The sequence below is a fragment of the Streptosporangium sp. CA-135522 genome (assembly GCF_050949235.1).
Lineage (GTDB): Bacteria > Actinomycetota > Actinomycetes > Streptosporangiales > Streptosporangiaceae > Streptosporangium.
The window spans coordinates 4776505-4998757 of the sequence record NZ_CP192026.1 but is presented as its reverse complement, the minus strand read 5'-3'; the positions used below and the strand labels follow the sequence as shown (position 1 = coordinate 4998757).

232 protein-coding genes, 1 tRNA gene and 8 pseudogenes (2 of these 241 running past the window's edge) are annotated in these 222253 nt (G+C 68.4%); 111 read left to right on the top strand and 130 right to left on the bottom strand.

What is annotated here, in order from left to right:
* The 4 genes from ACQPYK_RS23435 to ACQPYK_RS23420 all read right to left on the bottom strand — a co-directional run.
* Window positions 1-131, bottom strand: the start of a protein-coding gene (locus tag ACQPYK_RS23435) for an RICIN domain-containing protein (RefSeq protein WP_433258416.1). Its footprint begins 532 nt before the window's first position; 131 of the gene's 663 nt are visible here — the first part of the coding sequence; the start codon lies at window positions 129-131; its stop codon lies beyond the left edge, outside the window.
* A 59-nt stretch (window positions 132-190) separates the two neighbouring features.
* The gene (locus tag ACQPYK_RS23430; protein ID WP_433258414.1) at window positions 191-442 is read right to left on the bottom strand and encodes a DUF4242 domain-containing protein; all 252 of its coding nucleotides are present in this window, start codon (window positions 440-442) and stop codon (window positions 191-193) included.
* Window positions 443-555: 113 nt separating this feature from the next.
* Window positions 556-3159, bottom strand: coding sequence for an ATP-binding protein (locus ACQPYK_RS23425; protein WP_433258412.1), 2604 nt, complete (start codon window positions 3157-3159; stop codon window positions 556-558).
* Between the two features lie 763 nt (window positions 3160-3922).
* Window positions 3923-5566, bottom strand: a complete 1644-nt coding sequence (locus ACQPYK_RS23420) for a hypothetical protein (RefSeq protein WP_433258410.1) — start codon at window positions 5564-5566, stop codon at window positions 3923-3925.
* Window positions 5567-6305: 739 nt separating this feature from the next.
* Here ACQPYK_RS23420 and ACQPYK_RS23415 point away from each other — a divergent pair.
* The 12 genes from ACQPYK_RS23415 to ACQPYK_RS23360 all read left to right on the top strand — a co-directional run bounded on the left by ACQPYK_RS23415 (window position 6306) and on the right by ACQPYK_RS23360 (window position 20197).
* Entirely contained in the window at window positions 6306-7871 is a 1566-nt protein-coding gene (locus ACQPYK_RS23415; protein ID WP_433258408.1) for a serine hydrolase domain-containing protein, read from the top strand.
* A gap of 166 nt (window positions 7872-8037) precedes the next feature.
* Entirely contained in the window at window positions 8038-8820 is a 783-nt protein-coding gene (locus ACQPYK_RS23410) for a MerR family transcriptional regulator (protein ID WP_433258406.1), read from the top strand.
* 592 nt (window positions 8821-9412) lie between these two features.
* On the top strand, window positions 9413-10198 hold the full coding sequence (locus tag ACQPYK_RS23405) for a DUF6202 family protein (RefSeq protein WP_433258405.1): 786 nt from the start codon (window positions 9413-9415) through the stop codon (window positions 10196-10198).
* A 24-nt stretch (window positions 10199-10222) separates the two neighbouring features.
* The gene (locus ACQPYK_RS23400; protein WP_433258403.1) at window positions 10223-11323 is read left to right on the top strand and encodes a DUF6421 family protein; all 1101 of its coding nucleotides are present in this window, start codon (window positions 10223-10225) and stop codon (window positions 11321-11323) included.
* 2 nt (window positions 11324-11325) lie between these two features.
* The gene (locus ACQPYK_RS23395; protein ID WP_433258401.1) at window positions 11326-12159 is read left to right on the top strand and encodes a PhzF family phenazine biosynthesis protein; all 834 of its coding nucleotides are present in this window, start codon (window positions 11326-11328) and stop codon (window positions 12157-12159) included.
* A gap of 1 nt (window position 12160) precedes the next feature.
* Window positions 12161-13162, top strand: coding sequence for a proline racemase family protein (locus ACQPYK_RS23390; protein ID WP_433258399.1), 1002 nt, complete (start codon window positions 12161-12163; stop codon window positions 13160-13162).
* A gap of 32 nt (window positions 13163-13194) precedes the next feature.
* The gene (locus ACQPYK_RS23385; RefSeq protein WP_433258397.1) at window positions 13195-14064 is read left to right on the top strand and encodes an aspartyl/asparaginyl beta-hydroxylase domain-containing protein; all 870 of its coding nucleotides are present in this window, start codon (window positions 13195-13197) and stop codon (window positions 14062-14064) included.
* Window positions 14065-14066: 2 nt separating this feature from the next.
* Window positions 14067-14324: a phosphopantetheine-binding protein gene (locus ACQPYK_RS23380; RefSeq protein WP_433258889.1), complete on the top strand. Its 258-nt coding sequence runs from the start codon at window positions 14067-14069 to the stop codon at window positions 14322-14324.
* On the top strand, window positions 14321-16147 hold the full coding sequence (locus tag ACQPYK_RS23375; protein ID WP_433258396.1) for a hypothetical protein: 1827 nt from the start codon (window positions 14321-14323) through the stop codon (window positions 16145-16147). The genes ACQPYK_RS23380 and ACQPYK_RS23375 overlap by 4 nt, the downstream gene beginning before the upstream one ends.
* On the top strand, window positions 16148-17674 hold the full coding sequence (locus ACQPYK_RS23370; protein ID WP_433258394.1) for an amino acid adenylation domain-containing protein: 1527 nt from the start codon (window positions 16148-16150) through the stop codon (window positions 17672-17674).
* Window positions 17667-18992 (top strand): ATP-grasp domain-containing protein, encoded by a 1326-nt coding sequence (locus ACQPYK_RS23365; protein WP_433258392.1) that lies wholly within the window; start codon window positions 17667-17669, stop codon window positions 18990-18992. Before ACQPYK_RS23370 ends, ACQPYK_RS23365 begins: the two co-directional genes overlap by 8 nt.
* Entirely contained in the window at window positions 18989-20197 is a 1209-nt protein-coding gene (locus ACQPYK_RS23360) for an MFS transporter (protein ID WP_433258390.1), read from the top strand. The genes ACQPYK_RS23365 and ACQPYK_RS23360 overlap by 4 nt, the downstream gene beginning before the upstream one ends.
* Window positions 20198-20472: 275 nt before the next feature.
* Here ACQPYK_RS23360 and ACQPYK_RS23355 read toward each other — a convergent pair whose 3' ends face one another.
* From ACQPYK_RS23355 to ACQPYK_RS23320, 8 genes are read right to left on the bottom strand one after another with little or no spacing between them, the layout of a single operon-like run.
* A complete protein-coding gene (locus ACQPYK_RS23355) occupies window positions 20473-21261 on the bottom strand; it encodes a FadR/GntR family transcriptional regulator (protein ID WP_433258388.1) in 789 nt (262 codons plus the stop codon).
* On the bottom strand, window positions 21258-22088 hold the full coding sequence (locus ACQPYK_RS23350) for a fumarylacetoacetate hydrolase family protein (protein ID WP_433258386.1): 831 nt from the start codon (window positions 22086-22088) through the stop codon (window positions 21258-21260). Before ACQPYK_RS23350 ends, ACQPYK_RS23355 begins: the two co-directional genes overlap by 4 nt.
* Window positions 22085-22921, bottom strand: coding sequence for an SMP-30/gluconolactonase/LRE family protein (locus tag ACQPYK_RS23345; RefSeq protein ID WP_433258384.1), 837 nt, complete (start codon window positions 22919-22921; stop codon window positions 22085-22087). The genes ACQPYK_RS23350 and ACQPYK_RS23345 overlap by 4 nt, the downstream gene beginning before the upstream one ends.
* Window positions 22918-23925: a zinc-dependent alcohol dehydrogenase gene (locus ACQPYK_RS23340; RefSeq protein WP_433258382.1), complete on the bottom strand. Its 1008-nt coding sequence runs from the start codon at window positions 23923-23925 to the stop codon at window positions 22918-22920. Before ACQPYK_RS23340 ends, ACQPYK_RS23345 begins: the two co-directional genes overlap by 4 nt.
* Window positions 23922-24734: a carbohydrate ABC transporter permease gene (locus ACQPYK_RS23335; protein WP_433258380.1), complete on the bottom strand. Its 813-nt coding sequence runs from the start codon at window positions 24732-24734 to the stop codon at window positions 23922-23924. The genes ACQPYK_RS23340 and ACQPYK_RS23335 overlap by 4 nt, the downstream gene beginning before the upstream one ends.
* Entirely contained in the window at window positions 24731-25609 is an 879-nt protein-coding gene (locus ACQPYK_RS23330; protein WP_433258378.1) for a carbohydrate ABC transporter permease, read from the bottom strand. Before ACQPYK_RS23330 ends, ACQPYK_RS23335 begins: the two co-directional genes overlap by 4 nt.
* Entirely contained in the window at window positions 25606-26907 is a 1302-nt protein-coding gene (locus ACQPYK_RS23325; protein WP_433258377.1) for an ABC transporter substrate-binding protein, read from the bottom strand. Before ACQPYK_RS23325 ends, ACQPYK_RS23330 begins: the two co-directional genes overlap by 4 nt.
* Window positions 26904-27956: a cellulase-like family protein gene (locus ACQPYK_RS23320; RefSeq protein ID WP_433258375.1), complete on the bottom strand. Its 1053-nt coding sequence runs from the start codon at window positions 27954-27956 to the stop codon at window positions 26904-26906. The genes ACQPYK_RS23325 and ACQPYK_RS23320 overlap by 4 nt, the downstream gene beginning before the upstream one ends.
* A gap of 145 nt (window positions 27957-28101) precedes the next feature.
* On the opposite strand from ACQPYK_RS23320, the gene ACQPYK_RS23315 reads away from it, so the two are divergent.
* Window positions 28102-29274, top strand: a complete 1173-nt coding sequence (locus tag ACQPYK_RS23315; protein WP_433258373.1) for a mandelate racemase/muconate lactonizing enzyme family protein — start codon at window positions 28102-28104, stop codon at window positions 29272-29274.
* On the opposite strand, the pseudogene ACQPYK_RS23310 reads toward ACQPYK_RS23315, so the two are convergent.
* The 6 genes and pseudogenes from ACQPYK_RS23310 to ACQPYK_RS23285 form a co-directional block, all read right to left on the bottom strand.
* Window positions 29252-29524, bottom strand: a pseudogene (locus tag ACQPYK_RS23310) (DUF4158 domain-containing protein); the annotation flags it as partial. The gene ACQPYK_RS23315 and the pseudogene ACQPYK_RS23310 overlap by 23 nt on opposite strands.
* Before the next feature lie 72 nt (window positions 29525-29596).
* Window positions 29597-30826, bottom strand: a complete 1230-nt coding sequence (locus tag ACQPYK_RS23305) for a cytochrome P450 (RefSeq protein WP_433258371.1) — start codon at window positions 30824-30826, stop codon at window positions 29597-29599.
* Window positions 30827-31089: 263 nt separating this feature from the next.
* The gene (locus ACQPYK_RS23300; protein WP_433258887.1) at window positions 31090-31971 is read right to left on the bottom strand and encodes an RNA polymerase sigma-70 factor; all 882 of its coding nucleotides are present in this window, start codon (window positions 31969-31971) and stop codon (window positions 31090-31092) included.
* Window positions 31972-32262: 291 nt separating this feature from the next.
* Window positions 32263-33216 carry a sigma-70 family RNA polymerase sigma factor gene (locus tag ACQPYK_RS23295; RefSeq protein WP_433258369.1) on the bottom strand — a complete coding sequence of 318 codons (954 nt, stop codon included), beginning with the start codon at window positions 33214-33216 and terminating at the stop codon, window positions 32263-32265.
* Window positions 33217-33234: 18 nt separating this feature from the next.
* Window positions 33235-34443, bottom strand: coding sequence for an NAD(P)/FAD-dependent oxidoreductase (locus ACQPYK_RS23290; protein WP_433258367.1), 1209 nt, complete (start codon window positions 34441-34443; stop codon window positions 33235-33237).
* 86 nt (window positions 34444-34529) lie between these two features.
* A pseudogene (locus tag ACQPYK_RS23285) lies at window positions 34530-34919 on the bottom strand (Tn3 family transposase); the annotation flags it as partial.
* Between the two features lie 105 nt (window positions 34920-35024).
* Here ACQPYK_RS23285 and ACQPYK_RS23280 point away from each other — a divergent pair.
* The 5 genes from ACQPYK_RS23280 to ACQPYK_RS23260 all read left to right on the top strand — a co-directional run bounded on the left by ACQPYK_RS23280 (window position 35025) and on the right by ACQPYK_RS23260 (window position 37465).
* The gene (locus ACQPYK_RS23280) at window positions 35025-35504 is read left to right on the top strand and encodes a hypothetical protein (RefSeq protein WP_433252646.1); all 480 of its coding nucleotides are present in this window, start codon (window positions 35025-35027) and stop codon (window positions 35502-35504) included.
* Window positions 35505-35676: 172 nt separating this feature from the next.
* Window positions 35677-35910: a zinc finger domain-containing protein gene (locus ACQPYK_RS23275; RefSeq protein WP_433258365.1), complete on the top strand. Its 234-nt coding sequence runs from the start codon at window positions 35677-35679 to the stop codon at window positions 35908-35910.
* Window positions 35911-35971: 61 nt separating this feature from the next.
* Window positions 35972-36241, top strand: coding sequence for a hypothetical protein (locus ACQPYK_RS23270; protein ID WP_433258363.1), 270 nt, complete (start codon window positions 35972-35974; stop codon window positions 36239-36241).
* Window positions 36242-36317: 76 nt separating this feature from the next.
* Entirely contained in the window at window positions 36318-36749 is a 432-nt protein-coding gene (locus ACQPYK_RS23265; protein WP_433258361.1) for an ArsR/SmtB family transcription factor, read from the top strand.
* 29 nt (window positions 36750-36778) lie between these two features.
* On the top strand, window positions 36779-37465 hold the full coding sequence (locus ACQPYK_RS23260; RefSeq protein ID WP_433258359.1) for a cation transporter: 687 nt from the start codon (window positions 36779-36781) through the stop codon (window positions 37463-37465).
* A gap of 32 nt (window positions 37466-37497) precedes the next feature.
* Here the strand turns inward: ACQPYK_RS23260 and ACQPYK_RS23255 are convergent.
* Window positions 37498-38512, bottom strand: a pseudogene (locus ACQPYK_RS23255) (winged helix DNA-binding domain-containing protein).
* A gap of 83 nt (window positions 38513-38595) precedes the next feature.
* Window positions 38596-39579, bottom strand: coding sequence for a zinc-binding dehydrogenase (locus tag ACQPYK_RS23250; protein WP_433258357.1), 984 nt, complete (start codon window positions 39577-39579; stop codon window positions 38596-38598).
* Window positions 39580-39670: 91 nt separating this feature from the next.
* Here ACQPYK_RS23250 and ACQPYK_RS23245 point away from each other — a divergent pair, with 91 nt between their 5' ends.
* Window positions 39671-40642, top strand: a complete 972-nt coding sequence (locus ACQPYK_RS23245) for a helix-turn-helix transcriptional regulator (protein WP_433258355.1) — start codon at window positions 39671-39673, stop codon at window positions 40640-40642.
* Window positions 40643-40815: 173 nt separating this feature from the next.
* Here ACQPYK_RS23245 and rox read toward each other — a convergent pair whose 3' ends face one another.
* Window positions 40816-42240 carry a rifampin monooxygenase gene (gene rox / locus ACQPYK_RS23240; RefSeq protein WP_433258886.1) on the bottom strand — a complete coding sequence of 475 codons (1425 nt, stop codon included), beginning with the start codon at window positions 42238-42240 and terminating at the stop codon, window positions 40816-40818.
* An 819-nt stretch (window positions 42241-43059) separates the two neighbouring features.
* Entirely contained in the window at window positions 43060-43494 is a 435-nt protein-coding gene (locus tag ACQPYK_RS23235; protein WP_433258352.1) for an Ohr family peroxiredoxin, read from the bottom strand.
* 105 nt (window positions 43495-43599) lie between these two features.
* Between ACQPYK_RS23235 and ACQPYK_RS23230 the strand changes: the two genes are divergently transcribed.
* Both ACQPYK_RS23230 and ACQPYK_RS23225 read left to right on the top strand, forming a co-directional pair.
* On the top strand, window positions 43600-44433 hold the full coding sequence (locus tag ACQPYK_RS23230) for an alpha/beta fold hydrolase (protein ID WP_433258350.1): 834 nt from the start codon (window positions 43600-43602) through the stop codon (window positions 44431-44433).
* Between the two features lie 15 nt (window positions 44434-44448).
* A complete protein-coding gene (locus tag ACQPYK_RS23225; RefSeq protein ID WP_433258348.1) occupies window positions 44449-45138 on the top strand; it encodes a winged helix-turn-helix transcriptional regulator in 690 nt (229 codons plus the stop codon).
* Here ACQPYK_RS23225 and ACQPYK_RS23220 read toward each other — a convergent pair.
* Window positions 45133-45387: a hypothetical protein gene (locus ACQPYK_RS23220; RefSeq protein WP_433258346.1), complete on the bottom strand. Its 255-nt coding sequence runs from the start codon at window positions 45385-45387 to the stop codon at window positions 45133-45135. The two genes, ACQPYK_RS23225 and ACQPYK_RS23220, sit on opposite strands and share 6 nt — an antisense overlap.
* A gap of 41 nt (window positions 45388-45428) precedes the next feature.
* On the opposite strand from ACQPYK_RS23220, the gene ACQPYK_RS23215 reads away from it, so the two are divergent.
* The 3 genes from ACQPYK_RS23215 (at window position 45429) to ACQPYK_RS23205 (ending at window position 49026) form a co-directional block, all read left to right on the top strand.
* Entirely contained in the window at window positions 45429-45815 is a 387-nt protein-coding gene (locus ACQPYK_RS23215) for a hypothetical protein (protein ID WP_433258344.1), read from the top strand.
* A gap of 369 nt (window positions 45816-46184) precedes the next feature.
* Window positions 46185-46424 carry a hypothetical protein gene (locus tag ACQPYK_RS23210; RefSeq protein WP_433258342.1) on the top strand — a complete coding sequence of 80 codons (240 nt, stop codon included), beginning with the start codon at window positions 46185-46187 and terminating at the stop codon, window positions 46422-46424.
* A 22-nt stretch (window positions 46425-46446) separates the two neighbouring features.
* Window positions 46447-49026, top strand: a complete 2580-nt coding sequence (locus tag ACQPYK_RS23205; protein ID WP_433258340.1) for a Tn3 family transposase — start codon at window positions 46447-46449, stop codon at window positions 49024-49026.
* 244 nt (window positions 49027-49270) lie between these two features.
* On the opposite strand, the gene ACQPYK_RS23200 is transcribed toward ACQPYK_RS23205, so the two are convergent.
* The 5 genes from ACQPYK_RS23200 to ACQPYK_RS23180 are packed head-to-tail and all read right to left on the bottom strand — an operon-like array spanning window position 49271 to window position 54175.
* Window positions 49271-50425 (bottom strand): alpha/beta hydrolase family protein, encoded by a 1155-nt coding sequence (locus ACQPYK_RS23200; RefSeq protein ID WP_433258338.1) that lies wholly within the window; start codon window positions 50423-50425, stop codon window positions 49271-49273.
* Between the two features lie 15 nt (window positions 50426-50440).
* On the bottom strand, window positions 50441-51859 hold the full coding sequence (locus ACQPYK_RS23195) for a S41 family peptidase (protein WP_433258336.1): 1419 nt from the start codon (window positions 51857-51859) through the stop codon (window positions 50441-50443).
* Window positions 51856-52902 carry an ABC transporter permease gene (locus ACQPYK_RS23190; protein ID WP_433258334.1) on the bottom strand — a complete coding sequence of 349 codons (1047 nt, stop codon included), beginning with the start codon at window positions 52900-52902 and terminating at the stop codon, window positions 51856-51858. Before ACQPYK_RS23190 ends, ACQPYK_RS23195 begins: the two co-directional genes overlap by 4 nt.
* A complete protein-coding gene (locus ACQPYK_RS23185; protein ID WP_433258332.1) occupies window positions 52899-53786 on the bottom strand; it encodes an ABC transporter ATP-binding protein in 888 nt (295 codons plus the stop codon). Before ACQPYK_RS23185 ends, ACQPYK_RS23190 begins: the two co-directional genes overlap by 4 nt.
* Window positions 53783-54175: a GntR family transcriptional regulator gene (locus ACQPYK_RS23180; protein ID WP_081453447.1), complete on the bottom strand. Its 393-nt coding sequence runs from the start codon at window positions 54173-54175 to the stop codon at window positions 53783-53785. The genes ACQPYK_RS23185 and ACQPYK_RS23180 overlap by 4 nt, the downstream gene beginning before the upstream one ends.
* Window positions 54176-54462: 287 nt before the next feature.
* Here ACQPYK_RS23180 and ACQPYK_RS23175 point away from each other — a divergent pair, with 287 nt between their 5' ends.
* Entirely contained in the window at window positions 54463-55497 is a 1035-nt protein-coding gene (locus ACQPYK_RS23175) for a tyrosine-type recombinase/integrase (RefSeq protein WP_433258330.1), read from the top strand.
* A 10-nt stretch (window positions 55498-55507) separates the two neighbouring features.
* Here the strand turns inward: ACQPYK_RS23175 and ACQPYK_RS23170 are convergent, their stop codons facing one another.
* Together ACQPYK_RS23170 and ACQPYK_RS23165 are read right to left on the bottom strand one after the other, a co-directional pair.
* Window positions 55508-55993, bottom strand: a complete 486-nt coding sequence (locus ACQPYK_RS23170) for a hypothetical protein (protein ID WP_433258328.1) — start codon at window positions 55991-55993, stop codon at window positions 55508-55510.
* Window positions 55994-56158: 165 nt separating this feature from the next.
* Complete coding sequence (locus ACQPYK_RS23165; protein WP_433258326.1) at window positions 56159-57448, bottom strand: DUF4158 domain-containing protein; 1290 nt, start codon at window positions 57446-57448, stop codon at window positions 56159-56161.
* Between the two features lie 398 nt (window positions 57449-57846).
* On the opposite strand from ACQPYK_RS23165, the gene ACQPYK_RS23160 reads away from it, so the two are divergent.
* Window positions 57847-58512, top strand: a complete 666-nt coding sequence (locus tag ACQPYK_RS23160; protein ID WP_433258324.1) for a C39 family peptidase — start codon at window positions 57847-57849, stop codon at window positions 58510-58512.
* 99 nt (window positions 58513-58611) lie between these two features.
* Here ACQPYK_RS23160 and ACQPYK_RS23155 read toward each other — a convergent pair whose 3' ends face one another.
* Together ACQPYK_RS23155 and ACQPYK_RS23150 are read right to left on the bottom strand one after the other, a co-directional pair.
* Window positions 58612-59112 (bottom strand): group II intron maturase-specific domain-containing protein, encoded by a 501-nt coding sequence (locus tag ACQPYK_RS23155; RefSeq protein WP_433258322.1) that lies wholly within the window; start codon window positions 59110-59112, stop codon window positions 58612-58614.
* A gap of 248 nt (window positions 59113-59360) precedes the next feature.
* Window positions 59361-59873 carry a reverse transcriptase domain-containing protein gene (locus ACQPYK_RS23150; RefSeq protein ID WP_433258320.1) on the bottom strand — a complete coding sequence of 171 codons (513 nt, stop codon included), beginning with the start codon at window positions 59871-59873 and terminating at the stop codon, window positions 59361-59363.
* 982 nt (window positions 59874-60855) lie between these two features.
* On the opposite strand from ACQPYK_RS23150, the gene ACQPYK_RS23145 reads away from it, so the two are divergent.
* The 3 genes from ACQPYK_RS23145 (at window position 60856) to ACQPYK_RS23135 (ending at window position 62215) form a co-directional block, all read left to right on the top strand.
* On the top strand, window positions 60856-61098 hold the full coding sequence (locus ACQPYK_RS23145) for a hypothetical protein (protein ID WP_433258318.1): 243 nt from the start codon (window positions 60856-60858) through the stop codon (window positions 61096-61098).
* 268 nt (window positions 61099-61366) lie between these two features.
* Window positions 61367-61981 carry a hypothetical protein gene (locus ACQPYK_RS23140; RefSeq protein WP_433258316.1) on the top strand — a complete coding sequence of 205 codons (615 nt, stop codon included), beginning with the start codon at window positions 61367-61369 and terminating at the stop codon, window positions 61979-61981.
* Window positions 61982-61984: 3 nt separating this feature from the next.
* Window positions 61985-62215 carry a hypothetical protein gene (locus ACQPYK_RS23135; protein ID WP_433258314.1) on the top strand — a complete coding sequence of 77 codons (231 nt, stop codon included), beginning with the start codon at window positions 61985-61987 and terminating at the stop codon, window positions 62213-62215.
* 322 nt (window positions 62216-62537) lie between these two features.
* Here the strand turns inward: ACQPYK_RS23135 and ACQPYK_RS23130 are convergent, their stop codons facing one another.
* Window positions 62538-63245, bottom strand: a complete 708-nt coding sequence (locus ACQPYK_RS23130) for a hypothetical protein (protein WP_433258312.1) — start codon at window positions 63243-63245, stop codon at window positions 62538-62540.
* Between the two features lie 2 nt (window positions 63246-63247).
* Window positions 63248-63883, bottom strand: a complete 636-nt coding sequence (locus tag ACQPYK_RS23125; RefSeq protein WP_433258310.1) for a tyrosine-type recombinase/integrase — start codon at window positions 63881-63883, stop codon at window positions 63248-63250.
* A 484-nt stretch (window positions 63884-64367) separates the two neighbouring features.
* On the opposite strand from ACQPYK_RS23125, the gene ACQPYK_RS23120 reads away from it, so the two are divergent.
* Window positions 64368-65285, top strand: coding sequence for a sulfotransferase domain-containing protein (locus tag ACQPYK_RS23120; protein ID WP_433258308.1), 918 nt, complete (start codon window positions 64368-64370; stop codon window positions 65283-65285).
* 397 nt (window positions 65286-65682) lie between these two features.
* Here ACQPYK_RS23120 and ACQPYK_RS23115 read toward each other — a convergent pair whose 3' ends face one another.
* Complete coding sequence (locus tag ACQPYK_RS23115; protein WP_433258306.1) at window positions 65683-66033, bottom strand: FAD-dependent oxidoreductase; 351 nt, start codon at window positions 66031-66033, stop codon at window positions 65683-65685.
* Between the two features lie 515 nt (window positions 66034-66548).
* On the opposite strand from ACQPYK_RS23115, the gene ACQPYK_RS23110 reads away from it, so the two are divergent.
* From ACQPYK_RS23110 to ACQPYK_RS23100, 3 genes and pseudogenes are all read left to right on the top strand, one after another.
* Complete coding sequence (locus ACQPYK_RS23110) at window positions 66549-66950, top strand: hypothetical protein (RefSeq protein WP_433258304.1); 402 nt, start codon at window positions 66549-66551, stop codon at window positions 66948-66950.
* Between the two features lie 338 nt (window positions 66951-67288).
* A complete protein-coding gene (locus tag ACQPYK_RS23105) occupies window positions 67289-68023 on the top strand; it encodes a hypothetical protein (RefSeq protein ID WP_433258302.1) in 735 nt (244 codons plus the stop codon).
* Window positions 68024-68431: 408 nt separating this feature from the next.
* Window positions 68432-68794 (top strand): annotated as a pseudogene (locus ACQPYK_RS23100) (DUF4158 domain-containing protein); the annotation flags it as partial.
* Here the strand turns inward: ACQPYK_RS23100 and ACQPYK_RS23095 are convergent.
* Complete coding sequence (locus tag ACQPYK_RS23095) at window positions 68728-69084, bottom strand: hypothetical protein (protein WP_433258300.1); 357 nt, start codon at window positions 69082-69084, stop codon at window positions 68728-68730. The pseudogene ACQPYK_RS23100 and the gene ACQPYK_RS23095 sit on opposite strands and share 67 nt — an antisense overlap.
* A gap of 533 nt (window positions 69085-69617) precedes the next feature.
* Here ACQPYK_RS23095 and ACQPYK_RS23090 point away from each other — a divergent pair.
* Window positions 69618-71342, top strand: coding sequence for a Tn3 family transposase (locus ACQPYK_RS23090; RefSeq protein ID WP_433258298.1), 1725 nt, complete (start codon window positions 69618-69620; stop codon window positions 71340-71342).
* 110 nt (window positions 71343-71452) lie between these two features.
* Here the strand turns inward: ACQPYK_RS23090 and ACQPYK_RS23085 are convergent, their stop codons facing one another.
* From ACQPYK_RS23085 to ACQPYK_RS23070, 4 genes are all read right to left on the bottom strand, one after another.
* The gene (locus tag ACQPYK_RS23085; RefSeq protein ID WP_433258296.1) at window positions 71453-72388 is read right to left on the bottom strand and encodes a hypothetical protein; all 936 of its coding nucleotides are present in this window, start codon (window positions 72386-72388) and stop codon (window positions 71453-71455) included.
* Window positions 72385-72717 (bottom strand): PadR family transcriptional regulator, encoded by a 333-nt coding sequence (locus ACQPYK_RS23080; RefSeq protein ID WP_433258294.1) that lies wholly within the window; start codon window positions 72715-72717, stop codon window positions 72385-72387. Before ACQPYK_RS23080 ends, ACQPYK_RS23085 begins: the two co-directional genes overlap by 4 nt.
* A 345-nt stretch (window positions 72718-73062) precedes the next feature.
* The gene (locus ACQPYK_RS23075; RefSeq protein ID WP_433258292.1) at window positions 73063-74361 is read right to left on the bottom strand and encodes a CU044_5270 family protein; all 1299 of its coding nucleotides are present in this window, start codon (window positions 74359-74361) and stop codon (window positions 73063-73065) included.
* A complete protein-coding gene (locus ACQPYK_RS23070; protein ID WP_433258290.1) occupies window positions 74354-74968 on the bottom strand; it encodes an RNA polymerase sigma factor in 615 nt (204 codons plus the stop codon). Before ACQPYK_RS23070 ends, ACQPYK_RS23075 begins: the two co-directional genes overlap by 8 nt.
* A gap of 460 nt (window positions 74969-75428) precedes the next feature.
* Between ACQPYK_RS23070 and ACQPYK_RS23065 the strand changes: the two genes are divergently transcribed.
* Window positions 75429-76310, top strand: coding sequence for a recombinase family protein (locus tag ACQPYK_RS23065; protein WP_433258289.1), 882 nt, complete (start codon window positions 75429-75431; stop codon window positions 76308-76310).
* A gap of 189 nt (window positions 76311-76499) precedes the next feature.
* On the opposite strand, the gene ACQPYK_RS23060 is transcribed toward ACQPYK_RS23065, so the two are convergent.
* The gene (locus tag ACQPYK_RS23060) at window positions 76500-77111 is read right to left on the bottom strand and encodes a recombinase family protein (RefSeq protein WP_433258287.1); all 612 of its coding nucleotides are present in this window, start codon (window positions 77109-77111) and stop codon (window positions 76500-76502) included.
* A 220-nt stretch (window positions 77112-77331) separates the two neighbouring features.
* Window positions 77332-77574, bottom strand: coding sequence for a nuclear transport factor 2 family protein (locus tag ACQPYK_RS23055; protein WP_433258285.1), 243 nt, complete (start codon window positions 77572-77574; stop codon window positions 77332-77334).
* A 709-nt stretch (window positions 77575-78283) separates the two neighbouring features.
* On the opposite strand from ACQPYK_RS23055, the gene ACQPYK_RS23050 reads away from it, so the two are divergent.
* The 4 genes from ACQPYK_RS23050 (at window position 78284) to ACQPYK_RS23035 (ending at window position 81169) form a co-directional block, all read left to right on the top strand.
* Window positions 78284-78781 (top strand): pyridoxamine 5'-phosphate oxidase family protein, encoded by a 498-nt coding sequence (locus tag ACQPYK_RS23050; RefSeq protein ID WP_433258284.1) that lies wholly within the window; start codon window positions 78284-78286, stop codon window positions 78779-78781.
* Window positions 78782-78812: 31 nt separating this feature from the next.
* Window positions 78813-79220: a YciI family protein gene (locus tag ACQPYK_RS23045; protein ID WP_433258884.1), complete on the top strand. Its 408-nt coding sequence runs from the start codon at window positions 78813-78815 to the stop codon at window positions 79218-79220.
* A 5-nt stretch (window positions 79221-79225) separates the two neighbouring features.
* A complete protein-coding gene (locus tag ACQPYK_RS23040; protein WP_433258282.1) occupies window positions 79226-80371 on the top strand; it encodes an RNA polymerase sigma factor in 1146 nt (381 codons plus the stop codon).
* 288 nt (window positions 80372-80659) lie between these two features.
* Window positions 80660-81169: a hypothetical protein gene (locus tag ACQPYK_RS23035; protein ID WP_433258280.1), complete on the top strand. Its 510-nt coding sequence runs from the start codon at window positions 80660-80662 to the stop codon at window positions 81167-81169.
* 346 nt (window positions 81170-81515) lie between these two features.
* Here the strand turns inward: ACQPYK_RS23035 and ACQPYK_RS23030 are convergent, their stop codons facing one another.
* Together ACQPYK_RS23030 and ACQPYK_RS23025 are read right to left on the bottom strand one after the other, a co-directional pair.
* Window positions 81516-82328, bottom strand: coding sequence for an aminoglycoside 3'-phosphotransferase (locus ACQPYK_RS23030; protein ID WP_433258278.1), 813 nt, complete (start codon window positions 82326-82328; stop codon window positions 81516-81518).
* Between the two features lie 160 nt (window positions 82329-82488).
* Window positions 82489-84180, bottom strand: coding sequence for a glycoside hydrolase family 35 protein (locus ACQPYK_RS23025; RefSeq protein WP_433258883.1), 1692 nt, complete (start codon window positions 84178-84180; stop codon window positions 82489-82491).
* A gap of 345 nt (window positions 84181-84525) precedes the next feature.
* Between ACQPYK_RS23025 and ACQPYK_RS23020 the strand changes: the two genes are divergently transcribed.
* A complete protein-coding gene (locus ACQPYK_RS23020) occupies window positions 84526-85095 on the top strand; it encodes a transposase (RefSeq protein WP_433258276.1) in 570 nt (189 codons plus the stop codon).
* A gap of 337 nt (window positions 85096-85432) precedes the next feature.
* Window positions 85433-85786: a beta/gamma crystallin domain-containing protein gene (locus tag ACQPYK_RS23015; RefSeq protein WP_433258274.1), complete on the top strand. Its 354-nt coding sequence runs from the start codon at window positions 85433-85435 to the stop codon at window positions 85784-85786.
* 327 nt (window positions 85787-86113) lie between these two features.
* Here ACQPYK_RS23015 and ACQPYK_RS23010 read toward each other — a convergent pair.
* Window positions 86114-86758, bottom strand: a pseudogene (locus tag ACQPYK_RS23010) (IS30 family transposase); the annotation flags it as partial.
* A gap of 135 nt (window positions 86759-86893) precedes the next feature.
* Here ACQPYK_RS23010 and ACQPYK_RS23005 point away from each other — a divergent pair.
* Window positions 86894-87709 (top strand): hypothetical protein, encoded by an 816-nt coding sequence (locus tag ACQPYK_RS23005; RefSeq protein WP_433258273.1) that lies wholly within the window; start codon window positions 86894-86896, stop codon window positions 87707-87709.
* Window positions 87706-88083 carry a GntR family transcriptional regulator gene (locus ACQPYK_RS23000; protein ID WP_433258272.1) on the top strand — a complete coding sequence of 126 codons (378 nt, stop codon included), beginning with the start codon at window positions 87706-87708 and terminating at the stop codon, window positions 88081-88083. Before ACQPYK_RS23005 ends, ACQPYK_RS23000 begins: the two co-directional genes overlap by 4 nt.
* Window positions 88084-88481: 398 nt before the next feature.
* Here ACQPYK_RS23000 and ACQPYK_RS22995 read toward each other — a convergent pair whose 3' ends face one another.
* The 5 genes from ACQPYK_RS22995 to ACQPYK_RS22975 form a co-directional block, all read right to left on the bottom strand.
* A complete protein-coding gene (locus ACQPYK_RS22995; protein ID WP_433258271.1) occupies window positions 88482-88892 on the bottom strand; it encodes a hypothetical protein in 411 nt (136 codons plus the stop codon).
* A 56-nt stretch (window positions 88893-88948) separates the two neighbouring features.
* Window positions 88949-91036, bottom strand: coding sequence for a hypothetical protein (locus ACQPYK_RS22990; protein ID WP_433258269.1), 2088 nt, complete (start codon window positions 91034-91036; stop codon window positions 88949-88951).
* Window positions 91033-92856, bottom strand: a complete 1824-nt coding sequence (locus ACQPYK_RS22985; RefSeq protein WP_433258268.1) for a hypothetical protein — start codon at window positions 92854-92856, stop codon at window positions 91033-91035. Before ACQPYK_RS22985 ends, ACQPYK_RS22990 begins: the two co-directional genes overlap by 4 nt.
* Complete coding sequence (locus tag ACQPYK_RS22980; protein WP_433258266.1) at window positions 92853-94280, bottom strand: site-specific integrase; 1428 nt, start codon at window positions 94278-94280, stop codon at window positions 92853-92855. Before ACQPYK_RS22980 ends, ACQPYK_RS22985 begins: the two co-directional genes overlap by 4 nt.
* Window positions 94281-94592: 312 nt before the next feature.
* On the bottom strand, window positions 94593-95267 hold the full coding sequence (locus tag ACQPYK_RS22975; RefSeq protein ID WP_433258265.1) for a helix-turn-helix domain-containing protein: 675 nt from the start codon (window positions 95265-95267) through the stop codon (window positions 94593-94595).
* 184 nt (window positions 95268-95451) lie between these two features.
* Here ACQPYK_RS22975 and ACQPYK_RS22970 point away from each other — a divergent pair, with 184 nt between their 5' ends.
* Window positions 95452-96732 (top strand): serine hydrolase domain-containing protein, encoded by a 1281-nt coding sequence (locus ACQPYK_RS22970; protein ID WP_433258263.1) that lies wholly within the window; start codon window positions 95452-95454, stop codon window positions 96730-96732.
* A 224-nt stretch (window positions 96733-96956) separates the two neighbouring features.
* On the opposite strand, the gene ACQPYK_RS22965 is transcribed toward ACQPYK_RS22970, so the two are convergent.
* A complete protein-coding gene (locus ACQPYK_RS22965) occupies window positions 96957-97184 on the bottom strand; it encodes a hypothetical protein (RefSeq protein WP_433258261.1) in 228 nt (75 codons plus the stop codon).
* Window positions 97185-97585: 401 nt separating this feature from the next.
* Here ACQPYK_RS22965 and ACQPYK_RS22960 point away from each other — a divergent pair, with 401 nt between their 5' ends.
* The 4 genes from ACQPYK_RS22960 to ACQPYK_RS22945 all read left to right on the top strand — a co-directional run bounded on the left by ACQPYK_RS22960 (window position 97586) and on the right by ACQPYK_RS22945 (window position 99878).
* Window positions 97586-98350: an SMP-30/gluconolactonase/LRE family protein gene (locus tag ACQPYK_RS22960; protein ID WP_433258259.1), complete on the top strand. Its 765-nt coding sequence runs from the start codon at window positions 97586-97588 to the stop codon at window positions 98348-98350.
* A gap of 28 nt (window positions 98351-98378) precedes the next feature.
* Window positions 98379-98525: a hypothetical protein gene (locus ACQPYK_RS22955; protein WP_433258258.1), complete on the top strand. Its 147-nt coding sequence runs from the start codon at window positions 98379-98381 to the stop codon at window positions 98523-98525.
* Between the two features lie 265 nt (window positions 98526-98790).
* Window positions 98791-99456 carry a class I SAM-dependent methyltransferase gene (locus ACQPYK_RS22950; protein WP_433258257.1) on the top strand — a complete coding sequence of 222 codons (666 nt, stop codon included), beginning with the start codon at window positions 98791-98793 and terminating at the stop codon, window positions 99454-99456.
* Complete coding sequence (locus ACQPYK_RS22945; RefSeq protein WP_433258255.1) at window positions 99453-99878, top strand: hypothetical protein; 426 nt, start codon at window positions 99453-99455, stop codon at window positions 99876-99878. Before ACQPYK_RS22950 ends, ACQPYK_RS22945 begins: the two co-directional genes overlap by 4 nt.
* A gap of 63 nt (window positions 99879-99941) precedes the next feature.
* On the opposite strand, the gene ACQPYK_RS22940 is transcribed toward ACQPYK_RS22945, so the two are convergent.
* Together ACQPYK_RS22940 and ACQPYK_RS22935 are read right to left on the bottom strand one after the other, a co-directional pair.
* Window positions 99942-100208 carry a hypothetical protein gene (locus tag ACQPYK_RS22940; protein WP_433258253.1) on the bottom strand — a complete coding sequence of 89 codons (267 nt, stop codon included), beginning with the start codon at window positions 100206-100208 and terminating at the stop codon, window positions 99942-99944.
* Between the two features lie 59 nt (window positions 100209-100267).
* Window positions 100268-101242, bottom strand: coding sequence for a helix-turn-helix transcriptional regulator (locus tag ACQPYK_RS22935; protein ID WP_433258252.1), 975 nt, complete (start codon window positions 101240-101242; stop codon window positions 100268-100270).
* Window positions 101243-101378: 136 nt separating this feature from the next.
* On the opposite strand from ACQPYK_RS22935, the gene ACQPYK_RS22930 reads away from it, so the two are divergent.
* From ACQPYK_RS22930 to ACQPYK_RS22920, 3 genes are all read left to right on the top strand, one after another.
* The gene (locus tag ACQPYK_RS22930; protein WP_433258882.1) at window positions 101379-101774 is read left to right on the top strand and encodes a RidA family protein; all 396 of its coding nucleotides are present in this window, start codon (window positions 101379-101381) and stop codon (window positions 101772-101774) included.
* A 77-nt stretch (window positions 101775-101851) separates the two neighbouring features.
* Window positions 101852-102280, top strand: coding sequence for a DUF488 family protein (locus ACQPYK_RS22925; protein WP_433258251.1), 429 nt, complete (start codon window positions 101852-101854; stop codon window positions 102278-102280).
* A complete protein-coding gene (locus tag ACQPYK_RS22920; protein WP_433259161.1) occupies window positions 102181-102435 on the top strand; it encodes a hypothetical protein in 255 nt (84 codons plus the stop codon). The genes ACQPYK_RS22925 and ACQPYK_RS22920 overlap by 100 nt, the downstream gene beginning before the upstream one ends.
* An 86-nt stretch (window positions 102436-102521) precedes the next feature.
* On the opposite strand, the gene ACQPYK_RS22915 is transcribed toward ACQPYK_RS22920, so the two are convergent.
* Window positions 102522-103103: a GNAT family N-acetyltransferase gene (locus ACQPYK_RS22915; protein WP_433258249.1), complete on the bottom strand. Its 582-nt coding sequence runs from the start codon at window positions 103101-103103 to the stop codon at window positions 102522-102524.
* A 196-nt stretch (window positions 103104-103299) separates the two neighbouring features.
* Between ACQPYK_RS22915 and ACQPYK_RS22910 the strand changes: the two genes are divergently transcribed.
* Entirely contained in the window at window positions 103300-103557 is a 258-nt protein-coding gene (locus ACQPYK_RS22910; RefSeq protein WP_433258248.1) for a hypothetical protein, read from the top strand.
* 272 nt (window positions 103558-103829) lie between these two features.
* Window positions 103830-104120: a hypothetical protein gene (locus tag ACQPYK_RS22905; protein WP_433258246.1), complete on the top strand. Its 291-nt coding sequence runs from the start codon at window positions 103830-103832 to the stop codon at window positions 104118-104120.
* Window positions 104121-104292: 172 nt separating this feature from the next.
* Here ACQPYK_RS22905 and ACQPYK_RS22900 read toward each other — a convergent pair whose 3' ends face one another.
* On the bottom strand, window positions 104293-104487 hold the full coding sequence (locus ACQPYK_RS22900; protein ID WP_433258243.1) for a hypothetical protein: 195 nt from the start codon (window positions 104485-104487) through the stop codon (window positions 104293-104295).
* 49 nt (window positions 104488-104536) lie between these two features.
* On the opposite strand from ACQPYK_RS22900, the gene ACQPYK_RS22895 reads away from it, so the two are divergent.
* Window positions 104537-104869 (top strand): hypothetical protein, encoded by a 333-nt coding sequence (locus ACQPYK_RS22895; protein WP_433258241.1) that lies wholly within the window; start codon window positions 104537-104539, stop codon window positions 104867-104869.
* A 125-nt stretch (window positions 104870-104994) separates the two neighbouring features.
* Here the strand turns inward: ACQPYK_RS22895 and ACQPYK_RS22890 are convergent, their stop codons facing one another.
* Window positions 104995-106053 (bottom strand): tyrosine-type recombinase/integrase, encoded by a 1059-nt coding sequence (locus tag ACQPYK_RS22890; RefSeq protein WP_433258239.1) that lies wholly within the window; start codon window positions 106051-106053, stop codon window positions 104995-104997.
* Window positions 106054-106284: 231 nt separating this feature from the next.
* Here ACQPYK_RS22890 and ACQPYK_RS22885 point away from each other — a divergent pair, with 231 nt between their 5' ends.
* Window positions 106285-106860 (top strand): DoxX family protein, encoded by a 576-nt coding sequence (locus ACQPYK_RS22885; protein WP_433258237.1) that lies wholly within the window; start codon window positions 106285-106287, stop codon window positions 106858-106860.
* A 193-nt stretch (window positions 106861-107053) separates the two neighbouring features.
* Here ACQPYK_RS22885 and ACQPYK_RS22880 read toward each other — a convergent pair whose 3' ends face one another.
* Entirely contained in the window at window positions 107054-107533 is a 480-nt protein-coding gene (locus tag ACQPYK_RS22880; protein ID WP_433258235.1) for a hypothetical protein, read from the bottom strand.
* 555 nt (window positions 107534-108088) lie between these two features.
* On the opposite strand from ACQPYK_RS22880, the gene ACQPYK_RS22875 reads away from it, so the two are divergent.
* The 4 genes from ACQPYK_RS22875 to ACQPYK_RS22860 all read left to right on the top strand — a co-directional run bounded on the left by ACQPYK_RS22875 (window position 108089) and on the right by ACQPYK_RS22860 (window position 111339).
* A complete protein-coding gene (locus ACQPYK_RS22875) occupies window positions 108089-108352 on the top strand; it encodes a transposase (RefSeq protein ID WP_433258233.1) in 264 nt (87 codons plus the stop codon).
* Between the two features lie 234 nt (window positions 108353-108586).
* Window positions 108587-109807 (top strand): sensor histidine kinase, encoded by a 1221-nt coding sequence (locus ACQPYK_RS22870; RefSeq protein WP_433258231.1) that lies wholly within the window; start codon window positions 108587-108589, stop codon window positions 109805-109807.
* A complete protein-coding gene (locus ACQPYK_RS22865; protein WP_433256278.1) occupies window positions 109804-110460 on the top strand; it encodes a response regulator in 657 nt (218 codons plus the stop codon). The genes ACQPYK_RS22870 and ACQPYK_RS22865 overlap by 4 nt, the downstream gene beginning before the upstream one ends.
* A gap of 138 nt (window positions 110461-110598) precedes the next feature.
* Entirely contained in the window at window positions 110599-111339 is a 741-nt protein-coding gene (locus ACQPYK_RS22860) for an alpha/beta hydrolase (RefSeq protein WP_433258229.1), read from the top strand.
* A 104-nt stretch (window positions 111340-111443) separates the two neighbouring features.
* Here ACQPYK_RS22860 and ACQPYK_RS22855 read toward each other — a convergent pair whose 3' ends face one another.
* The 4 genes from ACQPYK_RS22855 to ACQPYK_RS22840 form a co-directional block, all read right to left on the bottom strand.
* Entirely contained in the window at window positions 111444-111698 is a 255-nt protein-coding gene (locus tag ACQPYK_RS22855; protein ID WP_433258227.1) for a hypothetical protein, read from the bottom strand.
* A gap of 142 nt (window positions 111699-111840) precedes the next feature.
* On the bottom strand, window positions 111841-112830 hold the full coding sequence (locus ACQPYK_RS22850) for a tyrosine-type recombinase/integrase (RefSeq protein WP_433258226.1): 990 nt from the start codon (window positions 112828-112830) through the stop codon (window positions 111841-111843).
* Window positions 112827-113759 carry a tyrosine-type recombinase/integrase gene (locus ACQPYK_RS22845; RefSeq protein ID WP_433258225.1) on the bottom strand — a complete coding sequence of 311 codons (933 nt, stop codon included), beginning with the start codon at window positions 113757-113759 and terminating at the stop codon, window positions 112827-112829. The genes ACQPYK_RS22850 and ACQPYK_RS22845 overlap by 4 nt, the downstream gene beginning before the upstream one ends.
* On the bottom strand, window positions 113756-114985 hold the full coding sequence (locus ACQPYK_RS22840; RefSeq protein ID WP_433258223.1) for a tyrosine-type recombinase/integrase: 1230 nt from the start codon (window positions 114983-114985) through the stop codon (window positions 113756-113758). The genes ACQPYK_RS22845 and ACQPYK_RS22840 overlap by 4 nt, the downstream gene beginning before the upstream one ends.
* 835 nt (window positions 114986-115820) lie before the next feature.
* On the opposite strand from ACQPYK_RS22840, the gene ACQPYK_RS22835 reads away from it, so the two are divergent.
* The 6 genes from ACQPYK_RS22835 to ACQPYK_RS22810 all read left to right on the top strand — a co-directional run bounded on the left by ACQPYK_RS22835 (window position 115821) and on the right by ACQPYK_RS22810 (window position 121725).
* Window positions 115821-116708 carry a lysostaphin resistance A-like protein gene (locus ACQPYK_RS22835; protein ID WP_433258221.1) on the top strand — a complete coding sequence of 296 codons (888 nt, stop codon included), beginning with the start codon at window positions 115821-115823 and terminating at the stop codon, window positions 116706-116708.
* Between the two features lie 785 nt (window positions 116709-117493).
* Window positions 117494-118222 carry a hypothetical protein gene (locus ACQPYK_RS22830; RefSeq protein ID WP_433258219.1) on the top strand — a complete coding sequence of 243 codons (729 nt, stop codon included), beginning with the start codon at window positions 117494-117496 and terminating at the stop codon, window positions 118220-118222.
* The gene (locus ACQPYK_RS22825; protein ID WP_433258217.1) at window positions 118222-119409 is read left to right on the top strand and encodes a histidine kinase; all 1188 of its coding nucleotides are present in this window, start codon (window positions 118222-118224) and stop codon (window positions 119407-119409) included. The genes ACQPYK_RS22830 and ACQPYK_RS22825 overlap by 1 nt, the downstream gene beginning before the upstream one ends.
* The gene (locus ACQPYK_RS22820; protein WP_433258881.1) at window positions 119409-120047 is read left to right on the top strand and encodes a response regulator; all 639 of its coding nucleotides are present in this window, start codon (window positions 119409-119411) and stop codon (window positions 120045-120047) included. Before ACQPYK_RS22825 ends, ACQPYK_RS22820 begins: the two co-directional genes overlap by 1 nt.
* 351 nt (window positions 120048-120398) lie before the next feature.
* Window positions 120399-120656, top strand: coding sequence for a hypothetical protein (locus tag ACQPYK_RS22815; protein ID WP_433258215.1), 258 nt, complete (start codon window positions 120399-120401; stop codon window positions 120654-120656).
* Between the two features lie 37 nt (window positions 120657-120693).
* Entirely contained in the window at window positions 120694-121725 is a 1032-nt protein-coding gene (locus ACQPYK_RS22810) for a hypothetical protein (protein ID WP_433258213.1), read from the top strand.
* Between the two features lie 772 nt (window positions 121726-122497).
* Here ACQPYK_RS22810 and ACQPYK_RS22805 read toward each other — a convergent pair.
* Window positions 122498-122734 (bottom strand): hypothetical protein, encoded by a 237-nt coding sequence (locus tag ACQPYK_RS22805; protein ID WP_433258211.1) that lies wholly within the window; start codon window positions 122732-122734, stop codon window positions 122498-122500.
* A 65-nt stretch (window positions 122735-122799) separates the two neighbouring features.
* Between ACQPYK_RS22805 and ACQPYK_RS22800 the strand changes: the two genes are divergently transcribed.
* The 4 genes from ACQPYK_RS22800 to ACQPYK_RS22785 all read left to right on the top strand — a co-directional run bounded on the left by ACQPYK_RS22800 (window position 122800) and on the right by ACQPYK_RS22785 (window position 124460).
* Window positions 122800-122922, top strand: coding sequence for a hypothetical protein (locus ACQPYK_RS22800; RefSeq protein ID WP_433258210.1), 123 nt, complete (start codon window positions 122800-122802; stop codon window positions 122920-122922).
* A gap of 178 nt (window positions 122923-123100) precedes the next feature.
* Window positions 123101-123406, top strand: a complete 306-nt coding sequence (locus tag ACQPYK_RS22795) for a transposase (RefSeq protein ID WP_433258208.1) — start codon at window positions 123101-123103, stop codon at window positions 123404-123406.
* Between the two features lie 215 nt (window positions 123407-123621).
* Window positions 123622-124152 (top strand): hypothetical protein, encoded by a 531-nt coding sequence (locus tag ACQPYK_RS22790; protein WP_433258207.1) that lies wholly within the window; start codon window positions 123622-123624, stop codon window positions 124150-124152.
* Between the two features lie 101 nt (window positions 124153-124253).
* Window positions 124254-124460, top strand: coding sequence for a hypothetical protein (locus ACQPYK_RS22785; protein ID WP_433258205.1), 207 nt, complete (start codon window positions 124254-124256; stop codon window positions 124458-124460).
* 78 nt (window positions 124461-124538) lie between these two features.
* On the opposite strand, the gene ACQPYK_RS22780 is transcribed toward ACQPYK_RS22785, so the two are convergent.
* Both ACQPYK_RS22780 and ACQPYK_RS22775 read right to left on the bottom strand, forming a co-directional pair.
* Complete coding sequence (locus tag ACQPYK_RS22780) at window positions 124539-124712, bottom strand: hypothetical protein (RefSeq protein WP_433258204.1); 174 nt, start codon at window positions 124710-124712, stop codon at window positions 124539-124541.
* 225 nt (window positions 124713-124937) lie between these two features.
* Complete coding sequence (locus ACQPYK_RS22775) at window positions 124938-125234, bottom strand: hypothetical protein (RefSeq protein WP_433258203.1); 297 nt, start codon at window positions 125232-125234, stop codon at window positions 124938-124940.
* A gap of 65 nt (window positions 125235-125299) precedes the next feature.
* On the opposite strand from ACQPYK_RS22775, the gene ACQPYK_RS22770 reads away from it, so the two are divergent.
* Both ACQPYK_RS22770 and ACQPYK_RS22765 read left to right on the top strand, forming a co-directional pair.
* Complete coding sequence (locus ACQPYK_RS22770; protein ID WP_433258201.1) at window positions 125300-126385, top strand: sensor histidine kinase; 1086 nt, start codon at window positions 125300-125302, stop codon at window positions 126383-126385.
* Entirely contained in the window at window positions 126382-127041 is a 660-nt protein-coding gene (locus ACQPYK_RS22765; RefSeq protein WP_433258200.1) for a response regulator, read from the top strand. Before ACQPYK_RS22770 ends, ACQPYK_RS22765 begins: the two co-directional genes overlap by 4 nt.
* Before the next feature lie 40 nt (window positions 127042-127081).
* On the opposite strand, the gene ACQPYK_RS22760 is transcribed toward ACQPYK_RS22765, so the two are convergent.
* Window positions 127082-127585, bottom strand: coding sequence for a phosphotransferase (locus tag ACQPYK_RS22760; RefSeq protein WP_433258198.1), 504 nt, complete (start codon window positions 127583-127585; stop codon window positions 127082-127084).
* Between the two features lie 276 nt (window positions 127586-127861).
* On the opposite strand from ACQPYK_RS22760, the gene ACQPYK_RS22755 reads away from it, so the two are divergent.
* Window positions 127862-128929 (top strand): VOC family protein, encoded by a 1068-nt coding sequence (locus ACQPYK_RS22755; protein WP_433258197.1) that lies wholly within the window; start codon window positions 127862-127864, stop codon window positions 128927-128929.
* Between the two features lie 681 nt (window positions 128930-129610).
* The gene (locus ACQPYK_RS22750) at window positions 129611-130000 is read left to right on the top strand and encodes a signal peptidase I (protein ID WP_433258195.1); all 390 of its coding nucleotides are present in this window, start codon (window positions 129611-129613) and stop codon (window positions 129998-130000) included.
* On the opposite strand, the gene ACQPYK_RS22745 is transcribed toward ACQPYK_RS22750, so the two are convergent.
* Complete coding sequence (locus ACQPYK_RS22745; RefSeq protein WP_433258193.1) at window positions 129993-130370, bottom strand: hypothetical protein; 378 nt, start codon at window positions 130368-130370, stop codon at window positions 129993-129995. The two genes, ACQPYK_RS22750 and ACQPYK_RS22745, sit on opposite strands and share 8 nt — an antisense overlap.
* Window positions 130371-130491: 121 nt before the next feature.
* On the bottom strand, window positions 130492-130845 hold the full coding sequence (locus tag ACQPYK_RS22740; protein WP_433258191.1) for a hypothetical protein: 354 nt from the start codon (window positions 130843-130845) through the stop codon (window positions 130492-130494).
* Window positions 130846-130905: 60 nt separating this feature from the next.
* Between ACQPYK_RS22740 and ACQPYK_RS22735 the strand changes: the two genes are divergently transcribed.
* The 6 genes and pseudogenes from ACQPYK_RS22735 to ACQPYK_RS22710 all read left to right on the top strand — a co-directional run bounded on the left by ACQPYK_RS22735 (window position 130906) and on the right by ACQPYK_RS22710 (window position 134514).
* A complete protein-coding gene (locus tag ACQPYK_RS22735) occupies window positions 130906-131031 on the top strand; it encodes a hypothetical protein (RefSeq protein ID WP_433258189.1) in 126 nt (41 codons plus the stop codon).
* Window positions 131032-131229: 198 nt separating this feature from the next.
* Window positions 131230-131883 (top strand): class I SAM-dependent DNA methyltransferase, encoded by a 654-nt coding sequence (locus tag ACQPYK_RS22730; protein WP_433258188.1) that lies wholly within the window; start codon window positions 131230-131232, stop codon window positions 131881-131883.
* Window positions 131884-132248: 365 nt separating this feature from the next.
* A tRNA-Ala gene (locus tag ACQPYK_RS22725) sits at window positions 132249-132323 on the top strand.
* 87 nt (window positions 132324-132410) lie between these two features.
* A pseudogene (locus ACQPYK_RS22720) lies at window positions 132411-133427 on the top strand (SDR family NAD(P)-dependent oxidoreductase); the annotation flags it as partial.
* A 26-nt stretch (window positions 133428-133453) separates the two neighbouring features.
* Complete coding sequence (locus ACQPYK_RS22715) at window positions 133454-133639, top strand: hypothetical protein (RefSeq protein ID WP_433259160.1); 186 nt, start codon at window positions 133454-133456, stop codon at window positions 133637-133639.
* Entirely contained in the window at window positions 133633-134514 is an 882-nt protein-coding gene (locus tag ACQPYK_RS22710; RefSeq protein ID WP_433259158.1) for a ribonuclease inhibitor, read from the top strand. Before ACQPYK_RS22715 ends, ACQPYK_RS22710 begins: the two co-directional genes overlap by 7 nt.
* Before the next feature lie 393 nt (window positions 134515-134907).
* Here ACQPYK_RS22710 and ACQPYK_RS22705 read toward each other — a convergent pair whose 3' ends face one another.
* The 7 genes from ACQPYK_RS22705 to ACQPYK_RS22675 all read right to left on the bottom strand — a co-directional run bounded on the left by ACQPYK_RS22705 (window position 134908) and on the right by ACQPYK_RS22675 (window position 140523).
* Entirely contained in the window at window positions 134908-135318 is a 411-nt protein-coding gene (locus tag ACQPYK_RS22705) for a hypothetical protein (protein ID WP_433258186.1), read from the bottom strand.
* A gap of 653 nt (window positions 135319-135971) precedes the next feature.
* Window positions 135972-137477, bottom strand: a complete 1506-nt coding sequence (locus ACQPYK_RS22700; protein WP_433258185.1) for an alpha/beta hydrolase — start codon at window positions 137475-137477, stop codon at window positions 135972-135974.
* Window positions 137478-137575: 98 nt separating this feature from the next.
* Entirely contained in the window at window positions 137576-137734 is a 159-nt protein-coding gene (locus ACQPYK_RS22695; RefSeq protein WP_433258184.1) for a hypothetical protein, read from the bottom strand.
* A gap of 635 nt (window positions 137735-138369) precedes the next feature.
* Window positions 138370-139143 (bottom strand): TIGR03084 family metal-binding protein, encoded by a 774-nt coding sequence (locus tag ACQPYK_RS22690; RefSeq protein ID WP_433258182.1) that lies wholly within the window; start codon window positions 139141-139143, stop codon window positions 138370-138372.
* 231 nt (window positions 139144-139374) lie between these two features.
* Window positions 139375-139656 (bottom strand): hypothetical protein, encoded by a 282-nt coding sequence (locus tag ACQPYK_RS22685; protein WP_433258181.1) that lies wholly within the window; start codon window positions 139654-139656, stop codon window positions 139375-139377.
* A 227-nt stretch (window positions 139657-139883) separates the two neighbouring features.
* Entirely contained in the window at window positions 139884-140108 is a 225-nt protein-coding gene (locus ACQPYK_RS22680; RefSeq protein ID WP_433258179.1) for a helix-turn-helix transcriptional regulator, read from the bottom strand.
* A gap of 13 nt (window positions 140109-140121) precedes the next feature.
* Complete coding sequence (locus ACQPYK_RS22675; RefSeq protein WP_433258178.1) at window positions 140122-140523, bottom strand: hypothetical protein; 402 nt, start codon at window positions 140521-140523, stop codon at window positions 140122-140124.
* A gap of 535 nt (window positions 140524-141058) precedes the next feature.
* Here ACQPYK_RS22675 and ACQPYK_RS22670 point away from each other — a divergent pair.
* Window positions 141059-142018, top strand: a complete 960-nt coding sequence (locus ACQPYK_RS22670) for a WD40 repeat domain-containing protein (protein WP_433258177.1) — start codon at window positions 141059-141061, stop codon at window positions 142016-142018.
* Window positions 142019-142405: 387 nt separating this feature from the next.
* Complete coding sequence (locus ACQPYK_RS22665) at window positions 142406-142687, top strand: hypothetical protein (protein WP_433258175.1); 282 nt, start codon at window positions 142406-142408, stop codon at window positions 142685-142687.
* 24 nt (window positions 142688-142711) lie between these two features.
* Here the strand turns inward: ACQPYK_RS22665 and ACQPYK_RS22660 are convergent, their stop codons facing one another.
* A complete protein-coding gene (locus ACQPYK_RS22660) occupies window positions 142712-143683 on the bottom strand; it encodes a GlxA family transcriptional regulator (protein ID WP_433258173.1) in 972 nt (323 codons plus the stop codon).
* 72 nt (window positions 143684-143755) lie between these two features.
* Between ACQPYK_RS22660 and ACQPYK_RS22655 the strand changes: the two genes are divergently transcribed.
* On the top strand, window positions 143756-144961 hold the full coding sequence (locus ACQPYK_RS22655; protein ID WP_433258172.1) for an MFS transporter: 1206 nt from the start codon (window positions 143756-143758) through the stop codon (window positions 144959-144961).
* A 244-nt stretch (window positions 144962-145205) separates the two neighbouring features.
* On the opposite strand, the gene ACQPYK_RS22650 is transcribed toward ACQPYK_RS22655, so the two are convergent.
* The 4 genes and pseudogenes from ACQPYK_RS22650 to ACQPYK_RS22635 form a co-directional block, all read right to left on the bottom strand.
* Entirely contained in the window at window positions 145206-145592 is a 387-nt protein-coding gene (locus ACQPYK_RS22650; protein WP_433258171.1) for a VOC family protein, read from the bottom strand.
* A complete protein-coding gene (locus ACQPYK_RS22645) occupies window positions 145589-145876 on the bottom strand; it encodes an ArsR/SmtB family transcription factor (RefSeq protein ID WP_433258169.1) in 288 nt (95 codons plus the stop codon). The genes ACQPYK_RS22650 and ACQPYK_RS22645 overlap by 4 nt, the downstream gene beginning before the upstream one ends.
* Window positions 145877-146234: 358 nt before the next feature.
* Window positions 146235-146669 (bottom strand): annotated as a pseudogene (locus ACQPYK_RS22640) (sigma factor); the annotation flags it as partial.
* 8 nt (window positions 146670-146677) lie between these two features.
* Entirely contained in the window at window positions 146678-147085 is a 408-nt protein-coding gene (locus ACQPYK_RS22635) for a YciI family protein (RefSeq protein WP_433258167.1), read from the bottom strand.
* Window positions 147086-147350: 265 nt separating this feature from the next.
* Between ACQPYK_RS22635 and ACQPYK_RS22630 the strand changes: the two genes are divergently transcribed.
* From ACQPYK_RS22630 to ACQPYK_RS22615, 4 genes are all read left to right on the top strand, one after another.
* Window positions 147351-147539 carry a transposase gene (locus ACQPYK_RS22630; RefSeq protein WP_433258880.1) on the top strand — a complete coding sequence of 63 codons (189 nt, stop codon included), beginning with the start codon at window positions 147351-147353 and terminating at the stop codon, window positions 147537-147539.
* Window positions 147540-148092: 553 nt separating this feature from the next.
* Complete coding sequence (locus ACQPYK_RS22625) at window positions 148093-149268, top strand: histidine kinase (RefSeq protein WP_433258165.1); 1176 nt, start codon at window positions 148093-148095, stop codon at window positions 149266-149268.
* Window positions 149265-149927, top strand: coding sequence for a response regulator (locus ACQPYK_RS22620; RefSeq protein ID WP_433258163.1), 663 nt, complete (start codon window positions 149265-149267; stop codon window positions 149925-149927). The genes ACQPYK_RS22625 and ACQPYK_RS22620 overlap by 4 nt, the downstream gene beginning before the upstream one ends.
* A 78-nt stretch (window positions 149928-150005) precedes the next feature.
* Window positions 150006-151478 carry a serine hydrolase domain-containing protein gene (locus ACQPYK_RS22615; RefSeq protein ID WP_433258161.1) on the top strand — a complete coding sequence of 491 codons (1473 nt, stop codon included), beginning with the start codon at window positions 150006-150008 and terminating at the stop codon, window positions 151476-151478.
* Window positions 151479-151644: 166 nt separating this feature from the next.
* On the opposite strand, the gene ACQPYK_RS22610 is transcribed toward ACQPYK_RS22615, so the two are convergent.
* Window positions 151645-152118 (bottom strand): hypothetical protein, encoded by a 474-nt coding sequence (locus ACQPYK_RS22610; RefSeq protein ID WP_433258159.1) that lies wholly within the window; start codon window positions 152116-152118, stop codon window positions 151645-151647.
* A 548-nt stretch (window positions 152119-152666) separates the two neighbouring features.
* Here ACQPYK_RS22610 and ACQPYK_RS22605 point away from each other — a divergent pair.
* Together ACQPYK_RS22605 and ACQPYK_RS22600 are read left to right on the top strand one after the other, a co-directional pair.
* On the top strand, window positions 152667-153905 hold the full coding sequence (locus ACQPYK_RS22605; protein WP_433258157.1) for a glycosyltransferase: 1239 nt from the start codon (window positions 152667-152669) through the stop codon (window positions 153903-153905).
* Between the two features lie 82 nt (window positions 153906-153987).
* Window positions 153988-154437, top strand: coding sequence for a zinc-binding dehydrogenase (locus tag ACQPYK_RS22600; protein ID WP_433258155.1), 450 nt, complete (start codon window positions 153988-153990; stop codon window positions 154435-154437).
* 203 nt (window positions 154438-154640) lie between these two features.
* On the opposite strand, the gene ACQPYK_RS22595 is transcribed toward ACQPYK_RS22600, so the two are convergent.
* Both ACQPYK_RS22595 and ACQPYK_RS22590 read right to left on the bottom strand, forming a co-directional pair.
* On the bottom strand, window positions 154641-154769 hold the full coding sequence (locus tag ACQPYK_RS22595; RefSeq protein ID WP_433258879.1) for a transposase: 129 nt from the start codon (window positions 154767-154769) through the stop codon (window positions 154641-154643).
* A gap of 108 nt (window positions 154770-154877) precedes the next feature.
* Window positions 154878-155540 (bottom strand): TetR/AcrR family transcriptional regulator, encoded by a 663-nt coding sequence (locus ACQPYK_RS22590; RefSeq protein WP_433258153.1) that lies wholly within the window; start codon window positions 155538-155540, stop codon window positions 154878-154880.
* 94 nt (window positions 155541-155634) lie between these two features.
* Here ACQPYK_RS22590 and ACQPYK_RS22585 point away from each other — a divergent pair, with 94 nt between their 5' ends.
* Window positions 155635-157188 (top strand): FAD-dependent monooxygenase, encoded by a 1554-nt coding sequence (locus tag ACQPYK_RS22585; protein ID WP_433258151.1) that lies wholly within the window; start codon window positions 155635-155637, stop codon window positions 157186-157188.
* Window positions 157189-157403: 215 nt separating this feature from the next.
* Here the strand turns inward: ACQPYK_RS22585 and ACQPYK_RS22580 are convergent, their stop codons facing one another.
* The gene (locus ACQPYK_RS22580) at window positions 157404-158027 is read right to left on the bottom strand and encodes a DUF4142 domain-containing protein (RefSeq protein ID WP_433258149.1); all 624 of its coding nucleotides are present in this window, start codon (window positions 158025-158027) and stop codon (window positions 157404-157406) included.
* 426 nt (window positions 158028-158453) lie between these two features.
* Here ACQPYK_RS22580 and ACQPYK_RS22575 point away from each other — a divergent pair, with 426 nt between their 5' ends.
* Both ACQPYK_RS22575 and ACQPYK_RS22570 read left to right on the top strand, forming a co-directional pair.
* Window positions 158454-159398, top strand: coding sequence for an ATP-binding cassette domain-containing protein (locus tag ACQPYK_RS22575; protein WP_433258147.1), 945 nt, complete (start codon window positions 158454-158456; stop codon window positions 159396-159398).
* Window positions 159395-160156: an ABC transporter permease gene (locus ACQPYK_RS22570; RefSeq protein ID WP_433258145.1), complete on the top strand. Its 762-nt coding sequence runs from the start codon at window positions 159395-159397 to the stop codon at window positions 160154-160156. Before ACQPYK_RS22575 ends, ACQPYK_RS22570 begins: the two co-directional genes overlap by 4 nt.
* Here the strand turns inward: ACQPYK_RS22570 and ACQPYK_RS22565 are convergent.
* From ACQPYK_RS22565 to ACQPYK_RS22515, 11 genes are all read right to left on the bottom strand, one after another.
* Window positions 160140-163283 carry a BTAD domain-containing putative transcriptional regulator gene (locus tag ACQPYK_RS22565; RefSeq protein WP_433258143.1) on the bottom strand — a complete coding sequence of 1048 codons (3144 nt, stop codon included), beginning with the start codon at window positions 163281-163283 and terminating at the stop codon, window positions 160140-160142. The two genes, ACQPYK_RS22570 and ACQPYK_RS22565, sit on opposite strands and share 17 nt — an antisense overlap.
* A 34-nt stretch (window positions 163284-163317) precedes the next feature.
* On the bottom strand, window positions 163318-163452 hold the full coding sequence (locus tag ACQPYK_RS22560) for a DUF1707 domain-containing protein (RefSeq protein WP_433258141.1): 135 nt from the start codon (window positions 163450-163452) through the stop codon (window positions 163318-163320).
* Window positions 163453-163739: 287 nt separating this feature from the next.
* A complete protein-coding gene (locus ACQPYK_RS22555; protein WP_433258139.1) occupies window positions 163740-164939 on the bottom strand; it encodes a cytochrome P450 in 1200 nt (399 codons plus the stop codon).
* A gap of 421 nt (window positions 164940-165360) precedes the next feature.
* A complete protein-coding gene (locus tag ACQPYK_RS22550) occupies window positions 165361-166224 on the bottom strand; it encodes a universal stress protein (protein WP_433258137.1) in 864 nt (287 codons plus the stop codon).
* A gap of 294 nt (window positions 166225-166518) precedes the next feature.
* On the bottom strand, window positions 166519-167520 hold the full coding sequence (locus ACQPYK_RS22545) for an Acg family FMN-binding oxidoreductase (RefSeq protein WP_433258135.1): 1002 nt from the start codon (window positions 167518-167520) through the stop codon (window positions 166519-166521).
* Between the two features lie 13 nt (window positions 167521-167533).
* A complete protein-coding gene (locus ACQPYK_RS22540; protein WP_433258133.1) occupies window positions 167534-168193 on the bottom strand; it encodes a CBS domain-containing protein in 660 nt (219 codons plus the stop codon).
* Window positions 168194-168680: 487 nt separating this feature from the next.
* Window positions 168681-169280: a dihydrofolate reductase family protein gene (locus tag ACQPYK_RS22535; protein WP_433258131.1), complete on the bottom strand. Its 600-nt coding sequence runs from the start codon at window positions 169278-169280 to the stop codon at window positions 168681-168683.
* Window positions 169277-170122, bottom strand: coding sequence for a metalloregulator ArsR/SmtB family transcription factor (locus tag ACQPYK_RS22530; protein ID WP_433258129.1), 846 nt, complete (start codon window positions 170120-170122; stop codon window positions 169277-169279). Before ACQPYK_RS22530 ends, ACQPYK_RS22535 begins: the two co-directional genes overlap by 4 nt.
* Window positions 170123-170435: 313 nt before the next feature.
* Complete coding sequence (locus ACQPYK_RS22525; RefSeq protein WP_433258127.1) at window positions 170436-171251, bottom strand: universal stress protein; 816 nt, start codon at window positions 171249-171251, stop codon at window positions 170436-170438.
* Window positions 171252-171318: 67 nt separating this feature from the next.
* A complete protein-coding gene (locus ACQPYK_RS22520) occupies window positions 171319-171795 on the bottom strand; it encodes a CBS domain-containing protein (RefSeq protein ID WP_433258125.1) in 477 nt (158 codons plus the stop codon).
* Entirely contained in the window at window positions 171795-172661 is an 867-nt protein-coding gene (locus ACQPYK_RS22515; protein ID WP_433258124.1) for a universal stress protein, read from the bottom strand. The genes ACQPYK_RS22520 and ACQPYK_RS22515 overlap by 1 nt, the downstream gene beginning before the upstream one ends.
* Before the next feature lie 454 nt (window positions 172662-173115).
* On the opposite strand from ACQPYK_RS22515, the gene ACQPYK_RS22510 reads away from it, so the two are divergent.
* Complete coding sequence (locus ACQPYK_RS22510) at window positions 173116-173505, top strand: hypothetical protein (protein ID WP_433258122.1); 390 nt, start codon at window positions 173116-173118, stop codon at window positions 173503-173505.
* Window positions 173506-174136: 631 nt separating this feature from the next.
* Here the strand turns inward: ACQPYK_RS22510 and ACQPYK_RS22505 are convergent.
* The 4 genes from ACQPYK_RS22505 to ACQPYK_RS22490 form a co-directional block, all read right to left on the bottom strand.
* The gene (locus ACQPYK_RS22505) at window positions 174137-174364 is read right to left on the bottom strand and encodes a universal stress protein (RefSeq protein ID WP_433258120.1); all 228 of its coding nucleotides are present in this window, start codon (window positions 174362-174364) and stop codon (window positions 174137-174139) included.
* Window positions 174365-174461: 97 nt separating this feature from the next.
* On the bottom strand, window positions 174462-175325 hold the full coding sequence (locus ACQPYK_RS22500; RefSeq protein WP_433258118.1) for a universal stress protein: 864 nt from the start codon (window positions 175323-175325) through the stop codon (window positions 174462-174464).
* A gap of 55 nt (window positions 175326-175380) precedes the next feature.
* Complete coding sequence (locus ACQPYK_RS22495) at window positions 175381-175668, bottom strand: hypothetical protein (RefSeq protein WP_433258116.1); 288 nt, start codon at window positions 175666-175668, stop codon at window positions 175381-175383.
* Window positions 175631-175918, bottom strand: a complete 288-nt coding sequence (locus ACQPYK_RS22490) for a cation-transporting P-type ATPase (protein ID WP_433258878.1) — start codon at window positions 175916-175918, stop codon at window positions 175631-175633. The genes ACQPYK_RS22495 and ACQPYK_RS22490 overlap by 38 nt, the downstream gene beginning before the upstream one ends.
* Before the next feature lie 225 nt (window positions 175919-176143).
* Between ACQPYK_RS22490 and ACQPYK_RS22485 the strand changes: the two genes are divergently transcribed.
* Complete coding sequence (locus tag ACQPYK_RS22485) at window positions 176144-176401, top strand: DUF1876 domain-containing protein (protein ID WP_433258114.1); 258 nt, start codon at window positions 176144-176146, stop codon at window positions 176399-176401.
* An 87-nt stretch (window positions 176402-176488) separates the two neighbouring features.
* Window positions 176489-176695: a DUF1918 domain-containing protein gene (locus tag ACQPYK_RS22480; protein ID WP_433258113.1), complete on the top strand. Its 207-nt coding sequence runs from the start codon at window positions 176489-176491 to the stop codon at window positions 176693-176695.
* Window positions 176696-176835: 140 nt separating this feature from the next.
* Here ACQPYK_RS22480 and ACQPYK_RS22475 read toward each other — a convergent pair whose 3' ends face one another.
* The gene (locus tag ACQPYK_RS22475; protein WP_433258110.1) at window positions 176836-177402 is read right to left on the bottom strand and encodes a pyridoxamine 5'-phosphate oxidase family protein; all 567 of its coding nucleotides are present in this window, start codon (window positions 177400-177402) and stop codon (window positions 176836-176838) included.
* 136 nt (window positions 177403-177538) lie between these two features.
* Window positions 177539-179464: an ATP-dependent zinc metalloprotease FtsH gene (ftsH, locus tag ACQPYK_RS22470; protein WP_433258108.1), complete on the bottom strand. Its 1926-nt coding sequence runs from the start codon at window positions 179462-179464 to the stop codon at window positions 177539-177541.
* A gap of 386 nt (window positions 179465-179850) precedes the next feature.
* Here ftsH and ACQPYK_RS22465 point away from each other — a divergent pair, with 386 nt between their 5' ends.
* Window positions 179851-180552: a CBS domain-containing protein gene (locus ACQPYK_RS22465; protein ID WP_433258106.1), complete on the top strand. Its 702-nt coding sequence runs from the start codon at window positions 179851-179853 to the stop codon at window positions 180550-180552.
* A 119-nt stretch (window positions 180553-180671) separates the two neighbouring features.
* Here ACQPYK_RS22465 and ACQPYK_RS22460 read toward each other — a convergent pair whose 3' ends face one another.
* The 5 genes from ACQPYK_RS22460 to ACQPYK_RS22440 form a co-directional block, all read right to left on the bottom strand.
* Complete coding sequence (locus ACQPYK_RS22460; protein ID WP_433258104.1) at window positions 180672-181340, bottom strand: CBS domain-containing protein; 669 nt, start codon at window positions 181338-181340, stop codon at window positions 180672-180674.
* A gap of 659 nt (window positions 181341-181999) precedes the next feature.
* Window positions 182000-183394: a hypothetical protein gene (locus ACQPYK_RS22455; RefSeq protein ID WP_433258102.1), complete on the bottom strand. Its 1395-nt coding sequence runs from the start codon at window positions 183392-183394 to the stop codon at window positions 182000-182002.
* A complete protein-coding gene (locus tag ACQPYK_RS22450; protein ID WP_433258100.1) occupies window positions 183394-183546 on the bottom strand; it encodes a hypothetical protein in 153 nt (50 codons plus the stop codon). The genes ACQPYK_RS22455 and ACQPYK_RS22450 overlap by 1 nt, the downstream gene beginning before the upstream one ends.
* Window positions 183543-184364, bottom strand: a complete 822-nt coding sequence (locus ACQPYK_RS22445; RefSeq protein WP_433258098.1) for a zf-HC2 domain-containing protein — start codon at window positions 184362-184364, stop codon at window positions 183543-183545. The genes ACQPYK_RS22450 and ACQPYK_RS22445 overlap by 4 nt, the downstream gene beginning before the upstream one ends.
* On the bottom strand, window positions 184361-184942 hold the full coding sequence (locus ACQPYK_RS22440) for an RNA polymerase sigma factor (protein ID WP_433258096.1): 582 nt from the start codon (window positions 184940-184942) through the stop codon (window positions 184361-184363). Before ACQPYK_RS22440 ends, ACQPYK_RS22445 begins: the two co-directional genes overlap by 4 nt.
* A 150-nt stretch (window positions 184943-185092) precedes the next feature.
* Between ACQPYK_RS22440 and ACQPYK_RS22435 the strand changes: the two genes are divergently transcribed.
* Window positions 185093-186565 (top strand): M28 family peptidase, encoded by a 1473-nt coding sequence (locus tag ACQPYK_RS22435; protein WP_433258094.1) that lies wholly within the window; start codon window positions 185093-185095, stop codon window positions 186563-186565.
* 253 nt (window positions 186566-186818) lie between these two features.
* Here ACQPYK_RS22435 and ACQPYK_RS22430 read toward each other — a convergent pair whose 3' ends face one another.
* The 8 genes from ACQPYK_RS22430 to ACQPYK_RS22395 all read right to left on the bottom strand — a co-directional run bounded on the left by ACQPYK_RS22430 (window position 186819) and on the right by ACQPYK_RS22395 (window position 194162).
* On the bottom strand, window positions 186819-187010 hold the full coding sequence (locus tag ACQPYK_RS22430; RefSeq protein WP_433258092.1) for a hypothetical protein: 192 nt from the start codon (window positions 187008-187010) through the stop codon (window positions 186819-186821).
* A 63-nt stretch (window positions 187011-187073) separates the two neighbouring features.
* Window positions 187074-187691: a hypothetical protein gene (locus tag ACQPYK_RS22425; protein ID WP_433258091.1), complete on the bottom strand. Its 618-nt coding sequence runs from the start codon at window positions 187689-187691 to the stop codon at window positions 187074-187076.
* Entirely contained in the window at window positions 187682-189163 is a 1482-nt protein-coding gene (locus ACQPYK_RS22420; protein ID WP_433258089.1) for a hypothetical protein, read from the bottom strand. The genes ACQPYK_RS22425 and ACQPYK_RS22420 overlap by 10 nt, the downstream gene beginning before the upstream one ends.
* Window positions 189160-190017, bottom strand: a complete 858-nt coding sequence (locus ACQPYK_RS22415; RefSeq protein ID WP_433258088.1) for an ABC transporter ATP-binding protein — start codon at window positions 190015-190017, stop codon at window positions 189160-189162. Before ACQPYK_RS22415 ends, ACQPYK_RS22420 begins: the two co-directional genes overlap by 4 nt.
* On the bottom strand, window positions 190014-190847 hold the full coding sequence (locus ACQPYK_RS22410) for a zf-HC2 domain-containing protein (protein ID WP_433258086.1): 834 nt from the start codon (window positions 190845-190847) through the stop codon (window positions 190014-190016). The genes ACQPYK_RS22415 and ACQPYK_RS22410 overlap by 4 nt, the downstream gene beginning before the upstream one ends.
* A complete protein-coding gene (locus ACQPYK_RS22405) occupies window positions 190844-191464 on the bottom strand; it encodes an RNA polymerase sigma factor (protein ID WP_433258084.1) in 621 nt (206 codons plus the stop codon). The genes ACQPYK_RS22410 and ACQPYK_RS22405 overlap by 4 nt, the downstream gene beginning before the upstream one ends.
* Before the next feature lie 89 nt (window positions 191465-191553).
* Window positions 191554-192834, bottom strand: a complete 1281-nt coding sequence (locus tag ACQPYK_RS22400; protein WP_433258082.1) for an MFS transporter — start codon at window positions 192832-192834, stop codon at window positions 191554-191556.
* The gene (locus tag ACQPYK_RS22395; protein WP_433258080.1) at window positions 192831-194162 is read right to left on the bottom strand and encodes an MBL fold metallo-hydrolase; all 1332 of its coding nucleotides are present in this window, start codon (window positions 194160-194162) and stop codon (window positions 192831-192833) included. Before ACQPYK_RS22395 ends, ACQPYK_RS22400 begins: the two co-directional genes overlap by 4 nt.
* 58 nt (window positions 194163-194220) lie before the next feature.
* Between ACQPYK_RS22395 and ACQPYK_RS22390 the strand changes: the two genes are divergently transcribed.
* Complete coding sequence (locus ACQPYK_RS22390) at window positions 194221-194955, top strand: ArsR/SmtB family transcription factor (protein WP_433258078.1); 735 nt, start codon at window positions 194221-194223, stop codon at window positions 194953-194955.
* Window positions 194956-195004: 49 nt separating this feature from the next.
* Here ACQPYK_RS22390 and ACQPYK_RS22385 read toward each other — a convergent pair whose 3' ends face one another.
* The 3 genes from ACQPYK_RS22385 to ACQPYK_RS22375 form a co-directional block, all read right to left on the bottom strand.
* Window positions 195005-195934, bottom strand: a complete 930-nt coding sequence (locus ACQPYK_RS22385; protein WP_433258077.1) for a zinc-binding dehydrogenase — start codon at window positions 195932-195934, stop codon at window positions 195005-195007.
* A gap of 76 nt (window positions 195935-196010) precedes the next feature.
* The gene (locus ACQPYK_RS22380) at window positions 196011-196775 is read right to left on the bottom strand and encodes an SDR family NAD(P)-dependent oxidoreductase (RefSeq protein ID WP_433258075.1); all 765 of its coding nucleotides are present in this window, start codon (window positions 196773-196775) and stop codon (window positions 196011-196013) included.
* Window positions 196776-196940: 165 nt separating this feature from the next.
* Complete coding sequence (locus ACQPYK_RS22375) at window positions 196941-197888, bottom strand: helix-turn-helix domain-containing protein (RefSeq protein ID WP_433258073.1); 948 nt, start codon at window positions 197886-197888, stop codon at window positions 196941-196943.
* Window positions 197889-198002: 114 nt separating this feature from the next.
* Between ACQPYK_RS22375 and ACQPYK_RS22370 the strand changes: the two genes are divergently transcribed.
* On the top strand, window positions 198003-199016 hold the full coding sequence (locus ACQPYK_RS22370; RefSeq protein WP_433258071.1) for a saccharopine dehydrogenase NADP-binding domain-containing protein: 1014 nt from the start codon (window positions 198003-198005) through the stop codon (window positions 199014-199016).
* Window positions 199017-199094: 78 nt separating this feature from the next.
* Window positions 199095-199217 carry a hypothetical protein gene (locus ACQPYK_RS22365; protein ID WP_433258070.1) on the top strand — a complete coding sequence of 41 codons (123 nt, stop codon included), beginning with the start codon at window positions 199095-199097 and terminating at the stop codon, window positions 199215-199217.
* Between the two features lie 4 nt (window positions 199218-199221).
* Here ACQPYK_RS22365 and ACQPYK_RS22360 read toward each other — a convergent pair whose 3' ends face one another.
* Window positions 199222-199569 carry a winged helix-turn-helix transcriptional regulator gene (locus ACQPYK_RS22360; protein ID WP_433258068.1) on the bottom strand — a complete coding sequence of 116 codons (348 nt, stop codon included), beginning with the start codon at window positions 199567-199569 and terminating at the stop codon, window positions 199222-199224.
* A 157-nt stretch (window positions 199570-199726) separates the two neighbouring features.
* Between ACQPYK_RS22360 and ACQPYK_RS22355 the strand changes: the two genes are divergently transcribed.
* Window positions 199727-200596 carry a PhzF family phenazine biosynthesis protein gene (locus ACQPYK_RS22355; protein ID WP_433258066.1) on the top strand — a complete coding sequence of 290 codons (870 nt, stop codon included), beginning with the start codon at window positions 199727-199729 and terminating at the stop codon, window positions 200594-200596.
* 56 nt (window positions 200597-200652) lie between these two features.
* On the opposite strand, the gene ACQPYK_RS22350 is transcribed toward ACQPYK_RS22355, so the two are convergent.
* From ACQPYK_RS22350 to ACQPYK_RS22335, 4 genes and pseudogenes are all read right to left on the bottom strand, one after another.
* The gene (locus tag ACQPYK_RS22350) at window positions 200653-201438 is read right to left on the bottom strand and encodes an alpha/beta fold hydrolase (protein ID WP_433258064.1); all 786 of its coding nucleotides are present in this window, start codon (window positions 201436-201438) and stop codon (window positions 200653-200655) included.
* Window positions 201439-201663: 225 nt separating this feature from the next.
* Window positions 201664-203235 carry an ABC transporter permease gene (locus ACQPYK_RS22345; protein ID WP_433258063.1) on the bottom strand — a complete coding sequence of 524 codons (1572 nt, stop codon included), beginning with the start codon at window positions 203233-203235 and terminating at the stop codon, window positions 201664-201666.
* Window positions 203232-204123, bottom strand: a pseudogene (locus ACQPYK_RS22340) (ABC transporter ATP-binding protein). Before ACQPYK_RS22340 ends, ACQPYK_RS22345 begins: the two are co-directional and overlap by 4 nt.
* Window positions 204120-204746 carry a TetR/AcrR family transcriptional regulator gene (locus tag ACQPYK_RS22335; protein WP_433258062.1) on the bottom strand — a complete coding sequence of 209 codons (627 nt, stop codon included), beginning with the start codon at window positions 204744-204746 and terminating at the stop codon, window positions 204120-204122. Before ACQPYK_RS22335 ends, ACQPYK_RS22340 begins: the two are co-directional and overlap by 4 nt.
* Window positions 204747-205254: 508 nt before the next feature.
* Between ACQPYK_RS22335 and ACQPYK_RS22330 the strand changes: the two genes are divergently transcribed.
* Both ACQPYK_RS22330 and ACQPYK_RS22325 read left to right on the top strand, forming a co-directional pair.
* Entirely contained in the window at window positions 205255-206142 is an 888-nt protein-coding gene (locus tag ACQPYK_RS22330; RefSeq protein WP_433258061.1) for a DUF2268 domain-containing protein, read from the top strand.
* A 74-nt stretch (window positions 206143-206216) separates the two neighbouring features.
* Complete coding sequence (locus ACQPYK_RS22325; protein ID WP_433258060.1) at window positions 206217-206975, top strand: MerR family transcriptional regulator; 759 nt, start codon at window positions 206217-206219, stop codon at window positions 206973-206975.
* A 76-nt stretch (window positions 206976-207051) separates the two neighbouring features.
* Here the strand turns inward: ACQPYK_RS22325 and ACQPYK_RS22320 are convergent, their stop codons facing one another.
* The 4 genes from ACQPYK_RS22320 to ACQPYK_RS22305 all read right to left on the bottom strand — a co-directional run bounded on the left by ACQPYK_RS22320 (window position 207052) and on the right by ACQPYK_RS22305 (window position 209387).
* Window positions 207052-207249: a DUF4158 domain-containing protein gene (locus tag ACQPYK_RS22320; protein WP_433258057.1), complete on the bottom strand. Its 198-nt coding sequence runs from the start codon at window positions 207247-207249 to the stop codon at window positions 207052-207054.
* A gap of 38 nt (window positions 207250-207287) precedes the next feature.
* The gene (locus tag ACQPYK_RS22315) at window positions 207288-208388 is read right to left on the bottom strand and encodes a winged helix DNA-binding domain-containing protein (RefSeq protein ID WP_433258055.1); all 1101 of its coding nucleotides are present in this window, start codon (window positions 208386-208388) and stop codon (window positions 207288-207290) included.
* Window positions 208389-208392: 4 nt separating this feature from the next.
* Window positions 208393-208557, bottom strand: a complete 165-nt coding sequence (locus tag ACQPYK_RS22310) for an aldo/keto reductase (RefSeq protein ID WP_433258053.1) — start codon at window positions 208555-208557, stop codon at window positions 208393-208395.
* Window positions 208558-208769: 212 nt separating this feature from the next.
* Complete coding sequence (locus tag ACQPYK_RS22305) at window positions 208770-209387, bottom strand: DinB family protein (protein ID WP_433258052.1); 618 nt, start codon at window positions 209385-209387, stop codon at window positions 208770-208772.
* A 62-nt stretch (window positions 209388-209449) separates the two neighbouring features.
* Here ACQPYK_RS22305 and ACQPYK_RS22300 point away from each other — a divergent pair, with 62 nt between their 5' ends.
* Together ACQPYK_RS22300 and ACQPYK_RS22295 are read left to right on the top strand one after the other, a co-directional pair.
* Entirely contained in the window at window positions 209450-210457 is a 1008-nt protein-coding gene (locus ACQPYK_RS22300; protein WP_433258050.1) for a helix-turn-helix transcriptional regulator, read from the top strand.
* A 336-nt stretch (window positions 210458-210793) separates the two neighbouring features.
* Window positions 210794-211210, top strand: coding sequence for a hypothetical protein (locus ACQPYK_RS22295; RefSeq protein WP_433258049.1), 417 nt, complete (start codon window positions 210794-210796; stop codon window positions 211208-211210).
* Between the two features lie 195 nt (window positions 211211-211405).
* Here the strand turns inward: ACQPYK_RS22295 and ACQPYK_RS22290 are convergent, their stop codons facing one another.
* Together ACQPYK_RS22290 and ACQPYK_RS22285 are read right to left on the bottom strand one after the other, a co-directional pair.
* Window positions 211406-212065 (bottom strand): rhomboid family intramembrane serine protease, encoded by a 660-nt coding sequence (locus ACQPYK_RS22290; RefSeq protein ID WP_433258048.1) that lies wholly within the window; start codon window positions 212063-212065, stop codon window positions 211406-211408.
* 608 nt (window positions 212066-212673) lie between these two features.
* Entirely contained in the window at window positions 212674-214215 is a 1542-nt protein-coding gene (locus tag ACQPYK_RS22285; protein ID WP_433258046.1) for a glycosyl hydrolase family 18 protein, read from the bottom strand.
* Between the two features lie 385 nt (window positions 214216-214600).
* On the opposite strand from ACQPYK_RS22285, the gene ACQPYK_RS22280 reads away from it, so the two are divergent.
* The 3 genes from ACQPYK_RS22280 (at window position 214601) to ACQPYK_RS22270 (ending at window position 216480) form a co-directional block, all read left to right on the top strand.
* Window positions 214601-215104 (top strand): NUDIX domain-containing protein, encoded by a 504-nt coding sequence (locus ACQPYK_RS22280; protein WP_433258045.1) that lies wholly within the window; start codon window positions 214601-214603, stop codon window positions 215102-215104.
* 102 nt (window positions 215105-215206) lie between these two features.
* Entirely contained in the window at window positions 215207-215779 is a 573-nt protein-coding gene (locus tag ACQPYK_RS22275; RefSeq protein WP_433258043.1) for a DUF4328 domain-containing protein, read from the top strand.
* Window positions 215780-216129: 350 nt separating this feature from the next.
* A complete protein-coding gene (locus ACQPYK_RS22270) occupies window positions 216130-216480 on the top strand; it encodes a transposase (protein ID WP_433258041.1) in 351 nt (116 codons plus the stop codon).
* Here ACQPYK_RS22270 and ACQPYK_RS22265 read toward each other — a convergent pair.
* Window positions 216477-217820 (bottom strand): glycosyl hydrolase family 28-related protein, encoded by a 1344-nt coding sequence (locus tag ACQPYK_RS22265; RefSeq protein ID WP_433258040.1) that lies wholly within the window; start codon window positions 217818-217820, stop codon window positions 216477-216479. The two genes, ACQPYK_RS22270 and ACQPYK_RS22265, sit on opposite strands and share 4 nt — an antisense overlap.
* A gap of 238 nt (window positions 217821-218058) precedes the next feature.
* On the opposite strand from ACQPYK_RS22265, the gene ACQPYK_RS22260 reads away from it, so the two are divergent.
* The 3 genes from ACQPYK_RS22260 to ACQPYK_RS22250 all read left to right on the top strand — a co-directional run bounded on the left by ACQPYK_RS22260 (window position 218059) and on the right by ACQPYK_RS22250 (window position 220342).
* Entirely contained in the window at window positions 218059-218856 is a 798-nt protein-coding gene (locus ACQPYK_RS22260; RefSeq protein ID WP_433258039.1) for an IS5 family transposase, read from the top strand.
* Between the two features lie 416 nt (window positions 218857-219272).
* Entirely contained in the window at window positions 219273-219479 is a 207-nt protein-coding gene (locus tag ACQPYK_RS22255; protein WP_433258037.1) for an NmrA family NAD(P)-binding protein, read from the top strand.
* Entirely contained in the window at window positions 219476-220342 is an 867-nt protein-coding gene (locus tag ACQPYK_RS22250) for a TIGR03620 family F420-dependent LLM class oxidoreductase (RefSeq protein ID WP_433258036.1), read from the top strand. The genes ACQPYK_RS22255 and ACQPYK_RS22250 overlap by 4 nt, the downstream gene beginning before the upstream one ends.
* 64 nt (window positions 220343-220406) lie before the next feature.
* Here ACQPYK_RS22250 and ACQPYK_RS22245 read toward each other — a convergent pair whose 3' ends face one another.
* On the bottom strand, window positions 220407-220634 hold the full coding sequence (locus tag ACQPYK_RS22245; RefSeq protein ID WP_433258035.1) for a hypothetical protein: 228 nt from the start codon (window positions 220632-220634) through the stop codon (window positions 220407-220409).
* A 287-nt stretch (window positions 220635-220921) separates the two neighbouring features.
* Between ACQPYK_RS22245 and ACQPYK_RS22240 the strand changes: the two genes are divergently transcribed.
* On the top strand, window positions 220922-221569 hold the full coding sequence (locus ACQPYK_RS22240) for a hypothetical protein (protein WP_433258034.1): 648 nt from the start codon (window positions 220922-220924) through the stop codon (window positions 221567-221569).
* A gap of 241 nt (window positions 221570-221810) precedes the next feature.
* Here the strand turns inward: ACQPYK_RS22240 and ACQPYK_RS22235 are convergent, their stop codons facing one another.
* On the bottom strand, window positions 221811-222253 hold the 3' portion of the coding sequence (locus ACQPYK_RS22235; protein WP_433258033.1) for a hypothetical protein. 289 nt of this gene lie beyond the right edge of the window; the window shows 443 of its 732 coding nt (coding positions 290-732); the start codon falls outside the window, past its right edge; its stop codon occupies window positions 221811-221813.

Sequence of the window (222253 nt, the reverse complement as noted above, 5' to 3'; positions counted from 1 at the left end):
GCGTTCGCGGCGGTCGGCACGAGGCAAGCGGCCATGGAGATCGCCGCGGCCAACAGCAGCGGCGCCGCCGCCCGCCGCCCGGCCCGCGGCGCGGACGAACGTCGTGCGCGTCCGGAGAAGATCTGGTTCATGTGCGTTTTCTCGCTTCCTGTTGAGGATTTCGGTTGGTGTCGTGATGGTGCTGGGCTGGTCAGCTGCCTTCCTGCACCTGGAAGATGTGGTCGGCGACCAGTCCGTGGGCCTCGCGGTGCACCGCCGCGGCCGCCTCCGCCGACGGCGCCTCGACCAGGCAGAAGATCTTGCCCTGGCTCTCGTCGACCCAGTAGCGCAGATAGCTGACGTCGTGCCGGCCCTGTTGCTGCAGGTCCGCCTTGTGCGCCTGGGCGACGTCGGCCATCGCGACGCCCTGGGCGATGGTGTGGACGTCCATGTAGAGCGGCATGTCGGCCCTCCCGTTTCGTGGTGAGTCCCGCCAACCGTAAGGACGGGGGCCGGGAGGCAGGATCGGGAGCGGTTCCCTATGTTGCGCCGCGCGTTGCCTAGATTCCCGCGTGCTCAGGCTTCCGTGGTGGCCTGGATGTGCGCCTCGGTCAGGCCGAGGCGGACGGCCTCCTTGGCGGCGGCGGCGCGGCTGGGCGCGCCCAGCTTGGCGAGGATCGCCGAGACGTGGTGGCCGGCTGTCTTGACCGAGATGAAGAGCTCGGCGGCGATCTCGGCGTTGGTGTGCTGCGCACAGACCAGGGCGAGCACCTCCCGCTCGCGCCGGGTCAGCCCGGAGGGATGCTCCCGCGTGGCCGCGCGCGGCCCGGCCGGCAGCGACCGGACGCCGAGCCTGCGCAACCCCTGCCTGACGATGCGCGCCGCGGGGAAGGCGCCGAGGTCGGTGAAGATTCGCAGAGCCTCGCGCAGCTCCGGCTCCCCGCTCGCGCCGCACAGGGCCAGCGCGGCGTCATAGCGGCAGCCCAGCTCCGTCCAGGCCCGCGCCGCCCTGGCCGGGTCGCCGTCGAGCTCCAGCCGGTACGGCTCGGGAAATGCTCCTTGCGGCGCGTGCGGGGAGCCGGTGCGCGACAGCCAGACCGCGACCGCGCCGCGGTCCCAGGCGTCGGACGCAGCGGCGACGTCATGGGCCAGCTCCGCCTCGTGCCGCGCCTGGCCCGTCTTGCCCTCCAGCCAGTACGCCTCGGCCCGCGTCAGCCGTACAGGGACGATCTGCTGCGGCTCGCCGGTGCGGTCGGCCAGGTCGGCCGCCTCGTCGAGGTGCTCCCAGACACCCGGTTCGCCGCGGCGGGCCAGGACCGAGCCGATCCTGCGCACCGTGCACATCCGGTTGGACGGGGACCGGCCCACCGTGGCCAGGATGGCGGCGCTGATCGCCAGCGACTCCTCCCAGCGTCCGGTGCGCTCCATGATGGTGGCATACTCGCCGCGCACGCAGGTGCCGTACGTGGGCAGGTCGTGCTCGTCGCAGTAGGCGATGCCCTCGGCCGCGCACAGCTCCGCCTCGGCGAAGCACCGCCGGCCGCTGTGCATGGCGACCAGGTTCGTGAACGCCCGGCCCGCCTGGTCCTGGTGCCGCCCGGCCAAGGCGACCTCCAGCGCGCGCCGCATCTGCCCCTCCCAGGCGCCGCCCCGGATCCAGGCGCACGCGGCCCGAGTGTTGAGGGCGTCGCTGAGCACGTCGGTGGCGCCGAGTGGCTCGGCCAGCTCCTGCGCACGCAGCGCCAGGGGCTCGGCCAGGTCGTGCTCGTAGCGCAACATCCGGTGGTTGGCCAGCGTGGCGTACGCCCAGGCCAGCTCGATGCCGGGCCCGAGCGGTTCCAGGACAGACACCGCGGCCTCGGCGGCGGACACCTCGCCGTGGCACAGGTTCCACTTGATGCGTGACAGCCGTCGCAGCGCGGCGCCCTCCCGCAACCGCTCGCCTGCCTGGCGCCACTGCGCCAGCGCGCGCTCGCACGCCTCGGCCGCGTCCTGCCACTGGTCCAGCAGCGCCGCCTCGTCGGCCAGTTCTTCGCACAGCTCGGCCACGGTCGCGGCGTCCGCCTCGGCCGCGAAGCGCAGGGCTCGCCGGTACTGCGCCGCCGCCTCGCGGTGGGAGGCCAGCCACGCGGCACGGCGGGCGGCGGCGGGCGCATGGCGCAGGACCGCGGCGGCGTCCCCCGCCGCATCGGCGTGGAAGGCCATCCGGGCGTCGTCGTCACAACCCAGCGCGGCCAGCGCCGCCAGGACCAGGCCGTGGATCATGCGGCCCCGGCGCGCGGGCGCCGCCCCCTCCACCGCCAGCCGGGCGATCTCGTGACGGAAGCGCAGCCAATCGCCGTCGCCGGTCACCAGCCCGCACGCCAGCAACTCGTCCACGGCCGGGGCCGGGCACGGGGTCACCGCCTCCAGCAGCCTCCACTCCACCCTGGTCCCGGTCAGCGCCGCGATGTCGAGCACCTGGCGAGCCGGGCCGCTCAGGCGCGCGGCGCGCGCCAGGACCGCGTCCCGCGCCGACCCGGGAACCTCGTGCATGCCGGCCTGGACGACCTCGGTCACGTAGAACGGGTTGCCGCCGGTCAGCCGGTGCAGCGCGCAGGCGTCGGCGTCGCTTCCGCCGGCCAGCTCGCGTACCGCCTGGGGGGACAGGGGCGCCAGGCCGATGCGCCTGGTCGAGCGCTGCGAGGCCAGATCGCCCAGGGTGACGCGCAGCGGATCGGCGGCCGCCAGGCCGTCGTCGCGGTAGGTGGCGAGGAGCAGCAGCGCGCTGCCGCGCAGCCGCCGGCCGAGGAAGCGCAACAGGTCGAGGGTGGCCTCATCGGCCCAGTGGACGTCCTCCACCACGACCACGTCCAGCGTTCCCTGGTCACCGACCTCGCGCAGCAGCCCCCGGAACAGCTCCTCACGCCCGGCGCCCGCGCGGCACAGCTCCAGCAACGGGCCGCCCAGCTGCTCGGCCAGGTCGAACAGCGGCCCCAGCGGGCGCGGAGTGAACAGCCCGTCACAGGCTCCCCACGACCACCGCGCCGCCGGCAGGTCCTGCTGGAACCGCTCGACCAGCGCCGACTTGCCGACCCCCGCCTCGCCCGCGACCAGGACCAGCCGCCCCTCACCACGCTCGGCCTCGGCCGCGTACCCGGCCAGCGACGCCAACGACGACTCCCGCTCCAGCAAGCGCATTCCCGTAGTATCCGTCAGCGCAGCGCGGCTGGTAAGGGATCTCCCGGCCCCCGTCAGGCCGGGGCTGGTCGCCCGGCTCGGGTTCAGACGGCAGCCGCCGCGACCAGCCTGCGTCACTCGAATCAGGGTCCCGGTGGACGAACAGACGCCGCCCGCGGCGTTGTCAGCTCGCCCGGGACGGGCATGTAGCAGCACCGGAAAGAATCCGCGCGAGGCCCCACCGCCGGTGCGATTTTTGGAACCACCGCGCTCGACGCTCAGGAGCTTCCTCGCCGACGTCCAGGAGCCGCCGGGGCATGCCGCCCACCGGACGGCCACCGATAAGTGCCGCAGACCCGGTGCGGATCACCCATGAGAATCGATACTCCCGCAGGAAGGTCGGGCCGGATCAGTCCTCGCCGAACAGGGCGGACATGCCGCCGAGCACCTGCAGCAGGATGTCGACCACATCCGTGAAGGTTGGGCGGGTTGGCGACGCAGTTCTTCTCCGAGGAGCAGATGGAGCGGCTGCGGTCGTATCCGGACATCGGCCGGGAGGAGCTGATCCGGTTCTTCAGACCGCTGACGCGCCCCAGGGCCCTCGTTCCGTCCGGGGGCCACAGACGAGGGGAAGGTCGGAAGGGCGAACGACGCATGGAACAGGCCCTCGATCGCGTCGTCGTCCGGGGTTCAGGAATCTGCAAACAGCCGTTGGCGCTGAGAATGATCTTTCAGCGAAACAGGGCCACAGTGCCGCCTGGCACGCCGACGATGGCGACAAATGTCAATCTGCGCCGTCGTAGATCCCAGGCCCGACCGCGTTGGACGCGGCCTTGGAGGCATCCTTGACCCAAGGTTTCACGCTGGGGGAACTGGCCCGATTCGTGTAGACGGCAATGGTATGGATCACGTAGCGGGCTCTGTACCCCGTCCACCCGTATAGCTGGGCATTGAGCCAGTTTTCCGGGTGGAAGCAGATGCCGGATGATCCCGGACCCTCGAGGGGACACCGGATGCCCCAGTCCTCCACAGAGTAGTTCTTGAGCCTGGAGTACGCGCTCTCGGCCCTGTCCACGTTCTTCAGCGGAACGACCCAGACCGACACCAGGATCCGCCGACCTGCCGGAGCGCCCATGTTGACATAGGTGCCCACGGCCATTTTGTTGCAGCCCGCCTTGCGGAGGGCGGATTTGACGTGGGCGTCTGGCCATGGACTCGGGCACTTCTCCACCGCGCCTCCTCTGAAGGTGAAGTGCACCCCCTTGTCGCTCGTGAAGGACGAGGGGAGCAGTCCCTCCGTGGTGATCGGGGTCGGGTCGGAGTCCTCTCTGTTGAGGTCGTCGATGTCGAACGGCTCCTCGGCCGGCTCCTCGGTCGGTGTCTGAGTAGGGGTATCCGTAGGCGTTGGGTCCGGGGAGGAGGTTTCCGCGGGCTCAGTAGTGGCCTTCGAAGGGCCGGCCAATGACCCGCGTACCGTGTTCTTGACCACGGCTTTCACGCCCACAACGAGCAGCACCAGCGCGACTGCTCCCGCCGCGGCACTGATGCCGATCTTCTTCGACCGCCCCGAATCTCGCGAAGGCTGTGCGTGATGGACAGGAGGAAGCGTCGGGCCCGACTGTGCAGTCTCGCGCAACCGCACGGCCCACTGCGGGGGCAGGGGCCTGTTGAACGAAGGTTGACGAAGCGCGGCCATCGCGAAGTCCGTCAGGCCGGGGCTGATGGCGGCCAGCCGCGAGACGTCGGTGGAGGACGGGTCGCGGGCGAAGACGCGGATGGCCAGCAGCGCGAACTTGTAGGCGTCGCTTTGCGGTGTGCCCTGCTGCTCCCCAGCGGGGACCTGCCAGCCGGGTGGTGTCTCCACCGGCGGCAGTGCTTGCGCTCCGCCCAGCCGCATCGCGTCACAGCCGATGAGGAAACACTCCGGCTGGGGTCCCGTCGTGAACAGCACGTTCTTGGGGGATAGTTCGCCAACGACGATACCCATCGCGTGCAGACGGGCGAGCGTGTCGGCGAGATCGGCCAGTATCAGCAGGCGGTCCCGGTCGGTGACGCTCTCCTGGTCGAACAGGAGGTCCATCGTGGCCAGCTGTCGTACGGTGCCGGACGGGGTCCGCACGTCGAAGAAGAACCGCTGCGGCACGGTCCGCATCAGGAAACCGGTGACGGCACCATTCGTCTCAACGAGCTCGGCCGGCCAGGTCGTCTTCTCGACCAGCCATGCCGCGTCAGACGGGGAAAGGCGGCCGATCAGCTGGGTCATCGCGGTGAGGACGGCGAGGTCGAGGTGACTCAGGACCTCGGGATCGAATTCCTTGTAGGCGACGTCCCACTGCCCGTTGATCTTGCCGTTGAGCTCCTCGTGGACCATTCCCTGGCCGTCGTGCCCGAGGGGCCGTCCGAGAGCGAGCCTCGCGCGGTCCGTCATGGCGTCTCACCCCAGGTCTCGACCATGGAGAGACCCTAACCTCCCCATATACGGGAGATCAAAGAGGTGAAGATCACCTTCTGGTGGCGGGAATCCGGTCGCGATAGGCCGAAGTCGTACGTCAGAGCTCGGCTTCCGGGTCAAGCCCAGCCAACCGTGACGTACACCGCCGACCCGGCCCACCCCCACGGGCGCGGAGAACGACCCTGTGGGATCGAATGCCAGGCCTTCCGCGGCATGCTGGGTTGCGTCCGCGGACGTGGTGTACACGGCTCAGCGATCACGGTGGAGGCGCCTCCAACCGGACGCGCTGACCTCCAAAGGGCCCGGCGAAGCGGCCTGCAAGCTGGATGATGCGCAGCCGGCAATGCTGCGGGCCGAGCTGGAGACCGGCCCGGCCGCTCATGGCTGGCATGATCAGTGCTGGACGCCGAGCCGGGTCGCGGCAGTGATCGAGCGGCGGTTCGGGATGCCCTACACGGCGGGCGGGGTGTGTTACCTGCCGCGGACTGGAAACGGCTTATGCGCGGCTGGTGCCAGCGTAGTTGATGTTGCGTCAAGGGCCGTTTCGTAGGTCTGGGGGCTGCGGTGCCCGAGCCTGGAGTGGCGGCGGACCCGTTAAGACTGATTAGAGCTGTGAGCTAGATCACGGTTGAGGTTGACCTTGGGTCAGGGTGAAAGCTCGGCGCAGCGGCACGACGCCGACCCGGACATAGCAGATTCAAAGGATCAATCCACCATGACGATCACCCTTTCCGACCAGGACAAGAGCACCCTGCGCACTGCCGCGTACGGCGCCGTGTCGCTGATGGCCGCCGCCGGCGCCGCCGCCAAGCCCCACAAGATCGCCACCAATGGCAGCACCGCGCTGGGCTCGGCCACCGGTCTGATCGGGCACGTGCTCGCCGAGTACCCCAAGGGCAAGGAGCTGAGCGGCAAGTCCGTGGCCGAGATCGCCGACCGCGTGCTGCCGGCCCTGACCGCGGCGATGAACTTGCTGAAGAAGCAGGATCCGGCCGAGGCCGGCAATTTTCGCAGCACCGTTCTCATCGCTGTCGAAACCGCCCAGATGCACCAGGGCCAGCCGGGCCCTGCCATGACCGAGATGGCCCGCAAGATCACCGAAGCCCTCGACGCCGCCAGGGTGACTGCCGCGGACAGCGGGGCCGTATCGGAGGCGGCTGCCGGGCAGGATCGCCCGGCGCTGCAGAAGGCGATCGAGGAGATCGTCGATGCCGGTTTCGTCGGAGTGTCGCTGCGCGTGCGCGATGAGCGGGGCGAGTGGGCCGGCAGCGCCGGGGCGGCCGAGCTGGGCGGGACCGCCAAGCCGCCCATCAACGGACACGTCCGGATCGGCAGCAACACCAAGACCTTCGTCGCGACCCTGGTGCTGCAACTGGTGGCCGAGGGCAAGGTCGGGCTGGACAGCCCGGCGGCGGACTATCTGCCCGAGTTCGGGCTGGACCGGCGGATCACGGTGCGGATGCTGCTGCAGCACACCAGCGGGGTGTTCAACTTCAGCGGCGAGGTCTACGACGACGGGGCGGTCGTGCCGGGGATCCCCATCCCCTACGGCACCACGGGCAAGGAGTGGGTGGACAACCGGCTCAAGACCTACCGGCCGCAGGAGCTGGTGGAGCTGGCGTTGTCCAAGCCTGCGCGGTTCGAGCCCGGCACGGGCTGGAGCTACTCCAACACCAACTACGTGCTGGCCCGGCTGCTGATCGAGAAGGTCACCGGCCGCTCGGTCGCCGAGGAGCTGCAGCGGCTGATCCTGGGGCCGCTCGGGCTGTCGGACACCGTGGTGCCGGACGCCTCGCCGGAGATCCCCGCGCCGTACGCCCACGCCTACTACCGGTACGCGGACGCCGGCGACCAGAAGACGATCGACATCACCCGCCAGAACCCCTCCTGGATCTCCAGCGGCGGTGACATGATCTCGACTACCCAGGACCTGGCCATGTTCATCTCCGCGCTGCTGGGCGGCAGGCTTCTGCCGGCCCCGCTGCTGGCCGAGATGTGCACCCCGCACCCGACGGGCATCCCGAACATGGACTACGGCCTGGGAGTGTTCGTGGTCACCACGGACGGCGGCGGCACGGTCATCTCCCACAACGGCGCCGCCGTGGGCCACGCGGCGCTGATGTACAGCACACCCGACGGCAGCAAGACCCTGACCGCCGCACTGAACTGCGTGGACGACGCCGACCTGTCCATCGCAGCAGCATTCCAGAACGCTCAGCAAAAGCTCCTCAACGAGGTGTTCGGTGGTGGGCAGGCCGATCCGGCTCAGCCGAGGGACTGAGCACCTGTGACCCCGTACGCCTCGAGGAGCGACCCTTTCCGGTCGTGCATCAGGTAGAACGCAAACCGGGGCCACGCCGAACTCGTCGAGCTCGGCGTGGCCCGTCCACCTGCTCGGCTGTGGTCTGCTTAGTCGCCGAGCTCGAGCACAAGGCAGGATTTTGCAGATGAACGGAGTCACGATCGGGCAGGCGGCGGCATTCGTCGGCGTCACGGTGAAGACGGTGCGGCACTACCACAAGCTTGGCCTGGTGAAGGAGCCGGAACGCGACAGCTCCGGCTACCGGAGGTACGGATCGGCCGAGCTGTTGCGGCTGGTGCAGGTCCGGACGCTGGCCGCAGCCGGGGTGCCGCTGGCCGAGATCGGGCCCCTGCTCGACGCCGACCCCGCGCTGTTCGCCACCGCGCTCGCCGACGTCGAGCGGCAGCTCACCGAACGGATCGAGGAGTTGATCGCGCGGCGTGACACGTTGCGCCGGCTCACCGATGGTGACCGGGCTCTGCTGCCCGACCGTGCTGTGGCTCTGCTGGAGCGGCTGTCCGGCCTCGGCTTCTCCGCAGAGGAGGTGGCGGCCGCCGGGGAAGGCTGGGTGCTGGCCAGGGCCCTGGTCCCCGAGGGCTTCGACGACTACCTCACTCATGTCGAGCACGCCCTCGACGACACCCGGTTTGTCGCGTTGATCAAGCGCGGCGCCGAAGCCGCGGCCTGGGAACCGGACGACCCGCGCATCGCCGAGCTCGCCACCGCCATCGCCGACCATTTCCTCGCCAATCCCGCACACCTGAAGATCGTGACCGGTCTGCAAGCCCGCACCGAAGCCGCGACCCGATACAAGCTGATCGCCCTCCACGGCGAAGAGCAGGGATCGGCCGCAGCCCGGGGGGTCACGCTCGTCGAGACCAAGCTCCGCGCCGCCGGCATCCATATCCCCAGACCAGGCACCCACTGACCGCGCCGTGCCGCACCGGCCCGGTCCGCCACTCCCCCAGCGGTGACAAGGGATCGGCCACGCCGAGCCGCCCGGCCAGGAAGTCGACGGCCTCGGTCGGCACCCCTTCCAGCGGATCGGCCAGGAACCGGTTCCGCTGCAGGTCCACCCCCGCCTCGGAGAGAAACCGGAAAGCTCGATTTAGATCCTGCCGACCCGCGTCAATGCAGTAAATGCTGTTTTGGGTGAGCCGAATTGCACCCGAGCCTTCGATTGCCGGGGACAACTCCTCACGGGACAGCGTGAGCAGCGAGGAACCAGCCCGCTGGTCAAGGTCGGTCGGCGGGGCGCGAAACGGGACGCGGGATGCGGGGCGCGAACAATGGCGGCGTTTTCCGACAGAGGAGCCGGGAGTCGCACTGTGCATCCATTGTTTCCCCTGCTCGTCGCATGAGGAACTAGCGGACCGGCAGCCAAGGTCTTACTTCGTTGCCGAATTTCGGTCCGACCGAAAAGTTTTTGAAGTCTCAAGTGACTCATAATGGTCATCTCGTACAAGGTGATCTATGATGTGTGACATATTAGTCCCCCAACCGGGTTGAGGAGGGATGTCGTGTCAAGCAGTACAGGACTTGACGAACGTGTAGCCGAAGTGGTGAAAGCAGCCGGGCTGGTCAGGCCGGGAAACCGGTTCTTCGCTGCGGCGAAGGCCGTTGACCAGGTCGCGGCGGCGGAGGTGCTGGCCGTGGCGCGGCAGTGGGAGGTAATGACCAAGGCCTTCATGTTCACGACGATCTCGGGGCTGGGGGTGGCGGCGCGGCACTTCGCGTCACAGAAAGCTCCGGATCGGGAGGTGCTGGCGGCATTCCAAACGGCCTACCGGGTCATCGGCGACGATTTGGACAACCTGGCCGAGGATTTCAGCACGGTGGCGCCACTGGGGGCAGCCGGAATCCACTACCTATGGTGGGCCGACTCGATCGTGAAGCCGCTGACCGAAGTGGTCGGCGAGGAGGCGGCGGGGGATTTTCCGAAAGGTGTCGCCAAGCTGCTGGAGGCGATGGAGGTGATGGCTGACCACCGATTGGGCGCGGCGGTTCAACTGCGGGTCGTGGAGGCTATCGCGCTGGATATCGCGGTCGCGTTCCGGCGCATTTACGGAAAGGTACTGGTCGACGGGCAGAAGCTGTTCGCGGCGCCCGACGCGTTAACGTGGATCGACGCGCATATCAAAGCCGAGACGAGTCATGCCAAGTCGGTCAGCGACGAGGAAACCGGCATGACGGCCATGGTCGAGAGCGAAGCAGACGCCGAAGAGTTCGTGCTGCTCGCCACGGATTACGCGGCCCATTGGGCTGGCGCGCTCGACGACTTCGCCGATCAGGTCTCTGCTGGCTGATCCGGGGAAGGACATGCAAAGCCAGTGAACGACGTCATTGACTCAGTTAACGCATTACGGGGCTTAGTCCAACGTAACAGAGTTCGGGACGAAGTATTCCTCAAGAACCTGTCCAATGAGCTGATCACCTCGCCCGCGCTCCGGCACGTGCAAATCGTCCAGGCTTTCGCTGACGACGCCATGGCCTTCGCCCGGGATCCCCGGCTGCTCCAGACCAAGGCGCACATCAACAACCGGACGGACAATTCCATCTTCTCGCTGTTCGACGCGCCCTATTTCCCAACGCTGTCCCTCGATTTCCTGACTTACCGGCTACTCCCGACCGACGATCATCTGGACGCCAAGTACCCCAGCCCGACGATGCCGGTGACGATCGAACGGATGTCGAAGGGCTTCGAGGCTCGGCCGGTGGTGGCGCTCTTCCCGGAGAACCACATCGACGGCCGCCAGGAGAGCGGCGACCTGATCTTCTACTTCATCGACAAGTTCGTCGAACGGCACCTGCGCCTGACCCGGCTTCTCGTGACCAACGTTATGGCGGAGGGATCGTTCTCACTGCTCGAAGCCGCAGGGCCGGGCGACGTCGAACAGGCCTCGGCGTGGTGGGTGCGGTTGCATGAATACCACCACCGGCAGGGAGACATGCCGATTCCCGGCTTCCTTCCGGTGAAGAAGTTCAAGCCGCTGGCGGGCCTTGAGGAACTGCGGGTGGACGTATCGGCGATGCTCGCCTGCCTCAACGACTCCGCCCTGCCTGAGCGTGGCGCGAGGCTCACCTATGAGTACGTGCTGTCCGAGCGGCTGCTTCGCTATGCGGTGGAGGGAATACCCAGACCCAACTACGACGCGGTCGCCTCTCAACTGCTCTTCAATTACCTGATCGCCGCGGACGGGATCCGGCTGCACAACGGTCTGATCCACCTCCGCCCGGATCTGCCTGCCGTACTGGCCGAGTTTCTCGGCGAGATCCAGGCGATCGAACGGCACATCCACAGCGAGCCCGTGGAACAGGTCAGGGAACGGCTGCTGCGATTCACCAACCGGTACACGGACTACGACGAGGAGACGAGGGACTACCGTCACATCCCCTTCTTCGCCGAGGCCAAGCGGAAGCTAGGCGTGTGAACATGATCAACATTCCGATCTTCCAGATCGACGCGTTCACCGATCGGATCCTCTGGGGGAATCCGGCAGCGGTCTGCCCGCTCGAAGAATGGCTACCCGAGGCCGTCATGCAGGCCATCGCCCTGGAGAACAACCTCCCGGAGACGGCCTTCATCGTCAGGAACGGGGACGCCTACGATCTGCGCTGGTTCACCCCGGCCACCGAGGTCGACCTGTGCGGGCACGCCACGCTGGGCGCGGCATACGTCGTGCTGACACATCTCAAGCCGGACTGGGACGAGGTGACGTTCCACTCGGCCAGCGGGCCGCTCGTGGTCGCCAGACACGGGGACATGTTCGGCCTGACATTCCCCGCCCTCGACTTCTCCCTGGTCGAACCGCCGGAGAATCTGCTGCGGGGACTGGGGCCGCTGACGCCATCAGCGGTCTACAGGTCCATGGACTATGTCGTGGTCTACGACACCGAGGATCAGGTCCGATCGGTGGTGCCGGACCAGGTCGCTCTCTCCGCGCTCGACCTGCGTGGTGTGGTCATCACCGCGCCAGGAGCCGAGGTCGACTTCTGCTCACGCTTCTTCGGGCCGAAGCTGTCGATCCCCGAAGATCCGATCACTGGGTCGGCGCACTGCGCGCTCGTTCCGTACTGGGCGCAGCGGCTGGGGAAGTCCCGGATGCGTGCCCAGCAGTTCTCGCCACGACTGGGCCGGACCCGCACGATCAGCCTCGATTGCGGCCTGGACGGAGACCGGGTCGCCTTGTCCGGCGCGGCCAGGCAGTACATGACCGGAACGATCCACCTGTCCGACGACGACCTCGACCAGAGCCGAGAAGGATGACATGCGCACCAAGCGAATTTTCCACGCGGTCGACTCCCACACCGAAGGCATGCCCACCCGTGTGATCACCGGTGGCGTCGGGGTGATTCCCGGAGCGACGATGGCGGAACGCCGTATCTACTTCCGCGAGAACCTTGACCACATCAGAACCCTGCTCGTGACCGAGCCGCGGGGGCACGCGTCGATGAGCGGGGCCATCCTCCAGCCGCCGACCCGGCCCGACGCGGATTGGGGCGTGCTGTTCATTGAGGTGTCCGGTTATCTGCCGATGTGCGGGCACGGCACGATCGGGGTCGCGACCGTCCTGGTGGAGACGGGCATGGTCACCGTGACCGAGCCCGTCACCACCGTGCGCCTGGAAACTCCGGCAGGTCTGGTCGTCGTCGACGTGGCGGTCTCCGACGGGGTCGCGCGGAGCGTCACCCTCCGGAACGTTCCGGCGTTCTGCGAGCGGCTGGACGCCGAGCTTGAGGTTCCCGGCTTCGGCTCCGTCCGCTACGACCTCGCATACGGCGGCAACTTCTACGCGATCGTGCAGCTCGACGACTACGGGCTGCCGTTCGACAGGAAGGCCAAGAACGAGATCACGGCCGCGGGTCTGGCCACCATGCAGGCGATCAACGCCACGGCCGAGCCGGTTCACCCCGAGGACTCGCGGATCCGAGGCGTCCGGCATGTGTACTTCGCCGCGCCGGGATCCGACGCGTCGTACTCGCGCCACGCCATGTCCATCTACCCCGGCTGGTTCGACCGCTCGCCGTGCGGCACCGGCACCAGCGCGAGGATGGCGCAGTTGCACGCCCGCGGCGAGCTGGAGCTCGGCACCGATTTCGTCAACGAGTCCTTCATCGGGTCGCAGTTCACCGGCCGCCTCGTCGAGGAGACGACCGTCGCCGATCGCAAGGCTGTCGTGCCGACCGTCACCGGACGGGCCTGGATCACGGGCACCGCGCAGTACTTCCTGTCCCCCGATGACCCCTTCCCCGCAGGCTTCGAGCTCTGACCACCCATCCGTAAGGAAGGACACGCCTCTCCATGGCCTCCACGATTCTTGGCCGAATCCCGTTCGACGAGGAGCGCATCGCCAAGGACGTCGCCCGGCTCGCGTCCATACCGATCCCGCAGGAGCCGTACCGGGTCTTCACCACGGGCACCTGGCTGAACATCAACCTGTGGAACGCCTCCGGCGACCACACCGACGGCTTCTGGCACGGCCACGAGCAGCGTCCTGGACGCCCCACCGCGCTCCTCGACGAGGTTCCTTACCTTCGCGAGGTCCTGACCACCTGGTTCAACCCAAATCGGATGACGATGGTGCGCGGGCGCAACGTCGTCGAGTTCTCCATCATCCCGCACCGGGACTTCATCGAGGCCGGCGAGGTGGAGCAGTTCTTCCGGGTGATCATCCTTTTGGAGGACAACGAGCACTCGGTCAACTCCGACGAGGACATGGTCTTCCACATGCGCAAGGGCGAGGTGTGGTTCCTGGACGCGGCCCAGGTCCACGCGGGCATGAACATGTCCTCGCGCAGCCGCTGGTCGCTCTGCCTCGACTTCGCGGCCGGTCCGGGTTTCCAGCCGGCGGATATCTTCGCCCGGCCCGAGCTCTACGACCCCGGCCTCCGGCCCACCCTGGTGGAGCGCAAGCCGGCCGCTGCGGACCTGCCCGAGCGGCTGCGCGCCCTGAGTACCGTCGTGTCCCGGCACAACATCAAGGACATCGCCTTCCTGCTGGGCCGGATCCACTTCACAGAGGAGGTGCCGATCGGGGCCTCGTGGGACTGGCTCATCGACATCACCCGGCAGTCCGGCGACGCGGAACTGATCGACATCGCCGAACGCGCCAAGAAGTTCTTCGTCCTCTCCCGTGAAGTCGGCGAGGACTTCACCTTCCTGCCAGGGTGAACATGACCGGCAAGGATCAGCTGTCGTATCCGGAGCTGTGCGGGCACATCACCGAGGTTTGGAGGGACGTCCTCCACCTCGACCGAATCGAGCCAGACCAGGACTTCTTCGACCTTGGCGGCCATTCGCTGGGGGCGATGCGAGCCGCCGCACGGCTTGTGGACGACCTCGGCTGCGATCTGTCCCTACGTGCGATCTTCGAGCACCGCACGATCGAGGCCCTCGCATCGGCGATCGTGAACATCGGAGCAACGAGATGACGGGGCTCCAGAGCGCGTTCCGCGCCGTGGCAAGCGCCACCGACTTCGAACGCGCGGTCGCCGAGTTCCAGGCGGCCTGGTCGGAGGGCCGCTGCGAAGCAGCTGTTCCGGTGTGGGTCGGCGAACGCTCCGACCTCGGGGCGGCGCTCGACCTCGCTGCGGAGCTCTACCCCGCATTGCGGCAGCCCCCCAGGCACGCGGCGGGAGTCGTCCTGGGGGACGTTCCAGCGGCGGTCCGCTCGTTCGCCCGTCCGCTGGCCTGGCAGTGGACGGACGGCGAGCCGTCCGCAGGCGACGGTTCGCTGGTAGTCCTCGGCTGCTACACGGATTTGCGGATGGAGGTCCTCGGACCGGTCCTGGTGGACGCCTACCGCCGTGACCGGGACGTCTTCCTGTTGACGGGCCGCGACCTGAACTCGCTCACGTGGATGATCGCCAAACAGTACGGGGAGGTGGCCGCCGGGGGTGAAACCGGGCTGTTCACCGATCTGGACACGGAGCCGGTGTCCACCTGGGCGACCTACTACGACTCGCGGACCCTGGGCGGCGCGGATCTCACCCGCATCGCGGCGGAGCGCGTCTGGAAACGCGTCATGGTCAGCGGTCACGGCACCGAAGACAGCATCAACCTGGGCGCGCACACGGTATGCGGCCGGAGCCCGGTCGCCGGTCCCGAGCGGCCCGGTCCCACGTGCGCCTACGGACGCGGCTGTTACAAGCCCGAGGACAAGCTGCTCCCCGCACATCGAGTTCGCACCGCGGAGCTCGTGCTCGGCGGCTGCGACAGCGGCGCCTTGGCGGATCTCGCCTCCTACAGCCCCCGCTACCAGCTGCTCCTGAACGCCGTCGACGGTCCTGCCCAGACGGTGGTGGCCGCATTGTCCATGCACCAGTCGGCCCGGGTGGAGAACCTCATCTGGCTGGACTCCGCGGACCGGGGCGGGAGTACGGCTCGGCTGCTGAACGCGAGCCTTGAAACCATGCACCCTTACCCCACGTTCATCCAGGTAGGGCTGCCGAGTTCGGCCTACGGCGACCCGGCGCCACCGGCTCCGGCACTGGAGGAAGAACCTGCGGGACTCGTCAGGGACCTCAGCTCCAGGGCCCGCGGCTTCCTCATGACCGGCATGCTGCCCGCCGCGCATCCCTTGCGGGAAGGGCTCGAGAGGGTGGCGGAGAAGGCCGAGACAACGGCCGTCCGTCCGATCATGGGCCTGGTCGCGGAAAGGTCCGCGTTCCTGCGCTCGCTCCGGGACGACGCCCGGTCGCTTGACGAGGCTATAGCCGTACGCATGGCGGAACGTCCCGACGACGGGCTTGCCGAGTTCTCTCGCTTCTTCGGCGACCGGAGTTCGGTCTCCCCGTCGGACGCGACGACCGTGCCGTGTGTCCTGTGCGGGCGGACGGCATGGCAGTATCGGCGTCGCGGGTTCAGCGCGCGTGTCCCCGACACCACCGCGCATGTCTGCCTGAGCTGCGGTCCGGTCGGATACACGATGGACGGCGGAGTACGGCTCGACGCGAACGCCGCCCCGACTGTCTTCGCCGGGGCGACGTTGCGCATCGAGGCCACGGTCGAGTCGGTGCGGCCGGGGCCGGTGCCGGTGGGCGTGACCGTCCCCTGGAGCCTTCATGCCCAGATATCCCCGGCGGTGCACGATGTACGGCTCGGCGGGCGAGAGCGCCAGAGCATCCTCTTCGAAGTACGTCTCGACCCGTCGGCTCCGCCACAGGAGCATCACTTCACGGTCTTCGGCGTCCAGGATCTCGCGATCTCCCTGTTGCGTTGCCCCTTCACCGTCCTGCCGCCCGAGGAGGCATAGGTGGACAGCACCCTCCATGCGGCGGTGGCCCGCCAGGCACGGGAGAGGCCGGATCATCCGGCGTTGGTCGAGCGAGGAGCGGCCGTCAGCTACCGCACCCTCGACCGGGCGGCCGACTCCTTCGCGTTGCTTCTCGCCGGCCTTGGCATCGGTCCCGGGAACATGGTCCCCGTCATCCTTCCTCGGTCCACGCGTCTGGTCGTCGTCCAGCTCGCACTGCTGAAGTGCGGGGCGGCCTACTCCGTGCTCGATCCGGGATGGCCCGCCGAGCGACTGGAGTCGCTCGTCGGGCGTTTGCCGTCGCCTCTGGCCGTCGCGGATTCGCAGGCGCACCGGTTCCCGGTCTGGACCCCGCCCCAGGAATCACCGCGGGAATCCGCGGACCGTGCGGTAGCTCCGCCACGGCGGGACGCCGACGGTGCCACGCCCGCGATGGTCATCTTCACCTCGGGGACCACCGGGGTGCCCAAAGCGGTGGTTTTGCAGCACCGGGCGGCACTGCGCCTGTTCCGCGGAGACAGTCCGGCCTCTTTCGGCTCCAGCCACGTCATGCCGCAGGTGTCGAACGCGGCATGGGACATGTACGCCCTGGAGGTCTGGGGAACACTGGTCGCGGGAGGAACCTGTCTCCTCCCGGACAACCGGATTTTCCTCCCGGAGACCCTGCGCGCCGCCGTCGCCGAGCAAGGCGCGAACACGGTGCACATGCCGACCGCCTTGTTCAACCTGTTCGTCGACGTGGACCCCGGCTGTTTCGCCGGCCTGCGGACGGTCCTCGTCAGCGGTGAGGCGATGTCCGGCGCCCACGCGGCCAGGTTCATCCGAGCCCATCCGGGGGTCCCTCTGGTGAACTGCTACGGCCCCGTCGAATGCTGCATGTTCGTCTCCTCCCACCAGGTCTCCGCACGGGACTGCGACGCCTCCGACGGCGTTCCTCTGGGTACGGCGGCGCCGGGCACACGGATCTTCGTGATGGCCGACGACGAGGTGTGCCCTTCCGGGAAGGAGGGCGAGATCTGCGTGGCCGGTGACGGCCTGGCCGTGGGTTACCTGGGACAGGACGAGCTGACCGCTGAACGGTTTCGCACCGTATCGATCGAAGGTGCGCCGACCCGGGTGTACCGCACGGGTGACCAGGGGCGCGTGGACGGCGACGGCAACCTGCGCTACCTCGGCCGCAAGGACCGCCAGGTGAAGCTCCGCGGCTTCCGGGTCGAACCCGCCGAGGTGGAGCACGCCGCTCGCTCGGTGCCAGGCGTTCTCAACTGCGCCGCGGTTCCGATCCGCGAAGCGGACGGCAGCTATCAGTCCATGGCGATGGCCTACACGTTCGGCTCGAAGGGCGTGGCCGACTCCGCGGACCCACTCGGAGTGCGCTCGGCCCTGGCCGAGGTACTCCCCGAGTATCTGGTGCCGACGCATGCGGTGGCCGTCGACGCTCTGCCCCTGACGCCGAACGGAAAATTGGACCGGGCCGCCCTAGAGGCCTGGGGAAGCACGCATTTCAGGAGGAAAAACCATGACTGAGCGCCATCCCCGCCTGCTGATCGTGGGGCTGGATCGGTATACCCTCGACGCCTGTGTCCGCCTGGGCGTGGCTGCCGTCGTCGTCTGCGGCGCGGCCAGCTGGGACGACGGGCTCATGATCATCCCCTCCGAGCTCTCCGCGCTCAGGGTCGACGATCAGAGCAGCGTCGAGGCCGTGTTGATGGCGCTGCGCCGAGCCGGGCTGGGCGCCGACGACTTCGACGCCGTACACACCTCCGACGAGTACTCCATGGTCACGGCGGGCGTCCTGGCCCGCCATCTCGCTCTGCCGTGCCTCGATCCGGAGGTGGCGGTGCGCTTCCGCGACAAGAGCCTGCAGAAGGCCGCGGTGCGCGACGCCGGCCTGCCCGCAGCACGGTGTGTGGTCGTGGAGGATGTCTTCTCCGTCTCCGGCATCGAGGAGCTGCCCTTCGAACCCGCCGTGCTCAAGCCGGTGGCCGGTGCCGCGACCGCCCTCACCTCGGTGGTCGAGAGCATCGATGATCTCCGGGCCCAGAGTGACGAGTACAGGCGGAAGAAGGTCAGCCAGCGCACCTTTGTGCTGGAGGAGTACATCGCCGGCGACGAGTGGTTCGTGGATGGGATCGTCCACGGCGGGGAACTGCTGTTCTGCGCCGTGGGCGCCTACGGGGATCCGTGCCTGACCGCCCTCCGGAGCGGGAAGCCGCTCTGGCTGCGCCACTTCGACCCGGTTGAGGAGAGCTGGGTGTACGAGAAGGCACGGGGCTTGGTGGAATCCGCGCTCGGAGCACTCGGGCTTCAGGACGGGTCGTTCCACATGGAGCTCTTCCACGACCGGTCGTCTGGGACGTTGACGTTCGGCGAATGCGCCGCCCGTCGCGGGGGCGGGCTGATCCACGAGCAGATTCAGGCGAAGTTCGGGGTGAACATCGCCGAGTGCGCTGTCCAGATCGCGCTCGGACGCCGTCCCGAGATCGAGGTCAAGGTCAGGCCGGAGGTCTTCGGGGGCACCTACCTGCCCGGACGTCCGGGGACGCTGCTCGGCTGCCCCACGCCGGCCGACCTCCTCGCTCTGCCGTACGTCGAGTTCGCCCGAATCGAGCACCCGGTCGGCACGCACTTCGCGGCCGGTCCGGCCAACACCAGCCAAAGGGTCGGGCAGTTCATGGTCGTGGCGGACTCGATCGAGCAGCTCACCGAACGCTTCGAGGACGTCAGGCGTTGGTTCGACGAGCGCCTCTGGATGCTTCCCGAGGAGCTGTCGACCAGAGGCAAGCGGGACTTCCAGCGGGAATGGCGGCCGACCGCCGACTTCGGGGACACCTTGTGGCGGTGACGGCCGTCCTGCTCCCGGCCGACAGGGGCCAGCGGGTGGTCGCGGTGACGTCCTTCGTGCACAGCTTCGGCACGGGACTGTTCATCGCGGCCGGCGCGCTCTTCTTCACGCGGGTCGTCGGCCTCCCCGCCTCACAGGTGGCCGGCGGACTGTTCGCGGCGGCGATGACAGGGCTGGTCGCGGGTGTGTACATCGGACGCCTGGCGGACCGATGGGGGCCGAAGCGCGTCCAGATCGGGGTGGCGGTCTGCGGAACGGTGGTGAACACCGGTCTGCTGCTGGTCGACACGTTCTGGACCTACCTCCTGGTCTCCATGCTGTCCGGTGCCGTGATCGCGGGGAGTTGGTCGACGCTGGCCCCGCTCGTGCGCGGTTTCGGCGGGCCGACACCGGCCGTCTTCCGCGGCTATCTGCGCTCTGTGGGCAATCTCGCGATAGCGCTCGGCACGGTGGCGGCGGGCTTCGCCATCCAATTGGACACCAGGGCGGCCTTTCTGACCGTCATGATCTGCCGATCGCTGACCTACCTGATCTCCGGGTTGATCCTCTTGTGGCTTCCGCCCTTCACCCTCGAAGGCTCCGGCGGCGCCGACCGCGGCTGGGCAGCTTTGCGTGACCGCACCTATCTGACCGCGACCGCGATCAACGCGGTGATGTCCCTGCACTTCGCGGTCCCGACGTTCCTGCTCCCGCTGTGGATCGTGGAACACACCGCCGCTCCCCGATGGACGATCTCCGCGGTACTCGTCCTCAACACGATCCTGGTGGTCGTCCTCCAGGTCCGCATCAGCCGGAACGTCGCCGACGTGCCGTCTGCAGGACGCGCGATGCGCTGGGCAGGCGTGACCCTCTGGGTGGGCATGCTCCTGATGGCGCTGGCCGAGGGAATCCCGCCCTGGTTCGGTGTTCTCCTCCTGACGGCAGGAATGATCGCCTACACATTGGGAGAGATCTGGCACAGCGCCGCCTCAGCCGAGTACTCCTTCGGTCTTGCGCCGATTCACGCGCAGGGCCAGTACGCGGGAGTCTTCGGCCTGGGTCACGGGCTGGCCGAAGGGGTCTCACCAGCGGTCATGAGCGCCCTCCCCCTGGCCCTGGGCCTTCCCGGCTGGCTCCTACTCGCCACACTGCTCCTCGCCACGGGCCTGGCCGGCCACCCCCTCATGGCCCATGTCTCCCGCCCTGCCACCCGCTCTGTCGGATGAGCAGAAGCGCTCGATCTCGGCCGGCACCGACGGGCAGAGAGATTTGGAACGAAATCCGGCGTTAAGGCTGTTTCCGCAGGTCAGTGACCCCTGCCGTCCGAGTCTTCCCGACGGGGTCAACGCCGGATTCCATTCCGACCGTAGGCCCGGCTCCGGCCGGCCTCCCGGGGACTCGACTACGAACCCGCTCCCACCGACGAGATGAGTGCACCGAGAAGCCCGAGCGACTGGACGCCTGGGGCATCTGCGCAGGTCCTCCCCCGAACTCTCACACCTCAGGACGTTCTGCGGATCTCGTTTCCCGCGTCCCTGAGCAGATCGGCGAGGCGCGGAAATAGGATTGCCCGCTTGGCCAGGATCTCGGTGATCGGCTGGTCGAGATCGGGCCCGTAGTACTCCTCGGCGATGGTCAGGTGCTCGGCCATGGCCTGGCGGGCCGCTTCCGGATCTCTGGCGAGGATCGCCGCCAGGATCACGTCGTGCTGCGGGACGCCCTTGGCGCGGACCACCGGGTCGGTCAGGCTGCGCAGGACGACCCCGCGAACCAGCGCCCGGATCGAGCCGAACATGATTTTCAACACCGGGTTGCCCGCCGCTGCGGCGATCGACTCGTGGAACGCGACGTCGAGTACCGCGCTGGAAGCCGCGTCGTCCGTGGATTTCAGCGCCGTCAGCAGTTCGGTCATCCGGACGGCGTCGTCGGGCCCGTAGAAGGAGGCCGCCAGGGCTGCCGTCTGGCACTCCAGCATCCGCCGCGCCACGATCAGGTGCCGTGCCGTGACGAGGCCCTCCCTGACCAGGAGGTCGACCGAATCCGGCCGGGCCGACCGCACGAAGGTCCCCCGCCCCGGCTCCACCGAGAGGAAGCCGCGAGCCTGCAGGTCCCGCAGGGCCTCGCGAACGATCGGACGGCTGACACCGAGTTCCTCGGCCAGCGCCCGCTCACCCGGGATTCGCGTCCCCTCGGCCCAGCGGCCCGAGAGCAGGTGCGACTCCAGCGTCCGCAGCACCTGCTCCCCCGAGGGGCGGACGTCCCCCGCCTCATCCCCTAGCAGTACCGTCATGTCTGGCATCCTTGCACGCGCTGCCGTAGCTCGCCCACGTCGCGGATGCTGATCGTGATCTCGTCGCCCGGTTGCAGGGACAGTTCGGGTGGTGGCACGATCCCGGTTCCGGTGCTGAGGATCACTCCATCGGGGAAGCTCTGGGCGCGAAACAGCCACTCGACGAGCTCGGCCGGACCGCGACGGAGCCGGGCCGTGCTGGTCGCGCCGGAGAATACCGCCGAGCCGCTCCGGGTGATCGTCATTTCGATGTCGAGCGCGGCGGGCAGTTCCCACCACGGCCGGATTCCCGGCGCCAGGGCGCAGCTCCCATGGAAGGTCTTGGCTTGCGGCAGATACAGCGGGTTCTCCCCCTCGATGCTGCGGGCCGTGAGATCGTCGCAGACCGTGGCGCCGACGAGGTCGCCGAAACGGTTGACCACCACGGCCAGCTCGGGCTCGGGGATACAGGAGACGGCGTCCGCGCGGATTCCCGCCTCATCACCGTGACTGGTCACCCGCCAGGCCACAGACTTGAAGAACAGCTCGGGCCGGTCGGCCGCGTACACCTTGTCGTAGACGTCCAGCCCACTCTCCTCCACGCGAGCGGCGCGAGACTGCTCGTAGGTGACTCCCGCTCCCCACACCTCCATCCGGCCGTCCACGGGTGGCAGCAGCCGTACCCCATCAACGGGGACCGTGCCGCGTGTGCCGGTCACCGCGGACCGGATCTCGTCCAACGGCCGGGCCAGAAGCCCGGCCAGTGTCCCCGGCAGGAGCCCGATCAGGCCGTCGCGCAGCACCCCGATCTCCGGCTCGCCGACGCGGATGAAACGCACGATCTTCATGACAGTCCCTTCCACGGGGTAGCCGCCGGACCATGGGTGCTGGTCTCGACGGTGAACAGGCCACCGGCCAGCGGCTCCCGCTCCAGCGCCGCCGCGTCCATCTGGTACGTCGCGGTCGTGATGTACAGGGTCGAGCCGCCGAAGGCGCAGCTCGTCACCTGCGATGCGGGCACCCGGACCACGGTGTCCAGCCGTCCGCCCGGGGTGTAGCGATGGACGGCTCCGCCACCCCACAAGCCGACCCAGACGCAGCCGTCCACGTCGACGCAGAGGCCGTCGGGCATGCCGTACTCCGGCTCGATCGCGACGACAGCGCTGATCGGCCCGAGCACGCCGTCCGCATACGCGTATCCGGTGATCCGCTGGGTGAGCGAGTCGACGAACCACATCGTCCGCCCGTCGGGTGACCAGCCGAGTCCGTTGCTGATCGTGAGCCCGGGCAGGACCGGCGTGGCGATCGGGCCGGGGTCCAGGCGGTACAACGTGGCGGCTCCGGGCGTCTGGTCATAGGCCATGGTTCCCGCCCAGGCCCGCCCGTCCGGGTCGCACTTGGCGTCGTTGAAACGCATCCCGTCGCCCGGCACGGTGAGCAGTGGGGTGACGGTTCCGTCTTCCGCCAGCGTCGAGAAGCCTTCGCGGGTGGCCAGCAGCCAGCCGCCACCCGCGGCCGGCAGCGCCGCGCTCACGTGGCCGCCCACCCGGTAGGTGGGGCCGCCCAGCAGGTGGACCAGCCCTGCCGTGATGTCCACCCACACCAGGCGGCCGTGCCTGGTGTCCCAGAGCGGGGCCTCTCCCAGCTCGGCACCTGCCGCCTCCACCATCCGTGCTCTCATGGCATGTCTCCTGAAGGGTCGATCAGGGTCTTGAAGCCGGTCGGCCGCCTCAGCGCCGCGGCCACCTCGGTCAGCGGCAGGGTCCTCTCGTGGAGCGGCGCCGGATCGACGACGCCCCTGGCCAGGAGGGCGACCGCGGCCGCCGTGTCCTCATCCCACACGTGCGCGGCGCTGCCGAGCAGTCTGCGTTCACCGAGCACCACGTCCAGCCAAGGTACGGTCAGCTCGCCCCGACGGAATCCGACGAGGACGACGGTCCCGCCAGGCCGGCAGAGCCGTACCGCCTCGCCCGGCGCGTCGGGAACCCCCGAGCACTCGATGACCACGTCCGCCACGGCGGGCGTGGCCTCCGACGGGTGTACGGCAACAGCCCCGCGGGCAGAGGCGAGGTCGCGTCGTTCGGCGACCGGGTCCACGGCGATCACCCGCCGGGCCGGGCTTGCGGTGGCGAGCTGGACGACGAGCTGGCCGATCGTGCCCGCACCGTAGACGAGCACGGTCGCCCCCGCGAGATCGGGCGCCTTGCGCAGCGCGCGTACGGCCACAGCCAGCGGCTCGGCGAAGACGGCCGACTCGGGCGGGACATGGTCGGGCACGACCACGCAGGTGGCGGCCGAGGCGATCATCCAGCGGGCGAGCCCGCCATCCTGGTGCTGACCACGAACCCGCAGGCCGGGGCAGAGGCCCTCCTCGTGGCGGAGGCACCAGGGGCAGCGTCCGCATCCGACGACGACATCGGGGATCACCGGGGCGCCGATCGGCAGCTCGCCGCCCGGGCATTCGGCGACGCGGCCGACGATCTCGTGCCCGAGCGTGATGGGAATGATCCTCCCGTCCCGGTCGACAGGGCTGCAGACCGGGGCGTTCAGGTATTCCTCGACGTCGGAGCCGCACAACCCGACCCGCTCGACCTCGACCAGGACCTCGCCCGGCATCGGCCGGGGAATCGCGATCCGCTCGACCCGGACATCGCCGGGCCCGTACAAGCGCGCGGCCCACATCATGCGACCCGGCCCCCCATCGCGACTCCCCGCTGGATCTGCGCGCGCAGGAAGAGATAGGTGGCGAGGGCGGGGATCGCCCCGATCGTGAGTGCCGCGAAGACCAGGTCGTAGCGTGTGCCGAACCGCCCGCTGAACTGGAGCAGGGCGAGCGGCAGAGTGCGGCTGTCCTCCCCCGCGATGAGGACGAGCGCGAAGACGAAGTCGTTGTAGGCGGACAGGAAGGTGAGGATGGCGAAGGTCGCGATCGTCGGCTTGACCGCGGGAAGGGCGATCCGCCACAGGATCCACGGGACCGAGGCGCCGTCGATCGACGCCGCCTCCAGGTATTCCTTGGGCACCTGGTCGAAGGCGTTCTTGAACAGGAACACGCCGAGCGAGACCGAGAAGCCCGCGTACACCAGGATCAGCCCGAGCGGGCTGTCGGTCAGGCCCGCCTGCTGGAACTGGGTCAGCACGGGGATGAGCGTGCTGAAGGTGGGGATCATCAGTCCGAGCAGCAGGAACGTGAACAACACGTTGGTGAGCGGCAGCCGGCCGCGGCTCAGCGCGAAACCGGCGAGCGCGCTGCACACCCCGCAGACGAGCGTGGACGCCAGACTGACCAGCAGGCTGATCAGCAGAGCCCGGCCGAGGTCGCCCTGCTGCCATGCGTCGGAGAAATTGCTCCGCCGCGCCCATTCGGGCGCTCCCACAGCCTGCAGGAAGATCTCATTGCTGCCGCGGAAGGCGTTGGCGACCATCCAGATCAGCGGTCCGACGCAGACCACCGCCCATACGATCATGACGATCAGGAAAGGAACGCGTTTCACCCGAGCTCCAGAGGGGTTCTACGGAAGGCCCGCTGCAGTCCGAGCGCGAGCACCAGGTTGAGCAGCAGCATGAAGGTGGCCACCGCCGAGGCGAAGCCCAGCCTGTTGTCCTGGAATGCCTTGACGTACATGTAGCTGGCCAGGACCGACGAGCTGTTGGCGGGACCGCCCTTGGTCATCGCCCAGATCAGGTTGAAGTACTGGACCGAGCCGGTGACCACGAGGATGACCGACAGCTTCACCGTGTCGAACAGCATCGGGATGGTCAGCGAGACCGTCCGCCGCCAGCCGACGGCACCGTCGAGCTCGCCCGCCTCGTAGATCGGCTTCGGGATCGCCTGCATGGCCGCCAGGAATATCAGCATGTAGAGGCCGACGTACTGCCAGCCCACCACCACGACCACCGACATCAGGGCGGTCCCGGTCTCGCCCAGCCAGGCATGTGTCCAGCCGTCCAGGCCGAGCCACTCCAGCGCGGCGTTGAGCAGACCGTGCTGCGGTTGGTAGACCTGCGACCACAGGACCCCGATGACGACAGTGGACAGGACGACCGGAATGAAGTAGACGGCCTGGAAGAAGCCGCTGCCCGGATACCGCCGGTGGATCAGCAGGGCGAACAGGAAGCCGAGTGGGATCTGCACGACCATCGCGCCGATCAGCAGGAGGAACGTGTGCCACAGGGCGTCGATGAAGGCCGGGTCGGTGAACATCTCCCGATAGTTGGCCAGCCCGGCCGGCCGGGCGGCCAGCCCGGCCGACCAGTCGAAGAATCCGAAGTTGACCACGCTGATCGACGGGACGATCACCACGAACAGGTAGAGAGCCAGGGCGGGCACCAGGAACAGCGCCGACCATCGGCGGAGGGATCCGGTCATGAGCCCACCGGGTGGGCCTTCATGTACGCCGCGAAGTCGCTCGTCATCTTCTCCGGCGTGATGTCTCCGGTGGCCAGCGAGTTCTGCAGGTTGGTGAACTCGGTGTTGTGCTGCGCCGGCAGGATCTCGTTCCAGAACAGGTTGTACCCGGTGTATCCGGCCAGCTTGTCGACGAGCCGGTTGAAGAGATCGGGCACGGCCGTCCGGTCATATGTGATCTTGTTTGGCATGAGCAGGAGGGCCTGCTCCGCCAGCTTCGCCGCCTCCGTGCCGCTGGTCGCTCCCTTGACGAATTCCCAGGCCAGTGCCTTGTCGGGGGCGGTGGCACTGATCCCGAGCGCACCGTTGGGGCCGCCCTGGACGTCGGCGATGGTGCCGGAGCCTCCGGTCAGCGGGAAGTCGAAGGTGCCGGTCCTGGCCAGGGCCGCCTTGTTCTCTTCGGCGGTCAGCGAGGACATGATCCAGGTGCCGCTGAGGACCATGGCGGCCTGGCCGCCGTAGAAGTCGGCCATCGCCTCGTCGTACCCGGTACCCAGATAACCCTTCTGGAAGGCGCCGGCGTCGATGATCTGCTTGAGCTGCTTGGCGGCCAGGGTGAACGGCGGCGCCGTCCACTCGGTCTTCCCGGCCAGTGCATCGCCGATCAGAGCCGGGCCGCCGTTGCGCATCGCCAGGTAGGTGTACCACTGCTGGAGCGGCCAACCGTCCTTTCCATCGAGCGTCACCGGGACGATCCCGGCGTCCTTGAACTTCCGCACGTCGGCGAGGAACTCATCCAGGGTGGTCGGCGGCCGGGTGACGCCCGCCTTGGCGAACAGGTCCTTGTTGTAGAACATCTCCACGATCGGCGACTCGGTGGGAACCATGTAGGTCTTGCCGTCGACGGTGTAGTTGTCGAAGGCGCGGGGAAGGAGCCCGTCCCGCCACGCGGTGTCCGCCTTGATGTAACCGGACAGGTCGGCGAGCGCGCTCGCCTGAACGAGCGGGGTCAGGAAGCTTCCCCCGTACCAGGCGACGATCTCCGGCAGGTTCTTGGCGACCAGCGCGGCCTGGACTTTCTGCTTCACGTCCGCGTCCGCCATGTACTGGATGTTCACGGTGACGCCGGGGTGGGCCGCCTCGAAGCTCTTGCCGTACCCCGTGAACAGCTCCTTCGCGGGACCGTTCGCGGTCGTCCAGATGGTCAGGGACTTGGCGTCCGCGCTCGACACCTGCCTGTCGCTGGTCGCGGGGGCGCACGCGGCCAACCCGGCCACGGCGGTCGCCGCCAGTACGGCTGCCGCCAGCTTCTTGATCATGCTGACTCTCCCTTGATGAGGTGGGTCATCCGCCGGTGCCAGGCGACGTCGCTCCACATGCCGTGGAACTGGGGCGAGCAGAAGTTGCTGGTTGCCAGTGCGGTCCAACGGCCGGTCGCGACGGCCGTCGAGATGCCGACCTCCGCCAGTTCCTTGATCCAGCTCCAGTCCAGGCCGGGGCCGTCCTTCCAGAAGATGCTCGCCCAGCATTCCGTCGTCATCAGCGGCTTGCCGCTCGCCCGCGACCAGGCCGCCATCGACTCGACCTTGGCGATCAGCTCGGCCTGCCAGCGCTCGCGCTGGGCCGCGTAGAGCGCCGGAGCGCGGGCGGCCAGGAGCGCGTACTGCTCCGGGTCGTCATAGGCGTAGCCGAGTTCGGCGTAGAAGCCCCGCTCCTGGCTGTGCGCCAGCCAGATGTGCGGTTCGAGCAGGTCGTAGGCGGAGACGTCCTGATCGGCCCAGGTGTCCAGCTCATGGGAGAACGAGAAGCAGAGCTGAAGGCTCGGATACTCCTCTCGGACCGCGGCGAACACCTCGTCCTGCCAGGCCAGGATCTTCGGATCGGTACGCGACAGCCGTACCGGACTGACGTAGGGAGCCCAGTCGGTGTCCGGCCACTCGTTGCACAGGTCTAGGTAGAGGACGATGTCCAGCAGTCCGGCTGCCTCGATCGAGCGCAGCGCCCGCAGCCAGACGGCCGCGTGATCGGCGGGAGACTTGATGTCCATCCGGGCCTCGGTCGCGTCGTCGCGAAACCAGCTCGACAGGCCCACCTTCACCCCGTGCTCGGCACAGAGTGTCATGAACGCCAGGAGCGCCGGTTCGACGGGCTCGATGTCATTGGGCAACGGGCTGCCCCAGCCGTGTATCGGCCAAATGGGCGTGACCCGGACGTTCTGTCGGCCGAACAGGTGCGGGTAGGCGTCGATCCGGACGGCGTCGTAGCCGCGCTCAACCAGTTCATCCAGGGCCTTGGCCCAATCCTCGAATCCGCCTCCTGCCCACCGTCGTTCCAGCCAGTCGAACGACCACATCGCGATCGCGTGCATCTCTCACCTCGGGTGGTTAAGCCGGTATGACCGGTCAGGCTAGATAGCTTCGCCGGGCGGGTCAAGAGTGAAATTTCACACTTCACATTGTCCTTCTGGAAGGTCTACGCTGCGCGGTGTGACCGGTCTGACCAGAATTGCGTTGATGGAGACTCTGCGCCCCCGAACGCAGCCCAACCTGCTCTTCCTTCGCCTGCACACCGATTCCGGACTCATCGGGCTCGGCGAGGCATTCTTCGGGGCCCGTGCGGTGGAGGCGTATCTGCACGAGAGCGTCGCGCCCGCCCTGCTGGGGCTCGCTGATCCCCGCCCGGAACCGGTCGCGAGGCGGCTGGCCAGCTATGTCGGCTTTCAGGGGGCGGGCGCGGAAACGCGGGGAAACGGCGCCGTCGACATCGCGCTGTGGGATCTGCTCGGCCAGCAAAGCGGGCTACCACTCGTGGATCTGCTCGGCGGAGCGGTCCGGCCGTCGATCGAGATCTACAACACGTGCGCCGGGCCCGGCTACGTGGGGTCCTCGACCCGCCAGGAGTCGGACAACTGGGGGCTGCGCGCCGGGCGCTACGAAGACCTGAACGCCTTCCTCACCCAACCGGCCCGGCTCGCACGGGAACTCCTCGACGAGGGCCTCGGCGGCATGAAGATCTGGCCGTTCGATCAGGCGGCCGAACGGACGGGTGGGACCGACATCTCCCGCGCCGAACTCGATCAAGGCCTCGGAATCGTGGAGGCGATTCGGGCCGAGGTCGGGCTCGACATGCGGCTCATGATCGAACTACATGGCTTGTGGAATCGCCCCTCCGCCGAAAAGATCATCGCTGGACTTGAGCCGTACCAGCCCTTCTGGGTCGAGGACCCGCTCCGCTCCGATGACGTGGAGGGCTATGCCCGGCTGGAGTCAGGTGTGCCCGTCGCGGCCGGTGAAACGGCGGTGGGGCGTCGGGGCTTCAAGCCGCTGCTGGATTCGGGCCGGGTGGACATCCTCACTCTGGATGTCCAATGGACCGGCGGGATCACCGAGGCCCGAAAGGTGGCCTGCCTGGCGGACGCGTACGGCGTCCCTGTGGCGCCACACGACTGCACCGGCCCCGCGACCCTGGCCTCCTGCGTTCATTTCGTCTGCGCCCAGCCCAACGGCCTGATCCAGGAAACGGTCCGCGCCTTCCTACGCACGTGGTACGCGAATCTGGTCACGGGCCTGCCCCCGGTCACCGGCGGCGTGATTCGACCGAGCCAGGAGCCCGGTCACGGGGTACGGCTGCGCGAAGACCTGATCATGAATGACGAAGTCTTCGCGCGCCGTGTGTCAGGCGGCTAGCGACAGCCGCCGGTGGAGCCTGACAGACCCTGCACACGACCGCCTCGGGGATCTCCTGCAGGGAGGGGAAGCGCGCCATCTTCTGGAAGCACTACAGCGCCAGCACCAGCGCGAACAGCGCCTGCGGCTCGGCGGCCCGCTCCTGGGCCCAGTCGATCTCATCGGCCGTCGGGGTGAACAACAGGTGCAGTACCCGCGCCGAGGTCAGGCGCTTGAACTGCGGGTAGGCGGTCCGCTCGATCGACGTCACCGGCGAGTCCTTTCCAGCTGAACGCATGCAGGACGCGCACACCGTAGCGGTAGGTGATCAGGCATGTCCTGCTCACCAGGTGACCGGCAGTTCGTGAACGCCGTAGATGACGGCGTCGGTCTTGAACGGCACGTCCTCGACCGGTGTGGCCAGCCGCAGGGTGGGGATGCGGCGGAACAGCGTGTCGAAGACGATCTGCAGTTCCATCCGGGCCAGGTTCTGGCCCAGGCACTGGTGCGGGCCGAAGCCGAAGGTGAGGTGGTGGCGTGCCCCGCGCTCCACATCCAGCTCGGCCGGATTCTCGAACACCGCCGGGTCCCAGTTGGCCGACAGGCCGGAGACGATGACGCCCTCGCCGGCCTTGATGCTCACCCCACCGATCCGCGCGTCCTCGGTGGCCACCCGGGAGACGACCGTGTCGGCGATGGCGAAGTAGCGCAGCAACTCCTCCACGGCCATGGGCGTCTTGCCCGGGTCGGCCGTGATCAGGGCCAGTTGCTCCGGATGGGCGAGCAACCCGACCACGCCGAGCGAGATCATGTTCGCCGTGGTCTCGTGTCCGGCGGTCAGCAGCAGGAAGGCCAGGCTCACCAGGCCCGCGTGGTCGAGGGCGCCCTCCTGACGTTGCCGGGCGATCTGTCGGCCGAACAGGTCGTCGCCGGGTTCGGACTCCTTGCGGGCGATCAGGTCGTCGATGTAGGCGCGCAGTTCGGCCAGGGCGTGCTGACGCTCGGTCGGCGTCGAGGTCCTGCGTACCGCCACGGAGGTGCGGCTCTGGAAGAATTCGTGGTCGTCGTACGGCACGCCGAGCAGTTCGCAGATCACCAGGGACGGCACCGGCAAAGACAGCGCCTGCACCAAATCGACCGGCCGCTGATCGGTGGCGAGCAGGTCGTCGATGAAGTGGTCGACGATGTCCTGGATCCGCGGGCGCAGCGCGGCCATCCGCCTCACGGTGAACTCGCCGATCACCGGACGCCGGGCCGCGGCGTGTTCGTTGCCGTCCATGCTGAGCATCAACGGCGGCTGGTCGCGGAACAGCTGCCGCTGGGTCGCGGCATCGACGTTGAAGATCGGGAAGCCGTCCTTGCGCTTGTCGGAGGAGAAGCGGTGATCGGCGAGGATGGCACGACCTTCCTCATGCCCGGACACCCACCATGCCTCACCGCCGCCGACCAGGCGGATCCTGCTGATCGGCGCCTGCTCACGCAGTCGCTCATAGGTGGCGGGCGGGGCGAACGGGCAGCCACGCTCGACCGGCAGCTGCAGGCCGGCGAGCTCGCCGGCGACGCTTTTCGTCATGAATGACCTCCTAGTAAAAGATCTGGTTGAGTTTGCTCGGGGCTGTTCGGGGTCGTTCTGCGGTGAACACCGGCGGCGGAACAGCCACGGCTGACCAGGCACCGCGTCTGGCTTCCCCCCCGAAGGTGAGTGGGTCGCGGTTTTGATGCGGGTCAGCTTCTGCGGGGCTGCGAACGTGGTAGAGGCCGATGATTCGGGCGTCCTCCGTAGTCCCGCCGCAACGGCCTGGCCCGTGGACAGGTGGTGCCTGGGTAGTTCGCCGGTCATCGCAGGGTGAGCGGGGTTTCGGTTTCGATGCGGGTCAGCTTCTGCGGGTTGCGGACGTAGTAGAGGCCGGTGATGCGCTCGTCCTCGACCCGGATCGCGATGACGCCGTCGATCTCGCCGTCCACGCGGAGGAGGAGTGCCGGGTTGCCGTTGACCACGGTGGGGTCACCGGTGAGCACGACTTGGGCCTTGCCGAGGCCGCCGACGATGAAGCGGGCCGCCTTGTCGGCGCCGGTGATCGGCCGCGGCGCGGCCTGCTTGACGCCGCCGCCGTCGCTGATGAGGACGACCTCGGGGGCGAGCACGTCGAGCAGGCCCTGCAGGTCCCTGGTTTCCAGCGTCCGCTGGAAGGACTCCAACGCCGCCCGGGCCTGGCCAGGGGCGACCGCCTCGCGAGGGCGGCGGGCTTCGACGTGGTGGCGGGCGCGGTGGGCGATCTGGCGGACGGTCGCGGGGCTCTTGCCGACGGCGGCCGCGATCTCGTCGTAGCCGACGTCGAAGGCCTCTCGCAGCACGAACACGGCGCGCTCGGTCGGCGAGAGCGTCTCCAGGACGAGCATGAGCGCCATCGACACACTCTCGGCGAGTTCGACGTCCTCGGCCACGTCCGGGGTGGTGAGCAGCGGCTCGGGCAGCCAGGGGCCGACGTAGGCCTCCTTGCGGCGCTTCATGGTGCGCAGCCGGTTGAGCGACTGCCGGGTGGTGATCCGCACCAGGTAGGCGCGCTGGTCGTGCACCTGCGCCAGGTCGACCTTCATCCACCGCAGCCAGGTTTCCTGGAGGACGTCTTCGGCGTCGGTGGCCGAGCCGAGCATCTCGTAGGCGACGGTGAACAGCAGGTTGCGGTGGGCGATGAACGCCTCGGTGGCGCAGTCCATGCCCTCGCCGCGAGCGGGCGGCTCGGTTGGGTCCGTGGTCGGCTCGCTGCGCTCGCTCATGCCTGGCTCCTGCCGGTTGGTTCTCGAGGGGGTGACACGCACAAAACACCGGTCTCTACCGCTTTGTGACACCTGCGGCCGGTGGCGTAGGTCACACGGCCACGCTGTCACGGGGGTCGGGTCGCCGATGTCTCCATGGCCGACAGGACACGGTGCCTGCTGTGGTGCAACTGCCAGTCGGCCGGCGGCTGACGGTCCGAGGCGCGGCCGATGACCGCGGTCGGCGTCGGGTCACCACTGGGCGATGAGCGGCGTGTCCGGTTCGTGCTGCCGCCAGGCTTCGGTGAGGCGGGCGAGGCGGGTGGGGGCGGCGATGCCGCGCACGGTTGCGATCTTGCCGTCGGTGATGTCGAACGCCACGACGCCGACGACCTGGTCGCCGACCACGAAGAGGATGGCGGGGGCGCCGTTGACGAGCGCGTAGTGCATGGCGGATGTGCCGCCGGCGAATCGCCGTTTCGCAGGTGTGGGTTTGAAGCCGGCCCGTACGACGGCGGCGATGCGCTGCGGAGTGTCGTACTGCAGCAGCCTCTCGGTCAGGCCGGCGCCGTCGGAGATCGCGATCACGTCGTCGGTGAGCAGCGCCACCAGCCGTTCGGTGCGGCCTGAGGAGGCCGCGGCGAGGAATCCCTCGACGATCCTGCGGGCGGATGCGGGGTCGATTTCGCCGCCGCCGCGGCGTGCGGCGGTGATGCGGCGCCGGGCCCGGTGGAGGTGCTGCTGGCTTGCGGACTCGGTGATGTCGAGGATCTCGGCGATCTCGGCGTGGCGGTAGGAGAACGCTTCGCGCAGGAGGTAGACGGCCCGCTCGAGGGGTGACAGGCGTTCCATGAGAGTCAGCACGGCCAGGGAGACCGATTCGCGCTGCTCGAAAGTGTCGGCCGGGCCGAGCATCGGGTCGCCGTCGAAGAGCGGTTCGGGCAGCCAGGCGCCGACGGTGCGTTCGCGGCGGGCTTGTGCCGAGCGGAGCCGGTCGAGGCACAGGTTGGTGACGACCTTGGTCAGCCATGCTTCCGGCACCTTGATCTGCTGCCGGTCGGCGGCCTGCCAGTGCAGGAACGCGTCCTGCACGGCGTCTTCGGCGTCGGCGGCGGAGCCCAGCAGCCGGTACGCCAGCGAGGCCAGCCGGTTTCGGCCGGCCTCGAACCGACCGGTGTCGAAGCGATCAGTGGCGGCGCTGTCCACGCGGACCACCCTAGGCGCCTACGCAACCACGTTCGCGGCGGACACACCCGGCGCGGCGGCCAGGCGGCGCTTGCGCTTGGGCACGCCGAAGGTCGGGTGAGCGTTGGCCCACAGCGACATCTTGAGGATGCCCGCCTTGACCCGCGCGGCCTTCCGGCCGCCCACATACGTCGGCTTCGCCTGCCCTTCGTCGTCGACCAGCTGCAAAATCCCGTCCTGCCGCCCGAGACTGATGTGGTTGTAGGAGTAGACCAGCTTGGTCTTCGCAATCTTGCGGCCGGTCAGACGTCCCACGATCGCGGCGATCGCCTGCCCGCCGGTGAAGCCGGCCGACGCGCAGGACATCGGCAGCGGCCGGCCGTTGTCGCCGATGGCGTAGGCGCTGTCGCCGGCGGCGTAGACGTTCGGGTGCGAGACCGACCGCATGGTGTCATCGACGACGATCCGACCGTTCTCGGTGACCTCCAGCCCGCCGGCGGCGGCGATGGGGTTGAGCGCGAACCCGGCCGTCCACACGGTCGCGTCGGACGCCAGAGCGGTGCCATCGGCGCACAGCACCCGCGTCGCTTCGACGGCTTCGACGCTGGTGTGCTCCAGGACGGTGATGCCCAGCCGGTCGCAGGCCTGGCGCAGGTGGCTGCGGGCTCCGGCGGAGAGCCGGGCGCCCAACTCGCCGCGGGCGATGAGCGCCACCGACAGGCCGGGCCGGGATTCGGCGATCTCGGTGGCGGTCTCGATACCGGTCAACCCGTCGCCGACGACCAGCACACTCCCGCCTTCGCCCCGCCTGCCCCGTGTGTCCAGGCTGTCCAGGCGCTCGCGCAGGCGCAGCGCCGAGGGCCGGGCGGCGACGTCGAAGGCGTGCTCGGCCACGCCGGGGACGCCGCAGTCGGAGCCGTGGCTGCCGAGCGCGTAGACGAGCGTGTCATAGCCGAGCTCGCCGCCGCCGTCGGCGTCGGCCACGGCGACGACCTGGCGCTCGGGGTCGACAGCGGTGACACGGGCCACGCGCAGCCGTATCCCCGTTCCCGCGAAGACGTCGGCGAGCTTCTGGGCCTCCATCTCCCGGCCGGCCGCCAACTGGTGCAGCCGCAGCCGCTCGACGAAGTCCGGCACGGCGTTGACCACGGTGATCTCGGTGTCCGCCGGGGACAGCCGGCGGGCCAGGTTCCCGGCCACGTAGGCCCCGGCATAGCCGGCGCCCAGGACGACGATGCGGTGCTTCATGGTGTTGCTCCTGTCGGTTCGCTTGCTCTCGGTGAGTTGAGCGGAACGGCGCCCCGATTGCTGACAGGAACTGCCTGTGGCATGGGTCACAGAGCGGCAGGAGCGCCGCCCAACGATGCTCGCGACGCTGAGGCGGCGCAGATACAGGCCGAGCTGAACGAGGCGATCTGATGCCGATCACCGGCGACATCGACGTCATGCTCACCAGGCGGAAGATGTCCGTGGGCGAAGTCCAGGCGGAAGGTGCCGTACGGGTTGACCTTGGACCAGAACAGGGCGGTCAGGCCCCACTTAATGGGCCGAGTCAGGGAGGCGCAGAGGGCCGGCCAGCCGGGCGGGGCATCGTCCGGGCGGTACAGGCGGATGCTACCGATGTTCTTCAGCCGCGGCAGCAGGCGGAAGTTCAGCAGCTCGGTGAACGCGAACCCGACCACCGAGGCGCCGCGGGTGTCGACGTGGTTCGACTCGATCTCGGCGTCAGTGCAGGCCCTCCGCTCGGGTCGGCGTCACCAAGGGAAAAAGTAGCTCTACTCAGAACCTTTACCGGCGTTTCGCACTCAAAGTAGAGCATGATGAAGACGATGATCGGAGCCTCGCTCCTCGCCGGTTCGCTGCTGGTCTCCGGCGCCGCCGCGGCGGACGCCCAGACGAAGCCGACGCTGGGTCCCCACGGTTATGGCGCCGTCACGTTCGGCATGACCGTCAAGCAGGCCACGACGACGGGGGACGTGGTCAAGAAGCTGCCGGGCAACGGCGGCTGCTCCGGCTGGGACCTGAAGAAGTTCCCGACCCCCAAGGACTCGGTCGGCATCTACATCTCGCCGAAGGTGGGACTGGCCGCCATCTTCGCCGCGAAGGGCATGAAAACCCCGGAGGGCATCAAGATCGGCTCCACCGTCGAGCAGGTGAAGGCCGCCTACCCGCGCATCAGGAAAGACGTCCACGGCCTTTACGTGATCACGGTCCCCGGCAACAAGGAGGCTTACTACACCTTCGGCGTCACGCACGGCAAGGTCACCGAGTACGGCATCGCGCTCAACAAGCAGGACTGTTTCAACTAGCGGGGCGAGTCTGCCGGGTCAGGTCCTTCGCTCGGGCCGGCGCGATGAGGCGCGAGGTAGACCCGTCTCCCCCAGGTCGGGCGCCGCGAAAGCAGCTGTCGAATTCCTTCGCCGAGCCGGTTGTCGAGGTTGGTTCCCGACCCGGGTCCTCGATGCCCACCACCTGCGACCTGTGATCTTCCGACCCGGTCACGACAAACGAAGCGGGCGGTTCACCGAGAGCTGCTTCGCCCCGGGCGGCACGGACCCGAGCGGAAGGCCGTGTGAGGCGCCGGCGGGCAGTTCCTGCCGGACCCGGGGCGGGAAGGTCGCCCCGAAGTACCACACGCCGCGCTTCATGCTGGTGCCGCAACTGCGGACGCCCGTCGATCGCGGGCCGGGCCTGGACGGCGGGCCCGGCGCGTGAGGCCGCCGTAGCCGATGCCGGGGCATAGCCGACCCGGGTCGGCTATGCCCGATGCAGCACCGTGCAGCAGGAGCTGCGGAGCCAGCTGGGCGCCCTGGAGGTGGTGGGATGCGAGCCGATCTTCTCGGAGAAGATCAGCGCGCGCGTCAAGGTGCGGCCGGAAGCCTGCGCGCTCGCGGTGTGCCGGTGCCGGAGATCGCCCGCAAGCTCATCATCCCCACCGGCAAGAACAAGGGCCGCAGCCCTTCCCTGGCCAGCGTCTACCGCGTTCTGGGTGCCGACGGCGAGGGCTGAGGGCGGGGGTCTTGGAGCCTTTAGGCACATGCCATGAAGAACCACGTGATCACCTAAACCGCATATCATCTTACTCTTGCCATTACATGCCAATATCGGACTATCATCGCTCTATGGCGATTGATAGTGATGCTGGCCGCTGCGTTAGCGCCGAGATTGCCACCGGCATCTCCCCGGCGGCGGCCCTGTTCCATTCCCTGGCCGATGAGAACCGGCTGCGCATCGTGGCCCGGCTCGCGCGCGGCGAGGCCCGGGTGGTCGACCTGGTCGGTGAGCTCGGGCTGGCCCAGTCCACGGTCTCCAAGCACCTGGCCTGCCTGCGCGACTGCGACCTGGTCGACTACCGCGCCGAAGGCCGCCAGTCCTTCTACTCCCTGACCCGCCCCGAGCTGATGGATCTGCTCGCCTCCGCCGAGCATCTGCTGGCCGCCACCGGCCACGCCGTGGTGCTCTGCCCCGTCCACGGCACCCAGCACGGCGGAGCCGACGTGCCCAGCGCGCTGCAGGCCGAACTCGATCACGACCTCGAACACCTCGACCAGTAGACAGGCGAGATCGAAGGGAAGACGGTGTCATGACCACGCTGAACCTGCCCGCCCCGGACCGGCGTGCCTTACTGCGGCGCCGTATCCGGCTGCTGGTCGCGGCCACCATCACCTACAACGTGATCGAGGCGGCGGTGGCCATCACCGCCGGCACCGTCGCCTCCTCCGCCGCACTGATCGGCTTCGGCCTGGACTCCATCGTGGAGGTCGCCTCCTCCGCCGCCGTGGCCTGGCAGTTCTCCGCCACCGACCACGAGAAGCGGGAAAAGACCGCGCTGCGAGTCATCGCGATCTCGTTCTTCGCGCTGGCCGCCTACGTCACCGTCGACGCCATCCGCGCCCTACTGGGCGTCGGCGAGGCCGCTCCCTCCACCCGCGGCCTGATCCTCGCCGCCCTCTCGCTGGTGATCATGCCGTTCCTGTCGTACGCCCAGCGCCGCGCCGGCCGCGAGCTCGGTTCCGCCTCTGCCGTCGCCGACTCCAAGCAGACCCTGCTGTGCACCTACCTGTCGGCGGTACTGCTGGTGGGCCTGGCGCTCAACAGCCTGTTCGGCTGGTCCGGGGCCGACCCGATCGCCGCCCTGGTCATCGCCGCCGTCGCGGTCAAGGAAGGCCGCGAAGCCTGGCGTGGGGACACCTGCTGTGTCGTCCCCACCGCCATCGGCACCCCCGAGCAGAGCGGCCAGCACTGCGAGGACGGCTGCTTACACGCCTGACTTGGTTCCTGCGGTCGATGCCGGGATGGAACTCAGGACGACCGGGTCGTGATCGGGCTGCTGTAGGACACGTTCTTACCTCCCACGAATGGCAGCAGCCGCTCCGTCTCCTGCTCCAAGGCCGCCTGATCGGTCGCGGACAGGGGACGGAACGGAGTGAGGTGCAGGGTGTCGCCTTGGAGGGACCAGCTTCCGTGCACGTGGCCGTCCACGAGGAAGGTGGGCCGTACTTGTGCCTGGCCGGGCATCACGCGCTTTCGGTCCTGGTGGCTGATGATGCGGGTCCGGTCGGCGTGGCCGAGCAGGGCGTTGTCGAAGGCGGGCAGCAGTCGCACGGGGGCGGGCGTGTCGGGGTCGGGCAGTTCCGCGTCGGGCAGGTCGATCAGTTCCCTGCCGTCGGGGTCGCGGTAGTGGCGCAGTTCAGCGCGCATGTCGGAGACGATCTCGCCGAGGCGGGTCAGCCCGGACCAAGCCTGCACGTCCATGATCCCGGCTGGGCCGAACGCTGCCAGATAGCGGCGGATGAGGTCCTTGGCGGTCACCCGGGCCATGGGCCGGCCGAGCCAGGTCTCGGCGGGCGTGACAGAGACGGCCGACCGGGTGCCCCAGGAGCCCCATGTGCCGGTGGCCGGGCTGTGGATGAGGGGGGCTTCTGAGCTCGACCTCCCCAGCGAGGATGCGCCCGTCGCGGCCTGGGTGGCGTTCGGCCAGCCGTCGGGCCAGTGCCTTTCGCGGTGTCGTCCCGCCCGCCAGCAGCTCAAGCCCGGTGGCGACCAGTGAGGCGGTGTCCAGGCCCGCGCTGTTGCGGGCAAAGTACGCCGAGCGGGCGGTGCGGTCGAGCACGGGTTGCAGCAGCGGCCGCAGCCGGCGGAAGTCGTCGGCCGCGGCGAGGTGCTGGGTGCTGCGGAGCAGACCGGAGCGGACCACCTTCCGCTCCTGCAGCAGGGTGGTGAGCTCGGAGTGGGTGAAGCCGTGAATCCTGCTCCACAGCCCGACGTAGGGCCAGTTGGGCTCTTGCGCCTGCAGCGCGACCAGGCGCCCGATCACCTCCAGCGGGGTGTGATCGGTGCGGGCCAGCAGGAACTGGCGGCCCAGCAGGGCCCGGTTCAGGGCCCTGCTCGAAAGCGTCGTCACGACAGCCGTACCGAGACGTTGCCCCGATAGGAGCCCTGGAGCAGGGACAAGAACGCCTGCGGCACGTCCTCGATCTCGCCCTTGATGACCGTCTGCGGGTAGACGAAGCGGCCCTCTCCCAGCCAGGTGCTGAAGTGTTCCCGCCAGGCGGCGATCTGGTCGGGGGTGTGGTAGCAGGAGAACGGCAGCAGCTCGATGCCCCTGGCCTGAGCAGCGGCGTGATCGGGCTTGGGGAAGCGCTCCGCCGCGTCGCCCAGCTGGCTGGACAGCGAGCCGCACAGTGCGAAGCGGGCGCCGGGCCTGGCCGCCTGCAGCGCGGCCTGATACTGGTCGCCGCCCACGACGTCGAAGAACACCGAAATGCCCTCGGGCGCGAGCTCCCGGAGCCGGTCGGCCGCCGAGCCGTCGCGGTAGTCGAAGGCGGCGTCGTAGCCGAGCTCGTTCACCAGATAGTCGACCTTGGCCGGGCTGCCGGCGCTGCCGATCACCCGCGCCGCGCCCAGGCACTTGGCGATCTGCCCGGCCAGTGAGCCGATCCCGCCGGCCGCGCCGGAGACGAACACCACGTCGTTCTCGCCGACGCCGGCCACGTCGGCCATCCCGTAGTAGGCCGTGGGCCCCTGACCGAGGTAGTAGCCGGGGTCCGCGATGGGATCAAGCTTGGTGTACTGGGTGGCTGGGCCCGCCGAGTACTCGCTCCAGCCGGTCATCGACTGGACCAGGTCACCGACCGCGAGCTCGGGGCTGTCGGACCGGACGACGGTGCCGATGGCGGCCACGCCCACCCGCTGGCCCGGCTGCCAGGCCGGTACCGGGATGGTGCAGTCGGCGCGCATCAGCTCCAGGTAGGTCGCGGCGAGCCCGATCTGGTCAGTCCGCACCACAACCTCGCCGTCCACCTCGGTCGTGGTGACAGTGAAGTGGTCGAGCGTGGGGGTGCCGACGACCTGTGTGGTCAGCTGGATCTCACGGGTGATCATCTCTTGGTCCTTATGTCGGTACGGCCTTCAAAATCGACTCTAGAGAGGCTTCCGGTCACTTTCTGACCGGAAGTCAGGCGAGGATGGCGGTATGGCGAACACCAGCTCACGGACTCTCACACTGCTCTCGCTGCTGCAGACCCACCGCCACTGGCCCGGCATGGAACTGGCCGAGCGGCTCGGGGTGTCCGAGCGGACCCTGCGCCGCGACGTTGACCGGCTGCGCGAGCTCGGCTACCCGGTCAGCGCGGCCCGCGGCACCGACGGCGGCTACCAGCTCGCGCCCGGCGCGGTCCTGCCGCCGCTGCTGCTGGATGACGAGGAGGCGGTGGCCCTCGCGGTGGGCATCGGTGACGCGGCACAGAGCGGGATCGCCGGGATGCAGGAGGCGTCGCTGCGCGCACTTACCAAGGTGGTTCGAGTCCTGCCGCCCCGGCTGCGGGCCAGGGTGGACACCCTGCGGGAGATGACCCTCTCCGTCGCCGCACCCGGGCCGGTCGTCGCTGCGGGAGTGCTCACCGCGGTCGCCCAGGCTTGCCAGGACCAGGAACGGCTGCGTTTCGGCTACACCACCAGACGCTCCGCCCCCACCGAGCGCGAGGTCGAGCCGCACCGCGTCGTCGCCCTCGGCGGGCGCTGGTACCTGGTCGCCTACGACCTGGCACGGCACGACTGGCGCAGCTTCCGCCTCGACAGGCTGACCGAGCCGGCCGCGACCGGCACCCGCTTCCGGCCGCGCCCGCTCCCGGCCGAGGACGCCGCGGCCTTCGTCCAGGCAGCCAGCGGGGTGCCGGCGCCGTACACGGTCCAGGCGCTCGTCCACGCCCCCGCGACCCGTGTACGGCAGGCGGTCGGCCAGTGGGGCACGATCGAACCGCTCACCCACGGCACCTGCCGGATCACCATGACCTCGACCTCTCTCGATTGGCCGACCCAGGCACTGGGCAATGTGGGCGCCGAGTTCGAAGTGCTGGGGCCGCCGGAGTTCGCCGCGCACGTCCAGGAGTGGGGCGCACGCTTCATCCGGGCCACCAGCGCACCCGACAGACCGCCCCCGCCATAGCCAGATCGCGACGATGACGCGGCGTCCGTAGCGGCCCGGGCCCGCCAGGCGGCCAGCACCTTCGGCACCACGTCGGAGAACAGGCCCACCGGCAGCCCGATCGCGCGCACCGCTTCCAGCTGTTCGAGGACCCGGCCACACCTCCAAGAACCCCGCCCTGGACCGCCCCGCGTTCAGTTGGCGGGCTTGCCGAACCAGCGGGAGAGGTGGTCGTCCAGGTCCTGCTGATCGTCGCCGATCCAGGCGACGTGGCCGTCGGGGCGTAGCAGGACGCACGGAACATCCAGTACCGCAGTGGGATCCGCGAGGTAATCGACCCGGTCTGACCAGCCGCCGACGGTCAGGCGTTCGGTGCGGTCCAGCAGCAGGCCGCGGCCGCGATGCAGCAGACCGTAGAGGTGGCCCTGTTTCACCTCGATGTCGCGCAGGCGGCGGCCGAGCAGGTCGGGGCCTGCGCCGAAGTCGTAGCGGATGCCGATCGCGGTGATCTTCTCGATCAGATAGCGGTTCACCTCGTCGAAGTCCATCAGTTCGGTGAGCAGCCTGCGCACGGCCCGCGGGCCCGGTTCGGTGGACAGCAATTCCATCTGGGCGCGGGTGTTGTCCAGCACGTCCTCGGCGACCGGATGACGTTCGGCCTGGTAGGTGTCCAGCAGTGTTCCCGGCGCCCAACCGCGGATCTGTGCGGCCAGTTTCCAACCGAGGTTGAATGCGTCCTGAACGCCCAGGTTGAGGCCCTGTCCGCCGATGGGTGGATGGACGTGTGCCGCATCGCCGGCCAGCAGCACCCGCCCGACCCGATAACGTTCGGCTAGCCGGGTGGCATCCCCGAAGCGGGACATCCAGCGCGGGGAGTGCACGCCGAAATCGGTTCCGGCGATGGTGCGCAACTGTTGTTTGAAATCCTCGAGGGTGGGCGGTTCCGCGCGATCACTGACTCCCGCGGCGGGGACTACGACGCGATAGACCCCTTCGCCGAAGGGCCCGAGGCTGAATCCCTGATGGGTCTCGCGGATTTCGGTCACCTTGGCGGCGATCTCCTCCTGCGGCACGCCCACTTCCATCTCGCCCATCAGCGTCTCGGTCCGTGAGGGCTCGCCGGGGAAGCCGACACCGAGCAGTTTGCGCACCGTACTGCGCCCGCCGTCACAGCCGACGAGATAGCGCGAACGCAGCTGTTCCCCATCGGCCAGCTCGACGGTCACACCCTCGTCGTCCTGCTCGAAATCGGCCACCGCACAACCACGCCGGACCTGCGCACCCAGTTCGATCGCATGTTCTTCGAGCAGGTGATCGATGACCGGCTGCGGGATGCCCAGCAGATAGGCGTACGCGGAATCAAGGCCCTCGGGCACGGGTTTGGTGATGGCGGCGAAGAAACCGCCGGCCGGACGCTGTCTTCCGTGTTCGAGAATGCGCTCCAGCAGTCCTCGCATCGCCATCAGCTCGAGACTGCGAATATGCAGACCGACTATGCGGACGAATGACACGGGCCCGGTTTCCTTCTCCAGAACGAGTACCCGCACATCGTGCAGCCGCAGTTCGGCGGCCAACATCGCACCAGTCGGCCCGCACCCGGCAATGATCACGTCGAACATGAGGGGCGCGCGATCGGCGCCGGAGGCCGGCGACCAGAGTCCGGGGACGTCGCCCACGGTGAAGTCGCGCTCGACCACATCGTTCGACGACGGCTCGGCGGTGAACTGCAAAGAGTGCATAGGTGTTGCCTTTCGGGAGTGCCTTGTTGTCGAGGCGCTCCCGGCGACACCTACGTCAATCGCCCGTTCCGACCGTGACGGAAAGGGGGAGCACCCACGTCGATACAGCGTTCATGGGTCTCACCTCCTCAGGCGGTGTCACGGTCGCCTGCAAGCTACAAGCCCGAGCATCATCCCGTCCAATCCTTTTCCCAGCCACGTGATCACGACTCCAAGAGGAGGGCCAAGGCCAGGTCGAGTTCGCGGTCGTCCAGGTCGGCGAGCTCGTGGCAGGGCCGCGCCCATCCTGAAGAACACACGGCGGGCCAAAAGCGGCAGACCAAGACCGGAGAGCATTGACCCTGTCAGGTCGGCCTCCGGCGGCCCGTTTCCGCCGTATTCCGGTAGCACCCCCCGAGGGCCTGCGCACTCGCGCTCAGAGCTCCACCGGCGTTGCCCCCTCCCCCATCGAGTGCTCCTCGGCGCGACCGGGGTCCCGGTAGTAACAGCGCAGGAAACAATGGATGCAGGCCAGCGATCCGTCTTCCCGACTGTGCTCGAAAGCCCTCACAGGGGTTTCGGCTGCATATCCGTTGGATTTTCCGCGATTACCACCAAGACCCTTGGAGGAACTACCGAGTGAGCCCGTCGGCCTCCTGGCGGGTGCAGCGCGTGCCGGGCACCCTTATCTCGTGAGAGTGCCCGGCACGCGGCGGTGTGTCACAGCTGTGTGCCGTTGACGACCAGCGCCACTTCGATGTTGCCGCGGGTGGCGTTGGAGTAGGGGCACACCTGATGCGCCACCCGGACCAAATCGGCGGCCTGGGTGAGGTCGGCGATGGACGGCAGGCTGATCTCCAGTTCGACGCCCAGCTTGAAGCCGCCGTTGCCGGCGGGGATGAGCATGACCTTCGAGTCGATTGCCGCGTCGTCGGCGCGCAGGTGCTTGCGCTGGCCCACCAGGGCGAGTGAGGCGGCGAGGCAGGCGGCGTAGCCGATGGCGAACAGTTGCTCGGGGTTGACCCCTTCGCCGTCCCCGCCCAGTTCCTCGGGCTGCCTGAGGTTTACCTCCAGCCTGCCGTCGGCAGTGCGTCCGTGGCCGTCGGCCCGGCCCCCGACGACGTGCGCCTGCGCGGTGTAGAGCGCGTTTGTCACGATGATCTCCTTAGACAAGTCTGCTACTTGAAAAGGAATTCTGGACTTCAAAAATAGGAAGTCAATGGTTAAGATCGAGAACCTGGCAGTGACGAGAGGGATCACATGACCTCACTGAAGGTCGGCTACCTGTTGCCGACGCACGATCAAGCCGTACGCGGCGACCACGACCTGGAACAGCTAGTCAAACAGGCCCGGCGTGCCGAAACGCCGGGTTTCGACTCCGTAAGGAACAACATGACCACCTTCGTTCTCGTGCACGGCGCCTGGCACGGCCCCTGGGCCTGGGAGCGCCTCACCCCGCTCCTGCATCAGGCCGGGGCGCGTACCCTGACCCCCACCCTCACCCTGGAAGGCGACACCGGCCTGGACGTCCACGTCGATGAGGTCCTCACCTGCCTGAACGTCGCCGCAACGACCGGTGACGACGTGGCGCTGGTCGGGCACAGCTACGCGGGCCTGATCGTCCGGCAGGCCGCCGACCTGCAACCTGACCTGGTGAATCACGTCATCCTGGTGGACGGCTGGGCCGGCGGCGACGGCGCCAGCATGTTCAGCCTGGCGCCCGACGCCTTCGTCAACGCCATCCTCGCCGCCGCCCGCCCCACCGCCGGCGGCCGTCACATCCCCGCCCCACCCCCGGCGAGCTTCGGCATCACCACCCCCGGCGACACGCGCTGGCTCGCCCCGCGCCTGCGGCCACAACCCCTGCGCACCTTCACCGAAGCGACCCGGCTGAGCGGAGCCGTCGACCAGATCCCCGGCACAGCCGTCTACTGCCGGCCACAGACCTACCCCTTCGACCGGTTCGCCACGGCGATCGGGTACCGGACCATCGCTGTGGACGGCCCGCACGACGTGATGCTCACCCACCCACAGGCGCTGGCCCGGCTCCTCCTAGGCGCTCACACATATCAGTTCAATAACGAGAAGCTCTAACGTTAGAATGAAGAAGTGGAACAGCGGAACTACAACCAGTACTGCGCGACCGCGCGCACCCTCGACCTCGTGGGCGAACGGTGGACGCTGCTGCTGATCCGTGAGCTGCTGACCGGCCCCAAACGCTTCAGCGACCTGCAACACAGCCTGCGCGGCCTGGGCACCGGCCTGCTGGCGGCACGAATGAAACACCTGGAACGCGAAGGACTGGCACACAAGATCATCCTCCCGCCACCGGCCCGGACCCCCGCCTACGCCCTCACCCCAGCCGGTGAAGACCTCGAGCCAGTGGTACTGACCCTGGCCCGGTGGGGGCTGACATGGGCCATGGACGAACCCCGCGAGCAGGAGACCTTCCACCCCGGCTGGGCCGTGCTCGGCCTGAAGGCATGCTTCGACGCCGAGGCCGCCACCGGCCTGCGGGCACTGTACGAGTTCCGCGTGGAGGAGGAAATCTTCCACGCCCGCATCGACGACGGCACGATCGAAACCGTGCACGGCCCAGCCCAACACCCTGACGTGATCATCACAACCAGCAGGGAGACCTTCCGCGACCTCGCCGCCAGCAGGTCGACTCTCGATGAAGCGATCAGCAGCGGCGCAGCCTCCGCCTCCGGCGACGGGCAAGCCCTGCGCCGCCTCCACCACCTGTTCCGCCTGCCGCTCCCGCGCACCCGATCCACGGCTCCAGCCTCCTCGTCATGACGGGACCGCGCGCTGCGGCCCTGGCCGGGGCCGGTGCCCTACATCCAAGATGCCGCCGAGGAAGGGATGGGCGTCGGTGAGCTTGGCCGGGCCCTGGACGACCTTGTCGTCGGCGCCGATGACGAACTGGTCGCCCTTGGTCAGGAAGTAGTGCATGACCTCGCCCATAGCGGCCGAGGCCGCCGCATCCGGCGTGCGAGCGAACTCGTCCGGGAGGTGCTCCCCGACGCCGGCACCGGAGACGAACATGAAGCCCTCATTGCCGCCGGGCCAGCTGTAGATCTGCCGTGATGGCGAACAACAGGGCCCTGGCTCGTCTCGATATCTACGACGTGCGTGCCGAGCACCTGGTCACCGGCATGCCCCGACATCTGTGGCCGATGCCGAACGACAGCTCCGATTCCACGCTCCTACTGCTCAACATGCGGGAAGTCCTGAACCGCATCTCCTTCAACCTCAACGCCACCCGCGCCAGAGAAGACGCGGGCCACGAGCTTCCGGCCCACCGTGCCGCAAAGATCACCACCGCGCCCACGGACATCATGATCGGCTGCAGCAACCCGGCGGCCCTAGAACACGTACTGCGGACACTGAACGTCGACGACCACCTGCGGCGGCCCCTACGGCGAAGACGCTCGCCTCATCGCCCGGAGGAGTCTTTAGTCCGCTGTAAATGATCTTGTAGCCGCCGACCACCTTTACAATGTAGATTAATAACTCTGAGACATCATCGTTCATGCGTCCAGACGCTTGAACTCCGTCCACGGAAACCAGTTGCACATCGGCATACCTTGTCCCTGCCGAGCGACAGGGGATACCGCCGTCCACACTGCCGGGCGCTCCCCCCAAACATCTCTCGAACCGATGCCCTCGATGCCCCTCCCCCACCGAGTCCGATCCTTGGACGGCTGCCACTCCCCCGCCTGGCTGCTGGTCCAAACCGCCCAGCTGTCGTGGGAGATCAACTCCATCATGTCCCTTATCCACGGCGTGCGCTCAACCTAACCGAGGAGCTATCCGTCCAGCACGAGGCAACCCAGGCCCTGATGAACGCCGCCCACGCCGGCGTCATCGTGGAATCCCGCCTGCCGCCGGCCCCCTCCTGGAGCGGCGGGGTGCTCCGCCCACGATCGGTGTTCGCCCAAGCCCGCGAGGCCGGCAGCGATCCGCAGTCGGTCATCCCAGAAATGATCGTCCCCGCCAAACCCGCCATCCCCGATGAGCACCTGCAGACGCTGATCGAACTCAGATCATCCGCCGCAGGGCGATCTCCACAGCGTCGATGAGCGCATCACCTTCGGTACCGGGGTGGCGGGCAAGGCCGAGTTCGACGTCCGGCAACGCGGCCGCGTCGTGGCAGGCCATGGCCGGCTCGAGGTTGGCGGGCAGGTGAACGTATCGGGACTGGGGATGAAGGAGGCCTTGGGGCGGTCCTCGACGGTGTGGGCGTTCGGCGCGGGCGCGGTGGACGCCGGCGGGGTTGCTCCCGTCAAGATGGCCGAGCTGGCCGCCTACGGCATGCACGCCAAGGCCCCGAAGATCGAACGGCTCAAGGGCACCCGCCGAGTCGCAACGCTGCTGGCGACCATGCGGCATCTGGAAGGCGTGTCGGTCGACGACGCGTTGCTGCTGTTCGATCTGTTGATGGCGACGAAGCTGCTGGCGCGCGCTGCCCGCGATGAGGAGAAGGCGAAGCTGAAATCGTTGCCCCGGCTGCGTAAAGCCGCGCTGCAGGCCGAATCGGCGTTGCGGGCGGCGTTGGACACCCCGATGACCCAGCCGGACAGGTCCGAGCGGGCCGAAGACGGATTGCGGTCTGAGTCTGAGCCGGTGGTGAGGGTGACGACGGCGCCGGAGGTGATCGCGCGGATCGCGCAGGTGGTGCCGATCGAGCAGTTGGAGGCCGCGCTCGCGGTGATCAAGGAGTTTCTTCCGGCCGAGCAGGACGACGCCGATCTGGAGTGGCGGGCCGAGCTGACTAACCGGTTCGCCTCGGTGCGCGGGTTCGTGGAGTTGCTGGCTGAGACGATCCCGTGGGGCGGCACCGAGGCTGGCGCCCCGGTGATCGCGGCGTTGCGGGGGCTGCCGCGGGTGTTGGCCTACGGCAAGCACGCGAGTGTCGGGCACATCGAGGCGCATCAGGAGCTGGTGTCGGGGTCGTGGCGGCGGTTGGTGTATGACAACCCCGACCTGAGCGGCAAGCAGATCGATCGGCACGCTTATACCTTTTGCCTGTTGGAGGCGCTGTGGTCGGCGCTGCGCAGCAAGGACGTGTACGCGGTCGGCGCGGACAAGACCGGTGACCCGCGCGCCAAACTCATCTCCGGCGCCCTGTGGAGCGTGCACGCGCCCAGCATCTTGACCGCGCTCAGGCTGGATGCCGACCCCGACGCTCACCTGCGCAAACTCGCGGTCGACCTGGATGAGGTATACCGGGGCTTGGCCGACGGGCTGGAGGCCAACCCAGCGATCACGATCAAGGGCGGGAAGCTGAACCTGGCAAAGCTGGAGGCCGCGCCGCTGCCGCAGGCCTTTGAGGCGGCGCACCAGGCGGTGAAGGCGATGCTGCCGCGCATCGACTACCCTGAACTGCTGCTGGAGGTGCACGGTCACACCGGCATGTTCGACGCCTTCGAGCACATCTCCGGGTCGACGTCGCGGCGGGCGGACCTGGACATCAGTCTGGCCGCTCTGATGGTGGCCCGTTCCTGCAATGTCGGGTTGAAGCCGGTGGTCAAGCTCGGCGATCCCGCGCTGGGCCCGCATCGGCTGATCGGGGTGGAGAAGGGGTACTTCCAGCACGAGGGGATGGGCGCGGCGTCGGGCCGGTTGATCGCCAAGCAGGCCGACATCGATATCGCCCGCGAAGACTGGGGTGGCGGGCTTGTGGCCTCCGCCGATGGGCTGGGGTTCGTGGTGCCGGTCCGTTCTCTGTACGGGCGGCCCAACCCGCACTACTTCGGCCAATCCAAGCACTCCAAGGGCGCCACCTGGCTGGCGGTGGTCTCCGACCGGGTGATGGGCCTGGGCGGGTTGCTGGTGCCCGGCGCGATGCGCGACTCGCTGTTCATCCTGGACGCCTTGCACCGCTTGGACGCCAAAGAGCAGCCGGGGATCCTCACCACCGATACCGCCTCCTACTCCGACATCGTGTTCGGCCTGTTCGCGATCTGCGGCTACCAGTTCGCGCCCCGCATCGCCGACATCGCCGACGCCCAGCAGTGGTGGATAGACCCCGCCGACATCGGCTTGGCCGACAAGCGCACCACACCGTCGGCCAATGGGTACGGCCGGTTGAACGAGCTGAACCTGCGTCGGGTGAACATCGCGGCGATCAAGCAGCATTGGCCGGACATGCTGCAGGTCGCCGGGTCGCTGGTCACCAACCAGGTGCGGGCCTATGATCTGATCCGGATGATGATGGCCGAGGGCCGCATCACCAGTCTGGGGCGCGCGTTCGCGCAATATGGGCGGATCTTCAAGTCGATGCACCTGCTGCACGTGGCCCACCTGGAGGACTACCGGCGGATGATGGGCGCCCAGCTGAATGTCGGCGAAGGCCGCAACGGACTGGCCCGCGCGGTGTTCTTCGGCAACCTGGGCCAGCTGAAGCGCGGCTACGAACGCGGCGTGGAAGACCAACTCGGCGCGCTCGGCCTGGGATTGAACGCGATCTTCTACTGGAACTCGCTCTACATCGACGCCGCAGTGAAGAAACTCGCGGCCGGCGGCATGAAGATCGGCCCGGAGATCCGAACCCACCTGTCCCCGCTGCAGTGGGAGCACATCAACTTCGTGGGCTCCTACCCGTTCAACCGGCCCGACCGCCCTGGCCGGTTGCGTGACCTGCGTGACCCCGCCACCGCTGACGACGATCTGGAGCAATGACGAGGGGGCAGATCCCCGCACCCGCGCTACGACCGGGCAGATCACGGCGCCCATTCCAGAGGCTGAGCGTGAATCCTTCTTCTGTTCGCTCAGGCGAGTAGGTGAAGGACGCGTTCTGCTTGCTGTTGAAGGGCGCCGACGGGGTTACGGGAGGCGAAGGGTCCGCCGGGGCCGAGCGTGAGGAACCAGCAGAGGTCGAGCAGGCGGCGGCATCCCCTCGATGGCTTCGTGAACGTGCTGGGCCTCAGGATTGACCGCAGGTCGCGGGGCAGAACGTGACCTCGGGGTAGCGTGATGACGGCTTGTCCAGGAGAGGCTGCCGCTGCGACTTCAGGTGCTGGTCGAGGAAGGCTGCCACGTAGGTGCGGGTGAGCTCGGCGGCGCGCGCCGCGGGCAGAACGCCGTAGGTGGGCGTGATGCCGAGTGCGCCCCCCATCAGCGGGACGTCGGTGAAGGACTGGTGTTCCGCGCCCGACAGCACGAGCCAGCGCTTCCACCCGGTCAGCAGCTTCCAGTCGCGCTCCCACGAAGTGTCGCGGCCGCCGGGGACGTGCTGCGGCGAGCCTAGGAACATGAACGGCCGGGAGAACCCGCTCTTGGGGATCCGGGCGTAGGTGGTGCCGTCCATGTCGATGCCGGCGCGCACCCGGGGGTCCTTCAGCATGGTCGCCATGGCGCTGGCCCCGCCGATCGACTGGCCTGCCATCGCGATTTTGGAGCGGTCGATCCGGTCGGAACCGTCCCATTTCGATGTCAGCTGGTCGAGCACGAAGGAGACGTCGGCCGCCCGGCCCGCGACCACCCCCGTGCCGAAGCCCGGGTCGGTGTCGCTGTCGCAGGCGAGGCATTCGGCGACCCGTCCGCCGGGGAAGGTCGTGGCGTAGCTCTCGTAGGTGTGGTCGATCCCGGCCACGACGTACCCTCGGCTGGCCAGATCCTCGGCCAGGGACGTGAGAGTGATCATCGGATTGGTGAAGCCGGGGGAGATCACCACCAGCGGCAGGTTCCGGCCCGCGGGTTCGGCGTCCTTGATGGCGTTCGTGCGCGCCTTGCTCAGCGTGTCGTCCGGCACGCCCCCGATCCCCAAGCGCCTCAGGGTGAGCTCCGATTCCTTCGGCGTCATGTACGGCGCCCGCTGCCCGTCTCGCTGCTTGGTCGGGTACCACAGGGTGACCTTGAGCTCTCTGGCGTCGACGTCGAGGTTCCAGGGATCGGGGCGGGAGGCGTCTTTCAGGTACAGGGCGGTGGTGCCGACCGGATGGGCGCCGGTGGGAGCGGGCAGGGCGGCCGGGCCGGTCGGCGTGGCCGACGGACTTGCGGATCGGGGCGGCGTGGGCGCGGAGCAGGCGGACGCGGCCAGGACGGCCAGTCCCGCGGCGACGGCCAGGAGCTGTCTCATCGCAATGATCCATCCTCACTTGCGCAGCAAAGTCAGGGCCTTGGCCAGGGCGGGGTCGCGCCCGGCGGCCGCGTCCTTCGGGGTCAGCGGCACGTGGTGGTCGGGCGGCACGCCGATCTTGTCGATCACCTCGCGATTGGGCCCCAGGTGATGCCTGGCGGGGAAGCCCAGGAGGGTGTTGTTGGCGAGCAGGTAGGACCCGGCCGGGCCGGAGATGACGCCGGCGGTTCTGGTGCCGACCAGCCGGCCGAGGTGATGGTCCTTGATCGCAGAGCTGAAGTGCTCGCAGGCCGAGGCGCAGCTGCGGTCGGTGAGCACCACCAGCGGCAGGTTGAGCAGCTCGACGGTGTCGTCGGTCCGCAAGGCCTCGCACTTGTTGTCCACGGTGCACAGATAGGCGGTGACCTTGCCGTGGCCGAACGCGCTCACCAGCCGGATCGCCTCCACGGGGCTGCCGCCGCCGTTGCCGCGCAGGTCCAGCACGACGCCGGTGAGGGTCCGGCCGGTGCGCAGCCTGGAGATCGCCTTGAGGACCCTGTTCGCGGAGTCGGACGCGAATCCGCGCAGCCGTACGTAGGCGATGTCGTCGTCCAGCAGCTTCGACTGCACCACTTGCAGGGCGGCCAGATCCCGCTGGTAGAGGCCGGGCTTGAGCGTCACGTTCCAGCGGCGGCCGGTGGTCTGCCGCAGGAGCCGCAGCTGGACCGGGCGGGCTTGCGGGTATTGCGGGTAGAGGGCGTTGATCGCGGGGGTGGCCTTGCCGTCGATGAAGGGCGCCGATCCGTTGATCGATTCGATGAGGTCGCCCGGGCGCAGTCCGGCGGCCTGCGCCGCGCCACCCTGCACGGTGGTGACGAACAGCGGGCCGACGGCGGTGCCGGGATTGCCCTCCACCTGCGGACCATTGACGTTCGCCTGCAGACCCAGGCCGTAGCCGTCGCCGTCGTAGTAGTCGGGTGGCTGCTGGACGCCGTGCGTCCAGCGGGCGTGATTGTCGCCGAGGCCGGCCACGATGGCCTCCAGGGTGACGACGGCCAGCTTGTCGCGAAGGTCGGGAACCTGATCGGTGATCTTGCGATAGACGGCATCAAAGGCGGCCCAGTCGGCTTTCCGGTCACCGCTCAGCGCCGGCATGGCCGCCTCTGGCACGTCGCGCCCGTCGCGGTTGAGCTCTTGCGTCAGGGCGACGAATCCGGCGGTCAGCAGCGAGCGGGCGTCCAGCGTGGCGCCGCTGTAGTAGGTGCCGAGGAGGCAGAAGTAGGCCTGCTCGATCACGTCGATCGTGGTGGCCGTCTCCGCCCCGGGAGCCCCCTGGGGCCGTGCGCAGGCCGTACCGGCTGCCGGGCTCGCCTCGCTGCGCGGCGGCGTCGGCGCCGTGCACGCCGCCGCCAGGAGCAGGGCGAGCCCGGCGGCCGCGGTCCTGATGACGGTCATGACAGGCGCCTGCGGAGCCACCAGAAGGACGACCACGTGAGGCCGAGGGTGAGCAGGGCGTAGATCCCGGTCTCGATCCACTGGAAGGGCCAGAAACGCTCAAGGGGCTGGTAGGTCACCTTCTGCCGGTAGCCGAGCCGGTTGATCTCGACCATGCAGCTGTCCCCGGCGCTCGCCGACGGTGCGCAGGGGCCTGACGTGGTGGAGACCTGGGCAGCGGCTTCATCGTCGCCGCTGGCAATCGTGCGTCCGGACGCGTCGATGAGGGCGGTGGACAGGACCCACGCGCCGGTGTCGCCGGGAACGGCCGACTTCAGGCGAATCTCCACATATCCGCCTCGGTCCCGGTTTATGCCGATGCCGTCCACGTTCGTCTTGCCGAGCTCGAAGGTCGAGGTGATCGGGGGCATCAGGTGGGGCCGGACCAGCAGCGGCATGGCGAGCTGGATCGCGGCGAAGACGGCCAGGGTGAGGGCCATGGCGGGCAGTGTGCGGCGCACCAGCATGCCTACGGCCACGCCGAGGACGAAGGCGAAGGCCGCATACCCCATCGGGGCGATGCCGCGCGCGCCGAACACCAGGGGAGCCATCAGGGCCAAACCCTCAGCGGCTGATTTGTCCAGAGGGTCGGACCACCAGGTCACCATGAGGCCGCACAGGCCGGCGAAGGCCACGGCGGTCAAGCCCATGAGCCCGAGCTTGACCGCCAGCCAGCGGCCGCGGGTGATGCTCTGGTTCCACACCATCAGGTGCGTGCCCGCCTCCAGCTCGCGGGTGATCAACGGTGCTCCCCAGAAGAGCCCGGCGAGGGCGGGCAGGAGCAGCACGACGAGAGTCAGGGCCATGAACGAGGTATCGTGCCCGCCGAGGAACCAGTCGTAGAAGCGGTCGCAGGTGTTGTCCTGGGTACAGGCGGCGATCCCGGCGGAGTAGTCGGAGGCCAAGCCGGGGCCGGTCAGGGCCAGGACGACGGCGAGGATGACGAGCAGGGCGGCCATCATCGCGGCCGAGCCGCGGAACTGGCGCCAGGTCAGCCAGATCATCGCTGCACCTCCAGGGCGATTCGCTGGTCGGCGGTGTGCTTGTCCATGTAGGCCAGGACGAGGTCCTCCAGGCTGAGCTGGGTGACCGTCCAGGCGGGGTCGTGGATCGGGGCGTCGGTGCGGATCACGTACGTGCTCTGCCGGTCGGTGTGGCGTGCGGAGACCACGTACTGGTCGGCGGGGAGCCGGTCGGGGTCGCGGCGCGGGCCGGTGAGCCGGTGATGGGTGGCCAGCAACTCGTCGGTCTCCCCGGCGACCTGGACGCGGGAGTCGACGAGCACGATCAGGTAGTCACACGTCCGCTCCAGGTCGGAGACCAGGTGGGAGGAGAGCAGCACGCTGAACTTGTGCTCGACGGTGGCTTCCATCAGTCCCTGCAGGAATTCGCGGCGGGCCAGCGGGTCGAGCGAGGCCACCGGCTCGTCCAGGATCAGCAGCTCGGGGCGTTTGGCTAGGCCCAGGGTGAGGGCGAGCTGGGCGCGCTGGCCGCCGGACAGCTTGCCCGCCCGCTGGGCGGGGACAAGACCGAGTTGCGCGATACGGTCCCGCGCCATGGTGGCGTCCCAGCGGGGGTTGAGCCGCGCTCCCAGCCGCAGGTGGTCGGCGACGCTCAGCCCGGCGTAGACGGGGGTGTCCTGGGCGACGAACCCGATCCTGGCCAGCTGCGCGGGCGTGCTTCCTGGCCGGCCGCCGAGCACGGTGATGCCGCCCGCCGTCGGTTCGAGCTGGCCGCTGGCCAGCTTCAGCAGCGTGGTCTTGCCGGCTCCGTTGGGGCCGACCAGCCCGACGACGTGCCCGGCAGGGATGTCGATGGTGCACTCACGCAGCGCCCAGCGCTTGCCGTATTTCTTGCCCAGTGCCTGGGCCTGCAGGACAGAAGTCACGCTATGTCCTCCTGAGCGGTGGTCCGAAAGGTGGTCATGAAGAGGGCCTCGATGCTTTCGTCGTCGAGGCCGGCCCGGCGGGCCTTGGCCAGCCAGCGCTGCAGTTCCAGCCGCAGCGGGCCGTGCGCGGCCAGCGAGGCGTTGGTGAGCGTCGCCGTCACGAACGTCCCCACCCCCGGCCGGGCGGCGACCAGGCCCTCGTGTTCGAGCTCCCGGTAGGCCTTCAGGACGGTGTTGGCGTTGATCGCCAAGTGCGCCACCACCTCCTTGACGGTCGGCATCTGGTCGCCCTCGCGCAGCACGCCGAGCCGTAGCGCGTGCCGTACTTGCTGGACCAGCTGCAGGTACGGCGAAACACCCGACCTGCCGTCCAGATGGAACTCGATCACCGGCTTCTCCATTTATCTAGCCTGCTAGTACTTTAGAGTCCCAGATGTTAAAGGATCATAAGGATCGCTGTATAGGCCTCGCCCGGTGGCGCCCGAAGCGGTCCATCGCTCCTCAGCCCTTACGCCGGGGCGGATCTTTCCCCTGCCTCGTCGAATGGCTGCCGCAGTAAATACCGGATTTACTGCGGCAAGCTCATGATCGCGGCCATACCGACCTGCACTGTCTCTCTCGGTGACCGAGGTCGAGGTGTACGCATTTACTGCGGCAGAACAGAAGGCTGGAAAAGATGAGTGCCGGCACCGCCGACGTGATCCCCCTCGGCCAAGATCGCCCCGAGACGTACGGCGACGCGGTCGAGGCCTATCTGCGCTCGGCCGGGATCGGCGAGTCATCCAAGCGGATCTATCGCATCTCGTTGACGACGTGGGCCTGGCTCGCCTGCGGACAGCAACCGCCGCTCGGTAAGGACCGCCGCGCCGCCCAGGCACCCGCGACCAGGTTCGCGGCGCTCGCCGATCCGGCGACCTCCCAGCTCCTCGCCGGAGCCTTCGTTGAGCGGTCCCGCCTCGTGGACGCCGACACCGCTAACCGGGAGCTGTCGATCATGAAGGCCGCCATCGGCTGGTGGCGCAATCGCGGTTGGCTCGCCGACAACCCGATTCTCGGCATCGAACGACGGCCCGCTCCGCCCGACCGGACCAAGGCCCTGTCCCGCGATCAGCTCGCCGCCCTGTTCGATCTCAAGGTCGGCGTCCGGGAGAAGACCCCGTTGAAGATGCTGTATGAGACGTGCGCCCGAGCGCAGGAGATTCTCACCCTCGACATCGCCGACCTCCTGCCGGCCGACAAACGCGGCCGAGTCCTGTCCAAAGACGGCGCGACCGACTGGGTGCACTGGCAATCGGGCACCGCTCAACTCCTGCCCCGCCTGCTCAAAGGCCGCGCTCGCGGCCCGCTCTTCCTCACCGACCGCAAAGCTCCCGCCTGTACCCCGACCACAGACGTGTGCAAGCTCACCGGACGCGGACGGTTGTCCTACCGGCGCGCCGCCGAGCTGTTCGAGGCCCTCACCCGGCCGCTGGCACACCCCGGGATCGTCGACGCAGCCGAACTCGAACTACGCGGCGGCTGGACGCTGCACCAACTTCGCCACTCCGCCCTCACCCACGAAGCAGAGGACGGCACCAACACGCCCACCCTGCTCGCCCGCTCCCGGCACGCCTCCGTCCGATCCCTGGAACGCTACGCCAGGCCCGGCGTCGACGCCGTCGCCGACCACATGGCCGGGCGCGACCCCGCCGCTCGCCGCCGGTCCATCTGAGCGGCCAGGATCAGCGCAGGTCCTCGGTGATCGTCCAGCCCCGGTTGCGGCCCATCCGGGCGAGCTGCCGACGCAGGTCAGCGATGCGTTCACGGGCGTCGAGGCCGGCGATCCCGATCGTGATGCGCTCATCAGTGGCGTGGTAGCTGGTTCGCCGGTCACCAGCGGCCACACGGCACGCCGCGTTGATACTGGCGCGCAACCGAGTGATCTTACGAGGGTCGTCTTGACCGCCGAAGCCCTCGATCGTCAGACAGGAGAACAGCGGTGCGCGCTGGAGACTGTCGCGGCGCTCCACGGCGTTCTGCTCATCCTGATCGAGGCGCAGAGCACTAAGGATCTTGTCGCGGTCAGTTGAGCTGATTGGCCTGCGGCCCAGCCAGTCGGGCCAGCCATCCGGGCGGGTCGGCACGATGCGCACCGGCTCAAACGGCGTTACAGGCGCGATCGTCTCAGCGGGCAGGTCGGTGGAATCGGCGGCCGCGCTGTCGCTCACCTGGCTCCTCGTGATGTATCCCGCCATGAGCGGTGATCTCTCCCAAGAGTACCGGTGGCATCCAACCCACGATCTACAAATAGGGCCCATTCGCCACATCGTGAGCACAGTTGGCCACCGGACACACCACCGGAACTCTACCCATCTTGACCTGCGGCGGGAGGCTTAGCGTTCAATTTCAGCCGGATGGTCCCAGCACCCCTCCCCGGCCGGGTAATAGGTCAAGTCCGTGGCGGCGCGGTAGCGATGTACCAGGGCCAGCGCGTCCAGCACCGGCCGGTGGGAGTTGTCACAGCGAAACTCCAGCACCTCCAGCAGAGCGATCAGGCCCTTGCGGTAGTGGTTGGAGGAGGAGGCCCGGTAGGTGTGCTGCACCGTGCGCCGATACGTCGACCCCGACGACTTGTACTCGGCCACCAGGTTGCGCAGGTTGTCCTCGCCGATGACCGGGAACACCACCTGGCGCACCGTGTCATCCGGCCGGGCGGAGGCCGCCTCGGCGACCCGGAACAGCAGGCCCTCCTTGCCATGCACCCGCTTGAACTCGGCCACCAGCTGCTTGGTCACCCGCCGATCCGCGCGGGCCTGAATCGCGTGCACCGTGCGTAGCAGCAGCGTGACCAGCGCGTCGGTGATCTCCCAGGCGCGGCAGTGCACCAGCGCCGCCAGCAGCGTCACGGTCAGCTCGTCGCTGTGATCACGCAGGTGTGAGGGCGACTCCACCGCGGCCCGGGCCCTCCAGGCGGCCAGCACCTTCGGCGCCACGTCGGCGGACAGGCCCGCCGGCAGCCCGATCGCGCGCACCGCTTCCAGCCGGGAGACCTCGGTCAGCATCGACGCCAGGCTCACGTTCCCCGCTGAGGCCTTGATCAGCGCCCACGCGCTCGGGTCGGCGTCCTCGTCGCCCCCCTCGGCCAGCTGCACCAGCACCAGCAGCCGCGCCCGCACCTCGGCCGGCAGCCGTCCCGCGATCCGCTCGGCGAGGATCTTCTCGGCCCGGTGCAGCCCTGAGCGCACGATCCGCTCCAGGCGGTCCGGAGTCGGCGGCTCGATCGACCGGACCCGGAGCTCGGCCAGCAGCGCGTCCCTGACCAGCTCATAGCGGCGTTCCTTTGGCGCGTACACGCCGGCCAGCCAGTCGATCAGCTTGTCCGCATCAGCGACCGTGCACTGGCGGAACCCGTGGTGGGCGCGGATCTCCGCCCGGTGCCGCTCAATGGTGCGGCCACTCCACTCGTAAAAGCCCAGCGAGGCGGCATCGACCTTGAGCTGGCGGGCGACGAACTCCACCGCGTCGTCATGCAGTTCGGCCCGGCCCCGGGGGAAGCGCCCGAACCGGCCGTAGAACTTCAGCAGCAGCGCGAACCCGAGCTGCGTGTCGCGGTGTTTGACCGCGACCAGGCCCTGCTCGGCACCGACCAGCGTCCAGTGCTCAACCAGGTCCCCAAGATTCAACGAGGATCGATTCACAGCCGCAGATCATTACGGCGGTCACCCCCCGGCGACAGCCCCAAAACCATGATCAACTATTTGGCGGTGGGTGTCACGGTTCTTACCAACACCCCTAATAGGGCTGGCCAGGCGGTGGAGCCGGAAGCCGAGGTTTCGGCTGTGGATAGCCATACCCGGCGTGGGGCCGGATTGGTTCCCTCAGTGGTCTGGCTGCGCTGACCTGGTCAGACGCCGTCTCGGGAACCGGACAGAGTTTCGGTTCTGTCCGGTGCGTCCCAGCACGGCCCGTTTTCGCCGTATTCTGGTGGCACCCCAACTTCGTCAAGCCGATCGTCGCGGCAGGCAAGATCACATAGGGTGCCGAACAGGACTTTTCATGACTAACCCCGGAGATAGCCCGCGTGAAAAAGTTTCTGGCAAGCGCAGTCCTGACCTCAGCCTTCATCGCCCTCCATCCAGCGAGCGCGCTGGCCACCCAAGCCCCTGCCGGCAGCGCCACCGCGCAAGCGTCCGCGTCGCCTACGCGGGCCATGCTCACGATCAAGGGCGTCTTCCAGGCCACGGAGTATTGGTGCGCCCCGGCATCGGCTTCGATCGCTCTGCGCACGCTCGGTATCAAGGTCAACCAAGCCACCTTGGCCAAGAAGATGCGAACCAACAAGGACGGCTCGCTCGCCGATAACATCCTGCGGGTGCTGAACGCATACTCCAAGAAGACCGGGTACACCTATGTGCCCTCATCGGACACGTACAGCTCCAAGCGTCTGGGCCAGCGGCTCACCCACAGCATCGGCACCCTGGGCAAGGCCGTTCCGGTCCAGGTCTTCCTCGACCGGCTTCCCTGGTACAGGGACGTCGACTTCGGCCGGAAGAACGTCGGTCACGTCATGATCGTTCACGGCTATGACAAGGAGGCGAAGACCTTCACCGTCTGGGATCCCAATAACTACACGGGTGACGGCGGCGAGCACCGCATCACCTGGGCACAGCTCGCGAAGGCCTCCTTCTCGACCAACCACGCTCCCGGTTACAGCCGCTGGGGCATCTACCAGCCCGTCAAGAAGTAGAAGGAGTGCCACCGGTCGGGTCGCCCCGGGCGTCTCCGCCCGGGGCTCCCACAGAACCGTGCGTAACGATCTCTCGTTACACGGCTCTTGTCGTCCTGGTCACCAGACGGTCGGGACTGTGTTCACCCAGATCCAGTGGGCGAAGAACCTCGGTCGTTTCTTCACGACCGTCTCCCACTGGGCCTGGGCTTTCCGACGGCCTCGGAGCCGTTTGTACTTGTTGCGCGACCACCGCATCAGGTAGGCGTTGATGCGGGCCAGGAGGGGATACAGCGCGAAGCGATAGAACGCTCCGTAGTACCGCATCCAGCCCCGCACGACCGGGTTGATCAGCCGTGCGAGGTCGTGTTCGGAGGAACCTGTGCGATGGTGGAGCCGCCAGGCCCGCACCGTCGCGCTGATTTGTTTCAAGGCTTCCCTGCTGATCGCCGGGTTGAAGCCCCAGCGCATCTTTCCGGTCTTCGTGCGCACTCCTCGCGGCCGGAAGGTGAACCCCAGGAACGTGAACGACGTGTGCTCATGCGCGCCGCGCCGCCGGTCGTCCTTGCAGTACACGATCCTGGTCTTGTCGGGATGCAGTTGAAGCCCGACCTCGGCCATCCGTCCCTTTGATCGCCGCGAGCACCCGTTCGGCCCGCTCCAGGCTGGAGCAGTGCACGACGGCGTCGTCGGCATAGCGCTCGAACGCCAGTCCCCGAAATTGCCGGGACATCCAGACGTCGAACGCCTAGTGCAGGAACAGGTTCGCCAGGACGGGCGAGATCGCCGACCCTTGCGGGGTTCCGCGGTCTCGACCGTGCAAGGTCCCGTCGGGTAGCGCCAGCGGAGGCGGCAAGCCACCGCTTCACCTACAGCGCCACCCACGGCAGATCGCAGTGCGCCTGGACCGCTTTCACAAGGTCCCACGGCACGGAGTCGAAGAACTTCTGGATGTCGAACTCGACGACCCAGTCGAACTCCCAGCACCGCTGCCGGCAGGTCTCGACCGCATCCAGCGCTGAGCGGCGCGGCCGATAGCCATAGGAGTCCGGGTGGAAGATCGGTTCGACCCTCTGCTCCAGGGCTCCGGCCACGACCGTCTGCGCGATCCGGTCGGCCACGGTGGGCACGCCCAAGATCCTCGTGCCACCGCCATGCGCCTTCGGGATCTCCACAGCCTGGACCGGTGGCGGGAGATAGGTCCCCGAGGACATTCGGTTCCAGATCTTGTAGAGGTTGCCCTTCGGATCTTTCTCGAATTCCTCGATGGACACTCCGTCCACTCCGGCTGTGCCCTTGTTCGCCTTGACCTTCTCCCCCGCTACTTGGACAGCGCGTTTCGAGATCTCAAACGGCTTGTCTGGTGCTTTCAACCCGTTCACGCGACTCCTTTCGGAGTTTCTCCGGTTGATCGGATAAACGAGTCATGAACAACCCGGCCCCTTCGCTCCAGTCCCATTACAGGACCTTCATCACTACTACGGGCCGGTCCGCCGGCACGCCTGGCAAGCGGGTACTCTGACGCCGCCATCGGGATGCCCCACGACGCGACTGTCCCCTGTTCGCCCGCGATGACGGGCTGGTTTCCAGACGCGCCTTCTCCTGTTCCGCTCGAACGCCGCAGACCGGGCTCGCGCCACCTCCATGCCGGACACCGCCTGGCCAGTAAGCGGACTCCCGCCAGGCTTTATCCCGGAGTCGTATTCACTCTCCGGTTTCGGTGTCATCTGTTCTGCTTTCGACACGTCATCAGTGGTTCACTCGCGTTCGCTTTCCCGGTCCCCATCTGACGCCTTTTCGACGCCTTTTCCTCATCGCTCACCACGACTGTCTTCGGCAAACGCGGCATGAGGCGGTTTGAAGCCTCCCTCCGCAGGGCGGCTCCGAAGGGCCAAGACCTTCATCATCCGAGCAGCATCGCTCCAGATCATTCGCCTACATCGAACTCTCCTTCACGTTCAGGACACACGAATACGGCAGAAACAGGCCACGCCTGCCTGAAACCCCAGGTCGGACAGCGAGGCCCAGGGCCGGGGTTTCGGCGAAAGACTGTCGCACCGCGTGGGGACCGGATTGCCGCCCCTGCCAACGCCAGGTGGCCGACCTGCACAGATGCGGTTCCGGTCATCGGACAGAACTCTCACACTGTCGGGTATGGCGGTGCCCCCCTGCGCGGAAGGCGGAAACGGGTCGGCGCCTTACTGGGGTGGCGTGTCCCATCGCGGTCCGCATCCAGTGTGGCGGCCGAGGGTGGCCAGCCATGGGTCGAGGGGGTGGCCGCAGACGCTGCAGCTTGGTCGATAGGTGCCAGATCGTCTCGGGGTGGTGACCGCCCGCGGGCGCTTGGCCGGGTGGGTGGGCGAAATGCGTACGGACTTGGCCGCCCAAGCGGCCTCTGGTTACCAGCGGCACGTGGGTGCCCGGCGCGGCGTCGATGCCGTGGAAGCAGAAGAAGCACACCAGCGTCCCCGCCGCGCCGTAGCCGAGCTGCCGCCAGAACTCCGCCGGACGCTCGGCAACGTGCACCTCGCGTCCCGTGGTGAGGTCGAAGCCGACCACCAGCAGATCGTCTCGCACGGCAACCCCCACGAGTCATGCCACTGGTGATGCTACGACGGAAATAGCCATTCCCGGGAGTTGGAAAATCCCGCAGATTCCGGCGAACCGGTTGCCGACGTCAGGAGACCCTGACGCGAGGAGGAGCGCATGGCTTGAACGAACGAGGACGCCGAGCACGACGGCTGGGACGCAGCCGAATTCCCCGGGAGCCGGTTCTCGGTCGGCTCCCGATCTGGCGGCGCCACCGTGCGCCATTTCCCGCCCGGCCCCGGCCGGCTGGCCGCCGCCATCGGCGAGCCCGAGGAGGTCGACGGCCGTGAGGCGATCGGCTGGCGGGCCCTGTGCGAGTGCGGCTGGCGCGGACCGCTGTGGCAGCGGGTGGCCCCCCGGCGAGCACGACCCGGCCGGCCGCCGCATCCACGACCCCGACCCCAGCCCCTACGGCGACGCCCCGGCCGAGGTCGCCGACGCCCTGCACGCCGAGTGGATCGGCCACCTGACCCCGCAGACCCTGACCGCCGTGCGCATCGAGGCCCGCGCCCTCAACGACGCCCACACCCGGCTGGACGACGCGGTACGCGCCGCGCGCGAGGACGGCCGCTCCTGGGCCGACATCGGCGCCGCGGTCGGCATCAGCCGCCAGTCCGCCCACGAGCGGTGGGCCCAGCCGTCCCGCCCGGCCCGCGCGTTCGCGACCGGCGACCGCGTGCGGCTCCTGGTCGCACAGCACGTGTCCTACCTCGATGAGGACCTGGCCGACGAGGGCGAGGACGCAGGCGTCCGATTCGACGTCCCGAGCGGCACGCTCGCCCGGGTCGTGAAGGTCCGCCCGTACCCGACGCCGCTGCCGTATGTGGTCCTGCTGGAGGACGGCCGCGAGTTCGGCGTGCCCGAACACGACATCACCCGCGTCGCATCGGCCGAGGCGTGAGGGATGGACCACGACGAGCGCATGCGCCTCCTGGCCTCGGTTCTCCTGGACCTGGATCGGTGTGAGCACGGCCAGCACGCAATGGATTGGTGCGGCGATTGTCCGGGCGAACGCTCGGTGGGGAATCTGCTGCTCAGGCCGGGGACGGTCATCGGCACCGGGATGAACAGCAAGATCATTGTCCCGATGCCTGACGATCGGCATGACCCGTTTGCCTGGCGGGTTTTCGAGTGACCTGATCGACCGTACGTCGATGTACCCGGGGTTGAGGAACCTGGGGACAGCCGTTGGCGCTGAGAACGATCATGGGGCCTCGGCATTGATGGGCCGGCCCGACAGTGCGTCAGCCCTGCCTGACCTCTAAAACCGCATCACCGCAGGTCGCCGCCCCGGCGCCGGTTCCCGCACCATTCCGGTCCCGCGCACCGTACGACGGCCCACCGCCAAAACCCCGGCCTACCGAGGGCGTAAACCCTGCCGACAACTCGCGGCGAGGCTGCACGACGCAAAGGGGCCGGGACCTCGACCGAGCAGGAACAACACCACAAGATCGTTCTCAGCGCCAACGGCTGTCCCCAGGTTCCTCAACCCCGGGTAGGCGGATCGCGTCGGTGATCCGCAGGCCGCCTCTCATCAGGATGAGGGTGATCAGCCGGTATTCCGCGTTGTTCCATCTGTCGAGGTTGTCGGGGCGCTCAAGTTGGGCCATCACTAGTTCGCTCAAGGCCCGAGGTAACCGCGCGGCGCGCTTGGGATAGTCCTCGGGAAAGAACACAGCGGTCGTCGACAGGCTGGCGTCCCAGCTGTGCCGACGGATGGCGGTGAAGAACGTGTTCAGCTGCCCGATGCTCAAGTGGTGGGCGCTTCGGGCTGTGCCCGCGTACTGAGCATGAAGGTCGGCCAAGTAACGCTCCAGCAGCGGCCGATCCACCTGGTCAAGCCGAGTGACGCCAGTCACGGTGAGAAATTCGCTGAAGCGGGCGATTACCTTCGTGCCCAAGTTCGCTGTGACAGGGTGCAGTCCGGTGACAAGCCGCCATCGGGCCCACTTTTTGGCCAGTTCCCGCAGCCAGGGCTGAGATATGCCGTCGAATCGAATGTGCGCCAGATCTGAGTGCTGCAGCCCCAACTCACGCAGCCGCCAGACGTCCCGGCTGTATTCGGCGTCCCAACCACGGCCTTGGCGCCCCTCTTGCGCACGCCCTCCGGCATACGCTGTCAGGTCAGGACGCTCTGCGTTAATGCCTGAGAAACCGGTCGTCACAGCTATACCTCTCGGCCAGTGAACCAGCCTGCCGCTTCCATCGTCTTGCGGGTGTCTTCAACGGTCAGGTGCCCGTAGATGTCCAGGGTGGTGGCGATGTCGGCGTGGCCCAGCAGCTTGGAGACCACCTCGATCGAGACACCGTCGCGCAGCAGTCGGGTCGCGGCGGTATGGCGATACCAGTGCGGGTCGAAATCAATGCCGGTCCGCCGGCGCAGCCGCCGCACCAAGTCATAGACCGCCGCGTAGGTCAGCCGGTGGCCGTGAGGCTCGGCCCAGAGGTTGACGAAGACGTAGTCACTGTCCAGGTCGCCGTATTCGCCGTGCAGGTAGTCGGCATAGAGACGGACCAGTTCTGCGCTGACCGGAATCGTCCGCGACTGCTGGGACTTGGTGCGGGCACCGTTGTCGTTGATCCGTGGCCGCACTGTCATCTCGCGTTCAGCAGCGGCGAGGTCGGCGTGACGCAGGCCGAGCGCTTCGCCGATCCGAACGCCGGTGTCCCAGAGCAGGGCGAACAGGAAGCGGGGGTCAGAGAGATTTGGAACGGAATCCGGCGTTAACAGGGGTTCCCGCTGGTCAGTGAGCCCCTGACATTGCGGTCCTCCGGACATGGTTAACGCCGGATTCCGTTCCATCGCACATGGTGTGGGAGGCAGTCCAGGGTCTCGATGTGGTGATCGATGACCGGCTGGTTTTGCTTGCAACTACCGACCGCACTTGTTCGTGAGTGGCGACCGCACCCCGAGCTTCAGCGAAGTTGATGGTTGCCAGTTCTGACCGCACCCCGACGGCAGGTGGCAATGGACCGCTGACCTGGGCTCACGACGGCCAGCCGGATCTGTCCGGGAGCGGCCATACCGAGCTGCCCGGTGGCGGCAACGCGATTACCTAGCGTGATTGGCGTCCAGGTAGACGCGCGCGTAGCCGCCGTTCGGCGCTCATCCTCTGGCCTTCATGATGCCCTCGCGGAGTGTTCGAGATCGGACATTATGGGCGGGTGCTGCGCTACGTACTGTTGCGCGACGCCCTTCGGAACCTCAGTCTTGAGCCCTCGGCAGGATGTCGTGCGGTGAATCATCTGGGCCTCACGGGATCGGATCCGCTGCAAGGATGACGGCCGTGCGCCGCTACGAGACGAGTATGTACGACAGCAACCGCTGGGACGGCTTCGAGCTCCGCCCCGGCGACATCATCATCAGCACCCCGCCAAAGTGCGGGACGACGTGGACGCAGATGATCTGCGCCCTGCTCATACTGCAGGAACCGGAGCTCCCGCTCCCGTTGGACACGCTCTCGCCGTGGATCGACATGGTGACTCGCGCCCGCACAGACGTGTTCGCGGACCTGAAAGCCCAGACGCACCGCCGGTTCATCAAGACCCACACGCCGCTCGACGGGATACCCAACGATCCGACGGTCACGTACATCTGCGTCGGGCGGGACCCGCGCGACGTGGGGCTGTCGATCGACCGCCATATCGACAACACCGACATCGGCGCGTTCATCAGCCAACGCAAACGGGCGGCCGCGATCGACGGTATCGAGCTCGGACCATTGCGGCCACCGCGGCCGCGCCCCGACGGCGAGCGGGACCGCTTCTGGCAGTGGGTCGACGACGAGACACCATCGACGCAGGTCGGGTCGTCGCTGCGGCGCACTGTAGAGCACCTGCAGACGTTCCGGGACGCCGCCGACGATCTCGACGTCGTGTACTTGCACTACGACGATCTAAAGGCCGACCTGGAGGGGCAGATGCGGCAGATGGCCGCGCGCCTCGGCATCGACGTCGACGAGCACCGATGGCCCCGCCTGGTCCAGGCGGCGACGTTCGAGTCGATGCGCAGCAGGGCCGACACGACCGTCCCCGCCGGCGGTCCGGAGCACTGGATCGATCCCGCCGCGTTCTTCAGCCGCGGCACGAGCGGCCAGTGGCGCGACCTCCTCGACGACGCCGACCTCGCCCGGTACGCCGCGCGCGTGCGGGCGCTCGCGTCCGACGATCTCGTCGAGTGGGTGCATCGCGAGCCGATCGACTGAGATCCCCGTCCGGCGGTATCCGGGGTTGAGGAACCTGGGGACAGCCGTTGGCGCTGAGAACGATCATGGGACCTCGGCGCTGACGGGCCGGCCCGACAGTGCGTCAGCCCTGCCTGACCTCTAAAACCGCATCACCGCAGGTCGCCGCCCCGGCGCCGGTTCCCGCACCATTCCGGTCCCGCGCACCGTACGACGGCCCACCGCCAAAACCCCGGCCTACCGAGGGCGTAAACCCTGCCGACAACTCGCGGCGAGGCTGCACGACGCAAAGGGGCCGGGACCTCGACCGAGCAGGAACAACACCACAAGATCGTTCTCAGCGCCAACGGCTGTCCCCAGGTTCCTCAACCCCGATATTCACCCGCTTGTTGCGTATTACGCGATCGTCGGGTCGGGCTCAGGAAGCTGTCAAGAGATAGCCCGAGGTACGCCGGATCAGCCAGGCGTAGGCCTTGGTCGCGATGCGGTCGGTCATGATGCCGGCCATCGGGTTGGGCTTGTTCGCCATCTCCGACCCGGCGAAGCTGCTCGAGCGATTCGCGATGCGCGCCCTGTCGCGCTCGTAGGCCCGGAGGTCGCCGGTGATTGAGCGCGACAGCGCCCAGACGTCCTCCAGCGCCTGGTTGGTGCCATGGGCGCCGGTGGGAGGCATCGAGTGGGCCGCGTCGCCGACCAGCGTGATGGGACCGGCGCCCCAGACTTTCGGCACCTTGTGGACGACGTGCCCGAAGCCCTCCAGCTCGGTCATCGCCTCCAGCACGTCCTGGGTCTGGCCCTGGTAGTGGCCGAAGAGCTTCCTGACCTTGTCCAGCGCGTCGGGGTCGCCCCTCCAGAGGTCCGAAGCGCCGCTCCATCGCGGTCAGGTCCACCGCGAACTGCTTCTTACCCTCAGGGCTCCAGGCGTCGAGCGTGGTGAGGCGCACGCCGCCCGGGTAGATGTCGATCTCGCGCAGGATCGACGTGCTGCCAGGCCACAGGGTGATCGAGCCGCCCTTGGTGCGCAGCTCGGGCGACCGCTCGTAGACCTCGACCTCGTGCCCGTTGTTGAGAAGCCCGTGAGCGAGCGCGAGTCCCGCGACACCGGTGCCATCAGGGAGGGGCACCCCGCGGGCCAGGAGCCCTACGTCGAACCCCGCGACACCCGAAAGTTCGATGAAGACGAACTCGCCTGAGGGCTAGTCCGGCTTGTATGCCCTTGCGATCGATGAGATTCTTGCGGACGCCGGTCTGTCGAGGTGACGACCCGATGCGAGGGGGACGGCGATGACCAACGACCCAGCACTGCAGGCTCTGGCCAGGCTCGTCGGCACTTGGAAGATCACCGGAGGGCACGAGGGAACCGTGATCTACCGCTGGCTGAACGACTTCTTCCTCCAGCAGGATGTCCACCTTGGCGGCGCGCACGGCATCGAGATCATCGGCCGGGAACGGACGCTGATGGCCGAGCCCAGCGCCGACATCAAGTCTCGCTATTACGGCGACGATGGCAGCACCCTCGACTACACCTATGAAATAGAGGGCGACACCCTCACCATCTGGGCGGGCGAGCGGGGCTCCCCCGCCTACTACCAGGGCGTCTTCAGTCCGGACGGCTGCAGCCTTACCGGAGCGTGGGTCTACCCGGACGGAGGCGGCTACGACTCCAACGCCGAACGCGTCGAATAGGTGGCCCGCCCGTCGCTCACACATTGATCATCTGGAGGCCGTCGATCGCTGCCGGGGATGTCCTGACTCAGTCGAAGTGATGCCCGGCGTGGCGCGCCTACCTGCGGCGCATCAGATGCGCTGAGCTGAATGGCTCAGGGTACGGCTCAGCAAAGGTGATGAGAGCAGAAGGCCGACGCCTCGGAGTGCGATTCGCTGAACTGGGCGGCATTGGGTTGGCTGAGTCGAGACATCAAGTCGTTGCTCCTTCCGCGCCAGCGAACGACCGGCACATACCGGCGAACGAGAGAAGACTGGAACCCTGCGTGAAACCCGCTGCGCACGCGAAGGGGCCGCCCGTGAATGAATTACTTGACGTCATCGCCACCTGGTTCGACGGCCATTCAACCACCAACATGGTGGTGTGGGGGTGGCCCATGCTGGTGTGGGGCCGCGTCGGAAAGGTCATGCTGTACTTCGCCGCGCTGTCCATCGTTCTGGACTTCCTCGACCCCGAAAAGCTGCGGGAGCGGGGCGGCGGATTGAAGGTCCGCGCTACAGACGCCCTCTCCCGTGCCCGGCTTAGGTTGTCTCAAGCTGGCGTGGCCGGCCTCTCCACGAGTATCCGGGCGCACTTCACGTACACCTCCCCAGGTGTCTCCCATGACCAGTGGGGGATAACCGGCCAGCGCGGCGACCGCCACAGCGCTGTGTACAGTCCTCCGGATTACGTCCCTCGCGCGCTGGGCTGCTCGCTTGAGGAGTACCAGGCATTCCATCGAAGCGTCATCGCAGAGCTGCCCCGCGTCCACTCATGCGACGGCGAACACGACGGTCTGTGCTCAGCACAGCGTGGTCACATTCAAGCGCGGATCGACGCGTTCCTGACGGAGCACGTGCCCAGTGATCGGCGCAGGTACGTGGAGGCGATCCGGAGCTGGCTGCTCGCCAAGGCAGCGTGGTGGGCGCTGATGGGCGCGGCCGAGATACTCCTCGGCGCGCTCCTGCATCGCACTCGGCCCCTGCATGTGTTCCGCTGGGCGGCGTTCGCCCTGGTGCTGGTCGGCGGACCGCTCGACATGCTCGCCGCATGACGGCCGGTCAGGGGTCCAGCCCATGATCACCGAGTCGGAATGTTCATCAGCGCGTGTGGACCCGTCGGCCTCGGTGATCACGATGGGGCCGGTGCCGCCCTTCAGGGGGTCCCGGTAGCAATCGCGGAAAATCCAACGAACCTATCCCTGACCTCGGAGTATTCGAGTTCTCGGGACGGGTAGCGATCTTTGCCGCTACGGTTCGTGCTGGTTTCGGTACGTTCGTAGAGGTTGGTGAGGATTGGCGACCCAGTTCTTCTCTGACGAGCAGATGGAGCGGCTGCGGTCGTATCCGGATATCGGCCGGGAGGAGTTGATCCGGTTCTTCACGCTGACGCGCAAGGACTTGGGGTTCATCGACGACCAGGGCCGTGGCGGAGGCCGGGGGCCGGGGGCCGGGGGCCGGCGGCGCGGCTGGGCTTGGCGGTGCAGCTGTGTACGTTGCCGTGGCTGGGGTTCGTACCCGATGACATCTGGTCGGTGCCGCAGGCGGCGATGCTGCGGTTGGCGAACCAGTTGGCGGTGTCTCCCAGGGTGCTGCAGCAGTACGGGCGGCGGGCGCAGACCCGCAGTGATCATCTGAAGCTGGTGCTGAAGTACCTGGACTGGAAGCCGGTCCCGTCCGGTGGGGAGCCGTTGAAGGAGCTGGAGCAGTTCCTGCTGGACCGGGCGATGGAGCACGACACGCCGTCGCTGTTGTTCCATCAGGCGGCGGAGTTCCTGATCAGCGCGCAGGTGACGCGGCCGGGCGTGGTCACGTTGATGGAGATGGTCGCGACCGCGCGAACGGGCGCGGGCGCGTTGACCTCGGAGAAGGTCGACCATCTGTTGACCAGGCAGATGCGCGGGGACTTGGAGGCTCTGCTGGTCCACGACGCGGAGCTGGGGGCGACCCGGCTGGTGTGGTTGACGACGCCGGCGGTGGAGGCGACGTCTGCAGCGGTGAAGCTAGCGATCGAGAAACTGCTGTTTCTGCGGGCGATGGATGCCCATCTGCTGGACTTGTCGATGCTGCCGCGTGAGCGGCGCCGGTTCCTGGCGACGCTGGGCCGCCGGTCCACGGTGCAGGGGCTGGAGCGGCGCGGGGAACGCCGCTATCCGATCCTGCTGGCGCTGGTCGCCCAGTCGGCGGTCGACCAGCTGGATGAGGTCGTCGCGTTGTTCGACCAGGCGGTGTCGGCGCGGGAGTCCCGCGCGAAGGCCAAGACGGACGAGGCTCTGGCGGAGCGGGCGAAGAAGGGCGAGGCCCGGCAGCTGCTGATGGATGTGATCCTGCCGGTGCTGGTGGACCCGGCGGTCCCGGACGAGCGGGTTGGCGGGATCCTGCGCGAGCAGATCGGGATGCAGAAGCTGCGGGAGGTCGCGGCGGTGAACGGGAAGCCGCTGCCTCGCGACCACGGCCGGCTGTCGGCGTTGGAGGCCTCCTACACCTACCTGCGGCAGTTCACCCCGCATGTCCTGAACGCGATCGACTTCCACGGCGGGCCCGGCACCGCCGACCTGATGGAGGCGGTGGCGGTGCTAAAGGAGCTGAACCGGATCGGCGGCCGGAAGGTCCCGGCCGGGGCGTCGACGTCGTTCGTGCCGACCCGGTATGCCGACTACCTGGCCAGGGCCCGCAGATCTGGCGATGACACCGCGTTTCGCCACTACTGGGAGCTGTGCACCATCTTGGCCCTGCGCGACGGGCTGCGCTCGGGCGATGTGTTCGTTTCCGGGTCGCGCCGGTACGCCGACCCGGGCACCTACCTGTTCACCCCGGGGCAGTGGGAGGGGCGGCGGGCGGAGTTCTGCCAGCTGGTCCGCAAACCGGCCGGAGCGGCCGACGCGCTCGCGCAGGCCAAGGACGAACTGCACCAGGCCCTGGAGGATCTGGAGGAGAGAGACCCTGGCGGGCAGCTCGCCGGGCGATGTCGGCGCGGTGCGTCTGGACGAGGCCGGGCGGTTGGTGATCCCGCCGCTGGCGGCCGAGGACATCCCCACCGAGGCCAAGGCGCTGCGCGAAGAGCTGTCGGGAATGCTGCCATTCGTGCCGATCGCGTCGCTGCTGATCGAGCTGGACGTCCGCACCGGCTTCCTGGCGTGTTTCACCCATGCCGGCGGTCGCAAATCCACCCAGTCGGTGGAGCTGAAGCGCAACATCCTGGCGGTGCTGATCGCCGGGGCCACCAACCTCGGGCTGACCCGCATGTCGGAGGCGTGCGGGGTCTCCTACGACACCCTCGCCTGGACGCAGGAGTGGTATGTGCGCGAGGAGACGCTGCGCGAGGCCAACACCGTGCTCGTCAATCACCACTACACGCTGGAGCTGGCAGGGAAGTTCGGTGGCGGCACGATGTCGTCCTCGGACGGGCAGCGGTTTCCTGTGCGCGGTAAGTCCCTGACCGGCCGCGACATGGTCATCCACGGCGGACGAGTGCTGTCGACCTACACCCACGTCTCCGACCAGTGGTCCACCTACGGGACCCAGCAGATCGTGCCGACCCACCGCGAGGGCCACTACACCCTGGACGAGCTGCTGGGCAACGCCACCGACCTGCCGATCCGCGAGCACGCCACCGACACCCACGGCGCCACCCTGGTCAACTTCGGGCTATTCGACCTGGTCGGCAAGGCCCTCACTCCCCGGATTCGTGACCTGGGAAAGATCACGTTAGTGCGGGACGACTCCCCGGTCGTCACCAACACCCGCTACCCGCACGCCGGGCCGCTGCTGGCCGACCGGTGGAACGAGGACCTGGTCGCCGAATGCTGGCCAGACCTGCTGCGGATGGCCGGATCGCTCACGTTCGGAGAGGCTACCGCCTCGCTGATCGTGGGAAAGTGGTCGGCAGCCTCCCGGCAGAACACCCTCGCCGCGGCATTGAAGGAGTGGGGGCGGATGCGCCGGACCATCCACACCGCCCGCTACCTGTCCGACCCGGTCTACCGGCGCAAAATCTCCCGACAGCTCAATAGGGGAGAATCCCTCCACGCCCTGCGGCGCGACCTCCACTACGCCCAGCAAGGCGCCATCGTCCGCCCCCACCTGGCCGACCAGACCGAGCAGGCCTGGTGCCTGTCCCTGCTCACCAACGCCGTCGTCACCTGGACCACCGAGTACTACGGCATGGCCATCGGCGAACTCCGCGGCCAGGGCCGCGAGGTCCCCGACGAACTGCTGTCCTTCATCGCGCCTGGCCACCGTGAGAACATCAACTTCTTCGGCTTCATCACCGTCGACGTCGAAGCCGAACTCGTCAAGCTCATCGGCGGCTGGCGGCCACTACGCCCGACCACCGTCCACGAGTCCGGCATCTCGTTCATGCTCCACCCATAGCCGCAGGCCCCGCACCCTGTGGCATTCAGGGGTCGGGGCCCGAGCCGCGCGGCTCCCACGTCGTCTTGAAGGATGTTGGTGGCATCCGATGTGCGTAGCTGATCACAAGGTCAGTGCCTATGAGCGGCAGGATCACGTCCGGCCGGCCAGCGCGCGAGCATCGTCGCCATGGCGAAAGCGCTGAGCACGCAGCCGATCTGCGCAAGGGCTATGGAGGTGGGCAGGGAAGGGAGTTTCCCGAGGTCGCCCAGCGCCGCTGCGGGGAGGAACAGCAGCAGTGCCGCGCGCCGTCCCACCACGGACCCTGCCGCGTATCCCGCTGCCGCTGCCATGATGATGAGCCAGGGCACAGGTTTCCAGAGTGCGATCTCATGGTTGGTGGCGGCGTCGAGCACACCCCTGCCGACCTTGCTGGCGGCCAACCCGATCAGACCTAGCGGCATCCAGAGCATGAGTGTGCGCCGGAAGATGAGCGACATCCCGTTGCGGGGCGGACGGGTGAAGGCGGCGGCGACCGCCACCACTTGCGCCAGGAGAGGCAGGCCGACGTTCGGCAGTGCCAGGGTCAAGGTTAAGGGCGATCTGCCCGATAGGTACAGCATGAAAGCGAGTGCGCCCAGTGTGGCGATCCCCCGGTGGCGGAGCGCGACCGCGAGCACGGGCAGGGCGAAGACGATGATCGGTTCAGCCCAGTGCAGGAGTGACCACGGCTCTTGCATCCAGTAGTTGAGCAGACCAGGGCCGCTCTGTGCCAGTGACAGGACCTGGCGGGCCAGCGTGTCGGTCAGGATGAGAAGAGGCCACAGCGCCATGCCCACGGCCACGGCGTCCCGCCAGGCGGGCGCCGACACCGTGCCGAAAGCCCGCCGGTAGTGCATGCGAACCGCGCCTGCCAGCAGATCGGCCATGTCGACGATGTGCGGGCGGGTCTGGCCGGGCCGTGATCCGGCCAGCAGTACGCCGATCATGTCTTCCTCGTGCCTCGTACGGTGATCATAGGGATAGCAGGCCAGGAGCCGCCGGTACCGGGCTTCGAGGGAGCTCACGCCATTCCTCCGAGGCCGGCGGCGCGCAGCCGCGTGGAAGCCGCTCGCACGTGACGGCGCATCCGCTCGGCCTCCGCCGCCAGCCGGGTCGCCCCGTCATCGGTCAGCTTGTAATACCGCCGGACTCTGCCGCCCACGATCTCCTCGCGATCCTCGACGATGAGGCCCTCTTCCTGCAGCCGGTCGAAGGCGGCGTACAGGGTTCCGGCGCGCAACCGTACCCGGCCCTCGGAGATCTGTTCGACGTCGGTGATGAGGCCATACCCATGTTGAGGACCGGCGGCGAGCGCGGTAAGGATCAGGAAAGTGGGTTCCTGCATCGATTTCATTTGATCATTATATATCGATGATCTATCTATTGATGGTGGATGCCTGATCGACAAGCCCCTGTACCTGCTGTCGGTGCTGGACTCGATCGACAGGGCGACGAAGGGGAGGACCGACCAGCCTCTCCGACAACAGCAGAGCGACAGCGGGATGACATACCGCCCCCTGGAATGCTGCGTGGGTGCACATCAACGAGATTTCGGAGGGCAACCGGGGAGATCGTGCGCATCGAGGACATCGCGGCCTTGGTGGCCAGCGGTTAAGCCCTCGGCCAGGATCGCGCTGCGGATCCCGTGTCCTGGCCGCTTTCGCCAGCGCTCGGCTGACCGCTCGAGGAGTGCCCTGGATCAGCCGGCTGCGTCCTCGGGGCCACGTCGGTTCGCGGGCAAGTCGGGCTTCTCGTCGGTCCAGCCGGTCTTTTTGACTGCTTCGTAGGAGAAGTAGGAGAAGCCGGCCGCACCCTGCCTCGACGGGCCCCACGCGGTGTTTTCCAGCGCCAATGGCAGCCCGGTTTCGGCGTCCACCACCAGCCGGTCCACGCCCTCCGACTCGCCCGTTTCGGTCGTGCGCGGGATGCTGACGGCCCGGCCGCGGCGGCCGAGCGGGTCGGTGACCTCGCCGACGGCCGTCACGCCGGGCAGGGACGCGATCATCCGGTACGCGGCGGCCCGCACCTTCGGCGACACCGGGAAACGCATGATGATGTGCACACCCATGTCGTAGATCCGCAGGTCGGCGTGCCGGCCCTGGCCCAGGGGCGGCACGTTGCCGTCCGCGGCCTGCTTCTTGATGACCGACTCCAGGTAGTCCCGGAGCTCTTCAGGGGTCGCCGGCAGCTTGCCCAGCCGGTCCGGGGTCATCGGCTCGCCGTTGGTCAGCATGCCCAGTGACCCGCCCGCGACCTCCCTCCGTGCCTCGCGCGGGCCCGCAGCGGCGGTTACCGTCCGGCTCTCCGTCACGAAGGACCTGCCGCCCTCGGCGATGCGCTTCCCCGGGTACGTCCACGTCTTCGGTGAGCCGTCGGCGCGCCATGCCTCCTTGTCTTCCGGGGTGGCGGGCTTGGCCCCGAGGAACTGAGTGATCAGCCAGGTGGGCTTGCCCGCCTCTGGGGACGCCCACAGCTCCTCGGAGTAGGCCTGCTCCAGCAGGTACTTCCCGTTCGGGGCAAGCAACGTGCTGCCGCTGACGACACGGTTCACCCAGTAGTCGCCGTTCGCAGAAGTCCTCGCAACCGACGTCGCGGCGGCAAGCAGGATCTGCCGGGCCGACGGCTTCGCGTCAGGCCGTGCAGACGAGCCGGTGGACGCGTCCGCCGAGGGCGGCTGGGCGAGGGTGGTGGAGTCCGGGCCGCCCGGGGCCGTACCCGACGTGATCACCACGATGACGGCGGACGCCGCGCCGAGCAGCCCCACCCCGAGCGCCGTCCACCTAGCCGTGCGCGGCGCCCCGCGGCGACGCCCCGCCTCGGCTGTGGCCCGGCGCGAGCGAGGGGAGGTCTGCGTGGCCAGGTGAAGATTCACCTGAGGGTTCGGGGCGGTCGGCTGGGCGGTGAAGGAGGCGACGAGCCGGGCACGGCCCTCGGCGCTCACCTGCGGGGAGGGCGGGGGTGCGGCGAGCAGGTCCCGCACGGCGTTGAGGTCATCCATCTGCGTCTCCAAAGTCTTCATGCATCGGGTTGACGCCGCCGAGGGCACCGCGAAGCTTCCTGCGGGCGCGGTTGAGCCGGGATCCGACGGTGCCCGAGGGGATGTCGAGGGCTTGGGCGATCTCCTCGTAGCCGAGCCCGGCCAAGGCCGCGAGGATCAGTACGTCGCGGTCAGCCTCGGAAAGTACCGCCAGCGCGGACGCGAGCTGGCCCTGCACGCCGGCGGCAGCCAGGCGCTGGGCCACGAGATCCTCATGGCCGGGGTCCGTCACGCGCTCGACCGGCGTCCGCTGCAGGGCCTGCAGGCGGCGGGTCTCACTTCTGCGGTGCTGGGCGACCAGGTTGGTCGCGATCCCGTAGAGCCAGGCCCGTACCTGGCCGCGCGCCCCGTCGAAGCTCTCCCGCTTGCGAAACGCCACAAGGAACGTCTCCGCGGCGAGATCGTCGGCGACCTGCGTCCCCAGCCGCCCGGCCACATACCGGTAAATTTCAGGGAAATAGCAATCGTAGAGAACCGCGAACCGGTCGGGGAAACGGCGAGACTGCTCGACGAGCGTGGCGTCGGCAACCTCTTGCGGGGGGTGGGAGACCCTCGGCCGGGCCGTCATGCGCCCTCCCGTCGGCCGGCTACGGGGGTATGTTCACTGTGGTTCACACCATTACTCCGCCGTACCCCGGATTCCTCTTCACGAGCGCCCGACGCACCCTCCTCGGTGAGCGCCTCGGAGGTGTGGACCGGGAGCGTAGCTGAACGCCGGGGGAAGTTGCCGATCATGGCGGCCCAGCCACAGGTCGTACTCCAGGGTTGAGGAACCGGCAGACAGCCGCTATCGCCGAGAACGATCATGGCAGGTAGTCGTCGTTCTCTCTCCTGCGGGGTGAGCGCACTCGGCTGGATGATGGCTGTGAAACTGCCCCTCGGATCTTATCCCGGGTTGTTTCATAGGTGTTCGCCTATGAAACACCACCCCAGACCTTCGGCGTCCAGGGCTTTCCCGCCCGGATTTTGTTTCATAGGTTGTTGCAAACCTCTGGACCTTTGAAACACTCACATGGAACGATCTGAAGGTGAGCGACGACGACTTCCTCCGAGTGGAAGCGGCCGACTGCCCGATGTCCTCCTGCGCCGCCCCGGCCGGGTCGCCGTGCCGGACCGGCAAGGGGAAGGTGGCCGTCCAGTACCACACCGCCCGGTTCCGGCTCGTGCCCTCGCTGGCCAAGGCCCTCAACGTGCCGACCCCCGCGCTCCGCAAACCGGGATCGGTGTGGGTCGAGCTGCCGCGCCCCGCGGCCGCCGGCACCAAGCCCTCCGGACACGCCAAGATCGGCTACGCCCGTGCCTCGACCGTGCGGCAGTCGCTGGCCACCCAGCTCGACTCCCTCAAGGCCACCGGAGTGACCAGGATCTTCTCCGAGAAGATCTCCACCCGCGCCACCATACGGCCCGAACTGGACAAAGCCATCGACCTCGCCCGCGAGATGCGCGCCTCCGGCATCGCGGTCACCCTGGTCGTCCACGAACACAAGCGGCTCGGCCGAGGCCTCGCACTGGCCGAGCTCGCCGAACAGCTACGCGCCTACGACGTCGGCCTGGAGTTCCTCACCGGCGAACTCCAAGGCACCCACGACCCCTCCGGAGTGGTGTTCACCGTGCTGGCCGCCCTGTCGGGCATGGAACGCGAGTACATCCGCGACCGGACCCTGGAAGGCCACGAATCCGCCCGCCGCAACGGCAAGACCATCGGCGGCGCCGCCGTCACCGACCCCGCCATGCTCTCCATGGCCCTGCACTTGCGCGACCAGGACCACAGCCTCCGCGAGATCGCCGCCCAACTCGTCATCACCAAGGGCAAGAAGAAAGGCCAGCACCCCTCACCCGCCACCGTCATGCGCCTGCTCCGCGAACACGACGAACAGATCACCGCAGAGGCGGCCTCCAGCAGCGTGTGATCAGCCCTCCGTCAGTGCCTCAGCCCAGCTCAGACATAGGTTCGTTGGATTTTCCGCGATTGCTACCGGGACCCCCTCATCCGGCGCCCGTGCCCGTTGATCCGGCCACTGCTGGTCGAGCCAGCATCGTGACCGGGCATGACGAGCATCCGAACGAAGAGTCCCGTTAGCAGAGCAGAGTTGAGCGGCCTACCGTGACTTTCCGTTCGGATGCGCCTCGCCGGAAGGTTTTCGCAGGTCATAATCCGCGCAGAGCGGGTCTGTGGGGCCGGGATGCGCCGACTTTGGACGGGAAGGTGATCCGCGACGGAGCACGGCGACCTCGCCCTGCCGCTTGAGGATCAGCGGAGGTCGGGGGTATCGGGGAAGCTGATCATGGTTGGGTGGTCTGGGCGGCTGTGACGCGGGCGGCATGCCGAGTTGGTCAGGCAGGTCACGGGCGCCGGTGGCGTCCAGGACGCGGCGGATGGCCTTGGAGGTGACCTGGTGTCGCCGGGCCAGGGCCTTGACGGCGGCACCCTGACGGTATACCTCTACGACGGTGGCCGCCTTGCCCTTGTCGAGGGCGGCGGGGCGGCCGAGAGTCTTGCCGGCGGCCTCGGCGGCAGCGACGCCCTCGCGGGTGCTCTCGCTGATCATGTCACGCTGGAACTCCAGCACGGCCGCCAGGACGGAGACCATCATCTTGGTGCCGGGGTCGTCGCCTGCCAGGTCGATGCCGGACAACAGCCCGGATTCGACGCGCAGGGGCAGTCCGCGGCGGATGAGTGCCGGGCGCAGGGCGAGGATGTCGGCGACCATTCCAAGGGGGCGGAATGGGGAGGCGGAGGTCTGGGCCGGATGCTATTGGATTGGCGTGCCGTTTCCGCAGGTGGCGAAGGCGGCCCTGATTGGATCTACGCTTGGGGACGTAATCAACCGGTTCCACCCCCGAAGCGCGATATGACCGCTACCCGGACGAGGTGCTTGCCGGTGGTGCGTGCCACAATCCCGTCGGTGTCCGTCGCTTCCCGGAAAGAGATCAGTTCTCGCGTGTCCAGGCGGGTGTGATCCGCACCTCGCGGAATCGCCAGCCCGTCGGCGTCCGTACCGTGGTGGAGGTCATTCGCAGGCCGCCTGTGAAGTGGGGGGCTTGGCCATCGCGGTAGTAGTACACGAGCGAGTTCACCGAGGCGGCCGCCCGGTCTCCCTCGACGTTCACCAGCAGGTCAGTGGTCGTGTGCTGGGTGCGGACGCCGGACCCGGATGACCGAAGGCGCAACATGGTGACCCTCACCACGGCGGGTGATCGGCAACTTCGACGCATGGACCGAGCACTCGACAAGGTGCAGGACGACCTACTCGGACCGCTTTCGGCCGAGGACAGGCAGACCTTGACCCGCCTGCTCACTCAACTGCTCACGCACCACCAACGGGGGTGAGCAGCGGCTGGCGGTGGTCGCCGCGACGAACTGGATGGGCGATGTCTGCCAGGAGGACGAGGACCCACGGCCTCGGAGAGGCTCGACACCGAAGGCCCCCAAAGGTCGACCCGACCAGCCCTCATGACCGGCAGCTCGCCAACGTCCCCGCATCTACGGCCCCATCAAAACGAAGCCCTCGGCGTCCTCGCCCTCGAGATCGAGCTGGTCGACCAACCCGGTGAACGACATTCGAACGGCCAGTGGCGGCAGCCCAGCGCCTTCATTCCGCTGCCGCCACTGGCCGTTCCGTTGTCGCTCAAGCCCCGTACCGGTCGGCCTGCTCGCGCATCGCGTCGGCGTAGGCCGCGACCACGTCCATGGTGACCGCCGGCAGGCTGACCGGGGCGTCGTCGGCGTCGATGCCATGCCGCTCGCGCAGCCACTCGGAGTCCCTGCCATGGCCGTGGCAGCCAGAAAAAATTTGGGAACCCGGGGGCCGGCGGATGTCGAGAATGCTCCGACGGTTCCGTCCCTGGGGCGGATCACGACAACGACCCTGGAGGAACGGCCATGCGAGCGAACGAGATCACCGAGATTCTGGACCGGCCGATCAGCCGAGAGCTGTTGGCACGCGACGTGACCCGGCTGGCGTACGTGGCCAAGGACGGCACGCCCCGGAACGTCCCGATCGCGTTCACCTGGAACGGTTCGGAGATCGTCATGTGCACCACGAAGAACGCCCCGGAGCTCCCGGCTCTGCGTGAGAACCCGATGGTCGCCCTGACGATCGACACCGAGGTGCACCCGCCCAAGATCCTGCTGATCCGCGGTCGGGCCGAGCTGGACGTCGTCGACGGCATCCCGGACGAGTACCTCCAGATCAACGGCTCGTACGAGATGACGCCCGAGCAGCGGGTCGAGTGGGAGGCCGAGGTCCGCTCGCTCTACGACGGCATGGTCCGGATCGTGGTGACCCCGACGTGGGCGAAGCTGATCGACTTCGAAACGACCCTGCCGAGCGCGGTCGAGGAGCTGGTCCGGCAGCGGGCCGAGCGTGAGCGCGCCTGAACACGGTCCCGACCATACTGAGGAGAACATGATGGCCAAGTACCTGCTGCTCAAGCACTACCGGGGCGCTCCCGCACCGGTCAACGACGTGCCGATGGACCAGTGGACGCCGGAGGAGGTCTCGGCCCACGTGCAGTACATGCGGGACTTCGTCGCCCGGCTCGAAGGGACCGGCGAGTTCGTCGACACCCAGGCGCTCTCCTCGGAGGGCGCGTTCGTCCGCTACGACGGCGAGGGTCGCCCGCCGGTCACCGACGGCCCGTTCGCCGAGACCAAGGACCTCATCGCCGGCTGGATGGTGATCGACGTCGACGGCTACGAGCGGGCGCTCGAGCTGGCAGGCGAGCTGTCGGCGGCTCCGGGCGCGGGCGGGAAGCCGATCCACGAGTGGCTGGAGGTGCGCCCGTTCCTGGCCGAGCTTCCGACCATCACGGACTGACGCGCGTGGACGACTCCCTGCTGCGGACCCTCACCCCCACGGTGATCGGCGTCCTCGTCCGTCGCGGAGCCGACTTCGCCTCGGCCGAGGACGCCGTGCAGGACGCCCTGGTCGAGGCCGTGCGCGTGTGGCCCGACGACCTGCCAGGCGACCCCAAGGGCTGGCTGGTCACCGTGGCCTGGCGCAAGTTCCTCGACGCCGCCCGCGCCGGCACCTCCCGACGGCACCGCGAGATACGCGTCGAGGCCGAGCCCGTGCCAGGTCCTGGCGAGGCGGTGGACGACACGCTCCAGCTGTACTTCCTGTGCGCCCACCCGTCCCTGACACCGGCCTCGGCCGTCGCGCTCACGCTGCGTGCGGTCGGCGGCCTGACCACGCGCCAGATCGCGCAGGCCTATCTCGTGCCGGAGGCGACCATGGCCCAGCGCATCAGCAGGGCCAAGCGGACGGTCTCGTCCGTCAGGTTCAACCAGCCCGGTGACGTGGCCACCGTGCTGCGCGTCCTCTACCTCGTGTTCAACGAGGGGCATGGCGGGGACGTCGACCTGGCGGCCGAGGCGATCCGCCTCACCCGCCAGCTCTTCGCCCTGACCGACGAGCCCGAGGTCGCGGGGCTGCTCGCGCTCATGCTGCTGCACCACGCGCGCCGCGCGTCTCGCACCGGCCCTGGAGGCCGCCTGGTGCCGCTCGCCGAGCAGGACCGATCGCGCTGGGACACCCGTCTGATCGCCGAGGGAGTGACGATCCTGCAGGCGGCGCTGGCCCGCGACCGGCTGGGCGAGTACCAGGCGCAGGCCGCGATCGCCGCCCTGCACGCGGACGCCCCGAGCACCTCCGAGACCGACTGGTTGCAGATCGTGGAGTGGTATGACGAGTTGCTGATCCTCACCGGCAGTCCGGTCGTACGGCTCAACCGCGCGGTGGCGGTCGGCGAGGCCGACGGACCGCAGGCAGGCCTGGCGGCACTGGCCGAGGTGAGCCCCGACCTGCCCCGTTACACCGCGGTACGGGCCTACCTGCTCGAACGCGCCGGTGACCTTGAGCAGGCCGCCGAGCTGTACGCCGAGGCCGCCCGCGCGGCGACCAGCCTGCCGGAGCGCGACCACCTCACCCGCGAGGCCGCCCGGGTGCGGCAACTGCTACAGGCGTGAGTACGGCTCGCCTCGGCCGTGCTGGTCGCGCCGATGACGGGCCGCCGAGGCCGCCAACTCCTCACGACCGTCCTCCACGAGCGTGTCCTCGCTCCAGGAGCAGTCATGGCAGGATCCGTTCCAAGGGAATAGCCCATTCCCTGTCACGACCGCATCCGGCCGCATCCGGCTCACCTAATAACTCCTAGCAGAATGAAGGCAACCACGTCCAGGAACATGATCGGTCGTTGGGCCAGGCGGTCTACCCGAACCAGGGCAGCTCCCGAAAGTGTCCTATACGCTCTTGCGGTGCTGACGTGGAAGAACGTGCCAGTGGGCCGTCGCTCGTGGGCGTGGTTCGCCGTGGCTGTGAGCGCTTCGCTGGTGCCGTGGGCGTTGCTCGCCACGACCAAGGGAGGGGGCCTCCCTCCCCTGCCTTTGGCGATGCTCGCCAGCTCCTTCCCCGAGGTCTCGAAGCGGGACTTCATAGCCCTGGACGTCTTCGTCATCGGCGTCCTGCCGCTTCTGATGGGTGTCGTTGCCGTAGCGAGATCTCGCACGCTGGTCGGCGCCGTCAGCGGACTCTGCGGCGTCCTGGCCCTGCTCCATCTGGTGTTCGTGCTGAAAGAGCCTCCAGTAACCCTCCCGCCGGCGGATGCCACCGCGGACATGTTCGCCGGCAGTCAACCGGACTTCTACTTCGGTACGCACCCGGACGGAGGGGTCTGGGCGCTGGCGCCCATCGCCTACGCGGTCGGTGCCACGGCACTCCTCATTGCCGCCCGGCGGGGAGGCCGCGGTGTGACGCGGGATGACTGACATCGTCTCTACCGTACTCCCTGCACACTTTCCGTCCCATACCTGATGAGGTTCCGCTCGCGTCCGGGGATTGCGGGAGCGGCGTTCGGTCGTCAGTGGCAACGGCTCGATGCACTGCCAGCGTCCTACGGGAACGATCTCTGCTGGCCGCTTCCCTGTACCGGTCCGACGACCGATCATGTTCCCGGACGCGGCCGCACTCATTCTGTTAGGAACTCTAAGGGCTCCTTTCGGCCCGTGAGCAGCGCATGAGACGGCACAGCGGCCCCTGCCCATGGGATCCCATGGGCAGGGGCCGCTGTGCCGTTTGGTGCTGGGGGTTCGGCGGCCGGCCGGGCGCGACCGGTCAGGCCAGGTCCCAGAGCAGGCGGTAGTAGGCGATGCGCTCCGGGTCCGGGGCGATCCCGTACGCGTCGTACACGATGCCGTCGTAGCCGGGGCCGTAGTTCCACTCCGTGCTCCACGCCGCGACCGCCAGATCGGCCCACCGGTCGGCCACCCCGAGCGAACCGAGGTCGACGTGCGCGGCGAACATGCCGTCATCGTGCAGCAGGGTGTTGGGGACGCACGCGTCCCCGTGACAGACGACCAGGCGGTCGATCGCGGGCGGCTCGCCGATGCGCGCCCGGGCCCCGGCGAGGTCGAGGTGCCGGTGCTCGGGGAACCAGTCGGCCGGTCCCTCGCCGTCGGCGATGCGCTCGTCGGCATGTGCGAGCCGCCGATCGATGCTCCAGTCGAACGGGCACTGCTCCACTGGCAGGGCGTCGTGGAGCAGGCGCAGCCCGCGGCCGATCGCGGCCGCCGCGGTCGCCGCATCGGCGATCCACCGAGGGTCCACCGCCGGCAGGCCGGGAACCGCCGCCGTGACCAGCCACGCGCCGTCGGCGTCCGTACCGTGCTCGATGACTCGCGGGACGCTCGCCCATCGCCGCGCCCAGGCCAGGCGCTCGGCTTCGCCGGGGAGGTCGATCTCCGGAGTGCCGGCGGCGATCCACTTGGCATACCTGGCGCCACCGCGCCCGTCATCGAGGCGGAACGTCAGGCCACCAAGCTTGTTGCGCCACACCGGGGTGACGGTGTCACCGCCGGCGAGCGCCGCGACGACGTCGGGGACGGTCACGGGGCCGGCCGGGATCTCGGAGATGGTGGGGCGGCTCATGGAGCATGATCCTCCTGGGGGAACGGCGCCAGTGCCAAATGGTTTTGCAGGGCGCCCCTCTCCTCGGGTTTTGCCGGGTGACTCCCCCTTCCCCGTCTACGCAGGCGCCCCCACAAATTCCCCATCTACGGCGCCCGGCCACAGCGTGCCCGTGCCGAGGCTATTCCTCGGTGGGACCAAGATCGGGTGTCTCCTTGAAGTCGACGGTGCGGGCGTGATGGGAGGCGTGCAGTTCGAGGACGATGATCTCATTGGTGCCCATGCGCAGTACTGGGGCGGGGACGTACAGAGACCGTTGGGGACCCCGGGACCAGTAGCGGCCGAGTGCGAAGCCGTTGATCCACGCGTTGCCCTTCGTCCAGCCGTCGAGATGGAGGAAGGTGTCTGCCGCCTCGGTCACCTCGAACGTGCCGCGGTGAAACGCCGGCCCGATCGTAACGGTCCTGGTGGCAGCGAACGGGAGTCCGCTTAGGGAGGTCAGCGGAAGGGGCCGGTTGGTCCACCCGGCGAGCTCCGAGCCGTTCAGGAGGACCTTTCCGGGCAGTCCCTTGCGGTCGTGGATACCCAACCCGTAGTTGACACGACCCTGATTTTCCACGAGCACGCTGAGGACGCTGCTTTCACGCGGCACGGTGAACGTGAGGGCATGCTCGTGGTTCTCCCGCTCCAGGACCCCGGCGGGCTGTCCGTCCAGGAAAACCTGAGCGCGGTCACGGACGTGTTCCAGTTCGAGCAGGGCGGGCCCGGCAGCCGGCAGCGTGGTCTCGTAAAGAACGAAGCCGAAGTCCTGCCGGAGCTCTTCCATAGTCAGCGGATACCGGGACTCGACGGCCTCGCCGAGCGACGCAGCACTCTCCAGCAGGCCCGCGCTCTGCGTCAGCGGTACGGCCGCCACGGTGAGTTTGGCCCCGGGCGCGGGGACGGGCTCGCCGGGGACCATTGCGTACTTGGCGATGATCTCGCGGAAGGCGGTGAACTTCTCGGTGGGGTCACCGGCTTCGTCGAGAGGGGCGTCGTAGTCGTAGGAGGTGATGGTCGGCCGGTAGGTGTGCTTGTCGTTGGCGCCGTTGGTGAATCCGAAGTTCGTACCGCCGTGGAACATGTAGAAGTTGACCGAAGCTCCGGTTGCGAGCAGCTCGTCAAGCTCCTGCGCCGCCTGGTCAGCGTCGCGGACCACATGACGGGAACCCCAGCGGTCGAACCAGCCGATCCAGAACTCCGTCGACAGCAGCGGACCGGTGGGCTGATGTGCGCGCAGCGTGGCGAGATTCTGGGCGGAGCGGCTGCCGAAGTTGGCCGTGGAGAGAACTCCCGGTAGGGCTCCGCGCTCCAGATCGGCGGGCTGGTCGCAAGTGAACAGTGGGACGTCGACACCACACCGGCGAAGTGAGTCGGCGAGATGCTCGAGGTAGGCGGTGTCATCGCCGTAAGCTCCGTATTCGTTCTCCACCTGGACGGCGATTATCGGGCCGCCCCGCGTGGAGAGGTAGGGGTGGAGCGGGGTGAGGAGCCGGGTGAAGTAGTCGTCGACTGCCGAAAGGTAACGGGAGTCGCGGGTGCGCAGCCGGAGGTCGGGTTCGGCCAGGAGCCATGAGGGCAGCCCGCCGCCCTCCCATTCGGCGCAGATGTACGGGCCAGGGCGAAGAAGGACGTGGAGACCCTCGGCGGCGGCGAGATCGAGATAGGCGGGCAAGTCGAGTTCGTCGTCCATGCGGAACCGATCCGGCCGTGGTTGGTGGAGGTTCCAGGGGACGTACGTCTCAATGGCGTTGAGTCCCATGAGGCGCGCCTTGCGGAGCCGGTCAGCCCACTGCGCAGGATGGACACGGAAGTAGTGAAGCCCGCCGGACAGGAGCCGGAAGGGTTCACCGTCGAGTCGGAATCCGCCGTCATCGATCTGAAAAACGGGCATGTGGTGCTGCTCCTGTTCTGAAAGACCCTGTGTTGAAGGGCAAGTACGCGGTGGTGGGGCTCGTCGACGGAGAGCCTTGCCCCGCCTGTATGTTTACGTAAACATACAGGCGGGGCAAGGGGGTCCCGATAGCAATCGCGGGAAATCCAACGAGCCTGCCTCTGACCTGCTCTGATGCGAGGTCACCTCAGGAGGGGTGTGTCGGTTGGTAGATGCGGCGGGCCGGGCCGAGGATGCCGCTGACTTCGCCCGGGTGCTCCGCGTCGACGCTGGTTAGCGAGTCGGATGGCCCGAGGCATCTCAGCCTCGGGCCTCACAGATCCCGGCGTGACAGTCTCCCGCCACCGGGCTCTTGTCATCCTGTTCGCCAGGCGTGCGGTGTCCATCGCCAGTGGGAGATACCCCCTGAGTTCCGCCGCAAGGTCTGAGGATCTGTTGGCTGTGGGCCAGGAGACATCACTGAACACCCCACGCGAGAGGGCAAGGTCTACTGCTGCGTGGCGGAAGGACGTCTACTCCCGCCGAGTCGTGGGCTGGTCCATCGATGCCAGCCAGACCGCCACCCTGGTCACCAACGTGCTCGGCATGGCCGTCCATAACCGCACACCGCCGACCGGAACGCTGATCCACTCCGATCACGGGGTGCAGTTCACCTCCTGGGCCTTCACCCAACGCGTCAAAGATTCCGGTCTGGTTCCATCGATGGGATCGATCGGCGACTGCTTCGCAGGCGCCGTCATCGAGTCGTCCCGGGGGCGGATGCAGACGGAGCTGCTCAATCGCAGGCGGTGGAAGACCCGTATCGAGCCGGCGAATGCGATCTTCGAGTACTTGGAGATCTTCCACAACCGGTAGCGGCGGAAGGTTCTACTGCCGGGCGTGACGACGCTGGCCCGGCTGGTCGCGAGGGTGCGGGACGACACGACGAAGCGGTTGTGAAGTGTGCTGGAGGCGCCACGATCGGATGATGCTCCGGCCCAACAGTTCGTGTTCGGAGTGATGGCCGGACAAAGAGTGGTATTACTTTGAGTTACCGAGCCACCCGATTGCGTCACGGAAAGGCGCAGCCGCGAGGGGCTGCTCCGGTGCGCAGTCGGCCGTCTGCCGACCCGACGAAGCACCGTTCCGTCAGGACGCGACGTCACCAACAGGGCCGGGGCCGTGCGCGCCGGTCTCCGCAGGAGGAGAGTCTGTGATCTCGAAGAGCAAGAAGAACGCCCGTTCCATGGCCGTGGCGCTCGCCGCAGCCGCCGCCTTCACCGTCACCATCCCGGGCGGCACCGCCTTCGCCATCGACCACGTCCAATGCGTTGGCGGCGAGAACTTCCTGAAAATCTGGTCGCACCTCGACGGCCGCCAGAGCGTCGACTGCTACGCCAACGGCGGAAGGACCGACTTCGGCGGATGGTGGGTCGACCGGATCTCCACGGGCAACAACGACCTGATCTACTACGACGCCAACGGCGACTCGGTGAAGATCGAGCGCTGGCACGACATCACCTTCCCGAACCGCCCTCCGAAGGTCGTCGCCATCCAGATCGTGTGACACGTTGACATCCGGCTGCCGCCGGAACGCCAGCCGGTCACGCCCCACCGGCGTGACCGGCGGCGGGCAGTACGTATGCACCGGAGCTTGAGCTGCTCGGCGGTCAGCCCTCCGCACTTGCACAGCAGCGTCTGCCGGTGGAAGTCCAGCCACGAGTCCGCGAGCGAGCGCTCGTCTCCCGCGATCTGGGTGAATTGCCCGCGGACGAGCGTGATCTCCGGAGCCAGCCAACTCATCGGACCATCATGCCGGGCTTTGTCTGGATCGGATAGCGCATGAGAAGAACGGGCCCCGGTGTCGATCGCTGTGAAACGATGGCGCGCTTACGGGGGTCAGTGCATCACCGCTGTCGAGGAGCTCGGCGTAGATCTCTGCCGGGGTGCGGTAGCGGTGAATCTTGCGGGGGCGGTTGTTGAGCTCGGCGGCGATGGCGTCCAGGTCGTCCTGGCTGAAGGTGCGCAGATCCGCGCCTTCGGGCAGGTACTGGCACAGCAGCCGGTTGGTGTTTTCGTTGCCGCCCCGCCGCCAGGGGCTGCGCGGCTTGCAGAAGTAGACCGGCACGCCGGTCGCGCTGGTGAAGGCGCGGTGTTCGGCCATCTCCCGGCGGTGTTCGGCCATCTCCCGGCCGTGGTCCCAGGCCAGGGAACGGCACAGCCGGGCGGGGATGGTCAGAACGCTACGGGTCAGATGCGGTCTGGCCTGATCGGCCTTGAAGCCGTCCGGCAGCGCGACCAGGGCGGTGTAGTGGCTGGTGCGCTCGACCAGCGTGCCGATGGCGGACGGGCGGGTGCCCATCATCAGTACGGCCGCCCTCCCAATGACCGGCCACCGCACGGTCCTCGACCTCGGCAAGGCAGGCGCCGATCGGGAGCATGTCCGCAGGACCCCGCGGCCGGTGGCCCGGCGGGCGCCTCGAGGGCGGCGCATCGGGCGCGCGGTGCGCAGCCGTTGATTCAGGGATCGGCCTCTCGCACACATACAGCTGCTCCGCGAAGTCCGGTGGCGCGCACACCCGCACCTCCGCGCCGAGAGAGCCCACGGGGCGTTGACTTTGTCGCAAGATATGACGCACCATGTTGCTACAAAGCTTGCGACAAAGGAGGCGCTATGACCAGTGAACCGTTACCGGACGCCGACCCGCCGGCGCGTGCGGCCGATCTGCGACTGGCGGGCGAGTGGCTGGCCCGGCACGACCTGGCCGGCGCCCGCCCGACCCCGCTGCTGGCCAGCCGGCTGGCGGTCCGCAGACGCGCCCGCCTCGCCGCTCACGTCATCCTGGCCGTGCTGATCCTCGCGAGCGCACTCGTCGCCGCTTCCGCCTTCGGCGACCCCTCACCGCATCGCTCGCTGCCGCTGCTGGCCCTGACCGCGTTGGTGGCCGGGCTGCTGCTGGCACAGTCGCTGCTCGACTGGTGGGTGCGACGCGTCGACCAGCGGGCGGGCGCGACGCTGTCCCGCAGGGCCGCCCATCTGATCCAGCCCGGCTGGCGGGCCGTGCTCGGCCGGCCGTACGCCGTCTTCGCGGTCGCCACGTTCGCCGGTGCGATGGTGCTGGCCGGGAGCGCCCTGGCCGTTCCCGACCCCACCGTGCGGCAGCTGGCCGTCGTCCTGCTGATCGGCCTGCTCAGCGTGACGGCCATCATCGCCATGCAGCTGCGCCACCTGCTCATGCGCCCGGTCGTGGCGGAGGACGAGGAGTCGTTGACCGCCGACGTCATCATGCGCGTCGAGGACGCCCGCGACCTCACCACGCCGAGCGTGCAGTGGTCGCTGCCCATGGTGCTGCTGTTCGGCACCGCGCCCGGCTGGTGGAGCGCCGCTTCGGTCGCCTACCTGATCCTGGGCCTGGTCGCGTGCGTCGCGCTCCATGCCAGGACGCCATCGAGCGCGACGGTGGCCCGGCGGGCCATGAGCGTCCGATGATCGTCATCGACGCGGCCTCGCCGGTGCCACCGTTCGAGCAGCTGCGGGCCCAGCTCGCCCGGCAGATCCAGAACCGCACGCTGGCCGTGGGCGCCCGGCTGCCGACCATCCGCCACCTCGCGGCCGACCTCGGCCTGGCCGTCAATACGGTCGGCCGGGCCTACCGGGAGCTGGAGGAGGCGGGGCTGATCGAGACGCGCGGGCGAGCGGGCTCGTTCGTGTCGGCCGCCGGCGAGGAGGGCCGGGAGCGGGCCCGCCGGGCCGCCGCCGACTACGCGGCCGTGATCGCCAGCGTCGGCATCGACGCGGGCGAGGCGATCCGCATCGTACGGGCGGCTCTGACGTCTGGCGCGGCAGCACCGGCCTCGTCATGACCGCGACCCGGCCGCGGAATCACATCGCCGGGCGCACGACGCCGGCGTACTCGATGTGGGTCATGTCGTCGGGTTCGATGCGGTACCAGTTCTCATCACCGTCCCACTTGATCGCGATGGAGTGCTCGTACCTGCTGATACGGATCTTGGGGGGGTTCCATGCCCGGCAGCCTGCCGAATAGCGCCGCTTACTCGCGCGCCCGCGTATAGAGGCGTCGCGAAACTCGCGAAGCCCCGCCGTGCTGTCAGCGGCCGTATCCCCGGTGCGAGCCCACAGATGAGCGCTGACCGGTCGCGGGTCGGCGCCGCATACAAGGTGTGCGGGTCCAGGCCCGTCCTTCTCTCGCCGGTTGCGGACTGTTGTTCTTCCCCTCGATCGCGGGCCTCGTGGCGAGTCCCTAAGTGGTCCTCGGTTTCAACTCGGTGATGTTGTCGGTCCTGTCGGCCGCCGAGGTTCTCCTCCGTCTCAGGGCGGAGAGTTCGTTGATGACCATGGCGTAGAGGTCGTTGCGTTCCTGGAGTTGGCGCTTCTCGGCTCGGAGTCGTTTGTTGTCGGCTTCGAGGTTGATGATCCGGGCTTCGAGATGTTGGAAGGCAGGAGGGAGCTTGCTGGCGGCTTGGGCGCGGTGTTGGAAGTCGTCTTTGAGGTCGATGTGCTTGTGAGTGAGGACCCAGCGCTTCACTCCGGCCTCGGCTGCGAGTTGGAGGATGGTGAGCGCGCCGGTTGAGCGGGTGGGCGTGCCGTTCAGGAGGCGCTCAATGGCCTCGGTGATCGCGGCGCGTTCAGCTTCGTCGTTGATGCCTCTCATGTGGGTCGGGTTTGTTCGTGCTGGGCGACGATGGTTTCGAGGCGGGCGAGCTCGGCCTATTCGCGCTGATGGCGCAGCGGCGGTGCGAGCGGGTCGCTGGTGATGTCCCGTAGGTGCGTGATTTTCGTCTTGATCTCGGTGATGTCCATGTCGGTGCGGGCAATGTTGGGGCATTTGGGGCGGCAGTCGCCGATGTCAGGGGTGAACCGCTTGTTGTCTTCGTCCGAGCGCATCCGGCAGAGGGCTCGGGCGGGGTCGGGAACGCAGGTCATGCCGGGAGCTTTCACGATCTGAATGTCAGGGTTGGCCAGCAGGTCTCGGGCTTCGCGGGTGGTGCGTAGGACGCGGCCAGCGAACTGGGTTGCGCCGGTGTGAACGCGTTGGATGTAGGTGGCGGCGGCGGGCCCGCTGACGTGTTCTCCGCCGGCGAGCCGTTGTTCGGCTTCGACGAGTTGGTCGATGTGGAACAGCCATTGCTCGAAGGAGATCTCGTCGGGGAATCCGGAGTCGTAGGTGCCGCTGTATCCGAGAGTCGCCCGAGTCTGGACGTGTCCGTACTGGATCGCGGCGGCGACCAGGCCGCGGGGTTTGCGGACGATGAACCAGGCGAGGGTCCGGCGGAACCTGCCGGCGGCCAGAGGGCGCCCGGCTCGGTCAGGCGGGATCATCTCGCGGTGTCCGTGGGCGAGGCAGTAGTCGTTAATCCAGGCGATCAGCCGGGTGATGTCCTTGCTGGTGAGGCTGTCGGTTCGGGATCCGGCGGCGCGCTGTCCGAGGTGAAGGATGCGGCCGTTGACGAGCAGGGAGGTGGGGAACAGCAAAGGCCTGTCGTGCAGGTGTTCCAGGACGGCGGCTGCGTGGGCGACGGGTTCGATCACGACCCAGGGTTCGGCGCGTAGTTCGCCTTCGGGTTTCTTTGCGCCGTTGGCGTCGACGACGCCTTTGGTGTGCTTGCCGGCCATCAGCCAGAGGTTCTCGGCGTCATCGCGGGTGATGCAGCCGCGTCGCAGGGCCAGGACTTCTCCTGGGCGGGCGCCTGAGAGGTAGGCAGTGATCACGAAGCAGGCCGTGGCGAGATGGCGGGCCAGTACGGGGGCCTCGTTGTAGCCGATCGGGTGGCTTCGCCAGGGCTGACTGTCCAACAGGCCAGTGACGTCGTGATCCAGGTAGGCGTCCTCACCGATGGGCAGACCCGAGGCTGCGATCGTCGCTTTGTGGGCGTCGGATCGAACCGCGGAGGAGTGACAGTTCATGATCCGCCCGAGGTGGTCGTAGCTCACCTCGAGGCTGCCGTCATCTTGGCGATGACCGGGCAGCGGCCGACCGGCCTTGCGCAGTGACTTCAGCAGGCTGGCTAACTCCCGGGTGACGCGGTGAGGTTCCCTGGACGGCCTGGGCGCCAGCCCATGGTCCCAGCCGTTGGGCGTGCGATTGCAGAGCTTCTTGTATTCGGTGAAGGCGGCGATGATGTCGGTGGAGAAATCCTCGACGAACCTGAGCGACCACAACAGCAGCGGTTCCATCACCTCGGGGTGGATGCGGGGAGTCAGATTCACGGGCGGACGCGAACGGCGGCCGACTAGGTCGTTGATCGCTTCGCCCATCCATGGAGGTTGCTCGGGCAAGCGGGCGTCGGCGGGTAGTACCAGGCGACGAGACCAGCACCAACGAACCGCGGTCAGAAGATCCTCGGCCAGCGCGACGCTGACCTGCGAGGTGCCCACGTGCTCGACGTAGAGGTCGAGGTCGTCTGTCGTGACGTCGGCGAACCGGCGCAGGCCCCGGGTGTGCATCCAGAGCGTGAACGACCGTAGATGCCGGACCAGGGCGGCAACCGTCTGGACCGAGGGCCGCTGCCGGGTGAGCCGGTAAGTGCGAAGGACCTGGTCGCCGTCGTAGTTGAGCAGGTTCCAGGCCACGTGCTTCAGCTGGAGCCGAAGCGGCTCGGGAACCTTGGCGAAGGGGATGGAGACGCTCTTGGTGTTGTCGTCGAAGATCGCCGGAGTCATGTTCCAGCGGTCGTCGCCGAAGACCGACAGCCAGCGCGGTTCTGTGTCCTGCCGCAGCGGTCGGTTGGCCAGCACGGGCGTGTCCGGCCCGGGGAGTGAGAGCGAGGTGGTCGGGCTGTGGGCTGGGGTGGTCACCGCTGGTCCAGTTCACGATTGAGGAAGCGGGCAACGAGGTCGCGCTGCGCGTCGGTGATCGCTGCCCGATGATGGTCGATGGTCTGCGGCGGGAACCGGTCCAGTACGTCCTCGAGTTGGGCGGCCGGGCTGGCGAACCGCTGCGCCCAACGCAGCGGGGTCAGCTCTGCCTTGCGGGCCAGCAGCGCGTCGTAGGTGCCGATGAGCATAGGCAGGTGCGCGGGGGTGGCGCGGGCGCAGGGGCAGTTCAGACACATCATGAACGAGGCCTGGCAAGGCTGCCCGTGCGGCGAGAAGGGGCTGGCCAAGTTGTCGGTGCAGGCGGCCAGGACGGTCTCCAGCTGTCCGGACAGAACCCTCTTCAACGTGGTGGCGTCCAAGCCGAACCTGCGGGCGACCGTCTCCGGGGCGGTGGCGGCCTCGGCCAGATCGGCTTCGGACAACACCTTGATCTTCTGGAGCGTGCGAGCCTTGGTCACCTCCTCTTCAAGGACCTGGGCAACGACTTTCCGGTAGGCGGTGAGGTCGCCGCCGTGCCGGGCGAGGTACTCGTTCACCAGCGTCGTCTCGGTGTGCGCGACGGGTTGCTGGTGAATTTCCAGCCAGGTCGCTCTCAGCACTTTGGTGTTGACCGTCGGGAAGCCCGCGCTCTTGGCCCAAAGCACATGACCCCAACGAGACAGCCCAGCTCTGAAGCCCCTGGGGGCGACCGAGCCCCAGCTGGCGAACAGCCGGTCGGTGTCCGCCAGCCTGCGTGCGTCGGCCATGACATCTACCAGCAGCATGAATACGCCGAACGGCGTGTGTAGCTCCCCTCGGCGGGTCGGCGCATCGCTGGCTGGGTCCGGGATCCAGGGCGGAAGGTCCACGAGCGGGACGCTCATGCTGGCCTTGCGCGTCGGGCGTCGATATTTGACCAGATCGGTGATCGCTGTGGCGGTCTGCCCTGTGTGGCCGTCTGGCCGGTGATGTCGGACCGTGGCTTCGCTCAAGGTCATCAGGTTTTGCCCGGTCAGCCCGATCAGCAGGATTGCGGCCGCGCCGGATTCCGCGACGCCCGGCATCAGCTGCGCCATCGTGATGTTGATGCCGCCGTGTCGGGCGACGACGTCCTTCAGGTCGCTGTGTGCGCTGTCTCGGCGGGGAACCGAACCGTGCTGGGCGATGTGGTCCAGCAGCCAGCCCCGCTCCCACTGATGACGATCCCCCTGGTCGACCAGCCCGTCTCGCCATTGCTGCAGGAACCGCTGGCTTTCCCGGATCCGCTGGGCCATCTGCCGGACGGTGACGCGCGCTGCGTTCACGTACTGCTCGAACTCCTCCGTCGTGTAGCGGGCCTTGTCGCCTCGCTTCTGCGGCGGTGTCCACCACGTCTCTAGGTGCCGCATGAACTCCGGCGAGGTGTCCTCAGCGTGCCGGAGCATGCCGCGAAGCGAGTAGATCTCCCTGTCCCAGGACTTCTCGCCGCGGCGAGACAGCTCATATCCGTCCAAGTGGACCGGCTTGAGATCCGCAGGTGTCTGCGGCGGGTGGTTCAGCTCGGCCAGATACCGGGAGAATCGCCGTAGCTGCCAGCGGCCACAAGCCGCCGAGCCCATCCGCCGTTTTGTCCCAGACGGATTCGTCGCAGCCACAAAGATGTTCGCGAACCACATCCGCAGCTTGGTGGTCACCGGCAAGTCGCTGAAGTCGAAGTCACAGGGGTCCTGGCCGGTCTCGGAGAACACCCGGACTGTCACCGTGGCAGTCTGCGTGTTGGTGAACAACCGCTGTGGCGGCCGGTGTCCTGCCAGCGGCAGCGCCGCGCTGCGGCCGGTCATCGGACCGGACGCAGCGGGTCGGTGTGCACCCGGGGGTGCTTGTCGAGCAGTTCGGCCAGCAGCGCCGCCATCCCAGCGCCCTCGATGTGCTCGATCAGCAACGACACGTCCAGCGACCGGAACGGCTCAAGATAGACGGACATCGTCGTCGTCACCGTGGAATGTCCCAATAGCGTCTGCATCAGCTGCCAGACGTCCCCGAACTGAGCGCGGAAGTCCTTCATCTCCTCGCTGGTCAGATGGCCCAGCCGCAGCTCATATGACAAGCGGCCGATCGAGTACCAGCGCAACGCCATGCTGTGACGGAGCCGGTGCGGGGTCGCTTCCATCCCTATCAGCCCGGCCTTGGCCACTCGCTCGTTCGCCCGCTCGAACGTCTTCTCCCAGCCATGATGATCTCGCGGCAGCCCGTCCTCGTTCAGCCAGACCGCCATCGGCTCCAGCCCTCGCCCGGTCTGGCGGAACAACCGCCGCCGGGCCGTGGGCCGCAACGTGTCCAGCGACACCGTGGCAAGCTCGCCGGTCGCGAGCGTCCGCAGCTCCAATCGCCCGTTCCCGAGCAGCCGCTCCACCAACCGGACTCCGGCGAGCCGCTCGTAGCGGCCCTTGGCCTGGGCCCGGCGGATCGCCGCCGCTCGGGCCCCTTCCAGGTAGGCCAGCACGTCAACCAGTACCGACCGGGGCATCCAGTACCGGCGTCCCCTGCCGCCCTTCGCGCAGGCGTCCGCCAACCAGCAGGTGTAGAAGCCTCTTCGGGGATCATCCGGCGGCAACTCCAGGTCCAAGACGCTGCCCCACTCCTGCAGGCGCAGGCCCGTCCCATACAGCCCATCAGCGAACGCGCAGTCACGCTGGTCGTTACGGCCCCTCCAGCTTTCGTCCTCCAAGCCATCCACGCCGAACCCACGCAACCCGATCTCGCACCAGCGCCGATACCCGGCCGGATCGAACCACTTGACGTCACTGTCGCGGATCACATGAGGGCTGGCCTCGTAACCGCGGCCGACGTGAACCTCGCCATCCCTACGTATCTCGCGGCGATTGACCGGGTTCACCACCCCGAACCGCCGCTCCGCCCATTGATAGAAGGAGCTGACCGCGACCAAGTTGCCGTGCACCGTCCCCCCGCTCACCCGCCCAGGGTTACGCGGATCCGACATTCGCCAGAACTTGAACTCGGCAACATCGTCCTCCGACGCCTCCCACCAAGTCCTGCCCAGCACCTCCAGGAACGACAGCCAAACACCCAGCCCCACTGCGTACTTGCGGCCTGTCAGCTCAGCCCGGTTCCGTATCCTTGGCGCCGCGAAGAACGCATTCACCCGATCATCGGGTACCCCATCAGGCCCCAGCAGAAAGAACCGGCCCGACCGGGTTCCGTTCACCCCCGCGAGCTCGAGCAGCGACGGCAGGCCCTGCAGCACTGGATCACCGTCGAGCGCCGACCAATCACGCTCAAGGTCGACCTGGTGATGTGTCCAGCGACGCGAGCCGGAGGCAGAGAGTAATGACATGACGCCAGACGGTACTTAGCCCAACCCGGCTCCCGAGAGGGTGTTGCTGAATTTTTGATCTTGCTCTTGGCGATCAGCATGTGAAAGGTCTCCCGGCAGCGTGCGCTGGCGGGATCTTTGTGTGCAGGTTAGCGTCGGAATATAGATGGCCCGGTGGGGTGGGTCGGTGACGATCAGCAGGAACTGGTCAGCTGGCTCGCCAGGTGGTTCGGCTGAGAGCCGTCACGTCAGGAGGTGGCGCCAGCGGTCGGCTGACTCCATGATGTCCAGGCTGACGTGTTCCAGGTACGCCGCCGTCTTGGCCAGCCGTCGCCCCACGGGGCTGTCGAGCCCGTACGTCTCGGCCGCCGCCATCGTGGCCCGCACGGTCTCGAGCGTCCGCCGCTCGCTGATCATGATCGCGTGGTACCAGGCCTCGTCGTCGATCACGTAGATGTCGCGACGCCGCCGCGGATCGCGCTCGCGACGGACGAATCCCTGCTGGACCAGGAAGTTCACGGCCACGGAGACGGAGGCCGGGCTGACCTTCAGTCTGTGGGCCAGTTCGGCGGCGGTGCGCCTGCCGTCCTCGGCCAGCATCAGGTCGTGGTGCACGCGCGCGGCCGTCCTCGGCATCCCCGCTCTGACCACCATCTCGATGATCTCCTGTTCCATCGTGGCGACCGGCGGTGTGGCCGCGTGTGGGGGTGCCGGTGTGCCGCGCCGGGCCCGCTGGATCGTCGCTTGGTGTGCCTGCTGGGGCCGGTAGCCGGCGGGGCCGCCGTTGCGTGCGATCTCCCGGGTGATCGTCGTGGTCGGCCGGTCGAGCCGCCTGGCGATCTCGCGGTAGGAGAGTCCGTCGGTGAGTCCGGCCGCGATGCGCTGGCGGTCCTGCTGGGTCAATCGTCGTCCTGGCATGCCGTCAGTGTTGCCTTAGTCGCCATTCATTGCAACATGGTGTTGCTTTCGAACGCAGCGTCATTGCGTCCAATTTGTTGCCAGCTACCTGGGAAAACGTTCTTCCGCAGATTGACTCACCTCTGAATGCAACGTAGCTTTCGAGCTGCACAAGACACGTACTATCGCGAAACGAGGAATGGTCATGGATCAATCTCTCCATACCGTCAAGAGCAACAGGGTCCGGAGGCCGCGGGTCTCCCAGCGAGTGACGGTCACGGCGCTGGCGGCCGCGCTGCTGGCCGGGGCCGCCGCACCCGCCTTGGCCACCGCGGACAGCAAGGCCGTGCCGAAGGCCGCTGCCGGACAAGACCGCCCGGAACTGCAGAAGGCTATCCAGGCGTTCGTCGATGCCGGTTTCCTCGGGATGCAGGCGCGCGTGAACGATGAGCGGGGCGAGTGGGTCGGCAGCGCCGGGCAGCGCAAGCTGGGCGCGAGCGCCAAGCCGCCGACGAACGGGCGGTTCCGGATCGGCAGCGCCACCAAGCCCTTCATCGCGACCGTGGTGCTGCAGCTGGTGGACGATGGCAAGATCGGACTGGATGCGTCGGTGGCGGACTATCTGCCCGAGTTCGAGCTGGACCGGCGGATCACGGTGCGGATGCTGCTGCAGCACACCAGCGGGTTGTACGCCTACACCGGCGAGTTCCGCCCTGACGGTTCGGTCGAGCCGGGGATCCCCGCGGCGGGCAAGGAGTGGGTGGACAACCGGTTCAAGACCTACCGGCCGGAGGAGCTGGTGCGCTTCGGGATGTCCAGGCCGGCGCGGTTCGAGCCGGGGAAGGGCTGGAGCTACTCCAACACCAACTACACGCTGGCCCAGTTGCTGATCGAGAAGGTCACCGGCCACTCGATCGCCGAGGAGATGAAGCGGCGGATCCTGCGCCCGCTCAAGCTGCGAGGCACCGTGGTGCCGGGCACCACGGATCTCCCCGGCCCGCACGCCCACGGCTACTACCGCTACCAGGACGAGAGCGGCCAGTGGAAGGTGGTCGACGTCACCCGCCAGAACCCCTCCCTGCAGGCCGGCAACGGTGACATGATCTCGACCACCAAGGATCTCCACACGTTCTTCTCCGCGCTGAACAGCGGCAAGCTCCTGCCGACCCGGCTGCTGGCCGAGATGCGCAAGCCGCACCCGAAGAGCGCCGGCATCTTCGGCAGTTACGGCCTCGGGATATACGTGCAGGACCTGGGTCCCGGCTGCGGCATCGTCCTCAACCACAACGGCAGCGCCACGGGGGGCTACTCGACGGCGATGCTCAGCACGCCCGATGGAAAGAAGACCCTGACCGCTTCGATCACCTTCGGGGACGTCGCACCCGACCTGGCACAGGCGTTCTCGAAGGCGCTGGAGAACCTTCTCAGGCAGGTGTTCTGCGGCGGGCAGGCCGGGTCAGCTGACGAGGCCACGCCGGCTCAGTAGACGGGGCCGAGCACAGTGGACCCCACACACCTCGAAGGCGGGACCCGTTTCGGCCGTGCATCAGGTAGAGCGCGAAATAGGCCACGCCGAGTTCATTGAGCGCGGCGTGGCCGGTCCACGAGGCGCGGACAGCGAGCCGAGCAGGTGCAACCGGTCGACAAACCCGTCAGAGACGAAGCCGGCCAAGGGTATGCCTGCTCGGCCATGGTGTGCGTAGTCGTTGATCAGGTGTGGTAGCGGCGGGCGGCGGTGTCGGCGCTGACATCGAGCACGGCGGCGATCTCGTCCCAGGTGGCTCCGGCGGCTCGATCGGCGGCAACGGCCGTGGCGAGGACGGCGCGGGCGAGGGCGAGCAGGGGCAGCGCGGCGGCGGTGTAGCCGGCGATGGGGCCGGGTTTCCAGCCGGGTTGCTGGGTGGGCGGAGCGAGGTCTTCCGCGTGGCCTCCTCGCAACTCTCTAGACGGCGATTTCCAAGATCAAAAGCTTAACAACACTCTCTGAGTGTCAACAGGTCTCACTACTGCAACAGCGTCACTGTCCAAAGACCGAGCCCGTAGACCAGCGTGTGCTGGGCGGTCAAGCCTTGTGCGGCCGCGGTGCGGATGGTGTACGAGATCGTCACCTTCCAGGCGCTGCGTGACGCCCTGCGATGCAGGGGCACCGGACTGGGCCGTATTCTCCTCCATGGTCGTCGCCGCGCCGGCAGTGAACCCGGCCCCTCGAAGGAGAGACATGACATCGTCGAACATCGTCGAAGGACGTCACCACGGTGACGTCCTTCGACTTCGGTGCTCGTGAGACACCGGAGAACATCGTCGTCCTGACGGACGGCACCATCTGCACGACGCTGCTGATGGCCGGGACCGTCTGGCGTTCGACGACCGGCGCGGAGCAGATCGCCGGGCCAGGTGCGGGCGCGATGCCGGTGGGCATCGCCTCGGACGCCGACGATCGACTCTACGTCGCCGTGCGCAGCGAGGACGCGAACGTGGCGGGGATCTGGAGGCGCGACACCACCGGCCACTGGGCCCGGTTCGCCGCCGCCGGCATCCGGACGGGGCTCAACGGCATCACCTTCGACGAGGCGGGCACCCTGTTCGCGGCGGATTCCGTCAACGGGAAAATCCTCTTTCTGCCGCCCGGCGACGACACGCTGCGGCTTTGGCTGGACGACGACCGCATGAAACCGACATCGCCGCACGACCCCGTCTCATCGACGGGAGCGAATGGCGTGAAGGTCTGGGACGACGGCCTCTACGTGACGAACACGGCGCAGGCCACCGTGCTCCGCATCGACATCCGGGACGGCCGGCCGGACAAGGTCACCGAGGTGCATTCGGACATCCCGGCGGACGATTTCGCCTTCGACGCCTCCGGCAATCTCTATCTCGCCGTGCACCCGGAGAACACCGTGTGGCGCATCGCCCCCGATGGAGCCGCGACTGTCCTGGCGACGGCCGACGACGGGCTTGACGGCCCCACGGCCATCGCCGTTGTCGAAGACGGCCTTCTCGTGACGAACCTCGGCCTGCTGGGGACTCGGCACACGCCCAGCCTTCTCCGGCTCACCATGGAAGTCGGTGCGCCCGCACTGCCCAGGCCGACGCTGTCCCTCTGAACTCCGGCTCTTCTTGCAGACCCTGGCCATGGTCGCCGAGTTCGAAACGAACATCGGGCATCAGCGGACCCGCGAGGGCATGGCCCTGGCCAAGGAGGAACGGCAAGCTCGAGGAGATCCCCCGCCCCCGGATCTCAACGACGTGGTCCGGCTCACCGTCCGCGCCTCCACCTGAATCCGCAGTTGCCGTCCGGCTGAGACGATCGGCGCGTCGACGGCCAGGCGGCCAAGGCCGTCGCGTCCCCGTCGAGGTCAGCGTCGGTGAGCGGTGGGGGTCCCGGTAGGAGATGGACTGCTGCTCGTTCCGGCCTGTCAGTAGGAGTGGAACGGTGAACCGGGTCTGATGTCACATCTGTTGACGCGGAGCGGGATGATGATCGACGGCGGCCCCGTCGTGATCTCTGGCGGGAGTCACTGACCAGCCGATCCCTACAGCAGAGGTGCCTGATGGTCCTGCCGGCGATGACGGTGGAGCAGCATGCGAAGGCGTTGGCGAAGGCGACCGGGAGCGGTTCGGCTCCCACACGGGGGTCAGCTTTATCACCGGCGATGTCGAGACCCTCGGCGTCGTGCCGGGAGCGCGGTTCGACGCTGTGCACTCCCGGATGACGTTGATGCTGCTCGCGGACCCGGTCGCCGGGCTGGCCACGATCCGGCGTTCGATTCGTCCCGGTGGACGGCTGGCCGCGACGGTGTTCCGGGACGGCGGCGCGAACCCGTGGCTCCCGGCGGCCATGCTGGGAGCCGCCGCATATGTCGGGCCGTTGCCGCCGCTACCGGTCGGCGACGAACCCGAGCCTTTCGCCTTCGCCGATCCCGTACGGGTGAAAGCATTTTTCACGACGGCTGGCTACACCGATGTCGAAGTCGGGCCGCACGACGTCACCCTCATCGCCCCGGATGAGCCCGACACCGTCGCCGAATGGCTCATCGAGATCGGGCCCGCCGGTGCGGCCTACCGGGCTGCCGCGCCCGCCGACCAGGCTGCGGCGCGGTCGGGAGCGGCACGCCTGCTCGAACGCTTCCGCGAGGTCGGGGCCGGCTACCGGCTGCCGGCCGGCCACTGGCTCATCACCGCCACCACAGACAGGACCGATGAACCGTGAAATCTTCTGGCCGGATCCTCGGAGTCATACTCGTCATGGCCGGCGCCCTCGCTGCCTGCTCGTCGTCTCCCGCCTCCGACGGCGCACCCAACGGCGGGGACGGGGTCGCACCGCTGATGACAGACGGTGTCGCGCCCCGGTTGACGGACGCGACCGCGGAGGGCGCCGACTGTGACGGCGCCGCCGACGCGGTCAAGGATCACGTTCAGAGCGACAAGATCCAGCGGGTCACCGTCGTGGGCCGGTGCACGCTCATCGTCATCGAAACCTCACTGGACGACGGGGACGGGGCCACAGCCAAGCAGGTCTGCGAGTCCGCGGCGGAGGTCGCCTACACCGGCGACATCAGCGGCATCGCCGTCAAGAGCAGCACGGGCGCGGAGCTCTCCCCGGGCGTCACCGGCGCGAAATGCCTGCCCTAACCGGTCGGGACTTCGCGAGCCGGTATGCCCGTGCCTGTCGCGCGCACCCGTCGGCTGTGGCCGTCAAGCCATCATCACGTCGCACCGCGCGGTGCGCAGCGCGAGCCGGTACGGCAGCGTCCACCGGCCGTCACGGCGCACCGAGCCGTGCCGCTCCTTGATGGTGAGTAGTTCGTCGGCCGGCTCAGCCGGCGTCCCAGCCGACGGCAGCGTGAGTGCGCCGTCGCTGCCTGGAACCGCGATCAGATCGATGATAAGCGGGACCAGCGCGTCGACGGTGCGGGCGGCCAGCGCCGCGCGTGCGCACGCGTCGTTCGGCGCGCTTGGCACCTACCAGTATGGAGCGGCCCGAATCGCGTCGGCGGCGCCCCGCAGAAGGCGGCTGACTCTCAGGATGACACTCCGTAGCGGGTGGCGATCGCGGCGGCGCGGTTGCGCAGGGCGGTGCGCAACCACTGCGGGGCCAGGGCCTCCGCGTCCGTGCTGAGCTGCCACAGCGCCCATTCGGCGTGTCTCGGATCTTGGAAGGTCACCTCCAGCCGCAGCCAGCCGTCTGAGTCGGCTTCTTCGACGCGGACGGCCAGCGTGGTGCCCACCAGGTCCTCCCGTCGTGCCGGGTCCACCCGTACCAGTACGGCGACTTGGTCGCCGCCGGTCCGAAACTGCGTACTGCGTTCCTGCCAGGCCCGGTCCAGATCGACTCGGTCTGGTCGCTGTGCCGGTTCGGCGAGTTCCTTGGCGGCCAAGACCCGGGACAGCCGGTAGGTGCGGTCCGCGCCAGACCTCGTGGCCAGCAAGTAGCCCCGGTCGCGTATGGTGACCAGGCCGATCGGGTCCACCGTGCGCCACTTCGGGGTCTGGTCCACAGCCGCGTAGTGGATCTGCAGCTTGTGTCCGGCGAACACCGCGCGCAGGACCTCGGCCGCTATGGCGTCAGGCACCTCCTCAGCGACCAGCCGACGCGAGAGGAGGTCGGTCTCCGGGTCGATGAGCAATCGCTCGGCCGCGCCGGCCGCGGTGTCCCGATAGCTTTCGGGTAGCGCGTCAACCACCTTGAGCATCGCCGAAGCGAGCGCCGAGCCGAGGCCGAATGCCTGCGCGCCGCGCCGCGATCCGGCGACCAGCAGGGCAAGGGCCTCGTCGGGGTTCAGTCCGGTGAGCTCGGTCCGGAAACCGGGCAACAACGCGAACCCGCCGTGCCGGCCGCGTTCGGCGTAGACCGGGACGCCGGCTGCGGACAGCGCCTCGATGTCGCGCAGCACGGTGCGGGTGGATACCTCCAGCTCGCGGGCCAGCGCGGCCGCGGACAGCCGACCGTACTGCCGCAGCAGCAGCACCAGCGAGACCAACCGGTCGGCGCGCATACGAGAACTTTATCGGAATACACGACACAGGATGTCGTGATTTGTTGGGAGGCTCATCAACGCGACGTCAAAGAGGGTGGCTATCGAGCCGATGGACGTACGTAATGTCGACGAATCGAATGGAGCTGATGTGGCAATGGAGCGAACGGCGGTCAACCCGTGGGCGTGGTCGGTGGAGATGGGGTACAACCAGGGTGAGATCGTCTCCGGGCACACTCGGACCCTGTACTGCTCCGGGCAGACCGCGATGAGCGGCGACGGCAAGCCCCAGCATGCCGGTGACATGGCGGCGCAGTTGGCGCTGAGCCTCGACAACCTGGAGGCCGTGCTCGGCGAGGCCGGCATGTCCCTCGCGAACCTCGTCCGGCTCAACGTCTACACCACCGACGTCGATCTGCTTTTCCAGGACTACGGCGTGCTGGCGTCGCGGTTGGGCGCCGCCGGGGTGGCACCGTCCACCACGATGCTCGGGGTGACACGGCTGGCGATCCCCACCCTGATGGTCGAGCTTGAGGGGACCGCCGTCACGTGATGCGACCTCGCCGCCTCCGGCAGGGCTGCCGGAGGCGGCACGAGTAGCAGGCAGGGGGGTGATTTCCGGTGCTCAGAATGGTGACAATCGGCGTCCATGGCTTCGACGGCGAGTCCTTCCTGCAACGACTGCGGCACGCGGACGTTCGTCTGCTACTCGACGTACGCCAGCGCCGCGGTGTTCGCGGACCCGAGTACGCCTGGGCGAACTCACGCCGGCTGCAGGCGGCCCTCGCCCATGCTCGGATCGCCTATGAGCACCACCGTGAGCTCGCCCCAACCATCGAGTTACGCCAGCTCCAGTACGTCGAGGACGACCGCCGCGGCGTCGGCAAGCGCTCGCGCCGCGAACTCGCCGCCGAGCAAGCCCGCCCGACGATGACCTGCGCACGCTGCTGCGGCGGGCGGTGGCGGATCCGCGCGGGCTCGGCAGTTCGGTCGAGCTTGCCGACGACGCGCTCGACGCGCTCGTGCAGTTCGCGACGCGCGACGCGCGGCGGGCGCTGACGGGGCTCGAAGCCGCCGCGTCGTCGGCGCTCGCGAGCGGTGACACCGTAGAGACCGGCGCAGCCGATCCCGACGCCGCGATCGACGCGGCCGAGGTCTCCGTCGGCGTCGTCCACAAGACCCTCACAGACGCCCAGCCCGACGGAGTGAGCTGACCTCCCCCGGTTCGGCGGAGGTTCTCCTGCAGGAACTCCTCCCACCCGCCGGTCGCGTTGAGCTCGACGACGTGGGCGGGGGCTGGTCAGCGGGTTGGCAGGGTGGGGTGCGGGGGTGTCGCGCGGAAGACGGTCATGTCCGCGGTGATGGCCCAGCGTTCGTGGTCTCGCCAGGCGCCGTCCATGAACAGCAGGTCGGGCGAGTAGCCCTCCTTGCGGAAGCCTTGCCGCTGGATGAGGTTGAGGGAGCGTGTGTTGGTTGGTTGAATCTGGGCTTCGAGGCGGTGGAGTCGGAGTTCTTGGAAGGCGTACTTCAGCGCGAGGCCGAGGCCTTCGGTCATGTAGCCGAGGCCCGCGGTCGGGGCAAATGCTGCGTAGGCGATCGAGGCGGACTGGAAGCGCCCGCGGATGATGCTGTTGATATAGATGACGCCAGCGATAGCCGCGGTGTCGCGAAGACAGACCAAGAGACATTCCTCGCCTGGTTGGTCGTATCGGGCGATGAGGGCCTGGAAGGCGTCCGGCGTGGTGGGCGAGTGGTCCCAGGGGTGGTGCAGTTCGGTACTGGCTCGGGCGAGTCTAAGAAACTCCCCTTGATCGTCCTTGCTGATCGGCCGCAGCGAGACTCGGCCGCGACCTTCGACTTCCGTTTCATCCCCTGAAAGCACGAATAGGAAGATACCTTACGGTCGAGGGGTCGATTCGCCGCCGTGAAGGCGACCGAGCGCCTGATCGATTGGCTGTTCCGCCACGCCCCCCACCACCGCCAGCCGCACTCCCTGCCATCGTCGGCGCGTCCGCTCCGGGGAGCCGTTTCCCGGCTCACCACCGCCGCCCGTGACGCACTGCGCGCCGGGCTGGCCGATGCCGAGCGCTACAGCGCGCACGGGCTGCGCCACCACCCTGGCCGACGCCAACGTGCCCACCGGCAAAATCGCCGAACAGGGCCGGTGGAAGCCCACCTCCCCCACCGTGCACGGCTACGTCCGCGCCGTCGGCCGATGGAAGGACAACCCCATGGGCAGGGCCGGACCACAGCACCCTGGAACAGGCACGATGAACCCGCCCGGAGAGGAAATCGCACCATCGGTCATCGGCCCGGCGCGGCGCCGGACCCGGTGACGGTGGCGAAGGTCGTAGCCATCGCCCGGTACCGTCGCGTGCCACGCCAGGGCATGCGGCCGACCACAGGGACGATGAGCGACACCTCGCCGGCGGGCCTCCGTGATCGATTCCGACGTACGGTAGGCGGCCCTCGTGACGGCCGCCTGGCAGGCAGTTGTCCGCTGAGTCCGTGGCGTCTCACGTGCCGATCTTCTCCTGCCCAACCCGCGGCTTCCGCTGCGCGCAGCCGGGCGGCAACCGCCGCTTAACCAGACCGTCTGATCCTGGCCGTGACAAGGCAACAAGCCTGCTGCGACCAGACCAAGGGAGACCCCATGGAGAAGAAGACGATTCAGTTGGCGACGGTGGCCGCGACGGCCGTCATCGGTGTGATCACCGACGTGGGGATGGCGAGTGCCGGGAGCACCGCCTCGGCCTCGCCCGCGGCGGTGAACGTGGATCTGGCCAAGCTCAAGACGAACGACGGTTCCGTGCTGGCCCAGGCCATCAGCAGGGCGACCTCCGAAGCGGGGGTCGCCGGCCCCACCTCCACCTTCGACAGCGTCGCTCCGCGTCCCTAACGGGGACCCGGTGAGAGCGGTGCACCGCACCGCTCTCACCGGTCCCATCATCTTCGAAGGAGGTCCCATGCAGCCTGTCCCGATCGTCCTGTCGGCACGTCCCGGCTCCGGAGAGTGGCCCGACGCGGAGTGGGCCACCACCGTCACCGCCCGCCCCGGATGCCGGCGGGGGTCAGGGTCGGGCGTCCCTCGTCCGGCCTCCGCTGCCTATGTAGCCGTGGACGGCCCACAGCGCCCCCACGACGATGCCGCCGATCGCCGCGAACGTGCCGATTCCATCGGTGCCCAGGATGGCCATGATCCCGATGGCGACGCCGTACAGGAAGGTCAGTGCGAGTAGGACGGTGCGCATAAGACTCTTGTTCATGAGCAACCCGATTGTTCATGAGCAACCCGATCATCGATGATCGAGGCCGGTGGTATCCCCCGATCGGTGGACAGACACGCCTCCCGCAAGCCCTACCGCGGCCCGCGCCGAGAACGCCTGGCTGCGCTCCTACGTGGTCGTCGGGCGGAGCGCCGTGCGCAGCGAGGAGGTGCCCACCAGGCAGGCCTGGCAGTACGCGGCGATCACGGTCGTGCTCTTCACCTCCGCCGAAGTGCTCTCCTCCGCCGCGGCGTTCGCGCTGTCGGCGTTGGTCGCGCAGCTGTTCATGTCGCTCAAGACGTACCAGGCCATCGCCCTGTTCATGCTGCCGACCAGGCGCTGCGGCGGCCGGCCGACGGCTTCGAGCCGCCAGCCGAGGTGAACGTGACCGGCACGTCCACGCCGCTGCCCGCGGCCACGGAGGTGGTGCTGCCGCGGGCGGCCCAGGAGGGTCTCACCAACGTCTCCGCAGCACGCCGCCGCCCACACGGTGCGGCTGACGCCGCACTACGCCCACGACACGGTACGGCTGGCCGTCACCGACGACGGAGCGAGGTGGCCAGGACGGCTGTGGTCGCGGCCGCGACCACGCCGACCTTTTTTAGTTTCCGCTTCATGGAGTAGGGGCCTCCTTCGACTTCGGGGACCGGCCACAACCAACTTGGCTGTTCTTGCCGCCATTAGCTTGCTACGGCGGCGCCTCGCGGTCGTTAGCGGTGAGTGCAGTCTTTCTTGACACTGCCTTTCTTGACACTGCGCGCACACCGGCCGAGCGCTCCCGGGCACGTTGGAGGCCCAACCGGGATCACGGGGAGTCCAGCACCGGGGTTGAGGAACCTGCCGACAGCACTTATCGCCGAGATTCATCTTGATTGCGGCTGGCGAAGTGTGGAGCATTCGGGAGGCAGGTTGGCGGCGGTCGCGGCGGCGTCTGGCGGCGCGGATCTCGGCGTCGGCGAGCAGGGTGGGGAGCTGGGTGGTCTCGGTGGAGGCGTGGCCGAGGCGTCGGCGGACGACTTCGATGGAGACGCCGGCGTTGATGAGTTCGGTGGCATGGGCGTGGCGAAGCCGGTGGATGTCGATCTCGACTCCAGCCACCTCGCAGTAGCCCTCCCACCGGTGGTGGGCGGCGTCGTGGGAAAGCGGTCCTCCGTTGCCGTTGATGCTGGCGCGGAAGGCGGGTCCGAACTGGTGTCCGGCCCGGTTCAGGGAGAGCTTGAGGAGGGCGACGTAGCCGTGGTCGTCGAGGAGGACGGTGCGGACGGTGCCGCTCTTGCCGTGGATGCGGACGTGTTCGTCGTCTTGGCGGAGGTCGAAGTCGTCGAGGTCCAGGCCGCAGACTTCGGCGGCGCGGGCTCCGCAGACGTAGATCGTCTCGAACAGGACGCGGTCGCGGAGCCGGTCGATCCGAAATACATCGCCTCCACTACTAAGAGTGACAAACGATGGGGAGTCGTCCCACGTCACAGCAGGTGATCGGGGCGCAGCTCGAACTCGGGGGAGGTCCCCAGAATCTTGGCCTCGGGGCGGGTCCGGCGCGGACACGGAGTCGATGAGGAAGCGCATGCCGTCGGCACCACGGGAACCGTCCCAGCCCGCAGGCACGATACAAACTCCTGTTTTCGCAGCTAGACCGCACCTCGCGTGTTCCATCGTGTCCCACGGACGGCGCGCGCGACCTCACCGCGATGGTCAGATGAGTCCCGTCGCCACGTACCGACCACCACGTGCTGACGAAGGAACGAACAGAACCGGCGAGTTACCCGGCCCACCCGATGAGAACGGCAGTGACAGGACATGGACCAGCACGTCAGCGAGAACCTACTCGACGTTGAGGACATCGAGCGGCGGCCCAGGGGACGCGGAACGAGGTTCCCGCTCAACGGCGCACTTTGGTCACTTCAAGCGTTGTTCGGCTTCTTCTTCGCCGGCAGCGGTTTCGGCAAGGTGCTGTTGTACGACGGAGCTCTGTATGCGGCAGCGCCCCGGGCCGTGGCGTGGTACGCCGCGGTGCCGCAGCCCCTGATCGTCTTCATCGGGGTCTGTGAGGTCCTTGGCGGCGTCGGCCTGATCCTGCCGGCGATGACGAGGGTCAACCCGAAGCTGACGCCGCTCGCCGCCGTCGGCCTGACGCTGACGATGATCCTCGCGGCCGGTTTTCATATCATGCGCGGCGAATACGCATTGGTGCCTGCGAATCTCCTGCTGGGAGGCGTCGCGGCGTTCATCGCGGTCGGACGGGGGAGGCTGAGGCCCATCGCACCCGCGATCATCACCACCGCACGCGTACTCAGGTCGTTCGCGGTCCTCGGCGCACTGGCCCTGTTGGTATTCGCTCCGACGTGGTACACGATGACCAACGTCCAATTCTGATCACTCCGTTTCGGGGTCCCCGTAGCTTCGGCCGAAAATCCAACGGATATGCCTCTGGCCTGCATGGACAGAGGGGCCCAAGTCTGGTCCACCAACCCGATACCTCTGCATAAGCGCAGGTCAGCGGCATATCCGTTGGATACTGCGCCATTACTACCGGGACCCCGGATGGCGCTGCTCGTTACGGCTCGGTCTAGAGCAGCCGTTCGTCGGTCCGCTCCTGCCCGGAGGCCTGGTCGATGTCCGTGGAGACGCCGACCAGGTCCGGACCGCGCCACACGCCGACCGCCGCCGCCATGGCCAGTGCCGGGACGGCCAGCACGGGACTCACCCACAGCAGAGCGCGTATCCCGCCGGTCAGCAGCCCCGCGGCGGTGTTCAAGCCGGCGAGGCTGAGCGCACAGGCCGACGCGCCTGTCAGCCGGGCCCGCCACGGCCTCCCTGCCGACCATCGGGCCGCGGGCAGCAGGACGATCAGGGCGGGCAGAGCGACGAGTGCCCCCGCGGGCAGCCCGACGACGGCGCACAGCAGGGGGAGTTCCACCAGGCCCACGGCGAACTCCACCCATCGGACGCTGTCGGCGTCGACTGCGGCGCTGACGAGGAACACGATCGCGGTGACCGCCCCGGTCGCGGCGCCGCCGAGAGCACCCGTGGCGATCGTCCTGGCCACGATGCTCCGGATCCGGCGAGAGCGTCGAGCCGGGACAGAAGATGCGGCTCCCCGCAACGGGTCGCCCTCGTGCCGCCTGCGCCACCAGGAGGTCGAATTCACCAGACATCCCCCTCGTCCCTGGTTCGGAGCTCCGCCTGTATATCATGTGGAATATCGTCGGCGTGACTCCGGTGGTCGACGGCGATCGCGTTGTCGGGGTGCCGCCAAGAAATGCGTCACCAGCCGCCAATGAGAGAGAAAGCACAGGCCAGCGGCTTCTGAGGCTGAAGGGCTGAAGTTACGTCGCTGAGAGCGTGACGATCGCCCATAGCGGTCATACCGGAAGCATGAGGTATCCCGGAGGCGGCGGGCTGACCGCCGCCGCACGCGCCAACCGCACGGGCGGCACGGGCCGGACCGGTGTGTGCCAAGCCCGGGATGCGAATCCGGCCGATGTAGCCGGATGCTGATCCGGCGCGGTCGTCCCGGAGAGGTCAGGGGCTTCAGCCCTCACCGGTTCACCGCGCCGCTGGAGGCCGCCTGTGCCCGGCTCGGCGGCCCGATCGCGGCGGTGTGGGACACGACCGCCGCCATCGGTCGGCCGCGATGCGCACGTTGATCGAAGCTCGCCCGTGGCCGGCGGTCTTTCGCCTGCCGTCCTACCCGCCGGAGCTGAATCCGGCCGAGGGTGTGTGGTCGGCGCTCGAACGGGCTCTGGCTCACCATCGCTACAGAAATCTCAGCGACGATGGAGAACCTTCACCGATCCCGAGATCTCCTCAACCGTCAGAGCGACGTGCTCTACACGGAAAACGCCCTGGTCCTAGAGCGGGATGACCCGCTGAGGCACTCGGGAACTCAGAGCTTATTTCTTAAATCGTGTAATCATCACTCTTAGGAGTGATGTTTTGGACCACTCTGAGGTATAATGCCACCTGCGCCGGAATCGCCTAAGATGGGTAAGTGATCTTGCGCGACGGCCTCCGGCAGCTGACACGGCCAATCATCCAAGCCCTGATCAAGGGAGAAGCCGGACCGTCGTTCCCCCGGTCACGCCGTCTGGGGCCGTCCATGCCCACCTTCTTGGGCCTGCTGCCGTTCCGGACCATCGATCTGGTCCTGCTGGCCGACCTCCTGCTCGCCTGGAGCTTGTTCAGCACCGGGCTCTCGGACCTCCTGGAGGGGCAGAGGCGGCTGGTGGCGTCTTCTTCCGGCGGCCCGGCGGATTGGTTCCCCGAGGCGTTCCTGTGGTTCGCGGCGGCGGCGTCCTCATTTCCCCTGCTGTTGCGCAACTGGTGGCCGCTGGCGGCCTGGCGGCTGGCCACGGCGAGCATGCTCCTGAGCGTCCCGATCGTGCAGACGTTGATCTCCACCCCCTACTCCGTAGCAGCGATCATCACCTACCCGCTGGTCGTCTACTCCGTCGCTGCTCGCTGCGAACGGGAGACCACCCTGGGCGTGTGGGTCCTCTCAGCTCTGGCCGGAGGGGTCCTCAACCCCTCCCATGCCCCTGATCTCCTGTGGAGCCCTGAGATCCTGGGCGGTGCGGCCCTGCTGGGCGCCGCCGCGATCCTCGGCTACAACGTGCGTGCCCGGCGGCTGGCCGCCGGCCGCCTGGCCGAGGAGGAGCGGCGCAGCGAGCGGGCCCTGGCCGGGCAGGCCGCACTGGAGGAACGGGCCAGGATCGCCCGGGAACTGCACGACGTCGTGGCCCACCACATGTCGGTGATCGCCATCCAGGCAGAGGCCGTCCCGCTGCAGGCGAGCGGGGAGCCCGGGCGCCTGGAGGAGGGGCTCAGAGAGATCCGCGCGCTGTCGCTGTCGGCCATGACCGAGATGCGCCGCGTGCTGGGCGTGCTGCGAGACGGGGACGGGCGCACGGACACCGCGCCGCAGCCGGGCCTGGGCCGCCTGGAGGAGCTCGTCGGCACCGCGCGCTCCGCCGGGCTCACCGTGACGCTCAAGCTGGTGGGCGACCTGACGGGGCTGCCCACCGCGGTGAGCCTGTCCGCCTACCGGATCGCGCAGGAGTCGCTGAGCAACGCCATGCGGCACGCGCCCGGTTCGACCGTCTCGATGAGGATCGCCCGTTCCGGCGCCGAGCTGCACATCAATGTGGCGAACGACGCCGGGCACCGCTCCCCCGCTGACCCCGGACATGGGGGACACGCCGGGCACGGCCTGATCGGGATGCGGGAACGGGCGCCCATGCTCGGTGGAAAGCTGTGGGCCGGACCGGTCGGCACGGGCTTCGCGGTCACTGCCATACTGCCGATCGTGGAGGACGTGTGACGATCCGGGTGCTCATCGCCGACGATCAGGGCATGGTGCGGACCGGGTTCACCGTGTTCCTGGACTCGCAGCCGGACATCGAGGTGGTGGGCGAGGCGGCCGACGGCCGTGAGGCCGTGGCCCGGGTGGCCGAGCTGCGGCCGGAGGTGGTGTTGATGGACGTGCGGATGCCGGTCATGGACGGGCTGGCCGCGACGCGAGAGATCCTGGGCGGCGGCGGCTTGTGCCCGAAGGTGTTGATCCTGACCACGTTCGACCTCGACGATTACGTGTATGAGGCGTTGCGGGCCGGGGCCAGCGGTTTCCTGCTCAAGGACGCCTCGGCCCGGCAGCTGGCCGAGGCGGTCCGGGTGGTCGCGGCCGGGGAGGCGCTGCTGGCGCCTTCGGTGACCAGGCGGCTGATCGCGGAGTTCGCCCGGGTCGGGCCGCGCCGCCCGCGCGGCCGGCTGGAGGACATCACCGAGCGCGAGACCGAGGTGCTCACCCTCATCGCCCAGGGCCGTTCCAACCAGGAGATCGCCGAGGAGCTCGTGCTGTCGGAGCAGACCGTCAAGACCCATGTGGGCCGGATCCTGGCGAAACTGAACCTGCGCGACCGGGCGCAGGCCATCGTCCACGCCTACGAGACCGGCCTGGTCCGACCAGGCGGGTAAGACCCCCTCCCTCCATGGCGGATAAGACCCCCTCCCTCCATGGAGGGATACGGAGGTGGGCACCCCAGAGTGATGTGATCGACAGATCATGATTTCTAGCTTTCTGACTGGTTCTTCCATCCAGTCAGAAAGGCTCGCATGTTCCGCCGCGCACGCACAGTGGCCGCCGCCGCAGCGTTGACCTACCTCATCGTCCCCGCTCCCCAGGGTGACCGGATCATCAAGGTTTATGGGGATCTGGGTACGGCGGAGCACGTCGCCGTCATCGTCCCGGGTTCCGACACCACGGCCGCCACCTTCGACGGCGGCAGGGCCAAGCCGTACAGCACGCCGGGGGGAGGTGCCCGCGCGCTGCTGGCCGAGGCGCGGGCGCTGGACCCCGGGGCCCGGCTGGCGGTGGTGGCCTGGCTCGGCTACGACAGCCCGGCGACCGTCAGCCTGGCGGTGGCGACGGACACGTCCGCCATCGCAGGGGGCGGGGCGCTGCGGCGCTATGTCACCGAGACGCTCAGGGGCAAGCGGGTCAGCCTGCTGTGCCACAGCTACGGGTCGGTCGTGTGCGCCAAGGCCGCGCCCGGATCGGGCGCCGCCGAGCTGGCCGTCTTCGGCAGCCCCGGCCTCGGCGTCTCCTCCCCCGCCGGCCTGGGCGGCCCCCGGCTGTGGGCGGGAAGCGGCGGCCAGGACTGGATGCGCAGCGTGCCCAAGCTCCGGCTCGGACCACTCGGCTTCGGTCCTGATCCGGCGAGCCCCGCCTTCGGCGCCCACCTGTTCGAGACGGGTGAGGCCGGACACAGCGACTATCTCAAACCGGGCAGTGAATCACTGCGCAACCTCACCCTGATCGCCCTCGGCCGGACCGGCGAGGTGTCGCGTGGCTAGCGTCGTCAGCCGGATCGAGGCGGCCACCCCGGCGGACCGGGACCGGGGGGTGGACGCGTTGCGCGCGCTGGCGATCCTCGGCGTGGTGACGGGGCACTGGCTGGTCACGGCGTGGGCGCGCGGGCCTCGGCGGGATAGAGGGTGAACGTCGGAGTGGGGTGGGTTCGCCAGTCGCGGTCTGGGTCCTGCCAGATCATGCCGAACCGATCATCTGTGGTTGCGACCCACAGGTGCATCGAGTCGAACGGCTCACCCCGGTCGGCCGTGGCGCCGGTCCACAGCTCGGTACGGTCGCCGGTCAGGGCCTGGTCGAGCGTCGCGACATCGAGGGCGGGACCCTCTTCTAGCGTTAGCCTCACCGCACCGCCGGCCAGGACCGCCTCTTGATCCGGGAGCGCCCCGGCTCCCTGCATCGCAACTTATGGGGACTTCGGCATTATGCCGATGTGGGCTTCCTGTGAATGGAGGGCATTGGAGGAGATGGCTCCTTGCTCGGCATAATCACAGGCTGTTGAGGAACGCGATGGTGGCGTCGGTGGGTTGGTAGCGGCCGGGTGCGGTGCCGGTGGGGGTGGTTCGGCCGAGGGCGCGTTCTTTGAGGGCGAGGTCGGCGTGGACGTAGATCTGTGTGGTGGCCACGCTTTCGTGGCCGAGCCAGAGGGCGATGACGGTGGTGTCGACTCCGGCGTGCAGAAGCCGCATGGCTGCGGTGTGGCGGAGGGTGTGGGGTGTGACCTTCTTTTCGGAGAGGGTGGGGCAGGAGAGCGCGGCGGTTTCGGCGTGTTTGGTTACTCGTCGTTCGATTGCGTCGCGGCTCATGGGGGTGCCGGTGCGGGTGGGGAACAGCGGGTCGGCTGGAAGCCCGCCGGTTTCTCGCATCCAGTTCTTCAGCACGGTGATGGTCGGTTGGGTCAGAGGGGTGACGCGCTGTTTGCGGCCTTTGCCCATGCAGCTGATGTGGGCTCCCGCGCCCAGGTGGACGTCCTTGTTGGTCAGAGTGGTGAGTTCGGTGGCGCGCAGGCCGGTCTGGATGGCGAGAGCGAGGAGCGCGTGATCGCGTCGTCCGGTCCGGGTGGTCTGGTCGGGGGCGGCGAGCAGGGCGTCGATCTCTGGGTCGGTGAGGTAGGTGACGATCGCGCGGTCGAAGCGCTTGGTCGGGATCGCCAGGACGCGCTGGATGACGGCGGAGTCTTCAGGGTGCCGGAGGGCGGCGTAGCGAAACAGCGAGTGGATCGCGGCGAGGCGGGCGTTGCGGGTGCGGGCGCTGTTGCCGCGTTCGGTTTCCAGGTGGTCGAGGAACGCCCCGATCACGGGGGCGTCCAGGTCGGTGATCCGCAGGTTGGAGGGTGCGCGGCCGGTTCTGGGTTCGGCGAAGGCGAGCAGGAGTTTGAAGGTGTCCCGGTATGAGGCGATCGTGTGGTCGCTGGCGTGTCGTTGCCGGATCAGCCGGTCGGTGAAGAACGCCTGCAGGGTCGGAGCAAGGCTGCTCATGCGGCGTCTCCGATCGTCAGGTGATGTTCCAGCCGGTCACCGGCCAGAGCGAGGAGCTCGGGGGCCGCCGACAGATACCAGTAGGTGTTCTTCGGGTTGGCGTGCCCCATGTAGGTGGAGAGGCGGGGCAGGAGCGCTTGAACGTCGTCACCGCGGCGGTAGGCGTCCAGGAGTGTGGAGACCGCGAAGCTGTGGCGCAGATCGTGGATCCTCGGCCGGCAGGACGCGGAGCGGGCGGTGATGCCGGCCTCGTCGGTGACTTTCCGGAAGACGCGGCGGACCCAGGAGTAGTCCAGCGATGCGCCGGTCGAGGTGGCGAACAGCGTCTTGTTGGTCTTGCGTGGCAGGAGCCGGCTTCGGGCCCGCTGGTAGTCCCGCAGTGCAGTGATGCTGGTCGGGTGCAGGGGCAGGAGCCGTGACTTGCCGAACTTGCCGTCTCGAACCTTGATGATCGCCTGTTCGGGGTCGATATCCCGGTCCTCCAACGCGAGTGCTTCTCCGATCCGCATTCCGGTGACGGAGAGCAGCCCGAACAAAGCGGGGTAGGTGGCCGCGCTGAGGGGGTGAGGGCGGCGGGCAGCTGCCTCCACCAAGGCGTCGATCTCTGCTGGCGAATACAAATACGGAGTCGCTCGGGGCTGCTGGTAGCCGATCAGGCCCTTGGGAAGGATCTCGTTCCGGGCGTCCCGCATGTGCAGGTAAGTGGCAAAGGGGCGCAGCGCGTTCAGCCTCAGCGCCCACCACCACGGGTCCGCGCCGGCGGGTTCGGTCGCCCAACCGAGGGCGTGTTCGGTGGTGATGGTGTTGGCGTCGCGTTCTTCGAGATAGTCGAGGAACTGTCCGATGAGCTTCTCCGCCCGTTCCAGCTTGAATCCCAGCGCCCGGCGAACGGCGAGATAGTCGGCGAGTGCTTGGTGCAGGGCGGTCACGCTGCGGCCTCCGCTCCGGGCCAATGCCGGGCGACGCTGCGCAGCCCGGCGATGTCGACCTTGGCGTAGATCGCGGTCGTGGCCGTGTGCTGGTGGCGCAGGACCTGGCCGATCTCGGGAAGAGACCCGCCCGCCTCGAGCATGGCGGTGGCGGCGGAATGCCGCAGCCGGTGCGCGCGTACGATCCCCAGCCCGGCCTTGCGGGCGGCCAGCGCCGCGACGTTGCTGACCGCATCCGGGCTCATCGGCCGGAACGGCCCCCTCGCGCAGAGGAACAACGCCCGTTGGCCCGTATCCGGCCGGGCATCTCGTAAGTACGCGACGATCGCGCTGCCGACGTCCTTCGGGAGCGGCAACCGCTCGTGCCGAGTGCCCTTGCCCACGATGCTGATCTCGCCGCGCCGCCAGTCGACGTCGTCCAGCAGGAGAGCGGCGACCTCGCCGGCTCGCATCCCCAGACGCGACAGCACCGTCAAAACCGCGATGTTGCGGAGGCCGACCGCCGTGGCCGGATCGCATGTCTCCAGCATCGCCACGACCTGGTCCTTGGTCAGCGTCTTGGGCAGCCCGGCGAGCCTGCGGGTGCTGGCCGTCGGCACTGCCGCGGCGAGCCCTGAGTCGATGGCGCCGTCAAGGTGCAGGAACCGCAGCAATGACCGCAGCGCCGTCACCGTCGGCGGCAAAGACGCAGGCCGCAGCCGCGCCTGGCCGACGACGAACTCGGTCACCTCCTCGGCGGTCACCGAGCGCAAGTCCAGATCATCGCCGTCAGTGAGTCCGTCCAGGAACGGGCGGGCCAACTTCACCCTGATCTCGACCGTCGACTCCGCCAACCCCCGCTCCTCGGCCAAGTACCCAGCGAAGCGTTCGAGCACGGCGTCGACCGCGCCCGCAGGCCGGACCGCAACCGGAGCCCCGACCACCCCCACGGAGCGAAGATGCGCGAGCAGCGGTTCCAACGAACCGACCCTCAAGGCCATCAGACGACCAGCCGCATGTTGTTCAGCGAGAAACTCCTGCGCCTTCTCCTCGTTCAACACGCCGACTTCGGCCTTCCGGACCCCCAGCCAACGGCTCACATGACCCATCAGCCGGCAGTGATGCAACACCGAGCTGGCCGCGTACCCCTGACCCGCCAACTCGGCCGCATAGCCCTCGACAAACGGAGCCAGCGGCCCCGAAGCCACTACACGAGAAAGATCAACCATGGCCATCCCTTCGGTCACAAACCAAAGAGACAACAGGCCAAGGTCCTGCGATTATGCCGATATGTGACCGATACGACACCTACCGCAACCAGCATGTGCAGGCTGAGTCCGCATAACTCCGAGGTCCCCATAAGTCCCCTTATGCCGACATCGGCATAACGCAACGAATCCGCACACCGTGGGGTCCAAGCCAACGAAGTGGCCGCCGTTCCGGGCGAAGGTGAACGGCCGGCTGACCGTGGAGAACCGCAGCGGCACCACCATCCGGCCGGCCGGGGTAAGCAGAGGCCCCCACGGGATGTCCCAGACACCCACAACGATGATGGCGTCAAAGCCGCCCTCGGGCGCGTGCTCGGCGGCGGCATGCTCGGCATCGCCTAGCACTACCTGCACGTGCGAATAGCCGACTCAGCCAGGAAGCGCCCCGCCTACTCGGCAACGAACGGGTCGATATCAACCGAGACCACCAGATCGGAGGGACCAACGATCTCAGCGATGAGCGCGGCGTTATAGCCGCCGGATCTTCTCTAGTCTCTACGGGGCTGTTGCATCAGCGGCTGACGGGAGGTTGCGCCCACGGGAGTGGTGTATGAGTTTCCCCTGATCAGGTGCATGGCGTCGGGTATGAACGGCCATCGCGTGATCTGTGAGTATGAGAGTGGCTCTTTTGGAGAAGAGTCGACCCTGCGAAGCAGGGGAAGGCGCCTGACGGCCTCTGGGAAGAACCAGCCGTCGGGCAGGACACCCCGGAGAATCCACCCTGTTAAGGAGTGATCGATACATCAGACGATGGCGGCATGATCGAACTCCAGGAGGAGGTCATCCGACCTCGTCCGGAGAATCATCGTCAGACATGGTCCCTACCGAAACTCCGAGAGCGCTGTCCCGTCTTGTCCTGACGGGCGTGGGCCTGGCCGTGTTCGTGCTCGCCTACGGCTGGCTCCTGCTCACCGGCACCACCGAGATCACCCGGTCGTCCGACCCCGGCGCATCCGGGATCTCCCTGTGGGCGGCGGTGTTACCACCGCTTGCCGCGCTCGTGCTGGCTCGCCTCGTGCCCACAAAGAGAGAAGTGCCGTCGCCGCTGACCGGCCTGCCCAGGGCGCGGTTGCTCAAAGAGGCCTGGATACTCGTGGGGACGGCTCTGCTCCTGGCATTCGTAGCCCCGGTGGTGCGGGGCCAGGACCTGCTGTATCCGCTGATCAAGATCCTGTTCCTGCTGGTCGTCCCATTGGCCGCGTTCCGGCTGATCAGGGGGGACGGGCCCAAGGCCACAGCTATCCCGGCGCCGGCCACCTGGTTGGCACCGCTGCCCGCGGTCGTCGCGTGGTTCCTTCTGTCGCAAGTGGGCCCGCTCGCAGCGCCGCTGACCCAGAAGCTGCCCGATCCGATCTCCCTCATCGTGGGCTCGCTCATCACACTGCTGACCGCGAGCGTGCTGGAAGAGGTCTTCTACCGAGGCTGGCTGCAGACCAGGTTGGAGGCGTTGTACGGCAGGTGGCCGGCGATCATGACCTCATCGCTGTTGTTCGCACTGATGCACTCCTCCCGCCTGCACGCCGACGCTCTCCTCCTCGGCCTGGCCACGATTGTGGCCTTCCAAGGCGTGTTCGCTCTGATGCTCGGCTACCTGTGGGCCCGCTACCGCAACATCTGGGTGATCATCCTCATCCACACCCTCACGAACCTCGTCCTGGTGCCACTGCTGGTAAGCGCACTTACCGGAACACCGCATCCCTAACCAGGTGAGCGAACCTTGAGTCATTCGGCCGTGGAGATCGCGAAGGGTGTCGAAGACCGATTCATGACGAACGCTCTCAACATCCTTTGGTGGCACTCCATGTGACGATCAACGGCTGGTGAAGCGCTCAGCGAGACGCGTCCGACTACTTCGGCGGCCCGGGTGATGGCCCAGGAGGCAGCCTTTTCGGCGTGCCAGCGATCATGACACTGGCCGATCAGGCCAGTGCTTCCCCTTGCGAGGTCATGATCTGCCGGTTCCAGCGCTGGATGGCAGGGTCTGTGAACGCTCGGAGCACAGCGGGGCGTCCTCGGGGAGCCACGGCCTCAAGGTCAGCTCTCCAGCCTGGAGCACCGGTTGGGCGTTCTTGCTGATGCGACCGGCCGGGACGACCGGTGAGATGGAAAGGGACACCACCCCATACCGTCGTGAGATGGATCAAGGTGGGAGACGCTCTTCAGAGCGCCGGAAGCCTCGAAGCCTCCTCCGCCCTCATCGGCCACGAAAAGTGACTGGACATGCTGTCTCGGGAGGAATACCGACTACTTGATTAGTGGTCTCCACCAGAATCGTCACGATCTGCTTTGAGGCCTTCCTCTCGGCCGGCCTCCGGGCAGGTCTACGTTCGGCGGGCGGGCGGGCGGCAGACCAAAGCAGCGGGTGACTGAACCGATGAAGTCACCGAGGTAGGTAGAAGGACTTCTACTCGTGATCGGTAAGCAGCCCTATCGTCAACCATCAAGGCAGCTAAGATCATCGAAGGCATGGAAATAACACTGGAAATCGTGAAGGTCAAGCGGCAACTTCGGCGGATGCGGGTTTGCCTGATCACCGCGGTGGCCACTGCGGTCGCCACGGGGGCGATCCTGGCCAACAGTGGGGAAGTCGCCGCGCAGGACGGCGGTAAGGCCAGATTCGACGAGATCGAGGTTCAGCGGATCAACGTGGTGGAGCCGGACGGCAGACCACGCATGGTCCTGAGTAACAAGGAGAGGTCGCCGGGCGCCGTCGTCAACGGGGTCGATCTGGGCAACGCCGGTATGCGGCCGGGCATGACCTTCTACAACGGCGAGGGGGATGAGTCCGGCGGCATGGGCACCGACAACGGTGTCAACGACGGAAAGCCATGGGCGTTCGGGCAGCTCTCCTTCGACCAGTACAAGCAGGATCAGACCCTCATTCTCCGGTACATGGAACAAGAGGGCGTCCGAGGCGTCGGCCTGGCGGTCAATGACCGGTCCGAGGTGCCCTTGTCGGAGTCCTTTGAGGAGTACAAGAAGATCGAGCAGATGCCGCCCGGCCCGGAGCGGGACCAGGCGATGACGGAGTACAGGAAGAAGTACCCGAGCCCGCAGCGGGTCTTCATCGGCAAGAACCCTGACAAGTCGTCGGTGGTGACGCTTGCCGATGGCAAGGGCACGCCGCGCATCGTGATGCGCGTCGATCAGGACGGCAACCCCCAGATCCAGTTCCTGAATGCCAAGGGCAAGGTCACCAGGACGATTAAGGGTTGATGAAGAACGTCACCGCCCCTTGGCAGGCGATCACGGGGAATCCGCTGCGGTTCCTCGGGTCGCCATGGCCGTGGCGGGCGCTCGCCTACCTGCTGACCAGTCTGCCCGGCGGCGGTGCGGTGGTCGTGGTGGCCGCCTTCGGACGGCAGACCGCGCTGGTGATCGCGATGATCATGTTGTTGGTCGTCGCCGTCGTGCTGGGCGGCCCGATCGCCTCCCTCGAGCGGTGGCGGCTGAGGCTGATCGATCCGGCGGGCGTCCCCGCGCCGAAGCCGAGAACGCCGATCTCCTTCGCGAACCCGACCGCCTGGCGTGAGATCGGCTACGCGCTGCTGTGGGCGACGGTCCTGCCTGCGGTCAACGGCCTCGTTATTACTTTGGCGGCGTTGACGGTCATCTCCTATGCCTCGGCTCTCCCGTCTAGCGGCTCACCGCTGGTGGTGCTGCCGACCATCGTCGTGGTGTTGGTCGGGCTGGCCGGTTGCGCGTATCTGTTCACGGTGATGGCGGCGGCGCAGGGAGCGCTGGCGCGGGGTTTGCTTGCCGCGCCCCCTGAGGAGCGGATGATCGAATTGACCCGGTCGCGGGCCCGGCTGGTGGACGCCTTCGAAGCCGAGCGGCGGCGCATCGAACGGGATCTACACGACGGCGCTCAGCACCAGCTCACCGCCGTGCTCATGCAACTCGGCCTCGCCCAACTGGACGTGCGAGAAGACCCAGAACGTACAGCGAAAGCCATCAGCTTGGCCTGTGACCACACGCAGGCCGCACTGGACGAGCTGCGCCGCGTCATCAGAGGCATCCACCCCTCCGCGCTCACCGGCCGAGGGTTGGGGGTCGCCGTCACCGACCTGGCCCGCCACTGCCCCATCCCGGTGACCTTGGACCTCGATCTTCCCCACCGCCCGCCTCCGGGAGTGGAGGCGGCGGCATACTTCTGCATCTCAGAAAGTCTCACCAACGTGATCAAACATAGCAACGCACGAAAGATCATGATTAAAGCGAAGCTGTTGGACCATCATCTCGCCCTCGAAGTGCGCGACGACGGCATCGGCGGAGCCGATGCCGCAGCGGGTAGCGGGATTACCGGGCTGGCCGACCGGGTCGGCGTGCTCGAGGGAACCCTGTCGCTCAGCAGCCCACCAGGAGGACCGACGGTGATCCGGGTGGAGCTGCCATGCGGTTGATGATCGCCGAGGATTCGGTACTCCTGCGGGAGGGGCTTACTGGCATCTTCACCCGGTTCGGCTGCGAGGTGGTCGCCGCCGTCGGCAGCGCCGATGAGCTACTGCACGCCATCGCCCGGGACATGCCCGACGTCGTCGTGGTGGACGTCCGCATGCCGCCGAGCTTCCACGAAGAAGGGTTGCGGGCCGCCATCCAGCTGCGGGGCGAGCATCCCCGGCTCGGCATCCTCGTCCTGTCGCAATTCGTCGAGGAGGCCGCGGCCGGGGAACTCCTGGAGGCCGGCCCGTGGGGTGTCGGTTACCTGCTCAAGGATCGGATCGGCGCGATCAGCCAGTTCGTGGAGGCGGTACGCGAAGTCGCCGCCGGGGGCACGGTCATCGATCCTGACGTGGTTCACCAGCTGCTGGTACACCATCGCGCGCACGATCCGCTGGACGCGCTTTCGCCACGCGAACGCGAGGTGCTCGCGTTGGTCGCCGAGGGCAGATCCAACAGCGCGATCGCCCAGCGCCTGTACGTGTCGGAGGCCGCCGTAGCGAAGCACGTCACCGGCGTCTACACCAAGCTGGATCTCGGACCGGACGCCGACGACCACCGCAGAGTGCTCGCCGCGCTGACCTTCCTCCGCTCACGCTGACCTCGAAGCTGCACGAACGATTCGCAGCTCCGGTGGCCAACGTCGGGGACATCACTCTCGAACCCGTCGGCGACCCCTCGGGCACCCGCCTCGTCACCCACCTGACATACCGGGCGGCCTGATGGAAGCACAGACAGAAGTCATGCTCCTGGCGGAAACGATGGTGCAGGCGGTGACTTACATGCCTGCGCTGAAGACCACCTTGCGTTGCTGGTCGTATAACGCGTGGTCTGATGTGAGGGCGTTGCAGGGGTTGCAGGCCCAAGCCCTGGAGCCCGTACACGGACACGAGAAAGCCCCGGCAGGGGCAGGACTGGAGCCGCCCGCGGCCTACACCCGACCGGACGCTACATGATCGTTATCGGGCGGGTCGGACAGTGCAGGCGCACTGTCGGGTATGCGCCGCCGGTCGTGCGCGGGCGGCTCGGTCCCCGAGCGCACCACGTTCGCCGCCGCGCCGATGGCGACCTGCACTCCAGCGCGCTGCGCAACACCTTCAACCGGATGCTCGGCTACTTGTTCCGCTGCCTGCACGAACGCAAGATCTACTCCGAATGGCTGCGATTTCGGAGACACGTCCAGTCCAGGCCGAATACGGTGGCTTGTTGACGATCGGCTAAGCCCATAAGCCTTCCGGAGTCTCCTCATGCGTACCGCAGCGGCAATCCTCTCCTTCGTGCTCGCCATCACCATCCTGCCCGCCCGGCCGGCAACCGCCGCGGTTTCCGCCTCGCCGCTGCCGGGCGGCAAGACCACCTATGTCATCTCACAGGGTCATCTGAAGGCCGCCTCCCAGCAGAATTGGGTACGCCTGGGCAGCTACCGCTTCGCCGCGGACGGCACGGTGAGCGCCGCCCTGTACCTATGGTGGCAGCGTCATCCCAAGGCCAGACAGCGCACCGGCACCGTCCCCGACCCGAGCTGCACCACCAAGGCGGGCGGTGCCGCATCGCGGCCCCGCGCCTGCGAGGTGCTCACCGCCGGAGGCTTCACCGGTGCCCCCGACGAGAGCCGCACCGGGACGTACACCGTGGCGGGCGACGTGCTAACCATCCGGTGGAAGATCGCCCAGACGTGGACGGAGCAGTGGTACGTACGGCCCTCGCCTGACGGCAGACTGGCCCGCCTGGACCTCAAGCAGAGCACGCTGGCCACGCACGGGTACGGCTACGGCAGCAACGCCGCGAGCAGCACCCGGCGCGCGATGAGCTCGGTGAAGGCGTTCCCCGGCTCACTCAGGCAGGACCTGACGAGCTGGGCGGGCGGCAAGCTCGTCACGTCCGGCAATCAGCCGTTCGGCCACTCCGCCTTCCATGCCTGCGCCGCCACCACCTCGTGCCTGACCTACCTGCAGCCATCCTCGCGAGGCGCGTGTCAAAAGTCGGGCGGCTGCCCCAAATATGGCGGCGGAACGCGCCCCAACGTCAGCTCCATCCAGTACTACCTCACGATGATCTCCAAGTCCGACCGCCGCGACACGCTGTGGCACTGGTGCACCTGCCTGGCGATGGAGCGCGGCGAGTTCTGCTATACCGGCAACTCCCACGTCAAACCGCTCATGCAGATCATCGACGACACGGGAGCCTTCCGCGGCTGGGTCGGCGCGGAGGCATCCTTCTCGACCGGCTCCCGGGCGACGGACATGCTGGCGGTGCTGCGCATCTCCGACTTCCGCTGACCGGCTCGAACCTGTATCTACAAGTTGTCGGCTCAGTGAGAGCAGGGCGGGGATGGCGGCCCCGCCGAGCCGACCACGCTACGCCGCTTGGTCGGCGACGGCGTCTCGGTCACCGGGGCCGCCCGCACCCTCGAGATCGACCGCTCCACCACATACGAGGCGCTGGCCCACGACGGCCCGACCAGCGGTGAGCGACCAGCGGCGCGGCCCGATGCAGCCCTCCCAGCTGCCCGGAGCCCGAGGGCCGGTGGTCGCTCTCCGCTGGTAGATGAGGCTGGCCCCAGGACCGCCCCGGACCGGCTGCACCGCGCGGTCACCCGAGGCGACCCGGCCAGCCTGCTGCCTGACCACCAACCGGCACTCGGGACACCTCGATGTCGCCCACGCGATCCCCGCCGAGCAGACCGACCCGGCGCTGCTGTGTCGAGGGGGCGGCTGCCGAATGCGCACCTGGCCCCCACGAGACAGCACCGAGAGCTGACCTGACGGCTCATGTCCTCGACCCCCAAACGGTGATCTACTGACGGCACCGTCCAGGAAAGGAGCTGCCGTGATTCACCGTACTCACCGTGGGGTCGATGTCGATGTCGACGTCGATGCCGGAGTCATCGTCCGAAGATAGAACAACCGGACGAGACCCCGAGATCCAATGAGGCTTTTCTGCACGGGTTCAAAGGCACCCGCCCCGGCGGGCGCCGGCGGGCCGGTCGACCGGCCGCCCCGGCTGCGGCTCTTCGGCCGGTCCGGGGCGGCGCCGCCCAGCCCACCGGCGTCAGGAGTCGCCTTTGCCTAGCACGGTCCACAGGCCCACCAGCGTCGCCCCGCCCGATCCCAGGCCCCACGACAGCGCGTCCGGCCATATCGCCCCGGCCGCCAGCCGCAGAGCCGTCATCGCGACCACCGCCACCACCGCGGCCAGCAGCACCAGCACCACACGATCGGACATGTCCACCCCTTCACGGTCACCGGATATCTCCCAGTAGGTGAGAGGGGCGGGGCGGGACTTCATGACGCGAGTTTCATCGGTGGCGGCCGCAGCCCGCCGACGAGCGACGCAACCAGGACTCCGGACCGTTGCCGAAAGAACAGAGCCGGCTCGGCAGCGCCACAGCCCAGAGCGGATTCGACCGGCGAGCCCAGTCAGCAGCTGACAAGCACGAACACGACCAGAACGGCGAGCAGGACGACGACCGCTGATCGAGCCGATGGGCGGCCGCCCGTTGGTGCCCGGCAGCCGCAGGGGTGCAGGCAGGCGCAGCACCCGGTCGGAGCGGATACGGCCGAGCAGTTCGACGGTAGGTCGTGATGTTCCCCGCCTTCCGTGGAGTCATTTTGCTTGACTGTTGTGCCATTGACCCCACGATAAGAGATCGGCATGCCACGCAGGGGCTACCCGCCGCAGTTCCGTCGCAAGGTGCTGGATCTGGTCGAGGCCGGACGTCCTGTCCGAGAGGTCGCCCGTGATCTGGGAATCAGCGAGCAGACGATCTACGTCTGGCGCAAACAGGATTTGATCGACAAGGGGCGGCTGCCCAGAGTTACGACGATCGAACAGACCGAGCTGCTGGTGGCCCGCCGGCGGATCCGGGAGCTGGAGACCGAACTGGCGGTCACGAAGCGGGCGATCGAGCTGGTGCGAGGGGTGGTGCCCCCAAAAGGCTGTTCGAAGCCGTCGCGGTGATGGCCGGCGAGGGCCTGCCCATCCAGGCCACCTGCCGGGTCTTGAATGCAGGGCCGACTGGGAAAGGATCGTCTTCATCCTGGGAAGCGATCGACGATTCCCTGCCTCGTCCGCAGGTCAGAGGTACTCGTGAACAGCCCTGGTCCGCGGGTTAGCTTCCCGGCGCTGATGGTGGGGCCGATGCGCTTGGTCCTGGCATCGGGCAAGATCACCCCATGCGTCCGACTCACAACCCCCTCGCCCTGCTCTTCACCGGGGCCATCGGACTCGCCTCGCTCCTGACGCTCATCGAGGCGAGTGCTCCCGGCCTGTCCCACTGGGCATTGGCGCTGGCGCTGTACTGGCTGGTGCTCGCCATCGCCATGGCCTGGTTCGTACGGATGCCGGGCCCTGGCGAGCGCCGACGGGCGTGGGAGCCCTGGATGTTCGTCCCAGTCGCACTGGTGCTGGGCACCGTGCTGCTGGTCAAACTCGATGCGCCCCTTCACGCGCGCTTCGCCCTGTCCGAGCCGAGCCTGGAGCGCTACGCCCGGTCGGTGCGCGACGACTATGTCAGCCGTCGGTGGTGGGGCCTGTATTGGGTGGAGGACGTGGAGAAGATCCCCGGGGGAGCGAGGTTCATGGTCACCCCGCTCACCTGGAATTGGCGGAGCTACGGCTTCGCCTACAGTCCGGATCGGATACCAGAAGGGGGCGGGTATGAACATTTCAAGGGGCCTTGGTACATCTGGAACGAGGGACCCTGAACGCCCGATGCATGACCTCCCGGTTCCACGCAGCTGCGTGCCGCGCACAGAGCGCTATGAGTATCCGAAGGCGCCGAGCAGCTGGGAAACGATCAGTTACGTTGCGGGAAGCGATCATCACCATGACCGACTCGGTGCATGCCACCCCAATTCGTGAACACCCCACGGGCCAGGCCTTCCTCGAGGAAGGAAACACCTGGCACGACACCACTTGGGGCAACTGCACCTGCGGTCGCCAGAGCTGCACCGCCCCTGGAGCGAACATTCTCAGGCGCATGCTCATGCGGCTGTGGGACAACCAGCTCTGACCACGGCCGCGTAGATCCGCGCTCCCACAGTGGTCACGACGCTGACGCCTTTTCTCCCGCATCGCTTCCCGGAGGACGTCATCGGTACAAAGCCGCCTGCCACCCACCACCAGAACCCGCCGACGGCCGCGGCAATACCTCGGGTTCTCGGAAACGCTCGATCTGTTCCCTGGTCGCCTCGACCCGCTCCACGGCCGCCGTTTCCCGCCGGGCCAGCTCCTCCAGCAACGAGCCCATCGCGATCGCCTCCACGCCGCATGGATGAATTTCGGCAGGCCCAGGGCTCCGGCAAGCAAGTCCCGGTGTACCAGCGCCTGATCCTCGACCCGCGGACCGGAACGGCGCTGGCCACCGTCTCTTGCACGGCCTCGGGGCTGGCCAGAGGGGCTGTCATGGGCTATGAGGCCCGCGACAGCACCTCCGGCTGGAAGGGCCCGCCGCGCCCGGTGCCCCCGAAGAGTGCAAGGCTCAGGAGGGTCAGGCGATGCGGTAGGCGCGGATGATCGTCTGGTCGGCCGTGACTCCCGAGGCGGTGGTCGCGCGGGCGCGCAGCGAGACGAAGCCGACCACCGCCGGGTGGCGCAGGAAGACGATGCCGCCCGCGACCGGTGCCTTCTGCCAGGTGGCGCCGTCGTCGTAGGAGACGTCCACGGCCAGGGCGCGCACCGTCCCGGCCGCCGAGCCCGGCTGGGCCCGGACGGTCACGGGCACGGCGTACGCCTTCCCGGCCGGCGCGGTGTTCCGCTCGTCCAGTGGCGGCGCGAAGCCGATCACGGACAGCGGTAACGTTTATTGACCGGTGGCGGCCGCTCGCCCAGGACGGCCTGCTCACTGCGGTGATGGCCCTCCTTCTGTCGGTCATCGTGTTCCACACGCCGGGCGCGGGCATGCTGGATCTCGCGGCCGTCCTCGCCGGCTCGCTCGCGCTCGTCGCCTGTCGGCGGGCGCCTCTGGTGGCGTTGCTCGTCAGCACGGCCTGCATGCTCGCGGTCGTGGTGCGCGTCCAGCCGGGCCCGCCAGCCACCTTTCCGGTGCTGGTGTCGGTGTTCGCCGCGGTCAGCGCCGGCCATCGGCTGGCCGCGGCGCTGGCGAGCGCGATCTTCCTGGGGGTCGACCTGATAGTGAACCTGCCTGGCGCCACCGGGTCCGTGCAGAGTCTCCAGGGCACCACGCTGCTGCTCGGCTGGTTCGTGGCGGCCGGCGTGGCGGGGACGGTGACCCGGCACCGGCAGGCGTACCTGGAGGAGGCCGAACAGCGGGCCGTCGAGGCCGAGCGCACCCGCGAGGAGGCCGCCCTGCGCCGCGCGGACGAGGAGCGGCTGCGCATCGCCAGGGAACTGCACGACTCGCTCACACACAGCATCTCGATCATCAAGGTCCAGGCCGGGGTGGCCGTCCACCTGGCACGCAGGCGCGGCGAGGACGTGCCTCCCGCGCTGCTGGCCATCGTGGATGCCGGCGGCGACGCCATGCGCGAGTTGCGCGCCACCCTGGAGGTGCTGCGTGACACCGACCGCTCCGACGGCGAGGCCCCGGCCAGCGGCCTCGACCGGCTCGACGACCTGGTGGAGCGGGCCCGCTCCACCGGGCTGCCGGCCACGGTGACGATCTCCGGCACGCGGCGGGAGCTGCCGGTCGAGGTGGACCGGGCCGCGTACCGGATCGTCCAGGAAGCGCTCACCAACGTCTCCAGGCACGCCGGCGGGGCGGCCGCGGCGGTGCGCATCGACTACGCGGACGAGGAACTGGTCGTGCAGGTCGACGACGGAGGCAAGGCCGACCCGGACGCGCCGCCCGTACCCGGCACGGGTCTGCTCGGCATGCGCGAGCGCGTCGCGGCGCTCGGCGGCCGGCTCCGGGCCGAGCCCCGCCCCGGGGGCGGCTTCGCCGTACGCGCCGAGCTTCCCTTTGGAGAACCATCGTGATCCGCGTGCTGCTCGTGGACGACCAGGCGCTCATTCGCGGCGGCTTCCGGGCCCTGCTGGAGATCGAAGACGACATCGAGGTGGTGGCCGAGGCCGCGAACGGCGAGCAAGGCGTCGCGCTCGCCCGCGAGCACCGGCCCGATGTCGCGCTCGTCGACATCCAGATGCCGGTGATGGACGGCATCGAGGCGACCCGACTGATCGCCGCCGACGAGCGACTGAGCGGCGTCCATGTCGTGATCCTCACCAACTACGGCCTCGACGAGTACGTCTTCAACGCGCTCCGCGCCGGCGCCTGCGGCTTCATGGTCAAGGACACCGAGCCCGCCGACCTGCTGCAGGGCGTCAGGGTCGCGGCCCGCGGCGACGCGCTGCTGTCCCCCGCGATCACCCGCCGCCTGATCGGCGAGTACGTCGCCCGCCGCCCCGAGCCCGCACCCAAGGGGCTCGACGTGCTGACCAACCGCGAGCGCGAGGTCACCGCGCTGGTGGCCCGCGGCCTGTCCAACGACGAAATCGCCGCCCACATGGTGATCAGCCCGACCACCGCGAAGACGCACGTCAGCAGGGCGATGACCAAGCTGCGTGCCAGGGATCGCGCCCAGCTCGTGGTGTTCGCCTATGAATCCGGCCTCGTCACTCCGCGGCGCGGCTGATCGCGTGCCGCGCATGAGAATCGCCCTGGTCGCGGGCCGGTCACCCAGCGTCCGCTCCCACACCTGTATCCCGGCCGACCGCGAGGTGCAGGGAGTTCACCAACGCCACGGCCTCGTCGAGGAGTTGTCTCTCCGCCTGACTCAGCGTCGGGTTGCCGGCCCGTATCGCCATGGCCCTTTCGAGGTCGATCGCGTGGTCGACGTCGCTGAGCAGGGAAACCAGGATCGTGCGGGCCAGGGGCGCCTCGGTCCGCGGGCCCACCGCGACCTCCGCCAGGATCAGAGCGGACATCCCCCAGTCCAGCGCGGGCGGGCCCTCCCTGGCGTCGGCCCAGTCGATCACCACCGGTCCCTCGGGCGTGAGCATCACGTTCTCCGGGTGCAGATCGAGGTGAAGAACACGATCCGTTGGATCGGTCGAGACCCGCGGCGGGAGAGCGTGCAGGCGACGCAGCAGTCCCGCGAGAATCGCACCGGCTTCTTCTGGAGTGATCATGCCCTGTTGGAGCGCCTCGACCATGGTCGGGCCAGACAGCCGCTCCATGATCAGATCCCCGCCTGCAATCGGTCCGACACGCGGCGCCGGATAACCCTGGCTGGAAAGGTGCGCCATCACGGCCACCTCGATCGACCGCGTCCTCGACTACGATTCCACGATCCTGGAGCCCCAACCCTGCCCGCGTGCCGGCCGTCTCATCTCCCACACGCTGGAGGACTCAACGGTGCGTCTCCCCTGGTTTTCGGCGTTGCTCTCTTTGCCGCCGTCGCGCTCGTCCCTGCGGTCCCCGCCCAGGCAGCCGCCCTTCCGGCAGTCCAGATCATGCGCGTCTACTACGACTCGCCCGGCTCAGACCTGCGGTCCGACGCCTCGCTGAACGGCGAGTACGTGACGATCAAGAACGCCACGCGGGCGGCCTATGACGGTCTCCTCCAGCCCGCCCCCGACGGGACCGGCCTTAAACCTGGGCGTATAAACGGGGACATGACAGCGGATACCTTCACGGATTCGACGAACTTCCTCACCGCCCACAGCGCGGCCGAGATCCCCCACCCTGGCGGCACCCTCCTGGAGCACCTCCAGCGGGTAGCGGCACAGCTCAAGGACTGGGATGCGTCACACGAGGTGCAGTTGGCCGGGCTGTGTCATGCGACCTACGGCACCGACGGCTTCGACCGGCGTCTGCTGGATCTGGCCGGCCGTGACACCTTGCGCGATCTGATCGGTGAGCGGGCGGAGGCACTCGTGTATCTGTATGCCTCCTGCGACCGCGAGGCGACCTACCTGGACCTGCGGGCCTTTCGAGACCGGTTCACCGGGGCTCCCGTTGACCCGACGCCGGACGAGCTTCAGGCGTTTCTCCTGATCACAGCCGCGAATGAGATCGACGTAGCCCGGCACAACGCGGACATTCTCGCCAAGCATGGGAATGACCTGTTCGCTTTCTTCTCCCGGCATCGGAACCTGCTCTTGCCTATGGCCTGGGAGACGGTCAAGGAGACGTTCGCAGTGCGCATCGCGCGCTTGGATCACCTGGTCCTGACCGTGACTGACATCCCCCAGACGATCGCCTTCTACCAGAAGGCGCTGGGAATGGAGCAGGTGACCTTCGGCGATGGTCGCCATGCCCTCACCCTTGGCTCCGCCAAAATCAACCTGCATCAGGCCGGACTCGAGATCCGTCCGCACGCTCTTCACCCGATACCTGGAAGCGCAGACCTTTGCCTGATCACCGCCGGCCCGCTCGACCGCGTCGCCGCCCATCTGGCCGCGGTGGACGTGCCCATCGAGGAAGGCCCTGTCTCACGGACTGGTGCCCTTGGTCCGATCACCAGCCTGTACATCCGCGACCCCGACCACAACCTCATCGAGATCGCCGCCTACGATTAACGCCGCACAGCACCGGCTCGGTTGATCATTCCCAGGTCTTCCGGCTTGGCCGGGAGACCTGGCCCCAGGTGTTCCGGCTGGACCTGGCCCCTGTGCGGGTCCGGCCGAGATATAGAGAAATCGGCCATAAGCTGATCTTTAAGCCGTTGAGCTGGGCAAACGGCGAGTCGCTGCCACCGAGTCGTACGGCCGATGCCTGTCGTACTTCCGAGATGAGCCAATCTCGGAAACGGCTCTCGGTCCCAACTTCCGAGATTCCGCACTACAGCGCCGCGTAGGCCGCCAAATCCACTTCCGAGATTGCGAGCATGATCGGCCCACGGCCGGTTTTCTCTATATCTCGGCCTGACCCGAGGTTCACCACCGCCGCCCGCCACGCGGGCGCCGCCCTGCTCCTGATCGGGCGCGCGGGCGGCTGGAAGGGCGGCTTCAAAGCCCCGCACGGCGATATGGACGGAAGCCGCCCGCTGGGACGGCTCCCCCTCGATGACCTGCCGTAGGCGGATGGCGCCGAACGGCGCATCGTCCTACGTCGACCACGGCGACGGCCATACTCGGGTGCGGGTGCGGCGCCCCCCTGTAGAGGGGAGGCATCTCGGGATCGGAGAGCTGCTGAGCTTCTCGGGACTGTTGCGAAAGCGTTGATCGCACTCCCGCGAGTGGCTGCTAGCGTCCGGACGTATGGGCGGCAGCGTGTACGTGGGCAACGCCGGCAAGGATGCGGCACTGGACCGGGGATGGCTTCTTGGGCACTTCAAGGACATCGATGATCCTCGCCATAGCGAGGCGGTAGAGATCAAGTGGGGTGTGCACCCGCGTGGCGACGAGCGACTGCAGTGGGTCAGAGGTGAAGAACGAACGGCTCTGCTGGTGCTCATCAGCGGTCGCTTCCGTGTCGAGCTCCCCGGCCGCAGCGTTCTGCTGCAAGAGCAGGGTGATTTCGTCGTGTGGGGTCACGGGGTCGACCACTCCTGGTTCGCCGAAGAGGAGTCGGTGGTGCTGACGGTTCGGTGGCCGTCCGTACCCGGCTACGCAGTGACACAGCAGGATGAGGCTCGGTCGCCTACCTGAGCGCGAAAGCACTGGCCACAGCCACTCGTTGATCGTTGGACCAACAGGTGATCTCGTGGCGGACGTCGCGGCGCGTCCCGCCTGCGTCGGCCGCCGGGCTGGAAGGCTGCCTTCTTGCTATCGTGCCTCCTTCCAATCCAGCCTGCCCTTCCTCACGGTGGGTCGCCAGCCGCGCACCGGCCTGCCGGTCTCCAGGCAGGTCGCGGTCGCCTTGAGCAGGGCGAGGTAGGAAGGCCAGGTCCATCGCCGCCTCGGCCTTGGCGATCCGGCCCGGCGCGGCCGGCCAGTGGAGCGTGCGGTAGCTGACCGGGGCCTTGCGGGCCAGCCAGCGCTCGATCTGCCGCCATACCGCGTTCACCTGGGCGGTCACGCCGGGGCTACCCGACAACGGGTGTCGCCCCGGGTGAGGGGGCGACCTGGGAGGTCGAGAGCGTCGAGCGCGTTCAGAACCCGGGCGAATCACATATCCGGGCCGAGAGGGCGTGCGCCGGTCACTCGGACTCGGACGTGAGCCCGGCCACGACGGCGAGCCCGACCGGCAGAGCGAACAGCGCTAGGTAGGGGCCTACGACGAAGGCCCTGGCGCCGGCGTCGTAGCCGACGGGCAGCCAGGCGAGCACCTCCCCGGCGACCAGAGCGAGAAGCCAGCCGTTGGCCACTGTCAGACAGGGACGGGACAGCCCCGAGAGGTGACCGGCGAGCGCGCCGAGCGGCAGCGCCAGCAGGAGGTAGACCGGCATCAAGACCGGCATCAAGGGGAGCGTGAGCCAGTTCAGTGTGGGGATGGTGGCGGACAGCATGAGGAGGGCGAAGGCTCCCGCCGTCGCGGCCAGCCCGGTGATCACTGCCCGAACAACCCTAGATCTGTTGATCAAACGGCATGTCATGATCAGCACCATAAGATCATGATACGCGCGGAGACCGACCTCGCCCAGGGCGGGATCCCCATTCAGCTCATCGTGCCGGCTGCCGTCCTGCCGCACATGGGCAGGGTGCCGCCGCGGGAGAACGCGTCGAAGCTGATCGCGTAGGCGGCCCACTCCGGGGTGGAGTACGGATGGCCGGAGAGCCGTCAAATGGTCCCGGTAGTAGTCCGACCCGCGGGCGCGGGGAGCGACCGCCATCCAGACATGGTGGAGAGAGGGCGGGTCATCAAAACGCGGTCAGAGCCCTGAAATTGACCGTGGTCGCGATGTGCACTCTTGGCCACTTGAGCTATCTTGTCCGGCATGATCGCCGAAGGCTGGTTGGCAGACACCCGGGCGTCCTACGATGCCGTCGCCGCAAGCTATGCGGACCGGGTACGCGACCTACTCGATCAAACGCCCTACGAACGCGCATTCCTGGCGCTATTCGCCGATCTGGTGCAGACCGCCGGCCGGGGGCCGGTTGCGGACGTGGGATGCGGGTCCGGGAGAATTACGGCCTACCTGCGAAAACTGGGCGTGGACACATTCGGGATCGACCTGTCGCCCGCGATGATCGAGGTAGCTCGGCGCGATCACCCCGGCCTACGGTTCGAGGTCGGTTCCATGACGGACCTCGAACTCGCCGACGCCTCGATGGCTGGTCTGGTCGTCTGGTACTCGCTGATCCACGTTCCCGACGACGAGATCGGCGCGGTCTTCACGCACTTCCGGCGAGTGTTGCGGCCCGGTGGCCCACTGCTGCTCGGTTTCCACGTCGGTAACGAGTCTCGATTGATCACCCAAGGCTACGGGGGCCACCCGATGAAGGTCTACGTCCATCGCCGCCAGCCTGACCAAGTGGCCGCCTGGCTCAACGACGCCGGCTTCACGGTCGAGGCACAGATGACTCTAAGCTCAGCCGAGAGCACGCTCGGGGGAGTTCTCATGGCGCGTCGGCGGCCTGATACCCGGTAGGGGTGAATCGCCCCGACTTTGATGGAGACCTTGACGTACCCCCGGCTTTCGTGGAGTCGCCCTGGTTGACTGTCGCGCTTCTCACGGCAGGTTCGGCCCTCGGCGGCCCCGATCGGGGCCGCCGAGGGCCGTCGCCTGAGCTCCCACCGCACTGCGCGTCCTCCTGGCGATCGATACCGCCGCCATCGTCCGGTTGCTCCGCTGATCCCAGCCCCCGCCATGCCGTTAGGTGTCATGAAATGCGGAGATCCACTTGTCGCGATCGGTCCTGCTTGCCTGGCCGGCCAGTGAACGCGGGCAGGGCCGGCCGGCCCTGACGCCGCGCCGGCGTGAGGAGTGATCGACTAGCGGTAGGTTGCCCGGGTGGAGTCCATAGCGCAGTGGTCGTCGCGCCTCCATGGCATGGAGGAGGACACCGGTTCGAATCCGGCCGGGCTCCACCCTTCAGAAGGGGTGATGTGGACGTCCCCACCCTGTTGCGGCATCTCGGCCGAGCACGCGACCCTCCCCTCGATGACCCGGACCGGATGCGTCTGGAGCACGCCACCCGGGCGCTGGTCCGCGACGGACAGCGTCGCCGGCGGCGCGAGCGCGAGCGGGCCGTCACCCGCGCTGACGGACAGGTGCTCGCCGCGACCGCGATGGGGTCGCGCGAGCGGGTCACCGACGCCCCGGTGCAAGCCTCGACGGCGGCGGGAGACCTGCGCCGCTCACGCAGGTGCTACGTCTGCAAGGATCGCTACACGCGGGTGGGGGGCCTGTATCACCTGCTGTGTCCCGCGTGCGCGTCGAGCGGCGTCGCTCGCCGTACGGCCCGCACGGATCTGACGGGGCGGCACGCGCTCATCACCGGCGGACGCGTGAAGATCGGCCATGAGCTCGCGCTCAAGATGCTGCGTGACGGCGCCCATGTCACCGTCACCACCCGCTTTCCGAACGATGCCGCCCGCCGGTTCGCCGGCACCGGCGACCGGGCCGGCCACCTGCGGATCGTCGGCGTCGATCTGCGCGATCCACGCCAGCTCCTCGCGCTGACCGATCGGCTCCTGGAGGTCGGGGATCCACTGGACATCCTGGTCAACAACGCCGCCCAGACGATCCGCCGGCCCCCATCGGCCTACCCCGTGCTGGTCGAGGGTGAGAGCCGGCCGCTGCCCGGCGTGACCACGCCGCCCGACGCCGGCTCGCCGGACGCGTCCGAGCCGCTGCCCGGCGTCGCACTCGACATGGGCTTGTTCGACGCGGGCCTGCTGGACGTGGCTGGGCTGTTGCCGGACGCCTCCCCCGCCAACTCGTGGTCGGTCAGGATCGGCGCCGTCGATCCGGCTGAGATGCTGGAGGCGCAGATTGCCAACGCCGTCGCTCCGTTCCTCCTGATCGACCGGCTGCTGCCACTGCTGGCCCGCTCGCTCGCCGAGCGCCGCTACATCGTCAACGTCTCGGCGGTGGAGGGCCAGTTCGCGGCAGCCGACAAGACGGGCCGCCACCCGCACACGAACATGGCTAAGGCGGCACTCAACATGCTGACCCGCACAAGCGCAGCCGACCTGGCCCGGCAGGGCATCCACCTGTGCAGCGTGGACACCGGCTGGATCACCGACGAGCAGCCCGCCCCGGTCCGCGAGCCGCTGGATCGGCGCACGCCGCTGGACGGGTCGACGGCGCGTCCCGCGTCTACGACCCGATCATCCGCGGTGAGGCCGGCCACCCGGTGCACGGCGTCCTGCTCAAGGACTACGAGGTGGCCCCGTGGTGAACCTCGACGAGCTGCTGGCGTGGCTGCGCTCCGGCGCAACGACCCTCTACGTGGGTTGCAACGCCATCACCTCCGCCGGGGCCTGCCGGATCGCCGACCGCCTGGCCGCCTCGCCGGGGATCGTGCGGGGCCTGTGGCTCAAGCGCAACCCGCTGGGCCCGGACGGTGGCCGGATCGCCGGCGTCGCCGTGGCGGCCGGCCTGGACACCCTCGACCTCGTGCAGACCGGTCTGGATCCCGGCGGGCTGGGCGTCCTGGTGGACCGGATCCTGACCGCCGGGGGCGCAGGGCGGCTGTTCGTGAGCGGCAACCCGCTCGGCGGCGCGGGAGCCGTGCAACTCGCCCGGCTCGTCGCCGGCGACGGGGTCGAGGAGCTGTACGCGTCAGCGGCCGACCTAGGTGACCAGGGAGGCGCCGTACTGACGGGCGCCCTGCGGCCGGGGAGGCTACGGCGCCTTTCGGTGGCCAGCAACGGCATCGGCGCGGCCGTCCTCGTACGGCTGGTCGAGGCGGCGGCGACGGCCGGCATCGAGGTTCTCGATCTGGGGCGGGTCCCCGCGGCCCGGCACCTCGGCTCGGCCGACAACCACCTCGGCGATGGCGCCGCGGCCCGGGTGGCGCACACGCTGTCCGACGCCCCGCACCGGCTCGCGCACCTGGACCTGCGCCACACGGGCGTCACCAGCCGGGGTGCCCTGCACTTCCTCACCGGCGCCCGCCAGGCCGTCACCCCCACCAGATACGCGCTGGGCGCGGGGGTGGCGTCGCGCGTGAAGCGGGACCTCAACGCGCTGGCCGCCGAACTGCCCGACCTGCGCCCGCATCCGGCCGTCGCCGCGATCCGCAGTGTCCACCGAACCGCCCCGCGCCCATGACCCCGGACGCGGGCCTCACCGATGGCAGGGCTACTGCGGGGTTCAAGACGCCTACCCACCTTCCTTGTCCCTCGCCGGAGCTTCGGGGGTCCGGAACCCAGTAATCAGGCAACTTGCGAAAAACGCGCCCCCCCGTGGTTATGACGCTCTGAACTGGTCCCACCCGGACGGCTTGATTTGGCCCCGCCCCTGCCGTCGATCTGATCCCAGGCCGACATGTCGGCTTGAAATGGCCCCACCTTCAGGGTTGCGCTGCCAGGTTCTACCTGCTCGATCACGCGCACCGCGGCAAGGGGTCCCGGTAGCAAGGAAGAAATTTCCAACGGAAAGGATCTTCGCCCAGGCGGCGGACCGCCTGGGCGAACCGGCGGACCGCCGCAAGGACGGCCTCGGTCAGGGGACGATGACGTGGAAGCCGGTGTCGCGGGCGCCGGTGGCGGTGCCGGTGCCGACGAACACGTCGCGGGAGTCCCCGCAGGCGGCGGCGCCGTCGGGGCGGACGAAGATGCTGGAGTTCCAGGGCGCGCTCGTCCACCGGACGGTGGCGACCGGGACGGTGGTGGCGGCGTTGACGTCGGCGTCGAGCCGGATGCAGTACTGGCCGGTGGCGATCTTGCGGACGGTGGTGACGCCCTTGGAGCGGAAAATAGAGCCGTCGGCGTTGACGATGGCGGCGGCGCGGACGCCCGGGCCGGAGGCGCCGCCGGGGTCGGCCAGTGCCGGGGCGGCGAAGGCGCCGAGTGTGCCGGTACAGGCGGTCAGCGTCGCGGCGATGGCCATGGTGGTCTTCGTGATGCGCGGCATGCTGGCTCTCTTTCGAGCATGGGACGGTACGGGGCCAGGCTTCTCGTCGGGCCGGACAATGATCTCCCCGCCCCTCGAAGCCAGCACTAACTGTAGCCATTCAGGCACCGAGAGCGACTTTGGCACACGGTAAAGATGATCTCCTCATGCTGGCACGTGAGACCCAACGAGGGGCAGCCCCGAGACCACAGACCGAACTCTGCCCCACCGGCTCTCGATCCAGGTGGGGCCATTTCAAACCGTCACGAATTCACGCTGTAATCAACAAGTGGGGCCGAGTCGGACCACCCAGTGGGGCCAACTGGAACCGTCCTAATCACCCGCGGCCCGAGGAGTGCGTCTTCATCGACGGCATCAGGGACAACATCGAGGCGGCCCGCGCCCTCGGCATGGCCGGCCTTCACCATCGCGACGCCGACACCACGGTCGCCGCGATGGAGGAATTCTGCGCCCTCTCCCTCCGCCTCCCCTGATCGCCGAGCAGGCGCCGCATCCACCCCGCGCGGATGCGGCGCCTGTTTCAAGACACGCAGGAGCCGGGTGAGCACCCGTCCGAGGTCCGCCGGCCTGTGACGATGTAGCCGCCCGACTCGAGGCTCGCGGGCGATCCCAAGCCTTCGGTGATCCACTTGATCGCCGGTTCCAAACGCCTGCTACGCCGAGCCGGGTCGGCGACCGGTCGGCGGCTCGATGGCCGGGCAGTGTGCACCGCGCGCCGGCGTCCGCAGGCCGATCAGGTATCGCTCGGTCGCCGCAGTGACGCAGCCGCTGTCCATCGAGTACACCGCATGGCCCCACCCGTCGTAGGTCAGCAGCACCGCACTCGGCTGGCGCGCCACGTTCTGGGCCCACTCGTACGGTGTGACCGGGTCGTACCGGCTGTTGAGCATCAGCACCGGGGGTACGCCCTTCCACCGCAGCGGCTCCTGCGGGTTGCGCGCCCGGGCCGGCCAGCCGACGCACGTCATGGCCGAGGCCCAGGCCTGCGCGGGCAGTTTCATGTCCGGCGCCACCTGAGCGAGTTTTCGGCGGTACGCCTGCACCTCGTCGACGTTGCGGACCGGCACTCTCCAGTCCTGGCAGAAGATGGGCGTGGCCGGGTCCTCGACCGACTTCTCCGCGACCGGCTTCGACGGGGCGGTGACCGCCGGCTCCGGCTTGCCCACCAGCAGTTTCGCCTGGTCCTCCGACAACGACTTCCAGTACGGGCCGACGAAGGCGTATTGGGTGTCGAGGAGCAGTTCGAGGAGGCTGATCTTCTTCGTCGTACGCGGATCGATCAGCTCCCCCCGTTCGGCTCTGGCGTACAGCTCGGCGAAGACGCGGCGGACGTCCTTGCCGTGCAGCGCGCAGTCGGTCGAGCGCCGGCACCACGCCACGTACTGGTCGAAGCTCTCCTGCACGGCCTTCGCCTCACTGCGCAGAAAACTCCACGTCGTGGCCTGGCTGTGGTCCATGGTGCTGTCGAGCACCATCGCACGGACCCGGTGCGGGAACATCTGGGCGTACTGCTGGCCCATCAGGGTGCCGTACGAGTTGCCGTAGTAGGTCAGCTCGCGCTCGCCGAGGGCGGCCCGGATCGCGTCCATGTCCCGGATGACGCTCTTGTTGTCCACGAAGCCGACCAGCGGCCCGCTCAGCTTCCGGCAGCCGTCGCCGTACGCCCGGTTGGGCTCGCGGAGGCGGCGGAACTGCTCCGCCGTGGTGGGCAGCACGTCGGGGGGCTGCACCGTCGTCGGCCGGCACCGGATCAGGTGGCTGTGGCCCACGCCCCGGGGGTCGAACCCGACGACGTCGAAGCGGCGGCGCACGTCGGCGGAGAAGCTGCCGCCTATGCCGCCCGCCTGAACGTCCTCCACACCTGACGCTCCCGGTCCGCCCGGGTTGATCAGGATGGAGCCGATGCGTGCGTTCGGGTCTGTGGCCTTCCGCCGGGCGAGCCCGATCTCGATCGCCGGTCCGTCCGGTTGGGACCAGTCGATCGGCACGGTCACGCTGCCGCACTCCACCGCCGGCGTGTCCGAACACGGCTTCCAGTCGACGCTCTTCGTCGCGGAACGCGGCTCGCCCTGCGAGTCCGCGCGCACCGGCGCGATGCCGAGCGCCGCACTAGTCACCAGCGCGGTGAGCACCGTGCCGGCCCAGGCTTGTCGTCTCATGTCATGCCTTCTCGTTCTGGCCGGTGCGGGCGGTGCCAGCTCGGCATACCGGCGACGATGCGGGCGGGGCGTCGGACGGGTTGTGGGTGTCGTGGGTTCTATTCACTGCGCAGTCCACCTGGCTTGGTCAGTCGCCACAGCAGCGGCAGGCTGGCCATGGTGGTCAGCAGGACGACCAGGGCGGCGGCGCCGGAGGTGGCACCAATGCCGATCCAGTCGAGCCGGATCGAAGCGCCGGCGGCGGCCTGCAGGATCACACCACGGGGCCTCGCCCTTCATGCGATGCACGCTGGGGGTCATGCGGTGTCTTCTTCCTCGTACGGGTAACCACCCAGGATGCCGGTGCCTGCACTACCCCACCCTTGGGAAACGCGCCCAGTTCAACATCGCTGGCTGGTGCTTTTCCCCCGCTGGCGGCAGGATCTGCTGGCTGCGGGAAGAGGGATGTGCGAGAAGAGTCCCCCTGCAGGGTCCCGGCGCGCGTGACATGTCGATCTTCCGTGACCTGCAAGTCTCTTGGTATCTCACCGGGACGACACCAAGGTCAGTCTCAAACTCGTGGCATTTCCTCGCCGGGCAGTACACGACCGCTATGCCATCCAGCGAGCCTACTCAGAAACCTTGGGATCTACGCCGGTCAACGTCCGAAGTCAATTGCGCGGGCTGTCGGCGGACGCGCGAAGACAGTTCTGGTCCGTATTTCGTGATCCCCGGGCTGCCGAGTGTCTTGCCCGGGCTGCGATCAGGCGTCGGGACGGGTGCGTTCCCGCCGACATCGGCGAGAACGCAGCCGCCTTCGCAGACCAGGACCTTCAAGGTCTGGATCAGTGGCTCAGCGAAATTGTAGAAGACCTTGTTGAGGAACTCGATCGGCAGATCGCTACATACCTCTTCAGAGGAAAACGCGAGCAATATCGAGCCACTTCTGCGCGTCCTCGCCGACCGCCGTGAGGTCAGTCTCGGCTCGGGACCTGCGTTGGGTGACTCGAAGGCAGAAGTCGAGGGCACTGCCCTGAACCCGTTGCATGGCATCTTCCGGGCCCCATACCCAGGTTTGGCCGTCGGGACCAGCCAGCTCGACACGGAACGGCTCTGCCGGAGCAGGCAACTGGGCAGCGTAGAACGACAGCTCTCGTCCTACCACCCCCAACGAGGCCACATGCCGGAGCCGACCCGTCGGACGGTGCGAGACACCCAGTGCATCGAAAATGTCCTGCCCGTGAGCCCACGTTTCCATCAGGCGAAGCGGCACCATGAGCGCTGCGGTCAGCTGCGAGCCGTACCACGGAAACCCATGGTCCAGCGGAACGCCACGTAGCGCCGCCGCCACCTCGGTTCGGCCGGCGCGCCATTGCTCCAGCAGTGCTGATCGCGGTTTGGCCGCTCCCGCGGCGGCGTCGAGATCGGCGTATCGGCTGCCTGCGGCTTCAGCCTGCTTCAGCACAGCGTCGAACGCGTCCGGGGTCCGTATGGCGATGAGAACGTTCGCATCAGCTGAAGCTAGATGAGCGATCTGGTGGGCGATCGTCCACCCCGCTGCCGGCGTGGGCTTGGACCAGTCGGTCTGCGCTGATACCAGGGCGTCAAGCTCATCTCCTTCAGCCACCAAGTCGGGCAGAGCGAGCTCGTGCTCTACGCCGGACATGTCAAGGCCGTAGTCCAACATCGGGGTCACCTTCACACGTTGACGGCAACGGGCTTGTCCCGTTTGGACGGGTAAAGTTGATCTGGTGTGGTCAGGCTACCCAAGGTTGATTTCGGCTTGGCCCCGGAGCACCACGCGTGGTGCCGCTGACTGTCCTGTCTCGACGCAGTTGTCAGTAGATCTTGGTCCGGCCTGGGGGTTCGTCAGGTTGGGTGAGACCGCTCTGGTTGATGTTCTCAACCGACCTGGCTTTCACGGAAGTCCCGGCTGGTCGGGCCCTGTTTGTTCATGGGCGATCAGTTCGGCCACGTAGAGCAACACAACGACATATGCGGCGTCCGGGCCGGTCACGGTGGGGAATACGGCTGCGAGGTCGGTGGCGTGGTCGGCCAGTTTCCGGCGTCGTAGGAAGTCGAGCTCCCCGAGCGCGCTGAGGCAGGTGTGGACGTCGTCGGCGATGTAGAAGCCCAGGGCAGCAATTGATTCGCCGCTGAGGGCGCCGACCCCGCGCAATCCGTCCGGGAAAGGGCCCATCGTGCTGTGGACTTCCCACAATGCGGCGCGGGCGAAGGCCGGGGTGCTGAGGGATTATCTGTCGTCGCTCACGATGTCCCGTCTGCGGTCTGGGCACCGGTGGCACGCCCGTCGAGTTCGATGAGGCGAAGCTCAGCGGGTTGGTCGACTTCGGCGAGTTTGACGATCCTGTAGGTGCCGGTTGGTTCGCTTGGTCTTGGTGTGAGAGCGAAGCCGGCCTGAGGCGCTCAGGATCGGGCCGGGTCGTTCGTCGTGTCCGCCCGGTCGGGCAGGAAGATCTCCTCGATGGTCAGGCCGAAGACGTCGGCAATGGTGAACGCCAGGGGCAAGCTGGGGTCGTACCGCTCGGTCTCGATGGCGTTGATGGCCTGTCGGGAGACTTGGCACCGGTCGGCCAGGTCGGCCTGGCTCCACCGGCGGGCTGCTCGCAGTTCGCGCAGTCGGTTCTTCATGGGTGCGGCGCCTTCACCGGTGCAGGCGGGTGCGCAGGTCGGCGATCACAAGCCAGATCGCCACCCCGCCGAGGAGGATCAGCTGCGTGAGCTGATGGAGTTGGATGACGCCCGCGGCGTCGAGCACGGTGGCCACTTGCAGTGCCACGAGGACTGCCGCGAAGGCGATGGCCATGCTTTCCAGCTGGATCTTGCGCAGGTACTCGTCCGCACGCCGGAACGCCCGCAGCAGGACCCAGGCCACGGCGAGCGTGAACACGGCGGTAGCCGCAATCCACCAGGCCTTCTGAGCGGCGCTCTGGTCGGGATCACTGCCTAGCGCCAGGGCCACCGGGCCCAGAGTGGCCACGGGTAGGCCGTCGATGAGGATGGCGCGGCGGGCCGCGCGTGTCACTTGGTCCTGCTGTTTCGTCATGACACGAAGGTAAGGCGTCCCTTCCATATGGTCAAGCATCCTTGGCTGAATGGAAGGTGAACCTTACATTTTTGCCATGTTGAACGAGAGACGGCCCCTGAGCCTGACCCGACGCTCGCCGCTCGGCGCTGCTGCGGCGTCAGCCGTCGGCACCATTGCGATGGCCACCACGGTCACCGCCCAGCCTCGACGCCCCGCGCCATCGAGCCGTCGGAACGCGTCTACCGCCTGGGCGACCCACCGCCTTCATCCGCACGGCCTGCGATTTCTCATGGTTCTCAACTGATCATGTCCCGTGCTGGTCAAGAAGGCCGTCCCATACGATGATCGCTGCATGTCGTCCCGTACGTCCGTCGCGCTTGCGGGCTTAGCCCTGGCCGTCCTGGCAGCCGGATGCGCCGATCCGCCCGCCGACCGGGTATCGCTCGTCAGTACGCCTCAACCCCCGGCGTCCCCGCCACTGCCGTCGCTCACGGTGGTCCCGCCGCCACCCTCGCCCATGGTGTCCTCGGGTCCCGTACGACACCCGTTCCCGATGGCGACCTCCTTGGCCGAACCCATGGCGACCGGAGCACCCCTGACCGCGACGGGCCCGCCGCGGTTCTTCGTCTCCGCGCGCACTCCGCTCGCCCACTTCCCCGGCAGGTCCAAGACCGCTGTCTTCACTGCGGTGCCGCCCGCCGTGCACAACGCCGAGACCGGGGCGTTCATCGCGAACATCCCGCTGCCGCCCGGCATCGCCAGCTCCTGGCACCTCGTGGCCGCCGCCCGGGACAACCGCACGTTCGCCATCGCCGGCTGGACCGAGCCGAAGAATCCGGACATCCGCTTCTTCCTGGTACGCCTCGGCGAGGATGGGCGACCCGAGAAGCCGGTGGCGGTCACACAGACCGACCCCGACGACCTGACGCTCGTCTACGACCTCGCCCTCAGCGCCGACGGCACCCGGCTGGCCTACACCACGCCGCTCATCGGAGGTGGCGCCAAGATCTCCGTGCTCGACGTCGCCACCGGCCGGCGCCGAGACTGGAAGACGTTGACGCACTCGATGGCGACCGGCCTGTCCTGGGCCCCGGACGGCCGCTCGCTCGCCTACGTGCTGGGTGGCCGAGCCATCGCCTTGCTCGACCTCGCCCGCCTGGGCACCGACCCGGACGGTGCCGCGTCCCGGATCATCAAGACCGCCACGGGTGCCATGCCGATCGAGTCGTTGGCCCACACCCCCGACGGCAGCACGCTGATCTACGCGTCTGGGCACACCGTCGAACGCGTCCCCTTGGCGGGCGGGCCGGCGCAGGTCCTGGCCCGGCCCGACCTGCCGCCCGGCGCCTCGCTGAGCCTGCGCTTCAGCGTCGACGGGACCGGCGAGCACCTCCTGTACGTGCACAAGTGGCGCGCCTATCGGGCCGGCCTCGCCGACGGCGCGGTCACCTCGGTGCCGATCACAGTCGACGAGCGTCCAGGTGAGGGCGACTCGCCGCGCGCAGCCTGGTGACCACCGGCTAAAGCGGTCGCCCGGCTCAGCGAGCTCGGCGCGGTGCCGTATTGATCACAAATCACGTCTGCGCCCTGGGTGTGGGCATGCCTGGCGTGCCAAGGTGGATCGGGGAAGCGTGGTGCAGGACTCCGCGTAGGTGGTGGTAGCGGTCTTCCAGGTGCGCCACGAGGGTGGACAGCAGGGGTCGGCGGCGGCGACCTCCTCGGCGGTCGATTTGGTGACGTCGACATCGGCGGCCCACCCAAATCTGGACAGCACGTCGGCCAGCGCCTGCTTTTACGCCGGATGCGTGATCGGCACGGTGTTCAGATCAGTGGTCGTCAGCCAGTCGAACAGCACGATCGCATCGGCACGCCACGGTGCCAGGTTCACGGTCGGCAGATCATGTTCCACGGCGTCCATGATGACGGCTCGATCACCAAGATTTCCCTCGACAACCCCCAGCAGGGGCAGCGCATCCGCAAGTCACCGCCCATCACCATCGACCGGCTGCGCGCCATGATCTCCGTCCTGCCCGCCGACAGCACGACGGGCCTGCGCGATCGCGCGGTGCTGGTGCTCGGCTTCGCCCTGATGGGACGCCGCTCCGAACTCGTCGCCCGCGACATCGGCGACCTCACCTTCACCGCCGACGGCGTCGAGGCCTGGACGCGCGGCTGGTCGTGATCGCGGCGGAACCGCCCGGGACCTTCAGCGGAAGGAGCGGCGGTAGGCGGCCGGGGTGGTGCGCAGGGCGGCGTGGAAGCGGCGGCGGAGGTTGACCGCCGAGGAGAGGCCGACGCGGGTGGCGATGGTCTCGACGGGCAGGTCGGTCTCCTCCAGCAGGGCGCGGGTGGCGGCCAGACGGCGTTCCAGCAGCCAGCGGGCGGGTGGGACGCCGAGCTGATCGGCGAACTGGCGGGTGAGGGTGCGAGGGGAGACGCCCGAGTAGGCGGCCATGTCCTTGACGGTGATCTGGTCGGGCAGGCGCGAGAAGAGCCATTCGAGCAGGGGGGCCAGGGAGTCTGGCATGGGGCCGGTGGTGGGAAGGGGAGGGTACTGGCGCTGGCAGCCCTCGCGGTGCGGACCGGCGGCGAGCTGGCGGCCGATGCGCATGGCGTGGGCCGCGCCGTACTCCTGGAGGACCTGGTGAAGGCAGAGGTCGAGGGTGGCGGCCGAGGCTCCGGCGGTGGCGATGTCGCCGTGATCGACGTAGATGACGGTGTTGTCGGGGATGACGCGGGGGTGGCGGGCGGCGAGTTCGCCGGAGAGCTCCCAGTGAACGGAGGCGCGGCGGCCGTCCAGGAGGCCCAGGGCGGCGGGGATGAAGATCCCGGCCCAGACGGCGACGATGCGGGCGCCTCGGGCATGGGCTTGGGACACCGCGTGGAGTACGGCGGGCGAGGGGGTGAGGGTCCAGCTCGCGATGACCACGGTGTCGGCGTCGTCGAGGGCTTCGAGGCCGCTGTCCACCTGGATGGGGACGCCGAGGGTGGTGGGGAGGGAGCCGGGGTGTTCGGCGCACAGGCTGAAGCTGTAGTGCTGGGGGATGTCGGGGCCGTGGTAGCCGAAGACGGCTGAGGCGGAGGTGACCGGGTAGAGCTCCTGGTTCGGGGAGACCAGGGCGACCACGCGATGCGGGCCGGGAGGCGTCGGGGGCGTTTCCGGGTAATCCAGGGGCATGACGTAAATGTACTCAATGATGTCATTCGAGACACCGGTGCTCTGATCTGGAAAAATCCAGAATTGGGGCTCATGTGGACCAGGAACTTCACCCTCTACTTCGGGGCCCGCACGATCTCGCTGCTCGGTGACGCGATGATGCCCGTCGCCTCGGCGCTGGCGATCGGGAAAGTCTATGGGATCGCGGGCGTCGGCTACGTGCTCGCACTCTGGACCGCGTCGGCCGTGCTGGTCATGTTGTTCGGCGGGGTTGTCGCCGACCGGATCGGCGCCCGGCGCTTGATGATCGGCGCGGACGTGGTCAGGGTCGTCACCCAGGGGGTCGTGGCCGTCGCCTTCCTGGATGGTGCTCCGCCGTACGCCCTGTTGCTGGTGATGGCGTTCTTGTCGGGCACGGCCGCCGGGATGTTCGAACCGGGTGTCAACGGCATGGTCTCCCTGGTCGCCAAAGATCCGCAGCGGGCCAACGCGACGCTGAAGATCGCCGAGGCGGTCACCCAGCTGGCGGGTCCCGCACTGGCTGGAGTCCTCATCGTCGTCGCCGGGCCGGTCTTCGTCTACACGGTGGACGCCGCGACGTTCCTGGTCAGCGGGGTGTGCCTGCTGCTGGTCCGGGTCACCGTACCCAGGCCGGAGCCCTCCGACGTGCTGAGCGACCTGCGCAGGGGCTGGGAGGAGTTCAAAGCCAGGAGCTGGATGTGGTCGGTCATCCTGGTCTGGGTGTTCTGGGGCGTTCTGGTGGTCGGGCCGTACGTGCCGCTGTCGTCGCAGGTCATCGGGGCCGACTACGGCTGGGTGATGACGGCGCTCGGCCTCGGTACTGTGCTGGGCGGACTGGTGGCGATCAGGCTCAGGCCTCGCAGGCCGCTGGCGGCCGGGGCGGTGGCGCTGAGCGGGTACGTGGCGGTGCCCCTGACGGTCGCGCTCGGGCTGCCGCTGCCGCTGCTGATGGCCGGGCACCTGCTCGGGGGGTGCGCGTTGGCGTTCTGGTCGGTGATGTGGTCGACCAGCGTGCAGACGCAGATCGCGCCGGACGTGGTGAACCGGGTCAACGCCTACCAGGTGGCCGGGTCGGTCGCGGGCATGGCAGTCGGGCAGGCGCTGGCCGGTCCGGTCACCGCGCTGGTCGAACCGCGCGCCTTCATGCTGGGGTCGGCCCTGGTGACGGCCGGCGTGGTGGCGGCGCTGCTGTTGATCAAGCCGGTCAGGCGGCTGGGCCGGGAACCTCAGGAGGCCGGAGGCCGGCCGATCTCGGTCTCGGCCGGCTCGTTGACGTAGTTGGTCATCCTCTGCGGGGCGACGCATCCGGGCGCGCCGGCATTCGTCCGCAGCGGCCGTTTCAGGGCGCCGTTTTTCCGGAAAGATGATCAGAAGATGGGCGGCGCCTGTCGTTGCTCACCAAAACCGGCAGTTGCTCGCCCTTGTCGGCATGAAGGCGGCAATTGATCGTTGATCTTGTCATGTTGATCATGTTTTGAGCCGATCAACACCGCCGACCTCGCCCGATCATGACAAAGTACTACTAGGCCGGGGTCACGATCTGGATCAGGTTCCCGCAGGTGTCGTCGAAGACCGCCATGGTCACCGGCCCTGCCGCCATCGGCTCCTGCGTGAACGTCACCCCCAGCCCGCGCAGCCGCTCGTAGTCCGCCTGCACGTCCGCGACCTGGAACGAGGCGGCCGGAATGCCGTCGGCGACCAGCCCCTTCTTGTACGGCCTGACCACGGGGTGCCTGTCCGGCTCCAGCAGCAGCTCCGTGCCCTCGGGGTCCTCCGGTGAGACGACCGTCAGCCACCGGGCCTCACCCAGCGGGATGTCGTGTTTCTTGGTGAAGCCGAGCACCTCGGTGTAGAAGTCGAGGGCCTTCTGCTGGTCGTCCACGAACACGCTGGTGACGTAGATCTTCACGGTGCCCGTCCTTTCCCGGTGACCGGCCACCGCTCGAAGATGGCGGCCAGAGGAGTGGTGTCGAGGTGATGGAACTTGTACCGCCCCTGCTTGCGCGTCGTGATCAGCCCGGCCTCCTCCAGCACCGCCAGATGCTGGGATACGGCCTGCCGGGTCAGGCTCAACTGATGTCGACTCGTCAGGCGGACGCAGATCTCGAACAGGGTCTGGCCGTCGCGCTCGGTCAGCTCGTCGAGAATGGTCCGCCGGGTGGGGTCGGCGAGGGCCTTGAAGACATCGCCCATGCGGCGAGGATAGGCAAGCCATCACTTGCCTGTCAACGCGGAGACGTCGCGCTACATACGACCCCGCATCGCATGCGTTCGCTCCACCGCTCGCGGCCCTATCCCGGCCACGGCACCCCAGAACATGACAGGTTGGCTGAGCGGAAAACCGTTCGACCTGCCTCGCGCTACTTGTCAACGCCCAGCTCTTCGACGTCGACCGCTGTCGACTTCGCTGCGCGAGGACAGTGCCTGTCGTTAAGGGGTCCCCGTAGCACAGGCCGGAAATCCAACGATTATGCCACTGACCTGTGCTGATGTGGGACGGTGCAGGCCGGTGTGCCGGTTAGTGGTACAGCGGGCCGGGCCGAGGATACCGGTGATCTCGGCGGCGGCTTCGCTGCCGGGTGAGCCGGATGGCCTCGGCGGCGAGGTCGACGTCGCCGCAGTAGCCCTCGTTGAAGACCAAGTAGAGGACGCGCAGCACGGTGGTGACGTCGCCGGGCTGGTCCAAGCGCACGCCGGAGACGGTGCGCTTGGACCGGCTGATGCGCTGCGCCATGGTCGCCTCGGGCACCAGGTAGACCTGGGCGATCTGGCGGGCGGCGTCCGCCCGGGTCGCGTCGAGGAACCGGCGCCAGGCCACGGTGACCAGCCAGCCCTTCGGGTCCCGCGGCGAGTCGGCCCGCCAGACGCGGACCGCCTCGACCAGGGCGTCCTGCACGGCGTCCTCGGCCGCCGCGAAGTCGGCTCCGCGGCGGACGAGGATCCCGAGCACGCTTGGCGTGAGGCTTCGGAGCGGGACCTCGTTCATTCGAGAGGTCACTGCGTGATGGTGGGCGGCGCGGCCAGGAACGGGCGTACCTCGAGCCACTCGTGGATCGGCTCGCCGCCCGCTCCAGGGGCGGCCGACAGGTCCCCGGCCAGCTCGAGCGCCCGCTCGTAGCCGTCGACGTCGATCACCATCCAGCCGGCGATGAGGTCCTTGGTCTCGGTGAACGGGCCGTCGGTGACCGGCGGGCGACCCTCGCCGTCGTAGCGGACGAACGCGCCCTGGGGGGCGAGCGCCTGACTGTCGACGAACTCGCCGGTCCCTTCGAGCCGGGCCGCGAAGTCGTGCATGTACTGCACGTGGGCCGAGATCTCCTCCGGCGTCCACTGGTCCATCGGCACGTCGTTGACCGAAGCCGGGGCTCCACGGTAATGCTTGAGCAGCAAGTACTTGGCCATCGTGTTTCTCCTCGGTGCTGATGCGACCCGTTTTGGTCGCGTTCACCGCGGGGACGGAGCCGGTCACGGGTTCTCGACATCGCCGCCCGATTTTGGCGTGGAGGGCATGCACGTCCTCCACGTCCTCCACCGCCACCAGCCCCGCCGCCGGCCGCACGACCGCCGAGAAGGTCCTTGAGTCGCTCCACACCTGCCCGATCCCCGAGGTCGCCGAGCTCGGCCGGACGTTACGCCAGTGGCACACTGAGATCCCTGCTACTTCGACATCGGCGGAGTCTCCAACGGCGGCACCGAAGCCATCAATGGCGTCATCGAGAAGACCCGCCGACTCGCCCACGGCTTCCGCAACTTCATCAATTCCAGGATCCGGATCCTGCTCGCCGCAGACGGCACCCGCCCGTACCGGCGTCCGCCGATCAAGAGTCGATCAGCCGAACGAGCCGACCCAGGCTGATCCACGAAGAGCCGGAAATGATCACCGGTGTGAATCTCACTGCGAAGACTTCTTTCCCGCCGGCACCCGATCTCTCGGCACTGGCAAGGATCCACCGGCCGCCTTACAAGCCGCTTGCACCAGGACGCTGAGAGTGAGCCGCAAGTAAACCGTGAGACCGGAGAGGCCATCCGGCAGGACCTTCCAGGCCGAGGACCTGCTCAGCCGTCGGCACCGCCGCCGGCGCGTCGGACAGCTGGGTCGCCGCGTCCCGCTCTCGCGTCACCAGCCAGGTCAACGCGCTCCCCCCTGACGGCAGCACATCGTGCTCCCGCAGGCACCTCACCGACCACCGAAACAGCGTGCCCGCCCGCCCCACGTTCTGCCCGCGCGCGCAGTCTTCTGGGACGCCGGCCGCTTCGACGGCTCGGCGTTCGATGAGGCAGCTCATCGACGGGCTTCGCCGGCGGGTTCGTGGCGGGGTGCCAGAACCGGCCTGCCCGCTGCTGGCTATCCTGTGGCACGTCGAGCCAGGCACGGCTCCCCACCACGAGCCCACCGGAAGGCGACGACCGTGACAGCCTCCCAGCGCCGGAGCACATGGCCGGCGACGACGGTGGTGGCGCACGTGGTCTTGGCTCTCCTGACGATGATCATCCTGGTGGGCGTCTGGCACCTCGGCGCGGACCTGTGGCAGATCTTCGCCGCGGCGGGTGCTGCCGTCCTGCTCCATGTGGGAGCGGTGGTGGCCCATCGACGGCCGTGGGTGGGGTACGCGATCGGCGCGCTGGCAATGCTCGTCCTGGTGATGGCGCCCTTCCTGGGTTGGTCACCGAACATGCTGCCCTCAGCTGTGTGCTTCCCCCTCACGTTGTGGCGGCTGACCAGCCTGGTCTCGGTCAGGTCCTCGGTGGTTGCGTTGGCCGTCGCCGCGCTCGGGGTCGTCCTCACCGAGCTGGTGGCGTGGGCCCGGCTGTCCCCTGACATCCCTGGGTGGACCCGCCTGGTCGAGGGCGGGCTGCTGATGCTCGTGGTCGGCGGTGTGTGGCTTGCGGCCCTGCTGGTACGTCGCAGGCACGAGGCCGACCGACGAGCCGAGAGCGAACGACTGGCCGCGGCGGTCGCGGACGAGCGGGCCAGCATCCGCCGCGACCTGCACGACGTGATCGCCCACACGGTCACCGTCATGGTCGCGCGGATCGAGGCCGCGGCGGTGACGACGGCGGATCCGGCGACCCGCCGCGAACTCGGCGGCATCGCCGAGGCCGGCCGGGACGCCCACCAAGGTCTGCGAGCGATGCTGGCCACCTTGGGCTCGGCCACCGTGGCGCCGCGCGCCGATTCCCGGCCCAGAGAGGTCCCGATCTCGCTCGATGCCCTCCCTGACCTCGTGGCCTCGGCGGCGAGCCCGCTCCATGCGGTGACGTTCGCGGAGGTGGGTGAGCGACGACCACTGAGCCTGAGTGCCGAGGTCGCGGCGGTCCGGACCGTGCAGGAGGGCATCACCAACGCGCTGCGCCACCTCGAACCACCGGTCGAGGTGACCGTTCGCCTGCGCTGGACCCCGGCCGAGGTGGTGGTGGAGGTGCGCGACGATGGCGGCAAGGCGCTTCGCGACGTCGGCAGCCAGGGGACCGGCTTGATAGGGATCGAGGAACGTGTGCGTACCGCAGGCGGCACCCTGTCGATCGACGACGGGGACGACGGGTGGGTGCTGCGGGCGCGGCTCCCCACGAAGGAGGGGACATGACCGGGATCCATGTCATGCTCGTCGACGATCAGGAGTTGCTGCGGGCCTCGCTCCGTACGGTGCTGTCGGCCGACGAACGCATCGAGGTCACCCACGACGTCGCGAACGGCAGCGACGCGATCGAGGTCGTCCGGCGGCACCGCCTCGACGTGGTACTGATGGACATCCGCATGCCGCGCATGGACGGGGTCGCCGCCACGGCGGAGATCGTCAGGATCGCACCGGCGACCCGGGTGCTCATGCTGACGACGTTCGATGACGATGAACTGGTCGTGGCTGCCATCCGGGCCGGCGCGAGCGGCTACCTGACCAAGGACGTCCGGCCCGCCGCCCTGGCCCAGGCCGTGTGTGACGTCGCCTCCGGGACGTCGGCGCTGGCCCCGGGGGTGGCCGCGACGATCCTCGATCTCGTACGGCAGGTGCCGATGCGGAGGACGGCAGCCCTGGACGGCCTCACCCCACGCGAGGTCGAGATCTTCGGCCTGCTCGCCCGCGGCAGGTCCAACGGCGAGATCTGCGCGGAACTGGTGCTGAGCGAGAACACGGTGAAGTCGCACGTCCGGGCCGTCCTGCAGAAACTGAACCTGCGCGACCGCGTGCACGCGGTGATCCACGCGTACGAGAACGGGCTTGTGGGCCGCAACGATCTGCCTGACTGAGATTCCATCCTGCCGGGTGGTGCCGTCTCACCCCTCGGGGTGATGTCGGCCGGTGACGCCCGGCCTAGGTTCGACGTCGTGCATTTCCTACGTCTGCGCTTTCCTCGTGTGACCTCCCTCCTCGTCCTCGGCGGTGTGCTCGTCGCCGTGCTGCTCGGCTGGGCGGCACCGGCCCATGCCACCGGCGAACGACTGGTCGACGACTACCGCTCCGTCTACGGTACGCCGGGTGTCGCGGCGGCCGTGATCGACGGGTCGTCGGTCGAGACGATCGTCCGCGGCCGGGACGGGGGCGGCAACGCGGTGACGGCGCGGACCCGGTTCCGGATCGCGTCGATGAGCAAGTCGATGACGGCTGCGGCGATCATGCTGCTGGTCGACCGTGACCGCGTCTCCCTGAACGACCCGGTCATCAAGGTCCTGCCTGACTTCAGGATGGCCGATCCGCGCTTCACCCGGATCACCGTGCGCCAGGTCCTCAGCCACACCTCGGGGCTGTCGAACAGCACGAACAACGAGTACGTGTTCCCGCCTCCGCGCAGCGCGCAGGACGTCGTGGCCGGGCTGGCCGACAAGACCCTGGCCGCCGATCCGGGCACCCGCTCGGAGTACCACAACACCAACTACTCGACCGCGGCGAGGATCGTCGAGGTGGTGTCGGGAAAGTCCTTCGACGCCTTCCTCCACACCGAGCTGTTCACGCCGCTGGGCATGACCGGCACCAGCTCGACTCTGGGGTGTTCCGATCGTGCCGAGGGCCTGCCGTCCGGGTACGAGGTCGTTCTCGGGGTTGCCGTCGCGGCACCGGAGATGCCGGGGATCTGCGTCGGCAACGGCGGGGTGATCTCGACCCTGGACGACATGGTGCGGTGGCTGCGGTTCAACCAGGGAACCTTCGGGGCGGGCCTGCTGAGTGCCGGCTCCCTGGCCGAGTTGCACACCGTCCAGCCGAAGGCCGGCGACTACGCCCTCGGCTGGCAGTTCCGCCCCGTCGCAGCAGACGCCCCGCCGTCGGTGATCGGCCACGGCGGAACGCTGGCGACGTGGACCGGGGACATGGTCTTCTCGCCCAAGACCGGTGTGGCCGCCCTCGTCCTCACCAACAGCGGCGGCGATCCCAGCCTGCTCTCGACCAACCTTCTCGCCGAACGGATCGGGGCACCGGCAACGCCGATGAGCAACCCGCTCACCGTCGTGAACGCGGTCCTGCTCGGGCTCACGGCGGGGATGGCCGCACTGCTGGTCACCGCGGCCGTCCGAGCGCGCCGCTGGGCCTCGCGACGCCGCGCGGCGCGCCGGCCGATGCTGGTTCTACGGCTCGTGCCCCTTGCCCTGGTGACGGTGCTGGGCGCGGTGCTGCCGACCCTGATCTGGGGGGCGTTCAACTTCCAGTACTGGATCGTCACCGTCTGGCTGCTGCCGCTGCCGGTGCTCTTCTGCCTCACCTGTTGCGTGCTCGGGGCGGTCGCACTCGGCCGTCGCCTCTGGTGCTTCCGCCGCGCAGGTCAGGCGACCTTCGCATCGGTACGGCCGGCCATGGCGGACAGCTGACCTGGGCGGGAAGCCGGCCGGAGCCGCCAAGGACTGAGAATTCATGAGGCGTTGCCGGTCAGAGACTGAAGGCGGCAGGGCACAGCCTTAGCACTCCGTGACCTTCCAGCGTGCGGAATGTCGGCGAGAGACAGCAACGCCTGGGTCTTTCGCCGCAGTAGTTGGACTATGGTGCGGTGCGCCGAGGGGCGAGGAGGCACTCCGCGGCGGCCGTGATGAACGCCGACACCGCGGCTTCGAACTCTGCCTCACGGATCGTGAGCTCGGCCTGGTCTGCCGCGTCGCGCAGCGCGTCCATGTATGCGAACGCGGCGTCGGCGAGCGGCTCGGGCCGGCCTGACACCAGCCGCAGCCGGAAGCGCGCAGTCTCGGCCAGGGCGCCCAGGCGGTCGGCCTCGGCGAGCGCACGGTTGAGTTCGGCAGGATCCGACCGTCGGAGCCACGCGGCGACGACAGCGCGCTTGAGCTCAGTCACCGCGGCGGCGAACTCGCTGTAGGCGGCCAGCCGTTCCTGGCGCAGCCGCTCCTCGCGTACGACCGCCTCAGCCCGCATGGCGGTCCGCTGCTGGAACAGGTAGGTGCTGAAGGACCCCAGCAGGGTCCCCAGGACGGCGACCAGGCTTCCAAGGAGAGCACTCACCCAAAAAGTTGACCATATCCGGTGCCCGAGCCCAAGCCAGAGGCAAGCGGATCGTCGTCTTCGGGGGCGGCGCCCCGACCTATGACTTCACCGACGAGGGTCCCGGTAGTGATCGTGGAAAATCCAACGGATATGCCCCTGACCTGCTCTGATGCGAGGGCACCGCAGGCTGGTGTGCCGGTTAGTGGGTGCGGTGGGCCGGGCCGAAGATGCCGCTGACCTAAGGAACAACCTCTGGGTTAAGGGCGATGACGGTAAGCACCGCTACACCGTTCAGCAGATCGCCGATCGGCTCGGTGTCAGCCGCGCCACGATCTACCGCCACCCCGATCCCGACAAGCCGGTTTCGGCGTTGGTATTGGAGTCGTCTCCCCAGCGCGGGAGGAGGCTGCCTACTGGGCGGCGAAGCGGCAGAACAAGGGCAAGGAGGGATATCCGCTCCTTGCCACTTCCAACCTATAGCGCATGGGGGGCCTTGCCACAAGGCCCCGGTCATACCACACAATCACCCCTCGACGCCGGAACGTACAGAAAGTGGGGGTCGTGGAATGCGCGTTGTGTTGGTGACCTACGGGTCGCGCGGGGACGTCGGGCCGATGACGGGGCTGGCACTGCAGCTACAGGCTCTCGACGCCGAGGTGCGGGTGTGCGCGCCACCGGATTTCGCGGAGCTGCTGGACCGCACCGACGTGCCGCTGACTCCCGTCGGCTGGCCGATCCGCGCGCTGGCGACAGGGGCGGTCCCCGGCAAGGCGCAGGCGCGCCTGTCCGACATCGCCGCCGAACTGACCGCCATGGCCTACGAGGCGGTCGCCGGGGTGGCCGAGGGCTGCGCCGCGGTGGTGGCCACCGGCTCGTTCCCCGCCGTGGCCGGTGCGCGGGCGGCGGCCGAGAAACTGGGCGTGCCCTATGTGTTCACGTCCTTCTCTCCGAGTTACCTGCCGTCGCCGCACCACCCGCCTCGCCCCTGGCCGGGCCAGGAGGTCCCCGCGGAGGTGACCGACAACCGGGTGCTGTGGGACCTCAACGCCGAGCACATGAACGCGCTCTTCGGCGAGACGATCAACACCCACCGGGCCTCGATCGGCCTGTCGCCGGTGGACGGCATCCGCGACCATGTCTTCACCGACCACCCGTTCCTGGCGGCCGACCCGGTCCTGGGCCCCTGGCAGGAGACGCCAGAGCTTGACGTGGCACAGACCGGCGCATGGATCCGCCCGGACGAGCGCCCGCTCCCGGCCGATCTGGAGGCGTTCCTGGCCGCCGGTGCGGAGCCGGTGTACGTGGGCTTCGGCAGCATGCCCATGCGGGGCGCGAACGCGCAGGACGTCTCCCGGGCCGTCATCCAAGCGGTCCGGACGCAGGGTCGCCGCGTCCTGCTCGGGAGCGGCTGGGCCGACCTGGCCCTGATCGACGACCGGGACAACTGCTTCGTCGTCGGCGAGGTCAACCATCAGGAGCTGTTCGGCCGGGTGGCCGCGGTCATACACCACGGCGGCGCGGGCACCACGGTGACGGCGGCCCGTGCTGGGGCGCCGCAGGTGATCGTGCCCCAGGTCGCCGACCAGCCGTACTGGGCGGGCCGGGTAACCGAGCTGGGCATCGGAACGGGACACGACGGTCCGACGCCGACCGCCGAGTCCCTGTCGGCCGCACTCAAGATCACCTTGGCCCCCGAGACCGGTGCCCGCGCGGCTGTCGTGGCCGAGACGGTTCGCGCAGACGGGGCGGAGCTGGCCGCCGAGCTTCTGCTCGACATGATCGGCCGGAGCGGGTCCGCAGGCTGATCCCCGGAGGCCCGCGCGACGGACCCCGCCTATCCGCGCGGGCCGCCCAGGGACCCCTCAGCCCCCGTTCGAGGGCCTTTTCGTGGCGGCGGCCGAACATGACAGGCAGACGCGGGCGTTGGCGGCTGGTGACGCGTTCCTTACCAACACCTCGGGTGGCGGCACCCATCGGCGCGGCCGCGCTGCTCGACGACGGCCGCGTGCGGTGCCCCGCGTGCGGCGGCGACGACTTCGGGCCGACCGCCTCCCTATATCAGCTGGCCGTGTACGAGGCGAAGTACCTGTCGGACGCGCCGTTGCCGGCGTGTCCCCGGAACCACAGGCCGCCGCCCGGGAACGCGGAGTACGGACCAGCGCCTTTCTGGTCGAGCCCGACGGCACGGTACTGAGCCGCATCGCGGCACTCGTCGACGCCGGGGACGTGACGGTCGAACCGAAGGAGACATTCTCGCTGGAGCAGGCGGCCCACGCCCGTACCCGAGGTGAAGGCGTACGCACCCGCGACAAGCTCGTGCTGCGCATTGCACCATGACGCCGCCTCGGACACACCACCCGTCACCGCACACGGAACGTCCCATGAACGACGATGAGACCCCGGACGGCTACGGCTCACTCACCAGCCGCCGGCCCGAGCGGCCCGCCCGCGGGCAGCGGCCTCGGCGATCATCGCCTGCATCTATTGCTCGAAGACGCCGACCATGGCCCACGATCGGAACACCGGTCGTAGACGGTGGATCACGGCCCGTACTCGGTGGGCAGGTCCCGCCACGGGCTGCCGGTACGAAACCGCCACCTCACGGCGGTGACCTGCTGCCGCAGGTCCGGGCTCGGGCCGCGCTCAACCGGCGGCAGGTGCGGCTCGATCAGGGATCACTCCTCGTCGGTGAGGTCTTCACGCGCCATGGCGATGGCCTATCAGGACCGCAGACCGCCGCGCAGGCGAATCCCTCTGATCTCAACTCCGCACAGGCCCTAATGGTCCGGACCTCGCACAGACCTCAGGCCCTGGATCAGCATGTCCAGAGCCTGCTCGAAGTCCGCCTCCGGATCCACGAGGTCTTCGGTCGTCCAGGCCAGCAGCCTGCTGAAGTGCGGCAGTCGCGCCGGGTCGAGCCGGCGGATGTAGACCCCGACCTGTTCCTCGCCCGCGTGCACTCCGGGGGCGCCGGTGAATCCGCCCGTCGACAGCAGCAGCGCGCCGAACACCAGCCCGTTCACGGCCCCGAGCGCCCGCCAGGCGCCCAGTTCGTCGAACCCCGCCTCGAACAGCGCTCCCACCAGACCGTCCATCGTCCTCATCACATGAGGCGAGGTCGGATTGGACCGGTCGGTGGCCAGCGCCAGCGGCACCACCGGGTGGCGGCTGAAGACCCGGTACAGGGCCAGCGCCGACGTCCGCACCTGCTCCGGCCAGGGCAGCGCCGAGTCAGGGGGCTCGATCTGCTCGAACACGCGCTCCACGATGCCGTCGATGAGATCCGCCTTGTTGGAGACGTGGTTGTACAGCGACATCGCCTCGACGCCGAGCGTCTTCGCCAGGCGCCGCATGGACAGCCCCTCCAGGCCCTCTCTGTCGGCCAGATCCAGGGCGGCGTCGAGAACCTTCTCCCTGTTCAACGGCTCGCGCCGGGTCATCGAGTGATCCTTCCCCTCCGGATTGTTTGACAAAGCTTACGCTGTATGTGTTCTACTTACGAAGTAAGTATACGGCGTAAGTAAGGAGATTCGGGTGACCGATGTGATCATCGTGGGCGGCGGGCCGGTCGGCCTGCTGTTGGCCTGCGAGCTGACCTTGGCCGGGGCCGACGCGCTGGTCCTGGAAGCGACCTCGGGCGAGGACCGCAAAACCCGTAGCCTCGGCCTGCGCTCGCTCAACGCGCGCACCCTGCGGTCGCTGGCCCTGCGCGGCCTGACCGGGCCGCTGGCCGAGGCGCAGCAGGCGATGCTCGACGAGCTGAGCGGGTGCGGCGGATCGGGCGACGACGTGGCGAGCGGTTCATCCACCCAGGCGGACGTGATCGCCCTCATGGTCGAGGCGGTCCAGAAAGGCATGATCAGGGGGCACTTCAGCGGGCTGCCGCTGCTGGAGCCGGCCGGGGGCGCCGAATACCTCATGCTCAAGCAGCACCGGCTCGAAAGCGTGCTGGCCGCGCGAGCCGCCGAGCTCGGAGTCACGGTCCGTCAGGGCTGCGAGGTGACGGAAGTGACGCAGGATGAGACGGGCGTCGCCGCCACGCTCGCCGACGGGCGCGTGATACGCGGGTCATACCTGGTCGGCTGCGACGGCGGGCGGAGCGTGGTGCGCAAGCGGTCCGAGTTCGCCTTCTCCGGCACGCCCGCGACCATGACCGGGCGGACCGCGGAGGCCGAGCTGGCCGACCCCGGCGCCATCACCTCATCCTTGCGCGGCCCCCGTGGGCTGGTGAACCTGTCGTTGGTGCCGGGCGAGATCGCCACCATCGAGTTCGACGGCGGGCCGGGTGATCGGGACGCACCGATGACGGCCCCGGAGCTGCAGGAGAGCCTGCGGCGCGTGACCGGCATCGACGTGGTCGTCACCCGGCTGGAGACCGGCATCCGCTACAGCGACAACACCCGGCACGTCGACACCTACCGCAGGGGCAGGGTCCTGCTGGCCGGAGACGCGGCGCACGTCCACTCCCCCATCGGCGGGCAGGGGCTCAACCTCGGCCTGCAGGACGCACTCAACCTGGGATGGAAGCTCGCCCTGGTGGCACGCGGGCTGGCACCCGACAGCCTCCTCGGCACCTATACCGCCGAGCGGCACCCGGTGGCCGCCCGGGTGCTGCGCAACACCCGGGCGCAGGTGGCACTCATGCGGCCGGGGGCTCAGGTGGACGCACTGCGGGAGGTGCTGGCCGAGGTGCTGGAGCTGCCCGACGCCCGGCGGCACTTCGCGGCGATGGTCGAGGGCACGGACGTGGACTACGCGCCCGACGCCGGGCCCCTGGTCGGCCGCTTCGTCCCGCCGCTGGGAGAGACGACGCCGGTGGGACCGCTGAGCGGGCATGCACAGGACGCGGCGTTCCCCCCGGCCGGTGGGCTGCTGGCGGACGGCCGCGGACTGCTCGTCGGGGCGCCCGGTGAGAGCTGGCCCGGCGAGGCCGTGGCGGGGTACCGGGACCGGGTGCGCGCTGCGGTCGCCCAGGCCGTGACGGACGCAGGCGCCCTGCTGGTACGGCCCGACGGATACGTGGCCTGGGCGGGCGGACGCGACAATCTCGGCGAGACGCTGGCCACCTGGTTCGGCCCCGCGAGGTGATCCGGACCCCGAACACGCCCTTCTGGTAGTACTTCGTCAGGTTGATTCGATCTTTTGGTGCGGGTTGGCATGATGCCCGCGTGAACTTGGCGGACATCATGCCAACCGCGGGCTCAAGGCTCCCCGCGCAGGCCTGCAGCGGAACCCGGGACTACGACCGATGATGCCGATACATCAAACCGGGAAGTAGTGGCTCAGTCGTCCTCTCCGCCCTGTCACTCGCCGGTGCCGCCGGGGCTGGGAGCGGGGCTCACGGTGCCCTCGTGACCGGGGCTCATAGTGCCGTCGGGGCTGGGGCTAGGGCTAGGGCTGGGGCTGGGGCTCATGATGCCGCCGCGGGCCTTCCGGAGCAGGCTCAGGTGCTCCCGCACCACCGGCCTGGCGTCCTCGGCGAGCTTCTTCACCTCAGGGGAGGAACCTTCGCTCAGCTCCCGATCCAGGCGGACGAGGGTCTGGCGGTGGCCGGCGATCATCGCGGCCAGCCACGCGTTGTCGAAGACCTGCCCGGTCAGCTTCGACAGATCGGCGAACTGCTCACGCTGGTTGACGTTCGGATTTTCGGGCAGCGGCACTTCAGCCTGCCGAGCCACCTGCCGCACGCTCTCGTCCAGCTTCGTATGGTCGTCGACAAGCATCTTCCCGATGTCGCTTATGCTCCGGTCCGTCGACCTCTGCTGGGCGAGCTTCCCCGCCTGGATCTCGGTCAGGTTGGCCCGATGCACCTGGACCAGAAACCTCTTGTCCTGCTCGTTGAGATCTGGCTGGGCGACAACGGCTCCGGCGGTGCCGCCCAGCACGACGGCCGCGACGGCCAGCAGGACGATAATCCTTCGGATCATTGAATTCTCCGTCAGTGCGCGAATGTATTAGGACTTTCTCCACATATGCACTGATGTTTATTGATATATCAGCATTTAGTTGAAAAAGATGTTAAAAACACTGTTGAGGGGGCATCGGGGTGGTCCCCTGTCACGCTGTCGCAGACCCTGGACGGCGGAATCCACATTGAAGGACAACCCTCGCTGGAGACCTGCTCGGGCGGGCGCTACAGCGCCGGAACCGATCTGCCCACCTTCGGCCACAACGCCACCCCGGCCGTCGCCGCCCGCGCCCTTCCCTTCAACGTGGCCGGCGGCGATGCCGTCGGGCGGCGCGCCAGTCCGGCAGAGGTCCCGGCGGCGATCAGGTCCGATGCGGGGTCGTGTCAGCGGCCGCGTCAGCACGGCAACGGCCCGGTATCAGAGCGGTCGGCGATCGTGGACGCCATGAACGGTTCAGCCATTGCGGCCTCGGGGCTGCGAAAGGCATACAAAGACAAGATCGTGCTCGACGGCATCGACCTGGATGTCCGCACCGGCACGATCTTCGCCCTGCTCGGGCCCAACGGCGCCGGGAAGACCACGACGGTGAACGTGTTGACCACGCTGCTGACCCCCGACGCCGGGAAGGTGGTCGTCGCCGGGCACGACGTGGCCACGGAAACCAAAGCGGTGCGCGCGGCGATCGGGGTCACCGGGCAGTTCGCCTCGGTGGACGACCTGCTCACCGGCGAGGAAAACCTGCTGCTGATGGCGGATCTCCTGCACCTGCCCAAGGCAGAGGGCAAGCGAATCGCCGACCGGTTGCTCGACCGGTTCGATCTGGTTGAAGCGGCGAGCAAACCGGCGGCGTCCTACTCCGGCGGCATGCGCCGCAAGCTGGACCTTGCCATGACGCTGGTCGGCAAGCCGCAGATCATTTTCCTGGACGAGCCCACGACGGGACTCGATCCGCGCAGCCGCCGCACCATGTGGGAGATCATCCGGGAACTGGTCGCCGACGGTATGACCATCTTCCTCACCACCCAGTATCTCGAGGAGGCCGACGAACTCGCCGACCGGATCGCCGTACTCGATCAGGGCCGGCTGGTCGCCGAAGGCACCGCCGCTGAGCTCAAGCGCCGGGTTCCCGGCAGCCATGTCCGGCTGCGGTTCACCGATCGGCACGAACTCGACGTCGCGGCACGGGTCCTGCACGAGGCCTCAAGGGACGACGAAGAGCTGACCTTGCGTGTTCCCGGCGACGGCGGGGTGAGGTCATTGCGTGCGCTGCTGGCCCGGCTCGATGAGCACTCCATAGAAGTCGAGGAATTGTCGGTGCATACACCGGATCTGGATGACGTCTTCCTCGCCCTCACCGGTCACGGAAACAAGGAGGTCAGCGCACGATGAATGCCATCTCAGCTTCCCTGGCGGATTCCGCGACCATGATGCGGCGCAACTTCCGGCACACGACGCGAAATCCGCTGACGCTGCTCAACGCCGTCATCATGCCGATCTTCCTGATGTTCCTCATGGTCTACGTACTCGGCGGCGGATTCAGCGTCGGCACCGACTACGTCGACTACGCGACGCCAGGGTTGATCATCATGACCATCGGCTACGGCATCGGCCCCACCGCGACCGGGGTGAATTCCGATATGACGACCGGGTTCATCAACCGGCTTCGCGTCATGGACGTGTCACGGGCCGCGGTGCTGAACGCGCACGTGATCGCGACCATGCTACGAACCCTGATGGCCATCACGCTCGTCATCGGGGTCGCGTTCCTGATGGGATTCAGCCCGTCGGCGAGTTTCCCGGAGTGGCTCGGCGCGATCGGCATCATCGTGCTGACGGTACTGGCGATCAGCTGGCTGACCATCGCTGCCGGTCTCGCGGCGAAGTCACCGGAAAGCGCGGGCATCCTCGGCGTCCCGCTGATGCTTCTTCCCTTCTTGAGCAGCGCATTCGTGCCGGCCGACAAGATGGGGCCGGGTGTGCGGGAATTCGCGGAGTACCAGCCGTTCACCCCGATCATCGAAACCCTGCGCGGGTTCCTGACCGGCACGTCATCGACGGGCACGGCCATCACGGCGGTCGCCTGGTGTGTCGGGCTCACGTTGATCGGCTACCTGTGGGCCCGTGCGACGTTCACGAAGCGAGCGTGATCTCGGCCAGCTCACGGAAGTCCCGGCGCCGGCCATCGCGGGTCGCCTCGGCGAACACGGTTTCGCCGAGGCGATTACGCGTTTCCTCGCTGATCCGGGAAGCGTCCGGCTGCGAACGGTCCGGTGTGCCGCGCACGCCGTCGCTTGCCGCGAGCAGGCGCACGGCCTGCTCGTACTGTCCCTGGCGCAGCGCGAGATCCGCGATCCCGATCAACACATCGGCGATCGCCGGTGGATGCATGTACTTCATGGCCGCGCGGAACGCCTCGGTCCGATAGGCGCGGGCCTTCTCGAGATCCTCGGTGAGGTAGCCGTACAGGTGCATGGTCATGGCGCGGACGGAGTCGACCATTTCCGCGTCGCCCAGCACCGCCCGCACCGTGGCCAGGTGCTCGTGTGCCTGCTCCGGCTCGCCGCGCCAGCGCGCCAGCTGCGCCTTCGAAAGCGCCAGCTCGACAAGCGCGTCCGGCCAGACGATCCGGTCAGCGATCCGCTGCGCTTCTGCCATGGCGGACGTGCTGGATCGCTCTTCGCCGAGCAGCCAGTACCACTGAGCCTGCCGCGCCCGCATGCCGACCACGTCCTCGGTCGCGCCTACCTCGGTCAGCGCCACAGCCGCCTCTTCGTAGAGCTCACACGCGCGTGCGAACTCGCCGCGCATGGCGAGCCGATCGGCCAGAAAGGTCAGCGCCAACGAGATCCCCATCCGGTCACCCAGCGTGCGGAACTCGGCGAGGGCGATTTCGCTGTCGATGTCCACGTCGGTCTCGTCGCCGCCGAGATAGAGCCGGAATCGGCCGCGAGTGAGTCTGGCCTGCGCGCGCACCCACGGATCGCCGCTGGCGATGAGCGGCTCGAACGCGGGCAGGAACTCCGTCGGGCCCTGCAGCGTCCGCTCCAGCAGGCCGACGAACCCGAGCAACGGGTGGCGAGACCCGCTGCGCTGGGCGAACCGGTGCGCCTCCTGGATCCACTCCCGCGCCTGATATTGATCGCCGCTGACCCCGGAGGTCACGAATATCGTCACGATGAGGTACGCCATCGCTCGCACCTCATCGGACACCTCACCGTGCAGCGAGGCCGCCGCGATGCTCAACTCGGCGCCCTCGGCCCTGTGCCCGCTGAGGTACCAGTACCAGCCCGCGGCCGCGACCAGCCGCATCGCCTCCTGGGCCCATCCCTCGGCGATCGCCCCGCGCAGGGCCGCACTGATGTTGTCGTGCTCGGTCTCGAGCGTGGACAGCCATTCCAGCTGCTCGGCCCGACGCAGGTGCGGCTCAGCCGTCTCGGCCAGCTCGGTGAAGTAGGCAAGATGCGCCCGGCGCGCCGGCTCGGTCTCCCCGGCTTCAGCGAGCCGCTGCGCCGTGTATTCCCTGATGGTGTTGAGCATCCGGTAGCGCGGCGTGCCCTGGCCGTCGGAGAGCAGCAGCGACTTCTCGATCAACGCGGTCAGCACGTCGAATACCTGCTCCCCGGCGAACGCCTCGTCCCCGCACACCCGTTCGGCCGCTTCCAGGCTCACCCCGCCGGAGAACACCGAGAGCCGCCGCAGCACGCCACGTTCGGCCTCGGTCAACAGATCCCAGCTCCAGTCCACGACCGCGCGCAGCGTCTTGTGCCGGGGAAGCACCGTACGGCTGCCGCCGGTCAGCAGACGGAATCGGTCATCGAGCCGACGTGCCAGCTGATCGATGGACATGGTGCGCAGCCGTGCCGCGGCCAGTTCGATCGCCAGCGGCATCCCGTCGAGCGCCCGGCAGATCCGCGCCATGGCCGACAAGGTGTGCGCGTCGGAGCCGATGTCCTTGCGCACCAGACCCGCGCGGTCCCGCAGCAGCCGCACCGCGGGCGAGGACCCGATCTCGGAGGGGTCCGCTCCCTTCGCGGGCAGCGCGAGTGGCTCGATCTGCCACAGCACCTCCCCGGTGATACCGAGCGGTTCCCTGCTCGTGGCCAGAATCCGCAGCCTCCGGCACTCCCCCAGAAGCCGATCCGCGAAAGCCGCGGCCGCCTCGATCACGTGCTCGCAGTTGTCCAGGATCAGCAGGGTCGCGCGCTCCCGGAGCGCGACGACGAGGCGGTCCATCGGTTCCCCGCCCCGCGCACCACCGAGCAAGGGCTGGTCGCGCAGGCCGATCGCGGTAAGGGCGGCCTGCGCCAGCTCACCGCCTGCCCGCACCGAGGCCAATTCGACCAGCCACGCCCCATCCGGCAGCTCGGCGAGCATCGTCCGCGCGGTCTCCGTGGCCAGCCTGGTCTTGCCGGAGCCACCTGCCCCCGTCAAGGTGACCAGCCGGTGCTTGATGGCCAGACCGGCGACCGCGGAGATGTCGTCGTCCTTGCCGACGAAACTCGTCAGCTCGGCGCGCAGGTTCGTCCTGCGGGTCTCCGTCCGCTCGCCCAGTTCGCCACGCAGTAGCGCGGTGTGCAGCGCGGAGAGCTCGGACGATGGATCGGCGCCCAGCTCCTCAGCGAGCCGCTCGCGCGTCCGCTGGTACGCGGTCAACGCCTCATTGCCCCGCCCCGCCTCGGCGAGCGCTCGCATCAAGGCCGCCACGAACCCCTCCCGCAGCGGATACGTGGCAACCAGCTCGGTCAGCTCGGAGACCAACTCCGAGCCACGGCCGAGGCGAACATCCGCGTCCACCCGATCCCCGAGCGCGGCAACGTAGAGTTCGTCCAGGCGCGCGACCGCGGCGTCGAACGCATCGCTGTCTCGCAGCGCGATGTCCGCCATGGCCGTACCGCGCCACAATGCCAAGGCCGAGCGCAGCAGATCCGCCCGCGCCGCAGGCTCGGCGGCACGGGCCTGACCGACCAGGTGCTCGAACCGGCACACGTCCACGGCGTCAGGAGCCACGGCCAGCCGATACCCGCCGGAATCCGCCTCGATCACACCGTCCGGCAACACCCTGCGCAGCCTGGACACCAGCGCCTGCAAGGCGTTCACTTCGTCCGCGGGCGGCTGTCGCCCCCAAATCCAGTCCACCAGCCTCGCACGTGTGACGATCCGGCCAGGTTCGAGGGCGAGTGCAGCCAGCAGTGCGCGCAGCCGAATTCCAGGAACCTCCACCACGGCCCCGTCACGGTTGCGGACCTCGAACGGTCCGAGCAATTCGACTCGCACATCGGTAATTGTGCCGAACCGTGGCGAGGACCGGCTAACCGCCACTGTGCGCACACCGCCCACTTTCATCGGCGCTGGTGAGTCTCCCTGTGGCGAGTGCCTCGCCGAGCGCCGCTGCGACGCGGTAGCGGTCGGCGTCCGAGGCCGGCAGGGCGGGATCGTCGGTCACGGTTAGACATGGTATGCGGAATCGCGATATGTCGCGAGCCCGTCTTGCGCAACGTGCCGGTCCGGCCCTGGGCCAGCCGTATCCAGACTCGGCGGTCGCGCTCGGGGTCGTCCAGGCTGGACAGGTCGTCGTAGGCCGGCTCGGCCGGGCGCGCAGAACCTTCCAGAAGGTCATCAGGTCGCGGTCCAGGTCGTCGACCGTCTCCAGCCGGGACGCGATCGTCGCAGGCGAGCGGCCGCCGCGGTGGCGGGCGGCCGTAGGCGACCTCGCCCGTCACCGGCTCGCGGTCAGGCGTCCCAGGTGACCGGGAGGCTCTTGACCCCGTAGATGTCGGCGGTCTCCGGGCGCAGGCCGACCTCTTCGGCCGGTACGGCCAGCCGTAGCGTGGGGAAGCGGTTGATCAGCGCGGGGAGCGCGACGCGCATCTCGACGCGGGCCAGCTGCTGTCCCAGGCACTGGTGGATGCCGTGGCCGAAGGCCAGGTGCCCGCCGTTCTGCCTGCGCAGGTCGAGCACGTGGGGGTCGGGGAAGCGCTCGGGGTCGCGGTTGGCGGTGGCGTAGGACAGGATGACCGTCGTACCGGCCTTGACGGTCTGGCCGCCCAGCTCGACGTCCTCCAGCGCCGTCTTCATGGACTGCTTGGCGACGCTCAGATACCGCAGCAGCTCCTCCACGGCCCCGTCGATGAGCGCGGGATCGGCGCGCAGCGCGGCCAGCTGCGCCGGGTTGCGCAGCAGCGCGAAGGTGCCCAGCGCCAGCATGTTCGCGGTGGTGTCGAACCCGGCCGACAGCAGGATCAGGGCCATCCCCCGCAGCTCCTCGTCGGTCAGGTCGCTGTCGAGCAGGTCGCTGAGCACGTCGTCGGTGGGGTTGGCGCGCTTGGCGGCCACCAGCTCCGCGAGGTAGTGCTGGGTCGCGGTGTAGGCCGCGATCAGTTCCTCGTCGCCGACCTCTCCGCCGAGGAACTTGTCGATGTTCTCCTGGAAGGAGCCCCGGTCCTCGTACGGCACGCCCAGCAGCTCGCAGATGATGATGGAGGGGATGGGCTTGGCGAACGCGGTCACCAGGTCCGCCGCCGGCCCGGCCTTCTCCATCGCGTCCAGGTGCTCGGCGGCGACCTGCTCGACGCGCTCGGTGAGCAGCCGCATCCGCCGTACGGTGAACTTGCCCACCAGCGGTTTGCGGTAGCGGCTGTGCTGCGGATCGTCCATCAGCAGGAACTCGCCGGGCGGCGCCGGGGGGACCTCGATGTCGCCGTAGTCGATCAGCGGGTGGTGGCGCATGAGCTCCTTGCGCGAGCTGAACCGCGAGTCGGCCAGAACCGCCCGGACCAGGTCGTATCCGGTGACCAGCCAGCCCTGGTGCCCATCGGGGAAGGGGAGGTGGCTGATGGGGCTGTGCCGACGGGCGTCGATCAGCTCCGCCGGCGGGTCGAAGGGGCAGCCGGGCTGACGCGCGGTCGGCAGCGTCGTGACGGTGTGTTCCATGGTCATTCCTCTCATCAGCCGTCGAGCACGATCTCGTCTTTGGGTGCCTTTCGCAGCCCCGAGGTCGCAGTCGCTGAACCGTTCATGGCGTCCACCATCGCCGACCGCCCTGATACCGGGCCGTTGCCGTGCTGACACGGCCGCTGACACGACACCGCAGCAGACGGGTCCGCGATGCAGATGTGCACCGCGAACCCGTCAATACAGCTGGACGACCAAGATCAATCTCAGCGCCGACCACGGTTCCATTGATCCCCGGGGCCGGACTTCGGCGTCCATGCTGTCACCAAGATCGGCACGGAGCCCGTTCCGAATCTCTCTGAGTGCCGAACCCTGCCCGGCAACGGCTCTGGATCGGCCGGTGACGAAGGGCAAACGTCTCCACCCGTTCATGCGATCATCGACAAGGTGATCTTTCTGATCAGGTCTGGCGGAGCGCCGCGGCGGGTGCCACGATCAGCGGGCAGGCGGCGTGATGCAGCAGCGAGTGGCTGACCGAGCCCAACAGCAGCCCGGCGAAGTCTCCGCGTCCGCGTGATCCCACGACCAGCAGGTCGGCGTGCGCCGAGGCGTTCTTCAGAACCTCCACCGGATGCCCGTGCCCTACCTGCTCGACGAGCTTGACATCCGGATAACGCTCGCTCCAGCCCGCCAGCGCCTCGGCCAGCAGACGCCGCTCGCCTCCGGCCGTCTCCTGCGCGGACTCCAGGGCAAATGGGCCGCAGCCGGCGATGGGCCGGCTCCAGGCGTGAACCGCCCGCAGACCGACGCCGCGCAGGGACGCCTCGGCGAATGCGAACTCGATGGCGCCCCTGCCGCACGGAGAGCCGTCGACCCCGAGGACCACTTCACCGCGTGCCCGCGCGGGCAGATTCCGGATGACGGCGACCGGGCAGGTGGTGTGCCCGGCCACGCCCAGCGCGACCGATCCGAGCAGCATGCCGGAGAACCCGCCCAGCCCGTGGCTGCCGACCACCAGGAGGTCGGCTTCCTTCGCGGTCTCGATCAGGACGAGTCGGGGGTCGCCCGGGAGCAGCAGCGACTCCACCCTGACCCGACCGTCCTCTTCACGGGCTCGCTCCACCGCATCTGTCAGCATGGAAGCGGCACCGTCGCGCATCCACCGGCCCACGTCGGCGTACGGAGCGTCCTCGGCCATCTCCAGCGGCCAGGCCGGCATGACGTGCACGATGTGCAGCCCGGTGTCGCGGAGCCGGGCCTCGCGTACCGCCCAGCCCACGGCCTCGAGTGCGGCCTGCGAGCCGTCGACTCCTACCAGGATCATGACGTTCTCCCTTCCCCGATCTCATCACATCGCTGGGCGGCATGGCGGCGACATCGGCAAAGGTCCTTCGTTCACGGGACCTCCGGTCACCATGCGAGATGGGCGACGGACATCGGAACCTCCTCTTGCGATCACCGCCGGAACAACCGGCGGCCCGCTGTCGCCGTCTTGAACCGGAAGGCGCCGAGCAACCGAACCCGCCATCGGTGTGCACCTGCCCGCTATGCGGATGCAGGACTGACCTGCAGGCAGTCCGCCGCACGGGTCGAGCTTGCGGAGCCTTGCACCTCTGGGTCAGTTCGGCCGGCGTTCTTGCAGCACGTCGGTGACCGGCCGCCGGACGCCCTCGCTGTCGTCGGAGGTGTAGCCCAGCCGCATGATCGTCTGGGGGTGCTCGCCCGACAGCAGTTCCTGCCGCAGGAACTCCCGCAGGTGGAACGTCTCCAATGCCTGGGTGTGGAAGGCCGCGTGGACGTCGTAGGCGGAGGCGTGCAGCAGGACACGCTGCAGCGCCTGGCCGGCCGTGATCCAGTCCTCGCGGGTGTCCGCCGATGTGGTCAGCACCGCCACGGTCCCGGTGGAGGTGGCGTTGAACTGGTCGGTATCGCTGCCCCACGGGTGGCCGTGGGCGTAGTCGCGCTGGGCGAAGTGCGGATGGGTCGGCCGGGGCTCGCGCGGGTAGCCCCGCGCCGGGACCCCTTCTTTACGGGAGCTGTCCGGCGGCTGGGCCCAGCTGATCATCTCCAGGGTGAACAGCCGGTCCTGGGCCTGCACATCTTGGGCGGCACAGGTGAGCGCGGCCAGCACCCGGACGGCGGCCTCGGACCGGACCGGGGTCAGCCGTACCCCCTCGGCGCCCGCCTGGGACACCAGCGCCTCGACGAGACGGTCCGGTACGGGCAGCTCGGTGAATCCGGCGCGGTGGGTACGGCGGCGTTCGATCTCGGCGTGCAGCATCCGGGTGTGCTCATCGGCGGTGACGGCCTCCCCCATTCGCACCGTCGCCAGCAGGGCGGGGCGGTCGGGGTCGGGTAGCACCCGCACCTGTGGCTCCCAGCCGAGCGCGCGCAGCGTGAGCCGTATGTTCATCAGGGCGGCACCACAGCTGATCAGCATTTCCCGGCCCATGGCGTCGCTGAGCCGCAGTTTCCTGTCGCTGTCGGCCCGCAGGGCGAGCTCCTCACCGTCGACGGCGAAGGACCACGGCTGGGTGTTGTGCACCGACGGCGCCCACACGGCGGCCTGAACCGCCGCGCGGATCGTTGAGGCGACCTCCTCGGTCGTGCGGGTATTCATGGCTTCACCTCTGTCACAGGAGGGGCGGGATGGGGGCCAGATCGTCGGATCGGTAGGTCAGGTGGCTGTCCACGTCGAGGACGCCGTCGGTCCCGCGGACGGCCGCGACGAGGCGGGAGATCTGCGAACGGAAACCGACTTGACCCGTCAGCGTGACCACACCCGCTTCGATGCCGACCGTCAGGTGCTCCCGGTCGACGTAGAGCCGATTGCAGATCTCGGTGATCTCACGGTCGATCCCCTCGGCCGGACGGGTGAAGACCCTCAGCAGATCGCTCTGACGCACGGTTCCGACGAGACGTCCGGTGGCCATCTCGATCACGGGAAGCTGCTTGATCCGGTAGCGATGCATCAGCTGCGCCGCGTCCCGGACGGCGGTGTCCTTCGTGACCGTGATCGCGGGGCTGGTCATCACCCCTCGGGCCGTGATGCCTGCGGCTTTGTGATGCTCCTCGCGTCTGCGGCGGCCGTCGAAGACACTGCCCGCAGACACGGAGTCGGTCTCCTTGAGCAGCAGGTCATCGTCGGAGACCACCCCGATGGGGTGTCCATCGGCGTCGATGACGGTGAGCGCAGTGACCTCGAAACGCCGCATGGCCTCAACGATCTCGGTGAAGGACGCCTCCGGCCGCACCGCGATCGCCCTGGTGCCCATGACATCTGAGACCTTCATGATTGACCTCCTCGAAGACCCTCAATCACGACGATCTCGCAGTGCTGTCGAGAGTGTCAGCGGCGAAAGTCCCCCACGCGAGGGACCTATGTCCGTTTTCATACCCATGTCGAGTTTCGTCCTGCCAGCGAGCCGGCGACCTGAGGGGAGACGGCCGAACCCCGGGCACCCATCGCCACCCCGACATCGGCCGCCGCCCGGAGCCGGGGCATCGTCGATCCCGTCGCCGACCATCATGGTCACCGCCCTGGCCGCCTCCTGCCGTACCGTCCGGACCTTAGCGGCGGGGGTCTGCTCGGCCGGCACCTGGTCGACTCCGAGCACCAGGCCCACACTCTCGGCGACCTCGGCCCGGTCCCCGGCGAGTAGGACCCCGGCGGGCTCTGACAGGGTTGCGTCACGGCGGTCGCGCCGAGCTCGCCGTGACGCAACCGTCAAGGCTTCGAACTGGGGCCACCTCGCCGGCCGGGTGCGCTGATCGGCCGGTTCAGCGGACCCGGTCGTAGACCATGGCGATCTCGCCCAGCTCGCCGGTCTCCTGGTGTGTGAGCTTCCACTTCGAAGCCGGCAGGCCGTCGTCGAACAGTCGCTGCCCACCCCCGGCGATCTCGGGGAAGATCATGAGATACAGCCGGTCGAGCAGGTCTGCCGAGAGGAGCGCCTTGATGAGGCTCGCGCTGCTGTTGACGAGGATGTCGCCCTCACCGGTGGCCTTGAGTTCGGCGACGACGTCCGCGGCGGGGGCGTTCACCACGCGGGTGCGTTCCCACGGCGCTTCGGTCAAGGTGGTCGAGAAGACCACCTTTTCCGTGTCGACCAGCCACTTCGCGTAGCCGCGATCACGCGGATCGGCGTTGTCGTCTTCGGCGACCGACGGCCAGTACCCCATGAATCCTTCGGCATTGAGCCGGCCGAGCAGTGCCGTCGTCGCGCCCTCCCAGATGCGGGTCATGTGGTCTCGCGCGACCTCGGTGGTCACATATGGGGCGAACGCCCCGAAATCGCTGGACCCGCCGGGACCGTTGTAGCGCCCGTCGAGAGTGAGGGCCAGGTTCGCGGTCACCCTGCGGCCGGTCGGGTTGGTCATTTCGTGCTCCTTGTATCGGTGTCGTGCGAGTCCGCGGCAAGGATCGCCGCGAGCTTGTCGAGGCTCTGGCCGAAGCCGATCTCGATGCCTGCGATGAAGTCCGCGGAGTCGACGGTGCTGTCGGTGATCCGGAAGTGGACCTCGAGGTCCGTGCCGGTGTCGGTGGGCCGGAGGCCGAGGTCGAGGTGGGCGGTGAAGGCGAGGCCGCCGTCGGGAAGCAGCGGGGAGAGCCGGTAGGCGAGGCGCTCACCGGGGCGTACGTCGTCGACTACTCCCTGCGCGCGCCCGGCGACCAGGTCGGAGCCGTCGGCGTCATCGGCATCGCGGTACTCATGGACGATCCGCCCACCCGGTCGTGCCTCGAAGACGAGCTCGGAGACGCGCAGGTCGTCGGGCGTCCACCACTGGGCGAGCAGGGAGGTCTCGGTCAGATGGCGCCAGACCAGCTCGGGCCGCCCCGTCAGCGACCGGAGGAACCTGAACGAGCGACCGTCGGCCCACCCCGGCTCCTTCGCGGCGAGCCGCTCTGCGTGGAGGCTGAGCCCGTAGCGGTCGTAGGTCTCGCGCGGGCCACCGACCTGGTCCGCGGTGTCGGCGAGCCGGCTGAGCGCAGCCGCCAGATCCCGCAGGGGTTCGGGACGGAGCGCGTAGATGCGGCGCTGGCCGGTGCGCTGGGAGGTGACGACACCCGCGCGCTCAAGAGTCTGCAGATGCTTGGTCGTCTGCGGCTGGCGCGCCTGGGCGAGCTGGGCGAGGACGCCGACCGGCCGGGGCCGCTCGGCCAACAGGCTCACGAGCCGCCAGCGGGCCGGGTCGGCCAGTGCGGTGAGGAGTGCGTCCATGGCGACAAATATTCACCACAGGGAATATTCATGTCAAGGAATATATATGGATCGGTCGCGCAGCTCCGGGATCGGCCAAGCCGGATCCGGGCACCAGGGCCACGCCGGTGACCACCGTCCACACGATGTCACCGGCCGCCTCCGCACCGGCCAGGTGAAGCGTGAGTCCGGCCGGCAATCCGGTCATGGCGGCCAGGAGAAGCGCGATGGTGGCGAACCGTCTCGTGTTCTCAGCCTCCTGCGGCGGGCTGAGTCGTCCCAGAAACGGAGGTCCGCTTTGATCAGGACCTTCGGCCCATGGATGACTCGACGGTCAGGACCGGACGATCGCCACGGGACCGTGGGCGTGGTGCAGTACGCCGCGGCTGACCGAGCCCAGCAGCACCGAGCCGAGAGCCCCCAGTCCCCGGGACCCGACGACCAGCAGCCGCGCCTGACGGCTACCGGCCAGCAGGACGGGAAGTGGCGGCCCGCTGACCGTGCCGGCCGTGACGGCCACGCCGGAACGGTCGCCGGACAGTGAGGCCACGGTCTCGGCGAGCCACTGCTCGACCTCCCATCCGGACCGTGACGAGGTGTCCTTCCGCGCGTGGATCACGTGTACCGGCAGCCGGTGAACCCGGGCATGCCCCAGCGCGAACCTCAGAGCCGCCACCGAGCAGATGGATCCGTCCACCCCCACCACGACGTTCCCCGGAGACGACGGTGATGCCGGGTCAGCCTGCCGTACGGCCAGCACGGGGCAGAGGGCGTGGGTGGCGACGTGGCTGCTCACCGAGCCGAGCAGCAGCCCGGCGACTCCGCCGAGCCCCCGGCGGCCGACGACCAACATCTCCGCCGCCCGGCTGAGCGAGACCAACTCCGGCCCTGGAGCCCCCCGAGCCAGGATCGACCGCACGGCCCGGCCGGGCAGCAGTTTCTCGGCCAGTTCCACCCCCTCGATCAAGGTCCGGCCCGCCAGCCTGCGCACCTGCCCGGCGATCGCCACCTCGCGCTCGGCGTGGGGGCCGTCCCAGACATGGCAGACGGTCAGCTCCGCCCGGCCTGTCCCGCACTCTCGCGCCGCCCATTCGACGGCGGTACGGCTCTGCGGTGATCCGTCGAATCCGACGACGATCTCTCGCCTCATGAGCGACCATCCCTTCAGCCGCGACGTCGCGTCGTTCGACGATCGGGAAGGGAGCGAAGGCTCCGCGTCACCTCCCTGGGACATGGGGCAGGACCGGGATCAGGCGGAACGTCCCCGTCATCAGCTCCGGCGGCTCCTCCTCGGTGATGCGGCCCGCCACCGCCCGCAGCACGTCGGTGGCGGTCACCATCCCCACCAGCCTGTTCGACTCCCCCAGGACCGGGATGGCATCGACACCGGCGCCGATCATGGCCGCCGCGGCGTCGGCCAGGCGCGCGTCGAGGGTGGTGTGCGGGCAGCGGTGCTCGGCCAGCAACGCATGGACCCGCGCGCGTGACTGCTCGACCGGGCCGCCGGACCAGCGGGCGGTGAGATCCTCCCGGGTGAGCACACCGCGCAGGCAGCCGTGCCTGTCGACGACCGGCAGATGGTGGACCCCGGCACGACGCATGATCTCCCACGCCATCAGCGGGGACTCGTCGGGTTCGACGGCGACCAGCGTCCGGCTCATCACCTGTGCCACCGTGAGCTCACGCACGTCCATCACGCCTCACCCCGGGCGGGCACCACCGCGACGGGACACCGGGCATGGTGCAACACCCCGTGGCTGACCGAGCCCAGCACGGCCGCGCCGAGCCGGCCCAGCCCGCGCGAGCCGACGACGACCAGGTCCGCAGTCTGCGAGGCCTCGCAGATCACGGCGACCGGATGCCCGTACACCGCCGTCTCCTCGACCTTCACCTGCGGGTACTTGTCCCGCCAGGGAGCGAGCGTGTCCGCCGCCCGACGCTGCCCGGCCTCGGAGATCTCCTCGATCAGCGGCGCGTAAACGGCGGCTCCCTGCCCGGTGACGGGCATCTGCCAGGTGTGGATCGCGTGCAGCCGGGCGCCGCGCCGGACGGCCTCCTCGAAGGCGTACTCCAGGGGCGCCGCCGAATGGGAGGAGGCGTCGAAGCCGACCACGACTTCGTCGTAGGTCCGTTCCTGGTCTCCTCGCACGACCACGACCGGCACGGCCACGTGCCCGGCCAGAGCCAGGGAGACCGAGCCGAGCAGCAGCCCGGTGAACCCGCCGCGGCCCCGGCTGCCCAGCACGAGCTGTTCGGCGTCCGCGGCCTCACGCTGCAAGATCTCGACCGGTCGGCCCGTCTCCAGCACGGTGTCGCCCTCGACTCCCGGGGCGCGCTCACGCGCCAGGGCCGCGGCCTCTTCCAGCACGCCCTGGTAGTACTCGCTCATCGAGTCGCGAAAACCCGGCGGGGTCTGCAGTGGAATGTCGTAGATCCACGGCTCGCACGCCTGGACGATCCGCAGGGCGCATCCGCGCCGCACGGCGTCGGCGGCGGCCCATTCCACCGCGGCCTGCGAAGAAGGTGAGCCGTCCACGCCCACCACTACATGTGCTGTCATGTCGTCCTCCTCTGGCTTTCCCCTTCCGTTTCCATCCGACCCTCTCCCGGCGTTTTCCACAGCGGCCGAAGGACCCGGTCATCAGGGACTTCCGGCCCCTGTCACCAGACCTCGTCCGTAGTGGAATGAAGGACATGGAAAACGCCTCCCGCGAAGGCAGGCCGACACACGGCGGCATTCTTGACCTGCTGAGCGCTGTTTCCCCGTGGATGAGAAGCGAGTGACGCCGGAAGGCCCGCACGCGGTCCGGTTGAGGGTGCGCGGCATCCGACGGTCTCACGCCCGTGATCGTCTTTGCTTCCCCATTGGGAGATTTCGATGACCGAACACATGACGGTCCCCGGCGACTTGGGCCACCTGCCGGGAGAAGTACGGAGACATCCGGCGGCTGGACCGCATCCTGGAGGCCGAAGGGGACACACCGAACCGGTACAAGGTCTCCAAGCAGGCCGACGTGCTCATGCTGTTCCACCTCCTGGGCGAGGAAGGGCTTGATGAGATCCTGACCGGTCTCGGCTACGAATGGAACGCGGCGATGGTCGCGCGGGACGACGAGCGGCCCGTCGACAGGGCCTGCGAAGAACACCTTCCTGGCGAACTCGACCAGGATCAGGTAGGTGATGACCATCCCGGTCAGGGTGAGGAAGAAGGCGAACGTCCCGCAGCCGACGGGCCAGTTCCAGGCGTGAATCGCTCGCAGGCCGGCGCAAGCTCGGTGGGGTGCCGTTGGGCCCCTGCCAGGAAGGACCCGCCGGCCGGTCGCGCGTATCTCTCCTCAACTGGAGTCTCCTGGCCGTCCAGCGAGGGACTTTCGGCACTGCGCGTTCTCATCCGCGAGACGTAATGTTCGAAATAAAGGATCTCGTCTGGAGACATCGCCCCTATGGATGGTCCTTCCGTGGTGGAGGCGTCAGCGTCGACGTGGTGGTCCTTCCTGCCGGGTCGGCGCAGTGAGGCGACCATCGTGGTACGAGCATGGCGAAATCTCAGACGTGTCATCCGCATGGCCGGCAAGCCTGTGTGGAAGGAAGATCACATCGTCTCCTGTCCCAGAGCGAGGATCCGACATACGAAAGCCAGGGACGAAAAGGGGACGTCCCATGAACACCGTTGTGACAGAGTCGCTGGAACCGCTCATCGCCGAGTTGCGCTCTCGTGGCTTCACCGTCGTCGGGCCGACGCGGGACGGGGCCATCCGGTTCATCGAGATCTCCTGCTCCGCGCAGCTACCCGCAGGGCGAGGTGACGAACAGCAACCCGGGCGCTACCGGCTGACCGAGCGGCACGACGATCTGGTGTCGGTTTCGCCGCGAGCCCCGACTCGGCCAAGCGCTACACCCAGCCGCCCCGGCAGCGTCTGTTCCAGATGCGCGAGGGGACAGTGGAGGAGGCCGAAGTCGAGGCGCCCCGCATCGCCCTGCTGGGCGTGCGTGCCTGCGACCTGGCCGCGATAGCCGTGCAGGACCGGGCGTTCCTCATACACCCAGCGCGACCGAGCCGAGGAGCAGTCCTCCGAAGCCGCCCAGCCCATGGCGGCCGACCACCAGGAGATCCGCGTCCTTGGAGGCTTTGATCAGGCTGAGCTGGGGATCTCCCCGCAGCAGTTCGGATTCCACCTCAGCCCAGCGCATCCCGGCTTCACACATCGCCCAGCTCACAGCCTCCAAACCACCCTGCGAACCGCCGACTCCAACGACGATCATGAGGCCTTCTTCCTCCGCCGATGGCGAGGGTGGGCGTGACCGGGTGAGCGGCGGGATCGGCAGGGCCCTGCCTCGATCTGCCACGCGAGCCCGGTGCTCAGGACCGGACCACCGCCACCGGGCAGTGGGCGTGGTGCAGTACGCCGCGGCTGACCGAGCCCAGCAGCACCGAACCGAGAGCGCCCATCCCCCGAGAGCCCACGACGACCAGATCGGCCCTGGTGGAGGCGTCGGTGAGAGCTTGCACGGGGTGCGCGCTCTGAACGTCCTCCACCACTTCCACCTCGGGGAACTTCTCCCGCCAGGCGCCGAGCCTGTCCTTGACCAGCTTGTGCTGTGCCTGGCGGATCTCGTCCATGTCGTAGGAGATCTCGGGCGCGAAGGCGTGCACCGGCAACTGCCAGGCGTGGACGGCGCGCAGTGCGCAGCCGCGCAGCCTGGCCTGCTCGAAGGCGTAGGCCAGTGCGGGCTCGCACTGCGGGGAGTCGTCGACGCCGACGACGATCTCGCCGCGCGGCGCATCCTGCTGATCATCGGCGCCCGCCTTGACGACCACGACGATGCCGGGCGCGTGACCGGCCACGGGAAGGACCGTCGAGCCGAGCAGCGCTCCGACGAAACCGCCCAGGCCACGGCTGCCGATCACCAGTTCGGTGGCCGGGCCGGCCTGGTCGCGCAGAACTCTGGCCGGTGATCCATCGATCAGTTCGGTCGTCACGGGGACGTCCGGCCGGTGTTTCGTGGCCGCTCTGACCGCCTCGGCGAGCACCCGCTCCCCGGCATGCGCCACGAGGCCGGCCCAGTCGGGCGGAGGGAACGCGCCGATGCCGTACGGCCAGCGGTCCACGACATGGACGATCCTCAACGGCAGCCCTCTGCGCGCGGCGTCATCGGCCGCCCATTTCACAGCCGCCATGGCGGTGGGCGAGCCGTCCGTCGCGGCGATAATCGATTCGGTCATGGCCTGTTCCTCTCACTTCTGCTGCGTTTTCATCCGACCGCGGCGCCAGCGTTTTTCACAGGGGCGATCGTCCCGACGTGAACAGGACCTTCGCCCTTTGCCCGACGCGGAGCCCGGTCGTGCGGCCTGGGGTCCCCACACGCCGGCGCCGACAACCCGCGCCGTTCAAGGCCGGGCACCGCAAGCAGGGAGAAGGTGCTCGACCGCAGACGCCCTGCCCAACGGGTCTCGCTGCGGCAGTGGCCGTCACGACGGCGACCGCCTCCCCCTCGATCACGAAGGTGTCGGCGAAGACCGCCATCCCCTCATGAGGCCGCGCCGGAACGCTCTCTCCCGTCAGCATCGACTCGTTGACTGCCAGGGTGTGCGCCTCGGCCAGTCTCAGAGACGATGGCCAGTGCCGGCTGAGGCATACCCGCCACAAGCGCCAATGCCGCGGCCACCCACAACATCAACGCGAAGAAGTGGACCATCTCCCGGAGTAACAGCACGACCATCGGCGCCCGCCGACCAGCCGGCAGCACATTCGCCCCCTGACCGGCGAGACGCCGCGCCACCTCCGCTGAGGTCGATCCCGGCTGTGCCGGAGACATCGTCGACATGCCTTCACGCCGCCGAGCGGAGGGATCGCTGAGGTAGAGGAGAGCGTCCCACAGGGGTGGGACCTTCGGCACTGTCGGTTTCGTCGCGCGGCATCGATAGTGGAGGGGAAGGGCATCCGCACGTGAGAACAGGTCCTCAGCGGTGAAGCGCAGAGCAACGAGTGCCGCGAACACGGCACAGCTTTGCGAACGATCGTTCGATCGGAGGTTCTTCCCGTGGAAGCCGAACAGTGGACCGTGCAGATTTACATCGCCGAAGAGGGCGACGACACCTCCGTCCGGGCAGTCCTGTCCACCAAGGACAAAACTCACATAACCGGAGTGGGGCACGCGCATCGCAACCCAGCCGATCGGCCGGCACCCGAGATCGGCGACGAGCTCGCGGTCGCCCGTGCGCTGACCGACCCGGGGAGCAGGTTGCTCTCCGTCACCTCGGAGGGCATCACCCAGTTCACCGGCCCCACCTCATGGTGAATGCCCCTCATACCGTGCGGGCGATATCCGCACGAACGGAACATCCACGCCTGGGCGGAACCGGAAAGGGAAAGAAGGGAAGAAACCATGAAAGCAGAGGTCGGAGACCGATTGATCGTTGAAAGTACCCATCTGGGTGAGCCACGCCGGATCGGCATCGTCATCGCGCTACATCACGCCGACGGTTCACCGCCCTATGACGTGCACTGGCTTGACCAGGAGCACGATGTCATGGTCTTTCCAGGGCCGGACGCCCGCATCGAGCATCAACGCTCAGAACCCGGAACGTCCTGACCGGAGCCCCGGAACGATCACGTCCTTCCGGCGACGATCGCACGCGATTCAGTGCGTCCACGTACGGCTACGCCGTGAACCCGACCCGGCACGACCGCCTTGGCGGTCCACTCACCTCCCGAACGGTTTCCGGCACTGGCTCAAACCCCACCGACCTGCTCGACGGCCACCCCACCCGGCTGAAGCGGCAGACGACGGCCGGTCACCTGCCGAGCCGTCAGACGGACGAACACCGACTCGACCATGACCGCCCAGGTAGCGGGCAGTTCCTCCAGGCGTCGCACCTGGCCGGGATCGGTGACGATTTCGCCGACGCCGATCAGCAGCACGCTCCAGCCCACGCGCAGCGCGGGTTCTATGTCGTCGGCCTCGAACGACAAGGGGGCGCCTCGGCGCACAGCGTCAAGCTTTCCTCCCCGCGAGGTCTTGAACACGACACCGTCGTGATCCACCACGAAGTTGACCGGCAGCACCACCACTTCACCGCTCGGAGCCGACCACGCGATCCGGCCGACCCCGACGGTCCGCAATAACGCCATGCAAGTGTCGCGGTCCAGAACCTCGGCCTGGCCGCCGCCTGTGGACGACGTCGTATCCTGCGCGTGCATCTTCATGTCCTCCCCCAGCGGCTCCTCCCCGAAGGGCCACCCCAAAGAACGACTCAGGACATTCCTCTTCCCTCCACCGTAACCATCGGTGAAGATCATGGCTGCTGCGCATGCCCGGCCCCAACACGCCGATCTCGGGCCCGCTGCCCGCCGGCCCTCCCTATGACCTTGCCTTTCTCCGGGAAGAATCGACCGAATCGGGCTGGTTGCCGAGACCCGGCAGGAAGCCGGCCCGTCACGTGACGACGTCCGAACCGGTAGCCGCAAGCCGCTCGGCCCGCAGCACACTGCCGACGACGTCACCGTCGATGGTCTCGTGTTCCACCAGGATCGCCGCGAGCCGGTCCAGAGCGCCGCGGTGAGCGCACAGCAGGTCGATCGCGCGCTTTTCTGCCCCGCTGAGAAGCCGGGCCACCTCTTCGTCGATGATCTTCTGGGTCCGCTCGGAGTACGGCTTGCGCCGAAAGTCCTCGGCGTCCTCGCCCAGATACTGGGGAGTGGTCGAGGAGTAGCCGACCGGGCCGAGCGCGGGCGACAGGCCGAAGTCGCGCACCATGCGAGTGGCGATCTGCGTGGCGGCCGCCAGGTCGTTGGCGGCGCCGGTGGAACCTTCCTCGAAGACGACCAGTTCCGCGGCCCGGCCGCCGAGCCGTACGGCGAGCAGATCGGCCAGGTAGCTCTCGCTGTAGAGGTGCCGCTCGGCCTCGGGCAGCTGCTCGGTGACGCCGAGCGTCAGACCGGCGGGAAGGATGGTCACCTTCGCGACCGGGTCGGCGTGCTCGCACAACGTGGCGAGCAGAGCGTGCCCGGACTCGTGCACGGCCACCGCGTGGCGCTCTTGAGGAAGCAGGGCGTTGGACGTCTCCCGGCGGCCGAGCAATACCCGGTCGCGTGCCGCGTCGAGGTCATGGGCGTCAATGATCGTGCGGCCCGCCCTGACGGCGTTGATGGCGGCCTCGTTGACGAGGTTGGCCAGGTCAGCGCCGGAGAATCCCGGTGTGCCACGAGCGATCACACCGAGATCGACGTCCGGAGCCAGATGCTTTCCGGCCGCGTGAACGGCCAGGATCGCCGCCCGCTCGACCTGGTTGGGCAACGGCACGGTCACCTGCCGGTCGAAGCGGCCGGGGCGCAGCAAGGCCGGATCAAGGGTCTCGGGCCGGTTCGTCGCGGCCAAAACGACGATTCCACTGCTTTGATCGAAGCCGTCCATCTCGGCCAGCAGCTGGTTGAGCGTCTGCTCGCGTTCGTCGTTGCCGCCGGTGACCACTCCGCCTCGCCGGCCGCCGATGGCGTCGACCTCGTCGATGAATACGATGGAGGGCGCGCGTCTGCGCGCTTCGTCGAAGAGGTCACGGACCCGCGAGGCGCCCACACCGACGAACATCTCCACGAACGCCGAACCGGTGACCGACAGGAACGGCACGGCTGCTTCACCGGCCACGGCGCGGGCGATGAGCGTCTTTCCCGTCCCCGGAGGACCCACCATGATCACGCCTCGGGGTGGTTTCGCACCCGCCGCCGCGTACCGCTCGGGGGCGCGCAGGAAGTCCACGACCTCGCTGATCTCCTGCTTGACACCGTCATAACCGGCGACGTCGCCGAACCGGGTCGTCGGCCGCTCCGCCTCGATGATTTTCGCTCGTGACCGGCCGAACCCGCCGATACCACCGGCGAGGGATTGCTGCGCCTTCCGTCCACTCCACATGAACAGGCCGATCAGCAGTGCCAGCGGCAGGAAACTGATCAGGATCGACCCCAGAGAGCCGTCGGACCGGGTCGCGGTGACCTGAACATGGTTGGACTGAAGCCGGGCGTCCAGCTGACCGACGTTGAGCGCCGTGGGAATCTGGGTGGTGAACTTCGCACCATCCTTCAGATCGCCGGACACCGCCCCCCGATCGTCGATCGTCACCGTCTTCACCTGTCCGGCGTTCACCTTCGTCACGAAGTCGCTGTAGGAGTACGGCCTGACCGCTGACCCGGTGAACATGATGGGTATCAGCAGCCACAACAGGAAGATCGTCATCGCCGTCGGCAGCAGCCAGCGCCGCCGGCCGGGAGGCGGCGGGTTCGCCGGCGGAGGCGGGGGCTCGTTCGGTGGTCCCGGCTTCGCTTTGCCCGTCACATGCCGGCCGCACAGCCGAACTCGCGTGATCATCAGCCGGTCTCCCCATCGGTTTCCCTGCTCACCACCAGTTTTCACCCATGCGACAAAGGCGCAGCAGGGTCGAAAGGCCCGAAGACCAGGACGGAAGGCCCCTCCGCAGGCCGGCGCCCTCACCCGCATCGATGCGGCCTGTCATCGTCCGCCCGATTCATATGCCGGGCGAAAGCATCGAACGGGCTTACACAGTGGCCGAAAGACCTGGTAATCGAGGACCTCTGGCCTCTGTCCCACCGATCCCGATGGCGGTGAGATGAAGGGGTGAGGAGCCCGGCGAGAGCTGAGCGGACAGAGGTGTCCCCATCACCCGAACCCCGGGCAGAGGCGAAGCCACGCAGGCACTCCGGTCGGGCCCGCACGCGCGTGAAGGAGGTTCAGCGATGCGTGTTGAGGTCAAGGATGTCATGACCACGCAGGTGGCGTCGGTCAACGGCAGCACTCCGTTCAAGGACGTCGCCGAGGTGCTCATCACTCACGGCGTCAGCGCACTGCCCGTCGTCGACGGCGAAGGACACGTCATCGGAGTCGTCTCCGAAGCGGACCTCCTCCGTAAAGAGGAGTTTCGGGAACGGTACTACCGCGAGGGATACCAGCCGCCGCTACGCGCCCGGCTGCGCCACCGGCTGAGCCAGGAGGGCGCTGGCGGCGGCGGCAAAGCCCATGGCGACACCGCCGCGCAGTTGATGACCGCCCCTGCGGTCACGATCGGGCCGCGCGTCTCGATCGTGTCGGCGATGCGGCTCATGGAAGAGCACGGCGTCAAAAGGCTGCCCGTGGTGGACGACGATGGCCTTCTCGAAGGCATTATCAGCCGCCATGACCTGCTGAAGGTCTTCGTCCGCCGGGACGCCGACATCGCCGATGAGATACGCGAGGAGATCCTCCGGCGCACCCTGTGGGAGCAGCCCAACGACGCCGTCGCCACCGTCGCCCAGGGGATCGTCACGCTGACCGGGCGCATGCACCGGCGCAGTGACGCCCAGCTCGCGGCGCGGATGGCCGGCCGGGTGAACGGGGTCGTCGATGTGGTCGACAAGCTGGAGTGGGACCAAGACGACACCCCGGTCTGGAGAGGGCGGTAAAGATACCGGCCCGCCACGGTGTGGCGAAGCTATGCGAGCTCGCCGGAGAACACGTCATCTCAGATGTCCCCCGAGAACGCCCTACCCGAATCGGACATCAACCGCCGTGGTCGGCCTTCTCAGACGCGAAGGGGCCAGGTCTCCGGCTGATCGTCGTGGTCGTAGGTGGCGTCGACTTCCAGGTCCACCACCCCTTCGATCCGGCGGCCGGCTTCGGTGAGCTGAGCGATCTGCGAGCGTCTGGCCAGCCTGCCCCCGACGCGCACCACACCGTCGTCCACCGTGATCGCCAGCGTCCGCGTGTCCAGGCGCAGGCGCGCGATGGCCGTGGCCACATCCACCAGAATGTCGGACGCCCGCCTGTCGAGAACCCTCAGCAGGTCGGCCTGGTGCACGGTTCCGGCGATCTCCCCGCTGGCGGGGTCGACCACCGGTAACTGCTCGATCCGGTGATCGTTCATCAGCCGAGCCGCCTCCCGGGCCGAGGTTTCCGCGGTGACCGTCAACGCCGGACTGCTCATGATCTCCCGGGCTGTCGGTCCGGTGGTTTTCTCCCGTTCATGATGTCGCCCGCGGCCCTCGAGAAGGGTCTCGCCGTAAGAGGCACCCGTCCCCTTCAACAGTAGGTCGTCTTCCGAGACCACCCCGACCGGGCGTCCGTCGGCGTCGATCACGGCGACGGCGCTCACCTTGAAGCGGCGCATGGTCGCCACCAGCTCGGTGAACGTCGCTTCCCGGTGAACCGCTATGGCCACCGCTCCCATGACGTCTTTCACCCGCGTCACCATGATCTGTTCCCTGTCTTTCCGCTCGGTGACGATGCTCGGATCAGCCTTCGGCGGTCTCCGAGCCGGAAAGCGGCGCCTCGACCTGCGGCAAGCTGTCCGCCGTCTTCCCAGGATCGGCGGCAGAGGCCTCGGCGCGGCAGGGCGGAAGGTCCCACCCCGGTGGGACCTTCCGCCCTCTTTCCCGCTGTGGCCATGGCCGGACTGTCATGCCTGTTCAGTCGAGTGGGAAGGCAAGGTCATCGGTTCCGTATGCCGAGGGGCGACGGCCGTGACCACCGGGACGCCCGCGGTGAGACTTCTGGGACCTTCGCCCCTACCCGGCAGGTGGAGGGCCGACAAGTATGGATGGCAGGAACCGAGGCCGCATAGGGCGGGCACACGGTTTCATACGGCCCCGGGGCCGGCTGTCCCGATCGAGCCATCGACCCGGTGAAGGCGAGCCAAGGAGGTGACCATGGCAGATCCCATCGTCGTCGGTGTCGACGGGTCGGCGTCTTCGCTGCAGGCCGTGGCCTGGGCGGCGCGGGAAGCCGCGCTGGGGCCCGCATATGGAGGCGGCCTCCCAAGAACTGCTGCGCCAAGCCGCCGAGCAGGCCCACTCCGATGCTCCTCACGTGGGCGTAGACGTGGAGTGTGATGGACGGGTCAGAAGGTGAGGCTCACGCGCATTTCGGCAACTCTGACCCTTCGCTGGAGGGCGTTTGGTCCCGCTGAAGTCCCAGCAGCGGGAGCGCCTGTTCGATGGTGGTCTTCGGATTGATGAGGGTTTCCCAGTTGGCCCGGATCCGCTCACCGGCATCCGCGGTCATGAGCAGTCGTTCCGCATAGGCGACATCGCTCCCCCGGGCCTGGACCGTGGCGCCGAGCTCCGTCCGCAGCGTCAGCCGGCCTGGTGGGCTTGCCTGTCCCATGAGCCAGAGCCCCACCACCGTGCGCGCCTGCCCGCTCGCGTCGCATGAAGGCTCGTCGCGGTGACCCACGGAGGGCCGCCGAGGAGCCAGACCGACCATGAGTGCGGCGACCTCCCCAGCCAGGTGCCGCCGGAAAACCTCTCCCCAAGCCGTGCCTGCATAGACGGTCTGTGACGTCGGGCGCTCGGAGTCGGATGAACCGCTTGGTGATTGGCGCACCTTCGTGACGCGGCCCTTGACGGCGTGTGGTGCCGCATCGATCACCGGCTGTACGGTCTGCGCCCACTCCGGGATCCAGGCGGCGTAATCTTGATAGGCGCAGTAGCTCACCCCGCGAATGTCGTGGCAGCGGTCCGCCTTGAGCTCAGGCGAACCGGTGATGCGCCCCCCGCTCCGCGTCGCGATGGCCGCTGAGGGCACAGCGACGACCAGCGCGGCGATGACCGCGATGATGCGCCCCCTGCTGGTCCCGTGTTTCAACAGGGCCACGGCACCGAGGAGCACCGCCAGACCCGCCACATAGGTCAGGTGCCAGCCCGAGGGCCGGGACGCCGCTTCCACGGGCAGGTCGATCATGAGGTTGACCGGGGCGAGCCATTCACCTCCCGGCCGGTAATTCCACAGGGCGTTCCCCGTGACTTGTAGGCACGCCCCGAACGTGATCGTTAATGGGGCGGCGAACAGGGACGGGATCCACCGTCCGGCGGCGGTCCCGAGTGCGGCTGCGAACACCGCCACGGCCATCCCCGTGAGAGCCTCGAAAAGATCAAACCGCCCTGCCACCGGACCGCTCACGGCCAATCGGCCCAGCAGGTAGGCGACCGTCACCAAGGCCGCCACCGCCCCCGCCACGGTGGACGCGGCCAGCAGCACGGCAAGGGTATGTCCGGAGGCCCGGACCGGCAGCGCCTCCAGCGTTGCCGGCATGCCGTACCGCTGGTCTCGCGAGGTGGCCAAGCAGGCCGCATATGTCGTTCCAGCGGCCGGCAGCAGCATGACGGTGGAGATCTCGACGGTCTCAGCGGAGACGTTGAAGGCGAAATCCCGGTTCCAGAGGGTGCACACGACCAGGGTCAGCGCAGCCGTACACCACAGGAACGGGCTCCGTGCCAGGCGTCGTAGCTCGAAGAGAAACAGAGCCATCAGGCCATCACCTCAATGGGCTCGACGAGCAGCAGGAGGTATCCGTTGGGGCCGAGCAGTCCGGTCACACCGGCGCCGATCTCCAGATCCAACCGGTCGAGAACGGTCGCGGACCCGTAGCGTTTGGTCAGGTCGCGGATCGTGACGGTCATCGGGGTTCTCCGGGGTCGAGGCGGTGAAGCCGTGCGAACATGATCAGTGCGAGGATCGGGGTGGCGAAGCCGTACAGAGCCTGCGCCGGAGGCCGGAATACGGTGAACACATCTCCGTTGAGCCCGCCGATGGTGAAGACCGCGCCGAGCCAGGCTCCGGCGAGTACGGCTGCCGCGACCGGCATCGGCATGCGGACCGACAACACCAGGCACCCAGCGGCCAGCGACAGCGCGGGAAGCAGCCAGGTGACCGTCATGCCGGGGATCAGTGGCGTCGCGGCCCCGGTCAGAGCGATTGCCGTGACCAGCACAGCGCACGCCCGGATGAGAAGCAGCCGTGGTCCGGCCATGGGAGTGGCGGTCAGAAGTTCGTAGGCGGGATCGACGTGCCTGCCATATGCGATGGCGATGCCGCCCAGCGGCAGCACCGGAGCGATGACGAGGAACAGCACAAGACCCTCTGCGTGGTCGGACCACAGTCGGGTCGCCACAACGGCGAAGCTCAGCACCGAGACCACGGCCATCAGCCAGGAACGGCTGAGCGTGGGAGTCGCCGCGAGAAGCCTGGACAGGTGATCTGGCATGCCCATCCGCATCAGAACACGTTCGAGGAGCGTCAGCTTCGGGCGGTCGACGATATCCGCGATCGCCGCCCGGCTCTCGGCCAGCCACGCCTGGTCGGACGGCACCGCCGCACGGCAGCGCGCGCACTTGGCCAGGTGCGCGTCCACGGATATCGCCCGGACCGGGTCCAAGCCGCTGGTCAGGTAGCGGGCGAGCAGGTCGCCGGGAATGTGCCATGTCATCTGATCGCTCATGCCATCTCCTCCCTCAGCCGGGCCTTGGCGCGCATGACGCGGGTCTTGACGGTGCCCTCGGGAATACCGAGTAGCCGGGCGGCCTCCTTGGTGGTCAGGCCGTCGAGCACCGTCACCTCGATGGCCGCGCGCAACTCCGGGGAGAGCCTTGCCAGGGCACTACCGAGATCACCGTGTTCGATGCCGAGCAACACCAGATCCTCCGCGGACTCGGTATGGACCAGGACATCACCGAGATGGTGGTCGTAGCCGATCCAGCGGCTGTCCTTGCCGCGCAGTGCGGAGATCAGGCGCCGGATGGCGATGGTCCAGATCCAGCCGGCAGCGTCATCACTCTGAGGTTTGTAGCGCTTCGCCGACCGCCAGATCGAGACGAAGGTGTCCTGGATCGCGTTGCTGACCACATCCGGGTCGGCGCAGCGCCGCGACAGCCGCCCCCTGAGCGTGGGCGCGTACCGGTGGTGAAGAATCCACAGGGCCTCAACTCGTCCGGCGGCGATGGCCTTGATCAGTTCCGTATCGCTGCTGTCCTGATCCTCCGCTGGAGGAGGCTTATGTCGCCCGAAAAGTCCGCGCATATTCGATTGATCGCATCCCGGCCCGTCCCCGGTTCACTCCTGCCCGGCCGCAGTGACGTACGTGACCACCGTTCGTTGGAGAACCGAAGTGCCGTGATCGAGCGATTGAGGGAGGTGACATGACCGTACACATCGATTCCGAGGTGTTCCATGAGAATTCGCACGACCCTGGCATCCACCGGGCTGACCGCGGTGATGCTCGCCTGCTGCACGGCCACGACAGATGCCGCCAACGCGCAGCCGACCACGGCTGATCTGGTGACCGCGGTCGAGCTGAGAGCCGTCCAAGGACATTTGAGGCAGCTCCAGAAGATCGCCGACGCCAACGGCGGTAATCGGGAGTCGCTGTCCGCCGGGGCCGAGAAGACGGCCGAGTACATCGCCGCGCAGCTGCGCGAGTCCGGTTACGAACCGGTGCTGCAGCACTTCCCCTACATGAGGCTCGAAGAGCAGAGCCCGCCGGTCCTCGAACAGACGGCCCCTGAGGCGCGACAGTACAGGCAGGGCAAGGACTTCGCCTCCCTGCCCCTCGAAGGCTCGGGCGACGTGACCGCCTCGGTGACCACGGTGAGGCCGGGCTCGGCGGACTGCCAGGACGACTGGACGGGGTTCCGCAAGGGGACGATCGCCCTGGTCAAGGTCGAGAACGGCTGCGACCCGGCACAGCAGGCACAGGACGCCGCGGCGGCGGGAGCGGCGGCGGTGGTCGTGCACCGCGGAGGGATTTCCGCCGTCCCGAAGCGATCCACGCCGGATGACGACACGGAAACACCTGAGATCGACATTCCGGTCCTTGTGGTGTCGCCGCAGGCTGCCTCTGAGTTCACGGCCTCCGCCGGTGAAGGGACGCTGAAGTTGCGGGTCAAGGTGGACCAGAAGTGGTTCAGGAGGGGCACAGGCGTCAACGTGATCGCCGACACCAAGAGGGGAAGCGCGGACTCCATAGTGATGGTCGGCGCGCACCTCGACTCCGTGCCCCAGGGACCGGGCATCAATGACAACGGCACGGGTACGGCCGCCGTTCTCGTCATCGCCCAGCGGCTGCCCAAGCTCGGCAAGCAGATCAAGAACCGGGTTCGCTTCGCCTGGTGGGGTGCCGAGGAGCTCAACCTCGTGGGCTCGGCGTTCTATGTCAAAAGCCTTGATGAGGCCGAGCGGCGCAAGATCGCTCTGTATCTCAACTTCGACATGGTCGGCTCCCCGAACGGTGTCCGCTTCGTCTTCGACGGCGACGACTCGCTCGGCGAAGGTACCGATCCGCCGAAAGGCTCCGAGCAGATCGAGAAGGTTTTGACCGGATATTTCGCCCGGAGGGGCCTCCAGACGACTCCGATGCGGATCCACGGCGGCTCGGATCATCGGTCCTTCGCGGCGGCGGGCATCCCCGTGGGCGGGATGGAGACCGGCACCGACGAGCTCAAGACCCAGGAACAAGCCGCGATCTACGGCGGGGACGCGGGCGAACCCTACGACGCTTGCTATCACAAGCGGTGTGACGACCTGCGGAACATCAACGCCGGGCTCCTGGATCAGATGGCCGATGGCGCCGCGTACGCCGTACGACATTTCGCGTCGACCACACCTGCGCTCCACCCATGGTCCCCGGTCGCCGGACGGGGATGAGGCACCCGTCCCTCGTCGGTGCGGTCGTGTACGGCCTGCCCCGTCTTTGGTGGGGCAGGGGATCTCAGTGACGTTCCCCGGCGACTTTCAGGCCGCTTGAACTGAGGCATCGCCATCGGATCTGAGGCATCCGCCGGTTCTTGCCACTGAATCTGCGACACGTGGCGCTTTCTCGGCCAAGCCCGGCTCGCTCAATCGTTCTCGGCCAAGCCCGGCTCGCTCAATCGCCGGCCCGCCGCCATATCGACCAACGTCAAGATCGAACACGCCGATCTCGTTCATCGCTTCTGTCGGCCGGCTTGCGAGCCCGCAGGACCAGGCCGACGACCTGTGCCAGCCCGGCCGCGACCAAGATGACGGCCACGGCCGGGTGCTGCCACCAGGGACGATGCTCGCTGAAGCCGGTCGTGTCATCGGACGGCACCTCCAGGGTGCCGCCCCACACGACCAGAAGAGTCAGGACGTAGATGCTCCAGGGCCGACGAAGCCGACGCCCCTGTCCGTCTCCTCAAGATAGATCCCGGTTCGCCCAGCTCAGCGCGGCGAGCACGGGCGGCAGCAGGGCTAGCCACCCGTAGTGCACGATCTCCCAGTTCGCCTCCTGCGGATAGAGCCATGGCCAATACGGCCCGCGCAGAACCAGGCTTACCGAGACGATCACTAGCAGACCGCCCATCCCCGCGAGGGCGGCCGCCTTCCCCCGGTGCACGCGCCCGGCTACCGACGCCGTCAGCAAGCCGATCGCGATGCACACCGCAGCCTCGGCCGCCATTCCCGCCGCCCTGAGCTCGCCCCCCTCGGGCAGCCTGGCCACGGCGACGGCGCAGGCGATCCCCCAGAGCAGCCCCGCGGTAAGGCCACCGAAGCCGCAGCGCAGCCACTGGTGGAGCCAGCGGGGCACGGGGGCCGCGGCCGTGCTCACGGTCATCTCGTCGATCACGGCGAATCCGGCGGCGGCGCCCAGCAACACTCCGATCATCCTGAGCAGGGTGAAAGCGGTCCCGACGCCTAACGCAGAACCGGCTTCGAGCAGCGAGGCCATGACCACGGCAAGCATCCCGGTGACCGCGAGAGGAATCCAGTCGATCGCCCGCGCGATCGGCCTGATCAGTTGGATCACGAGCATGGCTGGCCCTTCACCGGTTCGACGGCGAACTCGGGGCGCAGGCCCAGCAGCGGCAGCGCCTGCTCGACCGTCGTACCCGGCTTCAGCAGAGTGTCCCATTGCGCCCAGATCCGTCGCCGGGCATCGGGCGCGGCGAGCAGCCTGCGGGCGTACCCCAGTTCGGCCGCACCGTACCGAACCATGCCCAGCTGGGACTGCACCGGCATGAAGAGGGAGGAGCCGATCTGGATCTCCCGATCCTCGGGCGGAGCCGGCGCAACGGCCTGGCCGAGAAGCCACAGCGCCACGAGTGCCCTGCTCTGGCCTCGTACGTCACAGCCCGTCCCCGGCGGTCGCAGTCCCAGCACAGAATGGATGATCTGGGAGGCGAGCGCGGCGCGGTAGGCGTCCTCGGCTCCGGCCCGTCCCCACATCATGAATGTGCTGATGGACTGCTCCTCCTGGTCCTCGGCGCTCCACCAGGTGTCGGTGAACTGCTGGACGACCGGCAGCCGGTCACGCTCCGCCGGGGGCAGCGCTCGCGCCACGGGGTTCACGGCCGACACCCACGACGGGATCCAAGCGACGTAGTCGTGGAAGGCGCAGTAGGTGACGGTGTCGTGCTTCTCGCACCGCCGAGCGTCTCGCCCGAAATATCGTTGCCGGACCCCGCCGTCCATGTCGCCGAGCAACGCGGCTGGATTCTCCTGCACGGTCACGAACCGGCGGTTGATCTCCTCCCCTGGAGCGGCGGCGGTCGCGGCCGCCCCTGCCGACACCGTCACGGCCGCGGCGGCAAGGACCGCGATCAGACGCACCGGCCTGGCCCCGTGCCGTAGCAGGGCCAGTGCCGCGAAGAGAGCGACGTCAGCCAGGAGGTAGACGGCGTGCAACCCCGACGGGCGCTGCGGCCAGTCGGGCCCGTGAAAGAGCACGACGGGCAGAAACCAGCTCCCGTAACCGCTCTGCTGACTGTTCAGCCAGGTGAAAGCACCGATCAGGAAGGCCGCCACGGGAACGGCGACCAGCCAGGGAGTCCACCTGCCGAGCATCGCGCCGAGGGCCGCGGCGAAGGGCACGGCCAGCACTCCGCTCAACGCCTCGTAGGGATCGAACACGCCCGCTGCCGGGCCCATGGCCAGGCGCGCCAGCAGGTAACCGATCATCACTGGCAGCGCGATCCCAGTTCCGACGACCACGGCCGCCCAGGTCGCGGCTTTGGTCCGCTCCGTGGCGTGAGCGGGCAGCGCTTCGAGCGTCGCCGGCATGCCGCCCCGGGTGTCGCGGGAGGTCGCCAGGTTGGCCGTGAGCATCACGCCAACCGCAAGGAGCAGCATCGCGCCCGACGTGCTCGTCGGATCGACACTCATGTCGGGCAGCCACTGCCAGGTCGCGACGAGCCGCAGCCCCAGGCAGAGCGCGGCGGCACCCCATAGGACAGGGCTGCGCAGCAGCCTGAGGACCTCGAACAGCAACAACGACCGGAAGATCATGCCTGCGCCTCGGCCGGCTCGCCGAGCAGCAGCAGGTAACCGTCCTCTACACCCGGCGCGGCGGACGCCGCGCCGGGCGAGCGGGCTCCCAGAGTCCGGTATCGGCCGTCCGCGGTCCGCCAGAAAAGACGGGCGTCGGGGGGAGGCCCGTCGGAGATCCACACCTGGCCGGCGGCGACGGCGGCGAGCTCACCCGGGGTTCCCTGAAACGCCACACGCCCCCGATTCATCACGATCACTCGTTCGCACAAGGCGGCGACGTCCTCGGTCTGGTGGGTGGACAGCAGCACGGTACGGCTTTCGCCGAGCCGGGAAACCAGGGCCCGAAACCGCATCCGCTGCTCGGGGTCCAGGCCGACCGTGGGCTCGTCGAGGATGAGCAGGTCGGGCTCGCCGAGCAGCGCCTGGGCCAAGGCCAGCCGCTGCTTCATGCCGCCGGACAGTTTGCGGACCTTGGCTTTGGCGTGGGCGGTCAGGTCGACCTCCCCCAGGACCCGGCGCACCTCTCGATGGCGTTCGCGCCGGTCTGTCAGCTCCTTGAGGATCGCCACGTAGTCGACCAGCTCGAAGAGCGTGAAGTGAGGGTAGAAGCCCGGATCCTGCGGAAGGTAGCCCAGACGTCGGCGCAGGTCGGTCCGCTGGCCGCGATCCGCGGGATCCAGGCCGAGCGCGCGCACCTGGCCACCGTCGGGAGCCAGCGTGGTCGCCAGGCTTCGCAACAGCGTGGTCTTACCGGCGCCGTTGGGGCCGAGCAGCCCGGTCACCCCCCGACCGAACTCCAGGGTGAGGCCGTCGAGCACGATGTTGTGACCGTATCTCTTGGTCAGGCCGCGAACGGTCACGGTCGGATTCACGTGGGCTCTCCTGAGTCGAAGCGGGCACGCCGCAGGTAGATCAGAGGGATCAGGGCCAGCGCGGCCGCGCCGTACAGGGCCTGGGCCGCAGGCGAGAAGGGCGCCAGCTCGTCGCCGGTGAGCTTGGCGGAGATCAACACGGCGCCGAACCAGGCAACGGTCAGCGCGGTAGCCGAGACCAGCGGTTGAACCCAGGTCGACAGGGCCAACGTGGCCAGGGTGAGTGCGAGAGCGGGCAGCAGCCACGATGCCGCTGCCAGCCCCAGCGGGCCGGGCAGCAGCGGCGTAGCCATGCCCGTCAGCACGATCCCGGTCACCAGCACGGCGACGGCGCGTAGCAGCAGGGCTCTGACACCTCCCATGGGAGTGGCGGCCTGCATCTCGTGAACGGGATCGACCAGGGGTCCGTAGGCAAGGGCGATGCCCGCCAGCGGCAGCACGGGCGCGACCACGAGGAAGGGCACCAGGCCATTGAAGGCAGTCTGAGGATCGCGGCTGACCAGATGGGCGGCTGCCACGGCGAAGGCTGTCACCGCGGTGACGGCGACCAGCCATCCCCGGGCCAGAGCGGGGGTGGCCCCGAGAAACGTGGCCACGTGCTCGGGGACACCGCACCGGCGCAAAAGCCGTGCCGCAGGCCGCGGCCTGGGCCGGTCCACCAGATCCTCGATCCCCGCCCAGCTCACGGCGAGCCACTCACGCTCGTACGGCACCACCGCACGGCAGCGTTCACACCGGGCGAGGTGGCTCTCCGCCGACATCACCTGGACCGGTTCCAGACGGCCGCTCACGTAACGCTCGATCAGCTCTTCGGGCAAGTGCGCGTTCATACGAGATACCCCCTGAGCTGGGCCTTGGCCCGCATGACGCGGGTCTTCACGGTCCCCTCGGGGACACCGAGGAGATGGGCGGCCTCACGCGTAGTGAGGCCATCGAGCACGGTCGCCCGGATGGCCGCGCGCAGGTCCGGGGAAAGCCTGGCCAGCGCGGCGCCCAGGTCGCCGTGCTCCACTCCGACGAGAACCGCGTCTTCGGCCGACTCGACAATCAGATAGGCGGAGGCCTGGCGTGTTCCCGATCGGTAGGCCCCGCGGGTATGCACGTCATCGAGTGCGGTGACGGGTGGGGAGGCGCCGCTCTGGCGCAGCGCGGAGATCAGCCGGCGAATCGCGATCGTCCAGATCCACGCCGCTGCCTCACCCTCCGTCGCACGATAGCGGTGGGCGTCGCGCCAAACCGTGACGAAGGTGTCCTGGATCGCATCGTCCACCAGATCCGGGTCGGCGCACCGGCGGGCCAGCCGTACCCGCAGCCAGGGCGCGTGCCGCTGGTGCAGGAGCTTCAGCGCCTCCGTCTGCGCGGCGGCAACGGCCGTGAGAAGCTCGGCATCGTTACTTGAGGGACCGACCGGAGGCGGTTCGCGACGGTATGTGAAGAATGGACGCACACTCTGACCTATCGCAAGTTCTGCTGCGTTCGGTTCCGTGATCAGAGAAATATCTCGACTTCGGGTGACCGGCCTGGCGGCCCTGCCGGTCAGCCGGTGACGGCCGAAGCGGTCGACGGGCTGCTCCTGGGGTGAGTTTCGTACATGCGCGCTGCGACGATCAGACCGGAGAGCGCGGTCAGCGCGGCGACCGTCCACACCGCGGCGTTCAGCCCCCACACGTCGGCGACCGCGCCGGCCAGCAGCGCGCCGACGGCGAACCCGCCATCGCGCCACAGCCGGTAGACGCCGACCGCGCGGGCCCGCCAGGCCGGGTGAGCCACGTCGCCGACGACGGCCAGCAGCGTCGGATACACCAGCGCGGTGCCCACCCCGAGCAGGACTTGGGCGAACGCCCAGATGGCGAAGGCGTCACCGGCGGCGACCGCCGCGATGGCGGCGGCCTGGATGAGCATCCCCGCGGTGATGAGGCGCTTGCGGCCGACGCGGTCAGACCACCAGCCGGTCAGCATCTGCCCGAACCCCCACACCGCCGGATACAGGGCGGCCAGCACGCCGAACTCGGCGACGCTCAGCCCTCGCGCGGCGAAGATCAGCGGGAAGAGGCCCCAGGCCAGGGCGTCGTTGAGGTTGTTGACCATCCCGGCCTGGCTGGCCGCCGACAGCGCCTTGTCGGTGGCGCTGGTGCGCCAGGCGATCTGCGCCGTGCTCAGCTCGGCCTGATGGCCGGTGACCAGATGGGTGGCGGCCTCCAGCCGGGCATGCTCACGGGTCTCGCGCACCAGCACGGCCGACAGTCCCAGGCCGAGGGCGGCGTAGGCGGCGCCGAGCAGGAACGGGGCCGGGCGCAGCCCATAGGTTTCGGCCAGGTAGCCGGTCGCCAGCGCGGTCGCGGCGAGCGCGACATATCCGGCCGCCTCGTTCAATCCCATGGCCAGGCCGCGCCGCTGGGGCCCGGCCAGGTCGATCTTCATGATGACGGTGGTCGACCAGGTGAGACCCTGCGAGGCGCCGAGCAGCACGTTCGCGGCGATGATCCACGCCCAGCTCGGGCCGAAGGCCAGCATCGCGGGCACCGGCAGCGCGATCAACCAGCCGGCCACCAGCACCGGTTTGCGGCCGTAGCGGTCCGACAGCGTGCCGGCGAAGAAGTTGGTGACCGCCTTGGTGGCGCCGAAGGCCAGGATGTAGGTCAGCGTGAAAGTGGTGGCCGACAGGCCGAACACCTCGCGCGCGAGCGGCGACAGCACGGTGCGTTCCTGGCCGAGCATGCCACCGACCAGCGCGTTGACCGCCACCAACAGAGTGAACTGGGCCAGGTTGGCGCCCAGCCCGAGCCGGATACCCGCGGCGGGGGCGCCGGTCGTCACGCCCCTTCCTCCAACGCCTCACCGGTGGCCTTGACCCACTCCTGAGGTCCGCCGTCCAGCACCCGCATCTGCCGGCGGCCTGCGCGGGCGAGCAGACTGGCGGCCGTCATCGCGCGCTCGCCGTGCCCGCACATCACCACCGTCGGCTCATCCGGCAGGGCAGCGGCACGGGCGGGCAGATCGCCGAGCTCGACATGCGCGGCGCCCGGCACGTGACCGGCGGCGTACTCGCTGTCTTGGCGCACGTCCAGCACCCCGACGGCCCCGTCCACCTGACCGGCGCGCACCATCGGGACGGCCGAGGTCGGCCCGTCCCACGCTTCGGCCAACTCGCCGGCGAACGCCTCGTACCCGATCTTGACCGCCTGCCAGCAGATCTCGGCCGGATCCTGATCAGAGTTGCGGACGATGACGTAGGGCGTGACGGCCTCCAGCAACCAGCCCAGCCAGGAGGCGAACTGAGCGCGCAACGGGATCGAGATCGCACCCGGGATGTGGCCGGCGGCGAAGTCGCTCGCCGGTCGCACGTCCACCAGCGCCGCCCCCTGGGCCAGCAGGGCCCGCACCGCGGCGGCGCTGAGTGGTGTCAGTCGCGGCTGGTCGACCAGCCGCGGCCCGAGCCGGTTGGCCTCGGCCAGGCGCAGGAAGTACGGCGGGAAGCTGCCCGAACCGGCCAGCAGCTGCTGGACGAAGGTGTCCTCGTCCGGCGCCCGCAGGAGGGGGTTGGTGGCCTTCTCCGCCCCTATGGTGGAGACCCGCTCGGCGCCCGGCGGAGCCGAGCAGAACGAGCCCGCGCCGTGCGTCGGCCACACCGCGGTCGCGTCCGGCAGCGCCGCCAGGCGGCGCAGCGAACGGTGCTGGGCTCGGGCCAGCGGCTCGGTCTGCTCCGGGCCGAGCAGGTCGGTGCGCGCGGCTGCGCCGACGATCAGCGACCCGCCGGTGAACACGCCCAGCTCTCGCGCGCCGTCCAGCAGGACGAACGACAGGTGCTCACCGGTGTGCCCCGGTGTGGCCAGAGCCCGCAAGCGCAGCCCGCCCAGGTCCACCTCCTCACCGTCGTGCAGACCGACATGGTCGAAGGCGCGCTCACCGGCGGCCGAGGCCAGCACCTGGGCGTCGTCGGTGGCGGCCAGTTGCACCGCCCCGGACAGGAAGTCGGCGTGCAGGTGGGTGTCGGCGGCGAAGGTCACCTTCAGGCCCCGCCGCTCGGCCTGCGCCCGCAGCGCGCGCAGATCGCGTGAGGCATCGACGGCCAGCGCCCGCCCCTCGCCAAGATCGACAAGGTAGGCGGAGTTGCCGAGCCCTTCGTCCACGACGGGGATCACCATGATTGCCTCCTCAACGAACACCTCCTACACTATTCCATGGATATTTGGAGGAATGTCAATGGGTGACGCGGCACGCAAGGCGGCGCTGTTCGACAGCTTCGCCGGGGTCGGTAAGGCGCTGGCCAACGGCAAGCGACTGGAGCTGGTGGACCTGCTGGCCCAGGGCGAGCGGTCGGTGGAGGTGCTGGCCCAGGCCGCCGGACTGGGGCTGACTTCTGCCTCCAACCATCTGCAGGTGCTCAAGCAGGCCGGACTGGTGAGCACGCGCAAGCAAGGCACCAAGGTCTTCTATCGCCTGGCGGGCGCGGACGTGGCTGCGCTGTGGGCGCGGCTGCGCCAGGTCGCCGCCGCCCACCTGGCCGAGGTGGAACGCGCTCGCGACGCCTACCTGGGAGCCGACGACACCGAACAGCTCACCCGCCGGCAGTTGCTCGCTCGCATCGCCGACGGCGACATCACCCTGATCGACGTGCGGCCCGCCGAGGAATTCGCCGCCGGGCACATCCCCGGCGCGATCTCCATCCCGCTGGAGGAGCTCACCGAACACCTGGGCGGCCTACCCGACGATCAGAGCATCGTGGCCTACTGCCGCGGCGCCTACTGCGTGCTGGCCCACGAGGCGGTCCGCGCCCTGACCGCTCACGGCCACCAGGCGCTGCGCCTGGCCGACGGGATGCTCGAATGGCGCCTGGCCGACCTGCCGGTCACCACAGCGGCGACGGCGTACGGGCCGGTGCCGCCATCGGCCGACGGGACCGCCACCAGCGTCTCGGCGAGCGTCGCCCCCGGGTAGCGGCGGTCCGTTCGCCAAGCCGTACACGACCCGGCTCGAACGACCAGGATCAGGCGAGGCCGGCAGGACTCGAAGCGGTGATGTCGAGCACCGCCTTGCCTGGGATGCGACGGGCGAGAAGATCCTGGGCGGCCTGTTCGGCCCGGTCCCAGGGCCCGCGCCAGCCGATCTGCGGGTCCAGCTTCCCCGTCTCCAGCAGGCGGAGAAGGTAGGAGAGGTCGGCGGCGAAGGGGGTGGACACGTTGAAGTTCTCCACGCGTCCCCGCGCGGACCTCGATCCCGCCACCTCGAAGTCGATGGTGGTCGTCTCGCGCGAGGCCCGTCCGATGGCCTGGACGACCCCGTCGGGCTCCAGCCGGTAGAACGCTTCGGCGAGCTGGGCGCCGCCCACGGTGTCGAGCACCCCGTACACGGGCTCCGACAGCCCCTCGGGTCCAAGGACGATCTCCGTCGCGCCCAGCTCGCGCAGTCCCTCGGCGCGGCCGGGGCCGCTGACGGAGGCGATGACGTGCGCACCGGCCAGGGCGGCCAAACGCACGGCGTAACGACCGACGCCACCGGACGCGCCGGTGACCAGCACGCGACGTCCCAGGACCGACCCCAACCGGCGTACCGCCTGCAGCGCGGACACCCCCGCCACGGGCAGCGCGCTCGCCGCGCCGAGGTCCACGCTCTCCGGTACGACGGCGAGGTTCTCGGTGTCGACCGCACGGAGCCGGGCCCAGGCCCCGGACCAGCCGAAGGTCACCACCCGGGAGCCCGCGGCGGGGCCGGAACCGTCGGCCGCGCTCTGGAGGACGATCCCGGCGGCGTCCCAGCCGGAGACGTGATCGGAACGGGCGTCCCGTGAGGCGTAGGCGATCTCACCGAAGTTGAGCGAGACCGCCGCGACCTCGATCAGTACCTGGGAGTCGCGGGGTTTCGGGTCGGCCACGTCTGCGATGTGCAGACCTTGCGGACCGTGCAGCAGTGCTTGCATCTCTGGCTCCTAACCGATCCTCGGGGAGGGGCGCACAGGCACCCGCTTCTCCGAGGGCGTGTTCAAAAATCTTGCTTCACAGAGTCTTCAGCAGTCCGCCGTCGATGACGTAGTCGCTGCCGGTGATGTAGCTCGCAGCGGGCGAACCGAGGAAGACGATCAGGTTGGCGACCTCCTGCGGGGTGCCCCAGCGCCCCAGCGTGACGTTGATCTGCTCGGGCAGGTCGGTCATGAGCTGCTGGAAGTCCCCACCACGGGCCTGGCTGACGCGGGGCCCGTACTCATCCCACAACGGCGTGCGGATGAGCGCGGGCGAGACGGTGTTCACCCGGATGCCGCGCGGGCCGAGCTCATCGGCCAGGCCCTTGCTGAGAGCGGTCACCGCGGCCTTGGACGTCCCGTACCAGTGCGGGCCCGACGCGGGCCAGTGGGCGACGCTGGTGGAGACGTTGACGACCGCCTCTCGCAGGCTCGGCAGCAGCGCGCGGGTGATGCGGACGTTGCTGAAGAAGTTCAGCTCGAAGGCCCGCTGCCAGGTGGCGTCGTCGATGTCGGGCAGGGCGCCCAGGTCCAGGCCCGCCAGCCCGCCGACACCATTGACCAGCAGGTCGACGCCGCCGAGCTCGCCGCCGGCGACCCGCCGCAGCTCCTCGACGCCCTCCGGGGTGAGCAGGTCGGCCTCGACGGTGAGCGCGCCGGTCTCCCTGAGCTGGGCGGTGACCGTGCGGTCGGCGCCCAGCACCTTGACCCCTTCGGCGATCAGGGTCCGGACGACCGCGCCCCCGATCCCGCCGCTGGCGGCCGTGACCACGGCTGTCTTGCCCGTGAGGTCCAGATCCATGATTTCTCCTCGTGCTTGCGGGGCCTGGGACAGGTCGGAACTGTCGACGGGCTCCACTGTGCAGGCGGCCACGCACGATCGGCTGGGGGTCGGCTGGGGGTCGGTCCGAGGGGTGATGCACGCGGCCGCGCGATTTGGCCGGGAGTTGCGCCGCGCCCGTACCGGTCAGGCAGGCTTCGCGCTGCGAAACGAGCGCCGGTAGCTGTCAGGTGGGACCCCGACGATCCGTTTGAACTGGCGCCGAAGCGTCGTGGCGGTACCCATGCCGGTGGCGAGGGCGACCGCCTCGATGCTCTCGTCGGTGGCCTCCAGCAACTCCTGGGCGCGGCGTACGCGCTGGGCCAGGAGCCACTGAATCGGTGTCTGCCCGATCACTGACCGGAACTGCCGTGCGAGATTGCGCGGACTCGTGTTCGCTTTTCGCGCCATGTCGGTCACCGTCAGCGGCTGATCCAGCCGTTGCTGGACCCAGACGAACAGGTGGGCAAGCACGTGGTCGTCCCTGACCTGCATCGGTGTGGCCACGAACTGGGCCTGACCGCCGGGCCGGTGCGGCGGCATGACGAGGCGACGGGCGACGGAGTTGGCGATGGTGGCGCCGTGGTCGAGGTGGATCAGGTGGAGGCAGAGATCCACGGCCGCGGCCTTGCCCGCAGCCGTGAGCACGCTGCCGTTGTCCGTGTACAGCACGTCCGGGTCGACCACGGCCCGCGGATGGCGTGCACTCAGCTCCGCGGTATGGGCCCAGTGGGTGGTGGCCCGCCGACCGTCCAGCAGGCCCGCGGCGCCGAGCACGAACGCTCCGGTGCAGAGGGAGGCGACCCGGGCGCCCGCTTCGTGGGCCGCACGCACGGCTTCGATCAGTTCCGCCGGCGGCGGGTCGTCGATGTCGGCGCACGCAGGCACGATCACGGTGTCGGCGCCGGCCAGGCGCTCCAGCCCGTGGTCGGGCTCGACCATGAACGGGCCGACCCGCACCGGCCCGGGCCCGCAGAGCAGCACGTCGTACCAGCCCTTCGTGGCTTCGCTCGGGGGGTTGCCGAAGATCTCGTAGGCCACCGCCAGCTCGAAGTGCAGCAGGTGTCCGGCGGTCAGCAGTGCGACGGTGGGCATGTCCGAAAGTGTACGCATGATGTCGTTTCAGACCATCACGGTCGTGTCTCGCCTGCGGCGAGAATGGATTCATCAGAACATCGAGAGCGGGGAACAATGGGCACGACGGCTGCAGTGGTGGTTTACGGGGCGACAGGGCACACCGGTCGCTTCATCGTCGCCGAACTACGAAGGCGTGGCTTCGCCACTGTCATCTCCGGCCGTGACGCAGCTCGGCTGGAGGCGCTGGCGGCCGAGTGGGCGGATGTGGTCGTGCGGCCGGCCACCGTCGACGACGCGAGCTCACTGGACCGGGCCCTCGCCGGCGCGGCGGCTGTCATCAACTGCGCCGGACCGTTCGCGGTGACGGCAGGCCCGGTCGTCGAGGCGGCCTTGCGCGCGGGAATCCCGTACGTCGACGTCGCGGCGGAGATCGAGGCGAATGCTGCGATGTTCGCCGACCATGCGGAGGCAGCCCGAAAGACAGGCACACCCGTGGTGCCGGCGATGGCTTTCTACGGCGGACTGGGCGACCTGTTGGTGACCGCGGCGATGGGAGAGTGGACTGCCGCGGATGTGGCGCACGTCGCGTACGGGTTGAGCAGCTGGCATCCCACAGCGGGCACCCGGGTGGCCGGTCAGGTGTCCCATCAGCGCCGCGCGGGCCGTCGGGTGCGGTTCAGGGACGGCGCGCTGCAGTACCACGACGACAAGGCATCAGAGCAGGACTGGCTCTTTCCGGAGCCGCTGGGCCGGCGAGCGGTGATCGCGGAGTTCACCATGGCCGATGTCGTCACCGTTCCCAGCCACTTGGCCGTGCCTGAAGTCCGCACCTACATGACCGTCGAAGCCGCGAGGGATCTGGCCGAGGAGGACACGCCGGCGCCGGCGCCGGTCGACGATCTGGGGCGGTCGGACCAGACCTTCGTCGTCGACGTCCTGGTCCGCGCAGGTGACGTCGAGCGACGCGCCACGGCCCGCGGCCAGGACATCTACGCGATCACCGCACCACTGGCGGTGGAGGCCGTCCAGCGAATCCTGGCCGGGCACACGCGGACGACGGGCCTGGCCTCGGCCGGTGCGATGTTCGACGCGCCGGCCTTCCTTCGGGCGCTGGCCCCGCACCTGTCGGTCGAGCTTCCGCACTGACCGGCCACGCGCTTGTGCGGCTGTCCCGGCACCACGAATATTTGATCTTGGGATCGACCCGACTTCCTGGGTGGCGGGGTGGGCTCGGCCGTCACCGGGACGTTGTCGCAGGCGATGAGCCTGTACGGCGCGCCGGCGGTCGCCGCGCTCTTCCCGCTCGCCGCCGCGGCTTTGGCCGTCGTCGTCCGTTCTGGCCGATGAGCGGTCATTCCGCAGTGCCGCTGCCCGTCTCCCCCGCCCATCGCCGGCTCCAGGCGTTCAGCGGCCCGAGCGCCTCGACGAGGTCCTCGCCGAGCCGGGTGAGGCGGTAGCCGCCGTCGTGCGAGGTGATCAGCCGGGAGCCTGTCAGCTCGTCGAGCCGGGTGCTGAGCACGCTGGAGGACATGCGCTCGCATCGGCGCTGCAGCTCGCGGAAGCCGGCCGGGGCCTGGCTCAGCTCCCACAGGATGCGCATCGTCCAGCGCCGCCCGAGCAGGTCGAGGACGGCCATGACCGGGCGGCCCGACTCCGATCCCCGTACCGGCGTGCCCGGCCGAGGCGCTCTGGCTTCCATGTCGCCTCCTTGCGCTTCGCTTTTCAAAGCAGCATAGTGGTTCGAAAATCGAAGCAGAGGATCGAATGTCGCGCATCGAACCGCTCAACCCGCCCTATCCCCCCTCCGAGGAGCCCTGGGGTACTCCCTTCCCGGCATCTCACGGAAGGGACTGGTGATGAGCGGGTACGGCCTGCCCGTCGCGATCGTCCACGCGTGCCTGCGCGACGGCAGAGGCGGCAGTCCCACCGCGGTCGTGGAGGAAGCGCCCTTGACCGACGACCAGCGCCGCCGTATTCCGGTCCTGATGGGAACCTCTCACGCGGTCTTCGTCCGCGTCCACCACGGCCGAGCTGAAGATCCCACGGTTTCCCTGCGCTTCTTCACCGCCGAGGGAGAGCTGCCCGCGTGCGGTCACGGGACCCTCGCCGCCCTGGCCTTCCTCTCCGAGCGCGCCGGGGTCGAGGACTACCGGGCGACCCTCCACGCGCCGGGGCGCGCCTTCGCCGGCTGGGCCGCGCGGGAGAACAACCGGGTCAACGCCGTCTTCGACGCCGGGCCCGTCAGCCTGCGCGAGCCCACCGCGATCGAGTGCGACCTCATTCTGCGCGCGCTTGGCGTCACCTCCGACGCGCTCGCCCCCGGCACCCGCGTCGCTGCGGTGGGGCGTCCGCGGCTGCTGATCCCCGTCGCCACGCGCTCCGCTCTGGCCGCGCTGGTCCCGGATCTCGCACGGCTCCGCGCCGCATGCGACCGGTTCGGTCTCCTGGGCTGCTACGTCTACTCCACTCCGACACACACCGGACGGGTCGCGGCCCGCATGTTCGCCCCATCGATCGGTGTCGCGGAGGACATCGCCAACGCCAACAGCACCGCCTGCCTCGCTGCACATCTGGCTGGTCAGGGCGTCACCGACCTCGCCGTCGACATGGGCGACTCTCTCCGCACCCCCTCCACGATCACCGCCACCACCCGGCGCGGTCAGGCGGGCCCGCTGGTCCGGCTGGGCGGCGCCGCAGAGATCACACGCATCGTCCGCCTGCCGTGACCCCGCAGGCGTCATCCCCGTGCCGGTGTCCACGGCAGGACGACCGGCACGATTCCTCAGCGGGCCACGCCGGCAAGGAAATCGAGGACCGTCCGGCCGGCGACCTCGCGGAACTCCTCGAAGTAGGCGTGCCGCGCACCCGGGATGAGGTGCAGCCGCGCTCCAGGAATGCGGCCGGCCAGCAGCGGCGCGTTGACGGCTGGGTTGAAGACGTCGTCGGCGCCGTGAATCACGAGGGTGGACGCGACGATACCGGGAAGGGCCTCCCAACTGTCGTGATTCGCGCTGGCGGCGAAATGGCGGCGGCGGGCGTGGGCGGGCATACCGGGATCGCCGATCGTGCGATACGGGCCGGGGTGGGTGGCGAGCCACTCCGGGGTGTACATCAGCTCGAGCAGCGCCCGCTCGGCGGCGGCCCGCTCACGCAGGGCCAGCGAGCGGCGCACCTCCTGACTTCGCTCCACCCCGTGGGCGCCTCCGGGAGACGTGCACCCCAACACGAGCGCCGCCAGCCGCTCCGAGTGGTCGGCGGCCAGCCACTGGGCGACCCGGCCGCCCATGGAGGTGCCGTAGACGTGCGCGCGCTCCACGCCGAGCTCGTCGAGTACGGCCAGCGCATCGAGGGCAAAGCCGCGCGTCGTGTAGGGCTCGTCGGGCTTGTCGCTGTCCCCGGTGCCGCGGTAGTCGAAGGTTATGGTGCGGTAGGCGTCCTCGAAGTCCGACCGCACGCTGTCCCACCAGTGGTGGTTGTTGGACTGGCCGGGGAGCAGCATGAGCGGGTATCCGTCGCCGCTCACCTGGTAGGACAGCTTCGCGCCGTCCTTTGTCGTCGCAAAGGGCACGTCTCCTATTGTCGTACGGCAGGACTGGAGCCATCGCGTCCGCCCCGGTCGAGATCCTTCTCCACCGGCGCCCGAGACAACGTCGTTCACAGCCTGGACGACATCTACGTGATCGGGACCTACGGCTTCGCGCTGCCCGGCCTCGGTCCGGCTGGTATGCGGGAGCCGCGCAATCCTGACGAGCCGGATTGGGATGAGGATTGAGCCGGTGCGTCAGGAACGGTTTCAGGTAGAAGGCGCCAGGTCGCGGCGACGCAGGAACGCCAGCCCCGCCGCAGTCAAGGCCCCCGCCACCACAGTCAGCCCAAGCAGCGGCATCACCGGTGACGAGGCGCCGCCCAGCAGCATCGCCGGTACATGCACGAACGGCGACAGGTCCAGGACGAATCCGCCGGCCAGCTTGAACTCCGCCAGCAGGTCCACGAGCAGGAAGAGGCCGAGCACGGTCCAGCTCACGGCGGCCGCCAGCCGGGGCAGCACGCCGAACAGCAGCGTCGCGATCCCGATCATGACCCAGACGGCGGGGAGGTAGGCCAGCGTGGCCGCGGTGACGCGGACCATGTCGCCGTCGTAACCAAGTCCCGCCGCCGCACCCAACACGGCCAGCAACAGCGCGGGGCCCACGATGGCGAACATCAGGTGGCTCAGCCCCCAGCGCAGCCGGCCGACCGGGGAGGACAGCAACAGCTCCGCCCGGCCCGCCGCCTCCTCGCCACGGGCCCGCAACGCCGACACCAGCGCCGCTGCGGCGACGAGTTGGCTGAGTACGTACATCACGAAGGTGAAGAACACATCCGAGATTCGGGCGTCGGCACCGCCGACGGTCGCGGCCAGCTCCCGGAGCTGTGGCGTGTCCAACTGGGCGTCCAGCCCGCGCGCCGCCACACCGAGCAGCGCGCCCATCAGGCCGAAGCCGATGGCGAAACCCGCGAGCGTGTCCCGGTGCAGGCGAGCGGCCAGGCCGAACGAGCCCGACAGCGCCCCGGTGGCGGGTCCGGGGCGAGCGGGAACCAGGCCGCCTGCCATGTCACGCCGCGTGGACAGCGCGAACGCGGCCGCGGCCAGAGCGGCGACGAACACCGCGACCAGCTCCAGCACCCACCACTGGTCGCCGGCGTAGGGCTTGGTCAGCCGGACCCAGCCGAACGGCGACAGCCACGCCAGCCATGCGATGCCGCCTGCGTCTGCCAGCGAACGCAGCGCGAACAGCAGGGCGCCGGCGGCGATCGCGATGCCGCGTGCCGTACCGGACGCGGCAGTGAGCTGCGCGGTGACGGCGGCCACGGCCGCGAACGCCCAGCCGCCCGCGGCGATGGACAGCCCGAACAGCAGGGAGGAGCTCGCGGGCAGACCGTTGCCGACCAGGGCGGGTACCGCTAGCAGGCCCAGCAGCAGGTTGGCGGTGAGCACGACTGCGAGTGCGGCGGCCAGCGGGGCGTGGCGGCCGACGACGCCCGAGGAAAGCAGCTCCCGTCGGCCGGTCTCCTCCTCTCCCCTGGTGTGCCTGATCATCACCAGGATGCTGATCAGCCCGCCGATCAGCGCGAGGGACGAGCCGAGCGTCCAGGCGGTCAAGCCGCCGACGCTCGCGTCGTAGATGGGGCCGCGGGTGGCCAGCTGCGCGGGGTTGCTCATGGAGGCCGCCGTGAAGGAGTCGCGCGCGGCCTGGTCGGCGTACAGAGTGGTGGTGGAGGAGGCGATGCCGGCCGGCAGCGCCGCGCTGATCGCGATCCACACCAGGAGCAGCACGCGATCCCTGCGCATGATGAGCCGGATCAGTGTCCAGGTGCCGGTCATCGTGCGGCTCCCTCGTAGTGGCGCAGGAACAGCTCCTCCAGCGTCGGCGGCTGGGTGGTGAGCGTGCGCACGCCGGCTCGGGCCAGCTCGGCGAGCACCGGTGTGAGCGCGTCGCCGTCCACCTGGCAGCGTAGCCGGGTGCCGTCCACGGCGAGGTCGTGCACGCCGGACAGCGCGGCCAGGCCGGGCGCGGGCCCGATCAGCTCGGCCGTCACCGAGGTACGGGTGAGATGACGCAGGTCGGCCAGGCTGCCGGATTCGACGGTACGGCCGGCGCGGATGATGCTCACGCGGTCGCACAACGCCTCAACCTCCGACAAGATATGGCTGGACAGCAACACGGTGCGGCCGCTGCGCTTCTCCTGCAGGACGCACTCGTTGAAGAGCGTCTCCATCAGCGGGTCAAGGCCCGAGGTCGGCTCGTCGAGCATCAGCAGCTCCACGTCGGAGGCGAAAGCCGCCACCAGCGCCACCTTCTGCCGGTTGCCCTTGGAGTAGGTGCGGCATTTCTTGCGCGGATCTAGCTCGAAGCGTTCTAACAGCTCGGCGCGCCGCCTGGGGTCGAGGCCGCCGCGCACCCTGCCCAGCAGGTCGATGACCTCGCCGCCGGTCAGCGACGGCCACAGCGTAACGTCACCGGGCACGTAGGCAAGTCTTCGGTGCAGCTGTGTGGTTGTCCTGCCAGGGGTCGCCCCCGAGCAACTCGACCCGGCCGCCGTCGGCGCGCATCTGGCCCAGCAGGATACGGATCGTGGTGGTTTTGCCCGCGCCGTTGGGGCCGAGGAAGCCGTGCACCTCGCCCGTCTTGACGGTGAGGTCGAGCCCGTCCAGGGCCCTGGTCTGGCCGAAGGTCTTGACCAGGCCGTCCGTGCGCACTGCGGCGTTCACTGGTGTCCCTCGACCTTCTCCAGGCCCGTCCGCGCCTGCTCGAACAGTTCGCGGCCGAGGAATTCCGGTCTGATCAGGTCGAGCTGGGCCTTGCCTACGCGCAGCGCGCCCTGCGGGGCGTAAAGGTCCGTGCCGAGCGCACGGGAGACATGCTCGTGCAGCACGGTGATGCCCAGCTTCATCGCCGTCAGCACGGTCGCGTGGGCGCGGTGGTCGGCCTCGGAGTGGTCGCCGCGTGCCAGATTGTCCTCCGTCACGCTCACGAGTTCGTCGAACATGGCGGCGGCACCGGGAGAGCCGTCCACGAGCGCCCGGCCGAGATATTTCATCAGCGGTGGCGCGGTCCGATGAACGGTCTCGATGAATTCCGGCCTTTCCAGCTCGCGTCCGGTGACGCCCGCGCTGACCTGCTCGCGAACATAACTGAGGACATAGGCGTCGCAAGCCTGTCTCAGCTCCTCCTTGGTGCCGAAGTGATGCTGCACCAGGCCGGGCGAGACGCCGGCCCCCTCGGCGATCCCGCGGATCGTGGTGGCCTTGACTCCCTGTTCGGCGAACAGGGCCATCGCGACATCGCGGATGCGGGCGCGCGCCGTCAGATCCTCTTCAGATATTGGTCGCATGTCCAGTAGGCTATACCTATGTATTGGGGGCCATGCAAGTGTCCAGCCTCATGCGATATGACCGCCATTGCCGGGCATGGCTTGCCCAGGGTGGGCCGACAGCTCACGCGCTCGCGCCCCGAACCGGGGCGCCCGTTCGGCATCCTCATCGAACGCCAATCGCGGCTGGCTCATGTCTTCCCGGACGGAGAAGGCGACGGTGTCGAACGGCCGCCTCGAAATGGCGGCGCATCAGCACCCCGGCATCGGCATCGGCCGCCTCGCCCGCGAAGCCGCTCACCTTGCCGGCGGCCACCTCCTGCAGCCACACCGCGCTGCCGCCCAGGCCATCGACCCAGGCCAGATGCCCGGCCAGGTTCCCCTCTGCCGGATGCCGAGGAGGAGGTGGACCGAAGCCGGCCGTTGCGCATACGACGGGGATCGCTGTCGTTTCGCAGGTCAGCGCTGATCAGGTCGGGTGACTTGTCCGGTTGACTTTGACGTTACGTCAACTTCTAGCATCGGGGCCATGACGATCACCGTTCTTGACACCTACTCCGCCATGAAGAAGATCCTGCAGGCCCCGGTCACGAATCGCGTCGATCTGCTGCGCTCGATGCTCGAGCCCGTCAAAGACATGTACCGCTACTTCCCAGGCGAGGTCGACCTGGTGGCCATGCACCAGCAGGCCTCTGGGTTTCCCCTCGACCGCGACGAGGAGCGTTGTCTTGCCGCGCTCGAGACGCTGGCGACAGCCGGGGCCTGGGAACGGATGCAGCGCGCCCTCGATGATGCCCTCGCCGTGCAGTTGGCCGCGACGCCGGGGCTGGAAGTCCCGGACATCACCGTGCTGTTCCTGCTCGGTGACCCGGCTGACGACCACTTCATCGGTCCCAGCCTCGGAATGACCGGGAACGGCGGCATGTCCGGCTACATCGTGATCACGCTATGGCCCTTCCCCGAGAACGTGGAACGGCTGGAGGCCACCGCCGTGCACGAACTCAACCACAACCTGCGTTATAGCCCGGGCGGAGTCGTGTGGAACCCGATGACCGTCACAGTCGGCGAGCATGTGATCTCCGAAGGTTTGGCCGACGCGTTCGCCCGCCAGATCTATGGTGACGAACTCGGCTGCACCCGCATCGGCGTGCCACACCTGCACGACGAGGCGGTCTTCGCCAAGGTGGTCTCCGGGCTCGATGTGACCGGCATGGAGAACTTCACGGCCTGGGTGCACGGCGACCCCAGCGCGGAGCGCTTCGGTGTCGCCCCGGTGGGATTGCCGATGGGGGCCGGGTATGCCGCCGGTAACAGACTGGTCGACGCCTACCTGGCGGCGACGGGGCAGAGCGCGGCGCAGGCCCTGCACGCCGACAGCTCGAAGATCATCGCTACCGCGCTCGGCAGCGGGAGCTGATCGCCTGAGCCCTGGCGCGGCCACCCGCTGAGGGCGGGTAATACTTGATCGGGAGGCAGCATACGGGGAGAACAATGGAGTGGACGATCCAGGAGCTCGCGACCAGGGCTGGAATCACAAGCCGCGCCCTGCGTCACTATGACCACATCGGGCTCTTGACCCCCTCTCGCGTGAGCCCGAACGGATACCGCTACTACGACCTCGGCGCGGTCGCCCGGCTGCAGCGGATCCTGCTGATGCGCCGGCTGGGAATGGGTTTGCCGGCCATCGCCCAGGTCCTGGCGGAGGAAGTGGACGAACGTGATGGACTTCGGGCTCACATCGCTGCGCTGGAAGGGGAACGAGACCGGATCGAGCAACAGATCCGGGCCGTGCGTCACACGCTCGAGGCCGTACTGGCCGGCGCTGAACCGTGTATGGATGTGATGCTGGAGGGATTCAACGACCGCTACAAGGACGAGGTGATCTCACGCTGGGGTGAGCACGCCTTCCAAGTGAGCAACGACTGGTGGCACGGTAAGACTCTTGAGCAGCAGCGGGTCTGGAAGCAGGCCACCGAAGACCTCGTCGCCGCATGGGTCGCCGCAGCGAAGGCCGGGGTTTCTCCGACATCGGAACACGCTCAGTCACTGGCCGCTCGGCACGTCCAATGGCTGAGCCAGATCCCGGGCACCCCGACGGCCGAGGGTGACCGGGAGCGCTCGATCGAGATGGTGAAAGGCCTGGGGCACATGTACGTCGATGACCCCCGCTTCACCACCGCGTATGACAACGCCGAGGGAGCGGTATTCGTCCGCGACACGTTGCACGAATACGCACGGACACGGATGTAGCCCGTTACCGTCGCAGGCGCCGGGACCTTCCGGCCGCCGGCCCGGTTCACCTCTTTCAGGATCTCCACGGCCTCCATCAGATCCGCGGCGCCGATCCCACCGCCGGCGGGTTCGCCGGCCGCTGAACCGCCGCCTGTGGCACCGCCCAGATCTCGTCCGGCACGTATCCCGGCCGCGGCAGCGTGCACAGCTGTACGGCCGTGCCCAATCGCGCGGCCGGGCCCCGGCCACCGCTACGCCCCAGGTCGTCGATGAACCCCAGATCCTTTCGCACCTCCCCTCCACCGGGGGAAGGACCTCGCGGTGTGCCGCTCACCCAGGAGACGCGGCAACCCGTACGCGGTGGCTCTCGTTGTCGGAGAGGAACGACGCCAGTTCCCGCCCCTGCTCGGCGACGGTGGTGCGGTCGGCTCGGGAGAAACGGCGCAGCGGGGTGACGATCACGGTGCCTGCCTCAACGTTCCAGGTCGCGGCGACCCGGCCGTCGACCAGGACAACACGAGCGCCGGCGACCGACAGTCCGCGGTGGGCATCGTCGATGATCCGGCTGCGGTCGTGGTAGCCGAGGAGAGCGTTGTCGAACGCCGGTAGGAACCGCACCGGGGCGGGTACGTCGGGGTCGGGGCGCGGCGCGTCGGGGAGATCGACCAGCTCGCGGCCTCGCCCGTCGCGGAAGGTCACCAGCTCATCGCGTATCGCGGCCACAGCGGCCGGCAATCCGGCCAGGCCGCACCAGGCGCGCAGGTCGGCCAAGGCCGCGGGGCCGAACGCGGCCAGATAGCGCCGTACCAGCACCTGACCGACCGGATCGGCGACCCCTGGGGCCGGCGGGTCGATCTCGCGACCCAGCCAGGAGGAGAGCAGCACGTTGCGCACTCCTGCCCTCGTGCGCCACAGCCCGCGCGGTGGCAGCTGCGCCATCGGGATGAGGGCGGCGATCAGCATCTCCCCCAGTGCCCGCGGTCCCGGCGTCGGCCAGCGCTGAGCGAGCGCCCGCGCGAGCTCGGTCATCGAGCGGGACTCGCCGTCGGCCATCACCGCCCGGCCCGCAGCCGCGAGCTCGTCGAGATCCACCCCGTCGAGCTCGCGGCGGTAGTTCCCGAGTACTCGCTGGCGCAGCATGGTGTCGTGACGGGCCCGCCAGGCCAGGGCGTCCTCGGCGGTGAGGAGGTGAACGGTTCGGCGCATGAGGTGGGTCCGCACCACGCTCCGCCGGGTCAGCAGATCCGAGAGCGCCGCCGGGTCGAATGCGCGTAGCCGCGACCAGAGCCCGACGAACGGTTCCTGCGGTTCCTGCGCTTGCAGGCCGCCGAGGTGCGCGACGGCGTCGCGGACCGGCACGTCGGCGTGTTCGAGCAGCAACTGACGGGCCAGCGTCGCGCGGTTGAGCGCCCGGGTGTCCAGAACGGTCATCGCCTCACGCCGCTGCTCGCTCGGCGGCCGATCGCCGGCGTGTGATCTCCTTCGACTCCCCGCGGGAGTACACGTCGGCGGTGTCGACGAAGTCGATCCCCGCGTCCGGTGCCCGGTGGACGATCCGGACGCAGTCGTCGTGGGCGGTGTTCGCCGCCCGGCCCACCATCCTGGTGCCCAGGTAGTAGGGGCTGACCCGGGATGCCGGTCCGCCCCAGCTCGCGCATCTTCACGCTGACGCCGTTCCCTTCGATTCCGTGCGGGCTTTGAGGTCAGGACCGGGCGGCCGGCGGGCAGCCGCCGCCCGGTCCTGGTTCACCGCGTCCGGCGCGCAGCACCGGGTCGGGGCGGTGACCCGATCTGGTCGAGATCCGTCACCGGTCAGGTCGACGTCTGCCCGTCGAGCGTTTCGCGCAGGATGTCCGCGTGTCCGGCGTGCTGGGCGGTCTCGGCGATGACATGCATCAGCACCCGGCGCACGCTGCGCACCGCTCCCGCCTCGTTCCAGGGCGCCTCCGGCATCGGGTGCGTCGCCGACAGGTCGGGGACGGCGGCGATGATCTCCTCGCTCCGGGCGGCGACCTGCTCATAGCGCTCGACAACCCCGGCCAGCGTCTCGCCGGGCAGCATCCGGAAGTCGTTCTGATGGTCGATCGCCCACTGCGGGAACTCGCATGCGGTACCGGCGGTGAGGTCGGCCCAGGTGACGCCCTCGGGCAGGTCGTAGCGCATCGCCGACGGGCCCTCGACCACGAACCGCATCCATCCTTCCTCGACGGACGCGACGTGCTTGATCAGCCCGCCCAGGCACAGCGCGCTGACCGTCGGGCACTCGCCGACCTGCTCGTCGCTGAGCCCGCGCGTGGTGTTGATCAGGGCCAGTCGCGCTGTCGCGAGCTCGGCGAGCAGGTCGGCCCGCTCGGCGTCGAGAGTTGCGGGGGGCGTCGTCGTGGCGGTCACGGTGGTCGGGTCCTTCCGGTCGTTCTCGTTGTCTGGCACAAGGCAACAGTCGCAGGGGAAGCGGCCAGGATTTGACCGCTTCTCAGGGCAGTATTGGAGTCATGCCGAAGACCTCAGCGCGACTGCTGGCGTTGCTGTCGCTGCTCCAGGCGCGCCGGGACTGGCCGGGGGCGCTGCTGGCCGAGCGGCTGGAGGTCAGCTCGCGCACCGTGCGCCGCGATGTCGACCGCCTGCGCGAGCTCGGCTATCCCATACTGGCCACCAAAGGCCCCGACGGTGGGTACCGGCTGGACGCCGGCACGGAGCTGCCCCCGTTGCTGTTCGATGACGAGCAGGCCGTCGCTTTGGCGATCGCACTCCAGATCGCCACCACCACTGGTGCCGGCATCGAGGAAGCCGCGGCGCGCGCGCTGAACACCGTCCGGCAGGTCATGCCCGCACGGCTGCGCCGCCGGATCGACACCCTCCAGGTCACCGCCGTCGAGCGGTCCGCGATCCGACCGGACCCACAGGTCGACAGCAGCCTGCTCATGGCACTCAGCGCCGCCGTCCACGCCCGCGAGGTGCTGCGCTTCGACTACACCCCCGCATCCCCACCAGGAGTGGACGACAACGGCGTGCAGACCCCGCCGCGTCGGGTGCAGCCCCATCACCTCGTCACCTGGGGCGGGCGCTGGTACCTCGTCGCCTGGGACCTCGACCGCGAGGACTGGCGCATCTTCCGCGCCGATCGGATCACCCCGCGCACCCCTACAGGACCCCGCTTCACCCCGCGCGAGCTGCCCGGAGGTGAGGTGGCCGCCTTCGTGGCCGGCAGGTTCCGAGGCTCGGGAGGCTCTGGCGACTGGCCCTGCCGCGGCGAGGTGATCCTCGACCTCCCCGCCGCCACCGTGTCCCGCTACGCCCGCGGCGGAGTCGTCGAGGAACTCGGCCCGAACCGCTGCCGGCTCGTCCTGGGCTCGTGGTCATGGCCTGGCCTGGCCGCCATCATCGGCGGATTCGACGCCGACATCGAGGTCGTCGGCCCGGCCGAGCTCAAGGACGCCTTCGCGCACCTGGCCCGCCGCTACGCCAACGCCGCGACCGACGCGCCGCCCCCGATCCAATGAACGAGCGCACATCGACCACATGATCTGACAAAGGCCAGGAACGGCCGGCGCCACTGCCGCCGGCCTGTTGCCGGGCGGTGCTCCGTACCCGCTCGGTCAGCTCCGACAGCTCAGCGACGACGGTTTCGCCGCCCAAGCTGCTCAAAGCGGAGCAGGCTCACTCTTCGCGGCAAATATGACTGAGAGCATCAGACGTACGATCCGCTTCCGGTGATCCTCATGAGTCGTATCGGCGGCATCTGCGGCGAAGACCGAGCCGGCCGCTCAACATTCTGGGCGCGGGTTCCAACCTTCCAGCCTCTCGCGTGCGTTGGTAACGGGCGAGAGGAGATCACATTGGACCGTTATGACGGCTTCCATGAGTTCGTGCGCGCTCGCCAGCAGTCGACCGAACGCGAGACCGCCCATCTGCTGGGCTGCTCACTCGGCACGGTCAAGAGCCAGACCCACCACGCGCTGGGCCGCCTGCGCACGCTCGCACCCGAGCTGGCCCACCTGCTCACCGAGCACGTGCCTCAGGCGCTGGGCATGTTCGGCGAGCAGGCCCATGTCCCGCTGGCGATCACCGGGGACGGCCGTATGATGGCCTACCACAGCCGCCAGGAGCAGACGTTCAAGGTCCGCGAACTAGACGGCGGCAAGGAGCTGACGGCTCCCATCACGGTGACGGAGCAGCAACTAGGTCCGCACGCGTCCCTGATACCGTCCGACGACGGACGCCACCTGGCGTTCACCGGTGGTGGCTCTCCGTGAGGACCGCGCCCTGACGGTACGGCTCGCGCCCCGGCGCGAGCCATACCACCGGCATGCCTCTCAGGTGTCAGGGCCGAGGAACAGGGGGCAGCCGTTAGCGAACGGCCACCGCCATCAGCTCCGCCGTGCCCGGCCCGCCCTGGAAGTCGATCTCCGCCGGCCTGAGCGATGCTCGCCGGCCGGTGCCCCAGGCCGTCAGAGTCCCAGGTCGTCCAGTTCCTTCAGCAGCGCAGCCTTGGGGTCCTGCTGTGGGGAGGCGGGGGCCGGCCGGGGGCGTCTGCGGTCGCGGAACAACCAGCCGCCCAGCAGGCCGGCGAGGAAGCCGAACAGGTGAGCCTGCCAGCCGATGCCCTCCCGGGGCAGCAGCCCGGTGAACTGATAGGCGAAGGACAGGGCCATGACCACGCCTACCACGATGTCGATCAGATGCCGGTCGAATGCGCCGCGCACCAGTACGTAACCGAAGTAGCCGAAGACGATGCCGCTCGCCCCCGCGCCGATGCTCTGCGGGTTGGAGGTGAACCAGGCGCCGAGGCCGCTGACCAGAATGATGAGTCCCGTCACGCCCAAGAATTTGGCGACACCCCGGTAGGCGGACAGGAGGCCGAAGATGAACAGCGGCCCCGAGTTGGCCTCGATGTGTCCCCAGCTCCAGTGCAGGAACGGCGCTGAGGCGATGTCGGGCAGGCTTGCGGGGTTCCACGCCTGCACGCCGTGCTGGTAGCTCAGCGCGTAGCCCGATGCCCAGTTGGCGATCTGCAGCATCCAGATGACGGCCATGAACCCGACCATCACCCAGAACGCCTTGCGGGCCTCAGCGATCGTGATTTCGGCTGTACGGCCCTTGGTCTCCACCTGGTTCCCCCTGACTGTCCGCGTCTTGTACGCGGATCAGTATCGGGACAAAAGATCACAAGTATAAAACCCTTGTTCATCCTCGGCTGAGCCGACGGTCGCGAGGGGCGGCGATGGCCATGCACAGGTGGTCGGCCTTGCCGGGGCCGCGGCGGAACCTGGACAGGATGCGCCGGCTCTTGAGCTGGGCGTCGGCCCGCTCCCCCGGCCCTCCCCCGGCCCGCGCAGGCGGGCGCAGGAGCGATCGGCCCGCTTCTGGGACCCCTCTCGCTGCCCCTACATGGTGTGATCACCGGGCCTCGGCTCCCTTGCATGGGCCTGCACCGTGCGCAGCATGGCGGTGAAGGTGCCATGCTGCGCCCAGCGATGAATTCGGGTGTACGGCAACCGTCAGGAGCCACACCGCTCAAGCACGTTCCGCCAGGCACTGCCGGGACGGATCTTCCACACGATGCCGTTCAGCATCCGGCGATCGTCCTCCCTGAGAGGGCCCAACGGCCCTGACGGGAGTAACCCCTGGAGGATCCTCCGCTCCTGACCGGTCCGTTCACGACGGCGAATCACCCGGACATGACCTCGTACGACCTAGATCTTTTTGAAGGCACACCCTAACGGCCTTGTAGCGCCTTGACGTTGTCGCCGAAGGTCCAGCCTTTCGAGCCGTCCCAGTTGACGGACCAGGTCATCAGTCCCTTGAGGTTGCCACTGAAGCTGTTCCAGCTCTGGGAGACCAGCGAGGGCGACATGTATCCGCCCCCGGCTCCGGGCTGGGCGGGCAGGCCGGGGACCTGCTTGTCGTAGGGGACCCTGATCGTGGTGCCCTGGATGACCAGCCCGTTGTTCAGGCAGGTGGTCTGGGCGACGAAGCCCTGCACCGTGCCGGCGGAGTAGGAGTCGCCGGCGCAGCCGTACATGCTGCCGTTGTAGTACTGCATGTTCAGCCACCACAGGCGGCCGTTGTCCGCGTACTTCTTGATGATCGGCAGATAAGCGCCCCAGATCGAGCCGTAGGTCACGCTGCCGCCGGTGACATAAGCCGTCTCGGGTGCCATGGTCAGGCCGAAGTTGGACGGCATCTGGGCGAGGACACCGTCGATGATGCGGATGAGGTTGGCCTGGGAGGCGGAGAGCTGGCTGATGTTGCCGCTGCCGGTGAGGCCCGTCTCGATGTCGATGTCGATGCCGTCGAAGTTGTACTTCTTCAAGATCGGCACGACGGTGGCGACGAAACGGTCGGCGACGGCACTGGAGCTGAGGTCGATGCCGGCGGTCGCACCGCCGATGGACATCAGGATCGTCGCGCCCGCCGCTTTGGCCTGACACATCTCGGTCGGGGTGGCGACCTTGACGGTGGCGTCCATGCCGTCTTCCCACAGCACGGTGCCGTCGGAGCGGATGACCGGGAACGCCGCGTTGATCACGTTGTAGCCGTGCTGGCGAATGCGGGGGTCGGTGATCGGCGTCCAGCCGAAGGGCGGGTGCACGCCGTTGACCGCGCCGTCCCAGTTCTCCCAGTAACCCTGCAGGACCTTCTCTGAGGGCTTCGACTTCACCGGGCACGTCGTGTCACCCGTCGGCGTCGGTGTGGGAGTGGGAGTGGGGCTGGCTGTGGGCGAGACCGTGGGAGTAGGGGTGGGCGAGACCGTGGGGGTGGAGGTGGGAGGAGTTCCGGGGCCGTCGAAGCTGACATCGTCGGCGTAGTACGTGCCCTGGCCGTACCAGCCGTGCAGGTAGACCACGGCGGTGGTCTGGTTGGCCGCGGTGGTGAAGGGGACCGTGAGCTGACTGTACGTCGAGGGCGAGGAGGTCCAGGTGGAGCCGCCGCCGTTCACGCCGAGATACACGTAGCCGCCGCGGACCCAGGCGGTCAGCGTGTAGGCGGTGTTCGGCTGGACCGACACGGACTGGCTGCACTGGGCGGTGTCGGAGGAGCCGGCGGCGCCGGCGAGCGCCTTCGTCCCGGAGCGGATGGGGGAAGCGACCACGGATCCCAGCCCGCCGGTGCAGGACCAGGGTGACAGGGCGCCGGTTTCGAAGCCCGGATTCGCGAGCAGGTTGGCCGCGCGGGCCGAGGTCTGGGTGACCAGGACACCTAAAGCCGCGAGCAGTAACGAGATGACCAGCACGAGCGGGCGCGGTATTCGCGTCATGTGGATGACCCTTCTCCAGCCCGGAGACCGGGCTTTGGCGGGCGCGGCGCAGGGCATGGGAGGCCGCGATGATGGGGGGTGCGCGAGACCTCATTATTGTAAAGAAACCTATCAATTGTCTACGGTGGCCCAGGTGCGAGCGCCTCGGCCGCGGTGCGCCAGGCCGTTCCGCTTCCCCATGGGCGAGCAGGAAGCGGGGTGCGAGACCCAGGTGTGTGATGGGTGCGGCGGTCGGCGGGGCGAGGTCGAGGGGCCAGTCGCCCGACCGGACTCCGCAGCCTTTCTCATTTTCAGAGGCGTACCGGCAGGGCGCTCAGCCGCCAGGCGCCGGGCCCGCGGCCGGCACCGCCCCCGGGGACCGTCGCCCTGGTCTACTCTCACAGGCGTGACGGTCAAGAACTCGCACTGCTCCTTCTGCGGCAAGGCCTTTGCTGTGGACCAGGCGTGGCCGCGGACCTGCTCCGGCTGCGGGAACACCGGCTACCTCAACCCGCTGCCGGTCGCGGTGATGGTGCTACCGGTGGACGACGGCCTGCTGGTGGTCCGCCGTGACATCGAACCGCACCGGGGCGAACTCGCCCTGCCCGGCGGCTTCATCGACATGGGCGAGTCCTGGCAGCAGGCGGCCGTCCGAGAGCTCCACGAGGAGACGGGTGTCGTCGTCGATGCGGACAGCGTAGGGCTGTTCGACGTGCTCAGTGCTCCCGACGGGAGCGTGCTGATCTTCGCCTCGGGGCCGCGGATCGACTCGGACGCCCTCCCCCCGGTCGTGCCGACGGCCGAAACGACGGAGTGGTTGCTGATCGACGGGCCGCAGGAGCTGGCTTTCCCTCTGCACACCCGGATCGTGGCGGAATATTTCAGGCGAAGGCATTCCCCAAGGCGGTGACACGGGCGCGTGATTGCTTTATGAGTCTTGCCGTCATCCGCGATAGGGCGATATTTCGTTGACGTTTACGACGATAGGCCGAAATACTGCCCGCCCATTGAGTTGATCTCCGCTCTCATTAACACGCCGGACACGGTCGATATGGGGGCGGTGGAGGCCAATGACTCCTGGTATGCGCTTTCTGGAACAGCGCAAACCTGTTCCTATGTCCTGACCGGCATCATTTTTGTGACCTGGCTGCGCAGGGCCCGTTCGAACGCCGAAGCCATCACCCCGATTCCTCATCGCAGGGATGCCAACCGGGCTGTTTTCGGCTGGATTGTTCCGATCGTAAACCTGTGGTTTCCCAAGCAGGTCATCGACGACATCTGGGTGACCTCGAAGCCGGGTGATCCTTCCCTGAACCCGCCGCACCCCACTCCTTTGCACGGCGCCCGCCGCTCAGGGCTGGTGTGGGCGTGGTGGCTGTCATGGCTGATCGCCATGTGGGCCTCCCGGCTCTTCTACCGGGTCGCGGCCCGAGGCGAAGATCTTGACTCCTACCTGCTGACAGCCAACACCGAGATCTGTTTCGCCGCCCCCACGCTGATCTGCGCCATCCTGGCCGCCATCGTGGTCATGAAGATCGCCGGCTTCCAGGAGCAGCGGCGCTTGCCGGCTGTGCCGATCCCCTAAGCGGCTCACGGCTCCGCCTTCGCCGCTGCGGAGCCGTGAGCCGGCTACGCCGCTCCGGGTGAGTGGTCGCGCAGGATGCGTGGAACCCCGCCATCGCATGGTGCGGCTTGAAACCGCCCCAGAGCCAGGGCGTCCGCGACACGCCGAAGATCAGGCCACCGATGGACTCTCGCGGTCACGTCCAGCCACCGAACCGGCTCTCGACGACCCGAGAATTCCTTAGTGCCTGTGAACAAACTGATCGTCGAGACAGTTGTGGCAGCTGATGAGATCATGGGAATTCTTCCCACGAAGAGTGACCTTCCGGTAACGACAGCGGTTATCCAAACCCTGACGCACTGGAAGGTCTCATGCCGTTGTACGCCACCGCTGCCGACGCCGTTGTCCCCGATCAGGAAATCCGCTGCCCGTTGGCGAGCCGCTGCACCACCGCCAAGGGCGGCCGCGAAATCAAGATCAGTCCGTATGAGGAACAGCTGGCCAAGGGACATGCTCGCAGCGTCGATCCGGCGTGGCTGATCCACTGTCGTGCCACCCGCCCCAAGGTCGAGCGGAAGATCGCACACCTCATGCGACGCCGTCACGGCGGTCGCAAAGCCCGCATGCGCGGCACGCAGAAGATCGCCGCCGACTTCTCGCTCCTAGCCGCCGCGGTCAACCTCGCACGCGTGGAAATACTCACCTCAACATCAGCCTCCTAGCTCAGCGCCGTCGACCGCCATCTGCCGCCTACCCGTACATAGAGGCGGTTGTTGGTCGAGTCGACCGCGAGTGTCCCGTCGACCGGGGGGCGCGTGAACGAAGAGTCGCTGACCGGGCCCGCGACCAGACGCAGCGGCGGGTTCGGATGATACTTAGCCGGAATGGTGCCGCCGAACTGGCCTCCGATGTTCCCGTAGCAGTTCTCCACCCAGAAGTCGCCGGCGCTCGAGGCCTCGTAATAGACGTGGACGCCGGTCGGCCTCGTCGTGTAGAGCCCCACCACATTGCGCAACACGGCGGTCGAACCCGAGCCGGAGTACAGATCGACGCCGGAATTGACCGTCGCGGTGGAGCCGTTGGCGATCAGAACGTTCTCCAGGGCACCAGCGCTCCCCGCCCAGGCGATGATGTTCTGCGCGGTGGAATACCCGGAGGCGAAACCACCCGCGAAGGCGTAGATGTTGGTCGCATAGACGTGCTTGCAGGAGGCGTCGACCTTCAGATGCGGGCCGCCCTGCATCCTGGAGGTCTCGAACTTGCAGTCCGTTATGTAGATCCCGTTGGGGTTGTTGGTCTTGGCAGTACCCTGGGTGATCCACAGCGCACCTGTACCGAAGGCCTCCATGCGGCAGCCGATGAAATGGATCTGGTTGACGTTGTCGCCGCTGTATCCCCAGCCGCTCGTGGCCGAGGAGTTGCGGAGCCAAACGTTGGGCTGAGTGGTGCTGTCGGCCGTGCCGGTGCTCGATTCGATCACCAGGTTGTAGAAGCGGGAATCCCAGAACTCGACGGCGTCGATGCATGTGTCGTTGTTGCTCGACATGAACACATCGCGGAAGTAGGAATTGTTGTTGTAGTAAAGCTCGAGAAGCAGACCGGTCTTGCTGTTGCCGTTGAAGCCGAGGTTCTCAATCGAGCAGTAGCGGCGGTGCGTCGCCCCGGTCGGGTCGGCAGAGGAGCCGGACATACGCAGCAGGATGCCGTCCGCCCCCTTGACGAGCATGGACGCCTTGCTGCTCGCGCCAACCAGACGGACCCCGTCGCCGCCGACAGACAGAGCCGGACTATCGGCCGTCGGGATGACTTTGTACTTCCCTATGGGGAAATACACAGTTCCGCCGCCCGCCGTCACCGCTGCGTTGATGGCATCCTGAACCGCCGCAGTGTCGTCGGCGAATCCATCGCCCACCGCGCCGTGCCCCTTCACGTCGAACCAGTCCAGCGAACCATCAGCCGCCGCGGCGGGCGATGCTCCCGCGAGCGCGGCGGCACCCGCCAGCCCCACGGCGGTTCCCCACAACGCCCGGCGGCGCACACCTGGGTTCCTCGGATCAATCACAGCACGTTCCTCTCAGTAGATTGATCTTTGGATTCAACCAGTTCCGAAGGGATTTGGGGCTGTTTCACCCTTTGTCGATAGGAACAGGCCGGAAAGAGCTCGCGGGCGCCCCCGCTTCGGCCCAGCGCACGGCTTGCCGAGTGTCTCCCATAACGAAGAAACTGCCTGCTCATGCGTGGCCTGCCGCTACGGCCGCGGAGTCGATCACCCGACCCGGCAGCCCCGCTACACCACCGACATGAGTGACGCCGAATGGCAGGTCATCAAGCCGTTGATGCCCTGGTCGGCCTGGTTACACGGCAACGGCGGACGACCCGAGAAGTACTGCCGTCGCCGGATCATGGATGCCATCCGGTACGTGGTCGACAACGGCTGCAAGTGGCGCAATCTGCCCGCCGACTTCCTGGTGCCCTGGCGCACCGTCCATGCGATCTTCACTCGCTGGTGGCAGGACGGTGATCTCTATGCTCTCCACAATGAATTGCGCGAACAGGCCCGGATAGCCGACGGTCGCGAGCCGGAGCCCAGCGCGGGGATCATCGATTCGCAGTCACTGCGGGCCGCCGAGACCGTCGCCGCCGGCTCGCGCGGATATGACGCGGCCAAGAAGGTACAGGGCACCAAGCGGCACGTCATCGTGGACACCCTGGGCCTGCTGCTGCCGGTCGTCGTCACCGCCGCCAGCGTCCAGGACCGCGACGGCGTCAAGCCCGCGCTGGCGCGTCTGCGCGACCGATACGAGCGGATCGCGCTGATCTGGGCCGACAGCGCCTACGCCGGCAAGCTCGTGACCTGGGCCCAAAAGCACGTCCGGCTCACTCTGGAGATCGTCAAGCGCAGTGACGATGTCAGCGGCTTCGCCGTCCTTCCTCGCAGGTGGGTGGTGGAGAGGACGCTGTCGTGGATCTCCCAGCGCAGGCGGTGCGTGCGGGACTATGAGCGGTTATCCGAGCATCACGAGGCCATGGCCTTGTGGGCGATGATCATCCTCATGGGGCGACGACTCGCACGATCCGCATCTCCCAAATCGACCTGACGATCAGTTTGTACACGGGCGCTTAGAGCGCCGCCTGCATCGATGGTGTCACTCCAAGATCTCCTTCGTCTACGACAACGAGGGCACCGAGATCCACTGAGACACCAAGCGAGACGCCAGGCTCGCCGAACCGACGGTGGGCAACAATGGGCCGCCCTCACGCTCATGACCTGCCCTCTCACCTGTGGGCCGGAAAAGTCACAGCTCACGCCACCGACAGGTCGCTTGATCACAGCTCAGCGGAGCCTTTCCACCTTCACAGGGATACGCACCTGCTCGGCGGCCCGATGATCCCACTGTGATCTCCGACCGGCTTGCAAAAACGGGGTGGCCCTCCATATCGTACTCAACCAGAAACAGAGGGCCACCCCAGTTAGGCGGATGGCCTCCGCATGCCTACCGAGTGGAGACACATCGTGAAGACCATCGTGGTGGTGGGGGCGACCGGTCTGCAGGGCCGGGCCGTGACGGCGCATCTGCTCGCCGACGACTGGCGGATACGAGCGGTGACGCGCGATCCGAACGCCCCGGCGGCCCGAACGCTGTCGCAGGCGGGCGCACAACTCCTCAGCGCCGAGATGGATGACGTCGCCGCCCGAGACACCGCCGAGCAGGACCGATGAGCACGCCCGCCCTCGGACGGATCGGCATCTGGGCGGGCGAGATGGACCGCTATCCCGCACCCGTCCTGCGCCAGGCAGCCGCGGCCATCGAGGACCTCGGCTATCCGGCCCTGTGGTTTCCCGAAACGACCGGCCGCGAGGCCATGGCCCAGAGCGCCCTGCTGCTGTCGGCCACCCGGCAGACCGTCATCGCCACCGGCACCGCCAGCATCTACGCCCGCGACGCGATCAGCGCCGCAGCGGCGCAGCGCACCCTTGCGGAGGCGTTCCCCGGGCGGTTCCTGCTCGGCCTCGGCGTCAGCCATCCCGCCCTGGTCACCGACATGCGTGGCCACCGCTTCGGCCCGCCGTTGGCGACCATGCGCGGCTACCTGGACGCGATGGACGCCGCCTCGTTCGGCCCGCCGATCCCCGCGCCGCCCCGGGTCCTGGCCGCGCTGGGCCCGAAGATGCTCAAGCTCGCCGCCGAACGCTCGTGGGGCGCCCACCCTTTGGGCATGCCGATCGAGCACACCCGCCGCTCCAGAAGCCTGCTCGGGCCGCAGGCGCTGCTCGCGGTCACCCAGCTTGTCGTCCTGGACCCATCCCGCTCCCGCGCGGCCGAGCTGGCCCGCGCCCATGCGGCCGCCGCCCTGCCCAACCGGATCGGGCTGCTGCGCGACCTGGGATTCGATAACGCCGAGTCCCTCGACGACCGGCTGGTCGAAGCGCTGGTGGTCACCGGCGGCCCTGACGACATCGTCCGGCGGATTGGTGAGCATCTTGACGCCGGTGCAGATCACGTCAGCCTTCACGTGCTCACCGCTACACCGGACAAGCCGCCCCTGCGTCAATGGGAAGAGCTCGCCGCACGGCTGTTATGAGCGGAGAGCTCTCCGAGCGAGGCCGACCAGAGACAACGCCGCCACATCCAGATCCGACGCCCGCCTACTCCACCAGGTCCGCCTGCTCGACCAGCACCCGGGCTGCCTGGGCCACCAGCGTGGAGACCGGCTCCAGCCGGGGCGGCATCCGCATGATCCTCGTCCTGCCGAGCCGCCGTGCGAGCTCCGTGATGAGCGGCGAGACCAGCGTCCCCACCTCCCTGCCCTGATACGCATCGGCCGAAGTGGGGCCGAAACGGCAGCCGGTGCGAGCGTGTCGCAGAGGCGTCATACGCACTGGTGGGCCCCCGGTCCCGTCGCGATCTCGACAGGGATGCCACCGGTTCAACCGCAAGTGCCTCACCGAGAACGTCCGGGAAATCGCCCCGGCGAACTTCGCCCTCGACGGTGTCTCCTGCACCAGCGAGTGACAGCCGCAGCGCCACCCGGTAGGGAGCCGAGGCCGGTGGTCTCCAGGACGCCCCTACTTCCCGGTCGATCTTAGGCGCGAAGTGTTCTAAAACACCTTCAGATGCGATAGAAGATCATTCGCACCTACTGTCTCGTCTTGAGGTATACGTGAAGAAACTCCTTCGTCTTCTCGCGGCCCAGCTGTTCGCCGCGACGTTCCTTCTCACCGCCTTCTCCGGCCCCGCACGTGCCGACACCTCCCAGAGCGACGCCGAACTCGCCGTCGAGTGGCAGGCCGCGTGGGACGACCACAGGTTCTACGACTCCGCACCCCCTCCCCTTCCGGACTCGGGGCTGAGCAGGGAGAAGGCCAAGATCTCGATCGAGATCGACGCCCCGGTCGAGCACGTGTTCGGCAAATACTCGAACATCAACAACCACATCGGCATGCATTCGTTCCTCAAGCGCGTCGTCACCCACAACGACCGGCTCCAGGCCGGCATACGCTACATCGACTTCACGGCCATCGAGGAGATCCCGTACGAGGGCGCGATCGTCACCAGCAAGACGCACGCGCAACAGCGCATCGACCACGCCGCCCTCAGGTACGAGACGGACACCTGGTCGCTGCCCGGTGTCGTCACGCACCAGAAGATCCTCTTCGAGGAGCTGGACGGCGGGAAGACCAGAGTCACCGAGCAACTCACCTTCGACGCGGACAACTCGCTGATCGACTTCGTCGTCACGAACGGCGTCGCCTCCCACCAGGCGACGCAGGCGGCCCTCAAGCAGGCCATCGAGAGCGGCCAGCTCTGATCCGCCACCGGAGCGGGGCCCGCTCTTCGGCGCGCCCCGCCCGGTCCACCGCCTCTGTCCACCGCTTCTGTCCGCCGCTCCCTCGTCCGCGGCGGGATGTGGCGGCCCAGCCGGTGGCCGGACAGGTTGGCCGCGGCCTACACCGGCGAGTACCGCGAGTGACCGGTGCGCAGATGTGCGCGAAGCCACTGGACAGAGCCGAGGACCGATCCCGCCACGCGGGCCGGCCCCTGGGAAGGGGTCAGAGTACGGCGCAGCCGACCCGGACCGGGACGCGGGCCGACCAGCGGCCGGAGAGCACGTCGTAGGCCTGGGCGTAGGCGTTGGCGGGCTTGCCGGGCGCCGAGCAGTCGAACTTGCCGGTCTCCTTGCCCCAGCTGCCGGCGGCGTATCCGGAGTGGGCGGAGGCGTTGACGGTTCCGCTCCAGTACACGCGGCCGGTGGTGTAGCGGATGTAGAGCTTCACCTGGCCGATGTTGTAGTGGCTGCCGTTGAGCTTCAGCCTCGCGATGTCGTCGGTCGAGGTGCTGGTGGCGGTGCCATCACCGTTGTCATGCGGCTTGACCCTGTAGGTGCTGATCCACAGCCTTGCCGTCACCTTGCGACCGGCGGCCTGGGCGTTGTCGGCGCGCGCCTGGGAACGGACGGCCGGAGTGACGCAGACGTCGTCGCCGACGAAGGCCT

Bases quoted from the DNA above. Each gene is read 5' to 3' on its own strand.
- ACQPYK_RS23430 (WP_433258414.1), bottom strand. From the start codon at position 442: ATGCCGCTCTACATGGACGTCCACACCATCGCCCAGGGCGTCGCGATG.
- ACQPYK_RS23425 (WP_433258412.1), bottom strand. From the start codon at position 3,159: ATGCGCTTGCTGGAGCGGGAGTCGTCGTTGGCGTCGCTGGCCGGGTAC.
- ACQPYK_RS23420 (WP_433258410.1), bottom strand. From the start codon at position 5,566: ATGACGGACCGCGCGAGGCTCGCTCTCGGACGGCCCCTCGGGCACGAC.
- ACQPYK_RS23415 (WP_433258408.1), top strand. From the start codon at position 6,306: ATGACGATCACCCTTTCCGACCAGGACAAGAGCACCCTGCGCACTGCC.
- ACQPYK_RS23410 (WP_433258406.1), top strand. From the start codon at position 8,038: ATGAACGGAGTCACGATCGGGCAGGCGGCGGCATTCGTCGGCGTCACG.
- ACQPYK_RS23395 (WP_433258401.1), top strand. From the start codon at position 11,326: ATGATCAACATTCCGATCTTCCAGATCGACGCGTTCACCGATCGGATC.
- ACQPYK_RS23390 (WP_433258399.1), top strand. From the start codon at position 12,161: ATGCGCACCAAGCGAATTTTCCACGCGGTCGACTCCCACACCGAAGGC.
- ACQPYK_RS23385 (WP_433258397.1), top strand. From the start codon at position 13,195: ATGGCCTCCACGATTCTTGGCCGAATCCCGTTCGACGAGGAGCGCATC.
- ACQPYK_RS23380 (WP_433258889.1), top strand. From the start codon at position 14,067: ATGACCGGCAAGGATCAGCTGTCGTATCCGGAGCTGTGCGGGCACATC.
- ACQPYK_RS23375 (WP_433258396.1), top strand. From the start codon at position 14,321: ATGACGGGGCTCCAGAGCGCGTTCCGCGCCGTGGCAAGCGCCACCGAC.
- ACQPYK_RS23365 (WP_433258392.1), top strand. From the start codon at position 17,667: ATGACTGAGCGCCATCCCCGCCTGCTGATCGTGGGGCTGGATCGGTAT.
- ACQPYK_RS23355 (WP_433258388.1), bottom strand. From the start codon at position 21,261: ATGACGGTACTGCTAGGGGATGAGGCGGGGGACGTCCGCCCCTCGGGG.
- ACQPYK_RS23350 (WP_433258386.1), bottom strand. From the start codon at position 22,088: ATGAAGATCGTGCGTTTCATCCGCGTCGGCGAGCCGGAGATCGGGGTG.
- ACQPYK_RS23345 (WP_433258384.1), bottom strand. From the start codon at position 22,921: ATGAGAGCACGGATGGTGGAGGCGGCAGGTGCCGAGCTGGGAGAGGCC.
- ACQPYK_RS23340 (WP_433258382.1), bottom strand. From the start codon at position 23,925: ATGATGTGGGCCGCGCGCTTGTACGGGCCCGGCGATGTCCGGGTCGAG.
- ACQPYK_RS23330 (WP_433258378.1), bottom strand. From the start codon at position 25,609: ATGACCGGATCCCTCCGCCGATGGTCGGCGCTGTTCCTGGTGCCCGCC.
- ACQPYK_RS23325 (WP_433258377.1), bottom strand. From the start codon at position 26,907: ATGATCAAGAAGCTGGCGGCAGCCGTACTGGCGGCGACCGCCGTGGCC.
- ACQPYK_RS23320 (WP_433258375.1), bottom strand. From the start codon at position 27,956: ATGCACGCGATCGCGATGTGGTCGTTCGACTGGCTGGAACGACGGTGG.
- ACQPYK_RS23315 (WP_433258373.1), top strand. From the start codon at position 28,102: ATGGAGACTCTGCGCCCCCGAACGCAGCCCAACCTGCTCTTCCTTCGC.
- ACQPYK_RS23305 (WP_433258371.1), bottom strand. From the start codon at position 30,826: ATGACGAAAAGCGTCGCCGGCGAGCTCGCCGGCCTGCAGCTGCCGGTC.
- ACQPYK_RS23300 (WP_433258887.1), bottom strand. From the start codon at position 31,971: ATGGACTGCGCCACCGAGGCGTTCATCGCCCACCGCAACCTGCTGTTC.
- ACQPYK_RS23290 (WP_433258367.1), bottom strand. From the start codon at position 34,443: ATGAAGCACCGCATCGTCGTCCTGGGCGCCGGCTATGCCGGGGCCTAC.
- ACQPYK_RS23280 (WP_433252646.1), top strand. From the start codon at position 35,025: ATGATCGGAGCCTCGCTCCTCGCCGGTTCGCTGCTGGTCTCCGGCGCC.
- ACQPYK_RS23265 (WP_433258361.1), top strand. From the start codon at position 36,318: ATGGCGATTGATAGTGATGCTGGCCGCTGCGTTAGCGCCGAGATTGCC.
- ACQPYK_RS23260 (WP_433258359.1), top strand. From the start codon at position 36,779: ATGACCACGCTGAACCTGCCCGCCCCGGACCGGCGTGCCTTACTGCGG.
- ACQPYK_RS23250 (WP_433258357.1), bottom strand. From the start codon at position 39,579: ATGATCACCCGTGAGATCCAGCTGACCACACAGGTCGTCGGCACCCCC.
- ACQPYK_RS23245 (WP_433258355.1), top strand. From the start codon at position 39,671: ATGGCGAACACCAGCTCACGGACTCTCACACTGCTCTCGCTGCTGCAG.
- rox (WP_433258886.1), bottom strand. From the start codon at position 42,240: ATGTTCGACGTGATCATTGCCGGGTGCGGGCCGACTGGTGCGATGTTG.
- ACQPYK_RS23230 (WP_433258350.1), top strand. From the start codon at position 43,600: ATGACCTCACTGAAGGTCGGCTACCTGTTGCCGACGCACGATCAAGCC.
- ACQPYK_RS23220 (WP_433258346.1), bottom strand. From the start codon at position 45,387: ATGTTCGTCTCCGGTGCCGGCGTCGGGGAGCACCTCCCGGACGAGTTC.
- ACQPYK_RS23215 (WP_433258344.1), top strand. From the start codon at position 45,429: ATGGCGAACAACAGGGCCCTGGCTCGTCTCGATATCTACGACGTGCGT.
- ACQPYK_RS23210 (WP_433258342.1), top strand. From the start codon at position 46,185: ATGAACGCCGCCCACGCCGGCGTCATCGTGGAATCCCGCCTGCCGCCG.
- ACQPYK_RS23200 (WP_433258338.1), bottom strand. From the start codon at position 50,425: ATGAGACAGCTCCTGGCCGTCGCCGCGGGACTGGCCGTCCTGGCCGCG.
- ACQPYK_RS23195 (WP_433258336.1), bottom strand. From the start codon at position 51,859: ATGACCGTCATCAGGACCGCGGCCGCCGGGCTCGCCCTGCTCCTGGCG.
- ACQPYK_RS23190 (WP_433258334.1), bottom strand. From the start codon at position 52,902: ATGATCTGGCTGACCTGGCGCCAGTTCCGCGGCTCGGCCGCGATGATG.
- ACQPYK_RS23175 (WP_433258330.1), top strand. From the start codon at position 54,463: ATGAGTGCCGGCACCGCCGACGTGATCCCCCTCGGCCAAGATCGCCCC.
- ACQPYK_RS23155 (WP_433258322.1), bottom strand. From the start codon at position 59,112: ATGGCCGAGGTCGGGCTTCAACTGCATCCCGACAAGACCAGGATCGTG.
- ACQPYK_RS23145 (WP_433258318.1), top strand. From the start codon at position 60,856: ATGCGTACGGACTTGGCCGCCCAAGCGGCCTCTGGTTACCAGCGGCAC.
- ACQPYK_RS23135 (WP_433258314.1), top strand. From the start codon at position 61,985: ATGGACCACGACGAGCGCATGCGCCTCCTGGCCTCGGTTCTCCTGGAC.
- ACQPYK_RS23125 (WP_433258310.1), bottom strand. From the start codon at position 63,883: ATGGAACGGAATCCGGCGTTAACCATGTCCGGAGGACCGCAATGTCAG.
- ACQPYK_RS23115 (WP_433258306.1), bottom strand. From the start codon at position 66,033: ATGACCGAGCTGGAGGGCTTCGGGCACGTCGTCCACAAGGTGCCGAAA.
- ACQPYK_RS23110 (WP_433258304.1), top strand. From the start codon at position 66,549: ATGACCAACGACCCAGCACTGCAGGCTCTGGCCAGGCTCGTCGGCACT.
- ACQPYK_RS23090 (WP_433258298.1), top strand. From the start codon at position 69,618: ATGCCGACTACCTGGCCAGGGCCCGCAGATCTGGCGATGACACCGCGT.
- ACQPYK_RS23080 (WP_433258294.1), bottom strand. From the start codon at position 72,717: ATGAAATCGATGCAGGAACCCACTTTCCTGATCCTTACCGCGCTCGCC.
- ACQPYK_RS23075 (WP_433258292.1), bottom strand. From the start codon at position 74,361: ATGGATGACCTCAACGCCGTGCGGGACCTGCTCGCCGCACCCCCGCCC.
- ACQPYK_RS23070 (WP_433258290.1), bottom strand. From the start codon at position 74,968: ATGACGGCCCGGCCGAGGGTCTCCCACCCCCCGCAAGAGGTTGCCGAC.
- ACQPYK_RS23060 (WP_433258287.1), bottom strand. From the start codon at position 77,111: ATGGTCGCCGACATCCTCGCCCTGCGCCCGGCACTCATCCGCCGCGGA.
- ACQPYK_RS23055 (WP_433258285.1), bottom strand. From the start codon at position 77,574: ATGTTGCGCCTTCGGTCATCCGGGTCCGGCGTCCGCACCCAGCACACG.
- ACQPYK_RS23050 (WP_433258284.1), top strand. From the start codon at position 78,284: ATGCGAGCGAACGAGATCACCGAGATTCTGGACCGGCCGATCAGCCGA.
- ACQPYK_RS23045 (WP_433258884.1), top strand. From the start codon at position 78,813: ATGGCCAAGTACCTGCTGCTCAAGCACTACCGGGGCGCTCCCGCACCG.
- ACQPYK_RS23030 (WP_433258278.1), bottom strand. From the start codon at position 82,328: ATGAGCCGCCCCACCATCTCCGAGATCCCGGCCGGCCCCGTGACCGTC.
- ACQPYK_RS23020 (WP_433258276.1), top strand. From the start codon at position 84,526: ATGGCCCGAGGCATCTCAGCCTCGGGCCTCACAGATCCCGGCGTGACA.
- ACQPYK_RS23005 (WP_433258273.1), top strand. From the start codon at position 86,894: ATGACCAGTGAACCGTTACCGGACGCCGACCCGCCGGCGCGTGCGGCC.
- ACQPYK_RS23000 (WP_433258272.1), top strand. From the start codon at position 87,706: ATGATCGTCATCGACGCGGCCTCGCCGGTGCCACCGTTCGAGCAGCTG.
- ACQPYK_RS22995 (WP_433258271.1), bottom strand. From the start codon at position 88,892: ATGAGAGGCATCAACGACGAAGCTGAACGCGCCGCGATCACCGAGGCC.
- ACQPYK_RS22985 (WP_433258268.1), bottom strand. From the start codon at position 92,856: ATGACCGGCCGCAGCGCGGCGCTGCCGCTGGCAGGACACCGGCCGCCA.
- ACQPYK_RS22975 (WP_433258265.1), bottom strand. From the start codon at position 95,267: ATGCCAGGACGACGATTGACCCAGCAGGACCGCCAGCGCATCGCGGCC.
- ACQPYK_RS22970 (WP_433258263.1), top strand. From the start codon at position 95,452: ATGGATCAATCTCTCCATACCGTCAAGAGCAACAGGGTCCGGAGGCCG.
- ACQPYK_RS22960 (WP_433258259.1), top strand. From the start codon at position 97,586: ATGGCCGGGACCGTCTGGCGTTCGACGACCGGCGCGGAGCAGATCGCC.
- ACQPYK_RS22955 (WP_433258258.1), top strand. From the start codon at position 98,379: ATGGTCGCCGAGTTCGAAACGAACATCGGGCATCAGCGGACCCGCGAG.
- ACQPYK_RS22935 (WP_433258252.1), bottom strand. From the start codon at position 101,242: ATGCGCGCCGACCGGTTGGTCTCGCTGGTGCTGCTGCTGCGGCAGTAC.
- ACQPYK_RS22930 (WP_433258882.1), top strand. From the start codon at position 101,379: ATGGAGCGAACGGCGGTCAACCCGTGGGCGTGGTCGGTGGAGATGGGG.
- ACQPYK_RS22925 (WP_433258251.1), top strand. From the start codon at position 101,852: ATGGTGACAATCGGCGTCCATGGCTTCGACGGCGAGTCCTTCCTGCAA.
- ACQPYK_RS22910 (WP_433258248.1), top strand. From the start codon at position 103,300: ATGCCGAGCGCTACAGCGCGCACGGGCTGCGCCACCACCCTGGCCGAC.
- ACQPYK_RS22900 (WP_433258243.1), bottom strand. From the start codon at position 104,487: ATGAACAAGAGTCTTATGCGCACCGTCCTACTCGCACTGACCTTCCTG.
- ACQPYK_RS22890 (WP_433258239.1), bottom strand. From the start codon at position 106,053: ATGCGCTTCCTCATCGACTCCGTGTCCGCGCCGGACCCGCCCCGAGGC.
- ACQPYK_RS22885 (WP_433258237.1), top strand. From the start codon at position 106,285: ATGGACCAGCACGTCAGCGAGAACCTACTCGACGTTGAGGACATCGAG.
- ACQPYK_RS22870 (WP_433258231.1), top strand. From the start codon at position 108,587: ATGCCCACCTTCTTGGGCCTGCTGCCGTTCCGGACCATCGATCTGGTC.
- ACQPYK_RS22860 (WP_433258229.1), top strand. From the start codon at position 110,599: ATGTTCCGCCGCGCACGCACAGTGGCCGCCGCCGCAGCGTTGACCTAC.
- ACQPYK_RS22850 (WP_433258226.1), bottom strand. From the start codon at position 112,830: ATGAGCAGCCTTGCTCCGACCCTGCAGGCGTTCTTCACCGACCGGCTG.
- ACQPYK_RS22835 (WP_433258221.1), top strand. From the start codon at position 115,821: ATGGTCCCTACCGAAACTCCGAGAGCGCTGTCCCGTCTTGTCCTGACG.
- ACQPYK_RS22825 (WP_433258217.1), top strand. From the start codon at position 118,222: ATGAAGAACGTCACCGCCCCTTGGCAGGCGATCACGGGGAATCCGCTG.
- ACQPYK_RS22820 (WP_433258881.1), top strand. From the start codon at position 119,409: ATGATCGCCGAGGATTCGGTACTCCTGCGGGAGGGGCTTACTGGCATC.
- ACQPYK_RS22815 (WP_433258215.1), top strand. From the start codon at position 120,399: ATGATCGTTATCGGGCGGGTCGGACAGTGCAGGCGCACTGTCGGGTAT.
- ACQPYK_RS22810 (WP_433258213.1), top strand. From the start codon at position 120,694: ATGCGTACCGCAGCGGCAATCCTCTCCTTCGTGCTCGCCATCACCATC.
- ACQPYK_RS22805 (WP_433258211.1), bottom strand. From the start codon at position 122,734: ATGAAGTCCCGCCCCGCCCCTCTCACCTACTGGGAGATATCCGGTGAC.
- ACQPYK_RS22795 (WP_433258208.1), top strand. From the start codon at position 123,101: ATGCCACGCAGGGGCTACCCGCCGCAGTTCCGTCGCAAGGTGCTGGAT.
- ACQPYK_RS22790 (WP_433258207.1), top strand. From the start codon at position 123,622: ATGCGTCCGACTCACAACCCCCTCGCCCTGCTCTTCACCGGGGCCATC.
- ACQPYK_RS22770 (WP_433258201.1), top strand. From the start codon at position 125,300: ATGGCCCTCCTTCTGTCGGTCATCGTGTTCCACACGCCGGGCGCGGGC.
- ACQPYK_RS22760 (WP_433258198.1), bottom strand. From the start codon at position 127,585: ATGGAGCGGCTGTCTGGCCCGACCATGGTCGAGGCGCTCCAACAGGGC.
- ACQPYK_RS22755 (WP_433258197.1), top strand. From the start codon at position 127,862: ATGCGCGTCTACTACGACTCGCCCGGCTCAGACCTGCGGTCCGACGCC.
- ACQPYK_RS22750 (WP_433258195.1), top strand. From the start codon at position 129,611: ATGGGCGGCAGCGTGTACGTGGGCAACGCCGGCAAGGATGCGGCACTG.
- ACQPYK_RS22735 (WP_433258189.1), top strand. From the start codon at position 130,906: ATGATACGCGCGGAGACCGACCTCGCCCAGGGCGGGATCCCCATTCAG.
- ACQPYK_RS22730 (WP_433258188.1), top strand. From the start codon at position 131,230: ATGATCGCCGAAGGCTGGTTGGCAGACACCCGGGCGTCCTACGATGCC.
- ACQPYK_RS22705 (WP_433258186.1), bottom strand. From the start codon at position 135,318: ATGCCGCGCATCACGAAGACCACCATGGCCATCGCCGCGACGCTGACC.
- ACQPYK_RS22700 (WP_433258185.1), bottom strand. From the start codon at position 137,477: ATGAGACGACAAGCCTGGGCCGGCACGGTGCTCACCGCGCTGGTGACT.
- ACQPYK_RS22690 (WP_433258182.1), bottom strand. From the start codon at position 139,143: ATGTTGGACTACGGCCTTGACATGTCCGGCGTAGAGCACGAGCTCGCT.
- ACQPYK_RS22685 (WP_433258181.1), bottom strand. From the start codon at position 139,656: ATGGGCCCTTTCCCGGACGGATTGCGCGGGGTCGGCGCCCTCAGCGGC.
- ACQPYK_RS22680 (WP_433258179.1), bottom strand. From the start codon at position 140,108: ATGAAGAACCGACTGCGCGAACTGCGAGCAGCCCGCCGGTGGAGCCAG.
- ACQPYK_RS22675 (WP_433258178.1), bottom strand. From the start codon at position 140,523: ATGACGAAACAGCAGGACCAAGTGACACGCGCGGCCCGCCGCGCCATC.
- ACQPYK_RS22670 (WP_433258177.1), top strand. From the start codon at position 141,059: ATGGCGACCTCCTTGGCCGAACCCATGGCGACCGGAGCACCCCTGACC.
- ACQPYK_RS22665 (WP_433258175.1), top strand. From the start codon at position 142,406: ATGTTCCACGGCGTCCATGATGACGGCTCGATCACCAAGATTTCCCTC.
- ACQPYK_RS22660 (WP_433258173.1), bottom strand. From the start codon at position 143,683: ATGCCCCTGGATTACCCGGAAACGCCCCCGACGCCTCCCGGCCCGCAT.
- ACQPYK_RS22655 (WP_433258172.1), top strand. From the start codon at position 143,756: ATGTGGACCAGGAACTTCACCCTCTACTTCGGGGCCCGCACGATCTCG.
- ACQPYK_RS22645 (WP_433258169.1), bottom strand. From the start codon at position 145,876: ATGGGCGATGTCTTCAAGGCCCTCGCCGACCCCACCCGGCGGACCATT.
- ACQPYK_RS22635 (WP_433258167.1), bottom strand. From the start codon at position 147,085: ATGGCCAAGTACTTGCTGCTCAAGCATTACCGTGGAGCCCCGGCTTCG.
- ACQPYK_RS22620 (WP_433258163.1), top strand. From the start codon at position 149,265: ATGACCGGGATCCATGTCATGCTCGTCGACGATCAGGAGTTGCTGCGG.
- ACQPYK_RS22605 (WP_433258157.1), top strand. From the start codon at position 152,667: ATGCGCGTTGTGTTGGTGACCTACGGGTCGCGCGGGGACGTCGGGCCG.
- ACQPYK_RS22590 (WP_433258153.1), bottom strand. From the start codon at position 155,540: ATGACCCGGCGCGAGCCGTTGAACAGGGAGAAGGTTCTCGACGCCGCC.
- ACQPYK_RS22580 (WP_433258149.1), bottom strand. From the start codon at position 158,027: ATGATCCGAAGGATTATCGTCCTGCTGGCCGTCGCGGCCGTCGTGCTG.
- ACQPYK_RS22575 (WP_433258147.1), top strand. From the start codon at position 158,454: ATGAACGGTTCAGCCATTGCGGCCTCGGGGCTGCGAAAGGCATACAAA.
- ACQPYK_RS22570 (WP_433258145.1), top strand. From the start codon at position 159,395: ATGAATGCCATCTCAGCTTCCCTGGCGGATTCCGCGACCATGATGCGG.
- ACQPYK_RS22555 (WP_433258139.1), bottom strand. From the start codon at position 164,939: ATGGAACACACCGTCACGACGCTGCCGACCGCGCGTCAGCCCGGCTGC.
- ACQPYK_RS22550 (WP_433258137.1), bottom strand. From the start codon at position 166,224: ATGATCCTGGTAGGAGTCGACGGCTCGCAGGCCGCACTCGAGGCCGTG.
- ACQPYK_RS22545 (WP_433258135.1), bottom strand. From the start codon at position 167,520: ATGAATACCCGCACGACCGAGGAGGTCGCCTCAACGATCCGCGCGGCG.
- ACQPYK_RS22540 (WP_433258133.1), bottom strand. From the start codon at position 168,193: ATGAAGGTCTCAGATGTCATGGGCACCAGGGCGATCGCGGTGCGGCCG.
- ACQPYK_RS22535 (WP_433258131.1), bottom strand. From the start codon at position 169,280: ATGACCAACCCGACCGGCCGCAGGGTGACCGCGAACCTGGCCCTCACT.
- ACQPYK_RS22530 (WP_433258129.1), bottom strand. From the start codon at position 170,122: ATGGACGCACTCCTCACCGCACTGGCCGACCCGGCCCGCTGGCGGCTC.
- ACQPYK_RS22525 (WP_433258127.1), bottom strand. From the start codon at position 171,251: ATGAGGCGAGAGATCGTCGTCGGATTCGACGGATCACCGCAGAGCCGT.
- ACQPYK_RS22520 (WP_433258125.1), bottom strand. From the start codon at position 171,795: ATGGACGTGCGTGAGCTCACGGTGGCACAGGTGATGAGCCGGACGCTG.
- ACQPYK_RS22515 (WP_433258124.1), bottom strand. From the start codon at position 172,661: ATGACAGCACATGTAGTGGTGGGCGTGGACGGCTCACCTTCTTCGCAG.
- ACQPYK_RS22505 (WP_433258120.1), bottom strand. From the start codon at position 174,364: ATGATCGTCGTTGGAGTCGGCGGTTCGCAGGGTGGTTTGGAGGCTGTG.
- ACQPYK_RS22500 (WP_433258118.1), bottom strand. From the start codon at position 175,325: ATGACCGAATCGATTATCGCCGCGACGGACGGCTCGCCCACCGCCATG.
- ACQPYK_RS22495 (WP_433258116.1), bottom strand. From the start codon at position 175,668: ATGCTGACGGGAGAGAGCGTTCCGGCGCGGCCTCATGAGGGGATGGCG.
- ACQPYK_RS22490 (WP_433258878.1), bottom strand. From the start codon at position 175,918: ATGTCTCCGGCACAGCCGGGATCGACCTCAGCGGAGGTGGCGCGGCGT.
- ACQPYK_RS22480 (WP_433258113.1), top strand. From the start codon at position 176,489: ATGAAAGCAGAGGTCGGAGACCGATTGATCGTTGAAAGTACCCATCTG.
- ACQPYK_RS22475 (WP_433258110.1), bottom strand. From the start codon at position 177,402: ATGATCTTCACCGATGGTTACGGTGGAGGGAAGAGGAATGTCCTGAGT.
- ftsH (WP_433258108.1), bottom strand. From the start codon at position 179,464: ATGATCACGCGAGTTCGGCTGTGCGGCCGGCATGTGACGGGCAAAGCG.
- ACQPYK_RS22465 (WP_433258106.1), top strand. From the start codon at position 179,851: ATGCGTGTTGAGGTCAAGGATGTCATGACCACGCAGGTGGCGTCGGTC.
- ACQPYK_RS22460 (WP_433258104.1), bottom strand. From the start codon at position 181,340: ATGGTGACGCGGGTGAAAGACGTCATGGGAGCGGTGGCCATAGCGGTT.
- ACQPYK_RS22455 (WP_433258102.1), bottom strand. From the start codon at position 183,394: ATGGCTCTGTTTCTCTTCGAGCTACGACGCCTGGCACGGAGCCCGTTC.
- ACQPYK_RS22450 (WP_433258100.1), bottom strand. From the start codon at position 183,546: ATGACCGTCACGATCCGCGACCTGACCAAACGCTACGGGTCCGCGACC.
- ACQPYK_RS22445 (WP_433258098.1), bottom strand. From the start codon at position 184,364: ATGAGCGATCAGATGACATGGCACATTCCCGGCGACCTGCTCGCCCGC.
- ACQPYK_RS22440 (WP_433258096.1), bottom strand. From the start codon at position 184,942: ATGCGCGGACTTTTCGGGCGACATAAGCCTCCTCCAGCGGAGGATCAG.
- ACQPYK_RS22435 (WP_433258094.1), top strand. From the start codon at position 185,093: ATGAGAATTCGCACGACCCTGGCATCCACCGGGCTGACCGCGGTGATG.
- ACQPYK_RS22425 (WP_433258091.1), bottom strand. From the start codon at position 187,691: ATGCTCGTGATCCAACTGATCAGGCCGATCGCGCGGGCGATCGACTGG.
- ACQPYK_RS22420 (WP_433258089.1), bottom strand. From the start codon at position 189,163: ATGATCTTCCGGTCGTTGTTGCTGTTCGAGGTCCTCAGGCTGCTGCGC.
- ACQPYK_RS22410 (WP_433258086.1), bottom strand. From the start codon at position 190,847: ATGAACGCGCACTTGCCCGAAGAGCTGATCGAGCGTTACGTGAGCGGC.
- ACQPYK_RS22395 (WP_433258080.1), bottom strand. From the start codon at position 194,162: ATGGTGATCCCCGTCGTGGACGAAGGGCTCGGCAACTCCGCCTACCTT.
- ACQPYK_RS22390 (WP_433258078.1), top strand. From the start codon at position 194,221: ATGGGTGACGCGGCACGCAAGGCGGCGCTGTTCGACAGCTTCGCCGGG.
- ACQPYK_RS22385 (WP_433258077.1), bottom strand. From the start codon at position 195,934: ATGCAAGCACTGCTGCACGGTCCGCAAGGTCTGCACATCGCAGACGTG.
- ACQPYK_RS22380 (WP_433258075.1), bottom strand. From the start codon at position 196,775: ATGGATCTGGACCTCACGGGCAAGACAGCCGTGGTCACGGCCGCCAGC.
- ACQPYK_RS22375 (WP_433258073.1), bottom strand. From the start codon at position 197,888: ATGCCCACCGTCGCACTGCTGACCGCCGGACACCTGCTGCACTTCGAG.
- ACQPYK_RS22360 (WP_433258068.1), bottom strand. From the start codon at position 199,569: ATGGAAGCCAGAGCGCCTCGGCCGGGCACGCCGGTACGGGGATCGGAG.
- ACQPYK_RS22355 (WP_433258066.1), top strand. From the start codon at position 199,727: ATGAGCGGGTACGGCCTGCCCGTCGCGATCGTCCACGCGTGCCTGCGC.
- ACQPYK_RS22345 (WP_433258063.1), bottom strand. From the start codon at position 203,235: ATGACCGGCACCTGGACACTGATCCGGCTCATCATGCGCAGGGATCGC.
- ACQPYK_RS22335 (WP_433258062.1), bottom strand. From the start codon at position 204,746: ATGCGACCAATATCTGAAGAGGATCTGACGGCGCGCGCCCGCATCCGC.
- ACQPYK_RS22330 (WP_433258061.1), top strand. From the start codon at position 205,255: ATGACGATCACCGTTCTTGACACCTACTCCGCCATGAAGAAGATCCTG.
- ACQPYK_RS22325 (WP_433258060.1), top strand. From the start codon at position 206,217: ATGGAGTGGACGATCCAGGAGCTCGCGACCAGGGCTGGAATCACAAGC.
- ACQPYK_RS22315 (WP_433258055.1), bottom strand. From the start codon at position 208,388: ATGACCGTTCTGGACACCCGGGCGCTCAACCGCGCGACGCTGGCCCGT.
- ACQPYK_RS22310 (WP_433258053.1), bottom strand. From the start codon at position 208,557: ATGGTGGGCCGGGCGGCGAACACCGCCCACGACGACTGCGTCCGGATC.
- ACQPYK_RS22300 (WP_433258050.1), top strand. From the start codon at position 209,450: ATGCCGAAGACCTCAGCGCGACTGCTGGCGTTGCTGTCGCTGCTCCAG.
- ACQPYK_RS22285 (WP_433258046.1), bottom strand. From the start codon at position 214,215: ATGACGCGAATACCGCGCCCGCTCGTGCTGGTCATCTCGTTACTGCTC.
- ACQPYK_RS22270 (WP_433258041.1), top strand. From the start codon at position 216,130: ATGCCGTTGTACGCCACCGCTGCCGACGCCGTTGTCCCCGATCAGGAA.
- ACQPYK_RS22260 (WP_433258039.1), top strand. From the start codon at position 218,059: ATGAGTGACGCCGAATGGCAGGTCATCAAGCCGTTGATGCCCTGGTCG.
- ACQPYK_RS22250 (WP_433258036.1), top strand. From the start codon at position 219,476: ATGAGCACGCCCGCCCTCGGACGGATCGGCATCTGGGCGGGCGAGATG.
- ACQPYK_RS22245 (WP_433258035.1), bottom strand. From the start codon at position 220,634: ATGACGCCTCTGCGACACGCTCGCACCGGCTGCCGTTTCGGCCCCACT.